Origin of the sequence: Bradyrhizobium sp. SZCCHNR1093 (genome assembly GCF_032381175.1) — a bacterium.
Taxonomy (GTDB): Bacteria; Pseudomonadota; Alphaproteobacteria; order Rhizobiales; family Xanthobacteraceae; genus Bradyrhizobium.
The window spans coordinates 776,109-1,005,145 of record NZ_JAUHJJ010000002.1; the positions used below are offsets into that span (position 1 = coordinate 776,109).

Annotated in this window: 206 protein-coding genes and 1 other RNA gene (2 of these 207 cut by a window edge); 113 read left to right on the forward strand and 94 right to left on the reverse strand. The window is 66.2% G+C overall.

Features of this window, described 5'->3' with window-relative positions; all coding sequences use genetic code 11:
- The 8 genes from QX070_RS09240 to QX070_RS09275 all read left to right on the forward strand — a co-directional run.
- A protein-coding gene (locus QX070_RS09240; protein WP_315736573.1) for an alpha/beta hydrolase crosses the window boundary here: on the forward strand, positions 1 to 885 show its 3' portion. Its footprint begins 102 nt before the window's first position; 885 of the gene's 987 nt are visible here — the last part of the coding sequence; its start codon lies off the left edge, out of view; its stop codon occupies positions 883 to 885.
- 13 nt (positions 886 to 898) lie between these two features.
- Entirely contained in the window at positions 899 to 1,447 is a 549-nt protein-coding gene (locus QX070_RS09245) for a hypothetical protein (protein WP_315736574.1), read from the forward strand.
- Positions 1,448 to 1,451: 4 nt separating this feature from the next.
- Entirely contained in the window at positions 1,452 to 1,766 is a 315-nt protein-coding gene (locus tag QX070_RS09250; protein ID WP_315736575.1) for a transcriptional regulator, read from the forward strand.
- A 69-nt stretch (positions 1,767 to 1,835) separates the two neighbouring features.
- Positions 1,836 to 3,119: a phosphoribosylamine--glycine ligase gene (gene purD / locus QX070_RS09255; protein ID WP_315736576.1), complete on the forward strand. Its 1,284-nt coding sequence runs from the start codon at positions 1,836 to 1,838 to the stop codon at positions 3,117 to 3,119.
- A 116-nt stretch (positions 3,120 to 3,235) separates the two neighbouring features.
- Positions 3,236 to 6,457 (forward strand): AAA family ATPase, encoded by a 3,222-nt coding sequence (locus QX070_RS09260; RefSeq protein WP_315736577.1) that lies wholly within the window; start codon positions 3,236 to 3,238, stop codon positions 6,455 to 6,457.
- 95 nt (positions 6,458 to 6,552) lie between these two features.
- Complete coding sequence (locus QX070_RS09265; protein ID WP_315736578.1) at positions 6,553 to 7,002, forward strand: hypothetical protein; 450 nt, start codon at positions 6,553 to 6,555, stop codon at positions 7,000 to 7,002.
- Entirely contained in the window at positions 6,999 to 7,715 is a 717-nt protein-coding gene (locus QX070_RS09270; protein ID WP_315736579.1) for a class I SAM-dependent methyltransferase, read from the forward strand. Before QX070_RS09265 ends, QX070_RS09270 begins: the two co-directional genes overlap by 4 nt.
- Positions 7,715 to 9,028, forward strand: a complete 1,314-nt coding sequence (locus tag QX070_RS09275) for a cytochrome P450 (RefSeq protein ID WP_315736580.1) — start codon at positions 7,715 to 7,717, stop codon at positions 9,026 to 9,028. The genes QX070_RS09270 and QX070_RS09275 overlap by 1 nt, the downstream gene beginning before the upstream one ends.
- Positions 9,029 to 9,040: 12 nt before the next feature.
- Here the strand turns inward: QX070_RS09275 and QX070_RS09280 are convergent, their stop codons facing one another.
- On the reverse strand, positions 9,041 to 9,487 hold the full coding sequence (locus tag QX070_RS09280) for a nucleoside deaminase (protein WP_315736581.1): 447 nt from the start codon (positions 9,485 to 9,487) through the stop codon (positions 9,041 to 9,043).
- A 131-nt stretch (positions 9,488 to 9,618) separates the two neighbouring features.
- Here QX070_RS09280 and QX070_RS09285 point away from each other — a divergent pair, with 131 nt between their 5' ends.
- Entirely contained in the window at positions 9,619 to 11,730 is a 2,112-nt protein-coding gene (locus QX070_RS09285; RefSeq protein WP_315736582.1) for a pseudouridine synthase, read from the forward strand.
- 9 nt (positions 11,731 to 11,739) lie between these two features.
- Positions 11,740 to 12,294, forward strand: a complete 555-nt coding sequence (gene rsmD, locus QX070_RS09290) for a 16S rRNA (guanine(966)-N(2))-methyltransferase RsmD (protein ID WP_315736583.1) — start codon at positions 11,740 to 11,742, stop codon at positions 12,292 to 12,294.
- 212 nt (positions 12,295 to 12,506) lie between these two features.
- On the opposite strand, the gene mutL is transcribed toward rsmD, so the two are convergent.
- Entirely contained in the window at positions 12,507 to 14,351 is a 1,845-nt protein-coding gene (gene mutL, locus QX070_RS09295) for a DNA mismatch repair endonuclease MutL (protein ID WP_315736584.1), read from the reverse strand.
- A 174-nt stretch (positions 14,352 to 14,525) separates the two neighbouring features.
- On the opposite strand from mutL, the gene QX070_RS09300 reads away from it, so the two are divergent.
- Positions 14,526 to 14,837, forward strand: a complete 312-nt coding sequence (locus QX070_RS09300) for a ribbon-helix-helix domain-containing protein (RefSeq protein WP_315736585.1) — start codon at positions 14,526 to 14,528, stop codon at positions 14,835 to 14,837.
- Between the two features lie 193 nt (positions 14,838 to 15,030).
- On the opposite strand, the gene QX070_RS09305 is transcribed toward QX070_RS09300, so the two are convergent.
- From QX070_RS09305 to QX070_RS09355, 11 genes are all read right to left on the reverse strand, one after another.
- The gene (locus QX070_RS09305; RefSeq protein ID WP_315736586.1) at positions 15,031 to 16,599 is read right to left on the reverse strand and encodes a GMC family oxidoreductase; all 1,569 of its coding nucleotides are present in this window, start codon (positions 16,597 to 16,599) and stop codon (positions 15,031 to 15,033) included.
- 36 nt (positions 16,600 to 16,635) lie between these two features.
- Positions 16,636 to 17,184 (reverse strand): gluconate 2-dehydrogenase subunit 3 family protein, encoded by a 549-nt coding sequence (locus tag QX070_RS09310; RefSeq protein WP_315736587.1) that lies wholly within the window; start codon positions 17,182 to 17,184, stop codon positions 16,636 to 16,638.
- A gap of 50 nt (positions 17,185 to 17,234) precedes the next feature.
- Complete coding sequence (locus QX070_RS09315; protein ID WP_315736588.1) at positions 17,235 to 17,630, reverse strand: VOC family protein; 396 nt, start codon at positions 17,628 to 17,630, stop codon at positions 17,235 to 17,237.
- A 1-nt stretch (position 17,631) separates the two neighbouring features.
- Positions 17,632 to 17,949: a c-type cytochrome gene (locus QX070_RS09320; protein ID WP_315737060.1), complete on the reverse strand. Its 318-nt coding sequence runs from the start codon at positions 17,947 to 17,949 to the stop codon at positions 17,632 to 17,634.
- Between the two features lie 447 nt (positions 17,950 to 18,396).
- Positions 18,397 to 18,816, reverse strand: a complete 420-nt coding sequence (gene arfB, locus QX070_RS09325) for an alternative ribosome rescue aminoacyl-tRNA hydrolase ArfB (RefSeq protein ID WP_315736589.1) — start codon at positions 18,814 to 18,816, stop codon at positions 18,397 to 18,399.
- 1,048 nt (positions 18,817 to 19,864) lie between these two features.
- A complete protein-coding gene (locus QX070_RS09330) occupies positions 19,865 to 21,244 on the reverse strand; it encodes a pitrilysin family protein (protein ID WP_315736590.1) in 1,380 nt (459 codons plus the stop codon).
- On the reverse strand, positions 21,244 to 22,629 hold the full coding sequence (locus tag QX070_RS09335; RefSeq protein WP_315736591.1) for a pitrilysin family protein: 1,386 nt from the start codon (positions 22,627 to 22,629) through the stop codon (positions 21,244 to 21,246). Before QX070_RS09335 ends, QX070_RS09330 begins: the two co-directional genes overlap by 1 nt.
- A gap of 176 nt (positions 22,630 to 22,805) precedes the next feature.
- Positions 22,806 to 23,471, reverse strand: coding sequence for a hypothetical protein (locus tag QX070_RS09340; protein ID WP_315737061.1), 666 nt, complete (start codon positions 23,469 to 23,471; stop codon positions 22,806 to 22,808).
- 202 nt (positions 23,472 to 23,673) lie between these two features.
- Entirely contained in the window at positions 23,674 to 24,171 is a 498-nt protein-coding gene (lspA, locus tag QX070_RS09345; RefSeq protein ID WP_315736592.1) for a signal peptidase II, read from the reverse strand.
- A 194-nt stretch (positions 24,172 to 24,365) separates the two neighbouring features.
- Complete coding sequence (gene ileS / locus QX070_RS09350) at positions 24,366 to 27,380, reverse strand: isoleucine--tRNA ligase (protein WP_315736593.1); 3,015 nt, start codon at positions 27,378 to 27,380, stop codon at positions 24,366 to 24,368.
- Positions 27,381 to 27,708: 328 nt separating this feature from the next.
- Positions 27,709 to 28,689 (reverse strand): bifunctional riboflavin kinase/FAD synthetase, encoded by a 981-nt coding sequence (locus tag QX070_RS09355; RefSeq protein ID WP_315736594.1) that lies wholly within the window; start codon positions 28,687 to 28,689, stop codon positions 27,709 to 27,711.
- A 267-nt stretch (positions 28,690 to 28,956) separates the two neighbouring features.
- On the opposite strand from QX070_RS09355, the gene QX070_RS09360 reads away from it, so the two are divergent.
- Positions 28,957 to 29,352: a response regulator gene (locus QX070_RS09360; protein ID WP_315736595.1), complete on the forward strand. Its 396-nt coding sequence runs from the start codon at positions 28,957 to 28,959 to the stop codon at positions 29,350 to 29,352.
- A 71-nt stretch (positions 29,353 to 29,423) separates the two neighbouring features.
- Here the strand turns inward: QX070_RS09360 and QX070_RS09365 are convergent, their stop codons facing one another.
- The 10 genes from QX070_RS09365 to uvrC all read right to left on the reverse strand — a co-directional run bounded on the left by QX070_RS09365 (position 29,424) and on the right by uvrC (position 40,149).
- A complete protein-coding gene (locus tag QX070_RS09365) occupies positions 29,424 to 30,278 on the reverse strand; it encodes a TIGR01459 family HAD-type hydrolase (protein ID WP_315736596.1) in 855 nt (284 codons plus the stop codon).
- A 15-nt stretch (positions 30,279 to 30,293) separates the two neighbouring features.
- Entirely contained in the window at positions 30,294 to 31,832 is a 1,539-nt protein-coding gene (locus tag QX070_RS09370; protein WP_315736597.1) for an EAL domain-containing protein, read from the reverse strand.
- Between the two features lie 346 nt (positions 31,833 to 32,178).
- Positions 32,179 to 32,739, reverse strand: a complete 561-nt coding sequence (locus QX070_RS09375) for a phage holin family protein (protein WP_315736598.1) — start codon at positions 32,737 to 32,739, stop codon at positions 32,179 to 32,181.
- 453 nt (positions 32,740 to 33,192) lie between these two features.
- Entirely contained in the window at positions 33,193 to 34,536 is a 1,344-nt protein-coding gene (locus QX070_RS09380) for an aspartate aminotransferase family protein (RefSeq protein ID WP_315736599.1), read from the reverse strand.
- A gap of 306 nt (positions 34,537 to 34,842) precedes the next feature.
- Complete coding sequence (gene prmB / locus QX070_RS09385; RefSeq protein WP_315736600.1) at positions 34,843 to 35,808, reverse strand: 50S ribosomal protein L3 N(5)-glutamine methyltransferase; 966 nt, start codon at positions 35,806 to 35,808, stop codon at positions 34,843 to 34,845.
- Entirely contained in the window at positions 35,808 to 36,272 is a 465-nt protein-coding gene (locus QX070_RS09390) for a molybdenum cofactor biosynthesis protein MoaE (protein WP_315736601.1), read from the reverse strand. The genes prmB and QX070_RS09390 overlap by 1 nt, the downstream gene beginning before the upstream one ends.
- A gap of 37 nt (positions 36,273 to 36,309) precedes the next feature.
- Complete coding sequence (gene moaD / locus QX070_RS09395) at positions 36,310 to 36,561, reverse strand: molybdopterin converting factor subunit 1 (protein WP_315736602.1); 252 nt, start codon at positions 36,559 to 36,561, stop codon at positions 36,310 to 36,312.
- A 2-nt stretch (positions 36,562 to 36,563) separates the two neighbouring features.
- Positions 36,564 to 37,199 (reverse strand): CDP-diacylglycerol--glycerol-3-phosphate 3-phosphatidyltransferase, encoded by a 636-nt coding sequence (gene pgsA / locus QX070_RS09400; RefSeq protein WP_315736603.1) that lies wholly within the window; start codon positions 37,197 to 37,199, stop codon positions 36,564 to 36,566.
- Positions 37,200 to 37,454: 255 nt separating this feature from the next.
- Positions 37,455 to 37,790: a GIY-YIG nuclease family protein gene (locus QX070_RS09405; RefSeq protein WP_315736604.1), complete on the reverse strand. Its 336-nt coding sequence runs from the start codon at positions 37,788 to 37,790 to the stop codon at positions 37,455 to 37,457.
- Between the two features lie 295 nt (positions 37,791 to 38,085).
- Positions 38,086 to 40,149 carry an excinuclease ABC subunit UvrC gene (gene uvrC, locus QX070_RS09410; protein ID WP_315736605.1) on the reverse strand — a complete coding sequence of 688 codons (2,064 nt, stop codon included), beginning with the start codon at positions 40,147 to 40,149 and terminating at the stop codon, positions 38,086 to 38,088.
- Positions 40,150 to 40,393: 244 nt separating this feature from the next.
- On the opposite strand from uvrC, the gene QX070_RS09415 reads away from it, so the two are divergent.
- Positions 40,394 to 41,029 (forward strand): porin family protein, encoded by a 636-nt coding sequence (locus tag QX070_RS09415; protein WP_315736606.1) that lies wholly within the window; start codon positions 40,394 to 40,396, stop codon positions 41,027 to 41,029.
- 276 nt (positions 41,030 to 41,305) lie between these two features.
- Here QX070_RS09415 and QX070_RS09420 read toward each other — a convergent pair whose 3' ends face one another.
- From QX070_RS09420 to QX070_RS09435, 4 genes are all read right to left on the reverse strand, one after another.
- Entirely contained in the window at positions 41,306 to 41,521 is a 216-nt protein-coding gene (locus QX070_RS09420) for a cold-shock protein (protein ID WP_006612991.1), read from the reverse strand.
- A 253-nt stretch (positions 41,522 to 41,774) separates the two neighbouring features.
- Positions 41,775 to 42,635 carry a 23S rRNA (adenine(2030)-N(6))-methyltransferase RlmJ gene (locus tag QX070_RS09425; protein WP_315736607.1) on the reverse strand — a complete coding sequence of 287 codons (861 nt, stop codon included), beginning with the start codon at positions 42,633 to 42,635 and terminating at the stop codon, positions 41,775 to 41,777.
- Positions 42,636 to 42,759: 124 nt separating this feature from the next.
- Positions 42,760 to 43,464: a ribonuclease T2 gene (locus tag QX070_RS09430; RefSeq protein WP_315736608.1), complete on the reverse strand. Its 705-nt coding sequence runs from the start codon at positions 43,462 to 43,464 to the stop codon at positions 42,760 to 42,762.
- A 131-nt stretch (positions 43,465 to 43,595) separates the two neighbouring features.
- Complete coding sequence (locus QX070_RS09435) at positions 43,596 to 44,060, reverse strand: hypothetical protein (protein ID WP_315736609.1); 465 nt, start codon at positions 44,058 to 44,060, stop codon at positions 43,596 to 43,598.
- Between the two features lie 168 nt (positions 44,061 to 44,228).
- Here QX070_RS09435 and QX070_RS09440 point away from each other — a divergent pair, with 168 nt between their 5' ends.
- Together QX070_RS09440 and QX070_RS09445 are read left to right on the forward strand one after the other, a co-directional pair.
- A complete protein-coding gene (locus QX070_RS09440) occupies positions 44,229 to 44,534 on the forward strand; it encodes a hypothetical protein (protein WP_315737063.1) in 306 nt (101 codons plus the stop codon).
- Between the two features lie 68 nt (positions 44,535 to 44,602).
- Positions 44,603 to 45,148 (forward strand): DUF3617 domain-containing protein, encoded by a 546-nt coding sequence (locus QX070_RS09445; RefSeq protein ID WP_315736610.1) that lies wholly within the window; start codon positions 44,603 to 44,605, stop codon positions 45,146 to 45,148.
- Positions 45,149 to 45,199: 51 nt separating this feature from the next.
- Here QX070_RS09445 and QX070_RS09450 read toward each other — a convergent pair whose 3' ends face one another.
- The 5 genes from QX070_RS09450 to QX070_RS09470 all read right to left on the reverse strand — a co-directional run bounded on the left by QX070_RS09450 (position 45,200) and on the right by QX070_RS09470 (position 50,766).
- Positions 45,200 to 46,192, reverse strand: a complete 993-nt coding sequence (locus QX070_RS09450; RefSeq protein WP_315736611.1) for an NAD(P)H-quinone oxidoreductase — start codon at positions 46,190 to 46,192, stop codon at positions 45,200 to 45,202.
- A gap of 18 nt (positions 46,193 to 46,210) precedes the next feature.
- Positions 46,211 to 47,416, reverse strand: a complete 1,206-nt coding sequence (locus QX070_RS09455; protein ID WP_315736612.1) for an ABC transporter substrate-binding protein — start codon at positions 47,414 to 47,416, stop codon at positions 46,211 to 46,213.
- Positions 47,417 to 47,498: 82 nt separating this feature from the next.
- Entirely contained in the window at positions 47,499 to 48,350 is an 852-nt protein-coding gene (locus QX070_RS09460) for a fumarylacetoacetate hydrolase family protein (protein WP_315736613.1), read from the reverse strand.
- A gap of 31 nt (positions 48,351 to 48,381) precedes the next feature.
- On the reverse strand, positions 48,382 to 49,905 hold the full coding sequence (locus QX070_RS09465) for a bifunctional 3-(3-hydroxy-phenyl)propionate/3-hydroxycinnamic acid hydroxylase (RefSeq protein ID WP_315736614.1): 1,524 nt from the start codon (positions 49,903 to 49,905) through the stop codon (positions 48,382 to 48,384).
- A gap of 69 nt (positions 49,906 to 49,974) precedes the next feature.
- On the reverse strand, positions 49,975 to 50,766 hold the full coding sequence (locus tag QX070_RS09470; protein ID WP_315736615.1) for a DNA-binding transcriptional regulator: 792 nt from the start codon (positions 50,764 to 50,766) through the stop codon (positions 49,975 to 49,977).
- Between the two features lie 140 nt (positions 50,767 to 50,906).
- On the opposite strand from QX070_RS09470, the gene QX070_RS09475 reads away from it, so the two are divergent.
- The gene (locus QX070_RS09475) at positions 50,907 to 51,890 is read left to right on the forward strand and encodes a VOC family protein (protein ID WP_315736616.1); all 984 of its coding nucleotides are present in this window, start codon (positions 50,907 to 50,909) and stop codon (positions 51,888 to 51,890) included.
- Positions 51,891 to 51,903: 13 nt separating this feature from the next.
- Here QX070_RS09475 and QX070_RS09480 read toward each other — a convergent pair whose 3' ends face one another.
- The 3 genes from QX070_RS09480 to QX070_RS09490 form a co-directional block, all read right to left on the reverse strand.
- Positions 51,904 to 53,292 (reverse strand): ATP-binding protein, encoded by a 1,389-nt coding sequence (locus tag QX070_RS09480; RefSeq protein ID WP_315736617.1) that lies wholly within the window; start codon positions 53,290 to 53,292, stop codon positions 51,904 to 51,906.
- A 240-nt stretch (positions 53,293 to 53,532) separates the two neighbouring features.
- Positions 53,533 to 54,264, reverse strand: a complete 732-nt coding sequence (locus tag QX070_RS09485; RefSeq protein WP_315736618.1) for a response regulator transcription factor — start codon at positions 54,262 to 54,264, stop codon at positions 53,533 to 53,535.
- Complete coding sequence (locus QX070_RS09490) at positions 54,261 to 54,812, reverse strand: MarR family winged helix-turn-helix transcriptional regulator (protein ID WP_315736619.1); 552 nt, start codon at positions 54,810 to 54,812, stop codon at positions 54,261 to 54,263. Before QX070_RS09490 ends, QX070_RS09485 begins: the two co-directional genes overlap by 4 nt.
- Positions 54,813 to 55,159: 347 nt before the next feature.
- On the opposite strand from QX070_RS09490, the gene QX070_RS09495 reads away from it, so the two are divergent.
- From QX070_RS09495 to QX070_RS09510, 4 genes are all read left to right on the forward strand, one after another.
- Positions 55,160 to 56,239, forward strand: a complete 1,080-nt coding sequence (locus QX070_RS09495) for a branched-chain amino acid aminotransferase (RefSeq protein ID WP_315736620.1) — start codon at positions 55,160 to 55,162, stop codon at positions 56,237 to 56,239.
- Positions 56,240 to 56,733: 494 nt separating this feature from the next.
- Complete coding sequence (gene hisS, locus QX070_RS09500) at positions 56,734 to 58,197, forward strand: histidine--tRNA ligase (RefSeq protein WP_409998848.1); 1,464 nt, start codon at positions 56,734 to 56,736, stop codon at positions 58,195 to 58,197.
- A 67-nt stretch (positions 58,198 to 58,264) separates the two neighbouring features.
- Positions 58,265 to 58,528 (forward strand): tautomerase family protein, encoded by a 264-nt coding sequence (locus tag QX070_RS09505; protein ID WP_315736622.1) that lies wholly within the window; start codon positions 58,265 to 58,267, stop codon positions 58,526 to 58,528.
- Positions 58,529 to 58,764: 236 nt separating this feature from the next.
- The gene (locus QX070_RS09510; RefSeq protein ID WP_315736623.1) at positions 58,765 to 59,160 is read left to right on the forward strand and encodes a thioesterase family protein; all 396 of its coding nucleotides are present in this window, start codon (positions 58,765 to 58,767) and stop codon (positions 59,158 to 59,160) included.
- 10 nt (positions 59,161 to 59,170) lie between these two features.
- Here QX070_RS09510 and QX070_RS09515 read toward each other — a convergent pair whose 3' ends face one another.
- Positions 59,171 to 59,575 (reverse strand): DUF4864 domain-containing protein, encoded by a 405-nt coding sequence (locus QX070_RS09515; RefSeq protein WP_315736624.1) that lies wholly within the window; start codon positions 59,573 to 59,575, stop codon positions 59,171 to 59,173.
- Positions 59,576 to 59,816: 241 nt separating this feature from the next.
- Between QX070_RS09515 and kynU the strand changes: the two genes are divergently transcribed.
- Genes kynU through QX070_RS09530 form a run of 3 tightly spaced genes read left to right on the forward strand, consistent with a single transcriptional unit; the run spans position 59,817 to position 62,704 of the window.
- The gene (gene kynU, locus QX070_RS09520; protein WP_315736625.1) at positions 59,817 to 61,010 is read left to right on the forward strand and encodes a kynureninase; all 1,194 of its coding nucleotides are present in this window, start codon (positions 59,817 to 59,819) and stop codon (positions 61,008 to 61,010) included.
- Positions 61,007 to 61,846 carry a tryptophan 2,3-dioxygenase gene (kynA, locus tag QX070_RS09525; RefSeq protein ID WP_315736626.1) on the forward strand — a complete coding sequence of 280 codons (840 nt, stop codon included), beginning with the start codon at positions 61,007 to 61,009 and terminating at the stop codon, positions 61,844 to 61,846. The genes kynU and kynA overlap by 4 nt, the downstream gene beginning before the upstream one ends.
- Positions 61,847 to 61,879: 33 nt before the next feature.
- Complete coding sequence (locus tag QX070_RS09530; protein WP_315736627.1) at positions 61,880 to 62,704, forward strand: alpha/beta hydrolase; 825 nt, start codon at positions 61,880 to 61,882, stop codon at positions 62,702 to 62,704.
- A 147-nt stretch (positions 62,705 to 62,851) separates the two neighbouring features.
- Here the strand turns inward: QX070_RS09530 and QX070_RS09535 are convergent, their stop codons facing one another.
- The 6 genes from QX070_RS09535 to QX070_RS09560 form a co-directional block, all read right to left on the reverse strand.
- Complete coding sequence (locus tag QX070_RS09535) at positions 62,852 to 64,447, reverse strand: gamma-glutamyltransferase (protein ID WP_315736628.1); 1,596 nt, start codon at positions 64,445 to 64,447, stop codon at positions 62,852 to 62,854.
- A 138-nt stretch (positions 64,448 to 64,585) separates the two neighbouring features.
- The gene (locus tag QX070_RS09540; protein ID WP_315736629.1) at positions 64,586 to 64,969 is read right to left on the reverse strand and encodes a RidA family protein; all 384 of its coding nucleotides are present in this window, start codon (positions 64,967 to 64,969) and stop codon (positions 64,586 to 64,588) included.
- 171 nt (positions 64,970 to 65,140) lie between these two features.
- On the reverse strand, positions 65,141 to 67,474 hold the full coding sequence (locus tag QX070_RS09545; protein ID WP_315736630.1) for an acetamidase/formamidase family protein: 2,334 nt from the start codon (positions 67,472 to 67,474) through the stop codon (positions 65,141 to 65,143).
- Between the two features lie 292 nt (positions 67,475 to 67,766).
- On the reverse strand, positions 67,767 to 69,008 hold the full coding sequence (locus QX070_RS09550) for an acetamidase/formamidase family protein (RefSeq protein WP_315736631.1): 1,242 nt from the start codon (positions 69,006 to 69,008) through the stop codon (positions 67,767 to 67,769).
- 58 nt (positions 69,009 to 69,066) lie between these two features.
- The gene (locus tag QX070_RS09555; RefSeq protein WP_315736632.1) at positions 69,067 to 70,692 is read right to left on the reverse strand and encodes an amino acid ABC transporter permease/ATP-binding protein; all 1,626 of its coding nucleotides are present in this window, start codon (positions 70,690 to 70,692) and stop codon (positions 69,067 to 69,069) included.
- A gap of 329 nt (positions 70,693 to 71,021) precedes the next feature.
- Positions 71,022 to 71,912 carry an ABC transporter substrate-binding protein gene (locus QX070_RS09560; protein ID WP_315736633.1) on the reverse strand — a complete coding sequence of 297 codons (891 nt, stop codon included), beginning with the start codon at positions 71,910 to 71,912 and terminating at the stop codon, positions 71,022 to 71,024.
- A 460-nt stretch (positions 71,913 to 72,372) separates the two neighbouring features.
- Between QX070_RS09560 and QX070_RS09565 the strand changes: the two genes are divergently transcribed.
- The 6 genes from QX070_RS09565 to QX070_RS09590 all read left to right on the forward strand — a co-directional run bounded on the left by QX070_RS09565 (position 72,373) and on the right by QX070_RS09590 (position 79,086).
- Positions 72,373 to 73,197 (forward strand): ABC transporter permease, encoded by an 825-nt coding sequence (locus QX070_RS09565; protein WP_315736634.1) that lies wholly within the window; start codon positions 72,373 to 72,375, stop codon positions 73,195 to 73,197.
- Positions 73,197 to 74,261, forward strand: a complete 1,065-nt coding sequence (locus QX070_RS09570; RefSeq protein ID WP_315736635.1) for an ABC transporter ATP-binding protein — start codon at positions 73,197 to 73,199, stop codon at positions 74,259 to 74,261. Before QX070_RS09565 ends, QX070_RS09570 begins: the two co-directional genes overlap by 1 nt.
- Positions 74,262 to 74,292: 31 nt before the next feature.
- Positions 74,293 to 75,324 carry a PotD/PotF family extracellular solute-binding protein gene (locus QX070_RS09575; protein ID WP_315736636.1) on the forward strand — a complete coding sequence of 344 codons (1,032 nt, stop codon included), beginning with the start codon at positions 74,293 to 74,295 and terminating at the stop codon, positions 75,322 to 75,324.
- An 81-nt stretch (positions 75,325 to 75,405) separates the two neighbouring features.
- On the forward strand, positions 75,406 to 76,236 hold the full coding sequence (locus QX070_RS09580; RefSeq protein ID WP_315736637.1) for an ABC transporter permease: 831 nt from the start codon (positions 75,406 to 75,408) through the stop codon (positions 76,234 to 76,236).
- A 217-nt stretch (positions 76,237 to 76,453) separates the two neighbouring features.
- On the forward strand, positions 76,454 to 78,076 hold the full coding sequence (locus QX070_RS09585; protein WP_315736638.1) for an amidohydrolase family protein: 1,623 nt from the start codon (positions 76,454 to 76,456) through the stop codon (positions 78,074 to 78,076).
- Complete coding sequence (locus QX070_RS09590; protein WP_315736639.1) at positions 78,073 to 79,086, forward strand: CobW family GTP-binding protein; 1,014 nt, start codon at positions 78,073 to 78,075, stop codon at positions 79,084 to 79,086. The genes QX070_RS09585 and QX070_RS09590 overlap by 4 nt, the downstream gene beginning before the upstream one ends.
- Here the strand turns inward: QX070_RS09590 and QX070_RS09595 are convergent.
- Positions 79,079 to 79,909 (reverse strand): IclR family transcriptional regulator, encoded by an 831-nt coding sequence (locus QX070_RS09595; RefSeq protein ID WP_315736640.1) that lies wholly within the window; start codon positions 79,907 to 79,909, stop codon positions 79,079 to 79,081. The genes QX070_RS09590 and QX070_RS09595 overlap by 8 nt on opposite strands.
- A 179-nt stretch (positions 79,910 to 80,088) precedes the next feature.
- Between QX070_RS09595 and QX070_RS09600 the strand changes: the two genes are divergently transcribed.
- The 7 genes from QX070_RS09600 to QX070_RS09630 are packed head-to-tail and all read left to right on the forward strand — an operon-like array spanning position 80,089 to position 86,685.
- A complete protein-coding gene (locus QX070_RS09600) occupies positions 80,089 to 81,147 on the forward strand; it encodes an ABC transporter ATP-binding protein (protein WP_315736641.1) in 1,059 nt (352 codons plus the stop codon).
- A complete protein-coding gene (locus tag QX070_RS09605) occupies positions 81,144 to 82,001 on the forward strand; it encodes an ABC transporter permease (protein ID WP_315736642.1) in 858 nt (285 codons plus the stop codon). Before QX070_RS09600 ends, QX070_RS09605 begins: the two co-directional genes overlap by 4 nt.
- Before the next feature lie 5 nt (positions 82,002 to 82,006).
- Positions 82,007 to 82,801, forward strand: a complete 795-nt coding sequence (locus tag QX070_RS09610; protein ID WP_315736643.1) for an ABC transporter permease — start codon at positions 82,007 to 82,009, stop codon at positions 82,799 to 82,801.
- A gap of 4 nt (positions 82,802 to 82,805) precedes the next feature.
- A complete protein-coding gene (locus QX070_RS09615; RefSeq protein WP_315736644.1) occupies positions 82,806 to 83,099 on the forward strand; it encodes a (2Fe-2S)-binding protein in 294 nt (97 codons plus the stop codon).
- A complete protein-coding gene (locus QX070_RS09620; RefSeq protein ID WP_315736645.1) occupies positions 83,092 to 84,486 on the forward strand; it encodes an FAD/NAD(P)-binding oxidoreductase in 1,395 nt (464 codons plus the stop codon). The genes QX070_RS09615 and QX070_RS09620 overlap by 8 nt, the downstream gene beginning before the upstream one ends.
- The gene (locus QX070_RS09625; protein WP_315736646.1) at positions 84,470 to 85,642 is read left to right on the forward strand and encodes an FAD-dependent oxidoreductase; all 1,173 of its coding nucleotides are present in this window, start codon (positions 84,470 to 84,472) and stop codon (positions 85,640 to 85,642) included. Before QX070_RS09620 ends, QX070_RS09625 begins: the two co-directional genes overlap by 17 nt.
- Positions 85,639 to 86,685, forward strand: coding sequence for an ABC transporter substrate-binding protein (locus QX070_RS09630; protein WP_315736647.1), 1,047 nt, complete (start codon positions 85,639 to 85,641; stop codon positions 86,683 to 86,685). Before QX070_RS09625 ends, QX070_RS09630 begins: the two co-directional genes overlap by 4 nt.
- A 348-nt stretch (positions 86,686 to 87,033) precedes the next feature.
- On the opposite strand, the gene QX070_RS09635 is transcribed toward QX070_RS09630, so the two are convergent.
- Complete coding sequence (locus tag QX070_RS09635; protein ID WP_315736648.1) at positions 87,034 to 87,756, reverse strand: pyridoxamine 5'-phosphate oxidase family protein; 723 nt, start codon at positions 87,754 to 87,756, stop codon at positions 87,034 to 87,036.
- Between the two features lie 64 nt (positions 87,757 to 87,820).
- Between QX070_RS09635 and QX070_RS09640 the strand changes: the two genes are divergently transcribed.
- Complete coding sequence (locus tag QX070_RS09640; protein WP_315736649.1) at positions 87,821 to 89,269, forward strand: PLP-dependent aminotransferase family protein; 1,449 nt, start codon at positions 87,821 to 87,823, stop codon at positions 89,267 to 89,269.
- 166 nt (positions 89,270 to 89,435) lie between these two features.
- Here the strand turns inward: QX070_RS09640 and QX070_RS09645 are convergent, their stop codons facing one another.
- From QX070_RS09645 to dinB, 19 genes are all read right to left on the reverse strand, one after another.
- On the reverse strand, positions 89,436 to 90,014 hold the full coding sequence (locus QX070_RS09645; RefSeq protein ID WP_315736650.1) for a hypothetical protein: 579 nt from the start codon (positions 90,012 to 90,014) through the stop codon (positions 89,436 to 89,438).
- Positions 90,015 to 90,109: 95 nt separating this feature from the next.
- On the reverse strand, positions 90,110 to 90,904 hold the full coding sequence (locus QX070_RS09650) for a class II aldolase/adducin family protein (RefSeq protein WP_315736651.1): 795 nt from the start codon (positions 90,902 to 90,904) through the stop codon (positions 90,110 to 90,112).
- A gap of 174 nt (positions 90,905 to 91,078) precedes the next feature.
- Positions 91,079 to 92,620 carry a galactarate dehydratase gene (gene garD, locus QX070_RS09655; RefSeq protein WP_315736652.1) on the reverse strand — a complete coding sequence of 514 codons (1,542 nt, stop codon included), beginning with the start codon at positions 92,618 to 92,620 and terminating at the stop codon, positions 91,079 to 91,081.
- Positions 92,621 to 92,833: 213 nt separating this feature from the next.
- Entirely contained in the window at positions 92,834 to 94,282 is a 1,449-nt protein-coding gene (locus tag QX070_RS09660; protein WP_315736653.1) for an aldehyde dehydrogenase family protein, read from the reverse strand.
- Between the two features lie 53 nt (positions 94,283 to 94,335).
- Positions 94,336 to 95,691, reverse strand: a complete 1,356-nt coding sequence (gene gudD / locus QX070_RS09665; RefSeq protein ID WP_315736654.1) for a glucarate dehydratase — start codon at positions 95,689 to 95,691, stop codon at positions 94,336 to 94,338.
- 69 nt (positions 95,692 to 95,760) lie between these two features.
- Positions 95,761 to 96,705 (reverse strand): 5-dehydro-4-deoxyglucarate dehydratase, encoded by a 945-nt coding sequence (gene kdgD / locus QX070_RS09670; RefSeq protein ID WP_315736655.1) that lies wholly within the window; start codon positions 96,703 to 96,705, stop codon positions 95,761 to 95,763.
- A 131-nt stretch (positions 96,706 to 96,836) separates the two neighbouring features.
- Positions 96,837 to 97,739, reverse strand: a complete 903-nt coding sequence (locus tag QX070_RS09675) for a LysR substrate-binding domain-containing protein (RefSeq protein WP_315736656.1) — start codon at positions 97,737 to 97,739, stop codon at positions 96,837 to 96,839.
- Positions 97,740 to 98,015: 276 nt separating this feature from the next.
- Entirely contained in the window at positions 98,016 to 98,654 is a 639-nt protein-coding gene (locus QX070_RS09680) for a DsbA family protein (protein WP_315736657.1), read from the reverse strand.
- Complete coding sequence (locus QX070_RS09685) at positions 98,651 to 100,765, reverse strand: protein-disulfide reductase DsbD family protein (RefSeq protein WP_315736658.1); 2,115 nt, start codon at positions 100,763 to 100,765, stop codon at positions 98,651 to 98,653. The genes QX070_RS09680 and QX070_RS09685 overlap by 4 nt, the downstream gene beginning before the upstream one ends.
- A gap of 178 nt (positions 100,766 to 100,943) precedes the next feature.
- Positions 100,944 to 101,285 (reverse strand): hypothetical protein, encoded by a 342-nt coding sequence (locus QX070_RS09690; protein WP_315736659.1) that lies wholly within the window; start codon positions 101,283 to 101,285, stop codon positions 100,944 to 100,946.
- 152 nt (positions 101,286 to 101,437) lie between these two features.
- On the reverse strand, positions 101,438 to 102,325 hold the full coding sequence (locus QX070_RS09695) for an MBL fold metallo-hydrolase (RefSeq protein WP_315736660.1): 888 nt from the start codon (positions 102,323 to 102,325) through the stop codon (positions 101,438 to 101,440).
- Positions 102,326 to 102,394: 69 nt separating this feature from the next.
- A complete protein-coding gene (locus tag QX070_RS09700) occupies positions 102,395 to 102,598 on the reverse strand; it encodes a DUF2892 domain-containing protein (protein ID WP_315736661.1) in 204 nt (67 codons plus the stop codon).
- Between the two features lie 89 nt (positions 102,599 to 102,687).
- Positions 102,688 to 103,356: a Crp/Fnr family transcriptional regulator gene (locus QX070_RS09705; protein WP_315737065.1), complete on the reverse strand. Its 669-nt coding sequence runs from the start codon at positions 103,354 to 103,356 to the stop codon at positions 102,688 to 102,690.
- Positions 103,357 to 103,621: 265 nt separating this feature from the next.
- Entirely contained in the window at positions 103,622 to 104,536 is a 915-nt protein-coding gene (locus QX070_RS09710; RefSeq protein WP_315736662.1) for a DUF1259 domain-containing protein, read from the reverse strand.
- A gap of 51 nt (positions 104,537 to 104,587) precedes the next feature.
- Positions 104,588 to 105,979 (reverse strand): chromate efflux transporter, encoded by a 1,392-nt coding sequence (chrA, locus tag QX070_RS09715; protein ID WP_315736663.1) that lies wholly within the window; start codon positions 105,977 to 105,979, stop codon positions 104,588 to 104,590.
- A complete protein-coding gene (locus QX070_RS09720; protein WP_315736664.1) occupies positions 105,976 to 106,797 on the reverse strand; it encodes a sulfurtransferase/chromate resistance protein in 822 nt (273 codons plus the stop codon). Before QX070_RS09720 ends, chrA begins: the two co-directional genes overlap by 4 nt.
- A gap of 181 nt (positions 106,798 to 106,978) precedes the next feature.
- A complete protein-coding gene (locus QX070_RS09725) occupies positions 106,979 to 108,040 on the reverse strand; it encodes a sulfite exporter TauE/SafE family protein (RefSeq protein WP_315736665.1) in 1,062 nt (353 codons plus the stop codon).
- A gap of 7 nt (positions 108,041 to 108,047) precedes the next feature.
- Positions 108,048 to 108,326, reverse strand: a complete 279-nt coding sequence (locus tag QX070_RS09730) for a metal/formaldehyde-sensitive transcriptional repressor (protein ID WP_315736666.1) — start codon at positions 108,324 to 108,326, stop codon at positions 108,048 to 108,050.
- Positions 108,327 to 108,496: 170 nt separating this feature from the next.
- Positions 108,497 to 109,606: a DNA polymerase IV gene (gene dinB, locus QX070_RS09735; RefSeq protein ID WP_315736667.1), complete on the reverse strand. Its 1,110-nt coding sequence runs from the start codon at positions 109,604 to 109,606 to the stop codon at positions 108,497 to 108,499.
- Positions 109,607 to 109,842: 236 nt separating this feature from the next.
- Between dinB and QX070_RS09740 the strand changes: the two genes are divergently transcribed.
- Positions 109,843 to 110,748, forward strand: coding sequence for an MBL fold metallo-hydrolase (locus QX070_RS09740; protein ID WP_315736668.1), 906 nt, complete (start codon positions 109,843 to 109,845; stop codon positions 110,746 to 110,748).
- A gap of 21 nt (positions 110,749 to 110,769) precedes the next feature.
- On the opposite strand, the gene QX070_RS09745 is transcribed toward QX070_RS09740, so the two are convergent.
- Positions 110,770 to 112,815 (reverse strand): acetoacetate--CoA ligase, encoded by a 2,046-nt coding sequence (locus QX070_RS09745; RefSeq protein WP_315736669.1) that lies wholly within the window; start codon positions 112,813 to 112,815, stop codon positions 110,770 to 110,772.
- Positions 112,816 to 112,866: 51 nt separating this feature from the next.
- On the reverse strand, positions 112,867 to 113,559 hold the full coding sequence (locus QX070_RS09750; RefSeq protein WP_315736670.1) for a TetR/AcrR family transcriptional regulator: 693 nt from the start codon (positions 113,557 to 113,559) through the stop codon (positions 112,867 to 112,869).
- A 283-nt stretch (positions 113,560 to 113,842) separates the two neighbouring features.
- On the opposite strand from QX070_RS09750, the gene QX070_RS09755 reads away from it, so the two are divergent.
- From QX070_RS09755 to QX070_RS09785, 7 genes are all read left to right on the forward strand, one after another.
- Positions 113,843 to 115,063: an ABC transporter substrate-binding protein gene (locus QX070_RS09755; RefSeq protein ID WP_315736671.1), complete on the forward strand. Its 1,221-nt coding sequence runs from the start codon at positions 113,843 to 113,845 to the stop codon at positions 115,061 to 115,063.
- Between the two features lie 135 nt (positions 115,064 to 115,198).
- Positions 115,199 to 116,470 carry a serine hydrolase domain-containing protein gene (locus QX070_RS09760; protein WP_315736672.1) on the forward strand — a complete coding sequence of 424 codons (1,272 nt, stop codon included), beginning with the start codon at positions 115,199 to 115,201 and terminating at the stop codon, positions 116,468 to 116,470.
- Positions 116,471 to 116,714: 244 nt separating this feature from the next.
- Positions 116,715 to 117,947, forward strand: a complete 1,233-nt coding sequence (locus tag QX070_RS09765) for a branched-chain amino acid ABC transporter substrate-binding protein (RefSeq protein ID WP_315736673.1) — start codon at positions 116,715 to 116,717, stop codon at positions 117,945 to 117,947.
- A gap of 117 nt (positions 117,948 to 118,064) precedes the next feature.
- Positions 118,065 to 119,012, forward strand: a complete 948-nt coding sequence (locus QX070_RS09770; protein WP_315736674.1) for a branched-chain amino acid ABC transporter permease — start codon at positions 118,065 to 118,067, stop codon at positions 119,010 to 119,012.
- The gene (locus QX070_RS09775) at positions 119,009 to 120,301 is read left to right on the forward strand and encodes a branched-chain amino acid ABC transporter permease (RefSeq protein WP_315736675.1); all 1,293 of its coding nucleotides are present in this window, start codon (positions 119,009 to 119,011) and stop codon (positions 120,299 to 120,301) included. The genes QX070_RS09770 and QX070_RS09775 overlap by 4 nt, the downstream gene beginning before the upstream one ends.
- The gene (locus QX070_RS09780) at positions 120,298 to 121,047 is read left to right on the forward strand and encodes an ABC transporter ATP-binding protein (RefSeq protein WP_315736676.1); all 750 of its coding nucleotides are present in this window, start codon (positions 120,298 to 120,300) and stop codon (positions 121,045 to 121,047) included. The genes QX070_RS09775 and QX070_RS09780 overlap by 4 nt, the downstream gene beginning before the upstream one ends.
- Entirely contained in the window at positions 121,047 to 121,742 is a 696-nt protein-coding gene (locus tag QX070_RS09785; RefSeq protein WP_315736677.1) for an ABC transporter ATP-binding protein, read from the forward strand. Before QX070_RS09780 ends, QX070_RS09785 begins: the two co-directional genes overlap by 1 nt.
- Before the next feature lie 84 nt (positions 121,743 to 121,826).
- Here the strand turns inward: QX070_RS09785 and QX070_RS09790 are convergent, their stop codons facing one another.
- The 5 genes from QX070_RS09790 to QX070_RS09810 form a co-directional block, all read right to left on the reverse strand.
- Positions 121,827 to 122,882 carry a phosphatase PAP2 family protein gene (locus QX070_RS09790; protein ID WP_315736678.1) on the reverse strand — a complete coding sequence of 352 codons (1,056 nt, stop codon included), beginning with the start codon at positions 122,880 to 122,882 and terminating at the stop codon, positions 121,827 to 121,829.
- 373 nt (positions 122,883 to 123,255) lie between these two features.
- The gene (locus QX070_RS09795) at positions 123,256 to 124,236 is read right to left on the reverse strand and encodes an ABC transporter permease (protein WP_315736679.1); all 981 of its coding nucleotides are present in this window, start codon (positions 124,234 to 124,236) and stop codon (positions 123,256 to 123,258) included.
- Positions 124,233 to 125,213 carry an ABC transporter permease gene (locus QX070_RS09800; protein WP_315736680.1) on the reverse strand — a complete coding sequence of 327 codons (981 nt, stop codon included), beginning with the start codon at positions 125,211 to 125,213 and terminating at the stop codon, positions 124,233 to 124,235. The genes QX070_RS09795 and QX070_RS09800 overlap by 4 nt, the downstream gene beginning before the upstream one ends.
- Positions 125,210 to 126,751, reverse strand: coding sequence for a sugar ABC transporter ATP-binding protein (locus QX070_RS09805; RefSeq protein WP_315736681.1), 1,542 nt, complete (start codon positions 126,749 to 126,751; stop codon positions 125,210 to 125,212). The genes QX070_RS09800 and QX070_RS09805 overlap by 4 nt, the downstream gene beginning before the upstream one ends.
- A gap of 76 nt (positions 126,752 to 126,827) precedes the next feature.
- Positions 126,828 to 127,967, reverse strand: coding sequence for a sugar ABC transporter substrate-binding protein (locus QX070_RS09810; RefSeq protein WP_315736682.1), 1,140 nt, complete (start codon positions 127,965 to 127,967; stop codon positions 126,828 to 126,830).
- 224 nt (positions 127,968 to 128,191) lie between these two features.
- Between QX070_RS09810 and QX070_RS09815 the strand changes: the two genes are divergently transcribed.
- The 4 genes from QX070_RS09815 to QX070_RS09830 all read left to right on the forward strand — a co-directional run bounded on the left by QX070_RS09815 (position 128,192) and on the right by QX070_RS09830 (position 132,639).
- A complete protein-coding gene (locus QX070_RS09815) occupies positions 128,192 to 129,217 on the forward strand; it encodes a LacI family DNA-binding transcriptional regulator (RefSeq protein WP_315736683.1) in 1,026 nt (341 codons plus the stop codon).
- A gap of 474 nt (positions 129,218 to 129,691) precedes the next feature.
- A complete protein-coding gene (locus tag QX070_RS09820; RefSeq protein WP_315736684.1) occupies positions 129,692 to 131,152 on the forward strand; it encodes an aldehyde dehydrogenase family protein in 1,461 nt (486 codons plus the stop codon).
- Between the two features lie 180 nt (positions 131,153 to 131,332).
- The gene (locus QX070_RS09825) at positions 131,333 to 131,749 is read left to right on the forward strand and encodes a carboxymuconolactone decarboxylase family protein (protein WP_315736685.1); all 417 of its coding nucleotides are present in this window, start codon (positions 131,333 to 131,335) and stop codon (positions 131,747 to 131,749) included.
- Complete coding sequence (locus tag QX070_RS09830; RefSeq protein ID WP_315736686.1) at positions 131,746 to 132,639, forward strand: NAD(P)-dependent oxidoreductase; 894 nt, start codon at positions 131,746 to 131,748, stop codon at positions 132,637 to 132,639. The genes QX070_RS09825 and QX070_RS09830 overlap by 4 nt, the downstream gene beginning before the upstream one ends.
- A 210-nt stretch (positions 132,640 to 132,849) precedes the next feature.
- On the opposite strand, the gene QX070_RS09835 is transcribed toward QX070_RS09830, so the two are convergent.
- From QX070_RS09835 to QX070_RS09875, 9 genes are all read right to left on the reverse strand, one after another.
- Positions 132,850 to 133,137 carry a YciI family protein gene (locus QX070_RS09835; RefSeq protein ID WP_315736687.1) on the reverse strand — a complete coding sequence of 96 codons (288 nt, stop codon included), beginning with the start codon at positions 133,135 to 133,137 and terminating at the stop codon, positions 132,850 to 132,852.
- Between the two features lie 66 nt (positions 133,138 to 133,203).
- Positions 133,204 to 134,178, reverse strand: coding sequence for a sugar ABC transporter substrate-binding protein (locus QX070_RS09840; protein ID WP_315736688.1), 975 nt, complete (start codon positions 134,176 to 134,178; stop codon positions 133,204 to 133,206).
- A gap of 39 nt (positions 134,179 to 134,217) precedes the next feature.
- Positions 134,218 to 135,195, reverse strand: coding sequence for an ABC transporter permease (locus QX070_RS09845; RefSeq protein WP_315736690.1), 978 nt, complete (start codon positions 135,193 to 135,195; stop codon positions 134,218 to 134,220).
- A complete protein-coding gene (locus QX070_RS09850; protein ID WP_315736692.1) occupies positions 135,192 to 136,142 on the reverse strand; it encodes an ABC transporter permease in 951 nt (316 codons plus the stop codon). Before QX070_RS09850 ends, QX070_RS09845 begins: the two co-directional genes overlap by 4 nt.
- The gene (locus QX070_RS09855; RefSeq protein ID WP_315736693.1) at positions 136,135 to 137,652 is read right to left on the reverse strand and encodes a sugar ABC transporter ATP-binding protein; all 1,518 of its coding nucleotides are present in this window, start codon (positions 137,650 to 137,652) and stop codon (positions 136,135 to 136,137) included. The genes QX070_RS09850 and QX070_RS09855 overlap by 8 nt, the downstream gene beginning before the upstream one ends.
- Positions 137,649 to 139,043: an FAD-linked oxidase C-terminal domain-containing protein gene (locus tag QX070_RS09860; protein WP_315737067.1), complete on the reverse strand. Its 1,395-nt coding sequence runs from the start codon at positions 139,041 to 139,043 to the stop codon at positions 137,649 to 137,651. Before QX070_RS09860 ends, QX070_RS09855 begins: the two co-directional genes overlap by 4 nt.
- Positions 139,044 to 139,107: 64 nt before the next feature.
- Complete coding sequence (locus QX070_RS09865) at positions 139,108 to 139,992, reverse strand: intradiol ring-cleavage dioxygenase (RefSeq protein WP_315736694.1); 885 nt, start codon at positions 139,990 to 139,992, stop codon at positions 139,108 to 139,110.
- Positions 139,993 to 140,005: 13 nt separating this feature from the next.
- Positions 140,006 to 140,905 (reverse strand): NAD(P)-dependent oxidoreductase, encoded by a 900-nt coding sequence (locus QX070_RS09870; protein ID WP_315736695.1) that lies wholly within the window; start codon positions 140,903 to 140,905, stop codon positions 140,006 to 140,008.
- A gap of 84 nt (positions 140,906 to 140,989) precedes the next feature.
- On the reverse strand, positions 140,990 to 141,310 hold the full coding sequence (locus QX070_RS09875; protein ID WP_315736696.1) for a Dabb family protein: 321 nt from the start codon (positions 141,308 to 141,310) through the stop codon (positions 140,990 to 140,992).
- 104 nt (positions 141,311 to 141,414) lie between these two features.
- On the opposite strand from QX070_RS09875, the gene QX070_RS09880 reads away from it, so the two are divergent.
- The 29 genes from QX070_RS09880 to QX070_RS10020 all read left to right on the forward strand — a co-directional run bounded on the left by QX070_RS09880 (position 141,415) and on the right by QX070_RS10020 (position 170,719).
- Positions 141,415 to 142,344 (forward strand): LysR family transcriptional regulator, encoded by a 930-nt coding sequence (locus QX070_RS09880; RefSeq protein ID WP_315736697.1) that lies wholly within the window; start codon positions 141,415 to 141,417, stop codon positions 142,342 to 142,344.
- 932 nt (positions 142,345 to 143,276) lie between these two features.
- Positions 143,277 to 144,287: a phosphate ABC transporter substrate-binding protein PstS gene (pstS, locus tag QX070_RS09885; protein WP_315736698.1), complete on the forward strand. Its 1,011-nt coding sequence runs from the start codon at positions 143,277 to 143,279 to the stop codon at positions 144,285 to 144,287.
- A 96-nt stretch (positions 144,288 to 144,383) separates the two neighbouring features.
- Positions 144,384 to 145,382: a phosphate ABC transporter permease subunit PstC gene (gene pstC, locus QX070_RS09890; protein ID WP_315736700.1), complete on the forward strand. Its 999-nt coding sequence runs from the start codon at positions 144,384 to 144,386 to the stop codon at positions 145,380 to 145,382.
- A gap of 3 nt (positions 145,383 to 145,385) precedes the next feature.
- Positions 145,386 to 146,267: a phosphate ABC transporter permease PstA gene (gene pstA / locus QX070_RS09895; protein WP_315736701.1), complete on the forward strand. Its 882-nt coding sequence runs from the start codon at positions 145,386 to 145,388 to the stop codon at positions 146,265 to 146,267.
- Positions 146,264 to 147,085: a phosphate ABC transporter ATP-binding protein PstB gene (pstB, locus tag QX070_RS09900; protein ID WP_315713505.1), complete on the forward strand. Its 822-nt coding sequence runs from the start codon at positions 146,264 to 146,266 to the stop codon at positions 147,083 to 147,085. The genes pstA and pstB overlap by 4 nt, the downstream gene beginning before the upstream one ends.
- A gap of 30 nt (positions 147,086 to 147,115) precedes the next feature.
- Positions 147,116 to 147,832: a phosphate signaling complex protein PhoU gene (gene phoU, locus QX070_RS09905; protein ID WP_315736702.1), complete on the forward strand. Its 717-nt coding sequence runs from the start codon at positions 147,116 to 147,118 to the stop codon at positions 147,830 to 147,832.
- Between the two features lie 16 nt (positions 147,833 to 147,848).
- A complete protein-coding gene (gene phoB / locus QX070_RS09910) occupies positions 147,849 to 148,556 on the forward strand; it encodes a phosphate regulon transcriptional regulator PhoB (RefSeq protein WP_315713503.1) in 708 nt (235 codons plus the stop codon).
- A gap of 145 nt (positions 148,557 to 148,701) precedes the next feature.
- Positions 148,702 to 150,018 carry a trypsin-like serine protease gene (locus QX070_RS09915; protein WP_315736704.1) on the forward strand — a complete coding sequence of 439 codons (1,317 nt, stop codon included), beginning with the start codon at positions 148,702 to 148,704 and terminating at the stop codon, positions 150,016 to 150,018.
- Between the two features lie 171 nt (positions 150,019 to 150,189).
- Positions 150,190 to 151,311, forward strand: coding sequence for a HoxN/HupN/NixA family nickel/cobalt transporter (locus QX070_RS09920; RefSeq protein ID WP_315736705.1), 1,122 nt, complete (start codon positions 150,190 to 150,192; stop codon positions 151,309 to 151,311).
- A gap of 15 nt (positions 151,312 to 151,326) precedes the next feature.
- Positions 151,327 to 152,343, forward strand: coding sequence for a HupU protein (locus QX070_RS09925; protein ID WP_315737070.1), 1,017 nt, complete (start codon positions 151,327 to 151,329; stop codon positions 152,341 to 152,343).
- Entirely contained in the window at positions 152,340 to 153,779 is a 1,440-nt protein-coding gene (locus QX070_RS09930; RefSeq protein WP_315736706.1) for a nickel-dependent hydrogenase large subunit, read from the forward strand. Before QX070_RS09925 ends, QX070_RS09930 begins: the two co-directional genes overlap by 4 nt.
- Positions 153,780 to 154,012: 233 nt before the next feature.
- On the forward strand, positions 154,013 to 155,104 hold the full coding sequence (locus QX070_RS09935; protein ID WP_315736707.1) for a hydrogenase small subunit: 1,092 nt from the start codon (positions 154,013 to 154,015) through the stop codon (positions 155,102 to 155,104).
- Positions 155,105 to 155,125: 21 nt separating this feature from the next.
- Positions 155,126 to 156,916 (forward strand): nickel-dependent hydrogenase large subunit, encoded by a 1,791-nt coding sequence (locus QX070_RS09940; protein ID WP_315736708.1) that lies wholly within the window; start codon positions 155,126 to 155,128, stop codon positions 156,914 to 156,916.
- Positions 156,917 to 156,931: 15 nt separating this feature from the next.
- The gene (gene cybH, locus QX070_RS09945; protein ID WP_315736709.1) at positions 156,932 to 157,675 is read left to right on the forward strand and encodes a Ni/Fe-hydrogenase, b-type cytochrome subunit; all 744 of its coding nucleotides are present in this window, start codon (positions 156,932 to 156,934) and stop codon (positions 157,673 to 157,675) included.
- A 12-nt stretch (positions 157,676 to 157,687) separates the two neighbouring features.
- A complete protein-coding gene (locus QX070_RS09950) occupies positions 157,688 to 158,275 on the forward strand; it encodes a HyaD/HybD family hydrogenase maturation endopeptidase (RefSeq protein WP_315736710.1) in 588 nt (195 codons plus the stop codon).
- A gap of 22 nt (positions 158,276 to 158,297) precedes the next feature.
- On the forward strand, positions 158,298 to 158,588 hold the full coding sequence (locus QX070_RS09955; protein ID WP_315736711.1) for a HypC/HybG/HupF family hydrogenase formation chaperone: 291 nt from the start codon (positions 158,298 to 158,300) through the stop codon (positions 158,586 to 158,588).
- A 235-nt stretch (positions 158,589 to 158,823) separates the two neighbouring features.
- Positions 158,824 to 159,270: a hydrogenase accessory protein gene (locus QX070_RS09960; protein WP_315736712.1), complete on the forward strand. Its 447-nt coding sequence runs from the start codon at positions 158,824 to 158,826 to the stop codon at positions 159,268 to 159,270.
- On the forward strand, positions 159,267 to 160,130 hold the full coding sequence (locus tag QX070_RS09965) for a hydrogenase expression/formation protein (RefSeq protein WP_315736714.1): 864 nt from the start codon (positions 159,267 to 159,269) through the stop codon (positions 160,128 to 160,130). The genes QX070_RS09960 and QX070_RS09965 overlap by 4 nt, the downstream gene beginning before the upstream one ends.
- The gene (locus QX070_RS09970) at positions 160,127 to 160,339 is read left to right on the forward strand and encodes a rubredoxin (protein ID WP_315736715.1); all 213 of its coding nucleotides are present in this window, start codon (positions 160,127 to 160,129) and stop codon (positions 160,337 to 160,339) included. Before QX070_RS09965 ends, QX070_RS09970 begins: the two co-directional genes overlap by 4 nt.
- Positions 160,336 to 160,845: a [NiFe]-hydrogenase assembly chaperone HybE gene (hybE, locus tag QX070_RS09975; protein WP_315736716.1), complete on the forward strand. Its 510-nt coding sequence runs from the start codon at positions 160,336 to 160,338 to the stop codon at positions 160,843 to 160,845. Before QX070_RS09970 ends, hybE begins: the two co-directional genes overlap by 4 nt.
- Positions 160,842 to 161,948 (forward strand): nickel-dependent hydrogenase large subunit, encoded by a 1,107-nt coding sequence (locus QX070_RS09980; RefSeq protein WP_315736718.1) that lies wholly within the window; start codon positions 160,842 to 160,844, stop codon positions 161,946 to 161,948. The genes hybE and QX070_RS09980 overlap by 4 nt, the downstream gene beginning before the upstream one ends.
- Positions 161,941 to 162,282, forward strand: a complete 342-nt coding sequence (hypA, locus tag QX070_RS09985) for a hydrogenase maturation nickel metallochaperone HypA (protein ID WP_315736719.1) — start codon at positions 161,941 to 161,943, stop codon at positions 162,280 to 162,282. The genes QX070_RS09980 and hypA overlap by 8 nt, the downstream gene beginning before the upstream one ends.
- Positions 162,282 to 163,250: a hydrogenase nickel incorporation protein HypB gene (hypB, locus tag QX070_RS09990; RefSeq protein ID WP_315736721.1), complete on the forward strand. Its 969-nt coding sequence runs from the start codon at positions 162,282 to 162,284 to the stop codon at positions 163,248 to 163,250. The genes hypA and hypB overlap by 1 nt, the downstream gene beginning before the upstream one ends.
- Complete coding sequence (gene hypF / locus QX070_RS09995) at positions 163,247 to 165,514, forward strand: carbamoyltransferase HypF (RefSeq protein WP_315736722.1); 2,268 nt, start codon at positions 163,247 to 163,249, stop codon at positions 165,512 to 165,514. Before hypB ends, hypF begins: the two co-directional genes overlap by 4 nt.
- A complete protein-coding gene (locus QX070_RS10000; RefSeq protein WP_315736723.1) occupies positions 165,514 to 165,750 on the forward strand; it encodes a HypC/HybG/HupF family hydrogenase formation chaperone in 237 nt (78 codons plus the stop codon). Before hypF ends, QX070_RS10000 begins: the two co-directional genes overlap by 1 nt.
- Complete coding sequence (hypD, locus tag QX070_RS10005; protein WP_315736725.1) at positions 165,747 to 166,874, forward strand: hydrogenase formation protein HypD; 1,128 nt, start codon at positions 165,747 to 165,749, stop codon at positions 166,872 to 166,874. Before QX070_RS10000 ends, hypD begins: the two co-directional genes overlap by 4 nt.
- A complete protein-coding gene (gene hypE / locus QX070_RS10010) occupies positions 166,871 to 167,911 on the forward strand; it encodes a hydrogenase expression/formation protein HypE (RefSeq protein WP_315736726.1) in 1,041 nt (346 codons plus the stop codon). Before hypD ends, hypE begins: the two co-directional genes overlap by 4 nt.
- Positions 167,912 to 167,919: 8 nt before the next feature.
- Positions 167,920 to 169,377, forward strand: a complete 1,458-nt coding sequence (locus tag QX070_RS10015; protein ID WP_315736727.1) for a sigma-54 dependent transcriptional regulator — start codon at positions 167,920 to 167,922, stop codon at positions 169,375 to 169,377.
- Positions 169,352 to 170,719: a sensor histidine kinase gene (locus tag QX070_RS10020; RefSeq protein WP_315736728.1), complete on the forward strand. Its 1,368-nt coding sequence runs from the start codon at positions 169,352 to 169,354 to the stop codon at positions 170,717 to 170,719. The genes QX070_RS10015 and QX070_RS10020 overlap by 26 nt, the downstream gene beginning before the upstream one ends.
- A 121-nt stretch (positions 170,720 to 170,840) precedes the next feature.
- Here the strand turns inward: QX070_RS10020 and QX070_RS10025 are convergent, their stop codons facing one another.
- Together QX070_RS10025 and QX070_RS10030 are read right to left on the reverse strand one after the other, a co-directional pair.
- Positions 170,841 to 171,527 carry a GntR family transcriptional regulator gene (locus tag QX070_RS10025; RefSeq protein ID WP_315736729.1) on the reverse strand — a complete coding sequence of 229 codons (687 nt, stop codon included), beginning with the start codon at positions 171,525 to 171,527 and terminating at the stop codon, positions 170,841 to 170,843.
- A gap of 100 nt (positions 171,528 to 171,627) precedes the next feature.
- Positions 171,628 to 172,341, reverse strand: a complete 714-nt coding sequence (locus QX070_RS10030; protein WP_315736731.1) for a GntR family transcriptional regulator — start codon at positions 172,339 to 172,341, stop codon at positions 171,628 to 171,630.
- Between the two features lie 272 nt (positions 172,342 to 172,613).
- Here QX070_RS10030 and QX070_RS10035 point away from each other — a divergent pair, with 272 nt between their 5' ends.
- From QX070_RS10035 to QX070_RS10065, 7 genes are all read left to right on the forward strand, one after another.
- Complete coding sequence (locus QX070_RS10035; RefSeq protein WP_409998849.1) at positions 172,614 to 173,006, forward strand: copper chaperone PCu(A)C; 393 nt, start codon at positions 172,614 to 172,616, stop codon at positions 173,004 to 173,006.
- A 91-nt stretch (positions 173,007 to 173,097) separates the two neighbouring features.
- Positions 173,098 to 174,876 carry a PQQ-dependent dehydrogenase, methanol/ethanol family gene (locus QX070_RS10040; RefSeq protein ID WP_315736733.1) on the forward strand — a complete coding sequence of 593 codons (1,779 nt, stop codon included), beginning with the start codon at positions 173,098 to 173,100 and terminating at the stop codon, positions 174,874 to 174,876.
- Between the two features lie 66 nt (positions 174,877 to 174,942).
- Positions 174,943 to 175,473 carry a c-type cytochrome gene (locus tag QX070_RS10045; protein ID WP_315736734.1) on the forward strand — a complete coding sequence of 177 codons (531 nt, stop codon included), beginning with the start codon at positions 174,943 to 174,945 and terminating at the stop codon, positions 175,471 to 175,473.
- Positions 175,470 to 176,102, forward strand: coding sequence for a hypothetical protein (locus QX070_RS10050; protein WP_315736735.1), 633 nt, complete (start codon positions 175,470 to 175,472; stop codon positions 176,100 to 176,102). Before QX070_RS10045 ends, QX070_RS10050 begins: the two co-directional genes overlap by 4 nt.
- Before the next feature lie 79 nt (positions 176,103 to 176,181).
- Positions 176,182 to 177,735 carry an AMP-binding protein gene (locus QX070_RS10055; protein WP_315736736.1) on the forward strand — a complete coding sequence of 518 codons (1,554 nt, stop codon included), beginning with the start codon at positions 176,182 to 176,184 and terminating at the stop codon, positions 177,733 to 177,735.
- 37 nt (positions 177,736 to 177,772) lie between these two features.
- Positions 177,773 to 178,711: an AEC family transporter gene (locus QX070_RS10060; RefSeq protein ID WP_315736737.1), complete on the forward strand. Its 939-nt coding sequence runs from the start codon at positions 177,773 to 177,775 to the stop codon at positions 178,709 to 178,711.
- Positions 178,712 to 178,739: 28 nt separating this feature from the next.
- Entirely contained in the window at positions 178,740 to 180,452 is a 1,713-nt protein-coding gene (locus tag QX070_RS10065) for a thiamine pyrophosphate-binding protein (protein WP_315736738.1), read from the forward strand.
- Positions 180,453 to 180,456: 4 nt separating this feature from the next.
- On the opposite strand, the gene QX070_RS10070 is transcribed toward QX070_RS10065, so the two are convergent.
- Positions 180,457 to 181,767, reverse strand: coding sequence for an MFS transporter (locus QX070_RS10070; RefSeq protein ID WP_315736739.1), 1,311 nt, complete (start codon positions 181,765 to 181,767; stop codon positions 180,457 to 180,459).
- A gap of 154 nt (positions 181,768 to 181,921) precedes the next feature.
- Here QX070_RS10070 and cyoA point away from each other — a divergent pair, with 154 nt between their 5' ends.
- Genes cyoA through QX070_RS10105 form a run of 7 tightly spaced genes read left to right on the forward strand, consistent with a single transcriptional unit; the run spans position 181,922 to position 188,854 of the window.
- The gene (gene cyoA / locus QX070_RS10075; protein ID WP_315736740.1) at positions 181,922 to 183,097 is read left to right on the forward strand and encodes a ubiquinol oxidase subunit II; all 1,176 of its coding nucleotides are present in this window, start codon (positions 181,922 to 181,924) and stop codon (positions 183,095 to 183,097) included.
- A 10-nt stretch (positions 183,098 to 183,107) separates the two neighbouring features.
- Entirely contained in the window at positions 183,108 to 185,117 is a 2,010-nt protein-coding gene (gene cyoB, locus QX070_RS10080) for a cytochrome o ubiquinol oxidase subunit I (RefSeq protein ID WP_315736741.1), read from the forward strand.
- A complete protein-coding gene (gene cyoC, locus QX070_RS10085; RefSeq protein ID WP_315736742.1) occupies positions 185,114 to 185,743 on the forward strand; it encodes a cytochrome o ubiquinol oxidase subunit III in 630 nt (209 codons plus the stop codon). The genes cyoB and cyoC overlap by 4 nt, the downstream gene beginning before the upstream one ends.
- Positions 185,740 to 186,099 carry a cytochrome o ubiquinol oxidase subunit IV gene (gene cyoD, locus QX070_RS10090; RefSeq protein WP_315736743.1) on the forward strand — a complete coding sequence of 120 codons (360 nt, stop codon included), beginning with the start codon at positions 185,740 to 185,742 and terminating at the stop codon, positions 186,097 to 186,099. The genes cyoC and cyoD overlap by 4 nt, the downstream gene beginning before the upstream one ends.
- Positions 186,099 to 186,932: an SURF1 family protein gene (locus tag QX070_RS10095; RefSeq protein WP_315736744.1), complete on the forward strand. Its 834-nt coding sequence runs from the start codon at positions 186,099 to 186,101 to the stop codon at positions 186,930 to 186,932. Before cyoD ends, QX070_RS10095 begins: the two co-directional genes overlap by 1 nt.
- A 46-nt stretch (positions 186,933 to 186,978) precedes the next feature.
- Positions 186,979 to 188,331, forward strand: coding sequence for an ATP-binding protein (locus tag QX070_RS10100; RefSeq protein WP_315736745.1), 1,353 nt, complete (start codon positions 186,979 to 186,981; stop codon positions 188,329 to 188,331).
- On the forward strand, positions 188,321 to 188,854 hold the full coding sequence (locus QX070_RS10105) for a response regulator transcription factor (RefSeq protein ID WP_315713466.1): 534 nt from the start codon (positions 188,321 to 188,323) through the stop codon (positions 188,852 to 188,854). Before QX070_RS10100 ends, QX070_RS10105 begins: the two co-directional genes overlap by 11 nt.
- A 46-nt stretch (positions 188,855 to 188,900) precedes the next feature.
- Here the strand turns inward: QX070_RS10105 and QX070_RS10110 are convergent, their stop codons facing one another.
- The 3 genes from QX070_RS10110 to QX070_RS10120 are packed head-to-tail and all read right to left on the reverse strand — an operon-like array spanning position 188,901 to position 193,671.
- Positions 188,901 to 190,862: a MacB family efflux pump subunit gene (locus QX070_RS10110; protein WP_315736747.1), complete on the reverse strand. Its 1,962-nt coding sequence runs from the start codon at positions 190,860 to 190,862 to the stop codon at positions 188,901 to 188,903.
- The gene (locus QX070_RS10115) at positions 190,862 to 192,154 is read right to left on the reverse strand and encodes an efflux RND transporter periplasmic adaptor subunit (protein WP_315736748.1); all 1,293 of its coding nucleotides are present in this window, start codon (positions 192,152 to 192,154) and stop codon (positions 190,862 to 190,864) included. Before QX070_RS10115 ends, QX070_RS10110 begins: the two co-directional genes overlap by 1 nt.
- A gap of 41 nt (positions 192,155 to 192,195) precedes the next feature.
- Entirely contained in the window at positions 192,196 to 193,671 is a 1,476-nt protein-coding gene (locus QX070_RS10120) for an efflux transporter outer membrane subunit (RefSeq protein ID WP_315736749.1), read from the reverse strand.
- 230 nt (positions 193,672 to 193,901) lie between these two features.
- Between QX070_RS10120 and QX070_RS10125 the strand changes: the two genes are divergently transcribed.
- Together QX070_RS10125 and QX070_RS10130 are read left to right on the forward strand one after the other, a co-directional pair.
- Positions 193,902 to 194,669 (forward strand): response regulator, encoded by a 768-nt coding sequence (locus QX070_RS10125; RefSeq protein WP_315736751.1) that lies wholly within the window; start codon positions 193,902 to 193,904, stop codon positions 194,667 to 194,669.
- Positions 194,659 to 196,026 (forward strand): ATP-binding protein, encoded by a 1,368-nt coding sequence (locus QX070_RS10130; protein WP_315736752.1) that lies wholly within the window; start codon positions 194,659 to 194,661, stop codon positions 196,024 to 196,026. Before QX070_RS10125 ends, QX070_RS10130 begins: the two co-directional genes overlap by 11 nt.
- A 78-nt stretch (positions 196,027 to 196,104) precedes the next feature.
- Here QX070_RS10130 and QX070_RS10135 read toward each other — a convergent pair whose 3' ends face one another.
- Positions 196,105 to 196,869 (reverse strand): DUF2147 domain-containing protein, encoded by a 765-nt coding sequence (locus QX070_RS10135; protein ID WP_315736753.1) that lies wholly within the window; start codon positions 196,867 to 196,869, stop codon positions 196,105 to 196,107.
- A 500-nt stretch (positions 196,870 to 197,369) separates the two neighbouring features.
- Here QX070_RS10135 and QX070_RS10140 point away from each other — a divergent pair, with 500 nt between their 5' ends.
- On the forward strand, positions 197,370 to 198,554 hold the full coding sequence (locus QX070_RS10140; protein ID WP_315736754.1) for an extensin family protein: 1,185 nt from the start codon (positions 197,370 to 197,372) through the stop codon (positions 198,552 to 198,554).
- Between the two features lie 287 nt (positions 198,555 to 198,841).
- Positions 198,842 to 199,108, forward strand: coding sequence for a hypothetical protein (locus QX070_RS10145; protein WP_315736755.1), 267 nt, complete (start codon positions 198,842 to 198,844; stop codon positions 199,106 to 199,108).
- Here QX070_RS10145 and QX070_RS10150 read toward each other — a convergent pair whose 3' ends face one another.
- A complete protein-coding gene (locus QX070_RS10150; protein WP_315736756.1) occupies positions 199,109 to 199,723 on the reverse strand; it encodes a class I SAM-dependent methyltransferase in 615 nt (204 codons plus the stop codon).
- Positions 199,724 to 200,070: 347 nt separating this feature from the next.
- Positions 200,071 to 202,413: a TonB-dependent receptor gene (locus QX070_RS10155; protein WP_315736757.1), complete on the reverse strand. Its 2,343-nt coding sequence runs from the start codon at positions 202,411 to 202,413 to the stop codon at positions 200,071 to 200,073.
- A gap of 197 nt (positions 202,414 to 202,610) precedes the next feature.
- Here QX070_RS10155 and nikR point away from each other — a divergent pair, with 197 nt between their 5' ends.
- Entirely contained in the window at positions 202,611 to 203,102 is a 492-nt protein-coding gene (gene nikR, locus QX070_RS10160; protein ID WP_315736758.1) for a nickel-responsive transcriptional regulator NikR, read from the forward strand.
- Positions 203,103 to 203,548: 446 nt separating this feature from the next.
- On the opposite strand, the gene QX070_RS10165 is transcribed toward nikR, so the two are convergent.
- Both QX070_RS10165 and QX070_RS10170 read right to left on the reverse strand, forming a co-directional pair.
- A complete protein-coding gene (locus tag QX070_RS10165) occupies positions 203,549 to 204,124 on the reverse strand; it encodes a hypothetical protein (RefSeq protein ID WP_315736760.1) in 576 nt (191 codons plus the stop codon).
- Positions 204,125 to 204,914: 790 nt separating this feature from the next.
- A complete protein-coding gene (locus QX070_RS10170; RefSeq protein WP_315736761.1) occupies positions 204,915 to 205,553 on the reverse strand; it encodes a TetR/AcrR family transcriptional regulator in 639 nt (212 codons plus the stop codon).
- Positions 205,554 to 205,740: 187 nt separating this feature from the next.
- Between QX070_RS10170 and QX070_RS10175 the strand changes: the two genes are divergently transcribed.
- The 3 genes from QX070_RS10175 to QX070_RS10185 all read left to right on the forward strand — a co-directional run bounded on the left by QX070_RS10175 (position 205,741) and on the right by QX070_RS10185 (position 210,958).
- Complete coding sequence (locus QX070_RS10175; RefSeq protein WP_315736762.1) at positions 205,741 to 207,072, forward strand: HlyD family secretion protein; 1,332 nt, start codon at positions 205,741 to 205,743, stop codon at positions 207,070 to 207,072.
- A gap of 203 nt (positions 207,073 to 207,275) precedes the next feature.
- Positions 207,276 to 208,865, forward strand: a complete 1,590-nt coding sequence (locus QX070_RS10180) for a DHA2 family efflux MFS transporter permease subunit (protein WP_315736763.1) — start codon at positions 207,276 to 207,278, stop codon at positions 208,863 to 208,865.
- A 275-nt stretch (positions 208,866 to 209,140) separates the two neighbouring features.
- Positions 209,141 to 210,958, forward strand: a complete 1,818-nt coding sequence (locus QX070_RS10185; RefSeq protein ID WP_315736764.1) for an ABC transporter ATP-binding protein — start codon at positions 209,141 to 209,143, stop codon at positions 210,956 to 210,958.
- A 48-nt stretch (positions 210,959 to 211,006) separates the two neighbouring features.
- Here QX070_RS10185 and rnpB read toward each other — a convergent pair.
- An RNA gene (gene rnpB, locus QX070_RS10190) (RNase P RNA component class A) lies at positions 211,007 to 211,447 on the reverse strand.
- 139 nt (positions 211,448 to 211,586) lie between these two features.
- Between rnpB and QX070_RS10195 the strand changes: the two genes are divergently transcribed.
- Entirely contained in the window at positions 211,587 to 211,940 is a 354-nt protein-coding gene (locus QX070_RS10195; protein ID WP_315736765.1) for a YciI family protein, read from the forward strand.
- A gap of 33 nt (positions 211,941 to 211,973) precedes the next feature.
- The gene (locus QX070_RS10200) at positions 211,974 to 213,212 is read left to right on the forward strand and encodes an RNA polymerase sigma factor (protein WP_315736766.1); all 1,239 of its coding nucleotides are present in this window, start codon (positions 211,974 to 211,976) and stop codon (positions 213,210 to 213,212) included.
- 4 nt (positions 213,213 to 213,216) lie between these two features.
- Here QX070_RS10200 and QX070_RS10205 read toward each other — a convergent pair whose 3' ends face one another.
- Positions 213,217 to 214,068 carry an N-acetylmuramoyl-L-alanine amidase gene (locus QX070_RS10205; protein WP_315736768.1) on the reverse strand — a complete coding sequence of 284 codons (852 nt, stop codon included), beginning with the start codon at positions 214,066 to 214,068 and terminating at the stop codon, positions 213,217 to 213,219.
- Between the two features lie 554 nt (positions 214,069 to 214,622).
- On the opposite strand from QX070_RS10205, the gene rsmH reads away from it, so the two are divergent.
- The 10 genes from rsmH (at position 214,623) to QX070_RS10255 (ending at position 227,001) form a co-directional block, all read left to right on the forward strand.
- Positions 214,623 to 215,618 carry a 16S rRNA (cytosine(1402)-N(4))-methyltransferase RsmH gene (gene rsmH, locus QX070_RS10210; RefSeq protein WP_315736770.1) on the forward strand — a complete coding sequence of 332 codons (996 nt, stop codon included), beginning with the start codon at positions 214,623 to 214,625 and terminating at the stop codon, positions 215,616 to 215,618.
- A 3-nt stretch (positions 215,619 to 215,621) separates the two neighbouring features.
- On the forward strand, positions 215,622 to 216,014 hold the full coding sequence (locus QX070_RS10215) for a hypothetical protein (RefSeq protein ID WP_315713444.1): 393 nt from the start codon (positions 215,622 to 215,624) through the stop codon (positions 216,012 to 216,014).
- Entirely contained in the window at positions 216,011 to 217,759 is a 1,749-nt protein-coding gene (locus QX070_RS10220; protein WP_315736771.1) for a penicillin-binding protein 2, read from the forward strand. Before QX070_RS10215 ends, QX070_RS10220 begins: the two co-directional genes overlap by 4 nt.
- 70 nt (positions 217,760 to 217,829) lie before the next feature.
- Positions 217,830 to 219,290, forward strand: a complete 1,461-nt coding sequence (locus QX070_RS10225) for a UDP-N-acetylmuramoyl-L-alanyl-D-glutamate--2,6-diaminopimelate ligase (RefSeq protein WP_315736772.1) — start codon at positions 217,830 to 217,832, stop codon at positions 219,288 to 219,290.
- Entirely contained in the window at positions 219,287 to 220,663 is a 1,377-nt protein-coding gene (gene murF, locus QX070_RS10230; protein ID WP_315736773.1) for a UDP-N-acetylmuramoyl-tripeptide--D-alanyl-D-alanine ligase, read from the forward strand. Before QX070_RS10225 ends, murF begins: the two co-directional genes overlap by 4 nt.
- 196 nt (positions 220,664 to 220,859) lie before the next feature.
- Positions 220,860 to 221,966 (forward strand): phospho-N-acetylmuramoyl-pentapeptide-transferase, encoded by a 1,107-nt coding sequence (mraY, locus tag QX070_RS10235; protein WP_315736774.1) that lies wholly within the window; start codon positions 220,860 to 220,862, stop codon positions 221,964 to 221,966.
- 109 nt (positions 221,967 to 222,075) lie between these two features.
- Positions 222,076 to 223,476: a UDP-N-acetylmuramoyl-L-alanine--D-glutamate ligase gene (gene murD, locus QX070_RS10240; protein ID WP_315736775.1), complete on the forward strand. Its 1,401-nt coding sequence runs from the start codon at positions 222,076 to 222,078 to the stop codon at positions 223,474 to 223,476.
- 346 nt (positions 223,477 to 223,822) lie between these two features.
- The gene (gene ftsW, locus QX070_RS10245) at positions 223,823 to 224,974 is read left to right on the forward strand and encodes a putative lipid II flippase FtsW (protein ID WP_315736776.1); all 1,152 of its coding nucleotides are present in this window, start codon (positions 223,823 to 223,825) and stop codon (positions 224,972 to 224,974) included.
- A 44-nt stretch (positions 224,975 to 225,018) separates the two neighbouring features.
- Positions 225,019 to 226,122 (forward strand): undecaprenyldiphospho-muramoylpentapeptide beta-N-acetylglucosaminyltransferase, encoded by a 1,104-nt coding sequence (murG, locus tag QX070_RS10250; protein ID WP_315736777.1) that lies wholly within the window; start codon positions 225,019 to 225,021, stop codon positions 226,120 to 226,122.
- A gap of 69 nt (positions 226,123 to 226,191) precedes the next feature.
- Positions 226,192 to 227,001: a helix-turn-helix domain-containing protein gene (locus QX070_RS10255; protein WP_315736778.1), complete on the forward strand. Its 810-nt coding sequence runs from the start codon at positions 226,192 to 226,194 to the stop codon at positions 226,999 to 227,001.
- A gap of 4 nt (positions 227,002 to 227,005) precedes the next feature.
- On the opposite strand, the gene QX070_RS10260 is transcribed toward QX070_RS10255, so the two are convergent.
- Both QX070_RS10260 and QX070_RS10265 read right to left on the reverse strand, forming a co-directional pair.
- The gene (locus QX070_RS10260) at positions 227,006 to 227,743 is read right to left on the reverse strand and encodes a carbonic anhydrase (RefSeq protein ID WP_315736779.1); all 738 of its coding nucleotides are present in this window, start codon (positions 227,741 to 227,743) and stop codon (positions 227,006 to 227,008) included.
- A gap of 58 nt (positions 227,744 to 227,801) precedes the next feature.
- Positions 227,802 to 228,035: a hypothetical protein gene (locus QX070_RS10265; RefSeq protein ID WP_315736781.1), complete on the reverse strand. Its 234-nt coding sequence runs from the start codon at positions 228,033 to 228,035 to the stop codon at positions 227,802 to 227,804.
- A 67-nt stretch (positions 228,036 to 228,102) separates the two neighbouring features.
- Between QX070_RS10265 and murC the strand changes: the two genes are divergently transcribed.
- Positions 228,103 to 229,037, forward strand: the 5' portion of a protein-coding gene (gene murC, locus QX070_RS10270) for a UDP-N-acetylmuramate--L-alanine ligase (protein ID WP_315736782.1). It continues 472 nt past the right edge of the window; 935 of the gene's 1,407 nt are visible here — the first part of the coding sequence; the start codon lies at positions 228,103 to 228,105; its stop codon lies beyond the right edge, outside the window.

Sequence of the window (229,037 nt, forward strand, 5' to 3'; positions counted from 1 at the left end):
GTGCGCCCGCCCGAGCTGAAATCGATCTCGGAGACCGTCGGGCGTGTCGATCGGAGCACCATGCCGGCCCTACAGCGCTTCAGCGCCCGGGACGGCACGGAGCTCGCCTACCGCCACTATCCGGCGCGGGCGACGCCGATCGGCAAGGTTGCCATCCTCGTGCACGGCTCCTCCGGCTCGAGCGTCGCCGTCCATGCGCTGGCGGATGGGCTCGCCGCCCGGGGCATCGACACGTTCGCGCCCGACATTCGCGGCCATGGCGGCTCAGGCACCCGCGGCGACATCGGCTATCTCGGCCAGCTCGAGGACGATTTGGCCGATCTCGTCGCAGAGGTCAGGAGGACCGCGCCGTCCCAGCCGATCGTGCTGCTCGGCCATTCGGCCGGCGGCGGCTTCGCGCTGCGCGCGGCCAGCGCGCCGACCCAGGACCTGTTCGCGCGCACCGTGCTGCTGTCGCCCTATCTCGGCTATGACGCGCCCACCAACCGGGAGAACTCGGGCGGTTGGGCCAGTCCCGACATTCCGCGCATCCTCGCGCTCGGCGTGCTCGATCGCGTCGGCCTGAGATGCTGCGAGGCGCTGCCCACGCTGGCCTTTGCTGTCAGGCCGAACTCGGAGAAATTCGTGGCCTCGACCTACAGCTACCGGCTGTTCCGCAATTTCGCGACCCGTGACTACAAGGCCGATCTCGCTGCGGCGAAGCATCCGGTGACCGTCATCGCCGGCGCCGATGACGAGCTGATGCTCGCCGACAAATATGCCGGCGCGGTGCAGGCCGTCGCGCCCGGTGTTGACGTGAAGCTGATCGCGGGCGTCAATCACATGGAGATCGTGTCGGCGCCGCAGGCGGTGAGCGCGATCGCCGAGGACATGGCGACGCGCTAGGGGTTCAAGCCGCATGATCGACAGCCTGGAAGCCGCGCGGGCGCTCAGCGACATCGAGGATGTCACGAAGCGCGTGCGGCAGTCGCAGATCTATCGGCTGTCGAGCCTGATGATGATCCTCTGGGGCGTCCTCGTCTTTGCCGGCAATCTCGTGACCTATCTGGCGCCTTACTACGCCGACAAGGCCTGGCTGTCGGTCTATGTCCTCGGTCTGGCCGGCTCGGTGGTGTTGGGCGCGACGGAGAAGGCGCGTTCCGGCGTCCGCAGCTTCGATCTCCGGGCGCTGCTCGCCTTCGTCATGTTCTTTGCGTTCGGCTTCTTCGTCGAAGCGATCGGCCATTTCGGACCGCGCGAGATGGGCGCATTCTGGCCGGTCTATTTCATGCTGTTCTACGGCCTCGCCGGATTGTGGTTCGGCGCGGCCTTCACGGTGTTCGGCCTGTGCGTCACCGCGTTGACCCTGGTGGGCTACCTCTTCATTGGCGCGGCTTTCCCGTTGTGGATGGCGTTCGTCAATGGCGGCGGCCTGGTTCTCGGCGGCTTGTGGATGCGGCGGAGCTGACGGTTTGGCGGAGCTCGACGAGATCATCCACCAGCCGCTGCGGCTGAAGATCATGGCGGCGCTGAATGCCCTGCCTGCCGGGGCCGGGCTGGAATTCGTCCGGCTGAAGAAGCTGACCGGCGCCACCGACGGTAATCTCGGCGCCCATATCGACACGCTGGCGCGCGCGGGCTACGTCGCCGTGGACAAGGCCTTCGTCGGCAAGAAGCCGCAGACCACGGTGACGGCGACCGCGGCCGGCCGGGCGGCGTTCGCCCGCCATGTCGCCAGCCTGCAGGAGATCATCGCCGGCGCCGCCGTCAAGCCGTCCGAGCCATGATTTGACTCTGTAGCGACGGCCGGGCAATTGGGGCGTCCAAATTGGCTCACCCCTGCGACGGCATCGACGATGAACATTCTGCTCCTTGGTTCCGGCGGCCGCGAGCACGCGCTCGCCTGGAAGATTGCCGGCTCGCCGCTGCTCACCAAGCTGTGGTGCGCGCCCGGCAATGCCGGGATCGCCAAGGAGGCGGAATGTGTCGCGCTCGACGTCGCCGATCATGCGGCGGTGATCGCCTTCTGCCGGGCGAACAAGGTGGATCTGGTGGTGGTCGGCCCCGAGACGCCGCTCGCTGCCGGCATCGTCGATGATCTCGAGACCGCCGGCATCAAGGCGTTCGGCCCATCCAGGCTTGCCGCCAAGCTCGAGGGCTCCAAGGGCTACACCAAGGATCTCTGCGCCGAATACGACATCCCGACCGGCGCCTACTGCCGCTTCGACAATGCCCCCGAGGCGCTCGCTTATGTCCGCGAGCACGGCGCTCCGATCGTCGTCAAGGCAGACGGGCTCGCGGCCGGCAAGGGTGTCGTCGTGGCCAAGACGGTTGCCGAGGCCGAGGACGCCATCAAGATGATGTTCGAGGGCGGCTTTGGCGTCGCGGGCGCCGAGGTCGTCATCGAGGAGTTTCTCGAAGGTCGGGAGGTGTCGTTCTTCGCGCTGTGCGACGGTGAGACCGCGATTCCGCTGGCCTCCGCCCAGGATCACAAGCGGGTGTTCGATCACGACCAGGGACCGAACACCGGCGGCATGGGGGCGTATTCGCCGACGCCGTTCGTCACGCAGGAGATTCATGACAGGATCATGAATCAGATCATTCAGCCGACCATCGCCGGAATGAATGCGCGTGGCACTCCGTTCAAGGGCATTCTCTATGCCGGCCTGATGCTGACCGCCCAGGGGCCGAAGCTGTTCGAATACAACGTGCGCTTCGGCGATCCGGAATGTCAGGTGCTGATGCTGCGGATGATGTCGGATCTCGTGCCCGCCATGCTGGCCGCCTGCGACGGACAGTTGAAGAATTTCGACCTGCGCTGGTTTCCCGACGCCGCCGTCACCGTGGTCATGGCCGCGAGTGGCTATCCCGGCGACTACGCCAAAGGCGGTGTCATCGAGGGGCTCGACGACGCCGCGCGGATCGAGGGCGTGGAGATCTTCCACGCCGGCACGGTGGCGAAGGACGGCGCCATTCTCGCCAATGGCGGACGCGTCCTCAACGTCTGCGCGTCGGGAAAGAGCGTCACCGAGGCTCAGGCGCGGGCCTATCAGGCCGTCGACCGCATCAAATGGACCGACGGCTTCTGCCGGCGCGACATTGCCTGGCAGGCGGTGGCGCAGGAAAGCGCTCAGGGCTGAGCATCGTGATCGCCGCCTTCGGCCCCACAAGGCTATTTTTCCCGCGAGAATTGTGGCAGTTCCATAGACTCATGCCGTGATGGGATGAATCAGTTCCGCCGTGGAACGGAGGGGCCATGGAATGCGCGCGGTGCGGCAGGCAGAATCAGCCAGGGAGAGCCTCGTGCGACCGGTGCGGCGAGCCGCTCGGCCTCAGATGCGAGGCTTGCAACCAGACCAACAGCCCGTCGAATCGCTTCTGCGGCCAATGCGGTGCGCCGTTGCCCGGCCGGCCGGCTCCGCCCGACCAGGCGGCGCAGCGCGTCCTGAGGACGCTGAGCAGCAAGGGCGGAGAACGCAAGCGTCTCACCATCCTGTTCGCCGACATCCGCGATTCCACTCAGCTGATCGATAGCCTCGGCGATCCCGAGCTCGCGATGCAGCGGCTCGACCCGGTGCTCAACCTCATGAAGGAGGCGGTTCACCGCTATGACGGCGTCGTCAACAAGACGCAGGGCGACGGCGTAATGGCCCTGTTCGGAGCGCCGGTGCCGCATGAGGATCATGCGGTTCGCGGCTGCCTCGGCGCGCTGGCGATGCAGGACTCCATCGCGCGCCTCGCCGACCCGCATTTGCAGGTCCGGGTCGGACTGCACACCGGCGAGGTGATCGTCCAGGTCGTCGAGAACAGCATGTACCAGACCTACGACGCGGCCGGCGCCAACGTCCATCTGGCCAATCGTCTGGAGCACATGGCCGAGCCCGGGACCATCCTGATCAGCAAGGAGACCTACACCGGCGCCAGGCAGTTCGTCGAAGCCGAGCCGCTCGGCACCCACGCGCTGCGCGGCATTGCCTCGCCGGTGTCGATCTACAAGCTGATCGGCCGCCTCAGTGCGCCGGCGAGCGACGTCTTCCGTAGCGGCCAGCGCCTGTTGCCGCTGATCGGGCGCAACGCTCAGCTCGCCGTGCTCGAACGCGAACTCGACGACGTCCTGGCGGCGCGCGGCGCTGTCGTCGGCATTGTGGGTGAGGCCGGCATCGGCAAGAGCCGGCTGTGCTTCGAGTTCGCCGAGCACTGTCGCCGCCAGGGCATTCGCGTCTACGAGGCGCGCGTGCTGGCACATGGCCGCGCCACCCCGTTCCAGCCGGTGCTCGAATTGCTGCGCGACTTCTTCGGCATCCGGCCGAAGGAGCCGGTGGAGGTGTCGCGCCAGCGCGTGGTCGACCGGCTCGAAGCCATTGCCATGCCCGACACGGCGCTGGTCCTGCTCTTGGACTTCATGAACCTCGCCGATCCGTCACGTCCGGCGCTCCGGCTCGATCCCGGCGTGTTCAAGACCCGTCTCCTGAACGTGTTCAAGACGCTGTTCCGCGCCGCGCCGGCTGATGGCGCCATGGTGATCATGATCGAGGATCTGCATTGGATCGACGAGGCCAGCGAGGAGTTCGTCGAGGCGCTCGCGGAGGCCACGATCGGCACCAAGACGCTGCTGGTCGTGAACTACAGGCCGGGTTTCGCCGCCTCCTTCATGCAGCAGGTCCCATTTCACGAACTGCACATCGTCCCGCTGGCCTCCGAGGAGGCAAGCGAGCTGCTGCGCGGGGTGTTCGGTGACGATCCTTCGCTGGAGGTGCTGGCGCGCGACATCGTCGAGCGCGCTCAGGGCAATCCGTTCTTCCTCGAGGAATTGGCGAGCGCGGTCTCCGAGAGCGGCGGGTTCGAGGGTGAGCGCGGCGCCTATCGGCTGAAGGGCGGGATCGGCCCGATTCCGCTGCCGCCGACGGTGCATGCCGTGGTAGCGGCCCGCATCGACCGTCTGAGCGAGACCGCCAAGAGCGTCCTGGAAACAGCGGCTGTGATCGGCCGCTCGGTCGCGCTCGCCGTGCTCAAGCCGGTCGTCGGGCTCAGCGAGGCGGATCTGTTCGACGCGCTCGCACAACTGAGACATGCCGATCTTCTCTATGATCTGCCGCCGTTCGACATGGGCGTGCTCGCCTTCCGCCATCCGCTGATCCAGGAGGTGGCCTATGCCATGCAGCTGCGCTCGCGCCTGAGCGGCGTGCACGTGGCCGTGGCCAAGGCGATCGAGGCGCTGGATTGGGGCACGCAGGACGAGTTCGCCGCCCTGATCGCCTCGCACTATGAGTTCGCCGGCCAGACCATGCAGGCCGTCGAGCATCTGCAGCGCGCGGCGCGCTGGATCGGCCGCACCAACACGGCGGAGGCGCTGCGGCTGTGGAAGAAGATCCGCTCCCTGCTGCAGGCGCTGCCGCAATCGGAGCGCGTCGACCGCCTGCGAGCGCTGGCCAGCGGCCAGATCCTGAACTTCGGCTGGCGCGAAGGCATCTCGGCCGAAGAAGTCAAGCCGTTTGCTGAGGAAGCGTTGAGATTTGCACGCTCCTCCGACAAGGCGCATGAGCCGTTGTTGATCGGCGCTTATGGACGCGTGCTCGCTTCGACGGGAGCGGCCGATGACTACGTCGACCTGGCGCAGAACGCCATCAAGCTGACCTCGGGCGAGGGGGATGTCGGCCGCTACGCGACCGTCAACGCCATGCTGGCGCAGGCATACACACATTCGGGACGGATGAACGAGGCGCTCTCGGCGGCCAATACGGCTATCGCTGCGATGGCAAGCCAAGCCGGCTTCGACAGTCACGTCACGCTTGGTTTGAACCCGAACCAGATTCTCGGCTTCGACGTCAGCTATTGGGTGAGATGCATCAGGGCGCGCGCAATGGCTCATCTCGGCCAAATCGAGGATGCTCGCAGCGAGCTTCTCGAACTGGTGCAGCAGCCTTCATCCGAGGTCGCACCGGTGCTTCAGTTCGTTCCGCACTTCAACCTGGTGGAGCTAGCATGGATCGTCGGAGACCAGGGTCTTGCGCGCGAGCACGCAAGGCGAGTTTCCGATCTCGCTGAAACATCCGGCATTCCCTACATCCGCGTGCTCACCTTGCTCTGTGCAAGCCTCGAACAGGCTTTGACTGGTCGATTCGCCGATGCGACGAATGAGATGGTTGGCGCGATCGAAGCCGCACGGGCCGCAAGAACCGGGCTCGAGCTTGAGGCGCGCATGGCTGCCATAAATGCCGATCTGCTTTACCGGAGTGAGGACTTCGATGCCGCTATCGAGGCCAGCAAACAGGCGATCCTTGTAGCCAAACGAAAGACGGATCGAGTCGCGGAGTGTTACGCGACGATCATCCTGGGCCTTGCTCTTGCCGGAGCCGGCAGGAACGAGCAGGCTGCGGGACTTCTCGAGCAGATACGACATTTGATGAATGTCTCCGGTGCGTTCTGTCTGCGTTCATTAGTTCAGAAACTGCAATTGCATCTTGAAGCAATGCAATGATGCATGCATTGTCGATTCGTTGAATTCCAGCTTTTTCAGATTTGGGGGTTACAATGGGGGTAATGATTAAAGACAGTACTACCCTTGATATTATCGTGCAGCTCAACAAACGGTTCGATGCTGATGCTTTGCCCGAAATGGTTGAGCTACAACGGGAGTTCGGGGTCTTCTCGCTGAAGCATGGTCTACAGCAGTCCTTTGCTTTGCTCGGAATCGTGCCTGCCGATTGGTCCGAGCGGCGGCGCTGGTACAAGTTTCTCGAGTTTCTCAAGACTTATCCGTCGGACCTCGCCAATGTTAACGGGCATGATCGAGTGATCCAGGCGTTCAAGGATGACCTCGAATCCGAAAAGCCGCTCCCCGTCTCGATCGTCTGTCATTCCGCGGCTGACGATCCGCGGGTGACCGTGTCCGAAGGTCGTCCGATCGTTTTTTCTCTCGACACGCACGTCATCATCTCGATTCCGACGACGCCCGGTCGTGAAGCACGCAAGCAGGCGGCTGAGACCGCCCGCACAAGGCGGGTCGAGAAACGCAAGAAATGACCGTGAGGGCGGGCAGCGTCGTCGGGGCCGATCATCTGTCGCTCGATGACATCTCCTCCGACGTCGACGCCTACTACACCGCATGCGTCGCGCGTCATGGCGCGACGCCGCGGGGCGTCGACTGGTCATGCGAGGCGACGCAGGGCTTGCGCTTCGTGCAGCTGATGAAGCTGTGCGATGCGTCGGCGCCGTTCAGCCTCAACGACATCGGCTGCGGCTATGGCGCGCTGGTGCCGTTTTTGGCCGCGCGCTATCCGACCTGCGAGATCGACTATCTCGGCATCGATCTGTCGCGCGCCATGATCAGCCGCGCCCGTCGGCGCTTTGCCGGCCCGCAGCGGCTTTTCGTCGTTGCCGCGGAGAGCCCGCGCATCGCCGACTACTCGGTCGCGTCCGGCATCATGAACGTCAATGTCGGCTATCCGCGCGAAGCCTGGGAGAGTTACATCAAGGGCCTGTTGCGGCAGATGTTCGCCACCAGCCGCCGCGGCTTTGCCGTCAATTTCATGCGAGCTGCCGCGGACGAGGAGCAGGAAGGCGATCCTGCCAAGGCGCGCCTGTACCGCACGACGCCGGACGTTTGGGCCACCCACTGCGAGCAGGAGTTTGCGGCGGCCGTCGAGGTCATCGGCAACTACGGCATGAAGGAGTTCACGCTCCTGGTGCGCCGCTTGCCTCATGCCGCGCCGTCGCAAGCGGGGCCCTCGCACTGATGTCGGCTGTTCCGTCGCTATCCTCGCAGACAGATCGCCGCAGCGCCGCCATCGAGCGCGCTGTGGACGTGCTGATCTCCTCGCGAGGTCACGCCGATCCAACGCGGCTGGAACGCGCCTGCGCACTGCTGCGCCAGCGCGCACCGCTGCATTGGGTCGAACGCCCCGGCGTGCGTCCGTTCTGGGCTGTCACGCGCTACGCCGACATCGTTTCGATCGAGACACGGGGCAATGAGTTTGCCGCGGGCCCGCGCACTTATCTTGCCAGCGAGACCGCCGAGGCCGTGCTGCAGCGTGTCACCGGCAAGCCGCAACTCGTGCGCGGCCTGACCGAGATGGATCCGCCGGATCATGGCGTTTATCGCGGCATCATCCAGGGCGCCTTTGCGCCGTCGGCCTTGCGCGAGATGGAGACATGGCTGTCGCAATGGGCTGCCGAGATCATCGACCGGGTTGCGGCGCGCGCGGCCAGTTGCGACTTCGCAGGCGACGTGGCGCTGCCCTTCACCTTCCGGGTGATCGGCCGCATGCTGGGCACGCCGGAGGCCGACGATGCCCGGCTTGCGCGGCTGGCCCAGGCCTTCGTGGGCGCCGAGGATCCGAAGCGCCGTCTGGCCGAGTCGCCGGGCGATACGATGCGGACGGCCATGCTGGCGCTGCGCGATTATTTCGAAGCCGTCGTGGCCGATCGGCGCGCCCAGCCGCGCGACGATCTCGCCAGCCTGATTGCGCATGCCGCGCCGCATGGCGCAGCGATGCCGCATTACGAGCTGATCTCCTACTTCATCCTGCTGGTCACGGCGGGCCACGATACGACGGCGCTCGCATTGGCCGGCGGCCTGGCGGCACTGCTTGCAGCGCCCGAGCAGATGGCGCGGCTGCGGGCCGAGCCCGAGCTGCTCGATCCGGCGATCGAGGAAATGCTGCGCTGGACCTCGCCGGTGCGGCACTTCATGCGCACCGCGGTCCGCGACACCGAGGTCGCGGGGCAACGCATTCGCGAAGGCGATGCGCTGGCCTTGTTCTTCCATTCCGCCAATCGCGACGAGGCCGTGTTCGAGGATGCCGGAGCGTTCCGGATCGATCGCAGTCCGAACCCGCACATCGCCTTCGGCCGTGGCCCGCACATCTGTATGGGACTGCAACTGGCGCGGATGCAGATGCGGGTGCTATTTGCGGAGCTGCTGCGCCGGACCGAGCGGATCGAACTGGCCGGGCGGGTGCGCCGGGTGCGGTCGCCCTTCATGAGCGGCGTCTCCAGCCTCCCTGTTCGCATGAGCTTTCGCGCGCTGCGCAAGGAGGCGGCTGCATAGGCTGACCGAGCCTCATCGCCGCGCCTTGAAGAATTCCTTGAGCATCTGCGCCGCCTGTTGCTCGCCCACGGCCGAATAGACCTCCGGCGCGTGATGGCAGGTCGGCGCAGTGAAGAAGCGCACACCCGACTCGACCGCGCCGCCCTTCGGATCGGCCGCCCCGTAATACAGCCGTCGGATGCGCGCGAAGGAGATCGCGCCAGCGCACATCGTGCACGGCTCGAGCGTGACATAGAGGTCGCACTCGACCAGCCGCTCGCTGCCGACGACCTGGGCCGCCTGCCGCAGCGCCAGGATCTCGGCATGCGCGGTCGGGTCGCGGTCGGTCAAAGTGCGGTTGGCGGCGGCGGCGATCACCGCGTTGTTCCGCACCACGACGCAGCCGATCGGCACCTCGCCGGAAAATGCGGCCGATTCGGCCGCTTTCAGCGCCAAATCCATGAAAGAAGGAGCGTTCATGGCTCGTAATGCCCGGATAAGTCTGGTACTGCATCGCCCTTCAGCAAAACCGGACCTCGATTTCCCGCGTGACAGGCGCTGCTCAGAGCGCGCGTACCACGCGACGTCCTGCACCTCGAAGTGAGACCTTCATGCCCCGCACCACCGACAAAGACAACGATTCCCGCGGCCGCCGCGGCGGCGCCCCGCGGGGGCGGTCCGAGGGCGGCAAGGGACGCTCGGGCGCCGCACGCGGGCCGGAGAAGAAGTTCGCCAAGCGCGGCTTCGGCGACAAGGAAGCGGGGGGCCGGGGCAAGCGCTCCTTCGACGAGGGTCGTGCGCCGCGCCGCCGCGACGAGGGCGATGCGCCGCGCAAATCCTTTGGCGACAAGCCACGGTTCAACCGCGATGAGCGGCCGCGTGGCGATCGGCCCTATGCCGCTCGCCCGGCGCGGGACGGCGATGGCGAGAAGCGCGCCTTCAAGCCGCGGGGTGACCGGCCCAAATTCGATCGGGACGAGCGGGGCGGCGAGAAGCGTCCCTATACGCCGCGCACTGGTCGCGACGAGGCTCGTCCTGCCGGGCGATCGTCCGAGCGCAAGTTCGGCGAGCGCAAGCCCTACGCCGCGCGCGAGCGTGACGGTGACAAGCGGCCCTATACGCCGCGCGGCGAAGGCGCCCGCGATCGCAGCGACCGGCCGCGGGCGGAGCGCAGCTTTGGCGACCGTCCGTCGCGCAGCGGCGATCGGCCGGAGCGCAAGTTCGGCGGCGAAAGGAAGTTTTCCCGCGGTGCTGATGGCGATCGTGGCGAACGCAAGTTCGGGGCCGGACCGCGTGGTCCGCGCAAGGAATTTGGCGATCGTCCGGCCCGTGGCGAGAGCAAGCCGTGGCAGAGGCGCGGCGCGGAGGGAGATCGTCCGGAGCGCAGTGCGCGTCCGTCGCGAGAAGGCGGGCGCAGCTTTGACCGGCCGCGCACCGAGCGCAGCCGTGAGGATCGTCCCAAGTTCGACAAGCCGAAGTTCGACAGGCCGAAATTCGATCGTCCGCGTGATCGCGGCGACGACCGCGGCTTCGACAAGCCGCGTCGCCGTCCTGAGGGCCGCACCGATTGGCAGGAGCATCCGCGCAGCGAAAGCCGCGGCGGCGAAGGCTTCTCCGAGCGGCCGCGCCGCGACAACGAGGACGACAGCAAGGTCTTCGCCAAGCGCCCGGCGTTTGGCGGCCGCGGCGCCTATCGCGAGCGCAAGCCGGAGACGGACAAGCGCATCCCCCGCGTCGCGGCCGAGCCGGCCGCGCCGAAGAAGGCGGGCGAGCGCATCGCCAAGGTGCTGGCGCGCGCAGGGCTGGCCTCGCGGCGCGACGCCGAGGAGATGGTCACGCAGGGCCGCGTGACGGTGAATGGCCGCATCATCAACTCGCCGGCGCTCGACGTCACCGAGAATGACGTCATCCAGGTCGACGGCGCGCCGCTGCCGGAGCGCGAGCGCACGCGGCTGTTTCTGTATCACAAGCCGCGCGGGCTGATGACGACGCACAGCGACCCGGAGGGACGACCGACGGTATTCGACAATCTGCCCGAGGGCCTGCCGCGGCTGATCTCGATCGGCCGGCTCGACTTCAACACCGAGGGCCTGCTGCTGCTCACGAATGACGGCGGGCTGGCGCGCGTGCTCGAATTGCCGGACACAGGCTGGACGCGGCGTTATCGCGTTCGCGCCCATGGCGAGATCACGCAGGCGCAGCTCGATCAGCTCGCCGCAGGCGTCGAGGTCGACGGCGTCAAATACGGACCGATCGAAGCCACGCTCGAACGCGACCAGGGTGCGAACGTCTGGCTCGTGGTTGCGATCCGCGAGGGCAAGAACCGCGAGGTGCGCAACGTGCTCGCTCATCTCGGCCTCGAGGTGAACCGCCTGATCCGCGTCTCCTACGGCCCATTCCAGCTTTTGGAGCTGCCCGAGGGCGAGGTGCAGGAGGTCAAGACGCGAGTTCTGCGCGAGCAGCTCGGCGAGAAGGTCATCGCGCAATCGGGCGCCGATCTCGGTCCGGCCGGCAAGGGCAATCGCGAACCGTTGCCGGATCCGAAGCCCAAGCCGAAGCGCGAGGTGGTCGCCGATCGCAAGGGCCGCCGCGTGCTGGTCCAGCGTACCGGCAGCGACGAGGCGCGCGAGCGCCACGAGGCCGAGGCGCGCTTTCCCGGCCCGCCACGGCGGCCGAAGCGCGGCTATCACGGCAAGCGCGATATCACGCCGCAGGACGAGTAGGGCGTTGCGATGCGTGTCGTCGGTGGACGGCTGAGAGGCCGCAACATCGCTTCGCCTACGTCGCGCGAGATTCGGCCGACGCAGGATCGGCTGCGCGAGGCGCTGTTCAACATCCTCGTCCACGCCTACGACGATCCGATCGATGGCGCGCGCGTGCTCGACCTGTTTGCCGGCACCGGCGCGCTCGGCATCGAGGCTGTCTCGCGCGGTGCGGCGTTCACGCTGTTCGTCGACAACGGCGCCGAGGCAAGGGCGCTGCTGCGCAACAATGTCGAGGCGCTCGGCCTCGGCGGTGTCACCAAGGTCTACCGCCGCGATGCCACCGATCTCGGTCCTGCGCATCCGGTCGAGCCGTTCTCGCTGGTGTTCCTCGACCCGCCCTATGGCAAGGGCCTGGCGGAGAAGGCGCTGGCCGCGTTGCGCGACGGCGGCTGGCTGGTGCCATCGGCGCTTCTGGTCGTCGAGGAGTCCAAGGCCGCCGCGTTCAAGGTGCCTGAAGGCTTCACCGAACTCGAACGCCGCGCCTATGACGACACCGAGTTCGTATTTTTGCGCAGCGCCTGATCCTTGCTCACTGTCGCCCGTACGAACGCAGGGGCCCATAACCACAGGATCGGGTTGGGACGCGCGACGCTCGCGACGGCGTACTCGCACGCCACTTCTGCTGCGGCGTATGGGTCCCGGGTCTGCGCCGCCGGACAACGCTGCGCGTTGCCGGTGGCTTGCCCGGGACGACAGCCAGTTTGTCGCTCTCGTCGTGCTCCAATTCGTGGCCGCTATCTCCTCCCGAACAGCTTCTCGACGTCGGCGAGCTTGAGCTCGACGTAGGTCGGGCGGCCGTGGTTGCATTGGCCGGAGTTGGGCGTGTCCTCCATCTCGCGGAGCAGCGCGTTCATTTCCTCCGGCTTGAGGCGACGGCCGGCGCGGACGGAGCCGTGGCAGGCCATGGTGGCGGCGACGTGCATCAGGCGGCGCTCGAGCGGCAGCGCCTCGCCCCATTCCTCCATATGCTCGGCGAGATCGCGCAGCAGCGCGGATGCATTGATCTTGCCGAGCAGCGACGGGGTCTCGCGCACGGCAACGGCGCCGGGGCCGAAGGATTCAATCGCGAGCCCGAATGAGGCGAGCTCATCGGAGCGCGCGAGCAGCGCCTCGACGGTCGCCTCATCCAGCTCGACGATGTCGGGGATCAGCAGGATCTGCCGCTGCACGCCATGCGCGGCGAGCGAGGCCTTCAATCGCTCATAGACGATGCGCTCATGCGCGGCGTGCTGGTCGACGATGACGAGGCCGTCGCGGGTCTGCGCCACGATGTAGGTGTCGTGGATCTGCGTACGCGCGGCGCCGAGCGGGCGGTCGAGCAGGTCGGGCGCGGCCGGCTGCTCGTGCAGCCGCAGATCGGCGCGCGGCGTGCCGACGTCGAATGCGGACTGCGTCGACTCGGCGAGACCAAATGATGTGGCAGCGGGCGAAGGCGCGGCCGATGGGAACGAGCCGCCGAAGTGCGGCATCACGGGCGCCGACGGCGAGCGTTGCCAATCCCAATTGGCAGGCCGCGGCTGCGGCGTGAACGCCGGGCGGAACGCGGCGATGGTCGCGCCACCGTCATTGGCTGCGGTGCGGCGGCCCTCGCGGGCGAGGCCTTCCTTCAGCGCGTGAATGATCAGCGCGCGCACGAGGCCGGCATTGCGGAAGCGCACCTCGGTCTTGGCCGGATGGACGTTGGCGTCGACCTCGCGCGGGTCGAGCGTCACGAACAGCGCCACCACGGGATGGCGGTCGCGCGGCAGATAGTCGGCATAGGCAGCACGCACCGCGCCGAGAATCAGCTTGTCGCGTACCGGGCGGCCGTTGACGAACAGATACTGCCCGAGCGCATTGGCCCGCGTCAGCGCCGGCGCCGCGGCGAAGCCTTCGATCATCACATGATCGCGCTCACTGCGCACGGCGATCGCATGGCTACGGAAGTCGGCGCCGAGAATGTCGCCAAGCCGCGTCAGCTGGCCCGGCGCGCCGGGCAGCGCGGCCGCCCAGGTCACCGGCGCGCGCTCCTCGCCGGCCAGCGTAAACGCAATATCGGGCCGCGCCATCGCCAGCCGCCGCACCACCTCGCGGATCGCCTCGGCCTCGGTGCGGTCGGTCTTGAGGAACTTCAGCCGGGCCGGCGTGGCGTGGAACAGATCGGCGACCTCGACGCGGGTGCCCTGGTTGAGCGCGGCCGGCACGATCGGAGACTTGTCGCCGCAGTCGACCGCGAGCGCCCAGGCATGCGGCTCGCTCTTGTGCCGCGTCGTGATCGACAGCCGCGCCACCGAGCCGATCGAGGGCAGCGCCTCGCCGCGGAACCCGAGCGTGCGGATCTGCAGCAGGTCCTCGTCGTCGAGCTTCGAGGTCGCATGGCGCTCGACCGCGAGCGCAAGATCGGCCGCCGTCATGCCGCCACCGTCGTCGGTGATCGCGATCTTTCGCCGGCCGCCGCCATCGGTGAAGATGTCGATGCGGCTCGCGCCGGCATCGATCGCATTCTCGACCAGCTCCTTGACCACGCTCGCCGGCCGCTCGACCACCTCGCCGGCGGCGATGCGGTTGACGATCTGTTCGGGAAGCTGGCGGACGGGCATGGTGCGGCTCGGAACGTTGATGCGACGCCGCTGTCGCGGCGCCACTCGTGTTGCCGGGAGAATAGCGTTTTTCACGCAGTGCGGCAGACGAATGCGGCGTTCTCCAACGGGATTGTGAGGCGGGCGGGGCCAGTATATCGTTTCGCAAAAATAACGATCAGCCGGAGGAAGCCCATGTGCCATCTGTTCGCACACCAGCCTCAGCGCGACTATGCATCGCAGACCCGCTCGTTGCGGATCGGCGGCCATAGCACCTCGATCCGGCTCGAAATGGCGTTCTGGGACACGCTCGAGGAGATCGCCGCCAAGGAGGGCATGAGCCTCGCCAAGTTCGTGACCACGCTCTACGCCGAGGTGCTCGATCATCACGGCGAGGTGAAGAATTTTGCGTCGCTGTTGAGGTGCTCCTGTCTGATCTACCGGGCGAAGGCGACCGCCGCGATGCCGGATTTTCCCGCGGCCGCGATCATGGACGCGGCGGAGTAGCCGCACGCCGGCTCTCTCGTCTCCCTCCCCCGCCTGCGGGGGAGGGCGGGGTGGGGGCGCCACATCAGTAGTCCCGCCGGAGCGTTCCCCCACCCGCATCGCATCTTCGATGCGATGCGACCTCCCCCGCAAGCGGGGGAGGCGCTGACCGAGTGTGGAGCGCCAAGTGTGCCCCATCGCACGACCTTGTCCCTCAGATCTCCTTCTTCTGCATCGCTCCCGCAATGTAGTCGGCCTGGCGGATCGCCAGCGCGACGATCGTCAGCGTGGGATTGCACGCCGCGCCCGTGGTGAACTGGCTGCCGTCGGAGACGAACAGGTTCTTGATGTCGTGCGTCTGGCCGAACTTGTTGACGACGCCGTCCTTGGCCTTCTCGCTCATCCGGTTGGTGCCGAGATTGTGGGTCGAGGGGTAGGGCGTAGTCGGATAGGTCACGGTGGCGCCGACCGCCTCGTAGATCGCCGAGCCCTGCCTGTAGGCGTGGGCGCGCATCGCGACGTCGTTGGGATGATCGTCGAAATGCACCGACGCCACCGGCATGCCGAACTTGTCCTTGGCGGCCGGGTCGAGCGTGATGCGGTTGGTCTCCTGCGGCATGTCCTCGCCGACCAGCCACATGCCGGCCATGCGCGGATAGGTCTCCATCGCCGCCGTGAAGCTGCGGCCCCAGGCGCCGGGATTGAGGAACGCCGCCATGAACGGCAGGCCGAGCGACAAGGTCTCCATCTCGTAGCCGCCGACGAAGCCACGCTTCGGATTGAATGCCGCCTCGTCGCGGACGATGCCGGCCATCGTCGTGCCGCGATACATGTGCACCGGGTTCTCGAACGTCGCATAGACGCTGCCGGTCATGTGCCGCATGTAGTTGCGCCCGACCTGGCCGGAGGAGTTGGCTAGGCCGTCCGGGAACATGTTCGAGGCGCTGTTGAGCAGCAGCCGCGGGCTCTCGATCGAATTGCCGGCGACGGCGACGATACGGGCCTTCTGCAACTGCATCTTGCCCTGGCTGTCGGCATAGACCACGCCGGTCACCTTGCCGGAGGCGTCATGCTCGATCTTGATCGCCATGCTGCCCGGCCGCACCTCGAGATTGCCGGTGGCCTCGCCCTTCGGGATCTCGGTGTACAAGGTCGACCATTTCGCACCGGACTTGCAGCCCTGGAAGCAGAAGCCGATCTGCTGGCAGGCGCCGCGGCCGTCGCGCGGCTGCGAGTTGATCGCCATGTTGCCGGTGTGCACGGTCTTGTAGCCGATCTTCCGGGCACCGGCCTCGAGCACCTTGAAATTGTTGTTGCCGGGCAGGCCGGGAATGTCGTTGGTGCGGGTGACGCCCATCTTGAACTCGGCCTTGGCGTACCACGGCTCCATCTCGGCCAAGGTCACCGGCCAGTCCAAGAGGCTCGTGCCGGGCACTCCGCCATAGGTGGTGCGCGCCTTGAACTCGTGCTCGTCGAAGCGCAGCGAGGCGCCGGCCCAGTGCACGGTCGAGCCGCCGACCGCCTTGACGATCCAGGCCGGCAAATTGGCAAAGTCCTTTGCCACCCGCCAGGTGCCGGACGTGGTGCGCATGTCGGTCCAGGCGAGCTGGGTGAAGCTTTCCCATTCGTCGTTGATGAAGTCGGGAATCTCGTAGCGATTGCCGGCTTCGAGAATGACGACCTTGATGCCCTTCTGCGCGAGCTCGTTGCCGAGCGTGCCGCCGCCGGCGCCCGAGCCGATGATGACGACGACGCTCGAATCGTTCTGATCGAATTTTGCCATGGTGGTTTCCTCCGTGTTCTCTGTTGTTCGCCGGCGTCAGGCTTTCGGCAGCCAGTCGATGTCGGAGAAGCCACGGTTGATGTAGCCGCCATGCTCGGCGGAGGAGCCCTCGTAGCCGAATTTCGGCCAGAGCTCCTTCTGATTGTAGAGCGAAACGACGAGGTCGCCGCGGATGGTCTTGAAGAAGGTCGTCTGCTCGATCCCTTGCAGCAGCGCGACGCGATCGACCTCCCACGGCACCTGCGCATACGGCACCTTGTGGCGGTCGCGCGCATCCTGGTCGAGCCGGGCGATGCCGTCATTGATCATCGCCTTCACGGCGGCATCCTCGGCGGCCTTGCCGTCCCACGGCTTGACCGCTGTGATGTAGTAGCGGTCGGCGAGGAAGTCGTGCGGGTAGATGTCGCGCGCGACCTTCACCAGCGTCTTCAGGGTCGCCGGCGTCAGCGCCTTGGCGTCCTCCGCCCAGGCATCGGCAATGCCAAGGCCGGTCGCGGAAGCCACGGCTGCGGCCGGCACGGTCGAGGCCGCGCCCTTGAGAAAGACGCGGCGGTCGTATTTGTTGCGGCGATCGACTTCTCTCATGGGTATTTCCTCCGTGTGTTTTTGTTGATGTATGGTCGTAGTTCAGCGGCTCAGCCGAAGCGGCCGCCGCGCTGGATCACCTCGATCTTGTAGCCGTCGGGATCGGTGACGAAGAAGAAGCGCGCGAGCGTCGCACCATTGTGCTTGAAATCGCGCAAGGGGCCTGGCGCCAGGTTCTCGCGCTCGAAGCGGGCATGCTCGGCATCGAGATTGTCGACCACGACAGCGAGATGGCCGTAGCCGTCGCCGAGCGTATAAGGCTCCTTGCGGTCGAAGTTGACGGTCAGCTCGACCTCGAACGGCGATGACGGATGGCGCAGATAGATCAGCGCGAAGCCGTCGAAGCGCAGATTATCGGCGATCTCCAAGCCAAAGGCGCGCGTGTAGAAGTCGAGCGCCTTGGCCTCGTCGAGCACGCGGATCATGGAATGAACGGGTTTTGCCATCTCAATTGTCCTTCAAATAGGTGATGATCGCGGCGCGCAATTCGGGCTTGGCCTGGCGATAGGCCATCACGGCGCCGGGGATCAGCTCTTGCGGATTGGTCAGCCATGCGTCGAGCTTGGCTTCGTCCCAACTGAAGTCGGCCTTGGCGAAGCCGGCCGAGTAGCGGAAGCCGTCGATCGATCCGGCGCGGCGGCCGACGATCTTCGACAGCGGCGGTCCCTGTCGCATCGGTTCGCCGCTGCTCAGCGTGTGGCAGACGCCGCATTGCTGCTTGAACAGGGTGGCGCCGTCGGCCGGCTTGGGTGCGGGCAGCGCCATCTGCGCCGAGGCGATCGTGGTGCTCAGCACCGCGCCAACGAATGACCCGCACAGAAGAGGCGCATATCGCGCCGCACGCCGTCCCGACATTGGTCCTAGCTCTCAATTTTTTCTGAGCGTAGGTCGCGGTCGGAGCGTCGTGGTAGTAGCCGGCTGTTTCAGTGAGAACAAAGCATGCGCAGGTGTTTGCGGTGCGCAAGGTGCGTCAGCAATGCAGACTCATCGTCATGGGGCGTCGTGCGGTGTGGTGGGGACGGGCGTGGTGCGATCTTATCTTCTGCCTCAGCACCAGCGTCATTCCGGGGCAAGGCCGCAGGCCTTGAACCCGGAATCGCGCGTTTGGCTGGCGCTCATTCCCACCCATCTCGGGATTCCGGGCTCAATCGTCGATGCGCGGCGGCGCATCGACGATTGCCCCGGAATGACGGTGGGTGTGATGCAGCCCAACTAATCGTCGAAGCGACGCCCGCCGCGTCCCGCCTTGACGTCGCTGCGGATCTTCTTGCCTTCGAGCCGGCGCTGCTTGGAGCCGAAGGTCGGCTTGGTCGGGCGCCGCACCTTCGGCCTGATCATCGCCTCCTTCAACAGCGCCACCAGGCGGTCGATCGCATCGGCCTTGTTGCGCTCCTGAGTCCGAAAGCGCTCGGCCTGGATCACGATGACGCCGTTCTTGGTCATGCGCTGGCCGGCCAGCCGCGCCAGCCGTGCCGCGGCATCCTCGGGCAGCGTGATCCGGGTCGTGTCGAAGCGCAGCTGCGCCGAGGTCGACAGCTTGTTGACGTTCTGGCCGCCGGGCCCGGAGGCGCGGACGAACGAGATCTCGATGTCGTTCTCGTCGATGGCAAGGTCGCGGGAGATCCGCAGCATGGGGCACCAGGTGGAATCGAGGCTTTCGCGCACCATAGCGGGTTTAGGGCCGGTGTGCGCGGGTTCGCACCATTGCGTCGCGGGTTGGCCAGGGGCCGGTGCGAAACCCTCCACTGTCATCCCGGCGAACGCCGGGATCCATAACCCCAGGGAGAAGTTTGAGGCAGGCTGGTCGTTGACACCTCCCGCATCACGTCGGCCGCGGAGTGTGGGTCCCGGATCGGCGCAGCGCCGCGCTGGCGCGCGTCGCCGCTTGTCCGGGACGACAGCGGTGGGGGTGGCGGATTCACGGCTCAAACAGCAGGTGTCGATCAGCTCAGCCATGACGCTGCGTTCTCGCGGCATCTCATGCCCGAGGTCTGCGATCAGTTCGTCCCTCTTGAAAGTGCAGAGGGCGCGGGGAATGCCGGGCGCTGGCCGCACCCATGGCCCGCCTGCGAAAAAAATGCAGGCGGCAGGTACCACAGGTTCAGCCGAGACATCCCGGCATTCCCCGCGCGGTGGTCTTCACGCCTATACGCAGTCTCCCTGGTGCGCCGGGCTTGTTGGCCACCATGATCCACGCGGCGCGTTAGCGCCGTCGCGAACGTGACACCAGCGTCGGGGTGTCAGGACCCTGCGACTTCACGTCCGCAAGCGATCGTTCGTCCGCGTCCTCGCAAGAAGACGCTGCGATCTTTCGCGGCCACCGCTCCCCGCCTCGCGTGTCGTGACGATCGCGCGCAACGCCCCTCCGCAGTGAGGCGGGATGGCGGAGAAGAACATGATTTCCGAAAAATAGCAAGATAATTATTATTATCTGAAGTCGACGCGCGGTCCTCCGCTGTCGTCCCGGGCAAGCCGTCAGCGACGCGAAGCGTGGCTGACGGCGCCGACCCGGGACCCATACGCCGCAGCCGACGTGAGGCGGCAGGTGTCAATGACCTGCCTGCCTCAAACATCTCCCTGGAGTATGGGTCCTGGCTCAAGGCCGGGACGACACCATTTTTGTGGAGGCAGCGATGGTCAGCGACATCGAAGCGTCGCGCGACGAGAGCGCCCCGCCCGCTCAGTTCGTCTTGGTCATCGGCGCCGTGGCCGGTGCTTGCACCGGCTCGGCGGCGGCCTGCGGCGTGCGGCCGACGACCGCCGTCAGCAGGCCCTGGCTCCAGAGCTGCTTCGCCGCCTTCTTGGCGTCGTCCAGGGTCACGGCCTTGACGATCTCGCTGCGCTTCTCGATGTAGTCGATCGGCATCTTGTCGAGCTGATATTGCAGCATCGCCTGGGCGAGCTTGGAGGAGGTGTCGAGCGCCAGCATCTGCGAGCCGTTGATGTAGGACTTGGCCTCGTCGAGCTCCTGCTGGGTCGGGCCTTCCTCGGCCATGCGGCGGATCTCGCCCTCGACCGCGGCGATGGTCTCGCCGGCGCGGTCGAAGCGGGTGGCGGTGTTGCCGATGAACAGCGCGGAATGATCCATCCACAGCAGCGCGTCATAGACCGAGTAGGCGAGGCCGCGCTTCTCGCGCACCTCCTTGTACAGCCGCGAGGAAAGACCGCCGCCGCCGAGGATGTGGTTGACGACATAGGCCGCCATGAAGTTCGGGTCGTGGCGGCGGATGCCGGGTCCGCCGAAGGTGATGACGGTCTGCGGCACGTCGAGCGAGACGAGGACGCGCTGCGGCGGCTTGGTGGCGATGACGTCGGGCACCGGCGTCAGGGTCGCTTTCGCCGGCAGCGCGCCGAAGGTCTGGTCCAGCAGCTTGCCGAGCGTCGCCGGATCGACGTCGCCGACGACGGCGACCTTCAGCGTGTCCTTGGCGAGAACGCGGCCGGTGTAGTCCTTGAGATCGTCGACGGTGATCGTCGGCACGCTGTCCAACGTGCCGTTGGACGGACGGCCGTAGGGGTGGTTGGGGAAGGCGAGCTCGAGGAACTTGCGGCCTGCCAGCGAGCTCGGGTTGGTGGTCTCGCGGCGCAGGCCGGAGATCACCTGCGAGCGGATGCGCTCGACATCGGCGCTGTCGAAATGCGGCGAGGTCAGCGCGGTGCGCAGCAGCTCGAACGCCTCGTCCTTGTTGTCGCGGAGCATGCGCAGCGAGCCGCGGAATTGATCGCGCGATACCTGGAAGCTGAGCTCGATGGCGCGGCGGTCGAGCCGCTCGTGGAAGGTCTTGGAGTCGAGATCGCCGGAGCCTTCGTCGAGCAGGTCGGCGACGAGATTGCCGACGCCGGGCTTGCCAATCGGATCCTGTGAGGCGCCGCCCTGGAAGGCGTATTCCATCGCGATCAGTGGCACGGTCGCGTCCTGCACGAACCAGGCCTCGATGCCGCCGGGCGAGACCAGGCGCTGGATCTTGGTTGCGGCCTGTGCAGCCGACGTGACGGCGAGCGCTGCGGCAGCGACGGCGAGCGTGCAGGCGAAGCGGCGCGCGAAGGTCATTGTGTTCATCACGACCGCTTCTCCTCGCGCTTGGCCGCATTGTCCTTGATCAGATAGCCGGTCACGGAGCGCTTCTTGTCGAGCCACTTCTGCGCCGCTGTGCGCACCTGCTCGGCGGTCACGGCGCGAATGCGATCGGGCCAGCTCCGGATGTCCTCGATGCTCAGTCCCGTGGTGAGGCCGCCGCCATACCAGCGTGCCATCGTGGCCTGGTTGTCCTGGGCGTAGATCGCCTCCGCGATCAGCTGCGTCTTGACCCGTTCGAGATCCTCGGCGCGAACCGGGTTCTGCGCCAGCTCGGCGATCACGCTGTCGACCACCGCCTCGACCTGGGCGAACTCCACGCCGGGTCTCGGCGCGGCCGCGACCGAGAACTGGCTCGGATCCAGCGAGGTGCCCTGATAGGACGCGCTGGCGCTGATCGCGAGCGGCTTGTCGATGACGAGCGCGCGGTAGAGATAGGAGTTGCTGCCGTTGCCCATCAGCTGGGCCAGCACGTCGAGCGCAGCGGATTCACCGGGCGCGGCCGTCGTCGCCGACGGCACCAGGTAGAAGCGGCGCATCGAGGGCTGCTCGACATGCGGGTCGGCCAGCGTGACCGTGCGCGGCGCCACCGGCTGCGGCTCCTGCGGCCGGAGCCGGCGCGCGGGAATGTCGCCCTGCGCGGGGATCTTGGCGAAGGTCTGCTCGACCAGCGGACGCACTTCCTTGGCGTCGGTGTCGCCGGCGATGATGAGGATCGCATTGTTGGGCGCGTAGAAGCGGCGATAGAACGCCAGCGCATCCTCGCGGCTGAGCTTTTCGATCTCCGGCTTCCAGCCGATCACCGGGCGGCCATAGGGATGATTGACGTAGAGCGCCGCCATGACCTGCTCGTTGAGCCGGGCTTCCGGAGAGTTGGCGACGCGCATGTTGTATTCTTCGAGCACGACGTCGCGCTCGGGCAGCACGTTCTCGTCCTTCAGCACCAGGCCGGTCATGCGGTCGGCCTCGAACTCCATCATCTTGGGCAGTTGGTCGCGCGGCACGCGCTGGAAGTAGCCGGTGTAGTCGACCGAGGTGAAGGCGTTCTCGTTGCCGCCGATCTTGAGCACCGTCTTGGAGAACTCGCCGGCCGGATGCTTCTCGGTGCCCTTGAACATCAGATGCTCGAGGAAATGGGCGAGGCCCGATTTGCCGGGCGTCTCGTCGGCGGAGCCGACCTTGTACCAGATCATCTGCGTCACCACGGGGGTGCGGTGATCCTGGATCACGACGACCTGCAGGCCGTTGGGGAGGGTGAAGCTGGCAGGGGGCTCGGAGGCGAACGTCGTTTGCGCCGAAGCGCCGGCCGTGAACGCAATGATGGAGAGGAGCGCGGCGGCGACGGGAATGAACCGGTGCGAGGACATCATGATCCTTCTGAAGGCCCGCGGGGAGGGGCGATCGGGTTTGAGCGCAGCATGCTACATCGCGCCGGACGGAGCCCGACGTCACAAAGCGGCGATGGCATGGTGCCGCCGCGAGACGTTAAATTTCACTAATGCCGGCAAACGCGGCAAGTCCGGGGGGCTCCGGCGAGCAGCCGCCCTCACCGTTCCTTGCCGGTCATGATGTCCATCTGCTTGCCGGCGATCGGCTCCTGCTTGCCGGTGCCATAGGCATAGCTCGACGACGGCGTCTGATAGCCGGGCGGCGGCTGGGTCAGGCTCTCGCGCTGCGGCTCGCTGGTGAACGGCTTGGTTTCGCTGTCGCTGCCCTTGAACATGCCGAACAGGCCGCCTTTGAAGCCGAGCTGAGACGGGCTCATCATCGGGTTGTTGCTGACGCCGGGCTGGATCGGCTCGGTCGGCTTGGCGGCGGCCGTCCGCCCCATCTTCATCTCGGCCGGGGTCAGCGGACGGGCCGAATTGACCGGATCCTTGTTTTCCTTCTTGCGCGCGGCGGCCGCGGCACGGCGCTGCTGCTCGTCGGGGTCCTTCGGCCAGTTCGGGGCATTGGCCTGGGTCGCGGCAGCCGGCGGCGGCAGATCGAGCTTGGGCGGCACGACGAGCGGCGAGCGCTCGCGATAATTGATGGTCGGCGTCTCCATGTTGGTGCCGCCGAGGCCGCGCATCAGGTTGTCGACGATCTTCTCTTCGAAGGTCTTGTCGTCTTCCTCGTCCTCCTGGGCACGGGCGACGCCCGCGGCCATGATGACGCCGATGCAAAGCGCAGCCGCCGACAGGCGCAGAGCGCGAAAGGCCGCGTGGGTCATGATCCGGCCGCTGACTTCGGTCTTGCGCATGGCTTTCCCTGTCCTCGCTTGTCCAGTGCTCGTGCTCCGACGAACCGGCCGCGAACCCACCGATTGCGATCCTCGATTCGACGGGGGCCGTCCAGGCATCGCGCCGATCTCGAAAACGTGAAGATCATCAGGCTCTTGACCCTGGATCGGCACCGGCCGGTATCGACCCGGATCAGGGCGCTTTTGCGGCGGGAGCCCCGAAGAAGGAGTCATACAGCAGGCCCGCCACCCCGGCAACGATGGCCACGTCGGCCATGTTGAAGATGTACCAGTTGTAAACCGTGCCGCCGATCTGGACGTGGAACAACGCGAAATCGACCACCGCGCCATAGGCCAGCCGGTCGATGCCGTTGCCGATGGCGCCGCCGATGATCAGGCCGAGCGCCGCCGTCGCCAGCTTGCTTTCCGCGCGCGCCATCCAGATGGCGAGGGCGACCACCGCGACGGCCTTCACCGCCATCAGTCCATATTGCGCCAGCGCGCTCTCGCTCTGCAGCCAGCCGAAGCTGATGCCGATGTTCCAGGCGAGGTAGAGGTCGAAGAACGGGGTGATCCTGACCGTGCCGCGGTTGGGCAGGTCGAACACGTACAGCAGCCACAGCTTGGAGGCCTGGTCGATGACCAGGGTGGCGAAACCGGCGATGAGGCCGAGGCGGAGGCGGGAGGTCATTGCGTGATGGCGATCATGCCGGGCCACTCGCGGCAAACACCGCTGTCGTCCCGGCGAACGCCGAGACCCATACCGCGGACGGCCGATTGTTGAAAAAGGCTCTGGGTCATCTGTCTTTGTCTACAAAGGGCGCCGGTGGTTACGGGTCCCGGCGTTCGCGGGGACGACAGTTGTGGGTGTTGTACCAGCGAGCCTCACACGCTGACCCCGCGCGCCTTCCACTCGCGCAGCGCCTGCGCGTCGCGCGGGGAGACGTCGGGGTACTCCTTGTCGTCGCCGACGCTCTCCAGGATCTTCCAGGAGCGGGCGCACTTCTTGCCCACGGCCTTCTCGACGACGACCGCTACCCCTGGCACGGCATCGAGCCGGAACGCATCGGCCGGCGCGTCGCCCTCGCGGACCTCGTAGTTCGAGGTGATGCAGACCTCGGCGAGGTCGGTATCGAACAAGGTGCCGAGCAGCGCGCGATCGGCCACATAGATGATCGGCGACGCTTCGAGCGAGGAGCCGATGGTCTTGGCGGCACGCGCGAGCTCCAGCGCCCCGGTGACGACGCGGCGGATGTTGCGGATGGTCTCCCACTTCGCCGGCAGATGATCGTCGCGGTACTGGTCCATCGCATCCGGGAACAGCGTCAGATGCACCGACGGCTCGGCGTCGGGGCGGTACATCCGCCACGCCTCGTCTGTGGTGAAGGACAGCACCGGCGCCAGCCATTTCAGGACGGCGTCGCAGATCAGGTCGATCGCGGTGAGCGCCGCCTTGCGCGCCACCGACGACGGCGGATCGCAATACAGCGTGTCCTTGCGGATGTCGAAATAGAACGCCGACAGCTCGGTGTTCATGAACGCCGCAAGCGACGCGATCACGGTCTTGTAGTCGAACGCGGCATAGGCGCGGCTGATGACCTCCGCCTGCTGCGACAGCTGATGCAGCATCAGCCGCTCCAGCTCCGGCATGTCGGCGAAGGCGACGGCATCGCTGCGCTTGTAATGATGCAGCGTGCCGAGCATCCAGCGGATGCTGTTGCGCAGCTTGCGGTAGGTCTCGATGGTGTTCTTCAGAATCTCCGGGCCGATGCGCTGGTCGTCGGCGTAGTCGGTGGCGCAGACCCACAGGCGCAGGATGTCGGCGCCGGAATCCTTGATCACCTTCTGCGGCTCGACGGTGTTGCCGAGCGACTTCGACATCTTGCGGCCGTTCTCGTCGAGCGTGAAGCCGTGCGTCAGCACCACGTCGTAAGGCGCGCGGCCGCGGGTGCCGCAGCTCTCCAGCAGCGACGAGTGGAACCAGCCGCGGTGCTGGTCACTGCCTTCGAGATACATCACGGTGTCACGGCCGCCATCGACCTTGCGCCTGATGCCGGCGAGGCCGGGGAAGTGCACGGGGTCTTCGAGCACGAAGGCGTGGGTCGAGCCGGAGTCGAACCAGACGTCGCAGATGTCGTCGACCTTCTTCCAGTCCTCATTGGCGCGCGAGCCCAGGAAGCGCTCGCGCGCGCCGTCGGCGTACCAGGCGTCGGCACCTTCTTTCTCAAAGGCGTCCGCGATGCGGGTGTTGACTGTCTCGTCCTGCAGGATCTCGGCCGAGCCGTCGCCTTTCTCGCGCACGAACACCGCGATCGGCACGCCCCAGGCGCGCTGGCGCGAGATCACCCAGTCCGGACGGTTGGCGATCATGCCGTTGATGCGGTTCTGGCCGGCGGCCGGCACCCATTGCGTGACGCTGATCGCGCGCAGGGCTCGGGCGCGCAACGTGTCGCCGGACTTGGCCTTGCCGTCATCGGCAATGTCCTTGTCCATCGCGATGAACCATTGCGGCGTGTTGCGGAAGATCACCGGCTTCTTGGAGCGCCAGGAATGCGGATACTGATGCTTGAGCCGGCCGCGCGCGAGCAGCATGCCCGCGTCCGTCAGCGCCTTGATGACCGCCTCGTTGGCGTCGCCCTTCTCGCCCTTGTCGTTGATGACGCGCTTGCCGGTGAAGCCCGGCGCGTGGTCGGTCAGCGCGCCGTTCTCGTCGACGGTGTAGGGGATGGTGGTGGCGATGCCGCGGCCGTCGAGCTCGCGCGCATTGGCCATCCAGACGTCGAAGTCCTCGCGACCGTGGCCGGGCGCGGTGTGCACGAAGCCGGTGCCGGTGTCGTCGGTGACGTGGTCGCCGGGCAGCAGCGGCACGGTGAAGCCGTAGCCGCCGGCGAGACCTTTCAGTGGATGGGCGCATTCGACGGCATCGAGCGTATCGCCGGGGATGTCGCGCACCTTCTCATAGGCCGTGACGCGCGCCTGCTTGAACACGCCCTCGGCTAGCGCATCGGCGAGGATCAGCATGTCGCCGGTCTTGGCCCAATTGTCGGCGGGTGCATCCGTGACCTTGTAGAGGCCGTAGGCGATCTTCGGCGAGAACGAGATGGCGCGGTTGCCGGGCAGGGTCCAGGGCGTGGTGGTCCAGATCACCACCGAGGCGCTGGCGAGCGCGCCATGCGCCGGCGAGGTCACCGGAAACTTCACCCACACCGTGTCGGACTGATAGTCCTCATACTCCACCTCGGCCTCGGCGAGCGCAGTCTTCTCGACCACGCTCCACATCACCGGCTTGGAGCCGCGATACAGCGTGCCGTTGGCGGCGAACTTCATCAGCTCGCGGGCGATCTGGGCCTCGGCCGGATAGGTCATGGTGGCGTAGGGATGGTCCCAGTCGCCGATGACGCCGAGACGCTTGAACTCCTCGCGCTGCACGTTGAGCCAATGATCGGCATAGGCGCGGCACTCGCGGCGGAAGGCGACCATGGCGGCGGAGTCGCGGAAGTCGGGCTTGGTCTTGCCCTTCTTGCGGTAGTTCTCCTCCTCGATCTTCCACTCGATCGGCAGGCCGTGGCAGTCCCAGCCCGGCACGTAGTTGGAATCGTGGCCGAGCATCTGCTGGCTCTTGGTCACGACGTCCTTGAGGATCTTGTTGAGCGAATGCCCGATATGGATGTTGCCGTTGGCGTAGGGCGGGCCGTCATGCAGGACGAATTTCGGCCTGTTCTTGGCGGTCTCGCGCAGCTTGCCGTAGAGGTCGATCTCGTTCCAGTATTTCAGGATCTCCGGCTCGCGCTGCGGCAGGCCGGCGCGCATCGGGAAGTCCGTCTGCGGCAGATACAGGGTCTTGGAATAGTCCTTGGCGTCGGATTTTTGGGCGTCGGGCTTTTGCGGCTTTTCGGACATCGTGATCTGGCTGGCTGAGAGATGAGGCGCTGAGACGCGATTTCGATCGCGGGCGGTGGAACGAGCAGAGACATCCCGGTCTTGCGCCGAGCTCAAAGCTCAGGCGGAAGCCGGGCCGCTAATGCCGATGATGCGCCGTATCAACATGGGGCTCCCTCATAGCAGGGGGCCTGCGAAATCGCAAAGCGATCCTGCGGCAGCAACGCTGCGGGATCGTTGTTCAGCGTCATTCCGGGGCGATACGCCAGCATCGAACCCGGAATCTCGAGATTCCTGGTTCAGCCCTGGCGGGCTGCCCCGGAATGACGTCACCGATGGAGCAGGAGGATCAGCCGATCTCGCCAAGCCGCGGGAAGAGGCCAGGATGGGCCGCCAGCAGGGCGCGGGCCTTGGCGCTGTCGTCGTCCATCTGCCGGATCAGGGCCTCGATGGAGCCGAATTTGGCCTCCTCGCGGATGAAGCCGATGAAGGCGACATCCAGGACCTCGCCATAGAGGCTGCTATGGAAGTCGAACAGGAAGGTCTCGAGCAGCGGTGCGCCATTGTCGAAGGTCGGCCGGCGGCCGAAATTGGCGACGCCGTCGATCAGCACCCGGCTCGCGCCGCGGCCGCGGCCGACCCGGACGGCATAGATGCCGTGGCGAAGCCCGCAATCACGGTCGAGCCGCATGTTGGCGGTGGGGTAGCCGAGGTCGCGGCCGCGCTTCTCGCCGTGGATCACCTCGGAGCTCACGAACCAGGGGCCGCCGAGCATCGCGGTCGCCTCGCTGACCTGGCCCTCCGCCAGCGCCTCGCGGATCGCGGTCGAGGACACCGGCCGCTCGTCGATGTCGACATGGGCCTGGATGTCGACCTCGATGCCGAGCTTGGGGGCCTCGTTGGCGAGCAGGCTGGGCGAGCCGACGCGGCCCTTGCCGAAATGAAAGTCGTAGCCGACCGCGATTCCGGCGATCCCGAGCCGCCCGATCAGGTCATGGTGAATGAAATCCTGCGCCGAGGTCTGGGCGCGGCCCTTGTCGAAGGCCATCACCACGGCGCCGGCAAGGCCGGTTCCGGCCAGGAGCCGCAGCTTGGCGGTCTCGTCGGTCAGGCGGAACTGCGGGGTATTGGGGCTGAAGAAGCGCCGCGGATGCGGCTCGAAGGTCAGCGCCAGCGCCGGCCGCCCCTTGGCCTTGCCCATGTCGATCGCCGCCTCGATCACGGCCCGGTGACCGAGATGGACGCCGTCGAAATTGCCCATCGCCACCACCGCGCCCCTGAGGATGTCCGACGGCGGGGTGGAATCGCGGATGATCTTGAAATCGGGCATGTGACGGAAATATCTCGCGGATTTCGGTGGGCCGCCGTCTGGCGGCGTTGCCCTCGACCGTGGGCGGCCGGCCCCGCGAAGTCAAGCCGAAGGGGTTCCTCCGCTCATGCAGCGCAGCAATAGCGACATGCAGACGCAGCGCAGTTAACGCGCTGTTTAACGGCTGATGCTACTGCTCGGAGCGGATGGCGGGGTCGGTTACGACCCGTGCCGCAACAGCGTTTTTATAACAGTCTGCGCGTTGTGTTCGCGTCTGGGGGAGTCAAGATGGCGGTTGATTTGACGATGCCGGTGCTCGTCGTCGACGATTACAGCACCATGATCCGTATCATCAGGAATCTTCTCAAGCAGATCGGGTTCGAGGACATCGACGATGCCAGCGACGGCTCGATGGCGCTGAACAAGATGCGCGCCAAGAAATACGGACTCGTGATCTCCGACTGGAACATGGAGCCGATGACCGGCTACGACCTGCTCCGCGAGGTCCGTGCCGATCCGAACCTGGCGACCACGCCGTTCATCATGATCACGGCGGAATCCAAGACCGAGAACGTGATCGCGGCCAAGAAGGCCGGCGTGAACAACTATATCGTCAAGCCGTTCAATGCCGCGACGCTGAAGACCAAGATCGAGGCGGTGTTCCCGGACATGGCGACGGCCTGAAGCCCGCCTGATCCACTCCCACAGGACAGACGCCCGGCACTCGGCCGGGCGTTTTTCGTTTCAGGATCCGTTCACCACTTCAATTCGCGCATCAGCGCGCGGGGCGGGTGGCCGAACAGCTCCTTGACCGAGGCCGGGTCGAGCTGCTCGACGCCGGCGAACTCCTCGGAATGGATGCCGCGGGTCACGAATAGGCAGTCGATGCCGAAGCCGTGCGCGCCGGCGAGATCGGTGCGCACGGAATCGCCGATCGCGAGCACCTCCTCGCGCGCCACCGGCCGGCCGGCGTGCTGCTCGGCCAGCATCATGGCGCGCTCGTAGATCGGCCGGTGCGGCTTGCCGTAGAAGATCACCTCGCCGCCGAGCTCGCGGTAGAGCTCGGCGATGGCGCCGGCGCAATAGATCAGCCGGTCGCCGCGCTCGACCACGATGTCCGGATTGGCGCAGATCAGCGGCAGCCTGCGCTCGCGGGCGCGCAGCAGCATCGGCCGGTAGTCCTCGGCGGTCTCGGTCTCGTCGTCGTAGAGGCCGGTGCAGATGATGTAGGAGGCTTCCTCGAGAGGCGACAGCGCCAGGTCGAGACCGCGATGGATGGAATTGTCGCGCTCGGGGCCGAGCCAGAACACCTTGCCGCCGGGATGATCGGCCACGTAGTGGCGGGTCAAATCGCCGGAGGAGACGATGGCGCTGTAGACCTCGTCGGCGACGCCGAGCTTGCGCAACTGGCGCTGGACCGAATCGGCCGGCCGCGGTGCGTTGGTGATCAGGATCACCGTACCGCCCTGGCGGCGAAAGTGGTGCAGCGCGTCGCAGGCGTCGGGGAAGGACTCCAGCCCGTTATGGACCACGCCCCAGATGTCGCTCAGCAAAACCTGCTTGCGGCCGACAAGATCGCGCAGCCGCTCTTCGAAGCGGAGAACGGTCATGGCAGGCGGCTGATCTCAGATGGTGCCGGCGACACGGCGGGCGAGGGCGGCATTGCCGCTGCGCGTCGGAGCGTTGGTGTGTGACACGTCGAGAGAGGTGGTGCCGGCGGCATTGGGGTCCTGAATCTTGATGTCCTGCCCGCCCGATGGGCCGGCGGCGGCATCGCCGGTAGCAGATGCGCCCTCCGGTCGCAATGGGCGGGGCGGCGCGAACAGGAAGCCCTGGCCGAAGCGGACGTCGTAGTCGAGCAGGTCGACGACGCTGTTCTCGCCTTCGATCCGCTCGGCGATCAGGTCGATGCCGAAGCGGCCCAGCAGATCGGAGAGATCGGTTGGATGAATGTCCGAGGCCGAGCTCTGCTTGGGGTCGAGCAGCAGCACGGCCGGAACCTTGATGAAGCGGACACCGCGATCAGCGAGCTCGCGCGGCTCGAACCGGAGGTCGGTGACGTGGTCGATCGAGAAGCGGTAGCCGCGCTGCGCCAGGGCCGCGAGGTGCTCGGTCTCGGTCGGGCCCAGGCTGCGAAAGGTCGACTGCTTGAATTCGAGCACGAAGGACGGCGCCAGAGCGCGATTGGCTTCGAGGAAATCGAGGCATTGTGAAAAGTTTGCAGGGCTGCTCAGGGTGGCCGAGGAGATGTTGCAGAAGATGCCGACGTCCTTGTTGCGAACCATCAGGCGGCGAAGCACCTGGACGCAGCGAAGCAGGACCATGTGGTCGATGCGCCCGACCAGGCCGGCGGCTTCCGCGATGCTGATGAAGTCCTCGGCCGCGACCACCTGATCGCGCTCGTCGCGTAGCCTGGTTACGGCCTCGTAGAAGCGCACCTTGCGCTGCGGCAGCGTTACCAGCGGCTGCAGATAGATGTCGAGGCGGTTGTCCTCGATCGCGCCTTTGACGGCGGCGAGGATCTGCGGCTGGCTGCGCGGCACGGCCGTGACCGCCGGGGCCTGCGGTTTGGGCGGCAGGGGGGCGGCAGCCGGTGCTGCGCTGAACGTGCCGGAGGTCTCGGCCACCTTCTGCTCGACGCCGCTCGACGGCAGCGCGTTCATCTCGAGCGCGCCGCTGGAGGAAGCGGTCGCCGGGAGCGGGCGATCGGCGTCGCGAACCGCGCTGGCCCCAGCTCCCGGTGGTGTTGCCGGCGGGATGGCCGCGATCAGGTCCTCGTGCTGGGCCACGGTGACGGCGAGCTGCTTCATCAGTCCGCCGAGCTCATTGATCTCGCCGATCACACCCTGGAGGCGATCGGCGCTGACCGAGTTCGACGACACGATGCGTCCCTCGACCGCCGACAGCCGCCGGCCGAACTCGGCGACCTGGCGCGCGAGGTCGGCGGTGCCGCGTGACAGATCGGCGATCTGGCTGCCGACATCGGTGCGGTCGCGCAGTCGCATCGACACGGCGTTGTAGAGAATCAGGAAGGTCAGTGCGGTGAGCGCGACGATCGCCGATTCCGAGCCACTGATACCGGCCACCGAATACAGGATCAGGCCGAGCGAGGCCGCGACCAGAACCATACAAACGGCAATGAAAATCGTGGAGATACGGATCATGCTGCGCGGCGCTCCCAACCGAACGCAACCTTAGCACTTCTGTTGATTCGCGAGGATAGTGGGCGGGATTCAAATACCGGGAGACGCCGATGATTTCTCGTCTGCGTGTCATTTACGCAAGTTCAGCTCGGCAAGCGGAGTGTCATCGTAGTGTCGCGGGTCCGTAGAACGCCGGAGTACGCGCCGTGCGGATTCCAGACATCTTTAGACATGCTCGCGACGCCCTTCGCCTGATCGGCGCATGTAGGCGCTCCAGGAGCGGCAGCGATCCCGACGCGGATCAGCTCAACTGAGCCCGTTATGCTTCGATGTCCGTCGAACCGCGCCTGTCGCTGTCCGGGCAGGCTCACTTGCTGCGGTGACGCCTGCGCAGGGCGGCCACGCCGAGCAGCAGTGCCGCAACGGCGACACCGACGGGCACGTTGACCCGTCCGAGTGCGCCCGCAACTCCGCTCGCGTGATTCGGCGACGTCGATGACGGAGCCAAGGGGATGGTGTCGGGATCGATCTCGTCCGCATCGGGTTCCTGGGCCACCGGCGCGGCGATCGCCACGCGCAGCCGGCTGGAGAGTGAAGGATAATGCGGCGACGGGCTGCGGAGCTTCACCGCGGCGATGATCGCGCAGATCACCGCCAGCGCGACCAGGATGCCGCCGACCACCGCGAACGCGGTGAACAGGCCGTAGGTCATTTCCACCCAGCGGAACAGCGCCGTCAGCCCGACAATGCAGGCGGCGATCAGGAAGACGCCCGCAGTGGCGAACATCCCGGCCGCGACGGCGTAGGACGTCACGGTGCCGGTGGCCTGTCGCGCGCGATCACGTATGTAAGACTGGGTCGCGCGCTTCACGCGGTTGAGCCTCTGCTCGAGTCCCAAGCGCAACAGCTCTCCTGGCGGTGCAAGCATGCGCGTCCTCCGACAATCCGTTCGCCGCGCAAACCGCCGGCTCGCGACATGAACGTGGAGGATTTGCGAAGGTTCCCGGCAATCAGGCGTGCCGTTCTGCGGCAATCCTTGCAGGGCAAGCTACTTGCGATCGGGGATGCTCTCCCACACGCCGGGTAGGAGCGGACTTCATAAGGTGATGGCGGCGCACGACCGATGCGGAGCCAGAGCGAGACCGTATGAATAGCTATGCCAACCAACGTCATTCCGGGGCAAGGCCGCAGGCCTTGAACCAGGAATCCCGATATTGCCTTGCGTCCCTTCCCAACAAGCGCGAGATTCCGGGTTCAATCGCCAACGCGCGGCCGCGTTGACGATTGCCCTGGAATGACCGCTGCTGGGAAGCAGTCCAGATAAGGAAATGGCGGCCACCGGGGCCGCCATTCTTGTTGGCTGACGATGTCCGCGCGCGGCTTATGCGACGGCCTTGATGACCTTGCCGACCTTCTCGATGATCTCGCCGACCTGATCCTCGCTGACGATCAGCGGCGGGGTCAGCGCCAGCGTGTCGCCGGCGATGCGCAGCATCAGGTCGTTGTCGTGGAAAGCGGTCTCCATCGCCGAGTAGCCGCGCTTGCCGGCCGCGTCCGGCAGCGAGGCGAGATCGATGCCCGCAGTGAGACCGACGGTGCGGATGTCGAGCACGTTGGGCAGGCCCTTCAGCGACATCACCGCATCGGCGAATTTCGGCTCGATCACGCGGGCGTGCTCGAACAGCTTGTCGTCGCGATAGATGTCGAGCGTGGCGAGGCCGGCCGCGCAGGCGATCGGATGCGCCGAGTAGGTGTAGCCGTGGGTGAACTCCACCATGTGCTCGGGGCCGCTCATGAAGGCGTCATGGATGGTGTCACGCACCAGCACGCCGCCCATCGGAGCCGCACCATTGGTGACGCCCTTGGCGAAGGTGAGAAGGTCAGGCGTCACGCCATAGCGCTCGGCGGCGAAGGCGTAGCCGAGGCGGCCGAAGCCGGTGATGACCTCGTCGAAGATCAGCAGGATGCCGTGCTTCTGGGTGATCTCGCGCAGCCGCTTGAGATAGCCCTTCGGCGCCGGGATCACGCCGGTCGAGCCGGCCATCGGCTCGACGATCACGGCGGCGATGGTGTTGGCGCCGTGCAGGTTGACGAGGTTCTCGAGCTCATCGGCGAAGTGCGCGCCGTATTCCGGCTCGCCCTTGGTGAAGGCCTGCTTCTCGCGGTCATAGGTGGCCGGGATGTGGTCGACGCCGGTCAGCAAGGTGCCGAACAGCTTGCGGTTGTTGACGATGCCGCCGACCGAGGTGCCGCCGAACCCGACGCCGTGATAGCCGCGGACGCGGCCGATCAGGCGGGTGCGGCTGCCCTGGCCGTTGATCTGGTGGTAGGCCAGCGCCATCTTCAGCGCGGTGTCGGCCGCCTCCGAGCCGGAGTTGCAGAAGAACACGTGATCGAGGCCGGCGGGCGCGAGGTCGGCGATGCGGTTCGCCAGCTCGAAGGCCTGGGGAATGCCGAACTGGAACGGCGGCGCATAGTCGAGCGCCGCGGCCTGCTTGCCGATCGCCTCGGCGATCTGGCTGCGGCCATGGCCGGCATTGCAGCACCACATGCCGGCGGCGGCATCGATGATCTTGCGGCCGTCGACGGTGATGTAGTGCATGTCCTTGGCACCGGCGAGCAGGCGCGGGTTCTTCTTGAACGCGCGGTTCGCGGTGAACGGCATCCAATGCGCGGCAAGATCATTCGGAACGGTGACGGCGGGGCGGGGGCTCTTGTCCAGCATGGGGACCTCTCGGACGGTTGTGCGACGGCGGCAGCATGATCCGGAAAGGTGGCGAACCGGTGCCAGAAAAGCTTGCCGAAACGGATCGTGCTTGATGGGCCTGAATGGGTGCGCCGACGTTGTCAGCCGCTGATCCGGGCCGGCTGCAAGTTATCAGCTTCGCGCGCAGACGGAAATGTCAAAGGTCCGGCGTTCCTGCTGCCCTGGTGAGCGGATTCTGCACAGCAGCAGCAGATTGTGCCGCATATTGGAAGTCGCCGCGTCATTTCGCGCCAACCGCGCGGGTGTGCCTCAGGCAGCCGCGTCTCAGACGAGATCGCGCGCGGTGATCCAGAACACCTCGCCCTCGGAGTCCTCAGTGTCGAGCCAGAGCAGCGGCAGGTCGGGATACGCCGCCTCGATCTGCGGACGGTCGCGGCCGACCTCGCACAACAGCCCGCCTTCGGCGGTCAGGTGGTCGCGCGCCTGGCCGAGGATGCGATGGATGATGTCGAGGCCATCAGCGCCGCCATCGAAGGCCAGCGCCGGCTCGGCGCGGCATTCCCGCGGCAAGCCGGCCATGCCCTCGGCATCAACATAGGGCGGGTTGGTGATGATCAGATCGTAGCGGCGCTGGCTGAGGGGGGCGAACAGGTCGCCGCGGTGCAGCGAGACGCGCCCGGAGAGATCGTAGGCGGCGACGTTCTTCGCCGCGACGGCGAGCGCATCCTTGGAGATGTCGACCGCGTCGATGACTGCATTCGGGAAGTGGCGGCTCGCGAGGATGGCGAGGCAGCCGGAGCCGGTGCAGAGGTCGAGCACGCTGTCGACCGCCAGGGGATCGTCGATCAGCGAGGTGCCGTCGCCCTCGGCGCCACCGAAATGCGTCTCCAGCAGCTCGCCGATGAACGAGCGCGGCACGATGACGCGCTCGTCGACATAGAACGGCAGGCCGCGCATATAGACCTTGTTGACCAGATACGCCGCCGGCTTGCGCGTGGTGATTCGGGCCGAGATCAGGTCGAGGATCGTCTTGCCTTCGGCGGCGGTGACCCGGGCCGTGACGAAGGTCTCGAACTGATCGGGGCGCAGATGCAGCGCCTCGCCGATCAGGAAGGCGGCCTCGGACACCGGATCGGTGGTGCCGTGCGCGAACACCAGATCGGCGTTCTGGAAGCAGCTCACGGCGTAGCGCAGGTAGTCGAGCAGGCTCACCAGCTCGCCCGCATTGACCTTCGGCAGCCTCAGTGCCGCCGCCTTGCGCGGCGCTGCCGTCTTGACCGTCTTCGCCATCACCTTGTCCAGCGCGCTGCGGCGGCGTCATCGTGGCTCCTGGCCTCGACCCAGCTGCCGCCGTCCTCGGTTTCCTCGCGTTTCCAGAATGGCGCGTTGGTCTTGAGATAATCCATCAGGAACTCCGCGGCCTCGAACGCCGCCTGGCGGTGGCTCGACGCGGTCACCACCAGCACGATGTTCTCGCCCGGCCGGATCCGGCCGAAGCGGTGAATCACGGTCAGCCCCTGCAGCGGCCAGCGCGTCATCGCCTGTTCGGCATGGCGCATGATCTCCGCTTCCGCCATCCCGGGATAGTGCTCGAGCGTGAGCGCGCTGATCGGCGTGTCATGGTCGTTGCCGCGGCACAGGCCGGAGAAGGTGACGACGGCGCCGATGTCGGTGCGGCCATGGCTGAGCGCCGCGATCTCGGCGGCGGTGTCGAAATCCTCGTGCTGCACGCGGACGGTGACGATCGCGGTCATGATGCCGTGTCCTGGTCTGCCGGTCCGGCGCTCGGCCTCAGCCGCCGGTCATCGGCGGGAAGAACGCGATCTCGCGGGCGCCGGCGATGGCCGCATCCGGCTGCACATGGGTCTGGTCGATGGCGGTGCGGATCACCTTGGGCTTTTCGAACGCATAGGCGTAGTCCTCGCCCTGCGCGCTGAGCCAGGCGATCAGCTCGCTGACCGTGCGGACATCCGCCGGCGGCTCGATGGTCTCCTCGGCCTTGCCGATGCGCTCGCGCACCCAGGCGAAATACTTCACCTTCATCGCTAGTCTGCCTCGATGAGGTGGTGGATGCCGGCGCGGAAATAGTCGTAGCCGGTGTAGATGGTGAAGACCGCCGACAAGCCGAGCAGCCAAATTCCGATCCCGCTCACGATCGGGCCAACGGCCGTCGAGACCTGGGCGACCGCGGCATCGCCCGCCTCGCCCGCGAGCAGGAAGCCGATTGCCACCAATTGCATCGTGGTCTTCCATTTGGCGACCTTGGTCACCGGCACCGAGACGCGCAGCGCGGCGAGATATTCGCGCAGGCCCGACACCAGGATCTCGCGGCACAGGATCACAATGGCCGCCCACAGCGACCAGTTCTGGATGGTGCTGTCGGCGGCCAGCATCAGCAGGCAGGAGGCAACCAGAAGCTTGTCGGCGATCGGGTCGAGCATACGGCCGAATGCCGATTGCTGGTTCCAGATCCGCGCGAAATGACCGTCGAGGTAGTCGGTGATCCCAGCCGCAATAAACACCGCAACGGCGACCCAGCGGAGCCACAAAGGATACATCCAGACCGACTGCGCGTAGATGCAGCCGACCACGACCGGTATCGCGGCGATGCGCGTATAGGTCAGGATGTTCGGCAGGGACGTCGACGTCTTGCTGGGCACGCGTGTGGTCGCAATATTCATCCCGTGTACCAATACTGATGCCGTGCGAACGTCAACCTTCGAGCCGAGCCGCCCGGACAGGATGACGCAGATATGACGCAAATCGCAACAAAGCCTTGCGGAGATAGGAACTCTCGCGCGCGAGGCAACGCGAGCCGCAACGCTTCATTAAGCAACCGGACGCGGTCGCGCCAGTGCCCAGATCGGCGGCCGCGACGCGTGGCCGCGACCTTATTGCAGTGCGGTGACAGCCGGGCGAATGTTTGAGAGGAAGCCTCAGATGGCCTCCGCGCCATGCACCGCGCACCAATGCGCCTGGCGTTCCGCGAACACTCGGTCGCGGACATAGGCCAGCGTCTCCTCATCGAACGTCTCGATCACCTCAAGACTGAACGCGTCAGGGCCGTGGGCGGTCCACGCCGCCTGCAGCCCGCCGCGGCGGTGGCCGCCCTGGCGCAGGGTGAACCACAGCCGGTTCTGGATCTTGTCGAGATCCGGCGCGCAGCCGATCCAGCGCTCGCCGGTGGCGGCGCAGGTGACGGCAAAGATGCCGGCAGGGCTCTTGCGCTCCTTGTAGGCGGCGACGGCCACCTTGCGCTGGTCGGGGGTCATGACGGGCTCCTGATTATCACCCGGGCGTATATCGGATATTTATATCCGGGTAAAATACTTTCTGCGTGCTGGCAGCGCCGTCGGGAGGCGGCGGGCCCGGCCGCTCCGTCATTCCGGGGCGCGCGTAGCGCGAGCCCGGAATCCATAACCACGATTGTCTGGATGATGCGGGGATGAGCGCCACAACGGGTCCCGTCCCCATGTGAGTATGGATTCCGGGCTCGCGGGGGGGGGGGCTCCCCGAAATGAACGGGCGGAGAGAGCCGGGCTTGCGCCGGATCGGGAGGCCGCAGCCTCAACCCGCGTTGCTGTGGAAGTATTCAAAAATCTTGCGCGCGCTCTCGGCGCTCACGCCGGGCACCTTGCCGAGGTCGGCGATCGAGGCGCGCTCGATCTCCTTCAGCGTGCCGAAATGGTGCAGCAGCGCGCGCTTGCGCGACGGACCGATGCCGGGGATCTCCTGCAGGCCGGCCTCGCGGATGTCCTTCTTGCGCAGCTTGCGATGTGAGCCGATGACGAAGCGATGTGCCTCGTCGCGCAGCCGCTGGATGAAATACAGCACGGGGTCGCGCGGCTCGAGCTTGATCGCCTCCCGCTCCGGGATGAACAGCGTCTCGCGGCCGGCGTCGCGATCGGGGCCCTTGGCGACCGACATCAGCGCGACGTTGGTGACGCCAAGCTCGGTGAAGATCTCGCGGACGGCATTGAGCTGGCCGCGGCCGCCGTCGATGATGACGAGGTCGGGCCATTGCGGCACGTCGTCCTCCTTGGCCGCGCGTGCGACATCCTTCTCCGACGGTGACACCAGCCGCTTGAAGCGGCGCTGCAGCACCTCCTTCATCATGGCGTAGTCGTCGCCGGGCGTGAGACCTTCCGACTTGATGTTGAACTTGCGGTACTGGTTCTTCATGAAGCCGTCGGGGCCGGCGACGACCATCGCGCCGACCGCGTTGGTGCCCTGGATGTGGCTGTTGTCGTAGACCTCGATGCGCTTCGGGACCTGCGGCAGGCCGAGCGTTGTGGTCATCGCCTCCAGCAGCCGGCTTTGCGTTGCGGTGTCGGCGAGCTTGCGGCCCAGCGCCTCGCGCGCATTGGTCAGCGCATGGGTGACCAGGTCCTTCTTCTCGCCGCGCTTCGGGCAGGACACCTCGACCTTGTGGCCGGCCTTGACGCACAGCGCCTCGGCGAGCAACTCGGCTTCCTCGATCTCATGCGACAGCAGGATCAGCTTCGGCGGCGGCTTGTCGTCGTAGAACTGCGTGATGAACGCCGACAGCACCTCCTCCGGCAGATAGCTCTTCTCCGCGCGCGGGAAGTAGGCGCGGTTGCCCCAGTTCTGGCCGGTGCGGAAGAAGAACACCTCGACGCAGGAATAGCCGCCCTCCTGGTGGATGGCGAACACGTCGGCTTCCTCGACGGTGCGCGGGTTGATGCCCTGCTGCGAGGAGATCGCCGACAGCGCCGCGAGACGGTCGCGATAGACAGCGGCAGTCTCGAATTCGAGCTCGCCAGACGCCTTCTCCATTTCGGTCGCCAGGAGCGCCTTCACGGCCTGACTGCGTCCGGACAGGAAGTCGGTCGCCTCGCGCACGAGCTCGGTGTAGCCGGGGAAGTCGATCTCCTGGGTGCAGGGCCCGGCGCAGCGGCGGATCTGGTGCAACAGGCAGGGGCGGGTGCGGCTCTCGAAAAACGAATCGGTGCAGGAGCGGATCAGGAAGGCGCGCTGCAGCGCTGTGATGGTGCGGTTGACGGCGCCGGCCGAGGCGAACGGACCGAAATAGCGCCCCGGCCTGGACTGCGCGCCGCGGTGCTTGAGGATCTGCGGCGCCCAATGGTCGCCGGTGATCAGGATGTAGGGGAACGACTTGTCGTCGCGCAGTTGCACGTTGAAGCGCGGCTTGAGCTGCTTGATCAGGTTAGCTTCGAGCAGCAGCGCCTCGGTCTCGGTCGTGGTCGAGATGATCTCGACGGTCACGGTGGCCGCGATCATGCGCAGGATGCGCGCCGGCAGCGGCGCGTTGGCCCGCGCATAGGATGACAGGCGCTTTTTGACGTTCTTGGCCTTGCCGACATAGAGCACGTCATGGGCCGTATTGAGCATGCGGTAGACGCCGGGCGAGGTCGGCGCGAGCCGCACGGCATTCTCGATCGCCGCGTGGCCGATCGCGAGCGGGCCTTCGCCGACCGCCTCCAGGCTCTCCTCGGCCAGCTCCGGCAGCCGGCCGTCATCGTCCTCGTCCGCAGCCGAGGCGGCGGGATCGAGATCGGGCGTGTCGATGGTCTCGGGCGGCAGGTCGGCCGCGCCACGCCGGCTCGGGGGCGTCGGCGCCTTGGATGGGTCGGAGCTGTGGGTGGTCATGTCCAACAAATTAAGCGCTGCCGCGCCGCCTCGCCAGCTTGCGATGGCGCCATGCACAGGGCAGGGCGGTAACGCTTCGTTAAGCACGTTAATGGCCGGGTAACCCGGCTTAACAACGGCTTAACCTAAAACTCTCGATAAAAGCTCACGAAAGAAGCGAGAGTTCCGTAACCACGTCGGCCCGCGCGGCACAGTCGCGCGGCGCATGCTCCGGGTGGTGACGGCGAGTTGCGTGGAGTGAGCGATGAACAGGTTCTTGGTCGGTGCTGCCGCCGCGGCGGGCTTGGGCGCGGCGGCTCTCGGATCGGTCTCGGCGCAGGCGGCCGATCTCGGCTATGGGCGCGGCGCGCCCTATACCGTGAGCCAGCCCCTCAACGCCTATAGCTGGGCCGGCCCCTATCTCGGCGGCACGCTGGGCTACGAATGGGGCACCGTCGGCAACAACCCGACCAAGCCGTCCGGCCTCACCGGCGGCCTGACCGCGGGGTACAATTGGCAGAACGGCCCATGGGTGTTCGGCGCCGAGGGCGATATCAACCTGACCGGCGCCAACGACACCTTTGCGCCGTGGAAGTTCTCGAACCCATGGTTCGGCACATTGCGCGGCCGCGCCGGCTACGCCTTCAACAACATCCTGTTCTACGGCACCGGCGGCCTCGCCTTTGGCGGCCTGCGCGCCGAGACCTTCGGTCTTTCGGAATCGCACACCACGGTGGGCTGGACGCTCGGTGCCGGCACCGAGTTCGGCCTGGCGCAGAACTGGACCGCCAAGATCGAGTATCTCTACGTCGATCTCGACAGCAGCAATTTCGTGATCACGGGGGCGAAGAACGACTATCGGTTTGGAATTGTGCGCGCAGGCATCAACTTCCACTTCTGATGGCAACGAGGGAATAGGAAGAAGAAACGTCCAACGACAACCTCCCGGCCGCTCGCGCGGCCGGGATTTTTTTGTCGGAGTCCCTTTTGTCGTAGTGCTCCGTGCAATCTGGAGGTATGCAGCATCGCGCGCGGCCTGCACGTACGAGCCGGCAATGCTGTGCACGCGAGCCGGCGGCGCTGCCGGCAGCTTCCAAACGAACGAATGAGGTGCCGTCGAGGCGCCCGCGGCTGCAGTCTCACGCTGGTGCGTGAACCGTCGCCTGGTGGGCTCGCCCTAAGACGACAGGACCAGGTTCACCGCCTTCGGGCCCTTGCCCTTCTTGTCCGGCTCGACCTCGAAGCTGATCCGTTGTCCCTCGGTCAGATCCTTCAGGCCCGCGCGCTCCACCGCCGTGATGTGCACGAACACGTCGCGTCCACCGTCGTCCGGCTTGATGAAGCCGTAGCCGCGCTCACCATTGAAGAACTTGACCGTCCCAGTCATGGCCATCGGGAAACTCCTCCCCCGCAATGCTTCCTCCACTGCGCGCTCTGCGCAGCGTCCGACCGGACATCACTTTGATCGGAAAGCGTTGGCCACCTTAACGCCCAGCGCTCGCCACGCCGGATCGTCTGGATCTTGTTAGGCCTTGATCACCCCGCCGCAACCATTCGCGGAAGCGGAACGTAAAGCCAGTCTTACAATCAGACACAATAATACGGTTCCGCGCCGATTGACTACGGCTTTTCGACCAGTCGCCGTTTCAAGCTTTGGGGAATTCGATCCGGAAGCGCGCCGCGCCGCCCTGGCCGAGCGGCTTCTGCAGTTCCTGCAGGATGAGCTTCAACTCGTCATGCAATGTCCAGGGCGGGTTGACGATCAGCAGCCCGGTCGAGGTCAGCGCCTCGCCTTCGATCTGCGGCGCAACACTGAACTCGATCCGCAGCACCTTGCCCGGCGGCTTGGCCGCGGCCGCGAGCGCCGCGACGCGATCGGTCAGCTCTTCCGTCGCACGCCGGTTCTTGGCGGGATACCAGAGCACGTAGATACCGGTGGTCCACTTTGCGAAGGCCGCAGCAAAGCGGTCCGCGAGCCGCTCGAACTCATCCTTCGCCTCGAACGCCGGATCAATCAGCACCACGCCCCGGCGCTCGTTCGGCGGCACGAAGGCGGGCAGGGCGACCCAGCCGTCGAGATCGACGACGCGGGCCTGGGTGTCGCGGCGCAACTGATCGATCAGCTGCTTGCGGGGGATCGGCGCGAGCTCGCACAGGGTCATGCGGTCCTGCGGCCGCAGCAGCGCGCGCGCGATCAGCGGCGAGCCGGGATAGGCGACGAGCTCGGCCTTCGGATTGAACGATCTGATGATGTCGAGATAGGGCGACAAGAGTGCATAGGCCTGCTCGGAGAAGCGCGCCTGCAGCACGCGAGCGATGCCGGTGAGGAACTCGCCACTGCGGATGGCCTCGTCGCCGGTGAGATCGTACAGGCCTGCGCCGGCATGGGTGTCGATCACCCGGAACGCAGCGGGCTTCTCCTGGAGGTAGACCAGGATGCGCGTCAGCACGATGTGCTTGATGACGTCGGCAAAGCCGCCGGCGTGAAAGGCGTGTCGGTAGTTCATGCGGTACGAGTTACGCCGTTCCGCGTCAAAAGGGTACCCCGTCGATGCGCCGGATGGATCCAGAGAGCATCGGATCAGCGCCGCGGCGAGAGGCGCCGCAGGCCGACCCACTGCGGTCGCCCCGCTAGCCGCCGCGCACCGGCGGCATGTTGACCTCGTCGCGCCGGCAGGCCTGGCGGTCGATCTCGTCGCAGTTGCGAAACTCCAGATCCTTCGACAGACAGATCCGGACCTCGCTCAGCCTGGTGCGATTGCAGGTGACGGCAATGCCCGATGTCGTGAGCTTGGGGTTGGCCTTGATGAAGGCCTCCTCGACCGCCCCCGGCGCCACCGTCTTGGCCTCCGTAAGATCGAGGAATTCCGGCGGGATCTTGATGGCGGCGCGGGCCTTGCGGATGATTTCGAAGTAGGCCTTCGCGGACAGGCCGGCGCAGGTGCCGTGCTTGTCCCACTCGTTGTAGATCAGGCCCGGCGCCGGCATCAGGTCGAGCATCGAGGTCATGATGTTGCGCGGCAGGCGCGGCGCCGGCTGCTCGCAATATTCGGGGTAGCCGTTCTCGTATTGCGGCCACAGCCCGTGCACGACGAACGAGTAGGGCCGGCCGCCGCACTGCTGGGACCGGCTGCCGCGGCCGCCTCGCTCGTCGGCTTCGGCACAGTACGAGGGCGACCAGGATAGCGAGAGAACGTAGAAGTCGAACGCGCCCGGCGCGTTCTGGCGACGGTCCTGCGCCTCGGCGGAGCCAGCCGCGAGCACACCCACCAAGAGGGCAAAGCAGGCGATCGTTATGGACAACAGGACCGCAGGTCGGCGCAGGCAATCGAACATGGCGAACTCCCCGGACAATGCCAGGAGCCTAGCAGCGCGTTGGAACATTTCAAGAACAAAATGGCTGCCCCGAGGCAGCCATTCGTCAGCCGGCCGCCCGCGCGAGCGGCCGATGGTCCGACAAAGTCGAATCAGGGCTTGGCGGCGCGGCAGGCCGGATTGAAGGCCCAGTTGCGATCGAGGCCGACGACGCAGAACTCGACGCCCTGGTCATAGCCGGCGAAGCCGCCATCCTCGATGATCGAGAAGTTGACGGTGCGCGCCTTGCCGTCGCTGATCATCACGCTGCCGGTGCAGAAGCGGCGCGGAATATTGTCGGACTGCCAGGGGCGGAAGGCGATCTCATGGACGTTGGCGACGCCGGTGATCGTCAGCGAGGAATTCCAGAAGGTGCTCTCCTTGTCCTGGAATCGCGACACGATGGTCGGAATGGCCGCCTCGCAGGGGGCAACCCGGCCTTCGTACTTCGGGCCGGACAGCCAGAAGTTCATCTCGAGCGGATTGGCGGCCTGAGCCGGGGCGGTGGCGACGATGGCGGCAAGCAGCGCGCCACAGGGAGCGCCGAACATCTTGAAAGGTGAGCTGAAGTCGCGCATGGGCCGTCCGCAAGGCTGATCCGGGAGCGTGGACCGTGCCGCGGCGGCCACAGGAGGTCAAGTGCAACGCGGCAACACTCCACGATTAGTCCTGTTAACGCGAGGCTGGTGTTCTTTTCTTGACCGCACAGGACCTTTAGGATGGCACGCCAGCTCAAGGAGAATGCAATGCGGACGCTGAAGGCCGGACTCGTGAAGACTGCAGGCCTCGCGGCCGTCGGGATGCTGCTGGCCGCCGCGCCGGCTCTGGCCGACGTGGTGCCGCCCTTCAAGGGCAACGACACCGGCGGCATCATCGCCTATCAGCTGGCCCAGCGCACGGATGCGCGCCAGCTCGCGGTCGATCATTGCGCCTCCTACGGCAAGGTCGCGAAGTTCCGCGCCGTCGATGCGCGCTATGGCGGCTACGTCTCGTTCGCCTGCCGCTGGGTGCCCTATGGCTCGGCGCAACGGCCGCTGCGGACGCTGTACTAACGTTCTCCTAATTGCCATCTTTGGGCGGCATTCGCTCCGACATCGCGCAACGAGCCGGAACGGAACACATGACCTGCACACGCACTGCCATCGGCCTTCTGGCCTGCTGTCTCCTCAGCGTGACCGCGAGCCACGAGGCCCGTGCCGTGGACCTGCCGGTGCGCAAGGCGGGCCTGTGGGAATTGAAGATGGTCAGGTCCGGCGGCCAGCTGCCGGAAATGACCATGCAGCACTGCACCGACGAGACCACCGACAGGGACATGAACAACATGGCCTCGCCGATGGCGCAGCAGGTCTGCTCCAAGCAGGACATCCAGAAGACCGCAACCGGCTATGTCAGTGATGCCGTCTGCAGCTTCGGCGGCATGAACACGACCTCGCATGCCGACATCACCGGTGACTTCAACTCGGCCTACACGGTGAAGACCACCTCGCGCATCCAGGGCGGTGCCGCCGGCGCCGCCAAGGAGACCGCGATGACCATCGAGGCGAAGTGGCTCGGCGCCTGCAAGCCCGACCAGAAGCCCGGCGACATCGTCATGCCCGGTGGCATGAAGATGAACATCAAGGACATGAACAAGCTGAAGAACCTCATTCCGGGTGCCAAGCAGTAGGCGGGCGGCCGTTGCGTTTGGCGGCACGAGCGCAGAGACATGGATCGTCGCTCATTCGCGGACGCAAAGCACGATCTTCCCGATATGTCGGCTCGTCTCCATGCGGGTGTGCGCATCGGCCGCCTCGGACAAGCGATAGGTGCTGTCGATGCGCGGCCGAATGGCCGTCCCGAGAAGGGGCCCGACGCGTTGCCGCAGGTCGGCCGCGATGCGTCGTTTGAGGTCCAGTGCCGTCGAACGCAGGAACGTGCCGGTGATGCTGGCCCGGCGCGCCATCAGGCCGCGCAGCGGCACCGCCAACTCGTTCCCATGTCCGGCTGAGAGCAGGGCGATCCGTCCGCCCATTGCGAGCGCCGCAAGGTCCTGCGCGATGTGAGCGCCTGCGGAGGTGTCGAGGATGCAGTCGACACCGCGCATCCCCGTCGCCGCGCGGATCTGCTCGGCGAGATCGGGATCGGCATAGTCGAACACGGCGCTGCAGCCGAGCCTGAGCGCCGCGGCGCGCTTCTCTGCGGTGCCGGCGGTGGCAATGACGGGATGACCCAGCGCGCGCAGGAGCTGGATCGCGATCGTGCCGACGCCGCTGCTTCCGCCATGAATCAAGGCGGTCTCGCCGGGTGCCATGCGCATCAGCTCGAAGAAATTGAACCAGGTCGTGAACAGCGCCTCGGGCAGGGCGGCGCCTTGGATCCAGTCGAGGCCGCTCGGCAAGTCCAGGGCAAGATGCTGATCGGTGGCGACGTATTGCGCGTATGAGCCGCCGTCGGTCAGTGCGATCACCGCTTTACCCAGCCGTTCCCGGGGAACGTTGGTGCCGCAGGCCACGATGCGCCCCGAGGCTTCCAACCCCGGCACGGGATTGGGCTCCCGCGACGGCCCGGCAGCGCGCTGGTTGCAGTCATGACGGTTGATGCCGGCGGCTGCGACCTCGATCAGCACATCGTCTGGTCCGAGGCGCGGGACCGGCCAGTCCTGTCGCTCCGACAGGACCTCCGGGCCGCCCGCGGCGGTGATGATGACGGCGCGCTGATCGTCCGGAATCATGCTTGGTCGCTCATGTGCTCACTTACCGACCAGGCTGCACTTGCTGCGGTCGAGCGGGCGAAATGCCTGATCGGGGGCGATCTTCGTCACCAGCTTGACGAAGTCCCAGGGGCCCTTCGATTCGGCGGGGGTCTTGACCTGGACCAGATACAGGTCGTGCACCATGCGCTGGTCGTCGCGGATCTGGCCGTGGTCCGCATAGGCGTCCGAGACCGGCGTCGCCTTCATCCTCGCCATCACGCTTGCGCCGTCGTCGCTGTCGGCATCCTTCACCGCCTGCAGATAGTGCCGCACGGCCGAATAGACCCCGGCCTGTATCTGTGACGGCATCGCCCTCCGGCGCGCGTAGAACGCGTCGGAGAAGCGGCGCGCGGCGGGGGAGGCATCCTCGAAGAAGCTGGTGACGATGAGATCGCCCTGCGTCGCCTTGAGGCCGATGGCTTCAATGTCCACGTTCTGGAACGACATCGGCACGATCTTCATGCCCTGGGCCGCAAGCCCGAACTCCTCGGCCTGCTTGATGGCTGTGGCATTGTCGCCGGCGACGTTGAGCGCCAGGATCTTGGCGCCGGAGGCCTGGGCCTGCAGCAGGAAGGATCCGTAGTCCGGCGTGCCGAGCTGCGCCTTGACGCTGCCGGCGACCTTGCCGCCGAGCTCGGCGATGCGGGCGCGCGCGGTCGCTTCCACTGAATGACCGAACGCGTAGTCACCGGTGATGAAGAACCATGGCTCCTTGCTGGTCTGCATGATGCCCGAGACGACTGCGGTCGCGGTCGAATAGGCGTCGTGCGTCCATTGCACCGAGGTCGGGGCGCAAGCTTCGTCGGTCAGCTGGTTGGCGCCGGCCCCCGAGATGAGGAAGATCTTGCCGTTGCTACGCACCAGCTCCTGGACGCCAAGGGCCGCGCCGGAGCTGCCGCCGTCGGCGATCGCCTGCACACCGTCCTGCTCGAACCAGCGCCGGGCGATCGCGACCGCGATATCCGGCTTGTTCTGATGGTCGGCCTGAATGATTTCGATCGGCCTGCCGTTGATCTTGCCGCCAAATTCCTCAGCGGCCATCCGGGCCGCTTCCACGGAGCCGGGCCCCATCGCGGTCGCGAAGATGCCGGTCATGTCGGTGAGCACACCGATACGGATGGCGCTCCCCTTGATTTCGGCCTGCGCGGATGAGCCTGCAAGCAGCAGCAGGCCAGCGATGCTGGATCTGAGACAGCGCGACATGATGATCCTCCCCGGACTTGAAGATTTGGTTTTTTGTCGTGTTTGATTGGTGCGCCTCGCGGTTCTCCGCGAGGCGGAGACGTCAGGCTGCCGGTTCGGCAGCCACGGGATTGCGCAGCACGCCGATGCCCGAAATGTCGACCTCGACCGTATCGCCGGGCTTCATGAACAGAGGCGGGGTGCGCTTGAAGCCGACGCCTCCCGGCGTGCCGGTGACGATCACGTCCCCCGGCAGCAAGGTCATGATCGTCGAGCAATAGACGATCAGATCGGGGACATCGGTGATGAGGAGATCCGTGGTGGTCCGCTGCACGGTCTCGCCATTGAGGCGGGTCTGCAGCGTCAGTTTCGACGGGTCGGGAATTTCATCAGCCGTGACCAGCCAGGGGCCGAATGCGCCAGACCGGTCGAAGGTCTTGCCCGACAGGAATTGCGATGTATGGCGCTGCCAGTCGCGGATGCTGCCTTCATTGTAGCAGGAATAGCCGGCGATGTGCGCGAGCGCGTCCTGGCGCCGGATGTGCCGGCCGGCTTTCCCGATCACGAGCGCAAGCTCGCCCTCGTAGTCGAAATGATCGGAGACACCAGGGCGAATGACCGGCTGCAGATGGCCGACTTGGCTGGTGGGAAAGCGCGCAAACAGCGCAGGTTTCGCGGTGACGGTCCGCCCGGTCTCGGCGACGTGGTCGCGATAGTTCAGGCCAACGCAGATGATCTTGCCGGGATCAGGGATGACGGGCGCGAAGGCGATCGCACTGAGGGGATAGTCGGTCTGTTCGCGGGCGAGCAGTTCGGCGGCGTGACCGAGCGCATCCGCCTCGAGCAGCGCGCGCAGGCTCTTCGCCGGCAGCCGTCGGCCGAGGTCGACGACACCGTCTCCCTTCAACGCGCCGTATCCGGGACGCCCGTCGATCACAAAGGAAACCAGCTTCATACGTGAACCCTCTCAAAAAGAACGGAAACGCTCAGGCCGCGCTCGGCAGCGGTGCGAGGAAGGCGAGGCCTGACAACAGCGCCGCGGGATCTTCGCCCGTGCGGACTGCACCCAGGATGTAGCGGTCGGGGCGCATCAGCACGGCGTCGAAGCCGTGCTGATCGAGCCAGCCGTCGAGGCCGCCAGCTTCCTCGCCGCAAATGACGGCGACGTCAGCGGCCGTCAGGCGGGCGTGATGCTGCTCGATCATTGCGGTCCCGAGACCCGACCGGCATAGCAGCGCGAAGCGATAGCCGACGCGGTCGTCGCTGCGGCCGAGATCGCGGGTGCGGAATTGCGGCGCCAGCTTTCCCGTCATGCTTCGATCGCCGCCGGCAAGGCCCGGGCCGAGCAGTGGCTTCTGCACGTCGAGCTTGAGCTGGCCGTCGCCCTGTGCCGTGCCGGTCGCAAGCGCCGCCTCGACCGCCCTGGTGTTGATGAGTCCGCCCAGCCGGATCGCGAGCTCGATGAATTCGCGCACGTGGGGCGCGCGCTCGCTCTGATAGGTGTCGAGGAGATCAGGAGTTGCCTTGCCGGCAATCACACGAGCCAGCTTCCATGCGAGGTTGGCCGCGTCGCGAATGCCGGCACACATGCCCTGACCGAGAAAAGGCGGGGTCTGATGCGCGGAATCACCTGCGAGCAAGAGCCGTCCGGCACGCCATTGCTGGGCGACCGCGGAGTGGAATGTGTAGACGGCGGCGCGTTCGATCTCGGCCTCTGCGGGCCGGAGCCAGGGCGAGAGCAGCTCCCACACGCGAGCCGGTTGGGTGATCTCGACCGCGTCCTCGTCAGGACGTACCGTGATCTCCCACCGGCGCCGGTTGCCGGTGCCGCGAATATAGGTTGCGGGACGCTGCGGGTTGCAGTGCTGGACGCTGAAATCGCCGAGATCGGGCCGCGCCTCGCTCAGCAGCACGTCGCAGACGAGCCAGCGCTCGTGAAAGCCGAGATCGTCCAGCGCCGAGCCGATGAAGCGGCGCACCAGCGAACGTGCACCGTCGCAGCCGATGACATAGGCGCAGGAGATGTCGACGAGCCGGCCGGTACCGAGGTCTTCATAGCGAACGCGCGCACCGTTGTGGTCCTGCTCGAGCGCGAAGACGTCACAGCGCGTGCGCAGCTCGACATGAGGCCAGCGCGCGAGTCCCTTGTTGAGCACGTTTTCGAGATCGGGCTGGTGGAATCGGTAGCTCAGATTCCAGCCCATCGAGGTCGGCTCGCGGGTGCGCGGCCAGTCGAGCAGCAGCCGTCCCTCGGCATCGACGAAGCGCATGCCGGGACTCAATGTAAGGTGGGGCAGGATGGCGTCGGCAAGGCCGATGGTCTGGAACACGCGCATGCATTCGTCGTCGAAATGCACCGCGCGCGGCAAATGATAGGCCTTGGCTTCGCGCTCCAGGATCAGGGTGCGGATGCCGCACAGGCCGAGCAGATTGGCGAGCGTCGAGCCCACGGGCCCGCGACCGACGATGACGACGTCGAAGCTTCCGGAATGTGCAGCCATGTTGCTCATGGCCGCATCTGTTCCGCAACCGCCTCGCACCTTCAAGGCGCGGTCGCAAACTGTCCACGCAGCGGACGCTCAGGCCTGGACGGGAATCGCGGCCGCGGCGTCGCGCAATGGGGCCGCGTATTGAGCGACAGCCTCCTCGAGGGTCATGGCGGAGCGGATCCAGATGATCGAAATGCAGCCGAAGACGACGTCGCCACGAACGATCGGCACTGCGATCGACGACGTCTTCGGATTGAATTCGCCCTCGTTGCGGATTGCATAGCCGCGCTGAGCCGTTTCCGTCACCATGCGCTGCAGCCGCTCGGGCGCCAGGAAGGAAACGTCCTCCGCATTCTCGATGCGTCGCAGGTGGTTGATGATGATGTCCCGCTCTGCGGGCGGGCAAGCGGCCAGATAGGCCCGGCCGGCCGAGGTCTGCAGCATCGGCAGGCGCTTGCCGATCATGCTGCGATCGATCGAGAGCGGGCTGCGCGCATGCGTGGTCTCCTGGATGACCATCGCGCCGTTTTCATAAGTCGACAGATCGACCGGCCAGATCAGGCTGCGGCTGAGCTCGGCGAGATAGGGCGCGGCGACCTGGCAGATGAAGATGCCGGGATCATAGCCGTCGCCGAGGCTCAACGCGTGGCGCGTCACCCGGAAGCGGTCGTCGCTGGCGCTGCGCGCGACATAGCCGAGTTCCTCGAGTGTCTCGAGCAACCGATAGACCGTAGGCCGCGGCAGATCGAGCTGGCGCGCCACGTCGCCGGCGCGAATGCCCCCGGACCGATTGACCGCGCGCAGCACGTCGAGCCCCCGCTTGAAGGCGCGGACACCCTCCGCAGGACGGGCTTGCGGAGATCGCGTCCGTTGCTTGGACACTTGGAAAATCCTCCCTGTTCTTCGTTTCCGTCCGCCGATACCGTCTTGAGAACGCGAGCCGGATGCAGGGGCGGCAGTCTACTGCAGGACCGCGCGGAGCTGATACGAAATTCCGCCCGCACCTTTCGGGAGAAAACAAGATGGAAATAACGGCGCTCGGTTACATCGGCATCAAGTCGTCCCAAGCGGAGCAGTGGGGACGCATGGCGACCGAGCTCCTCGGGATGCAGCGCGTGGATCGCGCGGCCAGCGTGCAGGCCTATCGGATGGATGATCGCAAGCAGCGGCTGATCGTCGATGGCAGCGGCGATGGCGGGCTCGCCGTCATGGGCTGGGAGGTCGGCGACGCTGCGGCGCTCGCGCGCCTCGCCAGCCGTCTCGACGACAACGGCGTGAAGGTGGCCCGCGGTTCGCAGGCACTGGCCGACGAGCGTCATGTCACCGAGCTGATCTGCTTTCAGGATCCCGCCGGCAACACGATCGAGGTGTTCTGGGGTGCAGCCGTCGCCTCGGATCCCTTCAGGCCGGGACGTCCGATCTCCGGCTTTCGCACCGGGCCGCTCGGCATGGGGCACGTCGTGCTCAACGTCGAGGACGTCGAGCCGCTGCTGCGGTTCTATCGCGACCTGCTCGGCTTCAAGGTGTCCGACTTCGGCCTGACGCCGTACAAGCTCTATTTCTTCCACGTCAACGGCCGTCACCACAGCTTCGCGATGGTCGGCTCCGGTCGCCGCACACTGCATCACTTCATGGTGGAACTCGGCAGTCTCGACGACGTCGGCCAGGGCTACGACCTGGCACAGCTCGACGACGGGCGCGTGGCCTACACGCTGGGCCGTCACACCAACGACCACATGACCTCGTTCTACGTCAACACGCCCTCCGGCTTCTTCATCGAATATGGCTGGGGCGGCCGGGTGATCGATCCCGCGACCTGGCAGCCGCATGAGACCTTTGACGGCCCGTCGCTGTGGGGGCACGAGCGATTGTACCTGCCGGATGAGCAACGCAAGCGCCTGCGCGATATGCGGCTGTCCGCGGCTGCACGCGGCGTTCGCGTGCCGGATCCTCGCGTTCCGGCACTGAACTGCGCGTGGCTCGACGCCGTGGTCGCGCAGGAGTGAGCTAAGCAGCGCGCTACACCGGAATCCGCACGCTCGCCCGCAACCCGCCCATCGGGCTGTCGCCGAGGGTGATGTCGCCGCCATGGGATCGCGCGATGTCGCGGGCGATGGCGAGGCCCAGGCCCGTGCCGCCCTCGTCCTGGTTGCGCGCGTCGTCGAGGCGCAGGAAGGGCTTGAACACCTCCTCGCGCATGTCGGCCGGGATGCCCGGGCCGTCATCGTCGACGGTGATGGTGAGGTAGCGGTGGTCGCGATGGCCGGTGATGGCGATCGCATCGGCATGGCGGGCGGCGTTGGAGACGAGATTGCCGAGGCAGCGCTTCAGCGCCTGCGGCTTCACGGTGACCACCGGCAGGCCGTGGAACGAGACCGTGGCGGAATGGCCGTTGCGCTCGGCGTCGCTGCGCAGCTCCTCGAGCGCGTTGGAGATGTCGGTCGGCTGCGCGATCTCGCCATTGTCGCCGCGTGCGAACGCCAGATAATCCTCCAGCATGTGCGACATCTCGTCGACGTCCTTGCGCATGGCGTCGATCTCGGGACTGTCGCCGAGCAGCGCCAGCTCCAGCTTGAAGCGCGTCAGGATGGTGCGCAGATCGTGGCTGACACCGGCCAGCATCGCCGTGCGCTGCTCCAGGGTGCGCTCGATGCGCGCCTTCATCTCCAGGAAGGCGTGCGCCGCGCGTCGCACCTCGCGCGCGCCGCGCGGCCGGAAGTTCGGCACCTCGCGGCCCTTGCCGAAACTCTCGGCGGCATCTGCGAGGCGCAGGATCGGCTTGATCTGGTTGCGCAGGAACAGCACCGAGACGATCAGCAGAATCGAGGAGGTGCCGACCATCCAGAACAGGAAGATATCGGTGTTCGACGCGTAGGCCGCGCCACGCTGCGCGAACACGCGCATCACGGCGTCATCGAGCGCGATGCGGATCTCGACCAGATTGGAGCGGCCGACGGTGTCGATCCAGAACGGACGGCTGATCTGGCGGCCGATCTGGCTCGACAGCGACTGGTCGAGCAGGTTGAAGAACGGTTTTGGCCCCGGCGGCGGCATGTCGCCGGCGGGCAGGAAGTCGACCACCAGGTTGAGCCGCTGTTGCGCGATCCGGCGCAGCATGGTGCGGTCCTTGTCCTGCGGATAGCCCTTGTAGATGTCGATCAGCGCGGCGACGTCCTGCACAACTGCGGCGGAGAGGCGTCGCGTCACCGTGTTCCAGTGCCGCTCCATGAACACGCCCGCGACCACCGTCTGCAGGATCACCATCGGCACGATCATGATCAGCAGCGCGCGCGCATAGAGGCCGGTCGGCATCCAGCCCTTGAACGCGTTGCCCACCACGCTGTTGGCGCGCGACACCCGCCGCGACGCGGTGCGGATCAGGGTGAGGCCGGTGTCGAGCGTGCTCATGATAATCCTAACGCGCGCCGTTTCCGTCATTGCGAGGAGCCCCCGGGTCTCGCCCGCGGCGAGCCCGAGGGCAGGCTCCGCGACGAAGCAATCCAGAATCTTCGCGGGACTCTGGATTGCTTCGCTTCGCTCGCAATGACGCGGAGATGCCAGGTCGTTTCAGGTCTTGCGGTGAGGAAGCTAGCTCAGATGCTTTCAAGGCAACGTGATCGGAATGGCCCGGCATATCAACCGCTCATCTCAACCCGACGTCATCAGCCGGTAGCCGATGCCGCGCACGGCCTGCAGGAACAGCGGGTTGGCCGGATCGCTCTCGAGCTTGCGGCGCAGGCGGTTGATCTGGACGTCGACGGCGCGCTCGTTGACGGTGCCGTTGCCGGTCAGCGCGCCGCGCGGCACGGTCTCGCCGCGGGCATTGGCGAGGATGCGCAGCATCTCGCGCTCGCGGTCGGTGAGGTGGACGATCTCCTCGCCCTGCTTCAGCTCGCCGCGCGCCAGATGATAGACGAACGGCCCGAACGCGATCTGCTCGACGACCTCCTCGGCCGGCGGCGGCGCGGCGCGCTTGAGGATGTTGCCGATGCGCAGCGCGAGCTCTCGCGGTTCAAAAGGTTTTGCGACGTAGTCGTCGGCGCCGAGCTGCAGGCCCTCGATGCGGCTCTCCGGCTCGGCCCGTGCGGTCAGCATCACGATCGGCACCGAGGATTGCGTGCGGATGAAGCGGGCGAGGTCGAAGCCGCTTTCGCCGGGCATCATCACGTCGAGGATCAGGAGATCGAAATGCAGTCCCGTCAGCTTGGCGCGGGCATCGCTCGCGCTCGCCGCGGTGGTGACGCGATAACCTTCGCCGCGCAGGAAGCGCGACAGCAAGTCGCGGATACGGCGGTCGTCGTCGACGAGCAGGAGATGCGGCGCGTCGTCGGCCGGCGTCTGCTGATGATGCGGGGCGATGGCGGCGATCGTCACGGTCACTCCTTGGCAGCGGCGACAGGCGTCTTGAAGATGGCTTCCAGCACCTTGTCCGGATCGTCGCGATCGATCATCGCGCGCAGGAACTGCCGGACCTTCTCGGCGCCGGCCGGTCCGATCTGCTCCAGCGCTCGATCGATGCGCCGCGTCTGCAGCCCGGCCAGCTTGGCGACCAGCGCCTCGCCCTTCGGCGTGGCGAAAAGAAGGCGCTGGCGGCGATCGTTGTTGCCGGTCTTCTGCACGATGTAGCCTTCGTCGAGCAGCTGCTTGAGCACGCGTCCGAGCGACTGCTTGGTGATGCGGAGAACGTCGAGCAGATCGGCGACCTTCAGGCCGGGATAGCGTGTGACGAAATGCATCACGCGGTGATGCGCCCGGCCGAAGCCGAACGCCTCCAGCTCATGGTCGGCATCGCCGACGAAGTCGCGGTAGGCGAAGAACAAGAGCTCGATGATGTCCCAGCGCAGCGGCTCGCCGCCGGCGGCCGCGGAGGGCTCAGCCGCGCGCAGCTCGGGGTTCAACGTCGGAGACGAGAAATTTATGTCAGCCATATTGACGTTTCTGCGGTTCAATGTTACAAAACAATCGTCCGCTACGAAATTTTAGATCGTTTCATCGGCGGGCGATGGGTCTCCAGGCGTGTCTGAACGGGCCGTAGGCAACCCCGACGGGCATCCCTGGGCGACGTATCGAACAACCGTGTGATGTCGAGCGGCATTTCGGCAAACCATACTGGACTTCCGCCGAGCGCAAAAGCATGTCCTGTGGTGGCATGCTTGCCCGGTGACCGGCTCAAAAGCCGGTCGCGGCAGGTCCGAAATTCAAGAAGCCGACTGGCCCGATCGGACGGGTCGGCGCCAGAACTCGCGAATGGCGATCAAGCGGGGGAAGCAAGGACATGACTTTGACATTCGACATCAAGCCGACGACGAACCCGACCTCCGACCAGGAGCGCGCTGCCAAGCTCGCCAACCCGGGCTTCGGCCGGGTGTTCACCGATCACATGGCCGTGGTCCAGTACAGCCAGGACAAGGGCTGGCACAGCGCGCGGGTCGAATCCCGCGCCAACTTCCCGCTCGATCCGGCCGCGGCCGTCCTGCATTACGCGCAGGAGATCTTCGAGGGCCTGAAGGCCTACAAGCGCGACGATGGCGGCGTGAACCTGTTCCGCCCCGACGCCAATGCCAAGCGCTTCGGGAATTCGGCCGAGCGCATGGCGATGGCGCAACTGCCGCCGGAGGTCTTCATCGAGGCGGTCGAGCAGCTCGTCCGCATCGATCGCGCCTGGATCCCGGGCGGCGAGGGCAGCCTGTATCTGCGCCCGTTCATGATCGCCAACGAGGTGTTCCTCGGGGTGAAGCCTTCGGCGGAATACATCTTCGCGGTCATCGCCTCGCCGGTCGGCTCCTATTTCAAGGGCGGGCCGGCGCCGGTCTCGATCTGGGTCTCGGAGAACTACACGCGGGCTGCGGTCGGCGGCACCGGCGGCGTCAAATGCGGCGGCAATTATGCCGCGAGCCTCAAGGCGCAGGCCGAGGCGATCCAGCATGGCTGCGACCAGGTCGTGTTCCTCGATGCGATCGAGCGCCGCTATGTCGAGGAGCTCGGCGGCATGAACGTGTTCTTCGTGTTCGACGATGGCTCGTTGTCGACGCCGCCGCTCGGCACCATCCTGCCCGGCATCACCCGCGATTCCATCATCAAGCTGGCGCGTGATGCCGGCCGCGAGGTGCGCGAGGAGGCGTATTCGATCGACCAGTGGCGGACGGATGCCAAGAGCGGCAAGCTGAAGGAAGCGTTCGCCTGCGGCACGGCCGCGGTGATCTCGCCGATCGGCAAGGTGTGCTCGGCGAGCGGCGACGTCCTGATCAACGGCGGCGAGGCCGGCCCGGTCGCCATGGGCCTGCGCAAGCAGCTGGTCGACATCCAGTACGGCCGCAGCCCCGATCCGCATCAGTGGATTCGGGACGTGAAGTAGGGGCATGCCTCCCTAGCGCTTGCAGGTTCTGGGCACAGTCTAGCCGCGATAACGGTTTGCTCCCTCCCCCGCTTGCGGGGGAGGGCTGGGGAGGGGGAAGCCCCGTAAAGACTGCCGCTGGGGCGCCCCCACCCCAACCCTCCCCCGCAAGCGGGGGAGGGGCGCACTGAATGCGCGGCGCAAGCTTGGCTCTTACTGAAATGCTGGAAACGGTGCCACGCGCCAGCACCTGACCGGCCCGCGGGTTGCCGCACCGCGCCCCGGCTGCTACCAACCAAGCAACGCATTCCATCCCGTAGGGTGGGCAAAGGGCCGCGTAGCGGACCGTGCCCACCACTTCGGCGTTTATCAGCCATGGTGGGCCCGCTGCGCTTGGCCCACCCTACGTTCCGGTCCCCATGTCCGACAAACCGAAGAAACCCCAGAAGCTGAAGGCGCGGCTGCCGCGCGGGCTCGAGGATCGCGGCCCCGCGGCGATAGCCGCCACGCGCGAGATGGTCGAGAAGATCCGCGCCGTCTATGAGCGCTACGGCTTCGAGCCGGTGGAGACGCCGGCATTCGAATACACCGATGCGCTCGGCAAATTCCTGCCCGACCAGGACCGTCCGAACGAGGGCGTGTTCTCGTTCCAGGACGATGACGAGCAGTGGATCTCGCTGCGATACGACCTGACCGCGCCGCTCGCACGCTACGTCGCCGAGAATTTCGACGCGCTGCCGAAGCCATATCGCAGCTATCGCGCCGGCTACGTTTTCCGCAACGAGAAGCCCGGCCCTGGCCGCTTCCGCCAGTTCATGCAGTTCGACGCCGACACCGTCGGCTCCGGCTCGCCGGCAGCGGACGCCGAGATGTGCATGATGGCGGCGGATGCGATGGAGGCGCTGGGGATTCCGCGCGGCTCGTATGTCGTGAAGGTGAACAACCGCAAGGTGCTCGATGGCGTGATGGAGGCGATCGGCATCGGCGGTGATGAGCACGCGGGCCGTCGGCTGACGGTGCTTAGGGCAATCGACAAGGCCGACAAGTTTCCGATTTCAGAGATCAAGAAGCTGCTCGGCGAGGGCCGCTGGGACGGCGGCGAGGTCGGCAAGGGTGATTTCACCAAGGGCGCGGGCCTGACTGAAAGTCAGATCGACTCCCTGCTGGCCTTCTTCGAGATGAAGGTCGCGGAGCCGCAAATCCAAGGTGAGGAGCAGGATCTGCAGTTCAACGCCCAGGTCTTGGCGAGCGTTGCTCAGCGGAAATTGTTCATGTCCTCGCCGGCCTATGTGGAAGGCGTCAACGAGCTGACCGAGATCGCCAGACTGTGCAGCGCGGCCGGTTACGGTTACAGCCGCGTCCGCGTCGAACCCTCCGTCGTCCGTGGGCTCGAATACTACACTGGCCCCGTTTACGAAGTTGAGCTCCTGCTCGAGACCAAGGACGAGAAGGGCCGTCCCGTGCGCTTCGGCTCGGTCGGCGGCGGTGGCCGTTATGACGGTCTCGTCTCGCGCTTCCGTGGCGAGCCGGTGCCGGCGACCGGATTTTCGATCGGCGTCTCGCGTCTGCAGGCGGCGCTGACCTTGCTCGGCAAGCTCGATACGCGGCCGGCGTTCGGGCCGGTGGTCGTCACCGTGTTCGATCGCGAGCGCGTCGCGGACTATCAGAAGATGGTGTCGACCCTGCGCAATCACGGCATCCGCGCCGAGCTCTATCTTGGCAACCCGAAGAACATGGGCAACCAGCTCAAATATGCCGATCGCCGCAACGCGCCCTGCGTCATCATCCAGGGCAGTGACGAGAAGGCCCGCGGCGAGGTGCAGATCAAGGACCTGATCGAGGGCGCCAAGGCGGCGGCCGCGATCGCCTCCAACCAGGAATGGCGCGAAAGCCGCCCGGCGCAGTTCTCAGCCAAGGAGGACGAACTGGTCGCCGGCGTCCGCGAGGTGCTCGCGCGCCATGACGTGAGCTGGGGGTAGGGGATTCGTCATACGCGGGCTTGACCCGCGTATTCATCCTTCAAACGATGGCCGCAGATTTCAAGAGATGGATTGCCGGGGCAAGCCCGGCAATGACGCGGCTGAGATAACTAACAGGGAGCAACGAATGCCCGAGATCACCGTGAGCATGGCCGCCGGCCGCACCGACGAGCAGAAGGCCAACATGATGCGCGACATCACCAAGGCCCTGGTGACGCATCTTGGCGTCGATCCGGAAGCGGTGGTGATCCAGATCAACGAGGCGCCGCTGACGCACAAGATGAAGGGCGGCAAGACCTTCGTCGAACGCCTGGCCGAGCAGAAGAAGTAGTTGGCCATCGTCCTGGCGAAAGCGAGGCTATGACATCTGTCTCGACGATCACCGCCGTCGTCCCGGCCTAGCGCGCAATTGCGCGCAAGGCGCCGGGACCCATACCCCCAGGGAGCGGTTCGAGGCACGCTGGTCATTGGCCCTTTGCCCATCACGACCGCCACGGCGTATGGATCCCGGATCGGCGCGCGCGTGCCGCGCGCTTGTCCGGGACGACAGCACAGTTCGGAGCAGCCATGGACGCACGTGAGTTCATCAAGCCGGGCATGCGCGCCGAGCGTTTGCTCGTCGTGCCGCCGGAGCGCACCGTCGGGCATTTCGTGCCGCACATGCCCATGGTCTATGCGACGCCGATGATGATCCTGGAGATGGAGATGACGTCGGGCGATGCCATCAACCCGGTGCTGCCGCCGGGCTGGGTCACGGTCGGCACCGAGGTCAATGTCCGGCATCTCGCGGCGTCGCCGGTCGGCGCCACCATCCGCACCGTCGCCGAGGTGATCGAGGTCGAGCGCCGCGTCATCCGCTTCTCGGTCGAGGCCTATCATGGCGAGGTGAAGATCGGCGACGGCCGTCACGGCCGCGGCCTCATCAATGTCGAGCAGTTCAAGAAGCGGTTCGGCGTGACGTAGCCGCGCCGCGCTAGACCGACTGGCCCGTCTTCAACAGCGAGCAGCCGGTGATCTTGAGGCTGCCGTCGGGCTGGGTCTGCAGCGTGTAGAGCGCCTCCCACGCCTCGCCTTCGGCATCGACGATGTGGACGCGCTGTGCGATGCTGCCGTCCTCGACCTGCGCGGCGCCGAACTCGAAGCTGCGATGACGGTAGACCGGCGGATAGCCGCTCTTGACCATGCTCATGAAGATCTCGACGCTCGGAAACAGCGCCTGGATCTCCGGCGCGGCCTGGGCATAGGCGGTCGCGCCGTCGTCGCGCGCCAGGGCCTGCTCTTGGGCGCGAATCACGCTCTGCGCCGCGCTGGCGTCGGCCGCGGCGGCGGGGCGGGCCAGCAGCGCCAGCAGCAGGACGAGCGGCACCAGAATGCGCATGTCGTGTCCTCCATCGGCGGTTCGGATCGATCTATCATGCGCCACGCGCCGCCCGTGACAAGCCTGCCCTGGCGCGTCAATGTCGCGGACCGGCGGCGATCGACCGGCTGGATTGTGTCGACATCCTCACGTCTTCGCGAGCCATGCGACCGACGCGGTGCCGGTCGCGATGGGACCGGCTTGATCTGGTCCGCCCCGGCGCGAATCATGCATGCAGGGCGGCGAACCACACAGGGGCAGCATGACCGATTTTTCCAGGACTCGATCGCTCTTCACGATCCCTGAAGGGGTCATCTATCTCGATGGCAATTCGCTCGGCGCGCTGCCGTCGGCCGTGCCCGCCCGCGTTGGCCGCATGATCGAAGCGGAGTGGGGGCAGGAGCTGATCCGCGGCTGGAACACCGCCGGATGGATGGTGCAGCCGCGCCGGGTCGGCGATCGCATCGCGCGGCTGATCGGGGCCGCGCCCGGCACGGTCGTGATGGGCGATACGCTCTCGATCAAGGTGTATCAGGCGCTCGCCGCGGCGCTGTCGCTCAATCCGGGCCGCCGCGTGATCCTGTCCGACAGCGGCAACTTCCCGTCCGATCTCTACATGGCGCAGGGCCTGGTCCGCATGCTCGGCGACCGCGCGACGCTCAAGGTGGTCGCGCCCGAGCAGGTCGAGGACGCGATCGACGACAGCGTCGCCGTGCTGATGCTGACCGAGGTGGATTACCGCACCGGCCGCATGCACGACATGGCCGCGCTGACGAAGAAGGCGCACGCGGCTGGCGCGCTCACGGTGTGGGACCTCGCGCATTCCGCCGGCGCCGTGCCGGTCGACCTCGCCGGCGCCGAGGCCGACTTCGCGGTCGGCTGCACCTACAAATATCTCAATGGCGGGCCCGGTGCGCCGGCCTTCATCTATGTCGCGCCGCGTTACGCAGACATCGCGCCGCCGGCGTTGTCCGGCTGGATGGGGCACGAGGCGCCGTTCGCCTTCGATCTCGACTACCGCCCCGGCGGCGGCATCGAGCGCATGCGCATCGGCACGCCGCCGATCATCGCGCTGGCCGCGCTCGATGCCGCGCTCGACGCCTGGGACGGCGTGTCGATGCAGGACGTGCGCGCGGCCTCGATCGCGCTGTCGGAATTGTTCATCGCCGAGGTCGAGAAACGCTGTCCGTCGCTGACCTTGGCGTCGCCGCGTGATGCGACGCAGCGCGGCAGCCAGGTGTCGTTCCGCCATCCCGACGGCTATGCGATCATGCGGGCGCTGATCGCGCTTGGCGTGATCGGCGACTTCCGCGCCCCGGATGCGCTGCGCTTCGGCTTCACGCCGCTCTATCTCGGCGAGGCCGAGGTGCGCGGCGCCGTCGACATCCTCGCGGAGGTCCTCGACAACAAGCTGTGGGACAGACCCGAATATCGCCAGAAGGAGCTCGTGACGTGAGCAACGGTCCCTACGATCCCGCCACCGAAGGTGCGCGGATGAACTTCAAGGGACGGATGTCCTATGGCGACTATCTGATGCTGGATCGCCTGCTCGATGCCCAGGCGCCGCTGTCCTCGGCCCATGACGAGCTGCTGTTCATCATTCAGCACCAGACCTCCGAGCTGTGGATGAAGCTCGCCATCCACGAGATCAAGGCGGCGATGGCGGCGATCGCCAGGGATGACGTGCAGCCGGCATTCAAGATGCTGACGCGGGTGTCGCGCATCTTCGAGCAGCTCAACGGTGCGTGGGACGTGCTGCGCACGATGACTCCGAGCGAATACACGCTGTTCCGCGACAAGCTCGGCGAGTCCTCGGGCTTCCAGTCGTTCCAGTATCGCTCGATCGAATTCCTGCTCGGCAACCGCAATCTCGCGATGCTGCGTCCGCATGCGCATCACCCGGAGCTGACCGCCGAGCTGGAAGCGATCCTGGCGAAGCCCAGCTTGTACGACGAAGCGCTGCGCCTGCTGGCGCGGCGCGGCTTCTTCATCGGCGCCGACGGGCAGCGCACCGACTGGCGCGGCACGCGCAGCGAGAGCGCGGAGGTGACGGCGGCCTGGACCGGCGTCTATCGCGATCCGCAGCGGCATTGGGAATTGTATGAGCTCGCCGAGAAGCTGGTCGATTTCGAGGACTATTTCCGCCGCTGGCGCTTCAACCACGTCACCACGGTGGAGCGCATCATCGGCTTCAAGACCGGCACCGGTGGCACCAGCGGCGTCAATTACTTGCGCAAGATGCTGGAGATCGTGCTGTTCCCCGAGCTCTGGAAGCTGCGCACCGGGCTGTGAGGCCGCGCACTGATCATTCGACAGGAGATTTTCATGCTCTATGCCGTCAAGGACTGGGACAATGCCTACGCCAACGGCCCTAACATCGCCGGTGGCGAGCGCTGGCCCGGCCTGTGGGTCGCGCCGGCGGAAGCCTATCGCACGACATTGGCGGGGCAGGGCCGGGCGAAGCTCGACATCGCCTATGGCGCGCACGACCGTCAGCGCCTCGACCTGTTTCTTCCCGAGGGGACGCCGAAGGGCCTCGTCGTGTTCGTGCATGGCGGCTATTGGATGCGGCTCGACAAGAGCTTCTGGTCGCATCTCGCGCAAGGCTCCATCGCGCGCGGCCATGCCGTGGCGATGCCGTCCTACCGGCTCTGTCCCGAGGTCGGCATCGCCGATATTTCGGCCGACGTGGCGCAGGCGATCGCGCGGGCGATGGACGAGGTCGCGGGGCCGGTGGCGCTGACCGGGCATTCCGCCGGCGGCCATCTCGTCAGCCGCATGATCTGCCGCGGCGCGCCGCTGCCGCCGGAGCGGCAGGCGCGGATCAGCAACGTTGTTTCGCTCTCCGGCCTGCACGATCTGCGCCCGCTGCAGCGGACCGCGATGAACGAGACCTTGCACATCGACGATGCCGTGGCTGCCAAGGAAAGCCCGGCACTGCTGGTGCCGGTCCTTGGCGCCCGTGTCACCGCCTGGGTCGGCGGCGCGGAGCGCAACGAATTCCGCCGCCAGGCCCAGCTGCTCGCCAACATCTGGACCGGGCTCGGGGCCTCCACTGCCTATGTCGAGGCGCCGGACCGGCACCATTTCGACGTGATCGACGAGCTGGCGGATCCGGAGAGTGGGTTGGTGCAGGCGCTGGTGGGGTAGTCTCAAGTAGCGTCGATTGCAGCGCTCGCCCCGTGCTCCGTGCATGCGTTCTGCGGTGACGGCGCAGCGACCTCATCTCCCCTCCCCGCAAGGGGGAGGGGAGCTCATCGTCATCGTGGCGATATCTCGAATCCGACGATGATCGCGTCAGCTCTCCGCCACCGCATCTCCCCACGCATGGAAGATCTCCGTTGCGCCGCTGTTCAAATCGCCCTCGCGCATCACGACGCTGGGGCAGGCGAATTTCATCGGCATGGTCTGCACCGGTGCCGGCACGGTCTCGAACTTCGCTGTCAGCGCGTCCGTCACCTCTTCCGGCAGGCGCGTATCCGCCCCGACCACGTCACCCTCGCTGGCGTCGATGCGAGGCTGGTGGATCGCCGTGTCGAGATCCATGCCGAAGTCCATTACGAAGGAGAGCATCTGCGCCACGGCGGGCAGGATGCGCCGGCCGCCGGAGGCGCCCAGCGCGAGGCGGCGGCCGTCGGCGGCCTGCGCCACCACGGGCGTGTAGTTGGTGAGGCAGCGCTTGCCCGGCGCCAGCGAGTTCGTCGTGCCGGGCGTCGGGTCGAACCACATGATGCCGTTGTTCATCATGATGCCGCTCTGCGGCGCCTGGAATTTCGAGCCGAAGCCGGACAGCAGGGTCTGCGTCACCGCGGCCATGTTGCCGTCGTGGTCCACCACCGAATAGTGCGTGGTGCAGGCCGGTGCCAGATATTCGGCGCCGAGCGCGCGCTTGCCGGGCGCATCGCCCATGTCGTTGAGCCGTTCGCGATAGGCCGACTGCATCGCTTCGGCATAGGCGATGAAGGCGCTTGCATCAGGCGTCTTGCCCGAGGCCGTCACGCGCGCCTGCATCAGCCGCAAGGCGTGTGCGAGCGTCGGGCCGGCCGTCAGCTCCGGTGTCGCGAACACCGTGCCGCCGCGATAGGGAATGCGCAGCGGCTCGCGGTGATGTGCCTCGAACGCGGCGAGGTCATCCACTGAAAGCGCGCCACCGGCGGCCTGGATGTCGCGGCTGAGCGAGCGCGCAATGTCGCCCCGGTAGAAGTCGCGCGCGCCGGCGCTGGCAAGATGTGCCAGCGTCGCCTTCAACTGCTCCTGCGGCAGCCGCGTCACCGCCTTCGCGCCCCATTGCGGGTTCGGCGGCAAACCATCCTTCAGATAGGCCGCGGCGCTGCCGGGATAGCGGCGCAGGTCGGCGGCGCAGCTCGAGATCATCACGGTGGTCCACCAGTCCACCAGCAGGCCCTCGGCGGCGAGCTTCACGCTCGGCGTGACGAGATCCTGCCACGGCAGCCGCGCGTAGCGGCGATGCGCCGCCTCCATGCCCGCGACGACGCCGGGCACTGCGATCGCGCCGGGGCCGTGCAGATTGCGGTCGTCCTTGACGCGGGGCCAGGGGAAGATGTCGGCTGCGACGCTGCCGTCGTTGGCCAGCGGATAGTCCGCGACGTCAAGGCTGTCAGGGGCGCGCATGCCGTAGTCGATCACCTCGACGTGGTTGTCCCTGGCGCGGTACAGCAGCATGGCGCCGCCGCCGCCGAGGCCGCTCATCCACGGCTCGAGCACGCCGAGCGCAAAGCCGGTCGCCACCACGGCATCGACGCAGTCGCCGCCCGCGGCCAGCACCTCGGCACCGACCTCGGCGGCGCGCCGTGACTGTGCCGCGACGATGCCGCCCTTGCTGGTCACCGCCGGCTTGCGGATCTGCTGACGATTGGAAAACTGGTACGGCATGGCACTCCCCCGATCCCGCCTGATTGTCCGGCGAATTGACACCGCCAAGCCTCGGCACACAATCGGCAACAGCGGGACGCTCCCCAGCCCGGATCGAATGACGGTTGCCTGCGTTGAGGAGATGTTTACCAATGGGTATTATGGTCTTCGGCAGACCAGATCGATCTCGATCAGCGCGTCATAGGCGAGACCGGTGACGCCGACGCAGGTGCGGGCCGGCAGCCGGTCCGGCGGGAAGAATGAACGGTAAGTTTCATTCATTGCCGCGTAATCGCGCTTGAACTCGGTCAGGTAAATCCGAGACATCACAATATGTTCGAGACCAAGGTTGAGACCTTGGAGGATGTACTTCAAGTTCTGCATCACCGCCTTCGTCTGATCCACGATGCCGTCGGGCAGCACGCCCGGTGCCTCCGGTGAATCCGGCATCTGACCGGTGACGAACACGAAGCCGTCGGTCTCGACCGCGTGACTGAACGGCGCCACGGGTTTCGTCGCGCCGGAGATCATGTGGAACTGCATGGTCGGATTCCTCTGCGAGTGAATGTGTAGGGTGGGCAAAGCGGCGCCGCAGGCGACGCGTGCCCACCATCCTCAGCGGATGCGCCGCGGTGGGCACGGCGCGACGTACATCATGATCGATGTCGCAGGTTCGCGGGCGCGCCTTTGCCCACCCTACGATTTAGCGTGAACTCAGCCCGCATCCTCGAACAGCCGCTTGCTGAGGATCGCGTGCACGCCCCAATTGCCGTCGACGACCTGGGTGACGCCGAAATCCACCGCGGCCGACATCAGCGCGACCGCCTCGTCCTCGCTCAGGCCTTTGATGTGCATCAGGAAGCGGCGCATCTTGCGGAACGCGTCCTTCATCGCGAGGTCGAGCGAGGAGGTCGCGTAGACCTCGCTCTGGCCCTGCGCGCCGAACTCGGCGAGATAGTTCGGGTGGCTGAAGCCGGTCAGCACCCAGTCGGTCTCGGTTTCGATCAGGGGATAGGTGAGATCGGCGAAAGGCTGTCCGGCGAGCTGCGACTTCTTGTGGAGGATGACCTGGAAGGTGCCGGTCATCGAGCATTCGATCGCGGTGCCGCCGAGCTCGCCGTCGCCTTGCGTCGCGTGGGGATCGCCGACCGACAGCAGCGCGCCGGGAACGGCGACGGGGAGATACACGGTCGCGCCCTTGCCGAGCCGCCAATTGTCGAGATTGCCGCCGAAATAGGACGGCGGAATCGAATCGACGAAGTCGGCCTCGCGTGGCGCCACGGCGATCACGCCGAAATGCGGCCGCAGCGGAATGCGGATGTTGTCGAGCACGCCGTGGCGGCGCTTGATGCTGCCGGGCGCCACCGGCACGCCGGGATAGTCGTAGGTCGCATGCACCACGCCGGCCGGATCGGTCTGCGGCTCCCAGCGATAGGAATAGAGCGCGCGCGCATGCGGCTCGGAATCGTCGGCGAAGATCTCGTAGATCGTGACGGCCTCGCGCGGCGCGGGCGGAGCGATCAGCTCATTGTAGTGATAGCCCCACCATGCCGCCACGCTGGAGCCGAACACGCGGCCTTCATATCCGCGGCTGCGGCTTCGCCGCGGCACGATGTCGAGGATCCGTACTTCGAGCACGTCGCCCGGCTGCGCGTCCTTGATCGCGACCGGGCCGGTGCAGATGTGGACGCCAAAGCCTTCGCCGGCGCCGCGGCCGAACACGCTGGCGTCCATCGGGCCGGCGCCACGGCGGTCGACGTTCTTCTTCGCCTTGGTCCAGCCGAACACGCTGAGCGCAGCGGCATCGCCTGAGATCATCAGCTCCGGATCATCGGAGGCATGCTGGGTCAGCGTCTCCACCGTGATCGTGTCGCCGGATGCGATTTCGATCTGCGGCGGCAGCGAGCGGCTGAAATAGCCCCAATGCACGCGTTCGGCCGACACCGCGAGATGATGGTGATGCCGCCGCGCATCCTGGTCGTTGGCCGGCGCGGGTAGGGCGATGTCGCTCCTGGTTGACGCCGGCCTCTCGCAGACGCGCTGCTGGGCCAGCGCATCCTGCGGCCAGCCGCGCTGACCGCGCGGGGCCGCCGACGTCATCGCCTGCTCCGCCTTCTGCTGCCGGAACTCGCGCGGCGACAGGCCGAAGCGGGCGCGGAAGCTGCGGCTGAAATGCGCTGAATCGGCGAAGCCGTAGCGATAGGCGATCTCGGAGATCGAATGGTTGGCTTCGGCTGGATTGGACAGGTCGGTCCAGGCCCTCTGCAGCCGCCGTTCCCTCACGTAGTGACTGAAATTATCGCCGGCACCTTCGAACAGTTTTTGCAGATAGCGCTCTGAGATGCCTTCGGCCTGGGCCACCCGCGCCGGCGTCAGCTCGGCATCGTCGAGCCGCCGCTCGATGGTCTGGCAGATCCGGTGCAGGATCGCAGCCTGCGTCGCGCTGCTGCCGGCCTCCGTTGTCGGCACTGCTTGTTGATGGGCAAGCGTCAGCAGCAGATCGACCAGGCTCTGCGCGACCATGCTCCATTCGGCGTCGCTGAGCGTTTCGAGCGCCCGCGCGGTGGCCTCGATGGTGCGGCAGATTACGTCGGCAAGGCCGCTTGGCGCGATCACCTGTGGGGCGGCCAATTTCAGCTTGCCGCTGATGCGGCCATGCAGGGCGTCTGATGTCACCGATAGCCCGATGGCGCGCAGATCGCGCTGGAACGCGATGTTCCAGTCGCCGACGCGCGGCAATAGCATCAGATGTCCCGCGGGGACGATGCGATGGCTGTCGCCGCTGCGGAGCACGGCGCCGTCGTCGATCGCGAGCAACGCAATCGGCAGGTCCTCATGGGCTTGCGGAACCGCGGTGATGACCTGCGAGCCCGCCGCCAGCCGCGATAGCGCGATACCCGGCGCGCCGCGATGCGAGGCGGTCGCATGGCCGTCATAGAACGGCGCCTTGGCAGCCGGCTGCAACCCGACCGCGTTCAGGACATCACGCCACGCCTCAGGACGCTCGTCCCGCGCGTAGGATTCACTGGTGAACGGACGAAAACTCATGGCACGACCCGGGTCCGGGAATTCGAAGCAACCCCCGTGCCAGATGAGTTTCATGGTCTGTCGTCTCTGTAGCGGCATGTCGGCGCTGGCCAGTGCTTTCGTCCCGGTTTCATTGAAGCCAACGCTGTCGCCGCGCGCTGAGTGCGCTCCCCTCCCCCTTGCGGGGAGGGGTTGGGGGTGGGGGTCCACATCGGCAGTGTCGCCCGGGGCACCCCCCACCCCAACCCTCCCCCGCAAGGGGGGAGGGAGCGCACTGCCCTCTGCGCGACGGCTTTTATGACCAACGTCGACATCACTCACACCGGAACACGTTCTTCCGGATCGTGCCGTGGACGCCCCAATTGGCATCCACCACCTGGGTGACGCCAAAGTCGGCGCCGACCGACAACAGCGAGATCGCCTCGTCCTCGCTGAGATGATGCACGGTCATCAGGAATCGCCGCAGCTTGCGGAAGGCGTCGCGCATCGCGCGGTCGAGGCTGGAGTGGCTGGCGATCTCGGTCTGCGCGTTGGCGCCGAGCTCGGCGAGATAGTTCGGATAGGTGAAGCCGTACACCGACCACGCCTGGTCGGTCTCCAGCAGCGGATGGGTCAGTCCTTCGAGCTGGGTGCCGCCAAGGTCGCTCTTCTTGTGGAGGATGAACTCGAAGTCGCCGGTCAGCGAGGTCTCGATTGCGGTGCCGCCGAGCTCGCTATCGCCTTGCGCGGCATGGGGATCGCCGACCGAGAAATACGCGCCGGGCACGGCGACCGGATAGTACATCCGCGCGCCCTTGCCGATGCGCCAGTCGTCGATGTTGCCGCCGGTGTAGCTCGGCGGGATCGAGGAGACATAGTCGGCTTCCGATGGCGCGAGCCCCATGGTGCCGAAATGCAGGCGCGCCGGTACCTTGATATTCGGCAAAATGTTCTCGCGCTTCCTGATCGTGCTGTGGTCGACCGGCACGCCGGGATAGTCGATGGTCGGATGCACGATGCCGTCGGGATCGGTCTGCGGCGTCCAGACATAGTTGTAGACCGCCTTGGCGAACGGCTCGCCCGATGTGTCGATCTCGAAGATGGTGATGACCTCGCGCGGCTTCGGTTCCTCGATCAGGTCGTGATAGTGGAAGCCCCAATTGGCGGCGGCGTTGGAGCCGAAGCACTTGCCGACATGGCAGCCGCACCGGCTCGGCCGCGGCTTGATGTCGAGGATGCGCACCTCCAGCACGTCGCCGGGCTCGGCGCCTTCGATGGCGACCGGGCCGGTCAGCAGATGCACGCCGACGCCCTCGCCGGAGCCGCGGATGAACGGCCCTTCGGTCGGCCCCGAGCCGCGCCGCGCCACCGCCTTGTGCTCTCTGGTCCACTTGAACACGCTCTCGGCGCCGGGATCGTCCTTGATCATGCGCTCATAGTCGTCATTGGCGTGATGGGTCAGCGTCTCGATCGTGGCGCGATCGCCGGAGCGCAAGGTGAGAGCCGGTGTCACCACCTTGGAAAAATACCCCCAATGGATGGTCTTCGGGGACACCGGCAGCAGATGGTGCTTCATGCAAGGGCCTCATGAAAGATCGGACGCGAGATCGTTGATGTTGACGTGAAGGATGAACTCATGCGACCGCATCCTTCGGCCGCTCTGCCTCCATCACCGAGAGGAAGCGCGCGGTCAGCGGGTGGCGCGGGTTGGTCAGCACCTCATGGGCCGGTCCGTCTTCGAGGATGACGCCGCCATTGAGGAAGGCGACGCGGTCGGCGACCTCGTCGGCGAAGCGGACCTGATGCGTCGAGATGATCATGGTCAGACCGTCGTCGACGGCGAGGCGGCGGATCACCTCCAGCACCTCGTTGACCAACTCGGGATCGAGCGCGGAGGTCGGCTCGTCCAGCAGCAGCACGCTCGGGTTCGGCGCCAGCGCGCGGGCAATCGCCACGCGCTGCTGCTGGCCGCCGGAGAGATGCCGCGGCAGCGCATCGGCGCGATGCGACAGGCCGACGCGGTCGAGCAACTCGGCCGCGCGGCGGTCGGCCTCGAACCGGCCGAGGCCGTGCACCCAGCGCAGGGGACCTGCGACGTTCTCCTTCGCCGTGAGATGCCCAAACAGGTTGAACTGCTGGAACACCATGCCGACGCCGACATTGGCGCGCTCGTTGGCGACCGCGCGCGGCGTCAGCCTGCGCCCCTGCTCGTCGAAGCCAAGCTTGCGGCCGCCGACGCGAATCTCGCCTGCATCCCAGTTCTCCAGATGATTGATGCAGCGGAGCAAGGTGCTCTTGCCGGAGCCGGAGGGGCCGAGCAGCGCGATCACCTCGCCGATGCGCACCGTGAGATCGAGCCCGTCCAGCACTCTGTTGCCGTCATAGGCCTTGCGCAGCTCCTTGACCTCGACCGCGACGTTGTTGCGGGCGATGGTCGCGGCGCGCCTGGCGCGATCCTCGATCGACAGGGCGAGGGGCGGCGTTTCTTTCAGTTCGGCGGGCTCCGGCGGAGCGGCCTCGACGGTAGGTGCGGTCTTCGCAAGGTCCAGCTTTGCCGCCGGATCGACGCGGCGCCATGGCAGGTAGTCCGCCAGCTTGCGTTGTTTGGCCGTGCGGTCGAGATCGAGCAGCCATTCCAGCGCGAGCTGGATGACGCTGATCGCGCCGGTCAGCAGGAGATAGATGAGACCCGAGGCGAAGAAGATCGAGAAGAAGTCGAAGGTGGAGGAGGCGAGCTGCGTCGAGCGCAAGGTCAATTCCTGCACGGCGATGACGGAGGCGAGCGAGGAGTTCTTCAGTGCGCTCACCGCCTCGTTGCCGAAGGCGGGGATCATGGTGCGGATCGCCTGCGGCGCGATGATCCGGCGCATCAGCACTGATGGCGTCATGCCGAGCGCCTGGCCGGCCAGGAGCTGGCCGCGATCGACGCCGAGCACGCCGGAGCGCAGCATCTCGGCGATGAACGGCGCCTCGTTGCAGGCGAGCGCGAGGCCCGCCGCCAGCACCGCCGGCAGCTTGATGCCGATATGCGGCAGCGCGTCGTAGGCGAACACCATCTGCAGGATCAGCGGCGTGCCGCGGAAGATCACGGTATAGCCGCGCGCAATCGCGGCCAGCAGCCAGAACCGGCTGAGCTGCATGCCGGCGAGGATGAGGCCGAGGACCAGTCCGCCGATCAGGCCGAGCGCGGTGACCTGCAGCGTGAGCTCGATGCCCATGAGCAGATACGGCATGCTGAGATAGTGCAGGAAGAGGGACATCGGTGATTGCAGCCTGATGAGTGCCGTAGGGTGGGCAAAGGCGCGAAGCGCCGTGCCCACCGTGGTGTTTCGGAACAGCGTTGGTGGGCACGCTGCGCTTTGCCCACCCTACGAAGTTGGCTCACATGCACACGTCAGCCGCTGAACTTGGAGTGTCGCCGAGGAGCCGGTGCGCTCCCTCCCCCCTTGTGGGGGAGGGGTGGGGAGGGGGGTGCCCAGCAAAGACCGTCATCTGTGGACCCCCACCCCCACCCCCACCCCCTCCCCGCAAGGGGGAGGGGAGCGCGCCGTCTTCGCCGCTATCTCTCGCGTCAAACGGAGCGGTGCTCTTAGTCCGCCGTCAAAATATCCGGCTCCTTGAAGTTCGCGGGATCGAGCTGCCACTTCTTCAGCAGCTCCTGATGGATGCCTTCCTTCTGCACCTCGATCAGGGCGGCGAGCACGGCGTCGCGGAATTTCGGCTTGTCCTTCGGCACGGCGATGCCGACCGAATAGGGGATGGTCACGGCGATCGCCTTCTCCAGCTTGTCCGGATAAGCCTTCACCGCCTGATCGACCGTGTTGACGTCGTTGACATAGGTGTCGGCGCGACCGGCGAGGATGGCCTGGATGCAATTGGCGTTGTTGTCGTAGAGCTGCAGCGTCGGCTCCGGCTTGCCTTCGGCCTTGCACTTCGGCGCGAGGTCCTGGATCAGCGGCACCTCGACATAGCCGGTGTTCTCAGCAGCCGCCGCGCCGCACATCGTCATGTTGATCCCGTTGATGCCCTTCGGATTGCCCTTCGCGACCAGCACGCCGTCGAACACCTTGGAGTAGGTGATGAAGTCGGCGGCCTTGGCGCGCTCCTTGGTGGCATAGATGTCGGAGATGACGATGTCGGCCTGGCCGCTCGCCAGCGTCGTCAGCAGCGCGGCGAACGTCACCGGCTTGTAGGTCAGCTTGAAGCCGAGGCAGTCGCCGATGGCTTCGCCGAGGTCGATGTCGAAGCCGACATATTTGCTCGGATCCTTCGGGTCGATCGATTCGTAGCCCGGTGTGTGCGGATTGATGGCGTTGACGAGCGTCTTGCCCTTCCAGTCCGGATATTTCTCCTTGAGCGCCGTGCACCCTGCGGGCGTCGCCGCCTGTGCGTCGATCGGCGCGAGAAGTCCCGTCGCAATGATGGCGCAGAGCGCGGCAAGCCACGCGCGCCGCGCTCCAGTGAATAGCCTCGTCTGCATGTTGCCAGCTCCTTCGAACGATGTGTCGCGCTGGTCCGGCGGTGCATTGGTGCCGTCGCCCCGGTCCAAGCTCGACGGCAAGCTTAGGTGCGAGCCTGCGCGGATGACTTGTCCGTAGGCGCACAAAATATTGGATCGTGCCGGTGCAAGAATTGAGCACGCATTGCTCAAATCCGCGCCGCCGCGACGGACTGGCGCGCACGCGTCAAGTCCGCCTGTGCGGTCCTCGAAGATTCCGAAAGTCGAAAATCGGTCACGCCGGCGACGGGGCAGGTGCGCACGGCGCTAGCGCCAAGATGGAGGTGGCGCCACGTCACGCGTCAGGATCGTGGCGTCGCTGCGTCGCTCCGCCCATGCGTATGTGCATTGCGATAACTCGTGTCGCAGGCTTGGCGGCAGCGGAGCTGCCGACTACGATGCCGCCGCACAAGTTGCTGATCTGTTTGTTGAGGTGTCTGCAATGCTGTTCCGTTTTACGGGACAACCATCACTCGGCCAATTCGCAGTGCGGACACTGATCGTCGTCGCCTACGCAATCATCTTCGCGCCCGTGATCATGATCGTGGTGACCAGCTTCTTCGCGCAGGAGATCGTGAGCTTCCCGCCGCCTGGCCTGTCGCTGAAGTGGTACGCCAACGCGCTGAGCAAGCCCGAATTCCTGCGCGGCCTCGTGACGAGCTTCCAGGTCGCGCTGCTCGCGACGGCGATCGGCGTGCCGCTCGGCACCGCCGCGGCGCTGGCCATCGTGCGCGGCGAGTTCCGCGGCCGGCAGGCGCTGAGCTCGTTCCTGCTGGCGCCGCTGGCGGTGCCCGGCGTGGTCGCCGGCTCCGGCCTCTACATGTTCTACGTGCTCGCCGAGGATCTGCTCGACCGCGACATCAAGGCGACGACGGAAGGGCTCGTGGCCGCGCATACGCTGCTCGCGATTCCCTGGACGGTGCGGCTCGTCGTCGCCAGCCTGCAGGGGCTCGACCGTGCCGCCGAGGAGGCCGCCGCCAATCTTGGTGCGAGCCCGTTCACGGTGTTCCGCCGCATCACCCTGCCGATGATGCGCTCAGGGATCGTTGCGGCCGCGATGTTCTCCTTCATCCAGAGTTTTGAAAATCTCGATCTGTCGATGCTGCTGGTCGGTCCCGGCCGCATTACGCTGCCTGTTGCCATGCTGAACTATCTCGAATTCCGCATCGATCCGACGCTCGCCGCCGTCGCCACCGTGCAGATCGCGCTGGTCGGACTGCTGATGGTGGTGACCGATCGCTTCGTCAAATTGTCGCGGGTGGTGTGATGGCGCAGCTCACGCTCGAGAAGCTGACCAAGCGCTTCGGCACCTCCATCGGAGTGGAAGGATTGGATCTCTCGGTCAACGAGGGCGAGCTGGTCGCGCTGCTCGGGCCCTCCGGTTGCGGCAAGACGACGACCTTGCGCATGGTCGCGGGCTTCCTGCCGCCCACGAGCGGCCGCGTGCTGTTCGACCGCGAGGACGTCACGCATCTGCCGGCCTACAAGCGTGCCACCGGCATGGTGTTCCAGTCCTATGCGCTGTTTCCGCACATGAGCGCGGCCGACAATGTCGGCTTCGGCCTGGAGATGCGCGGCCTCAACGCGGTCGAGCGAAAGATCAAGGTCGCCGACGCGCTCAAGCTGGTACGGCTGTCGCATCTCGCCGACCGGCTGCCGCGGCAATTGTCCGGCGGCCAGCAGCAGCGCGTGGCGCTGGCGCGTGCGCTGGTGATCAATCCGCGCATCTTCCTGCTCGACGAGCCCTTGTCGAATCTCGACGCCAAGCTGCGCGCCGAGGTGCGGCTCGAGATCCGCGCGCTGCAGCAGCGGCTCGGCCTGACCACTCTGATGGTGACGCATGACCGCGAGGAGGCGCTGACCATGGCCGACCGCCTCGTGGTGATGGAGGGCGGCCGCGTCCGCCAGATCGGCACGCCGCAGGAGCTGTACGACTCGCCGAAGGATGCGTTCGTCGCCGACTTCGTCGGCCGTTGCAACATCGTGGCGGGCCGGCGGGCGAACGAGAGCCAGTTCCGCACCAACGGCGGCCTGCTGCTACCGGTCGATGTCGCCAGCGGCGAGCGCGACGATGCCGATGCTTTCGCGCTGCGGCCTGAACGCATTGCAGTGGTGGCCGGTGAGTCCGGCGAGGTGCGCGGCCGCGTGCTGGCGATCACCTATATGGGCGCGCAGAGCGAATATGTGGTGGCGATCGGCGACGAGACGCTGGTGGCCGTCAGGCCAACGCCCGACGCGAGCGAGCCGCTGGCAACACTCAAACCGAACGATCCCGTGTCCCTGGAATGGGACCGCAAGGTCCCGCGTCTCGTGCCGCAGACAGCTTCGTAAACACCATCCATTCACAGCAAGAGGTTCTCCCATGATTTCGCGACGTCACTTTCTCTCTGCCAGCGCCGGCGTCGCCGCGCTGGCGTCCGGCATGCCCTCTGCGCGCGCCGAGGGCGGACAGGTCGTGGTCGGCACCTGGGGCGGCGACTACGGCCAGTTGCTCTCCGATATCATCGACAAGCCGATCATGACGCCCAGGGGTTTTGAGATCGTGCAGGACGTCGCCAATGCCGATCCGCGCAAGACCAAGCTGCTGGCCGAGCGGCAGAGCCGGCGCGGCTCGATGGACGTCGCCTGCCTGTCCGACAACGACGCCTACATCGTGTCGCAATCGGATGTGTTCGAGAAGGTCGATGCGGCGCAGGTGAAGCGGCTGGACAAGGTGTTCCCGGAGCTCCGGAGCGAGATCGCGATCCCGCACATCTATTCGGCGCAGGTGATCCTCTACAACACCAACCAGGTGAAGACGCCGCCGCAATCCTTCGCGGATCTGTGGGATCCGAAATGGCGCGGCCGCATCGGTCTCGCCGACATCCTCTATCCCAACAACACGCTGGCGGCGGCGCTCGCCGGCGGTGGCGGCGTCAGCAATCTCGATCCGGCCGAGAAGAAGCTGATGGAATGGCGCTCGCTCGACGTGAAGATCTATCCGTCCAACGAGGCGCTGGCGGCGGCGCTGAAGTCGGAGGAGGTGTGGCTGACCACGATGTGGCTCGCCCGCGGCTTCATGTGGAAGAAGTCCGGCATCCCGCTCGCCCACGTCGTGCCGAAGGAGGGCACGCCGGCGATCGTGTTCCAGGCCTCGGTGCCGAAGAACGCCAAGAACAAGGCCGGCGGCTTCGCCTATCTCGACGCGATGCTGGACGCCAAGGCGCAAGGCGGCTTCGCCGACAAGATGGGCTACGTCCCGACCGTCACCGACGCCGTGCTGCCGGAGGACCTCGCCAAGCAGGTCAGCCTGACCGAGGCTGAGCGCGCCCGCCTGCTGAAGCCGGACTATGCCTATGCCGCAGGGCGCTCGCAGCGCACGCTCGACTTCTGGAACAAGGAGTTCAAGGCGTAAGTCTTGAACTCCCGCTCCTGCGGCGCAGGCCGCAGGAGCATGCGGCTGATGCGCCGCTCATCTGCAATCGGAGCTCGCGCGATGGCGCTGCTGGTCGTTCCTGCCTGTCTGCTGGTCCTGGCGCTGCTGGTCGGGCCGATGATCCTGATGTTCCGGATCTCGCTCAACCAGTTCAGCCCGACCCAATTGATGGTGCAGGCGCTGTCGCCGGACAACTACATTAAGGCCGCGACCGATCCGTACTACCAGCAGATCATCCTGGCCACGCTGGGCATCGCGCTGCTGTGCACCTTGCTCACGCTGATCCTGGCGTTTCCGGCGGCGTATTGGCTCGGCCGCATGGAGAGTCGCTGGAAGAGCCTGGTCGTGATCGCGACCCTGTTTCCGCTGCTGGTCGGCAACGTGGTGCGCTCGGCCGGCTGGATGGCGCTGTTCGCCCGCGACGGGCTCGTGAATACGAGCCTGATGAAGCTTGGCCTGATCTCCGCGCCGCTCGAGATCATGTACACGACCAAGGCCGTGATCATCGGTATCATCGCCGTGGTGCTGCCCTACATGATCCTGACGCTCTTGGCGGTCATCGAAAGCATTCCCCGCGACCTGGAATATGCCGCCGCCAATCTCGGCGCCTCGGGCGCGCGGGTGTTCTGGCGGGTGATCCTGCCGCTGTCCGGCCCCGGCGTGGCCGCCGGCTCGATCCTGGTGTTCGTTCTGTGCATGAACACCTATGCAACGGCGGTGCTTCTCGGCGGCCCCCGATTCAAGATGATGGCGCCAGCGGTGTACGACCAGTTCGTGCGCGGCAACAACTGGCCGATGGGCGCCGCGCTCGCCTTCATGCTGCTCGCTGTGACCATGGCCTTCACTGTGTTTGGCAGCGTGGCGTTCGCGCGGCGGTACAGGACGGGATAAGGGCGTTGGGCGTCATTGCGAGGAGCGCAGCGACGAAGCAATCCAGACTTCCTTCGTCGTCCCTGGATTGCTTCGCTGCGCTCGCAATGACGGAAAAACCATTCGTAGGGTGGGCAAAGGCGCGGAGCGCCGTGCCCACCATCTTGCAAGAGAAGGACGGACGGTGGGCACGCTACGCTTTGCCCACCCTATGCTTCGAAAATGAGGAAACGCCTTCATGACCGACCAAGCCACGATGCTGCCGGGCGATGAGCTCGCCTTCATCCGGAACAAGGGCGCGGCGCCGATCGTGCCGAAGGCCACGTCGCGCGATCGCGGCATCGGGCCGTTCAAGCGGCTGGCGCTGCGCAGCGCCATTGTGATCGACGGCACCGGCGCGCCGCCGATCGGGCCGGTCGACATCATCGTCGAGGATGGCCGCATCGTCAGCATCAAGAAGGTCGTCGGCTACGGTTATGCCGGCAACGCCGGCGAGCCCGCCGATCACGAGATCGACTGCCGCGGCAAATGGGTGACGCCGGGCTTCGTCGACTGCCACGCCCATGCCGGCGTCGCCTATCACTCCGCCAATGGCTGGGTGCCACCGGTCGACTATGTCTACAAGCTCTGGCTTGCGCACGGCGTCACCACGGTGCGCGAGATGGGCTCGATGAACGGCCTGTCGTGGATGCTCGACCAGAAGCAGCGTGCGGCTGACAACACCATCGCCTCGCCGCAGCTGCTGGCTTACGCCTATTTCCCGGCCGTCAACGACATGGTCAAGACCATCTACACGCCGGAGCAGGGCCGCACTTGGCTGCGTGCGGTGAAGGAGCGCGGCGCCGACGGCATCAAGTTCTTCGGCGCGCCGCCGGCGATCATGGAGGCCGCGCTCGACGAGTGCAAGACGCTCGGCTTGCGCACCGGCTGCCATCACGCCCAGATGGCGGTGTCGCGCATGAACGCCCTGACCACGGCGAAATGGGGCCTGACCAGCGCCGAGCATTATTACGGCCTGCCGGAGGCGCTGTTCGAGGATCGCGTGATCCAGAACTTCCCGCTCGACTACAACTACACCGACGAATATTTCCGCTTCTCGGTGTCGGGCCAGATGTTCAGGCAGGGCGCCGAGCCCGGCTCGGCCAAGTGGAACGAGGTGCTGGAGCAGTTCCTGGAGATCGGCTTCACCTTCGTGCCGACGTTTACGATCTACGACGCCAACCGCGACCTGATGCGGGCGCGCCAAGCCTATTGGCACAAGGAGTACACCTGGAAGTCGATGTGGGACTACTTCACGCCGCAGCGCGGCGGCCACGGCTCGTACTGGTATCGCTGGTCGACCCAGAACGAGATCGAGTGGAAGGAGAACTACCGGCTCTGGATGGCGTTCATCAACGAATACAAGAACCGCGGCGGCCGGGTCTGCACCGGCTCGGATTCCGGCTTCATCTACCAGATCTTCGGCTTCGGCTATGTCCGCGAGCTCGAGCTGTTGCAGGAGGCCGGCTTCCATCCGCTCGAGGTGATCCGCTCGGCGACCTCGCAGGGCGCGGCGCTGTGCGGCCTCGAGAACGAGATCGGTACGATCGACATCGGCATGCGCGCCGACATCCTTGTGCACGACCACAATCCGCTGACCGATTTCAAGCTGCTCTACGGCACCGGCGCGATGCGCTTCAACGACGCCACCAACGCGGTTGAGTGGCATCGCGGCCTGAAATACACGATCAAGGACGGCATCATCTACGATACCGAGGAATTGCTGGCCGACGTCCGCGAGTTGGTGAAGGCGAGCTGGGAGAGCGACGTGCCGGAGAAATACGCCGCCAAGGATAAAGACAAGGACGCCGCGGCGCCATGAGCGCCGGTGCAATCGACTTCTTCGTCCTGACCGGCTTCCTCGGCTCGGGGAAGACGTCGCTGCTGCGCGACGTGCTGAGCGTGGAGACCGGCTCGGACACCGCCGTGATCGTCAACGAGGCCGGCGAAATCGGGCTCGACGGCGTGCTGCTGCGCGAGAGCGGCGACGACGTCCCGATGGCGATGCTGTCGAATGGCTGCGTGTGCTGCCAGGTCGGCAGCGATCTCGCCTTCACCATCGACCGCCTGATCATGGCGCCCCGCCCCGCCGGCCTGCCGCCCCTGTGCCGGATCATCCTGGAGACGTCGGGCCTGGCGATGCCCGGCCCGGTGCTGCGCCAGCTCGCGACGCTGGCCGAGCACCGGATGCGCGTCGCGGTCGTCGCAACCTATGACCTGACGCGAGGGCTCGCCGTCGCGACATTCGAGGAAGCTGCGGCGCAATGGGCGGCGGCGCATCGCATCGTCGCGACCAAGGCTGATCTTGCGCCGCAGGCGCTGACTGAGGCGCCGGTTGCGATCGCGCAGCTGAACCCGGTGGCGGAAGTCGTTGCCGGCGCTGATCGCGCAGCCATCGTCTCGGCCGCCTTCGCACCCCTCGTAGCCGCGTTGCCCCTACGCGAGGTCGCGCCCGATCTGGCAACCGCGCATCCGCGCCTCGCGCTCTGCCTCGTCCGCCCGCGGGCTGAGATCGCCTATGCCGATCTCTCCGGTTGGCTCGACAATGTCGCCGGCGCGCTCGGCGAGCGGCTGCTGCGCGTCAAGGGCCTCGTGAAGGTGCACGAGGCGCCGCGGCCGCTGCTGGTCGAAAGCGTCGGCACGATATTCGCGCCGCCGCGGCAACTGACGGCCGAAAAACTGCCGGCGCCCTTCATCGTCGTGATCGCGCGCGACATTGTCCGCAATGAGCTCGAACAGGTCGAGCCGTCGGGCCTGTTCGCATTCTCCTGGCGCGAGCCGGACAGCGCGGCAGCCCGGCCGCGCGGCATCCGCGCCGAGTGGGTCACGTAGATTGCGCGCCGCCGATCGTGCTCAGACTGCGTGACGGATAGCGCAGAGCCACGTCGAACGGGTTGAGCTTGCCGGCCAGCGCCTGCGCCTCGCCCTGCAGGATCTTGACCACATGCGGCAGGCGATCGGCGTTCAGCCGTTCGGCCAGCGTGCCGACACTGAGCGCCGCGACGGCGCGGCCCTGCGCGTCCAGCACAGGCACGCCGACGCCGGCCATGCCGGGAATGAGCCCGGTGCTGGTGTTGACCCAGCCCTGCGCGCGCGCCTGCGCCAGCGCACTGCGCAGCGAGGCTTCGTCGAGGAAGCCGCGATCGAGCAGGCGCGGGATGTTGAAGCGGATCACCGCCTCCTGCTCGTCCTCGGGCAGGTTGGCGAGAATGGCGAGGCTGCCCTGGCCGAGTCCGAGCGGCACCTTGCCGCCGATGTCGCCGGTGAAGGAGCGGATCGGAAACGGACCCTCGACGCGGTCGAGGCAGACCGCATCGAAGCCGTTGCGCACCAGCAGGAAGATCGTGTCGCTCAGGGTCGCCGACAGCCGCAGCAAAGCCGGCCGCGCGGCCTCGCGCAGGCCGCTGGCCTGGCCGGCGCGCGCGGCAAGCACGTAGAAATCCAGCGCGAGGCGATAGCGCTTTCCGGCCACCTGCTCGGCGAAACCCTCCGCGGCGAGGTCCTGCAGCATGCGGTGCGCGGTCGGCTGGCTGCAGCCCGCGACCTCGGCGATGTCCTTCAGCCGCAGCCCGTCGGGGTCGCCCTCGGCGAGAATGCGCAGCAGCTTCAGGGCCCGGCGAAGGCTGGAGGCAGAGTCGGTGTCGGATGGAGTCATCTGTTTGATTGAATGAGAGCGCGCAGTTTGAAGATAAGATTTCATATATCAAAATTCGAAAGAGATAAATTCAGGATATCGGAATTCACGATTGACCATCTGGTTCGCTCCCCGGCATGAAAGAACCCCAGGGCGGCAATCCCTGCCGATGGCGAAGGGAGCCTCCCGCGCGAGGACGCATGGGTTTCCTGACGCTGGACGGTCTGACGAGGCTCTACGGCGATGTCGCTGCGGTCAGCGATGTCAGTCTCAGCGTCGCCAAGGGCGAGTTCATCTCGCTGCTCGGTCCGTCCGGCTGCGGCAAGACCACGACGCTTCAGATGATCGCCGGCTTGGTCGAGCCGACGTCCGGGCGCATCACGCTCGATGGCCGCGACATCACCCATGAGAAGCCTGATCGCCGCGGGCTCGGCATCGTGTTCCAGAGCTACGCGCTGTTTCCGCACATGACCGTGGCGCAGAACATCGCCTTCGGACTCGAAATGCGCAAGGTGATCAGGGCCGAGCGCAAGGCGCGCGTCAAACAGGCGCTCGCGCTGGTGCAGCTCGCATCGCTCGCCGACCGCTATCCGCGCCAGCTCTCCGGCGGCCAGCGCCAGCGCGTGGCGGTGGCGCGGGCGCTCGTGATCGATCCGCCGGTGCTGCTGCTCGATGAGCCCTTGTCCAATCTCGACGCCAAGCTGCGCGAGGAGATGCAGTTCGAGCTGCGCGGCATCCAGCAGCGCATCGGCACCACCACGATCATGGTGACCCACGACCAGAGCGAGGCACTGTCGATGAGCGACCGCGTCGTGGTGATGGAGCACGGGCGCATCATGCAGGTCGATGCGCCCTATCGTCTCTATGAGAGCCCCGCGACGCCCTTCATCTCCTCCTTCGTCGGCAAGATGAACCGACTGTCCGGCATCTGGCGCAACAATGGCGTCGAGATCGGCGGCCATGCGCTGCTTCCTTGCGAGGGCGCTGGTCTCGCCGAGGGCGCGGCTGCCGTGCTGGCGATCCGGCCGGAGAAGATCGGTCTGGCCGCTCCCGGCGCCGGCGTGCTCGACGGCCGCATCAAGGCGCGTTTCTTCCTCGGCAGCGCCTGGTTCTTCACCGTGGAGACCCCGGCCGGGGTGATCGGCGTCTCCCTGCCCAATGCAGGCGGGGAGCCGGCGCGCGAGGGCGATCAGGTCGGGCTCGCCTGGAGCAGCGCCAGCGCGCACGCGTCCAAGCCGGACGGAGCGTCACCGGCATGAGCAGCGGGCGCGCCAGTGCGACACCATGGTTGTTGGCGGCGCCGGGCGCGCTGCTGTTCGCCGCATTGGTCGTCGTGCCTCTGGCGCTCACGCTGATCCTGTCGTTCCACGTCTATGACGCCGCGACCGGCGTCAAGGACGAGACCACGCTGACGCACTACATCGCCATCCTCTCCGACAGCTACTTCCTCAATATCTTCTGGCGCACCCTGCGGCTTGCGGCGCTGACGACCTTGGTCTGCGCAGCGATCGGTGCGCCCGAGGCCTACATCCTGGCGCGCATGCGCGAGCCCTGGCGCTCGGCGTTCCTGCTCGCGATCATCGGCCCGCTGCTGGTCTCGGTCGTGGTGCGTGCCTTCGGCTGGAGCATGCTGCTCGGCCCCACCGGCCTCGTGAACGAGGCTTTCCGCGCGGTTGGCCTCGGCACCGTCAGGATCCTCTACACCGAGACGGCCATCGTCATCGCGCTCGTGCATGTGATGCTGCCCTTCATGGTGATTCCGGTCTGGACCTCGCTGCAGAAGCTCGATCCGATGGTCGAGGCCGCCGCCTGGACGCTCGGCGCCTCGCGCTTCACCGCGCTGCGCCGGGTGGTGTTGCCACAGGTGACGATGGGCCTGCTGTCGGGGTGCCTCGTCGTGTTCGGACTATCAGCGTCCGCGTTCGCAATCCCCGCGCTGCTCGGCGGCCGTCGGCTGAAGATGGCGGCGACGCTGGTCTATGACGAATACATGCACGAGCTGAACTGGCCGCTCGGCGCGGCCATCGCGATCCTGGTGCTCGTCATCAATCTCGTCATCATGCTTGTCTACCAGCGCTTGGTCGAGGCGCGCGCCAGGCGGACGCTGGGGTGAGCGGCATGCGCCACAATGGTCCCATAGCGCTTGTCTTTCACGCGCTCGTCGTCGGCTTCGTTCTGGCGCCGCTCATCGTGATCTGCCTCGTCGCCTTCACGCCGGCGAACACACTCACCCTGCCGACCACGCAATTTTCACTGCGCTGGTTCGCGGCCGTGTTCGCGCATCCGGATTTCGTCGCCTCCTTTCTCAACAGCCTGTGGGTCGCAGCGACAGCCGCGACGATCGCGGTCGTGCTCGCGGTCGCCGCCGGCCTCGCGCTCGATCGTTACGAGTTCCGCGGCCGCGCGGCGCTGAACGCGCTGTTCCTGTCGCCCTTGATGATCCCGCATCTCGTGCTCGGCGTCGCGCTGCTCAGATTGTTCGCGCTCGTCGGTGCCACCGGCAGCCTGCTCTGGCTCACCGCAGGCCACATCGTCGTGGTCACGCCGTATGTGCTCCGGCTGGTGCTGGCGGCACTGTCCGGCCTCGACCGCAGCGCCGAGCAGGCGGCCGTGACCTTGGGCGCCTCGCGCTGGATCGTATTTCGCCGCATCACCGTGCCGATGATCCTGCCCGGCATCACCGGCGGCTGGCTGCTCGCCTTCATCAACTCCTTCGATGAGCTCACGATGTCGATCTTCATCACCTCGCCCGCCACCGTCACCCTGCCGGTGCGCATGTACATGTACGCGACCGAGTCCATCGATCCGATGATGGCGGCGGTATCGGCACTGATGATCGCGGTGACGGCGGCGGCGATGCTGCTGCTCGACCGCATCTTCGGTCTCGACAAGATCCTCGTCGGGCAGGGCTGACACCATGCCGCTGCTGCATCGCCTGGTCCGCACCGACAGCGCCGTCATCTCCTTCACGATCGATGGCGCGCCCTGCGACGGCCGCGCCGGCGACACCGTTCTGACGGCGGTGCTCTGTCACGTCGAATGGCTGCGCCACAGCGAGTTCTCCGCCGCGCCGCGCGCCGGCTTCTGCCAGATGGGCGCCTGCCAGGACTGCTGGGTGCAGCTCGCAAGCGGCGAGCGGCTGCGCGCCTGCACGACTCCGCTCACCGAGGGCATGCACATCGTCACGCAGCGGGGACGCAGCCATGGCTGAGCGCGCGCCGCCCCTGATCGTCGGCGCCGGTCCGGCCGGCATCCGCGCCGCGATGACATTGGTCGCCGCCGGCCTGCGGCCGGTCGTGATCGACGAGGGCCACGCCTGTGGCGGCCAGATCTATCGCCAGCCGCTGAGCCCCGACGGCCGCGATGACCGCGCGCGCTACGGCTCGGAGGCTCCGAAGGCCGCGCGGCTGCATCACGACTTTGCGGCGCTCGGCGCCGGCATCGACTATCGACCGGATCAGCTGCTGTGGAATCTGCGCGACGGCGCGGCCGACATCTTGCGTGGGGGTATCAGCCAGCGGGTCAGCTATGACGGGCTCATCCTCGCGACCGGCGCGACCGATCGCGTACTGCCGATCCCCGGCTGGACCCTGTCGGGCGTGTTCACGCTCGGCGGCGCGCAGATCGCGCTCAAGGCGCAGGGCTGCGCGATCGGCCGGCGTGTGGTGTTCGCCGGCTCCGGCCCGCTGCTATATCTGGTTGCCTGGCAATACATGAAGGCCGGCGTCGACGTCGCTGCCGTGCTCGACGCGGCGCCCTTGTCTGCAAAGCTCAATCTGCTGCGCGCGCTGCCGCTCGCGCCGGGCATCGTGCTGCGTGGGTTGCGCATGGCGGTGGAGTTGACGCTGCGCGGCACTTGCGTGCAGTTCGGCGTCTCCCGGCTCCGGATCGAGGGCAAGGGCAGGGTGGCGCGCATCGTCTATCGGGCCGGTGGGCGCGAACACGCGATCACCTGCGACGGCGTCGGCTACGGACTCGGTCTGCGCTCGGAGACTCAGGCTGCTGATCTCGCCGGCTGCGCCTTTCGCTTCGATGCGCGCGACCGCGCGCATCGTCCGGTTCGCGACGTCAGTGGCCGCAGCAGCATCGCGGGCGTGTACCTCGCCGGCGACGGCGCCGGCATTGCCGGCGCCGATGCCGCTGAAGCCGCCGGCGAGCGGGCCGCGCTGGCATTGTTGGAGGATCGCGGCCAGCCGCATGATTCCACGCGCGCCGCCCCCCTCGAATATGCGCTTGCGAGGATCGACCGGCTGCGCGACGGGCTCGAAGCCGCCTTTCCCTATCCATCGCATTGGGCGGGCGACATCGCCGATGACACGCTGCTGTGCCGCTGCGAGGAGATCGATGCCGGCGCGGCGCGGCGCGCGATCAGGGATTTCTCGCTCACCGAGATCAATCGTCTGAAGGCGGTGACGCGCATCGGCATGGGCCGCTGCCAGGGCCGCATGTGCGGCGCGGTCGCCGCGGAGCTCTTGGCTGCGCAGACGCGCCGCGACATCGGCGCTGTCGGCCGGCTGCGCGCGCAGGCGCCGATCAAGCCGATCCCGCTGGCCGTGAGCCTATCCCTCGACGAGAGGCGGCATGACCCGGCGCATTGACTGCGATGTCGCGATCGTCGGCGGCGGGCTGGTCGGCAGTTCCGCCGCGCTGGCGCTGCGCGCCATGGGTTTCTCCGTCACGCTGCTCGACAAGGGCTTCTGTGGCGCGCAGGCGAGCGGCGTGAACTATGGCGGCGTGCGCCGCCAGGGCCGCCCGCCCGAGCAACTGCCGCTGTCGCAGCGCGCGCATGCGATCTGGCCGCAGCTGAAGGCGCTGATCGGCATCGACGGCGAGTTCCTGCGCTCGGGCCATCTCAAGCTCGCGCGCAATGCCGAGGACATGGCGAGCCTGGAGCGCTACGCCGCCGAGGTCGCGCCGTTCGGGCTCGCTCTCGAGCTGATCGGCCACAATCGACTGCGCGAGCGCTTCGGCATCGCGGGCGGCGTCGTCGGCGGCTCGTTCTGCCCCGGCGACGGCCACGCCAATCCCCGGCTGGTCGCCACCGCCTTCGCCGCAGCGGCGCGTCGCGCTGGCGCCGAGGTGCTGGAGAACACGGAGGTCACGGGCGCCACCAGGACGTTCGAGGGCTTCGTGGTCGAGGCCGGCGACGTTACCATCAAGACACGTACGGTCATCAACAGCGCCGGCGCCTGGGCCGACGGCTTGGCGCGCGCGTTCGACGAGCCGGTGCCGCTGGAGCGCACCTATCCATCGATGATCGTGACCGAGCCGCTTGATCCATTTCTCGGCGTCAATATCGGCATCGAGGGCGGCGGCATCTATGCGCGGCAGGTGGCGCGCGGCAATGTCGTGGTCGGCGGCGAGCGCGCTGCGCCGCTGTCCGATCCAGACTATTCGCGCCCGCGCAGCGACGGCGTGCTTGCCATCATGCAGCGCGCCAGCGAGCTGTTCGGCCCGCTGCGCCATGCCCAGGCGATCCGGTTCTGGAGCGGCACCGAGGCGACGATGCCCGACCGCAACCCGGTGATCGGCCCGAGCGCGACGACGCCGGGCCTGATTCACGCCTTCGGCTTCTCCGGCGCCGGCTTCCAGATTGCGCCCGGTGTCGGCGAGGTGCTGGCCGAGCTGGTGCGCGACGGCGAGACCTCGACGCCGATCGCGGCCTTCGCCATCAGCCGTTTCTCACCCGCATCGCAGCCGGGCGATGCCTCTCAAGCAGCAATGACGACAGGATCGAAGGAGACCTCGCCATGATCGATGCTCGCGCCGCGCTCGGCTCAGCCCTCGCACTCGTGCTTGCAACCGCCTCCGCGCACGCCGAAACCAAGACGCTCTATGTCGGCATGAACGGCGGCAATTTCGAGCGCACCTACACGCAGGCGGTGTTCCCGGAGTTCGAGAAGGCCAACGACGTCAAGATCGTCGTCGTGCCCGGCACCTCCTCGGAGATCCTCGCCAAGGCGATCGCGGCCAAGGACAGGCCGCAGATGCATGTGATGTTTCTCGACGACGGCGTGATGATCCGCGCCGCCGGCCTCGGGCTGTGCGAGAAGCTGAAGCCGAGCGATGGCTTGGCGCAGCTCGAGCCGTTCGCGCGTCTCAAGGACGACATCGCCGCCGGCATCGACATCGGCATGACTGGCCTTGCCTACAACAAGAAGCTGTTCGACGAGAAGGGCTGGGCGGTGCCGACCTCCTGGCTCGATCTCGCCGATCCCAAATTCAAGGACAAGGTCGTGTTCCAGTCGGCCTCGGTGTCGACCTTCGGCCTGCACGCCTTCCTGATGTTCAACCGCATCAAGGGTGGCAACGAGGCCAATGTCGAGCCTGGCTTCAAGGCGTTTCCCGACACGATCGGCAAGAACGTGCTCGAATACATCCCGAACTCGGCCAAGATCTCCGAGATGGTGCAGACCGGCGAGGCCGCGATCTTCCCGCTGACGCCGACCGCGGTGTCGACATTGAAGGAGAAGGGCATTCCGGTGGAGTATGCCCAGCCGAAGGAAGGCTCGGTCGTGCTGATGGTCGCCGAATGCGTCATCGCCAACAACTCCGAAGCCGAGCTGGCGCAGAAGCTCGCCGCCTATCTGCTGTCGCCGGAAGCGCAGGCAAAGGCGCTGGCGGCCGGCAACATCGTGCCGTCCAACACCACCGCGAAAGCCACGACTCCGGTAGCCGAGCAGAAGCTCGCGACCTTCCACGGCTACATGAAGAGCGCGATCACGCTCGACTGGGACGTCATCAACGCCAGGCGCCCGGAGTGGAATACGCGCTGGAACAGGATGATCGAGCGCTAAGCCGTCATACGGGCGCGCAACTAACAGTCTGTCGGAACCGTCTCCTCTAGTTATGGATCTCGGCGTTTCGCCGGGACGAAATCGGTGAGTGTCGAGGCAGATGCGCGTCATTCTCCCGCTGTCGTCCCGGACAAGCCGCGGCGCGCGAGAGCGCGTCGGGGCGCCGATCCGGGACCCATACTCCGCGGCGGATGTGATGTGCGTGAGCTGCTAACGACGATGCTGCCTCAAACCGCTCCCTGCGGTTATGGGTCCCGGCGTTCGCCGGGACGACAGTGGTAGTTGTCGAGGGAGATGCGTGTCATCCTCGACGGTCGCTTTTCTCCAGCTTACATCCTGGCGCGTGGACTAATCCGCCGGATAGCTCGTCGCATACGCCTCCGTCAGCGTCTCATCGAGCCGCCGTCCAGCGCTGAAACCTGCCAGCGTCGCGGGACGGGTGACGCCCCGCAGCAAGCGGCCATCGGGCTCCGGCGGCCCGATCAGGGTGTGCACCGGAATGCGCTCGGCGTAGATCGGCAGCGCATAATCCTCGTCATCATCGATCACGCCGGCCGCTCGGATCTTCGCCGATGCCTTTTCGATCTCCATGGTCACAACTGACGTAGCCTTGAGCTCCTGCTCCGTGGTCGGGCGGAGGCTTGCAGTGCGGCCGGGAAACAGGCGATCGACCATCATCACCAGCGCGCGCGCCTTCTCGGCCTGATCCTCGATCAGCTTGGCATGACCGAACGCCATCACCGAGCGATAGTCGGCGGAGTGGTGGAAGGCGCTGCGTGCCAGCACCAGGCCGTCGAGATGGGTGACGGTGAGACAGGCCGGCTGTCCCTCGGACAGGCTGCGCAGCATGCGGCTGGCGCTCGATCCATGCCAATACAGCGTCGTTCCCTCGCGCCAATACAGCGTCGGCGTGCAATAGGGCTGGCCGTCGATGACATAGGAGACGTGGCACAGCGTTGCGGAGTCGAGCAGGGCATGGACGGTCGCATGATCGTAGTGGGCGCGCTGATGCCGCCGCTTGACCCGGTTGGTGTCGTCGACGGGATAGCTCGGCATCTGTTGCTCGGACATCGTCAGTCTCCTGTTTCCGCCGACGTCATGCCATGGCAAAGTGGTTGCCGGGAGTTCCACTTCGATGCGAAAGCAAGCAACCACTTCGCGGCGCCGCGACGACGTGCTGGCGCTGCCGATCCACCTCGACCGCACCATCCGCAGCCAGTCGCAGCAGGTGCACGGTGCGCTGCGAACCGGCATCGTCGATGGCCTGCTCGTGCCCGGCCTTCGTCTGCCTTCGACGCGAGGGCTTGCCGAGCAGCTCGGCGTCCGCCGCAACGCGATCGTCACAGCCTATGAGGCGCTGCTGTCGGATGGCCTGGTCGAGGCGCGCCACGGCGCCGGCACCTATGTCGCCGCCCGGCTGCCCGCACCGCAGGTCGCCGCGCCGGTCGCCGAGCTGGATGTTCGCATTCCGCCGCGCCGGCCGTTCGCGCTCGGCTACACGCTGGTCGATCCCGCGCTCTTGAGGCGGCTCGCCGCAGCCAGCCGGCGCCGCATCGCCCACGCCGCGCCCGATGAACTCGGCTATGGCGATCCGCGCGGCAGCCTGCATCTGCGCACCCAGGTCGCGCACTACCTTGTCGCCAATCGCGGCGTACGCTGCGACCCAAGCTGCATTCTCATCGTGAGCGGCACCCAGCATGGCCTGCGGCTGTGCATCGACGCGTTGCTTGCGCCGGGCGATCCCGTCTGGTTCGAGGATCCCGGCTATGTCGCCTCGCGCCATACGTTGAGCACGACCGGCGCGAAGCTGGTCCCGGTGCCCGTCGATGATGAAGGCGTCATGGTGAGCTCGGGCGAGGCGGCGTACACAGCGGCCAAGGCCGCCTACGTGACGCCATCGCATCAGTTTCCGACCGGCGTTGCGATGAGCATGGCGCGGCGCATCGCGCTGCTCGACTGGGCGCGCAGGGCGGGCGCCTACATCTTCGAGGACGACTACGACAGCGAATACCGCTTTGCTGGCCCGCCGCTGACGGCGCTGGCCGGAATCGGCGGTGAGCGCGTGATCTATCTCGGCACCTTCGGCAAGACGCTGTTCGCGGGACTGCGGCTCGGCTACCTCGTGGTGCCGCCGGCGCTGGTCGCGCGGGTCGTCGCAGCGCGCGCGGCGCAGGACCGGTTTCCGCCGGCCTTCATGCAGGACGCTCTGGCCGACCTGATGGCCGACGGCGTTCTCGCGGCCCACATGCGGCGGCTGCGCCCGCGCTACCGCCAGGCGCGCGATGTCGTCGCCGAAGCGCTCGCCAGGCATGGCAAGGGCAGCCTGCAACTGGCCGCGCCGTCGCAAGGGTTGCATCTGCTGGCGACCTTGCCGCCCGCAGCGCCGAAGGGCGCAGCGAAACTGATCCGCGACCGGGCCGGCATCGAATGCCGGCTGTTGTCGGATGCGCGGATCGTGCAGCGCGCGCCCGACGGATTCATCCTGGGCTATTCGGGCTTTGCGGCGAAGGATCTCGCCGATGCCGCCAGGCGGCTCGGTCGCGCCACGCTGGACATCCTGGGCACGGCCGGGCGCCCGCGTTGAGCGTCATCAATGCTGCAGGTGTGGCCGAGCCGGGCGAGACGGATCGCAAGCCTCGGGCATCATCTGCCGCGAGAATGCGCCCTCATGTTCATGGCTGTGCGAGATGTGGTTTGGAACAGATGCGTGTCAGGCAGCCCGGATGGGCATTGTCGCACCCGCGGCGCGTTCATTCATAGGGATTGTGCTCGGCGTTCGTCATCGTCTGGCGCACCCGGCGCAAGGTGATGGGTGTGCCGTCGGAGACGAACTGCAGCTCATAGGCGCGGCCGCCGTCGTCCTTGGCGGAGCAGGTCACGCTCGTGACCTTGAGCATCGCGAAATTGCCGACCTGACGGCACACGCCGGCCGAGCTCTTCGTCGCCGGCACCGGAATGCCATCGACCTTCGGACGATGCTTGGAATTCAGCAGCATGCGGTCGATCGGCAGTTCGTAGACGTTCTGAATCGACCTGCGGCCATTGACGCCGGAGAATGCGATGATGTGGCTCTCGTCGGCCGGATCGTCGAGCGCGACGGTGAAATGAGCCCGCCCCTTCTCGCTGTGAAAGAACGCCACCGTCTTGCACGAAAATTCGTGGCCATCGACCTTCGCGGTGCGGCAGGAGCCGGACATCAGCGCATAGAGGTCGATGTCGGGCTTGTTCTCAGACGTGCTGGCAGCCGTCATCGGCGCCTGGGCCAGACAGGACGAGCCGAGGCAGAGGCCGAGCGCGACGGCGACAATGCGAGGAAAATGCAGGGACATCCGCGGCGTCAGGCCCGATGGGAGAATCAGGAATTAAGGTTCGATCAACGGATGTGTCAACTTTGCGGCAAAATAAGGTCGGTAATCGCCGGACGCTATTTGCCAATCTGCACCTTCTGCTTCCACAACACCCAGGCACGATCCATGATCACCATGTTGACGCCATCGGCCTTGGCGGCCTCCTCGGCGCTGAGATACGTCACCTCGGAGCCGAGCCCGAGTGCCTGGGCCTGAAGCTTCGCATTCACGTCGGTGTAGTAGGCGCGGAACACGGCGGCCTGGACCGCCGGACCGACGGTGACGTCACCATGGCCGCGCATCAGCACCACGGACTTGTCGCCGAGCGCGGATGCGAGCGACCTGCCGATGGCGTTGTTGCGCACCAGCATGTCGGTCGCGCCGAACTCCTTGCCGATGTCCCACACCGGGGCGCCGTCGCCGAGAAAGGCCGCATTGTGATAGAGCGGCTTCAAGGGTGTACGGCTGACGCTGAAGGGGACGACGCCGGGCGAATGCGTGTGTACCACCGCGTTGACGTCCGGGCGGGCCTTGTAGATCTCGGCATGGATGAAGCGTTCGAGGAAGACGGCGCGGTTCTTCGCATCGACCGGCTCGCCGTTCTCGTCGAATTCCATGATGTCATTGGCCGTGACCTGCGCCGGCGCGATCGAGCGCGCCATCAGGAAGTGGCGCGGATTGGTGGGATGCCGCGCACTGACATGGCCGAAGGCATCGACGACGCCGAGATCGGCGAGCACGCGGCTGCCGGTCGCGATGTCCTCCAGCAGTTCGCGCGGCACGCCGGGGATGGAGTCTTCGGCGCGAGAGGGGGCGGCGGAGAGGAGGAGGGCGGTGACGGCAAGCGCGGCGAAGCGGCTGAAGCTGGACATCTGGCTCTTCCTCCCGGCCTTCGTTGTCTAGGCTCGTTGCTTCAATATACGCGTCATTGCGAGCGAAGCGAAGCAATCCAGGATGGTGGTCGGGACCCTGGATTGCTTCGCTTCGCTCGCAATGACGGGGAGAGGTTTGAGCGAGGCAACTGGCATGGCAGGGTGAGCGCTCCCTCAGGTCACCGGCGCCGGATTGAACAGCGTCAGATCGTTGTGGATGCCCCAGCGGTCCGACCACGGCTTGGTGCGGCCGCTCGCAACCTCGAGGATCAGCTTGAACAGCTCCCAGCCGGTCTCCTCGATCGTCATCTCGCCGGTGGCGATGCGGCCGGCGTCGAAGTCGATCAGATCCTTCCAGCGCCGCGCCAGCTCGCTGCGGGTCGCGACCTTGATCACGGGCGCGGCGGCGAGGCCGTAGGGCGTGCCGCGGCCGGTGGTGAACACCTGGAGCGTCATGCCGGAGGCGAGCTGCAGGGTGCCGCAGATGAAGTCGGAGGCGGGCGTGGCTGCGAACAGCATGCCCTTCTGCTTGGCCTTCTCGCCCGGCGCCAGCACGCCATGGATCGGACCGGAGCCGGACTTGACGATCGAGCCCAGGGATTTCTCGACGATATTGGCGAGCCCGCCCTTCTTGTTGCCCGGCGTCGTGTTGGCGCTGCGATCGGCGCCGCCGCGGGCCAGATAAGAGTCGTACCAGTCCATCTCGCGGATGAGCGCGCGGCCGACGTCCTCGTTGATCGCGCGCCGGGTCAAGAGCTGGATGGCGTCGCGAACCTCCGTCACCTCGGAGAACATCACGGTCGCGCCGGCGCGCACCAGCAGGTCGGCGGCGAAGCCGACCGCAGGGTTGGCGGTGACGCCGGAGAACGCGTCGCTGCCGCCGCATTGCAGGCCGATCACGAGATCGGCTGCCGGGCAGGTCTCGCGCGTGCGCTTGTTGAGCTGCGCGAGGCGACGGTCTGCCTGGGTCATGATCGCCTCGACGATCGCGCCGAAGCCATCGAAGGCCTCGTCCTGCATGCGCACGATCGAGTCCTCGGTGTCCTCCGGCAGCAGCCGTTCCGGCGCGAGCTTCTCGCAGCCGAGGCCGACGACCAGGATCTCGCCGCCGAAGTTGGGGTTCAGCGCCAGGTTCTGCAGGGTGCGGATCGGCACCACGGCATCGGGCGCCGTGATCGCGACACCGCAGCCATAGGCGTGGGTCAGCGCGACGACGTCATCGACATTGGGGTACTTCGGCAGCAGCTCGCTCTTGATGCGCTTGATCGCGAATTCCAGCGTGCCCTTGACGCATTGCACCGAGGTCGAGATGCCCAGCACGTTGCGGGTGCCGACCGAGCCGTCGCGATTGCGATAGCCTTCGAAGGTGTAGCCTTCGAGCGGCGGCAGCGGCGCCGGCACCGCGGTGGAGATTTCGAGCTGATCGAGGGCAGGGGCCTCGGGCATGTCGATGCGAGCCTCGTCCACCCATTCGCCGGATGCGATCGGCGACTTCGCATAGCCGATGATCTCGCCGTAGCGGACGATCGGCGCGCCCTCGGCGATGTCGACCAGTGCGGTCTTGTGGCCCTGCGGGACGAAGCTCCTCAGCGTCAGGCCATCGGGAAATTTGGTGCCGGCAGGCAGGCCGAAATCGTTCACCACGATAGCGACGTTGTCGCGCGCGTTGAGCTTGATGATGCGGGGCTCCTGGTTGGCGACGACCTGCTGGTTCATGCTCGCTCCGTGCTGCTCCGTAGGGTGGGCAAAGCGAAGCGTGCCCACCGTCTTTCGTTCGTCTTCGAACTGTCGGTGGGCACGGCGCTTCGCGCCTTTGCCCACCCTACAGGTCTTGGTTTCCGTCATTGCGAGCGAAGCGAAGCAATCCAGGGTCGAGAAGGAAGTCTGGATTGCTTCGTCGCAATGACGGCGCTCACGACGGGCGAGGTCTCACACCGGATAGGTGTAGGCCGTCTTGACCGTCGTGTAGAATTCGCGCGCGTAGGAGCCCTGCTCGCGGGCGCCGTAGCTCGAGCCCTTCCGACCGCCGAACGGCACGTGATAGTCGACGCCGGCGGTCGGCAGGTTGACCATCACCATGCCGGCCTCGCTGTTGCGCTTGAAGTGCGAGGCGTATTTGAGGCTGGTGGTGCAGACGCCAGCCGCGAGACCGAACTCGGTGTCATTGGCGATTGCCAGCGCCTCGTCGTAGTTCTTCGCACGGATCACGCAGGCAACCGGCCCGAAGATCTCCTCGCGGGCGATGCGCATGGTGTTGGTGGCCTCGGTGAACAGCGCCGGCTGCATGTAGAAGCCGGGCGTCTCCCGGTTCAGGAGCTCGCCGCCCCAGGTCAGCTTGGCACCTTCGTCCTGGCCGATCTTGAGATAGCGCTGGTCCTGCTCGAGCTGATTGCCGTCGACCACCGGGCCGATATGGGTGCCCTGCTTGACGGCGTCATCCACGACCAGGCCCTTCAGCCGCTCGGTCAGCGCGGCAACGAATTTGTCGTGGATGCCCTCGGTGACGATCAGGCGCGAAGACGCGGTGCAGCGCTGGCCGGTCGAGAAGTAGGAGCCGTTGGCGGCGGCCTCGACCGCGACCTTGACGTCGGCGTCGTCGAGCACGACGAGCGGATTCTTGCCGCCCATCTCAAGCTGGAACTTCTTCATCGGGTTCGACAGCACGCAGGTCTGCGCGATCTTGCGCCCCGTGCCGACCGAGCCGGTGAAGGAGATCGCGGCGACGTCCGGATGCTCGAGCAGGGTCTGGCCGACCACCGAGCCGGAGCCGACGACGAGGTTGAACACGCCGGCCGGAAGGCCGGAGCGCGCGATGATCTCGGACAGCGCATGCGCCGAGCCCGGCACCAGCTCGGCCGGCTTGAACACCACCGTGTTGCCGTAGCAGAGCGCGGGCGCGATCTTCCAGGCGGGGATCGCGATCGGGAAATTCCAGGGCGTGATCATGCCGACGACGCCGACCGCCTCGCGGGTGATCTCGACGTCGAGGCCCGGACGGACCGAGGCGCCCTTCTCGCCGGTCAGGCGCAGCGCCTCGCCGGCAAAGAACGCAAAGATCTGCCCCGCACGCGCCACCTCGCCGATGCCCTCCGGCAGCGTCTTGCCTTCCTCGCGCGCCAAGAGGCGGCCGAGCTCTTCCTTGCGCGACAGGATCTCCGCCGAGATCTTGTTGAGCGCGTCATAGCGCTCCTGCGGGGTCGAGCGCGACCACGCCGGAAAAGCGGCCTTGGCGGCGGCGATCGCCGTCTCGGTCTGCGCGCGGTCGGCCTTGGCATACTCGCCGACGACGTCGTTGGTGTTGGACGGGTTGATGTTGCGGGTCACCCCGCTGCCGTCGACCCATTCGCCGGCGATGAAATTCTTGAGGATCGCGTTCATGTTGTTCTCCAGACTTTGCGCGATTGCTCGGACAATCTAACCGATCGCCCCTGTCATCGCACGAGACAGGGGCGCTTGTCGTCGAAGGTCCAGCCGGGGATTAGATACTGCATTGCGACGGCGTCGTCGCGTGCGCCGAGCCCGTGGCTCTTGTACAGCGCATTGGCCTTTTCGATGGCGCCGCGGTCGATCTCGATGCCGAGCCCGGCCCGCTCGGGCACGGCGATCCTGCCGCCCTCGATCTGCAGCGGCTCCTTGGTGAGCGCCTGGCCGTCCTGCCAGATCCAGTGGGTGTCGATCGCGGTGACCTTGCCCGGGGCGGCCGCGGCGACATGGGTGAACATCGCCAGCGAAATGTCGAAATGGTTGTTGGAGTGCGAACCCCAGGTCAGGCCATTGTCCTTGCAGGTCTGGGCGACGCGGACCGAGCCCTGCATGGTCCAGAAATGGGGATCGGCCAGGGGGATGTCGACCGCGCCGAGCCGCAGCGCATGGCTGAGCTGCCGCCAATCGGTGGCGATCATGTTGGTCGCGGTCGGCAAGCCCGTCGCGCGGCGGAACTCGGCCATGATCTCGCGGCCGGAGAAGCCGGCCTCGGCGCCGCAGGGGTCCTCGGCATAAGCGAGGATGCCGTGCATGTCCTTGCACAGCCGGATCGCCTCATCGAGCGACCAGGCGCCGTTGGGATCGAGCGTGACCCGCGCCTGCGGAAAGCGCTTGGCGATCGCGGTCACCGCCTCGATCTCGGCCTCGCCTTGGAGCACGCCGCCCTTGAGCTTGAAATCGGCGAAGCCATAGGCGTCGTGCGTCGCCTCGGCCAGCCGCACGACGGCTTCAGGCGTCATCGCCTCCTGATGACGCAGGGCGAACCAGCCGTCCTTTTCGCCCTCGCCGGTCGCGTAGGGCAGGTCCGTCTTCTTGCGGTCGCCCACGAAGAACAGATAGCCAAGCGCCTCGACCGATGTGCGCTGCTGGCCTTCGCCGAGCAGCGCCGCCACGGGCAGGCTGAGATGCTGGCCGAGCAGGTCGAGCAGCGCCGACTCCACCGCAGTCACGGCGTGGATCATCACCCGCAGGTCGAACGTCTGCTTGCCACGGCCGCCGGCGTCGCGATCGGCGAAAGCGGTGCGCATCGCGGCCAGGATGGTGTTGCAGGCGCCGATGCTTTTGCCCACGATCAGGCTCTTCGCGTCCTCCAGCGTCTGCCGGATCTTCTCGCCGCCCGGCACCTCGCCGACGCCGGTGTGGCCGGAATTGTCGGTGAGGATGACGAGGTTGCGGGTGAAGAACGGCCCATGCGCGCCGCTGAGATTGAGGAGCATGCTGTCACGGCCGGCGACCGGAATGACCTCCATGCCGGTGACGACCGGCGCGCCGGAGATCCCGGTCTTGGTGGCTGCGTGACTCATCATGCTCCTCCCTCGTCGTCTCTTCTTGCTGCTTCGCTTCCCCTCATGGAGAGGCGGCGCGTAGCAGTCTTACTCCGCGGCCTGTCGCGACGGCATCGCTGCTGGCAGCGCCTTCACCAGCGCCGTCAGCTCCGCCATCTCCTCCGCAGTCAGATCGGTCAGCGGCAGGCGGACAGGGCCGGAATCGCGGCCGATCACCTTCATGCCCGCCTTGATGATCGAGATCGCGTAGCCCTTCTTGCGGTTGCGTATCGCGATCAGCGGCAAAATGAAATCCTTCAATCCGGCCTGGATGGTGGCGTGGTCGCGCTTGCGCACTGCGGCATAGAAGTTCGTCGCGAACTCCGGCACGAAGTTGAACACCGCCGAGGAGTAGGTCGTCACGCCCATGTCGAGATAGGGCAGCGCGAAGGTCTCCGCGGTCGGCAGGCCACCGATATAGGTCAGGCGGTCGCCCATCCTGGTGTAGACCCGGGTCATCAGCTCGATGTCGCCGATGCCGTCCTTGTAGCCGACCAGGTTCGGGCAGCGCTCGCACAGCCGCGCCAAAGTGTCCGGCTGCAGGATGGCGTTGTCGCGGTTGTAGACGATGACGCCGATCTTCACCGACTTGCAGACCGCCTCGACATGGGCGGCGAGGCCGTCCTGCTCGGCATGGGTCAGATAGGGCGGCAGCAGCAACAGGCCGTCCGCGCCGGCCTTCTCGGCGCCAATGGCGATCTCGTGCGCGATCGCGGTGCCGTAGCCGGTACCCGCCAGCACGGGCACCCGGCCGCGGGTCTCGTGCACCGCGACCTCGACGACCTCAGGCACCTCCGCAGGGGTGAGCGAGAAGAACTCGCCGGTGCCGCCGGCGGCGAACAGGCCTGCGACCTCATAGCCGCAAAGCCAGTCCATGTTGGCGCGATAGGTGGCCTCGTCGAACGAATAGTCGGCCTTGAACGGCGTCACGGGGAAGGAGAGCAGGCCGCTGCCGATCTTCGCAGCCATTTCCGTCGGGGTCATCTTGCTCATCGTGCGGGTCCTTCACGAATGTCCTGGGGAACGGGCGCGGCAGGCGCCGGCGCATTCCCCGGGCGATGTCGTAGGACCAAGTTCGATGCCGGTCCAAGCCAATGACGGTATCGATTGATGCAGATCAGATATCAATCTTCCGCTTGCTGCACGGCGAGATTGCCGGCCAGCTCGACCAGTGCCGGCAGCAGCGGATTGTCGTGATCGCGCCGCCAGACCAGGAACAGCTCGGCCGGCGTCGGGTTGCGCAGCTTCAGCGGCCGCAGCCGGACATCGGCGATCTTCAGGCTGGAAGCAGCTTCGGGCACGATCGCAAGCCCGAGGCCGGCGCGCACCATCGCCAGGATCGAGTGGATCTGGCTCAGGTGCTGCACGTAGCGCGGCAGCACCTCTGCGCGCATGAACTGCGACACCAGGAGATCGTGGAAATAGCGCGCCTCGGTCTGCGAATACATGATGAAGTTCTGGCCGTCGAAATCACGGATCGACACGGTCTCGGCCGAGGCCAGCCGATGCCGGCGCGGCAGCGCGGCGCAGAGCGGCTCGGCGACGACGCGGCGGGTGGCGAATTCGGGCCGCGCGATCGGCGGCCGCAGCAGGCCGGCATCGATCTGGCCGGAGGCGAGCGCCTCGATCTGGTCGCCCGAGACCATCTCCTTCAGCGACAGATCAGCTTCGGGCAGCTCTGTTCGGCAGGCGGCGACGAGGTCGGGCAGGAAGCCGTAGGCGGCGGCCGCGGTGAAGCCGATCTTCAGCGACCCGCTCTTGCCGCTGGCGATGCGCTGCGCCACCTGGGCGGCGCTCTCCGCCATCTTCAGGATGCGCCGCGCCTCCGGCAGGAAGCTGCGCCCGGCCGGCGTGAGCTTCACCGAGCGGCTGGTGCGCTCGAGCAGGACCGCATCGATAATGTGCTCCAGCACCTGGATCTGCCTGGAGAGCGGCGGCTGCGTCATGTTGAGCCTCACGGCGGCGCGGCCGAAATGCAGCTCCTCGGCCACGGTGACGAAGCAGCGCAGCTGGTTGAGGTCGAACATCGATGCTTCCTCGGCATGGATAGGGCCGGTGGTGCGAGTTTGGTAGCATCGATTGGGGGCAGTGGGAATATTGGCGGGATCTCCGGCCGCGGCTTTGGCAGACGCGCCAAACTCGGCGGTTGGCGTCAGGCAGGGCCACTGCTTGACGCCCCCGTCATGCGCGGAGCGAAGCGATGACGGAATCCAGAGTCGCCGGCCGTCGGAGCCAGCCACTGAGCCGCACCTTGCAGGCACGGCGTTGCTGCTGGCTGTCCATGGTGAGCGTCAGGCGCCGGCTCACTTGCCGGACGCAGCGGCGCGGGCATCCGCAATGGCCTGCTTGAAAGCCTGTGCATTGGGGACGCCGGGGATGCGGAAATGGCCGATGATGAAGGCCGGCGTGCCGCGGAAGCCGAGGCCCGTGGCCTGCTCGTGATTGCGCGCAAGCACGGCGTCGATGTCGGCGCGCTTGGCCGCGAGGTCGGCCTTGGCGCGGGCGAGGTCGATTCCGGCGCCGCTGAGCGCCGCATCGACCTTGGCCTCCGACAGCTTCTCATTGAGCGAGATCAGCGCCTCATGGGCCTCGGCGAACTTGTCCTGATATCTCGCCGCCAGGGTGAGACGCGCCGCGTAGATCGAGGCGCCGCCGAAGATCGGCCAATCCTTGAAGACGAGACGGACGTGACCGTCGTCGCGAACCACCTTGGCGAGCTCCGGGCTGATCTTGCGGCAATACGGACACTGATAGTCGAAATACTCGACGATCGTGATGTCGCCATCGGCGTTTCCGACAGCGGGGATGGCGGGATCGTGCAGGATGCGCGCTTCGCTCAGAATGTCGGTGTCGTCGTCCTCGGCGCGGGCCTGGAGCGGCAGGATGGCCGCAGTCAACAGCAGCAGCATGGCGATCGATGCGGTAAAGGCCTTCATGTTCATGACTTGTCGTTCTCCTGATGAGGGATGGTCGATGCGGTGTCGATGGCATCCAGCACGGTCTGCGGCGTCAGCAGTTCGGGGAGCAGGATGCCGTTGGGAGCTCCGGGGCCGTACACGATGTTGAACGGCAGGCCGTAGCGGCCGAAGGATCGGAGGTAGGTCGCGATCGCGTCGCTGGGCGAGGTCCAGTCCGCCTTGACGGCAACGACACCCGACGCGAGTCGGCTGCGCACGGCCGTGCTGTCGAGCACGAGCTTTTCGTTGACCTTGCAGGTGACGCACCAGCTGGCGCCGATGTCGACGAAGACCGTATGGCCGGCACGCACCTGTGCCGCGATCTCGGCCGGAGCCAGCGGCTGCCAGGCGATCTCGGCCACCCGGTCCCTGCCGTCCGGCGCCTTGATGTAGGTTGCTGCCGTCAGCGCCAGACCTGTCGCGATGGCGAGGCTGGCTCCAGCGATCGTTCGCCGCAACGGGAAACGGAGCGCCGCCGTGATCAGCGCAGGGACGAGCAGCGCAGCGGCGAGGATGACCGCAGTCGGGGGGCCACTGATGTCGGCGAGCACGATCAGCAACCAGAGCGCGGTCGCCGCCATCGCGGCCGCTGCGACGGCGCGCAGCTTCAGCATCCAGCGGCCGGGCCGCGGGAAGAGTGCGGCAAGGCCCGGCGCCGCGGCGAGAGACAGATACGGCGCAGCCATGCCGAGCCCAAGCGTGGTGAACACCAGCAGGATCTGCGGCGCGGCCTGCGACAGCGCAAAAGCGACGGCGGTGCCGACGAATGGCGCCGAGCACGGCGTGGCCAGCAGCGTCATGACGAAGCCGTTGATGGCATGACCTGCCATCGTCCTGCGGCTCGCAGCGTTGCCGAGGCGGCCGGCGATCCACCACGGCAGGCTGATCTCGAACAGGCCGAGCAGGTTGGCGCCGAATGCTGCGAGCACGATGATCATCGCGATGAGGAAAGCGGGCTGCTGAAACTGCAGGCCCCAGCCGACTTCGGCGCCCGCGGCCTTGAGCGCGGACAGGATGATGGCAAGGGTCACGAACGAGGCGACGATGCCGGCCGCCGTCGCCAGGAATGCCCGACGCGGCGAGGGCGCGTGTGCGGGATCGTGATCGACCAGCGAAACGAGCTTCAGCGACAGCACCGGAAACACGCAGGGCATGAAGTTGAGGATGAAGCCGCCGAGCAGGGCCACGCCGAGAATGGCCCAGATCGATGCCGCCGAAGGACGCGGTGCCGGTGTGGCTGCTTTGGCCGCAGAAGCGTGAGCAGCTTGATCGACATCCACCGGAAGCATGGCTTCTATCGATCGGTCGCCATCGACCAGGGTGACCCGCAGGCGTTGCACCGGACCGGCCCGATCGAGGCCTTGCACCGGCACGGCGATCCGTACGCCGCCGTCCGATATCGTGCTCACCTGGGGACGGCCGCCGGACACGGCGTCGTCCCCATCAAGGAAGACGTCGGGCGCGTGCAGTGGCGGCGTAGCATGCGCTTCGAGCAGCAGTTGCGGCTTTGGTTGCCGATCGATGCGCAACGCCGTGATGGAAAGTCCGGGCGAACTCGCCCGCGGGACGCTCTGCCGCCATTCGTCGATCAGCGCCTGATCGTTCGGCCGACGCGAAACGGCGGGGATGTCGGCCTCGAGATCGGCCTCCTGCTGGGTGCAGATGACCGAGCAGACGAACAGCACGGTTTTCAGCGTGAGATGTGCGGGCGCCGCTCCATCCTCGAGCCGCACGCGCAACGGAAACAGCACGTGCTCGGCATAGCCGAACGTGTCGATATCCTGCTCGCTGAAGCGGCTCGGCGCCGGCCATTCGACGGTGACATCGGCGACGTTGCGCGAGCCGCTCCAGTCGAATTCGGGTGGCGCGCCGGCGTCGCCGGGCGAGCGCCAATAGGTGTGCCAGCCTGCATCCAGCCTGACATCCAGTCCCGCCCACGCCGTGGCCGGGCCGTCGTCTGCTCGCGTGATGTCGCCGACCAGCAGGCGCGTGTCGACGTTCGCCTGCGGCCGAAACTGACCCGCGGCGGCGGTCGTCGCCGCAAGATGGAGCAGGCCGAGCAGCAATACGAGCCGGCCAAGATGACGGATGGACATGATGATCTCCCGCGCGCTGATCGCACATTGCGGTGGCCGTTGCGCCGCGCGATCCGGCGCAAGGCACGCCTAGAGACGGGCACCACGAGCCGATCCGCGTGACCCGCGATCGATGTTGGATATTCGTTCGCTCAAGTCACGGCGTTACGCTGCCCGTGAGCCGATGAGCACGGAACGGTCAGGCGTGGCGACAGGGAGGACGGTAGGGCGAGGACCCGTGGCATTGCGTCGTCAGCGCCTCGTCATAGGGGCGCCAGGACAGCGTCCGGGAGGCGGCAACCGGCTGTGCCGCAGGATTGTCGTTCGCCGGGACGGCGGTCAGACCAGCCGCGGCAAACGGACAGGTGTTGATCATGCCCGGAAGGACGGCCTTCCTGCACGGCTTGGGCGCGCTCGTGGTCGTTCGGGACCATTGAGGGGCACCGGCACCGGTGTCTGCCGTGGCAACCTCGAACGTTCCGAGCAGAGGCGCCAGACTCAAGACGAGCGCGATCAGCGCCGCCATCAGGCGGCGTGTCATCGCGGGCATCTCGAAATCAGCATGCCTCATCTTGGATCATCTGCTCCAGCTTGGACTGGTCGCGCAGACCGGCCGCTCTTGGCAACTGACATCTTCGTGACGCCGCGAACTTGCGGCCCAGGCCGGTATCGCGTGAGCAAAGCGAGTGGTTCTCAAAGTACGTTGATCGGTACCTTCAGGAATGTCTTTCCCGTCGCATCCGCGGGAGGCAGATGTCCGGCGCGGATATTGACCTGAAGCGATGGAATGATCAGGCGCGGCATGCCGAGCGTCTTGTCGCGGGCCTCGCGAAGCGCAACGAACTCGTCCTCGGTCATCCCGTCTCGCGCGTGGATGTTGTGGAGCCGCTCCTCGCCGACGGTCGTTTCCCAGCGCACCGCGCGGCCGTTGGGGGCATAGTCGTGACACATGAACAGCCGGGTCTCGCGCGGCAGCGTTTCAAGGATCTTCCGGATCGAGCGAAACAGCGTGCGCGCATTGCCGCCTGGAAAGTCGGCCCGCGCCGTTCCCCCGTCCGGCATGAACAGGGTGTCGCCGACGAAAGCTGCATCGCCCATCACGTGCGTGGCACAGGCGGGCGTGTGACCCGGCGTGTGCATCACGAGGGCCGCCATCTGTCCCACCTGATAGGTGTCGCCATCCTTGAACAGCCGGTCGAATTGGCTGCCGTCGCGGCGAAACTCCGTGCCCTCGTTGAAAACCTTGCCGAAGGTCTCCTGCACGGTCAGGATATGCTCGCCGATGCCGATCTTGCCGCCGAGCTTGTCCTGGATGTAGGGCGCGGCGGAGAGATGATCGGCATGCGCATGCGTTTCGATCAGCCACTCTGGCCGGAGGCCGTTGATCTTCACGTAGTCGATCAGCATGTCGGCGGAGCGGGTGCTGATGCGGCCGGCCGCGTAGTCGATGTCGAGGACGGGATCGACGATCGCGCAGGATGGCGATGACGGGTCCTTCACCACATAGCTGATCGTGCTGGTGTCAGGATCGAAAAATCCGGCCACCTTCGGCTGCACGCGGAGATCGATTGGATAGGACATGGCTGCTGCTCCACGATTTGGCTCCGGGGCGGCATCGCCGCCCACGCCGCGTTTGTCGTCCTGCGCGGTCTAAGACATCGGACTGGATTTCGTTCCGCAGGTATTGATGCCGAGCATCGCGTAGGGCGGGCACCAGCCGATCAGTGCGGTGCCGAGCGGGATCAGGCCCAGAAGGCCCCACAAGGTCTGCGGCCCTACGACCGTGAGACTGAGGATCGCCAGTCCGACGATGATCCTGAGCAGCCGGTCGATCTTGCCAATGTTCTGTGTCATGTCGCGCTCCCCTTTGGCTTGCGATGATGCCAACGATAGAGCGGGACACGGCGCGCGTATGTAACTAAGTCACCAAGAGACGCCGGTTCCTAGCCATGCTGGGCCAGCTGGACAAGCGCCGGTCTGTCGGTGATCTCGACGATTCCGCGAGCCATTCGCAACCAGCCGCGCCTCGCGAATTCATTGAGCTGGCGGCTGATGACCTCGCGTGCGCTGCCGAGCTCGTTGGCGAGATCCTGATGCGTTGCAACGATCTGCTGCTTTGCCCCGGCAAGCTCGAGAAGCTTCTGGGCGAGCCGCACATCGATCCGCTCGAACGCAACCTCCTCGATGATGCGGAAGAGATTGGTGACGCGGCGGCTGAACGCGGTGAAGACAAACTGACGGAATTCGCGCGAGCTGGCGATCAGCCGGTCGAACAGCGCGCGCGGGATCGCCACGGCGCGGATCCGGGTCTCCGCGATGCCCTCGGCCTGGTATTCCTCGTAACCCATCAGGCAGGCCGTGGTCAGCGCGCAGCTTTCGCCCGCCTGGACGCGGTAGAGCACGATCTCGCGGCCGGACTCGGACGTCTGCTGCACCCGGATGGTCCCGTCCAGCAGCAGCAGGAAGGAGTCCGGCGCCTGGCCGGGGCCGAAAATCCGGCTGCCTTCCGGAAGCTCGACGATGAGGCTGGCCTCGCGCAACTGCGCGAAGATCTCCTCCGGCAGTTGTCGCAACGGCGGGAAAGCGCTCGTCCAGTCCTGCTCCGACGACATCACGACATCCGGCTGCGCCACATCGGCGTCGTCCAGACTTGCCATAGGATCGCGCGTGGGTCGAGGGACGGGATCTGCCCCCCGACCCTAATCTTCGGCACCACGAGGGAGCGCGCATGGACTCCGGCAGCGCGTTGCCTTGCAACCGATCGGCGTCTCACGCATGCGCGGCCGTTGCAGGCGGGCCAGACCAACAGGTTGCCGCACCTGCCGGCAGAGCAAGGCCTGCGCACTCTCGGACCGCGCCTTTCCTCGCTCTTTGCTCTTAGCTCTTGGTGCTTGCCGTCTTGTCGAGCGCCGCCCGCAAACCCTTGGCGAGCTTGATCGCATCATCGTTCGCCCAGAAGTGCATGAAGAAGAGGCGGGGGTGTTCGTCCAGCATGTGGCTATGCAGCGCCGTGACCTCGATGCCGTGGGCACGGAGCGTCCGGATCACGGGGTTTACCTCCTCCCCGCTCAGCACGAAGTCACCGGTGACGGCGGCCTTGCCTGCGCCGGTCGGCTGGAAGTTGATGCCCGTCGCGACGCCCATCGCCGCGACGGGAGACAAGGATAGTCCGCCCTCGACAATTGGATCGCGTCGCGGCACGTTGAACTGATAGACCTCGCCATTGGCCTGTCCCTTGATCGCCAGGATCTGATCGAGCTGCGCCGTATCGAGATCGATGGCCGGCGGCGGCGTAGTCGGCGACGCCGCAACCGTCAACGGTGTCTTGCTGTCGGCGAGGGCGTCGCGGATGGCGGACGCGAGTTTGACGGGATCGCCGTGACCGGCGACATGCATGTAGAACGTTGCTGGGCTCGCGCGGAGCAGATGGTTGTGCACGGCGCTGATTTCGAGCCCGCCGGCGATCATCTTCGCCATCACCGGATTGACCTCTGATTCCAGCAGGACGAGATCGCCCATGATCATGGTGCCGCCATGCGCCGGCTTGAACGCGACCCAGCCGCCGAGCGCGAGCGCCGGCCTGATGGTTACGCCGTCCAGGGTCACCGCGAGATCGGTGCGCGGGAAGCCGTACCGGCGGACGTCTCCCGCCACGGATGGTTTCCGGCCCAATGTCTCGTCGACCTTCTGCCAATCGGTGTCCTGTGCGCGCGCCGTCGAGACGATCGGTCCGGCGCCGTGTGCGAGGAGGCAGGCGCCGAGGCCCAACAGACTCCAGATCGTGCTTCTCATCGTTCGCTCCTTTTGGTCTGTCACTGCCCCATGTTCCGTCGCAGCGTGCTCTCAGATGGCGCCCGCAAAGCGCATCAGGATGCCCGCGATGCACGAGGCGGCGAGCACGACGAGCATTCCCACGTTGAAGCGGAAAATGGCCGTAGCGGCCGCAACCGACAGGACAACGGCCGGCAGGTCGATGCTCATCGGCCGGGGCGCGTCGAATGACAGTCCAAATCCCTGGATCGGAAAGGTCTCGCGGAAGAGGGTGTGTAGCGCGAACCAGATCGACAGATTGAGAATCACGCCCACGACGGCGGCGGTGATGGCCGAGAGCGCGCCGCCGAGCGCCTTGTTTCCCCGCAACGCCTCGATGTAGGGCGCGCCGACGAAGATCCAGAGAAAGCAGGGCGCGAACGTCACCCACGTCGCCAGCAGTCCGCCCAGCGTGCCGGCGAGCATGGGAGACAGTCCGCTGGCCCCGCGGAACGCGGCCATGAAGCCCACGAACTGGACGACCATGATCAGGGGACCGGGAGTCGTCTCCGCCATGCCGAGGCCGTCGAGCATCTCGCGCGGAGCAACCCAGTGATAGTACTCCGCGGCCTGTTGCGCGACGTAGGCGAGCACGGCGTAGGCGCCGCCGAACGTCACCATCGCCATCTTGCTGAAGAAGATCGCGATCTGGCCGAAGACGTCGTTCGGCCCGAGCAGGATCAGCAGTGCGAAGACGGGGACGAGCCAGATCGCGAGCCAGACGGCCGCCACGCGCAGCGTGCGCGCAGCGTTCGGACGGACGTGATCCGGCACGGCCTCGCCGAGCATGCTGTCGATCGCGCCGGCGCTCTTGCCGCCGTGCTCGAGGGGTGCGAACTCCGGCCGGCCGAGGCGGGCACCGACGAAGCCGATGACTCCGGCGGCAATGACGATGATCGGAAACGGCGCCCCGAAGAAGAAGATCGCGACGAAGGCTGCGGCTGCCAGTCCGATCATGATCCGATTGCGCAGCGCACGCTTGCCGACGCGGACGACGGCCTGGATCACGATCGCCAGCACGGCCGCCTTGAGGCCGAAGAACAAGGCTTCGACGACGCCGACATTGCCATAGGCTGCATAGATGTAGCTGAGGCCCATGATGGCGAAGATGCCGGGCAGAACGAAAAGCGTTCCTGCGACGATGCCGCCCGTGGTCCGGTGCAGCAGCCAGCCGATATAGGTCGCAAGCTGTTGCGCCTCCGGGCCGGGCAACAGCATGCAGTAGTTCAGGGCGTGCAGGAAGCGGCTCTCCGAGATCCAGTTCTTCTCCTCGACGAGGATGCGATGCATGACCGCGATCTGGCCGGCGGGGCCGCCGAAGCTCAGCACGGCCACCCGGATCCAGACGAGAAGCGCCTCATTGAAGGAGATGCCGTGGGCGAGCTCGTCCGCGATCGGCTTCCGGGATGCTGCGACGTCCGTCATGACTTCACCTTGCTGGTCGGCCAGTTGTGCGCCTCCTTCGTGGCGTCGCGGCACCAGCGGTAGAAGGCATCATAGAGCAGCAGGCCGGCGCTCAGCTGCTCCAGATCGTCGTCATACATTCGCGATAGGCCGAGTGAAGCGGCAAGGAGGCCAGGAGCCTCGGGCGAGAGATCAAGTCGCGCCGTATCCGCGGCACGCACCAGCGTGGCGAGTCGTTCCAAGGGTGGTGTCCGCAGACCGAGCTCCTCGACCATGACGTCGAAGGTGCAAAGCTCGCCGCGGTGGCTCCAGAAGACATTCTCGATGTCGAAGGGAGTGGCTTGGAAACGCTCGGCGACGGCTTCGACTTCGGCCGGCGTCACGAACAGGAAGACCGCGGCGGGGTCGACGAAGCGACGGATCAGCCATGGACAGGCGATGCGGTCGATCTTGGGGCGTGATCGCGTGACCCAGACGGTGCGGCCGCGGTCGTCCCTGCTCGGAATTCTGTCGGCTGGCACGGTCGGGAGTTGTGCCTCTGTCCAGCCGACGTGCCCGCCCTCGAGGACCTCGGCTGCGACGTTGCTGCACCGGAGCCAGGCCGCGGTGCCTTCGCTCAGCTTCTTGCCTTTCTGGCAGATCACGACAACCGATTGGCCGGTGAAGCTCGGTGCCCATTGCTGGACGTCGAGATGGGAGCGCCTGACGGCGCCGGGGATGAGGCGTGGGTCGGCGGCGAAATCCTCGTCGACACGCACGTCGACGAGCCGTGGCGAGGTCGCCGTGCCGATCAGTCGAGACAATTTTTCGGATGATATCGAGGTGTATGATGATGACATGTTGCGCCCTTGGTGACCAGGACGCGATTCTTGGGCATGTCGCCTCGCGGGGAGATCGCACATCCCCGTAAGCGAAATAAAGCGCTCGATGGCTCGGCTGTCAACTGCCGGATGGGCCGGGAACGCCGCGGAGGTAACGCGCTGATCTCTCCCTGTCCGGCTGGATCCCGGATCGCGGGCCTCACGTGATGAATTCGTGCAGACCCAGCCACCCCGTATAGACCCCGACGAGCACGATCAGAGCCGCCGAGACGTAGGGCGCACGGTGGGCGAAGCGACTGAGCCCGCTCCAGTGCCGCTCGACGTGCCGCAGGCTAAGGGCCGCCGCGACGCCAACCGAGACCATCGTGATCGCCAGACCGATGCCGAAGCACAGCACCAGAATGAAGCCGAGGGCGAACTGCTTCAATTGGATGCAGAGCAGCAAGACGGTGATGGCGGCGGGGCAGGGGATCAACCCGCCTGTGAGACCGAAGGCGACGATCTGCGCGGTCGTGACCGTGCGTCCCGCAAAGCGCTTTCGAATGTCGTCCGCATGGGCGCGTGCGTGGGCATCGTCCTCATCGCCGAGGTCCATGTGATCGTGCCCGTGTTCCTCGAACAGGATCTCGGCAGTGTCACCCGCAAGCGCAAGCCGTGCCTTGAACGCGTGCGGCTCGGGAATCTCCTCGATGCTCTCCAGGTATTCGCTTGCGGCGCGGAAGCTGAAGCTCTGCGCGTCGCCATCTCCGCGAATGGTCGTAAGCTGGAGTTCGCCGGCCGGAGGGAGCGCGCCGGACTCGGTCCGGACTCGCCAGCGTGGCGGCACGCCGTCTTCGAAGATGTCGAGCAACAACGTACGTCCGGTCAGCACGACGGATGTCGGCGCGTCGTGATGATGATGACCGTGATGTTCATTCTTATCCAGCCACGTGCGCCAGACCATCCACACGGCGATGCCGATGATGACGACGGCCGAGATCAGTTGCAGATAGGCTTCGCTCCGCGCCCCGGAGAGTTCCTGGCCAAAGTGAAGCCCGGCCAGCGCGATCACCCACACGATCGCGGTGTGGGAGAGGGTTGCCGACAGGCCGAGCAGCACGGCCTGAAAAACGGTTCCTCGAATCGCGACGATGAACGCAGCCATCATGGTCTTGGAGTGACCCGGCTCGAGCCCGTGCAGCGCACCCAGAACGATGGCGCTGGGGACGAACAGCCAGGCGTTCGCGCTGCCTTGTTGCAGAAGGTGAGACAGGTCGGTCATGCGAGGGTCATTTCAGATAGGTTCGAACCACTTCGATGAGGTCCGCGGCGCCCTTGGCCTTTTCAGGATCCTTTTCGTGCGCCGGATCGACGACATGGTGGCGGATGTGATCCTCCAGCAGCTCGGTGGTCAGGCCTCCGATGGCGCCCCTGACCGACGCCACCAGCATGAGGACGTCGGCGCAGCCCAGCTCCGCGTCCAGCGCCCGTTCCACGGCATCGATCTGTCCTTTGATGCGCCGGACGCGCGCAAGCAGCTTCGACTTGTGTTTGATCGTGTGCGACATCTCCATAAGATAGGGGGGTACCCTACAGAGGTCAACAGGACTCCGGGACCCCGACCGGTCTTTCGCCCGTGGCAGGAGCGCTTCTCGAGCCAGCCCGGCTCGACATGGACGACGTTGCGCGCGACGTGCGTCCGCCGTCCTCGACGCATGATCGGACCGTCCAGCCCGCCTCAGATCAGCAAGGGCAGCTGCGCGTCCGCCCCGGCGTCATTCTGCTGCTGCAAGGATGACAGCGAAACGCCGAGGAGCCGCACCGGCTTCGGCAACGGCATCTCGCTCTGGAGGAGTGCAACGGACAACCGCGCCAGATCCTCGCGACTTCCGACCGCGTGGGCGACGGACCTGCTGCGCGTCATGATGTCGAAGTCGGCGAACTTGACCTTCAGCGTGACCGTCCGGCCTCGGTTGCCGCTGGCTTCACAATGCTGCCAGACCTTGTCGATCAGGGGCTGCAGCTCCGCCAGCATCGGCTCGAATTCCGTCAGGTCCGTCGAGAAGGTGTTTTCGGCGCCGACGGATTTTCGGATGCGATTGGCTCGGACCGGGCGATTGTCGATTCCGCGCGAGATCCAATAGTAGTGGTTGCCCGCTTTGCCGAAGTGCTGCTGGAGGAAGGGCAGGGTCTGATTGCGGATGTCGAGGCCGGTATGAATTCCGAGCGCGTTGAATTTCGCAGCGGTCGCCGGGCCGATGCCGTGAAACCTGCCGACCGGCAGCCCCTCCACGAAGACCGGACCCATCTCCGGCGAAATGACGTATTGCCCATTGGGCTTGCGATGGTCCGAGGCCAGCTTGGCGAGGAACTTGTTGTAGGAGATTCCCGCGGAGGCATTGAGTCCGGTTTCGGCCTTGATCCTGGCCCGGATCTGCAACGCGATGTCGCGCGCCAGCGGAATGCCTCGCAGGTTTTCGGTGACGTCCAGATAGGCCTCGTCCAGCGACAGAGGTTCGATGATCGGCGTGTGCTCGGCGAAGATGGCGCGGATCTGCTGGCTGATGGCCTTGTAGACCTCGAAGCGCGGCTTGACGAAGATCAGGTCCGGGCACTGGCGCTTTGCCGTCACCGACGGCATGGCCGAGCGCACGCCGAACGCCCGAGCCTCGTAGCTCGCGGCTGCCACGACGCCGCGCTCGCGCGATCCGCCGACGGCCACGGGTTTGCCGCGCAGCTCGGGATTGTCCCGCTGCTCGACCGACGCATAGAATGCATCCATGTCGATGTGGATGATCTTGCGAATGGCCGGCGGCGCGGCATCCTGTTCCGGACCGGAGCTTGGCATCGCCAAGCTCTATCAGAGCGTGGCGATGAAGTCTGCCCGGCCCGAGCGCTGCCTGCGACGTCCCTTTGACGGCGGCGTTGCGATGAGATCTGCCCGTCAGGCCATCAAACGGCGGCTGGGGAAAAGCGCTCAGAAAAAAGGATGGCCTACGGTGATTGAAACGAAGCAGCGCAGCCGGGACCCGTTGTCAAAACGGGTCACGCCGCCGCGACCGAAATTCGCCTGGCCCGGCTGTGATGTTCGAGCTCACGTTCCTGGGGACCTCGGCGAGCGTTCCGTCCGCGGACCGCAATCATCCCGGCCTTCTCGTTCGAGCAGGCCGGGATCGCATTCTCGTCGATTGCGGCGAGGGGATCCAGCGTCAGCTGCTCCGCGGTGGGGCAGGCTTTCGGCGGCTCGATCGGATCCTGCTCACCCACGGCCATTTCGACCATGTCCTCGGCATTCCCGGACTGTTTTCCACCCTGCGGCTGCGCAGGAGCGCTGACATCATGCGCGTCCACGGCAGCCCCGGCACGCTCGATGTGGTGGTCCGAATGCTCGCGGGGCTGTGGGGCGAGGGCCGCGCGCCGATCCCGCTTGAGTTCGTACCGCTCAGGCGCGGGGAGGTTCTCGACGCCGGTGAGTTTACGATCAACTGCTTTCCCGTCCGGCACCGCGACACCGACAGCTTCGGCTTCGAATTTGTGAGTCGAGCGCGCCGCCATCTGCTGCCAGAGCGTCTGGCAGCGCTCGCCGTGTCCGATGGGCCCGTGCGGAAGGCCTTGGCGGAGGGCCGGCCGGTCACGCTGGAGGATGGCCGAACCATCGATCCCGAGGATGTTCTGGGGCCTCCGCAGGGACCAAAGAAGCTCGTCATCGTCGGCGATGCGGAAACGACCGAGGGTCTGCACGAGCACGTCCGCGACGCGGACATGCTCGTGATCGAGGCGACCTTCCTCCGGCGCGATTCTGCCATGGCTCGCGACTACGGCCACCTGACGGCCGCGGAGGCCGCCGGCCTCGCGGCGTCCAGCAACATCAGGCAGCTCGTCCTGAACCACATCTCCGGCCGCTATCCCGACGAGGAGATCCTCGCCGAGTCGCGGGAGATCTTTCCTGACAGCCGAGTCGCGATCGATTTCGACCGGATGGTGGTCTAGCGGCTCGTTCGGGCACGTCTGCTACGTCGCACCCGAGCCGCTCTGCAAACGGCTCTGGACGAACGCGATGTACCAGTCGAGGCAACCGGGATTGGCCATCGCATCGCGGTTGATGACCTTGTCGAGGGGCTGCCCGAGCAGGAGCTTCTTGATCGGGAGCTCCTGCTTCTTGCCGGACAGCGTGCGCGGGATCTCGGCAACCGCGAAGATGTCGTCAGGCACGAAGCGTCGCGACAGGCTGCTTTCCACCGCCATGTTGATCTTCCGCTTCATCGCTGCATCGAGCGCGACGCCGTCGCGCAGGACCACGAACAGCGGCATGTAGCTGTCTCGGCCGAGATATTCGAGATCGACGACCAGCGAATCGAGGATCTCCGGCAGCGCTTCGATGGCCGAGTACAATTCGCTCGTCCCCATGCGCAGCCCGTGGCGATTGATGGTCGCGTCGCTACGGCCATAGATCACACAGGAGCCGTCCGGATCGACCTTGAGCCAATCGCCGTGCCGCCAGACCGGCCCGCCCTCGCGCGTCCCGAAGGCGTCGAAATAGCTTGCGAGATAGCGCGCATCGCCGTCGTCGTTCCAGAACCGCAGCGGCATCGACGGCATCGGCGCGGTGCAGACGAGCTCTCCGACCTCGCCGATGACAGGCTTGCCCTGGTCGTTGAAGGCCTCGACCGCTGCGCCGAGCACGCGGCACTGCATCGTTCCGGGCACCTGCGGCAATTCGCGATTGCCGCCGATGAAGGCGCCGGCGAAGTCGGTGCCGCCCGAGATGTTGGCCCACCACATTTGCGCCTGCGCCCGGCTGCCATTGACCTGCGACAGCGCCGCGAACCGCTGATCGAACCAGGCCTGCGTGTCGGCGCTGAGCGGCGAGCCGGTGGACCCGAGGCAACGCAGATGGGACAGATCGCCTGCGTCGGCCAGGTTGATGTCCGCCTTGACGCAGCTCGCGAAGAACGCCGCGCCCGCGCCGAAGAAGGTGGATTTCGAATTCGCCACGAATCGCCACAGCGTGGTCCAGTCCGGACGATCCTTCGGTCCCGCGGGGCTGCCGTCGAAGATGCAGCACGTGGTCCCGTTCAGAAGCGCGCCGACCTGGTTGTTCCACATGATCCAGCCGGTCGAGCTGTACCAGTGATAGCGCTCGCCGAACGAATTTGGCTGATAGGAGCAGCCGATGTCGTTGTGCAGCCCGAGCAGGGCGAGTGTGACGACGATGATGCCGCCGTGACCATGCACGATCGGTTTCGGCAGCCCGGTGGTGCCGCTCGAATAGACGATCCAGAGCGGATGATCGAACGGAAGCCGCTCCGGCTCGAAGGCATCGACGCCAGGGCTTGTTCTTGCCAGAACGTCCGAGAGACGAACCCCGTCGCTCACCTGCGCGCCGGCATCGTCACTGTGCAGGATGACGTGACCGAGTGTCGGCAACGACCGGCGCAGCTCCTCGACGACACCGCGACGATCGTGCCCGCGGCCGGCATAGGTGACCGCATCGCAGGCGATCAGCACCTTGGGTTCGATCTGCTTGAACCGGTCGATCACGGCGGGCGCGGCCATGTCGGGCGCGCAAACGCTCCAGATCGCGCCAATGCTCGCCGAAGCGAGAAACGCGATGATGGCTTCGGGTATATTGGGCAGATAGGCGGCGACCCTGTCGCCGGGCGCCACGCCTTGCTCGCGCAGATGCAGCGCCAGGGCGGCTGCCTTTCGCCGAAGCTCGGGCCAGGTCGTCTCCGTGAGCCTGCCGTCCTCGTGACTGCTGATGATCGCAGGCAGGCCCGCCGCATCGGCGGCGTCGACGTGACGAAAGACCTGCTGGGCGTAGTTGACCGAAGCGCCCGGAAACCAGACCGCTCCCGGCATCGTGCGCTTGCCGAGGACGGTCGAAAACGCGGTCGGCGACTGCAGGTCATAATAGTCCCAGATGCTGCGCCAGAATCCGTCGAGGTCGCGGATGGACCATTGCCGCATCTCCTCGAAGCTTTCGAAGTGGAGGCCGCGATTGTCCCTCAGCCATTGCCGGTAGAGAGCCATTTGCGGGACGTAGGGAGCTGTCATCATTCGTTCCGGCTTGTTTGCATGGTACGGCCAGGAGACGCCAAGAGGCGCTCATTTCGACTTCTGCTTCCGCCGCTTGTAGAGCGCGTTGAAGCCCCCGGCCATGAAGGTCACGAACCGCTCGCGGACCGCGGCGAAATCGTCGGACTTGCACAGGCCGCCGGACAGGCGGTCGATCCGGCCGGTCCGTGACAGGATCAGCGAGTAGGCGCCGGAGGTGAACTGGAAGCTCCAGAACAGGTCCTCAGGCCTGGCGTCGGGCAACGCCTTCTGCAGCAGCCCGATGAGACGCAGCACCAGCGGATCGAGATAGGTGTCCATCATCTCCACGCCATAGCCCGGCGCGTTGGCGACCTGCGCGAAGATGCGGCCGAAGTGTCGCCAGTTGTCCTCTTCGTTGACGTAGACGTCGAACGCGCCGTCATAATAGGCACGCAGCGCGCCTTCAACGGTCGGACGATCTCCGACCTTGGCCTCGTAGGCATCCAGCCCGGCCGTGCGCACCGTGACCGCGTATTCCATGCGGCGTTCGAACACGGCATCGAACAACGCCCTCTTGCCCTCGAAGTAGTAATGGATCAGCGCAGGATGGATGCCCATCTTGTCGGCCACATCCTTGATCGTCACGCCGAAATAGCCGAGCTGCGCGAACAGCTCCTCGCTGGTGTCGAGGATCAGCTTCACCGTCGTCGCGCGCTGTTCCGCGCGCGTGCGGCGCCCCTCGGGTTTCGGCTCTGCTGGCATGCTCTCCGTGGTCCCTGATCGGCGCACACAGGAACGGCACCGTTGGTGTTTTGACGATGAGGGGGTGGGCGCGCCCGGTCAAGCAGGACTTCGGGCTTCCAACATTTTCATTTAGTGCTAAATGAATGAACTTGACCGGCGGCCGGCCGGACGGTAGGTCTCGGAGACCTGATGGAAGGCGGTCGACGATCGGGCGGCGGGCAGCGCGTCGCCAGTCTCGTCGTGCGCGGACATCATCAAAAACAATCGGCTGGCCATGGATCAGCCGCTCACGGGAGGACACATGACACGGATCAAGTCGACGGCGGCTGCCCTGCTGATGTTCGGCGTGGGCCTTTCAGCCCCGGCATCCGCTGAAAAGAAATACGACGTCGGCGCGACCGACACCGAGATCAAGATCGGCCAGACCAACCCGCTCAGCGGGCCGGCTTCCGCTTTCGGTGCCATCGGCAAGGCGGAGGCGGCCTATATCCGCATGATCAACGAGCAGGGCGGCGTCAATGGTCGCAAGATCAACCTCATTCAATACGATGACGCCTATAGCCCGCCGAAGACGGTCGAGCAGGTGCGCAAGCTGGTCGAAAGCGAAGAGGTGCTGACCACGTTCCAGATCATCGGCACGCCGCCGAATGCCGCGGTCCAGAAATATCTGAACAGCAAGGGCGTTCCGCAGCTTCTGGCGGGAAGCGGAGCGTCCCGCTTCACCGATCCCAAGAACTTTCCGTGGACGATCTCCGCCAACCCGAACTACCGGTCGGAAGCGCACATCTACGCAAGATACATCCTGGAGAACTATCCGAACGCGAAGATCGGCATCCTCTATCAGAACGACGACCTCGGCAAAGACTACGTCAAGGGCCTGAAGGACGGGCTCGGCGCCAAGGCCGGCATGATCGTGAAGGAGCTGTCCTACGAGCTGTCCGACCCGACGGTCGATTCCCAGTTGGTGACGCTGAAGGCATCGGGCGCCGACCTCTTCTACAACATGTCGACGCCGAAATTCGCGGCGCAATCGATCAGGAAGGCCGCCGAGCTCGGCTGGAAGCCCGTCCACATCCTGGAGGTCAACGCGACGGCGGTCGGTCAGGTGCTCGTGCCCGCGGGGCTCGAGAATGCCAGGGACATCATCTCGGTCGCCTACGGCAAGGATCCGCTCGATCCGCAATGGGCCGATGACGAGGGCATGAAACGCTACAAGGCGTTCATGGCGAAATACGCGCCCGGCGAGGACGCCAACAGCGGCTTTGCGACCTATGGCTACTCGACGGCCGCTCTGCTCGTCCACATTCTCAGGCAATGCGGCGACGAGCTGACGCGCGCCAACATCATGAAGCAGGCGACCAACATCAAGGGCTTCGTTCCCGATCTCGGGCTGCCGGGAATGTCGGTGACGACGACCCCCGATGACTACCGCATCAGCAAGCAATTCCAGATGATGAAATTCGATGGTCAGCGATGGATCATATCGGGGCCGATCCTGACCGACGACTTCAAGGCGGACTGAAGCTTCTCACCGGGCCACGGCCTGATCGGGCGCTGCTTGTGCGCCCGGTCATCCCGCTGCCTCTGCTTTGCCGTCACGGTGCCGCGGCGAAGGCCGGTGGCCGAAAGCTGACCCCTGTCCATCGGAGCGCCGCTCATGACCAGTGAAGCCGTCTGCCGCCGTCGGGGCTTCGATCCTGCGGCGCTTGCAGCGATCGGCCCGGAACTCGCCGCATTCGTCGATCGCGGGGAGCTCGCCGGCATCGTGTCTCTCACCTCGCGCGGCGGCGAGATCGTTCATGCCGAGACGATCGGCTGGCGCGATGTCGAAACCAAGAGCCCGATGCGCCCGGATACGTTGTTCCGAATCGCGTCGATGACCAAGCCGATCACCTCGGTGGCGGCGATGATGCTGGTCGAGGAAGGCAGGATCGCCTTGGCGGACCCGATCTCCCGGTGGATTCCAGAGCTGGCCGATCTGCGGGTCCTGCGTGACGCCGCCGGCCCGCTCGACGATACCGTGCCCGCCCGGCGCGCGATCACCGTCGAGGATCTGCTCACGCACCGTTCGGGCATCGCCTATGCGTTCTTCTCGGAAGGCCCGCTCAAGCTCGCCTATGAGCGCGCGCTCGGTGATCCCGCGATGAACCGGTCCACGCCCGACGAATGGCTCGCTGCGCTTGGCACGCTGCCGCTGGCGTATCAGCCCGGCGACCGCTTCCACTACGGTCATTCGACCGACGTGCTCGGCTTCCTGATCGGCCGGGTCGCAGGCAAGCCGCTTCGGCAGGTGCTACAGGAGCGCATCTTCGCGCCGCTCGGCATGGCCGACAGCGATTTCTGGTTGCCGCACGCCAAGCGAGATCGTCTGGCGAGCCTGTATGGATATGACGACACGGCGGGGCGGCTCGCGAAGGTCGAGCCGGTCATGTATGACGAGCCGCCGGCCTATACGCCGGGCGGCGGCGGGTTGATCTCGTCCGCGCCCGACTATCATCGGTTCGCGCGCATGCTGCTGAGAGGAGGCGAGCTGGACGGCGTCAGGCTGTTGCGACCCGAAACCGTCAACCTGATGCGCACCAACCGGCTGATTGACGCGCAGCGCCAGATTCCCTTCGCCGGCATGCCGCTGTGGCAGACCTGCGGATTTGGGCTCGGACTTGCGATCGCCGAGGATTCCGTCGGCAATCCCTATGCCTGTGGCGCACCGGGCTCGATGACCTGGCCGGGCATCTTCGGCACCTGGTGGCAGGCCGATCCCGTCAATGACCTGATCATGATCTATCTGATCCAGCATCAAGTGCCGGTCTCGGCGGGGACAGGGGCCACGATTGCCACCGGGCGCGGCGCTGCCGGCCGCCGTGCTCTTCCCGTCTATCAGCGTGGAACCTACGCCGCGTTGTCCCACATTGTGGAACAAGCGACATGACCGGGGCAGCGCTTGTCACCCCCGCGTGTCGGGCGGATTCGTCCAGGATGTGGACGCCAACATTCCGCCGAATGAAACGTCCGATCAGCGGCGAGCCGCCTGTCCTCACATTGCCGGAGCGGCAACATGCGTTCATGTCATGCCGAGCTTGTCATCCGGCCGTTATTCTGCTCAGTGCTTCTTCAAATTGCGCGATCATGCGCATCGATCGACTGAAGTCGACAGCCCGCGAGGAAACAAGACTATGCGCAAGTTAACTTTGGCCATTGCCCTGATCGTCCCGATGCTAGGTCACGCCGCGCAAGCCGAGGACACCGTCAAGATCGGCTATATCGATCCGCTGTCCGGCGGCGGCGCCAGTATCGGCGAGGGGGGCCTGAAGACGTTCCAGTATCTGGCCGACGAGCTCAACGCCAAGGGCGGCATTCTTGGCCATAAGGTCGAGATCGTGCCGTTCGACAATAAGACCAATCCGCAAGAGAGCCTGGTCCAGGCCCAGAAGGCGATCGACGCCGGCGTCCGCTATATCACGCAAGGCAACGGATCGTCCGTCGGGCTCGCGCTGGAGGATTTCGTCAACAAGCACAACACGCGCAACCCCGGCAAGGAAGTGCTGTACTTCAACTATGCCGCCGTCGATCCGAGCATGACCAACGAGAAATGCAGCTACTGGCATTTCCGCTGGGACGCCAGCTCGGACATCAAGATGGAGGCGCTCACCAACTACATGAAGGACATCCCGTCCATCAAGAAGGTGTATCTGATCAATCAGGACTATTCTTTCGGCCAGTCGGTCCGCAGCGACGCGCGCAAGATGCTCGCGGCGAAGCGGCCCGATATCCAGATCGTCGGCGACGAGCTGCATCCGCTGCTGAAGATCACGGACTTCTCGCCCTACATTGCCAAGATCAAGGCGTCCGGCGCCGACAGCGTCATCACCGGCAATTGGGGCCAGGACATCGCGCTGCTGCTCAAGGCCGCCGCCGATGCCGGCCTGAAGGTCAACTGGTACACCTATTATGCGGGCGGCGCCGGCGGCCCGACCGCCATCAAGCAGACGGGCCTGGATCATCAGGTCTTCCAACTGACCGAAGGCTTCGCCAATTCGGGCCATCAGGCCGCGATGGACTACGAGAAGGCGTTCCGCGCCAAGGTCAACATGTCGCTGTGGTACCCGCGCGCGGTCAACGAGATGCGCATGTTCAAGGCGGCGGCCGAGAAGGCCAACTCCATCGACCCGGTGAAGGTCGCGGCCGCGCTCGAGGACCTCAAGCTCGAGGTGCTGGATGGCGGCACCGGCTTCATGCGCAAGGATGATCACCAGTTCTTGCAGCCGATCTACGTCTCGTCCTTCGGCAAGCTCGCGGCGAACGAGACGTTCGACGAGGAGAACACCGGCTGGGGATGGCACCTGGTCTCCAGGGTCGATACGCCCCAGGCCATGGTGTCGACGACGTGCAAGATGGCGCGTCCGTAACGATCCGCGCCGGCTTCCCGCACGAGGTCAGCGTGCGGGAAGTGGCGCCGGCCGTGCGTCGGTCCGTCAGAGAATGAGCGGCAGGGCATTGAAGCCCGGGACATTCGCGAGTGCGCCGTGCTTGAACTCATCGTCATTTCGACCCTCAACGGCGTGCTGTTCGGCATGCTGCTGTTCCTGCTGTCGAGCGGGCTGACCGTCATCTTCAGCATGATGGGGGTGCTCAATTTTGCTCACGCCAGCTTCTACATGCTCGGCGCCTTCTTCGGCTTCCAGCTCACGAAGTGGGTCGGCTTCTGGCCGGCCCTGCTGCTCGCGCCGCTGCTGGTCGGGGCCATCGGCATGGCGGTCGAGCGCTATGGTCTGCGCAACACGCACAAGCATGGCCACGTCGCCGAGCTGCTGCTGACCTTCGGCCTCGCATTCGCTATCGAGGAGATCGTCTCGATGATCTGGGGCAGGACCCCGCTCGACTATCGCGTGCCGGCGCTGCTGGACTTTCCCGCGTTCACGATCTTCTCGACCAACTATCCGGCGTACAAGCTTTTCATGCTGGCGGTATCGGTGACGATCTTCGTGGTGCTCCTGATCGTGCTCAAGCGCACCCGGGTCGGCCTGATCGTGCAGGCGGCGTTGACCCATCCCCATATGGTGGGCCATCTCGGCCACAATGTCGGACGCGTATTCATGGTGGTGTTCGGGGTCGGCAGCGCGCTGGCCGGCCTCGCCGGCGTCATCGCCGGCCCCGCCTTGGTCACGCAATCCGACATGGCCGCCGCACTCGGGCCGATCCTGTTCGTGGTGATCGTGTTCGGCGGCCTCGGCTCGCTGCCGGGCGCCTTCATCGCCTCGCTCGTGATCGGCCTGGTGCAGACCTTCGCCGTCGCGTTGAACGGCTCGCTGGCGAGTGCCTTCGGACCGCTCGATCCCTCCGCAGGGCCATCGGTGCTCACCGACATCTGGAACGTGACCATAGCGCAGGTCGCGCCGATCGTTCCCTACCTGCTGCTGGTGCTCGTCCTGATCGTGCGCCCCGTGGGCCTGATGGGGACTCGCGAATCATGACCGCAGCAGTCACCTCCGCGTCTCATCTCGCGGCAAAGCCCGCCGGCTCCCGTCTCCGCTTCTACGCCGTCTGGCTGATCGGCGTGGCCGTGCTGATCGTGCTGCCGCTGCTCTTCAATTCGGGCGGATCGCTGACCTCGTTCAACCTGATCGGGATCGCGATCGTGTTCGCGCTGTCCTACAACGTCCTTCTCGGTCAGACCGGATTGCTGTCGTTCGGCCACGCGGTTCATTACGGCCTCGGCGGCTTCGCGGCTTGTCACATGATGAACGCGGTGGTGGCGCATGGCTGGCCGATTCCGCTGCCCTTCATTCCGCTGTTCGGCGGGCTGGGCGGCCTCGCCTTCGCGATCATCCTCGGCTGGGTCATGACCAAGCGCGCCGGCACGGTGTTTGCGATGATCTCGCTCGGCATCGGCGAGCTCGTGGCGTCGTCGTCGCTGATCCTGCGCTCGGTGTTCGGCGGCGAAGCCGGCATCACCACCGACCGCACCGCTCTGCCACGCATGTTCGGCTGGACCTTCGGCCCGCAGCTGCAGGTCTATTACCTGATCGCGTTCTGGCTGGTGCTGTCGGCAATCGCGATGTATGCGCTGACCCGGACGCCCCTGGGACGGATCAGCAATGCGGTGCGCGACAATCCCGAACGGGTCCAGTTCATCGGCTATGATCCGCACGTCGTCCGCTATCTCGCTTATTGTTTTGCCGGGTTCTTCGCTGGCATCGCGGGCGGACTCGCGGCGATCAGCTTCGAGATCGCGAATTCCGCCTATCTCGGTGCAATCCAGTCGGGCCTCGTGCTGTTCGCGACCTTCATCGGCGGGACGGCCTATTTCTTCGGCCCGATCCTCGGCGCGATCCTGGTGACCTATCTCCAGCTCGGGCTGACGAGCCTCACCAGCGTATGGCAGCTCTATTTCGGCATCATCTTCATCGGCATCGTCATGTTCTCGCCCGGGGGCATTGCCGGTCTGCTGATGATGCACCGGCCGCTGGTCCGTGCCGGAACGCTCGGAATGGTGATCCCGTCCTATCTCGTGGCCATCGTGCCGACCGCGGCGCTCGCCTACGGCGTCATCCTGACCATCGAGACGGTCGCGCGCTATTCGGGTGGTGACGCCATCAACCTGTTCGGCATGGCGTTGAATCCGCAGTCGCCGGCGACATGGAGCGCCGCCGCGATTCTGGTGGTCGCCGGCTTCGTCGTCGGGCGGTGGACGTGGCAGCGGATCGCCGAAGCCTGGGACAGGGCCGCCACCGTGGCGCGTGACCGGGGGTATCTGGCATGACCGCAGCGATCGAAGTTCGTGCCGTCGAAAAGCGCTTCGGCAATGTCGGCGTGATCCGCGACCTCAATCTCAGCGTCACCAAGGGCGAGCGCCACGCCATCATCGGCCCGAACGGGGCCGGCAAGTCCACGACGTTCAACCTGATCAGCGGACACATCAAGCCGACCTCCGGCGAGGTGAGGCTGAACGGCGAGGTCATCTCGGGCCTGCGGCCGTTCGAGATCAATCGGCGCGGCCTGTCGCGCTCGTTCCAGGTCACCAACGTGTTCGCCCGCATGACCGTGTGGGAGAACGTCCGATGCGCCGTGCTGTGGGCGACCGGACATCGTTACGCGTTCTGGAAGAACGTCGACAGTCTCCCGGAGGTGCGGGAGCGGACCGCCCAGATTCTCGACGACATCCATCTCACGCATCGGCGTGACATTCCCGCGGGATTGTTGACCTATGCCGAGCAGCGCGAGCTGGAGATCGGGGTCACCATTGCGAGCGGTGCGACGGTCGTCATGCTCGACGAGCCGACGGCCGGAATGAGCCACGCGGAAACCGAGCGCGCCGTGTCGTTGATCCGGCGGCTCACCGAGGGGCGGACGCTGGTGATCGTCGAGCACGACATGAGCGTGGTATTCGGTCTCGCCGATCGCATCTCGGTGCTGGTCTACGGCCACATCATCGCGTCGGGCACGCCGGAGGAGATCCGTCGCGACCCGAAGGTGAAGGAAGCCTATCTCGGCGAGGAGGCCCACTGATGCTCGAAGTCAGGAACCTCCACGCTTACTACGGCAAGAGCCATATTCTGCAGGGCGTCGACCTCGACGTCGCCGCCGGCGAAGTCGTGAGCCTGCTCGGCCGCAACGGCGTCGGCCGCTCGACCACCGTGAAGGCGATCATGGGCGAGGTCAGCCCGCAGGGGACGATCCGCTTCAAGGACCGGGACATTGCAGGTCTGCCGAGCTACAAGATCGCGCGCCTTGGGCTCGGTTATGTGCCCGAACATCGCGATATCTTCCCGAGCCTCACCGTCCGGCAAAACCTCGTGCTCGGCATCAAGGACACGCGGCGGCCGGGGAAGTGGCGCCTTCAGGACATGCTCGACATGTTTCCCAATCTCGCGGCGCGCGCCGATACGCCGGCCGGCGTCTTGTCGGGCGGCGAGAAGCAGATGCTGACCACCTGCCGGACGCTGATGGGCGACCCCGACCTCATCATGATCGACGAGCCGACCGAAGGTCTGGCGCCGCTGATCGTGCAGCAGGTCGGCGATCTGATCGCCCGGATCGCAGCGGCGGGCGTCGCGATCCTGCTGGTCGAGCAGAAGCTCTCGATCGCCATGCGGATCTCGAAGCGCGTCTACGTCATGGGCCATGGCCGTGTCGTGTTCGAAGGAACGCCGGATCAGCTCAAGGCCAACACCGCGGTCCGGCAGGAGTGGCTCGAAGTGTGAGGTGCGCGGACTGCGGGCACGCGTTCGCCGATGCAGCTCGGGCAGAAGTGCAACAGACATCCTGCCGTGCCCGAATCCATCAGTTCAGGTCTGAGGCAATGGATGTCGCAGCATGCGGTGCGGAAACGCGGCGTGGCGCTCGCGCAGCCTCAGGGCAACGAGGCGCGCGATGCAGATCGACGCCGTCGCGATCGCGATGCCGGCGATCATGTCGACGAGGAAATGTCCGCCGCCGATCGGGGTCGAGAGCAGCATCGCGCCGTGGATCAGGACATTGAACGGTCGCAACCAGCGCAATGACCACAATGCCCAGCCGTCGAGGACCGCGGCCGCCGCGTGAAAGCTCGGAAAGGTCACGATCCCCGCGAGATGGCTGGTGTCCAATAGGCGCAGCGTCCCGTCGCGAACCAAGGGCACCTCGCGCGCCGTGTCGAAATAGGCTTGGGGAATGAGGTTTGCGTAGGCCGACGGTGGTAGCTCCAGAGCGTGGTACACGCCGAGTGCAGGAACAAACAAGGTGATGATGCATGTCAGCGCCAGCGTCAGGCTGATCGCGAGGTTGAACTCTGCAAACCGGCGATAGTGGCCCAACAAGGGAAGGGCCACGACGATGATGCAGATCGTCCAGGAAATGGATCGATAGCCGAACGCGAGGGTCAAGACGGCCCACGGACGGTCATTGACGAACGACAAGTACTCGCGAAAGTCGAAGCCGAGGGCGCGATCGAGGGCGAGCAGGTTGGCGTCCTGAAGCGGCAGGTTGGCGGCCGTCGCAATGTAGGACAGTGATGCCAGCACGGTGGATGCCAGTGTGGTCTGGGCCATCCCGGTCAGGAATGAGAACATCCAGGGTTTGGCACGCTGGGCCGACCGTGCATTGGCGTAGCCGATGAGGCCATAGGCGGCCGATGTCGACAGCACGACGACGTAGCCGATTGGTTCGATGCGAAAGTCCGTAAAGATCAGGCACAGTCCGAACAGCACCCAAAGTGCTGTCATGACAGCCCAGTTGAACCGGAACACGGCCCAGGCCGTCGCTGCATCCCCGCTGTCATGCGCCCGTTGCAAGACGCTCTTTGTCCAGGCGAGCCAGCGGCGGCTGAGATCAGGCAATAGACCACCGGCGGCGGTGTCCGACATTGTCGTCCGCTCTCACGTTTCAATGGATTTCGACTTGTTTCCCGTCGGTGTCTTGTTACGGCCAATCAGGCCAACAAATCAACCTTTGCGGGTAAAATACGGAGATACCGTGATGAGATGCTTAACTGAACGTAGCCTGGAATCCTGTATCGGTTGTGTCGAGACCGCATTCATGTCCGGAAAACGAAGCCGCTTTCGTGTCGACACAGCCCTCGTGTAAAGGGTCTTCACCATTCATCATGGGAAGCCACCCGTGGTAGTGCTGTCGTATGCGCCGCAGCTCGCAGGCCGGCTTGCGGGAGGGCCGGTCGCCGCGGTCGCTGTCCGTGCTGCCGTCTTCCGTCCGATCGCCCCGTCGCGATGTCGCGTGCGATCACAGTTTCTGGCGGCCGTAGATCAGGAGCATCAGGATGATCACGGCGCCGTAGATCAGCTGGCGGCCGGCCTCGCTGATCTGCATCACCGACAGGATCGATTGTAGCAGGGTGATCAGCACGACGCCGGCGACGGTGCCGAGATAGCTGCCGCGGCCGCCGAGAATGTGCGTGCCGCCGAGCACGACGGCGGCGATCGAGGGCAGCAAATAGGCGTCGCCCATCGACTGCGCTGCCTTCGAGGCATAGCCCGCGAGCAGCACGCCGCCGAAGGCGGAGAGGGCGCCCGACAGCGCGAACGCCAGCATGGTGATGCGGCGTGTATCGATCCCTGAGAGATAGGCGGCGCGCTCGCGGTTGCCGATGGCGTAGATGGCGCGGCCGAACGTGGTCCGCGACAGCAGCCAGATTGCTGCGCCGCCGATGATCGCCCAGACCAGCACCGCGTTCGGAACGCCGGGAACAATGGTGCCGGTGGCGAGATAGCGCATCGCCTTGGAGGCGGAATCCTGCGGCGCGAAGCCGCCGGTGTAGGCGACCATCAGCCCTTGCGCGACCGCGTTGGTCGCCAGCGTGATGATCATCGAGGGGATGCGCAGATAGGCGACGCCGATGCCGTTCAACAGACCGATGGCGGCGCCGCAGAGAATGCCGCAGGGAATCGCGATGATGGCGCCGGTCGTGCCATGAGCGGCCGCCGCGCAGGCCATCATCGCACCGGTCGTGACGACCCACGGCACCGACAGATCGATCTGGCCGAGCAGGATCACCAGCATCATCCCGGTGGCGATCACGCCCAGGAAGCTCGCGACCTTCAACTGCTGCAGCAGATAGTCCGGCGACAGGAAGCTGCGCGAATAGAGACTGCCCACGAGCAGCAACAGCAAGATGCAGCCAAAGGAGGCGGCCACCGCCGGATCGATCCGGCGCAGCATGGCGATCCCCCGACGGGCCGGTTGTGATGCCGTTGCGTCGCTCATCCGAACCACTCCAGGCGATTGCGCACCCGCACCAGGCCGAACGCTCCGATCGAGACCGCGAGCATCAGCACGAGGCCCTGGAATAGCGGCTGCCACAGCGGATCGAAATCGAACACGAACAGGAGATCGCCGATGGTGCGGAACGCGAGGGCGCCGAAGATCGCCCCGATCGCGCTGCCGCGCCCGCCCATCAGCGACACGCCGCCGAGCACCACGGCCGCGATCGAGAACAGGGTGTAGGCGTTGCCGCTCGCATAGGCGGCCTCGCCGGTATACGAGAAGAACGTCAGGAACAGGCCGCCGATCGCCGACAATAGGCCGGCCAAGGTGTAGGCGACAAACTTGGCCGCGCGGATCGGCGCGCCGGACATGTAGGCTGCGACCTCGGAGGAGCCGGTCGCGAACGCGGCGCGGCCGACGACCGAGCGGCTATAGGGCACCCAGATCAGCAGCGCCGTCACAGCCAGAACCACGAGACTCGTGGGCAGCACGCCGAACAGCCTGCCGGTCAGGGCATCCGCCAGCGTCTCGTTGACGGACCCGCCGGGATTGGGTCGCAGGAACAGCGCGAGCCCGTAATACATCGCGCCCGTGGCGATCGTGGTCACGATCGGCTGCAGACGCCCGAAGATCACGATCGCGCCGTTGATCATGCCGCAGACGATGCCGGTGCCGAGCACGCCGGCCACGCCGAGCGCCGTCTCGGCGGCGGTTCCGACCACGATCCAGGACGCGAGGCAGTTGGTCAGGGTCAGGATCATGCCGACGGACAGATCGATGCCGGCGGTGATCACCACGATCGCCTGCGCCATGGCGACGAAGGCCAGCAGCGTCGCCTTGTTGGCGGCGGTCTGCACCATGTTGGCGCTGAAGCCGGCCGGATGATTGGTCGCATAGAGCACGAACATCGCGACGAAGATCCCGATCGCGAGCAGGGTGCCGCGCTGTTCGGAGAGCCAGTACCGCCACTCGGTCATGCCGGACTCGCTTCCGCTCGCTCGCCCTCGTCGACGTTGAGCGCGCTGCTGACCAGCGCGCGCTCGGTGATCTCGGCCCCCGCGAGCTCGCGCCTGATCGCGCCATCATACATCACCAGCACGCGGTCGCAGCAGCCGATCAGCTCGTCATAGTCGGTCGAATAGAGCAGGATCGCGGCGCCCTCGTCGGCAAGCCGGCGCAGCAGCCGGTAGATCTCCTGCTTGGTGCCGACATCGATGCCGCGCGTCGGATCGTTGAGCAGGATGATGCGCGGCTTGTTCATCAGCCATTTCGCGATCACGACCTTCTGCTGGTTGCCGCCGGAGAGCGCGCTGACGGCGAGATCGGGGGAGGCGGTCTTGATCTCGATCAGGCGGATCATCTCGTCGATCAGCGTCGATTGCCGCTGCCGGTCGATGATGCCGAATGTCGCGAACCGGTCGAAGGCGGCAGCCGAGAGATTGTCGCGCACCGACATCGGCAGCATCAGTCCTTCGGTCTTGCGGTCCTCCGGAATGAGCGCGAGACCAATGCGCTCCGACTTGGCGGTGACGGGGCTGTCGATCGTCACCTTGTTGCCGTCGATCAGAATGTCGCCGCGACAGTCTCGCAGCACGCCGAACAGCGCCAGCAGCAGCTCGCGCTGGCCCTGGCCGTCGAGCCCGCCGAGACCGATGATCTCGCCGGCCTGCAGCGAGAACGAGATGTCCTTCAGCCGGTCGCCCCAACTGACGCTCCTGCATTGCAGCGCGGGCGGCCGGCCATCGATTTTCCGCGGCGGCTTTTCCGGGAAGGCATGCTTGTACTCACGGCCGATCATGAGCTCGATCACTTCGGCATCCGTTTTGGTACCGGCCGGGAAAGTCGCGATGCGGCGGCCGTTGCGGAACACGCTGCAGTCGTCGGCGAGCTCCGCGATCTCGTGCATGCGATGGGAGATGTAGAGCAGCGCCAGCCCCTCGCTGCGCAGGCGCTTCAGCACCTTGAACACCTTGGTCACGTCGGAAGCGGTCAGCGCCGAGGTTGCCTCGTCGAGGATCAGGATCTTGGGCTGCCGCGACAGCGCTTTCGCGATCTCGACCATCTGCCGGCGCGACAGCGGCAGGTCCTTCACCAGCGCACGCGGATGAATATCGCCGGCGCCGGCGCGGTGCAGCGCCTCCTCTGCAAGTCGACGCTGGGCTCGCCGATCGATCATGCCGAACCGCGTCGGCGGATGAGAGATCATGATGTTGTCCGCGACCGACAGGTCGGGAATCAGCGACAGCTCCTGGAAGATGCAGACGACGCCGGCATCGTTTGCCGCGGAAGGACCGGTGAAGGCAACCTCGCGTCCCGCAAGCGTCATGCGGCCTTCGTCCGGCGTGACCACGCCGACCATGAGCTTGATCAGCGTCGACTTGCCGGCGCCGTTCTCGCCGAGAATCGCGTGGATGCGGCCGGGATGGACCTCCAGGTCCGCACCGTCGAGAGCGATCACGCCGCCGTAGCGCTTGGACAGTCCTTCGGCGCGAAACAGCGGCTCGGCCGCGATCATGCTTGCTCCCTCAGTCGTTTGGGCAATAGGGACGGGCTGGCCGCGAGAGAACTCGCGGACCAGCGATCGCACCGGCCTATTGGTTCTCTTTCGACTGGCCCATGATCTCCTGCGCCGTGAAGTTGATGCCGCAGGTCGGGAAGGAGTTGCCGACGAAGAAGTTGTCGGACTGTGCCGGGAAGTAGTCCTGATCCTTCTTGAAGCTCGGATCTTCCACGACGGCGAGCGGCAGCTTGACCGATTGCGGCACCACCTTGCCTTCGAGGGCGGCGAGCGCGACCTTGATCGCGACCGCGACCTGCGCAGGGCCGGTACCGGCGGAAGAGCATTTCAGGCCTTCGGACGCCTTGGCGGCGCAGAACTTGCGGAAGCCGTTTTCGGTCTCGCCACCGAACGGCACCATCTTGTGCTTGGCGTCGAGCATGGCCTGCACGATGCCGGTGTCGCCGCCCTGGCCGGAGATCGCATCGAACGGACCATTGGTCGCGATCGCATCCGCCGTGGCCTTCTGGGCGACGCCGTCGTCCCATTTGCCGACGACCTCGGTGACCTGCCACTTCTTGCCGGAGCCGTCGAGAACGGAGTGGAAGCCGTTGTGACGATCGGTGTCGACCGAGGTGCCGGCGACGCCGCGCACCTCGAGCACCTTGCCGCCGCCCGGCACGTTCTTGACCAGCCACTTCGCCCAGAGTTCGCCGAGACCCTTCTGGTCGACGTTGACGTTGATCGCATCTTCCGTCGCAAGGATGTTGTCGAAGGCGACGAGGATCACGCCGGCCTGCTTGGCACGCTTGATCACCGGCCCGAACGCGGTCGGGTTCTGCGCGTTGACGACAATCGCGTCATAGCCGGAGTCGATGAAGTTGTTGATTGCCGAGATCTGGGCCGGGACGTCCTCGCCGGTCGAGACGACCTTGAACTCCTTCAGCTTGGCCTTGACCTCCGGCTGCGCCGCATAGGCCTTCGCGGTCTGGATCATCTGGATGCGCCAGGTATTGGCGATGTAGCCGTTCGCCAGTGCGATGCGGTACGGGCCCTTCTTGGCCGGAAACTTGAAGAACTTGGTGTCCGCGGTCCACGGCACCATGCATTCAGGCTCGGTCGCCGGTCCCTTGACCATCTCCGGCTCCGCCAGCGCCTTGCCGGCAAACGCCGTGACCAACACCAGCGATGCACAAGTGGCAAGGCATCGCGCCCTCATCGACTTGGACGACATTCGTGACCTCCCCTGTTGTTGTGGCGCCAAATCAATGACGCATGTGCGAGACGCCTCTTTGTTTCCGGAGGTTTGTGCGAGCATTGCTCGTCGTCTCGACCCGCCAAGCGTTACTGATCAATGACAGCGCTGTCAATTACCGTCGCGCGGCTTTTGCCAAGCGGCCGGTCGCATGTCATGAATATGGTTCGGACAAATCCGCGTGAATCAATGTTGCAAGGATCATGTCTCAGAAGCGTCGCACCACGCTGGAGGACGTCGCCCGCATCGCCCATGTCAGCGCTGTCACCGTGTCGCGGGCGCTGCGGCGGCCCGATATGGTGTCGCCGGAGTTGCGCAAGCGGATCGATGCCGCGGTCGACAGGCTGGCCTATGTGCCGAACTTCGCGGCGAGCCGGCTCGCCTCGACCCGCACGCATTCGATCGGCATCGTCGTGTCGTCGCTCTCCAACGGCATCTTCGCGGACTACCTGCAGGCGATCTACGACACCCTGCTGCCGCTCGGCTTTCGCCCCGTCGTCGTCAGCAGCCGCTATTCGGCGGAGGAGGAAGAGGGCGCCATCAGGACGCTGCTGGGCCAGAACATCGAGGCGCTGATCCTGGTCGGGGTGAATCAGACGCGGGCCGCGCGGCGCGTTCTCGAACGTTCGCGGATTCCGGTGGTGCAGACGTTCGAGCTGACCGACGATCCGATCGATCTGAATGTCGGACTTTCGCAGCGCCAGGGCGGCTACGCCGCGACCCGCTTCCTGATCGAGCTGGGACATCGGCGGATCGCCTACCTCTCCGGACAGCGCGACGACCGGGCACGAGCCCGGCTGGAGGGTTATCGCGCGGCGCTGACGGAAGCTGGTTTGGACGGCGAGTCGCTGGTTGCCTGGCTCCCGGCACAGACGACGATCTCGCTGGGGCGGAAGCTGACCGAGGAGATGCTCGCGAGCGGAGCTCCCGGTGCGATCTTCTGCTGCGATGACAACATCGCGCTGGGTGCGTTGTTCGCCTGCCAGCAGGCGGGGCTGGAGGTCCCGCGCCGGATCTCGCTGATCGGCTTCAACGACCTGGAATTCGCGGCGGCCTCCAATCCGCCGCTGTCGACCGTGCTGACGCCGCGCGCCGACATGGGGCGCGTGGCGTCCGAACTGGTGCTTCAGGTGATCGCCACCGGCAAGCGGCCGAGAACGCGTCGGATCGACCTCGGCTTCGAGATCGTCGCACGCGGCAGCACCGGACCGCATCTCGTGGCTTCGTGATGATGGTCGCGCCCTTTCGGGCGCAGTGCTGCACGTGGTGCGGCCGAGCACCCATTGCATCACCCACGAGCAGGCCAATCTCTCGCAAGGAGGCAGCGGCCCCCGCTGGGCGAGATCGCCGCGCCGGCCACGAGCGTTCCCGACCGCCTGGCGGACCAGGCGGTAAGCCAGATGACGAGCCTTGCGACGACCATGTCGCGGCCGATTGCGCGCGAGCCCCGCAGGGTCGCGCGCCGCACGTTCTCGTGCGCCCCGCGTCCCGTTCTGGACGGCTCCGATATTGTCTGACAGAAACGTCGGACGCATCCATCGGGCATCATGACCGCTGCAGCGCAAACGGGGGAGAGCGGCCGGCCAATCCGGCCATGGTGACACGCCTCCGTTGCCTCGGCCGTCGCGCGGCCGCGTGGTGATGCACCGTGCCGAGGTCTGATCTGACCGAGGACGAGCTGCAAGAGAAGCCGGAGAGCTGCCATGAACGCCAATGTCAAACTGCCTGCCGCAAAGGGCGTCTTCATCGACAACACGTGGCAGCCCGCGCAGTCGGGCCGCACCATTGCGATGCTTGCTCCGGCGACCGGCCAGGTGATCGCTTCGATCGCGGCAGGGGATGCGGCCGACATCGATCTTGCCGTGGCGGCGGCGCGCCGCGCGCTCGAAGGCCCGTGGGGCCGGCTCGCCGCGGTGGACCGCGGGCGCCTGCTGTCGAAGCTCGGCCGCCTCGTCGAGGACAATGCCGAGGAGCTCGCGAAGCTCGAAGCGGCGGATACCGGCAAGCCGATGAAGCAGGCCAAGGCGGACGTCGTCGCGGTCGCGCGCTATTTCGAATATTACGGCGGCGCCGCGGACAAGGTGCATGGCGACACCATTCCCTTCCTCGACGGCTTCTTCGTCACCACGGTGTACGAACCGCTCGGCGTCACCGGCCATATCATTCCGTGGAACTATCCGGGCCAGATGTTCGGCCGCACCGTCGCGCCGGCGCTGGCGATGGGCAACGCGACCGTGATCAAGCCGGCCGAGGAGGCCTGCCTTGTGCCGCTGCGTCTTGCCGAGCTCGCGGCGGAAGCCGGCTTCCCGGCCGGTGCGATCAATGTCGTGCCGGGCCTTGGCGAGGAGGCGGGTGCGGCGCTGTCGGCGCATGACGGTATCGATTTCATCTCCTTCACCGGCAGCCCCGAGGTCGGCACGCTCGTGCAGACGGCGGCCGCGAGGAACCACATCGGCTGCACGCTCGAGCTCGGCGGCAAGTCGCCGCAGATCGTGTTCGCCGACGCCGATCTCGATGCGGCGCTGACCTCGGTGGCCGCGGCGATCGTACAGAACGCCGGCCAGACCTGCTCGGCCGGCTCGCGCGTGCTGGTGGAGCGTTCGATCTGGGACCGTTTCCTGGCCGACCTCACGCTCCGCTTCGAGAAGATCACCGCCGGCACCCCGGAGATGGATCTCGATCTCGGCCCCGTCATCAGCGCGGTGCAGAAGAAGCGCATCGAGAGCATGCTGGCGCGTGCCGAGTCCGGCGGCGCCAAGCGCGTGGCGCAGGGCAAGATCGCCGACGGCGTGCCGAGCGAAGGCTTCTACGTCGCGCCTGCGCTCTACCAGCAGGTCGCCCGCGACTCCGAGCTGGCGCGCGACGAGGTGTTCGGCCCGGTGCTGGCGGCGATGCCGTTCGACGACGAGGCCGATGCGATCAAGCTTGCCAACGGCACCGATTTCGGCCTGGTCGCGGGCGTATGGTCGGGCGACGGCTCGCGGGCGATGCGCGTCGCGCGCAAGGTCCGGGTCGGCCAGATGTTCGTCAACGGCTACGGCGCCGGCGGCGGCATCGAGTTGCCGTTCGGCGGCATGAAGAAATCGGGACACGGCCGCGAGAAGGGTTTCGAGGCGCTGTACGAGCTTGCGGCGATGAAGACCCTGATCGTCAAGCACGGCTAGCGGATTCGCATCTCCGATCAATTCCGCCGTGCGGACGTCACTGACAACGCCGCCCGGCGTTGTTGTCAGTCCGCGCGGCGAGGCGCTAGAGCACGATCCGGAAAAGTGGAAGCCGGTTTTCCGAAAAGATCATGCTCAGACAAAGAGCTGACATCAGGGTTTGCAGAAGGAGACGAGCGGATGAGCGACGAAAAAGAATTGTTCGAGAAGGGCCTGAAGGTGCGCCGCGAGGTGCTCGGCGCGGCCTACGTCGATGGCAGCCTCGCCAAGGCCGACGACTTCATGATGGCCTTCCAGCACATCACCACCGAGATGTGCTGGGGCTATGCCTGGACCCGGCCAGGACTGGATCGCCGCACCCGCAGCATCATCAATCTCGCGATGCTGACCGCGCTCAGCAAGCCGAGCGAGCTGAAGCTGCACGTCAAGGGCGCGCTCACCAACGGCGTCACGGTCGACGAGATCAAGGAGATCCTGCTGCACGCCACTGTCTATTGCGGCATTCCCGCAGGGCTCGAAGCCTTCAAGGCTGCGCATGAGGTGCTGGTCGCGGAAGGCGCGATCGCCAAGAAGGACGGCGCAAAGGACGGCACATGAGCGCGCCGGGAAAGATCCTGTTCGTCGGCATCGGCAACATGGGCTGGCCGATGGCCGCGCGCCTGCTCGGCGCCGGCTTTGCGGTTGCGGTCAATGATGCCGTTCCAGAACGGGCTGCGGATTTCGTGCACCAGGTCGGCGGCATCGAGGCGGGGGATCTCGCGGCGGCAGCGGCAGATGCCGACGTCATCGTCACGATGCTGCCGACCAGCAAGCATGTCGCGGACGCGGTCGGGACCCTGCGCGCCGGTCTGAGGCAGGGTCACATCGTGATCGACATGAGCTCCGGCGCGCCGGCCGCGACGCAGGCGATCGCGGCCGATCTCGCGCCGCTCGGCGTGATCATGCTCGATGCGCCGGTCAGCGGCGGCGTGCCGCGCGCGGTGACCGGCGAGCTCGCGATCATGGCCGGCGGCGAGCCGGCTGCGCTCGATCGCGTCGAGCCGCTGTTACGCGCGATGGGCACGACGATCCACCGCATCGGCGGCCTCGGCTCGGGCCAGGCGATGAAGGCGCTCAACAACCTCGTCTCGGCCGGCGGCTTCCTGATCGGCATCGAGGCGCTGCTGATCGGCCAGCAGTTCGGCATCGATCCCGGCCTGATGACCGACGTGCTCAACGCCTCGACCGGCATGAACAACTCGACGCAGAAGAAGTTCAAGCAGTTCGTGCTGTCGCGCCAGTTCAACAGCGGCTTCGGCCTCGACCTGATGGTGAAGGACCTGTCGATCGCGCTCGAGGTTGCGCGTGCAGCCGGCGTCGCCGCGCCGTTCTCCAACCTCTGCCGCGAGCTCAGCGCCAGCGCGCAGGGGATGCTCGGACCCGGGCAGGATCACACCGCGCTGGCGAAGCTGAGCGAGGCGCTGGCCGGCGTCGCGCTGAAGGGGTGACTGGTACTTCTGCGTCACAACCACCGTCATTCCGGGGCAAGGCCGTGGGCCTTGAACCCGGAATCTCGCGATTGTTTTGCGTCCACACCCGACAATTTCGAGATTCCGGGGCAATCGTCAACGCGTAGCCGCTTCGCGCCTTCGCATTGCCGATTGCCCCGGAATGACAGCGGAAACTGCAACTGCTGAGATCCGCGTGACGCAGTCGGACTAACCCTGGCGCCGCAAGAAGCCGGTGATCGTCACCTTGTCCCAGATGCCGGCCGCGGCGAACGGGTCGGCGCGGTTGAAGGCTTCGACCTCGGCGCGGCCGGGAGCCTCGACCAGGAACAGGCTTCCGATCATCGTCGACCCATCGTCGGAGACGAGCGGGCCGGACATCACGATGGTGACGGGCAGGCGCGCGGTGTCGCCGAGATAGGCCTTGTGCGCATCGTAATTGGCAAGCCGGACCGGCAGCGCGTCCGGCTTGTCGACCGCGTGAATCGCAAACAGCATGAATTCTCTCCGCAAGTTGAAGCAGGACGGCTGCATGCCGTCCTGCTTCCGGACTGATGGCTGACCCTATTTCGCGCTGAGCTTGCTCGCCTCCTCGAAGGTCGGGCAGGTCCGCTGCTCGAGCGGAACGTCGAACGGCTGGTAGTTGTCCTTGGTGATGACGGTCGGCTTCAGCACGATCTCGCCGATGACCGGCTGGCCGCGCAGCGAGCGGACGACCATCATGGTGCCGAGGCAGCCCTGGGCGAAGCCGTTGTAGTCGCCGCTGGCGAGCAGCTTGCCGGACTTGATCGCGTCGATCGCCTCCTTGGTGCCGTTGATGCCGATCACCTGGGCCTTGCGGTTGGCGCCGTCCAGCGCCTCGATGGCGCCGACGGCCATGGCATCGTTGGCGGCGAGCACGCCGTCGATCTGCGCATTGGACTGCATCAGGTTCTCCATCACCTGCAGGGCCTGCAGGCGCTGGTAGTTGCCGGGCTGCGACGCCAGCAGCTTGGCGCCGGGGTTCTCCTTCAGCGCGTCGTTGAAGCCGCGGACGCGGTCGACATTGGTCAGCGAGCCCTTGACCCCTTCGATGATGACGATGTTGCCCTTGCCGCCGAGCGTCTTGAGCAGGAACCGGCCGGTCTCGAGGCCCAGGCTGTAGTCGTCGGCGCCGACGAAGGAGACGAACTTGCCGCCCGCCGAGCGGTCGGTGATGTTGACGACGGGGATCTTGGCGTCGTTGACCTTCTCGACGCCGGGCACCATCGCCTTGTAGTCGACCGGCGTGAAGACGATGGCGCTCGGCTTCTTGACCACGACGTCCTCGATCTGGCTGAGCTGCTCGGGGATCGAGTCCGGCTTGGTCGGGATGTAGTGCAGGATCTTGGCGTTGAGCACCTTCGCCATGTTGTCGGCGCCGACCCGCACCGTCTGGAAGAACGGATTGGTCTGGTTCTTGGTGAACACGGCGATGGTCTCTCCATCGGCGCGGGCCTGCGTCGTGACAGCCGTGATCAGGAGTGCGAGCGCGAGGCTGTGCGGTATCCGGTGTTGCATGGTGTTTCCATCCCTCGTTTTCTGAGTTTGCTTATGAGCTCATTGCGTCGGGCGCCGCGTCTTCATGTCGAGCCAGACTGCGATGATGACGATGATGCCGGTGACGAGCGGCTGCCAGTTGGCGCTGATCGCGAGCAGGTTCATGCCATTCAGCACCAGCGTCAGGATCAAGGCGCCGATGAAGGTGCCGAACACGGTGCCGACGCCACCGAACAGCGAGGTGCCGCCGATCAGCACCGCGGCAATGGCCGGCAGTGTCAGGCTCTCGCCGATGTCGGCTTCGGCGGAGTTGAGCCGCGACAGGAAGATGATGGAGGCGAGCCCGGCCATGGTGCCGGAGACGGTGTAGACCAGCAGCAGCCGGCGCGCGACCGGAATGCCGGAGAGGCGCGCCGCAACCGGATTGGCGCCGATGGCGTAGATCTCCTGGCCCCACGTGGTGCGTTGCGCGAAGAATGATCCGATCGCGAGGAACACCAGCAGCAGATAGACCGGGATCGGCAGCCCGAGGAAATAGCCGCTGCCGATCTGGCGGAAGCCGGCCGGGAAGCCATGGATGGTCTCGCCGGCCATGTACCAGTAGGTGACGCCGTTCAGTACCCACAGCATGCCGTAGGTCGCGATGAAGGAGGGGATGCGGAGCGCCGTGACCATGAAGCCGTTGAGGAAGCCGACGCTGCCGCCCGCAAGCAGCCCCGTGGCGATCCCGAGCACCGGCGAGCCGGTCTGATGGATCACGGTGCCGGCCAGACAGGCCGACAGCGCGACGTTGGCGCCGACCGACAGGTCGAGGCCGGCGGTCAGCACCACCAGGGTCAGGCCGGAGGCGATGAAGAAGGTCAGGCTCGCCTGCCTGAGCACGTTGAGGATGTTGCCGAGGCTGAGGAAGGAGTCGCTCAGCACGGTCAGCGCGGCGCAGATCAAGAGCGCGGCGAGCAGCCGGTAGAACACCTGTGCCGCGTTCTGCGACAGGAACGACCGCGGCGGCAAGACGCTCTCTTTGGCGATGTCGGTCATGACCGGCTCCGCAGGCCGTCGAGGAACATCGCGACGATGACCAGCGCGCCGACGCTCGCGACCTGCACCGAGGACGGCAGCGACACCAGGTTGAGGCCGTTGCGCAGCACGCCGACGGCGACGACGCCTAGCACGGTGCCGAGCAGCCAGCCATTGCCGCGCTCGAACGAGGTGCCGCCGACCGCGACCGCCGCGATGGCGTCGAACTCCATTCCGAGCCCTGCGGTCGGATGTCCCGAATTCATCCGCGCGGTCATCAGCAGGCCGGCGATGCCCGCCATCGTGCCGCCGATCGCATAGACCGCGATCAGGAGCCTTGTCGGCGACAGGCCGGCATAGCGGAGCGCCTCACGGTTGCCGCCGAGCGCGAAGACGTAGGTGCCGAACCTGGTGTGATACAGCAGGCCGTGAAACACCGCGTAGGTCGCGAGCCCCATGAGGATCGGCACGGGGATGCCGAGCACGGAGGCCGAGTAGATGTCGCGCACGCCGTGGGGAATGCCGACCACGCTCTGGCCGTCGCTCACGATCAGCGACAGGCCCTGCGCCATGCCGAGCGTGGCGAGCGTCGCCACGAACGGCGGAATCCCGACGATCGCGACCAGCCAGCCATTGACGGTGCCGAACGCCGCGCCGACCAGCACCGCGGCGCCGAGGCCCAGCAGCACGGACTTGGTCGCGAGCGAGACGATGGCGACGCAGAGCGAGGTCAGCGTCAGCACCGCGCCCATCGAGAGGTCGAGCCCTTCGGTCATGATGATCAGGGTCATCGGCAGCGCGAGCATGGTCAGGATCGTCGACTGCACCAGCACGTTGGAGAGGTTCGCGGCCGACGGGAAGCCTGGCGCGATCGCGCCGAACAGCGCGATCAGCAGCACCAGGACGATCGCCACGCCCGGGATGCGCTGCAGCGAGCGGATCGGCGAAACGACGGCGGCGTCACTCATCATGCATCCCCAGTCGCACGATATTCTCCTCGGTCAGCTCGCCGCGCGCCAGGTGTCCGGCGATGCGGCCCTCGCGCATGACATAGGCGCGGTCGCAGACGTGGCAGATCTCGATCTGCTCGGACGAGATCATCAGCGCGGCGGCGCCCTCGGCGACCAGCCGGTCGATCAGCGCGAAGATCTCGGATTTGGCGCCGACGTCGATGCCGCGCGTCGGCTCGTCGAAGATGAACAGCTTGGCGCCGGCCGCCAGCCATTTGCCGATCACGACCTTCTGCTGGTTGCCGCCGGAGAGCAGGCCGACCGTCTGCCGCGCATTCGGCGTCGCGATCCGCAATTGCCGGATCAGCCCGTCCGCGGTGCGCTGCGCGCCGCGCGGATCGTAGAGGCCACTGGGAAACAGCTTCTTCAGCGCCGACACGACGAGGTTGTCGCCGACCGAGCGCAGCAGCGCCAGGCCCTCGCTCTTGCGGCTCTCGGGGATCAGCGCGATGCCGCGGCGGGCCGCGATGTCGGGCTCGCCCGAGATCGGCTCGCCGTCGAAGATGATCTCGCCGGCGCTGACCGGATCGGCGCCGAAGATCGCGCGCGCCACCTCGGTGCGTCCGGAGCCGACGAGGCCGCACAGGCCGACGATCTCGCCGCGCCGCACCTCGATGTTGATGTCGGCGATCCCGGTCGGCGCGCTCAGTCCCTTGACCTCGAGCACGAGCTCGCCCGGCGTTTCCGCGAAATGGCGCGGATAGCTCGTGTCGATATTGCGCCCGACCATCATGCGCACGAGTTGGTCGGGCGTGACGTCGGCGGGGCTGACATCGCCGATGCGGCGGCCGTCGCGCAGCACGGTGATGCGGTCGCCGAGCGCGAACACCTCGGCCATGCGGTGCGAGATGTAGATGATCGCCACGCCGTCCGCCTTGAGCCGCCTGATCAGCGCGAACAGCAGCTCCGCCTCGCGGTCGGACAGCGCCGCCGTCGGCTCGTCCATCACCAGGATACGCGCATTCTGGCTGATCGCTTTCGCAATCTCGACCATCTGCTGCTGTGCGACGCCGAGCGTGTCGACGATGACAGAAGGATCGATGTCGAAGCCGATGCTGTCGAGCACGCGCTTGGCGTCGGCCAGGATCCTGCGGCGGTCGATGGTGCCGGGCAGGCGGCCTTTCGGCTCGCGGCCGAGATAGATGTTCTGCGCGATGTCGAGGAACGGCACCAGCGAGAATTCCTGGAAGATCACGGCGATGCCGAGGTCTTGCGCATCGGCCGTCGAGGTGATCGCAACCTTCTTACCCTTGTAATAGACCTCACCCGCATCGGCGCTATAGGCGCCGCACAGGATCTTCATCAGGCTGGATTTGCCGGCGCCGTTCTCGCCGAGCAGCATGTGGACTTCGCCCGGGTGGATCGTGAACGACACATCATCCAGCGCCTTGACGCCCGGAAACTCCTTGCTGATGCCGCGCAGCTCCAGCAGCGGCGATGGAGATGCGATGGCGGCTGCGGCGCTCATGCCTGCGCTCCGGCGGCGAAGATCTTGCCCGGATTCATCAGGCCATCCGGATCGAGCGCGGCCTTGATGGCGCGCATCACCGCGACGGCTTCGCCGAGCTCGTCCCGGAGATAGTCGACCTTGCCGAGGCCGATGCCGTGCTCGCCGGTGCAGGTGCCGTCCATCGCGATCGCGCGCGCCACCATGCGCGACTGCAGCGCCTTGGCGCCGGCCAGCTCGTGCTCATCAGTTGGATCGATCAGGATCAGCATGTGGAAATTGCCGTCGCCGACATGGCCGACGATCGGTGCGAGGAAGCCGTTGGCGTCGGCGTCCCGGCGCGTTTCGGTCAGGCATTCGGCCAGCCGGGAGATCGGCACGCAGACATCGGTGATGACGGCGCGGGCGCCGGGGCGCAGGCCGAGGCCGGCGTAGAGCGTATTGTCGCGGGCGTGCCAGAGCCGGCTGCGATCCTCGGCGGCCTTGGCCGAGGCGAAGCCTCGGCCGCCATGCTCGATCGCGATCGCCTCCGCCGTCTGCGCCTGCTCGGCGACGGCGGCATCAGAGCCGTGAAATTCCAGGAACAGCGTCGGGGCTTCCCGATAGCCGAGCTTCGCATAGGCATTGATGCCGCGCATCATGACGTCATCGACGAGCTCGATGCGGGCGGCGGGGACGGCCGACTGGATCAGCGCGATCGCTGTGTCGACCGCGTCGTGCAAAGTCGGGAAGCTGCAGGTTGCGGCCGAGATCGCCTGGGGCAGGGGATGCAGCTTCAGCGTGATCTCGGTGATCACGCCGAGCGTCCCCTCCGATCCGACGAACAGCCGTGTCAGGTCGTAGCCGGCGGCGGATTTGCGCGCACGCTTCGCGGTGCGGATCACCCGGCCGTCGGCCAGAACCACCTCCAATGCGAGGACGTTGTCCTTCATGGTGCCGTAGCGCACGGCCATGGTCCCGGAGGCGCGGGTCGAACTCATGCCGCCGATCGAGGCATCGGCCCCGGGATCGATCGGAAAGAACAGGCCGCTGCCGCGCAGCTCGGCATTGAGCTGCTTGCGGGTGATGCCGGGCTGCACCACGACGTCCATGTCGGCGTCATGCACGGCCAGCACCTTGTTCATGCGGGCGAAGTCGAAACAGACCCCACCCGCGACAGCCGCAGCGTTGCCTTCGAGCGACGTGCCGGCGCCGAACGGCACGATCGGCGTGGCAGCCTTGGCGCACAGCCTGACGATGGCGGCGACCTCCTGCGTCGTCTCCGGAAACACGACGATGTCGGGCGGCATCGCCGGATAGTACGACTCGCTCCGGCCGTGTTGATCCCGCACGCCCCGCGCGAGACTCGCGCGCGGCCCGATCAGGTTCGAAAGCCGCTCGGCCAATGCACCGGTGCCGACCCGCAACTCCATCATTCCTCCCGTCCGCATTCTCGTCGATGACAGGACTCTTGACGGTCCTTGTCGCCCGCTCAGCTCAAACCTGATTGGCGCGCTCCGCAAGCCGTTTCAGGCCGAAATCATAATTGAGATGAAAATATCCGTCCGTCACCATGCGGCCATCTGGCGCACGGCCCGGCGGGCAGCGCGTGAAGTCGCGGATCAGGCTGTCCTTGACGCCGAACACGACGTCGGAATCGAGATACTGGTCGCCGGCGACGAACACATGCGTCACCAGCCGCTCGAAGCCCGGCGCCGAGATCATGAAATGCACATGCGCCGGCCGCCACGGATGCCGGCCCTGCGCTGCCAGCATGTCGCCGACCGGCCCGTCGTTGGGGATCGGATAGGCCGCGGGCTTGATCGACCAGAAATGGAAGCGGCCGTCGGCGTCGGTGTGGAAGCGCGCGCGCATGGCGAGATCGCCGATCTGCTCGAGCCGCTGCACGTCATAGTAGCCATCGTCGTCGGAGTGCCAGACGTCGACCACGGCGCCTGCCAGCGGCGCGCCGTCCGCGCTCGACACCGAGCCGGTCACCAGCAGCGGATCGCCTTTCATCGGTCCCGCGATATCGTCGCCGTTGGCGCGTTCCGGCGCCGCCTGGACGAAGAAGGGGCCGAGCACCGTGGTCTCGGTGGCGCCTTCCGGCACCGGATGATTGATGGCGTCGACCAGCATCGAAACGCCGAGCGTATCCGACAGCAGGATGAACTCCTGGCGCTTGTCGTCGCACATCTGGCCGGTGCGGGTCAGGAAGTCGATGCCGTATTCCCATTCCTGCTGGGTCGGACGGACCTCGCGCACGAAGGCATGGAGATGCCGCACCAGCGCCTCGCTGACCTGTTTGATCCGCGCATCACGCGCGCCCGCCAGGCGTTCGAGCACGGCATCTGTGATCGTGGTCTCGTTGAAGTTGCGCAAGACGCGGCTCCTTTCAGAGAGGCTCGCCGAGCCCGGACAGCCGCTCGACATGCCGGACGGTGGCGAGGAAGTCGGTGTCGGCATCGCCTGACGCGATCAGCGCGCCATAGGTCTCACGGACCTGCGCCGCGAGCTGCAGCGGCACGCCGACGGCATGGCCGGCGCCGAGAATCAGATCGAGATCCTTGGCCATCTGCGCGCAGGAGAACGTCGCGGCAAAGTCGCGCGCCAGCAGCGGCGCGGTCTTGTACTTCACCATCGGCGAGGCGACTGCGCTGTCATGCAGCACCTTCAGAATGTCGGGCCAGGCGATGCCGCCCTTGCGTGCGAGGGCGAGGCTTTCGGCCATCATCGCCGCCGTCGTCGCGATCATCAGGTTGACGGCGAGCTTGGCGTAGCGCGCCTCTTCCGCCGCGCCCAGATAGGTCTGCGCGCGCGTGAAGCCGGCCAGCACCGGCGTGATCAGGGTGAACGCCTCTCTTGGACCGGACACGAAGCACGTCAGCTCGCCGGTGTGGGCGATGCTGGCATTGCCGGAGATCGGCGTGCGCAGATAGGCGACGTCGCGAGCGCTCGCGGCGGCCGCGACCGCGCTCGACGCGTCGACACCCACGGTGCTGGTCTCGATCAGGATCGCGCCCGGCGCCATGGCCGCGATCAGTCCGCCGCTGTCCAGCATCGCCGCGCGCAGTGCGGTATCGTCGGGCAGTGACGAGATGACGACGGCATGGTCGCGCACCGCCTCGGCAGCGGACGACGCGGCGGCCATGCCGAGCGCACGTGCCTCGTCGAGCCGGGCGGCGTTGGGATCGAACGCCGTGACGTCATGGCCGGCCTTGGCGAGCCGCGCCGCGATCGGCAGGCCGATCTTGCCGATGCCGATGAAGGCGAGGCGCTTGTCAGGAAGTGACATGGGTGAGGTCCGCCGATTGCTTCATTTGCTGCGCCTGTGGCGACGCGATACTGCCTCGCAGGTTCGTCGACGTGAGGGGGCCGGTCACGTGCCGGTCGCCACGGGATAGTCGACCTGGAAGCGGCCGATCCTGAGGTCGCCGAGCTCGTCGCGGACGCGCAGGTGCTCCGGATGCGACGCATAGGCCTTCAATGCGGCGCTGCTGGCGAATTCGGAGAACAGGACGACGTCGCAGGCATAGTCGACGTCGCTGACATCGAGACCGACCTCGATGTGGGTCAGGCCGTCGATCCGGCCTTTCAAACTCTCGAACAGGGTCTTGACCTTGAGCCGGGCCGCGGCGCGCTCGGCAGCCGTCTCGGCGCGCAGCCGCCACATCACGATGTGCCTGATCGGCCCCGTCATTCGTGCGTCCCTCACCTGTGCTTGTTCTTGTCTGACGATTTTGCCTTGCAGGAAATGGAAATAAAGGACAAAAATTGTAACTCTGTTTTCCGCTCAGCGTAACAATGGACCGTCTGCTCCAACTCGAGGTGTTTTCCAAGACGGCCGAGCTGGGCAGCCTGTCCAAGGCCGCCGAGTCCTTGCGGATGTCCAACGCCGCGGCGAGCCGGCATCTCAGCGCGCTGGAGGAACGGCTCGCGGTGCGCCTGATCGAGCGCAACACGCGCCGGCTCTGGCTGACCGAAGCCGGGCAGGAGCTGCTGCAGCGCTGCGGCCCGCTGCTCAACGAGCTGGCCGAGGCCGAGGACGCCGTCAGCGACCGCGCGCTGTCGCCGCAGGGCATGCTGCGCGTCACCAGCTCGCTGTCGTTCGCGACGATCTATCTCGCGCCGATGCTGCCGGCGTTTCGCGCGATGTATCCAAAGCTGAGCCTGCAGATCATCGCCGCCAACCGCTACCCGGATTTCATCGAGGCGGGCATCGACGTGGCGATCCGCACCCGCGAGCATGAGCCGGACTCGGGCATCGTCGTTCGCCGCATCGGGCAGATGCGGCGCGTGCTGGCGGCCGCGCCGTCCTATCTCGCGAGCCGTGGCTGTCCCGTCGTTCCCGGCGATCTGGTGCGCCACGACATGCTGATCTACAATCTTGCCAATGATCCGTATTCCCTGTCCCTGCGCAACGGCACGACAGCCCAGAGCATTCGGATCGCGCCGACGCTCGACAGCAATGACGGCCAGGTGATCAAGGGCGCCGCGCTTGCCGGGCTCGGCATCCTGATCCAGCCGCTCTACATCGTGCAGAGCGACATTCTGGCCGGCCGGCTGGTGCCGGTCCTGCTCGACTGGGAGCTGCCGCTCTTGACGATGAACATCGCCTACCAGAACCGCGTCAGGCTGCCGGCCAAGATCAGGGTGTTCGCCGATTTCCTCGTCGATCACATCCGGACCCATTCCGACCCGGGGATCTGGATCGAGCCGCCCAAGCCGGATTGAGCCGATGCCCGCGTGCGGGGGAGGGCGGATCATGTTCTGAGAAAAATAATTACCTTGCTATTTTTCGGAAATCATGGTCTCCTGCGTGCATCCCGCCTCGAGCAGAGGGACGTACGCGTCGTCACGAACGTGGAGGTGGGCTGCGATGGACGTGACGGCTGTGCCAGACGAGCGCAGGCGGCGCGGACGGCGAAGTCGTGTGGTCCTGGCCTCTCGACGCTGAGGTCAAGTCCGTGGTCGTTGCTTGACGGCACGCGCGGGCGATGGGGGCAAGAACGCCGATCCCCAGGGAGAGCACGAAGGACACCGTTAACACCGTCGCGCGGGGAAGGCCGGGTCTGTCCGGCTGTACCTGTGGTACCTGCCGCCTGCATTCTTTTGAGCAGGCGGGCCACGGGCCTCAGCCGAGGTCCGGCCTTCCTCGCGCCCTCTCATGATCAGGAGGGACACGACGAACCCACACCTCGGGCCTCGTAGGCCGCGGGAACGCACGCGCTCATCTCCATGGCTGCTCATGTCGCCAACCCAATCCCCGGTGTCGTCCCGGACAAGCGCGCACAGCGCGCCGATCCGGGACCCATAACCCCAGGGCGCAGACGGGCATCCAGTACGCCGCGGCGTCTCGGCGGATCATGGCCGCCGGTGGTATGCTGGTTCGCCCGCCCGCGCGGGCGATGACGGCGGTGATGGTCTGTCCCCGGGGGGGGGAGCGACGCTCGCACGGACGCGAGGTGCCGCAGCCCGCCGCAATATGTCGGTTGGCCCGTAGAAATTCGGATTTGGATCGAAAGATCAATACTTATCAACGGCTTGTGACTGTCATCCGACTGTCATCGAACCTTTATAAAAGCCACACTGAGGCCCCGTAAAGCGGCCGGGGAAGCGCAATCGGGCGCAGATGGCGCTTCGCTTCCCAAGCATGGAGACCAGCTATGAATTTCGTCAAAGCTATCGTCGCTGCCGGCTTGGTCGCCGCATCGACGTCGGCCTTCGCTGCCGACATTACCGGTGCGGGCGCGACGTTCCCGTTCCCGATCTATTCCAAGTGGGCGGACGCCTACAAGAAGGAGACCGGCAACGGTCTGAACTACCAGTCGATCGGTTCTGGCGGCGGCATCAAGCAGATCCAGGCCAAGACCGTGACCTTCGGCGCCACCGACGCGCCGCTCAAGGCCGAGCAGCTCGAGAAGGACGGCCTGGTGCAGTGGCCGATGGTGATGGGCGGCATCGTGCCGGTCGTCAACCTCGAGGGCGTGAAGCCGGGCGAGATGGTGCTGGACGGCGAGACGCTCGCCAACATCTATCTCGGCAAGATCACCAAGTGGGATGACGCCGCGATCAAGAAGCTCAACCCCAGCGTCAAGCTGCCGTCCGATGCGATCGCCGTGGTCCGCCGCTCCGACGGCTCGGGCACGACCTTCAACTTCACCTACTACCTCTCCGAGGTGAGCGCCGACTGGAAGAGCAAGATCGGCTTCAACACCGCCGTCGAGTGGCCGGTCGGTGTCGGCGCCAAGGGCAACGAGGGTGTGTCCGGCAACATCGGCCAGACCAAGAACTCGATCGGCTATGTCGAGTACGCCTATGCCAAGCAGAACAAGCTCACCTACACCGGCATGATGAACAAGGCCGGCAAGACCGTGCAGCCGACCGTCGAGGCCTTCCAGGCCGCGGCCGCGAATGCCGACTGGGCCAAGGCTCCCGGCTACTACGTGATCCTCGCCAACCAGCCCGGCGACAAGTCCTGGCCGATGACGGCGGCGACCTTTATCCTGATGCACAAGGAGCCGGCCGACAAGGCGGCGTCCGGCGAAGCCATCAAGTTCTTCAAGTGGTCGTTCGAGAAGGGCGGCAAGATGGCTGAGGAGCTCGACTACATCCCGATGCCCGACAGCGTCGTGAAGCTGATCGAGAAGACCTGGTCGGCCGACATCAAGAGCTGAGCTGGACGTATCGAAAATCCCCTCTCCCGGCCTCCGGGGGAGGGACGCTACCGGGGTTGCGGCGTGTCCAAGGAACAGGGGGCAGAATTGGCAGAGATGGCGGTTCAGACCGAAGTCAGCGATATCGCGGCCGCTGCCGGACCCTATGACCGGGCACGCGCGCTCAACGCCTTCAAGCTCGGCGACGTGACCTTCTATTGGATCACGCGGCTGTCCGCGATCTCCGTCCTGTTGATCCTGGGCGGCATCATCCTGTCGCTCATCGTCGGCGCATGGCCGGCCATGAGAGAATATGGCTTCGAATTCCTGTGGACGCGGCGCTGGGCGCCGTCGGCCGATCCGCCGGTGCTCGGTGCGCTCGGCCCTATCTACGGCACCTTGGTCACGTCCTTCATTGCGATGCTGATCGCCATTCCGGTCGGTCTGGGCATTGCGATCTTCCTCACCGAGCTGTGCCCGCAATGGCTGCGCCGTCCGATCGGACTTGCCATCGAGCTGCTCGCCGGCATTCCGTCGATCATCTACGGCATGTGGGGCTTCTTCGTGCTGGGGCCGTTCCTGGCCTATACGTTCCAGCCGTTCATGATCAATCTCTGCGCCGGCATCCCCGTGCTGCAGGACATCTTCGCCGGTCCGCCGTCCTATCTCAGCCTGTTCAACGCCTCGCTGATCCTGGCGATCATGGTGTTGCCGTTCATCACCTCGATCTCGGTCGACGTGTTCAAGACCGTCCCGCCGGTGCTGAAGGAAGCCGCTTACGGGGTCGGCTGCACCACCTGGGAGGTCGTGCGCAGCGTCGTCATTCCCTACACCCGCGTCGGCGTCATCGGCGGCGTCATGCTGGCGCTGGGCCGTGCGCTCGGCGAAACGATGGCGGTGACCTTCATCATCGGCAACTCGTTCCGGATCTCATCCTCGATCTTCGCGCCGGGCACCACGATCTCGGCCGCCATCGCCTCCGAATTCCAGGAGAGCGACGGGCTGCACCAGTCGAGCCTGATCCTGCTCGGCCTGCTGCTGTTCGTGCTCACCTTCTTCGTGCTGGCGAGCGCGCGGCTGATGCTCATGCGGCTCGAAGCCAAGGCGGGAAAATAAGCCATGTCCAGCGCTGATACGCTTACACTCGATGCGCCGGTCAATCCGATCTATGCGCGCCGGCGCCGCAGGGACATCGTGATCCGCGGCCTCTGCGTCGCCGCCGCGATGTTCGGCGTCACCTGGCTGGCGCTGATCCTGTTCACGCTGTTCTATAACGGACTCGCCGGCCTCAGCCTGCAGGTTTTTGCCGCCGACACGCCGCCACCCGGCTCCAGCGAAGGCGGCCTGCGCAACGCCATCGTCGGCTCCTTGATCATGACGATCATCGGCGTCGGCATCGGCGCGCCGCTCGGCCTGTTCGCCGGCACCTATCTCGCCGAATACGGCCGCAACGACCGCCTGACCTCGGTGATCCGCTTCATCAACGACATCCTGCTGTCGGCGCCCTCGATCATCATCGGCCTGTTCATCTATGGTGCGGTCGTGGTGCCGATGGGCGGCTTCTCGGCACTCGCGGGTTCCCTTGCATTGGCGGTCATCGTGATCCCGGTGGTGCTGCGCACCACCGAGGACATGCTGCTGCTCGTGCCCAACCCGCTGCGCGAGGCGGCGTCTGCGCTCGGCCTGCCGCGCTCGCTGGTGATCCGCCGCATCGCCTATCGGGCGGCGCGCTCGGGCCTCATCACCGGCGTGCTGCTTGCCACCGCCCGCGTCGCCGGCGAGACCGCGCCTCTGCTGTTCACCGCGCTGTCGAACCAGTTCTGGAGCCTCAACCTTTCCAGGACGATGGCGAACCTGCCCGTCACCATCAACAATTTCGTCCAGAGCCCTTATGCCTACTGGAAGCAACTGGCCTGGAGCGGAGCCCTTCTCATCACTCTGGCCGTGCTCGCCCTGAACATCGGTGCACGCATTCTTGGCGCCGAGAGGAACACCAAATGACCGAACTGTCCGTCTCCGTCAGTCAGCCCAATCACGCTCTTCACGGCAAGGCGCTTCCGGATGCGCCGGCCAAGGTGACCGCGCGCAACCTCAACTTCTACTACGGCGACCATCACGCGCTGAAGAACATCAACCTGTCGCTGGGCACCAACCGCGTCACCGCGTTCATCGGCCCGTCCGGCTGCGGCAAGTCCACGCTGCTGCGCATCTTCAACCGGATGTACGATCTCTATCCGGGCCAGCGGGCGACCGGGCAGCTGATGCTCGACAACACCAACATCCTCGATCCCAAGCTCGATCTGAATCTGCTGCGCGCCCGGGTCGGCATGGTGTTCCAGAAGCCGACGCCGTTCCCGATGACGATCTACGAAAACATCGCCTTCGGCATCCGCCTCTATGAGAAGATCTCGAAGTCGGAGATGGACGACCGGGTCGAGAAGGCGCTGCGCGGCGGCGCGTTGTGGAACGAGGTCAAGGACAAGCTCAACGCCTCGGGCCTGTCGCTGTCCGGCGGCCAGCAGCAGCGGCTGTGCATCGCGCGCACCGTGGCGGTCCGGCCGGAGGTGATCTTGTTCGACGAGCCGTGCTCGGCGCTCGATCCGATCTCGACCGCCAAGGTCGAGGAGCTGATCCAGGAGCTGGCCGAAAACTATACGATCGCCATCGTGACGCATAACATGCAGCAGGCGGCGCGCGTCTCCGACAAGACCGCCTTCATGTATCTCGGCGAGCTGATCGAGTTCGACGACACCAGCAAGATCTTCACTTCGCCGAGTGATCGGCGGACCCAGGATTACATCACCGGCCGGTTCGGCTGACGCCGACGACATTGCCTTCAGGAGATCATCATGGCCAGTGAACATACCGCCAAGGCGTTCGACAGCGATCTGCAGGACCTGACCCGTCTGGTATCGGAGATGGGCGGCCTCGCGGAGCGGCTGATCGTCGATTCCGTCGATGCGCTGGTGCGGCGCGACATCGCGCTCGGCCAGAAGGTGGTCGCCACCGACGCCGAGGTCGACAAGCTGCAGCGCATCATCGAGGAGCGCGCCGTGCTCACGATCGCCCGTCGCCAGCCGATGGCGGTCGACCTGCGCGAGATCGTCGGCGCGATGCGCGTGGCGACCGATCTGGAGCGCATCGGCGACCTCGCCAAGAACATCGGCAAGCGCGTCGCGGCGCTGGAGAGCGACTTCCATCCGCTGAAGCTGATCCGCGGCCTCGAGCACATGACCGATCTGGTGCAGTCGCAGGTCAAGACGGTGCTGGACGCCTATGCCGCGCATGACCTGCCGGCGGCGATGACGGTGTGGAAGGGCGACGAGGAAGTCGACGCCATCTGCACCTCGCTGTTCCGCGAGCTCCTGACCTACATGATGGAGGATCCGCGCAACATCTCGTTCTGCATCCACCTGATGTTCTGCGCCAAGAACATCGAGCGCATCGGCGATCACGCGACCAACATCGCCGAGACTGTATTCTATATGATCGAAGGCCAGCAGATCATGGACAAGCGCCCGAAGGGCGACATGACGAGCTTCGCGACGACGATTCCCGGTAACTAAGAGAGACGGTTCAGACATGGGCGCCCGAATTCTGGTGGTGGAGGACGAGGAGGCGCTGACGACGCTGCTGCGCTACAACCTCGAGGCCGAAGGCTACGAGGTCGAGACCGTGGCGCGCGGCGACGAGGCCGACACGCGGCTGAAGGAGCGCGTTCCGGATCTCGTCGTGCTCGACTGGATGCTGCCGGGCCTCTCCGGCATCGAGCTGTGCCGCCGCCTGCGCGCGCGGACCGAGACCCGGCAATTGCCGATCATCATGCTGACGGCGCGCGGCGAGGAGAGCGAGCGCGTGCGCGGACTCGCCACCGGCGCCGACGACTACATCGTCAAGCCGTTCTCGGTGCCGGAGCTCCTGGCGCGCGTGAAAGGCCTGCTGCGGCGGGCGAGCCCGGAGCGGCTGGCGACCGTGCTGTCCTATGGCGACATCGAGCTCGACCGCGAGAAACGCCGCGTGGCGCGCTCGGGGCGGCCGATCGATCTCGGCCCGACCGAATACCGCCTGCTCGAATTCTTCCTCGAGCACCCCGGCCGCGTGTTCAGCCGCGAACAGCTGCTCGACAGCGTTTGGGGCCGCGACATCTACATCGACGAGCGCACCGTCGACGTCCATATCGGCCGCCTGCGCAAGCTGCTCAATCCCGGCCGCGAGCAGGACCCGATCCGCACCGTGCGCGGCGCCGGTTATGCGCTCGATGATCGCTTCGCCAAGAGCGAGCAGGTGTAAGGGCGATGGGCGTGAGGATGAAGAAGGTGTGAGGCGCGAGCGGGCCCGATTGAGGAGATCGCGGTCCGCTTTCCGCCACGCCGCCGCCGTCTTGATCGTGTCTGCTTCGTGGCCCGTCACGATGTTTCGGTCCCAGCGGACGCCCTTGATCAAGACCATCATCATATCTCTTGTCATGCTGCTCGGCAGCTTGGCGGGCGCCCCGGCCGCCGAGCTCGAGGACGCGGTCGCGGCGGCAGGCAACGGGCAGCATGCGGCGGCGATGCGACGGCTGCTGCCGCTGGCCGCCAAGGGCGATGCGCGGGCGCAGTTCGACGTCGGCTTCATGCAGGCGTTCGGCTGGGGCGTGCCGCGTAATCCGAGCGAGGCGCTGGCCTGGTACCGCAAGGCCGCCGATCAGGGGCTCGCCGTCGCGCAACATTATCTCGGCATCGCCTACGTCAATGGCGAGGGTGTTGCCTCCAACTACGGCGAAGCCAGTCGCTGGTTCAGCCGCGCCGCGGCGCAGGGCTTCGCCCAGTCGCAATACATGCTCGGCCTGATGCTGCTCGACGGCCGCGGTGTGAAACAGGACGTCGTGCAGGGCTATGCCTGGCTGGTGATGGCGGGCCGTAGTGGCGTGCGATCGGCCGGCCGCGACGTGCAGCGGGTCAGGTTGACCGAGCCGCAGCGCGTCCAGGCCCAGAGCGCCATTGCGTCCTGGCAGCCGAAACCGGAATCGGCGGATGCGGGCATTGCCACTCCGCGTCCGGAGCAATTGCTCGGGCTCGATCGCCACATCGGCGAGGTCGTCGATCCCACCTCCTGGCCGGCGTCGTCGATCGGCGTCGTCACCGTCGCGCAATACTCGAGCGGCGGCTGGTGCACCGGCACCCTGGTGGCGCCGCGCGTCGTGCTCACCGCCGCGCATTGCGTCTTCAACGGCGTGGCGCAGGTCAGCCCCGGCAATGTCCGCTTCCTGGCCGGCATGAACCGTGGCACGCCGGCGGCATCGTCGGTCGCCGACAAGCTGATCGTGGCGCCCGATTTCGTCCCGACCCGGCACGACAGATGGTCGCTCGACCGCTCGCCCGCCGATTGGGCGCTGATCGTGCTGAAGGATGCGCTGCCGTCGAAGCCGGTGGCGGTCAAGGCGCTGACCCGCGAGGAGCTCGCGGCTGCGACCACGGCCGGAACCATCTCCGAGATCGGCTATGGCCAGGAGCGGCGCTATTCGCCGACCGGCCAGCGCAATTGCAGCGCCGGCATGACCGGGGATGCCCGGCTGTTGACAGTGCATTGCCTGGCCAATTTCGGCTATTCGGGCTCGCCGATCCTGGCCGAGGTCGGCGGGGAGCCGGCCGTGGTCGGCATCTTCTCGGCGTTCCACGAGGAGACCCGGCTGATGTTCGCCGCCCCCGCGAGCCAGTTCGAGGCGGTCGTGCGCCGCGAGATCGCGGCGCAGAGTGCCTCGGCGCGGTGAGGGAAGGAGCGAGAGAGACGAGGTCCCGCCGCTGGTCATGATCTGTGCGTGACTGGATAGCGGGTTGCCAAGCGAGAGGGCGGTCCGGGAAGCGCCACCCAGGTTTTCCTGCAGCTTTCGCCTGCAGCGGGGCCTTTACCGAACTGGCCTAGCTCTTGCTATAGTCCGAGTATGACGATTGTTCCAATTGATCATCCTCGGGCCGCGCGGCTGCTGTGGTGGCGGTCGCAGCCCGGCCGCAACGTTGCGCTCGTCGGCGGGCTGGTCGCGGCCAACGCGCTCGCCTGGGCCTGGGCATTCGCGCTCTACGCCGACCGGCCCGCCATCGTCGGCACCGCGATGCTGGCCTGGCTGCTCGGGCTGCGCCATGCGGTCGATGCGGATCACATCGCGGCCATCGACAACGTCGTGCGGAAGCTGGTGCAGGACGGTAACCCTCCGCGCGCCGCCGGCCTCTATTTTGCGCTCGGCCATTCCAGCGTCGTCGTCATCGCCACCATCGTCGTGAGCCTCATCGCCGGCGCCGACCTCCTGGATGAAGAGAGTGCGATCAGGGCGATCGGCGGCGTCATCGGCACGTCGGTATCGGCCGGCTTCCTGCTGCTTATCGCGTTGGCGAACCTCATTCTGTTCGTGAACCTCTGGCGCCGCGCCGCACAGCCGCAGTCCGAGATGGAAACAGCCGGAAACAGCGGACGGGGCATCCTCATCCGCCTGCTGCGCCCCGTGCTCCGCCTGGTGGGACGCGCCTGGCACATGTATCCGCTCGGCTTCCTGTTCGGTCTCGGCTTCGACACCGCGAGCGAGATCGGGCTTCTCAGCCTGTCGGCGACCGAGGCTGCGCGCGGCGCGAGCCTCGCCCATGTGCTGGTATTCCCGGCGCTGTTCGCGGCTGCGATGGCCACCGTCGACACCGCCGACAGCATGCTGATGGTCGGCGCCTATCGCTGGGCGCTGACCGATCCCGCACGCAAGCTGCGCTATAACCTCGTGATCACCGGCGCATCCGTTGCCATCGCGCTGGTGATCGGCAGCTTCGAGGCGTTCACGCTGTTGGCGCCGCGGCTTGGCCTGACGGGGGGATGGGCTGACGTCGCCACCGCGCTGGGCGGCGACGTCGCCAATCTCGGGCTCGTCGCGATCGGCGTGTTCGGACTGATCTGGGCGGTCGCCATGCTGCTCGGTCGCAGTCAGCGCGGTTCCGAGGCGACGCCCGGCGAAGCGCTTGCCAGCGTTCGTGCGGGGGCGCTAAACCCGCCGGCGATACGAAGCGGAACGCATAAGACGGGCTAGGAGCGGGGCCTCATGATGGTCGGCTCGGAGGGAACGATCAGGATGCTGTGGCTGCAGGGCGCGAGCTGCGGCGGCTGCACGATGTCGATCCTGGAAAGCGGCGCGTCCGGCTGGTTCGACGAATTGCGCCAATCCGGCATCGATCTGGTATGGCATCCCTCCGTCAGCGAGCAGACCGGGGACGAGGTGGTGGAGCTGTTGGAGGCGATCCGCGACGGTCGCGAGCGGCTCGATCTGCTGGTGCTCGAAGGCTCGGTGGCGCGCGGACCTGGTCTGACCGGCCGCTTCAACATGCTCGCCGGCACCAACCGCTCGATCTATCACTGGCTGCTCGATCTGGCGCCGCTGGCCGACTACGTCGTTGCCGTCGGCAGCTGCGCCGCCTATGGCGGCATTCCCGCGGCTGGCATCAATCCGACCGATGCGGTCGGACTGCAGTTCGAGGGCAGCGATATCGGCGGCGCGCTTGGCGCGGCCTTCCGCTCGAAACGCGGGCTGCCGGTGATCAACGTCGCAGGCTGTGCGCCGCATCCGGGCTGGATGATGGAGAGCCTGCTGGCGCTTACCTCGGGCGATCTGACGGCAGACGGCCTCGACACAGTCGGCCGTCCGACCTTCATCGCCAACCACCTCGCTCATCACGGCTGCTCACGCAACGAGTTCTACGAGTTCAAGGCGAGTGCGGAAGCGATGTCAGAGCGCGGTTGCCTGATGGAGCATCTCGGCTGCCGCGCAACGCAGGCGGTCGGCGACTGCAATCAGCGCTCGTGGAACGGCGGCGGCTCCTGCACCAAGGGCGGTTATGCCTGCATCGCCTGCACCTCGCCGGGCTTCGAGAGCGCGCAGAACTATCTGGAGACGGCGAAGCTCGCCGGCATCCCCGTCGGCCTTCCCACCGACATGCCGAAAGCCTGGTTCGTCGCGCTCGCAGCGCTGTCGAAATCGGCCACGCCGCGCCGCGTCCGACTCAATGCGACGGCCGATCATGTCGTGGTGCCGCCGGGCCGTTCCGGCGACAAGCGCCGTCCATGACGCGGATCACGGTCGGACCGTTCAATCGTGTCGAAGGCGATCTCGAGGTCAGGCTCGATATCGAGAGCGGCCGCGTCGCGCGGGCGGAGGTGACGGCGCCGCTCTATCGGGGTTTCGAGCAGATCCTTGAGGGCCGGCCGCCGCTCGACGCCCTGGTGATCGCGCCGCGCATCTGCGGCATCTGCTCCGTGTCGCAATCGATCGCGGCCGCCGCGGCGTTGCGCCAGGCCATGGGCATTGCGGCAGCACCAAACGGCATCCTCGCGAGCAACATCGCGCACGCGGCCGAGAACGCGGCGGATCATCTGACGCATTTCTACATCTTCTTCATGCCGGACTTCGCCCGCGATGCTTATGCCTCGCACGCTTGGCATTCGGCCGCGGCCGAACGTTTCGCGGCGACGAAGGGCAGCGCTGCCCGCGATGCGCTGCCGGCGCGCGCGCGACTGCTGGAGATCATGGGCCTGATCGCCGGCAAATGGCCGCACAGTCTCGCCTTCCAGCCAGGCGGGACGACCCGCGCGATCGAGCTCGGCGAGCGCGTGCGGCTCAGCGCGATCGCGGCGTCGTTTCGCGGTTTCCTTGAGCGCGTCCTGTTCGCCGACAAGTTGGAGAACGTGCTCGCCTTGTCGACGCCGGACGAACTCGACCGTTGGCGCGAGGGCCGAGCCGGCGACTTCGCGCATTTCCTTCGGCTGGCCGATGCGCTCGCGCTGGCCGACCTCGGCAGCGGACCAGGTCTCTTGATGAGCTTCGGCGCGTATCACGACTTCAATGGAGCTCGTTTTCGCGCTGGCGTCCGCACGAGCAGTGGCGAGGTCCAGGCTTTGCCGTCGGACGGCATCACCGAGGACGTCTCGCACGCCTGGATGCACGATACGTCGCTCGATCCGTCCGAGAGCCGCACCGTGCCCGATGCCGACAAAGCCGACGCCTATAGCTGGTGCAAGGCGCCGCGTCTCGCGGGAGAACCGGTCGAGGTCGGCGCTCTCGCAAGGCAGGCCATCGACGGTCAGCCGTTGGTCACCGCGCTGCTCGCGAGCGGTCGCAGCAATGTCCGCAATCGTGTCATCGCCCGGCTGATCGAAACCGCGCAGCTCGCGCTGTCGATCGAGCACTGGATCAAGGCATTGCGTCTCAACGAGCCGTTTTGCGAAAACAGCGCCAGCGCGGTCGACGGCAATTTCGTCGGGCTCGTGGAAGCTGCGCGCGGCAGCCTCGGCCACTGGCTCGCAGTGCGCTCCGGCCGGATCGAGCGTTATCAGATCATCGCGCCGACGAGCTGGAATTTTTCGCCGCGCGACGCCAACGGCGTTGCGGGCCCGCTCGAGCAGGCGCTCGTCGGCACCGAGGTCGGCGATGCCGGCGCGCGTGCGGTCGGCATCCAGCACGTGGTGCGGTCGTTCGATCCCTGCATGGTCTGCACGGCGCATTGAGCGCGCTGCACACAGGCAGGCGGCAAGCGGAAACAAGATTGTCGGTGCAAAGCGCGTGATTTCCGATTGTCGCGCGCGATCCACCACCGAAGGCTCCGTCGCTGCGATCGCACCGCCTCAAGCATCTGAAATCATTATGATTCAAATCCAGCAATGATGCTGGCCCGCATCTTGCTGTCCTTCTCGCCAGAACGCGATCAGATGATCGCCAACGCGATGTCAGGGGAGGACTCATGGGCGCGGCAACGGAAACCTTTTACAGCGTCATCAGGCGTCAGGGCATCACGCGGCGCAGCTTTCACAAATTCTGCAGCCTGACCGCGACGAGCCTCGGCCTCGGCCCGGTCGCGGCGAGCCGCATCGCCAATGCGCTCGAAACCAAGCCGCGCACGCCGGTCATCTGGATGCACGGGCTGGAGTGCACGTGCTGCTCGGAGAGCTTCATCCGCTCGGCGCATCCGCTGGTGAAGGATGCCGTGCTGTCGATGATCTCGCTCGACTATGACGACACCATCATGGCGGCGGCCGGCCACCAGGCGGAGGCCATCCTCGACGAGACGCGTGCGAAGTACAAGGGACAGTACATTCTTGCGGTCGAAGGCAATCCGCCGCTGAACGAAGGTGGCATGTTCTGCATCGACGGCGGCAAGCCGTTCGTCGAGAAGCTGAAGATGATGGCCGAGGACGCCATGGCGATCATCGCCTGGGGCGCCTGTGCCTCCTGGGGCTGTGTGCAGGCGGCAAAGCCCAATCCGACGCAGGCGACCCCGATCGACAAGGTCATCACCAACAAGCCGATCATCAAGGTGCCGGGCTGCCCGCCGATCGCGGAAGTCATGACCGGCGTCGTCACCTTCATCACCACCTTCGGCAAGCTGCCGGAGCTCGACCGCCAGGGCCGGCCGAAGATGTTCTACTCACAGCGTATCCACGACAAGTGCTATCGCCGACCGCATTTCGACGCTGGCCAGTTCGTCGAGGAGTGGGACGACGAGGCCGCGCGCAAGGGCTACTGCCTCTACAAGATGGGCTGCAAGGGCCCGACCACCTACAATGCCTGCTCGACGGTGCGCTGGAACGGCGGCGTGTCGTTCCCGATCCAGTCCGGTCACGGCTGCATCGGCTGCTCCGAGGACGGCTTCTGGGACAAGGGCTCGTTCTACGACCGCCTCACCAACATCAAGCAGTTCGGCATCGAGCACAACGCCGACCAGGTCGGCATGGTGGCCGCGGGCACGGTGGGCGCAGCGGTCGCGGCGCATGCGGCGGTGACGGCCGTGAAACGGCTCGCCACCAAGCGCGACGACGCCAAACAAGATCATTGATCGCATTCAGGGCAGGCAACGATGGGCATCCAGACTCCCAACGGCTTCAATCTCGACAATTCCGGCAAGCGCATTGTCGTCGATCCGGTCACTCGCATCGAGGGACACATGCGGGTCGAGGTCAACGTCGACTCCGACAATGTCATCCGCAATGCGGTTTCCACCGGCACGATGTGGCGCGGCATCGAGGTGATCCTCAGGAATCGCGACCCGCGCGACGCCTGGGCCTTCACCGAGCGGATCTGCGGCGTCTGCACCGGAACGCATGCGCTCACATCGGTGCGCGCGGTCGAGAACGCGCTCGGCATCACCATTCCGGAGAATGCCAACTCCATCCGCAACCTCATGCAGCTTGCGCTGCAAGTGCACGACCACGTCGTGCACTTCTATCATCTGCACGCGCTGGACTGGGTCGACGTGGTCTCGGCGCTCTCGGCCGATCCGAAGGCGACGTCGACACTGGCGCAGTCGATCTCGAGCTGGCCGCTGTCGTCGCCCGGCTATTTCAGGGACCTCCAGACCCGCCTCAAGAAGTTCGTCGAGTCGGGGCAGCTCGGCCCGTTCAAGAATGGATATTGGGGCAGCAAGGCCTACAAGCTGCCGCCCGAAGCCAACCTGATGGCGGTGGCGCACTATCTGGAGGCGCTCGATTTCCAGAAGGAGATCGTCAAGATCCACACCATCTTCGGCGGCAAGAACCCGCATCCGAACTGGCTCGTGGGTGGCGTGCCGTGTCCGATCAACATCGACGGCACCGGTGCGGTCGGCGCCATCAATATCGAGCGGCTGAATCTCGTCTCCTCGATCATCGATCGCCTGATCGAGTTCAATGAGATGGTCTATCTGCCCGACGTCGCCGCGATCGGCTCCTTCTACAAGGACTGGCTCTATGGCGGCGGCCTGTCCGGCAAGAGCGTGCTCGCCTATGGCGACGTGCCCGAGCATGCCAATGACTACTCCGCCAAGAGCCTGAAGCTGCCGCGTGGCGCGATCATCAACGGCAACCTGTCCGAGGTGTTTCCGGTCGATCACGCCAATCCGGACGAGATCCAGGAGTTCGTGGTTCACTCCTGGTACAAATACCCCGACGAGACCAAGGGACTGCATCCCTGGGATGGCATCACCGAGCCGAACTACGTGCTCGGCCCCAACGCGAAGGGGACCAAGACGGACATCAAGGAGCTCGACGAGGGCGGCAAATATTCCTGGATCAAGGCGCCGCGCTGGCGCGGACACGCGATGGAGGTCGGACCGCTCGCGCGCTGGGTGGTCGGCTATGCGCAGAACAAGGCGGAGTTCAAGGACCCCGTCGACAAGTTTCTCAAGGATCTCGACCTGCCTCTGACGGCGCTGTTCTCCACGCTCGGCCGCACCGCGGCGCGTGCGCTGGAATCGGTGTGGGCCGGACGGCAGATGCGCTACTTCCAGGACAAGCTGATCGCCAACATCAAGGCGGGCGACAGCTCGACGGCGAATGTCGACAAATGGAAGCCCGAGAGCTGGCCGAAAGAGGCCAAGGGCGTCGGCTTCACCGAGGCGCCGCGCGGCGCGCTCGCGCATTGGATCAAGATCAAGGACACCAAGATCGACAACTATCAGTGCGTCGTGCCGACGACCTGGAATGGCTCGCCCCGCGATCCCAAGGGCAACATCGGCGCATTCGAGGCGTCGCTGATGAACACCCCGATGGCCAATCCCGAGCAGCCGCTGGAGATCCTGCGCACGATCCATTCGTTCGATCCGTGCCTGGCCTGCTCGACGCACGTCATGAGTCCGGATGGCCAGGAGCTGGCCAAGGTCAAGGTCAGGTAGCACGGGAGCAGGGTCATGATGGATGCAGTTGCACGCCCGCCCGAGTCGGGGACGGACATCGCCGCGATCGCAGCCGACGCCGCCGGCGAGCATGCGGTTGGCCGGCCCACGGTCTATGTCTACGAAGCGCCGGTGCGCATCTGCCACTGGGTCAACGCGTTCGCGATCATCGTTCTGATGATCACCGGTTATCTGATCGGATCACCTCTCCCGACGGTGTCGGGAGAGGCGTCGGCAAACTTCGTGATGGGCTATATCCGCTTTGCCCATTTCGCTGCCGGACAGGTGCTGGCGGTGTTCTTCCTCGCCCGCATCTTCTGGGCCTTCGTCGGCAACCACCATTCCCGGCAGATCTTCTACATTCCGGTGCATCGCAAGCAGTTCTGGAAAGAGGTGCTGCACGAGATCCGCTGGTACGCCTTCCTGGAACGTGAGCCGAAGATGTATGTCGGCCATAATCCCCTGGCGCAGACGGCGATGTTCATCGGCTTCACGCTGTTCGTGACCTTCATGATCGTCACCGGCTTTGCGCTCTATTCGGAAGGCACCGGGATCGACAGCTGGCAGCACAAATTGTTTGGCTGGGTGTTTGCGATCTGGCCGAACAGCCAGGATGTGCATACCTGGCATCACCTCGGGATGTGGGCGCTGGTCACGTTTGTGATGGTGCATGTCTATGCCGCCATTCGCGAAGACATCATGTCACGCCAGAGCATCATCTCCTCGATGATCTCAGGCGAACGGCAGTTCCGCGACTAGCAGGGGGCCGGCATGGTCGATGAGCGCGGGCGCGATCGCATTTTGGTGCTCGGGATCGGCAACATTCTCTGGGCTGACGAAGGCTTCGGCGTGCGGGTGGTGGAGGAATTCCACCGCCGCTTCACCGTGCCCGACAACGTCACGATCCTGGATGGCGGCACGCAGGGACTTTACCTCGTCAACTATGTCGAGGAAGCCGACGGCCTGATCGTGTTCGACGCCATCGACTATGGCCTTGTGCCGGGCGAGATCAAGCTCGTCCGCGATGACGAGGTGCCGCGCTTCACCGGCGCCAAGAAGATGAGCCTGCACCAGACGGGCTTCCAGGAAGTACTGAGCGCGGCCGACCTGCTCGGCCGCTATCCGCAGCGGCTTGCGCTGATCGGCTGCCAGCCGCTCGACCTCGAGGATTGGGGCGGTCCGCTGACTGCGCCGGTTCGTGCGCAGATCGCGCCGGCGATCGAGCTGGCCTGCGCCCTGCTGGCGGAATGGGGCGCGCCCGCCGTGTCGCGGCGTGAACCGCTCGCCGGCGACGAACGCCTGCTCGCGAACGACATCGACCATCACAGCTACGAGCTGCGGGCGCGCACGGCCGAGTAACCGCGCCGCGAGGGAATCCGACATGTGTCTTGGCCTGCCGATGACAATCCTCGAGACCGATGGCGTCTCGGCGCTGTGCAGCTTCGACGGCGAGGAGCGCCGCGTCTCGGTGCTGTTGCTGTCGAACCCGCCGGTCGGAGCCAAGGTGCTCGTCTATATCGACAACGCCGTTCGCCTGCTCGATGACGAAGAAGCGCGGCTGATCGGCGAGGCGCTGCGCGGCCTGCAGGCGGCCGTGAACGGCGAGAATTGCGACGACTTCTTCGCCGATCTGATCGGGCGCGAGCCGGAGCTTCCGGAGCATCTGCGGTAGCGGTGTGATGCCCTTGGGCGGGCGTCAGATTCCTGGCAACAAGATATCCATAAGTAAAGTAAGTTGCCGGACATTGTCTGGAAAGCGGCTTTCCGATTGATTGCGGAGCTCTTAATTTCAATAAAAATATGAGATATTTCAACGTATTGAGCGTTCCGCTGTCGCGCGGGCGTCTGGCACGTTGATTGCTAACATGGAGAGCACGGCAACGATAACTGGTCAGGGAGAAACGTCGATGGAAATGCAGCAGCGTGACCCCGCGCGCATGCGAGGCGGGTTGCCGGAGGTCGATGCCGGCACCGTCGACGCCTTTCTCGCCGAGGCCGATCGCGCCGGGCTGGTCGCCGTGCTGCTGTCGGCCGGTGATCCCGCGCGGTTTCCGGAGGCGCTCGATGTGGCCATCGTGCTGCCGGAGCTGATCACCGCGTTTCACGGCCGGCTGCGTGGCGCGGTCATCGCGCGCGACGCGGAGGCGGAGCTCGGGACGCGCTTCGGCGTGCGCGTGCAGCCGAGCCTGATCCTGTGCCGCGGGGCGGAGACGCTCGGCCTGATCGCCAAGATCCAGGACTGGTCTGTCTATGTCGATCGCATCTCGCGGCTGATCGACCGGCCGCAGGGCGCGACTGCAACGGTCGTTGCCAGCATCGTCCCAGTCCATCAGCCTGCGGGAGCCGAGCGATGAAGCCGGGATTCTGGATCGCGCCTGAAGGAGCCGAGGAGCCGGTCAACATCTTTCCGATCGGCGAAGAGGCGCTCGATACCTCGCACAAGGGGCTGACCGCGTCCGGGGCCCTGGCCAAGCTGGCCTCGCTCGACTCGGAGGCGTTGGCGCGGAGCTGCCCGCGGGCGGTCGAGCTGTTGTCGACGATTGCAGCGGCCATCGCGGCGCAGACCGCCGGCGCGCCGACGCAATTATTCCGGCTCGAGGGCCTCAACGATCTCGAGCGCCGGCTGATCGACGACGTGCTGGGCGAGGGCGAGGTCGCCGGCGTCGTGGCTCTTCCCGACGGCACGCTGGCTCAGATCCAGGAATCGGTGCTCGCCGGAATATGGCGGGTGCGGCTGGAGGCGGACGAGCGACACGACTACGTCGAAATCGGCGCCGTCCCGGAGATCGTATCGCGCGCCGCCGCCGATCTGACTGCAGGTGACATCGTGATCGGCCCTGTGCCCGAGGGCACCATGAACGCGCTGCCGGTGCTCGCCGAGATCCGCGAGCGCGCGCTGTCCTGGCGACCAGGTCAGCGCTCGCAGACCATCAACTTCACGCTGCTGCCGATGAGCCCAACCGACATGAGCTTCCTGCAGCAGACGCTCGGCAACGGTCCGATCCAGCTGATGTCGCGTGGCTACGGCACCTGCCGCGTGCTCGCGACCGGCATCCGTCATGTCTGGTCGGTGCAGTTCTTCAACGCCATGGACACGATCATTCTCGACACCCTCGAGGTCGGCGGTGTGCCGGTGGTCGCGCTCGCCGCGGCTGAGGATTTCGAGGATTCGGCCGAGCGTCTGACCCAGATCATCGAGGCCTATTTCACATGAGCGGCGGCTTCGAGAATTTCGGTGTCCGCAGCGATCTCGCTGATGACGTGCTGCTGGAGTGCGGCATCTGCTGGACGCGCTACGACCCGGCCGAGGGGGATGGCGTGGCGCAGATTCCGCCGGGCACGCCGTTCGCGGCCTTGCCGGATGACTGGCATTGCCCGAACTGCGATGCGCCGAAAGCCAAGTTCATGGTGGTCGAGCCATGAGCCCTGAGGCGGTCGGGCAGGGGACGTCGGACGTCACGCCGGCCGCGTGGGGCGCGCGTCTTGCCGGCGTCTATCGTGAGATCGGCGCTCGTGCGATGCGCGAGCTGCCGATCTATCACGACGCGCTCGACGTCGAGGCGATCGGATTTTCAGTGGTCGACGGCCGCATCCTCGGCATCGTCGTCACGCCCTGGTTCATGAACGTGGTCACTCCGGCCGCACAAGGCGCCGCGGGATCCGTCGTCAAGATCGTGCTTCCGGCCGGCTCGTTCGAATTCACGATCGGCGATGTTGCCGAGGTCGGTCGGATCGCGAGTTGCTCGCTGTTCTCGCCGATGTTCCAGTTCGAGGACATGGCCGCGGCGCGTGCGGCGGCGGAGGCTGCGCTCGCCGCGCTGATGACGGCGCCCGATGATGAGCCGTCGTCTGAACGCGCTGCGAAGGCATCGGGCGCGATCGATCGCCGTGCGTTCCTGCGCGGCACCCTCTCCGAGGGCCGCGCATGACCCTCACCTTTCGCAACCGCATCGACGTGACGCTGTCGGTCGCCGATCGGCTGATCACAGGCGTCGACATTCAGCCGCGCACGAGGCCGCCGCTGGGACGGCTGTTCGCTGGCAAGCCGGCCGAGATGCTGCTCGCGGCCCTGCCGCGGTTGTTCTCGCTGTGCGCCAGTGCGCACCGGGTCGCGCTGCTCTCGGCGATGGAAGCGGCGCGCGGCGAGCAGGCGCCGCCGTTGACCCGTCACCGTCGGATCAAGGCCGTGGTGGTGGAGCGCTTCGCCGAGCTTATGCGCGGTCTGCTGATCGCGCCATTTGCGCAAAATCGCAGTGACGCGCAGCTGGCGCAACGGCTCTTGCAGGCGGTCGCGTCGCTGCAGATGCATTCCGGCGCTGACACCCAGCAGCAATCTCGCGCTGCAACCTTGTCTCAAATCAAGACGGACATGGTGGTCCTGGGCATAGGCTTGCCAGCGGAGCCGGTTCTACCGGAAACTCCGCTTGCATCTCTGATGGACTCGGCCCGGAAAGCCGTCGACGATGGAGGATGGAGGCACATGCCGGCCGCGCACGACATCCTGTCGGCCGCCGACGATGACGTCATCGTCGCGCAATTGATGGACGTGGGATCTGCCTTTGCTGAGGCTCCGGAACTCGACGGCCGGGCTCCGGAGACCGGGGTCTGGGCCCGGTATGCGGAGCGCCATCAGTTGGCATCAGCCGGTCCCGTCGAACGCCTCTCAGCCAAGATCACCGAGGTTGCCGAGCTGTTCCGCTGGATCGAGGCCGGCGAGGCTGAGGACGAAGCGGCCGACCAGCATGCCATCGCGAGCTACGCGCTCGGGTCGCGGCGCGGCGGCGCCGCGGTTGAATGCGCCCGCGGCCGGCTGCATCACGCAATCGAGCTGGATGCGCACGGCGCGGTCTCGCGTTTCGAGTATCTGGCGCCGACGGAATGGAATTTTCACCCGCGCGGCCCTGTCGTGAGGAGCCTCACCGGGGCTGCGCTGCGCGGAACGGGCGATCGCGAGGCCATCAATACGATGGTCGGATCGTTCGATCCCTGCGTCGGCTATCACCTGGCATTCCGGGAGATGGCCGATGCATGAGATGGCGCTGTGCGAAGGCATCGTCGAGATCGTCGAGCAGGAGGCGCGCAAGGGCGCCTTCTCCACGGTGAAGACGGTGTGGCTGGAGATCGGTGCGCTCAGCCATGTCGCGCCGGAGGCGCTGCGATTCTGTTTCGAGGCGGTGACCGCGAAGACCCTGTTGCAGGGGGCGGCGCTCGAGATCATCGAACAGCCGGGCACGGCGTGGTGCCTGGGCTGTTCGCGCAGCGTCGAGATCAGCCAACGCTACGCGCCTTGTCCGGCCTGCGGCAGTCATCAGCTGCAGGTCACGGGCGGTGAGGACATGCGGGTCAAGGAGCTGGAGGTCGAGTAATGTGCACGGTGTGCGGCTGCAGTGACGGCAAGTCCTCCGTCGAATCCGGTGATCATCATCACGATCACGGTGAGCACCAACATGCTCATGGACATGATCAGTCCGGACATCATCATCATCACGGCCATCACTGCCATGATCATGATCACGAGCATGGTCACCATCACCATGATCATGACCATGATGATCACGGTCACGCGCATGACCACCATCATGATCACGCCGCCGACCGCATCGACTGCTCGGCCAACCCTGCGGGGCAGGAGGTTGCCGGTCTCTCCAGCGGACGCATCATCCAGATCGAACGCGACATTCTCGGCAAGAACAACCGGCTCGCGGCCGAGAACCGCGCACGCTTCGCCGCGCATGACGTGCTGGCATTCAACTTCGTCTCCAGCCCGGGCGCCGGGAAGACCTCGCTGCTGGTCCGCGCCGTCTCCGATCTCAAGCAGAGCCGGCCTGTCGCGGTGATCGAGGGCGACCAGCAGACCTCCAACGATGCCGAGCGCATCCGCGCCACCGGCGTTCCGGCGATCCAGATCAATACCGGCAAGGGCTGCCATCTCGATGCGGCCATGATCGGCGAAGCCTATGGCCGGCTGCCGGCACTGCGCGGCGGGCTGCTGTTCATCGAGAATGTCGGCAACCTCGTGTGTCCGGCCGCCTTCGATCTCGGCGAGGCCTGCAAGATCGTCGTGTTCTCGACCACCGAGGGCGAGGACAAGCCGCTCAAATATCCCGACATGTTTGCAGCGTCATCGCTGATGCTGATCAACAAGATCGACCTGGCGCCGGTGCTCGATTTCGACCTTGCGCAGACGATCGAATATGCCCGCCGCGTCAATCCGAAGATCGAGGTCCTGACGATCTCGGCCAAGACCGGCGAGGGCCTCTCGGCGTTCTACGCCTGGATCAGGAAGCAGTCGGACCGGATGCGGGCGAGCGCGATGAACGCGGTGCAGGGATGAGCACGCCCGGCCGGACATCGGCGGCGAACCATACGCGCCTCCGGCTCCGCGTCCGCGGTGCCGTGCAGGGCGTCGGCTTTCGTCCCTATGTCCATGGCTTGGCGATCCGCCATCGGCTCGGCGGCTTCGTCGCCAACGATGCTGATGGCGTGCTGATCGAGGTCGAGGGCGACGAGGTCGCCGAATTCGTCGAGGCTCTGCCGCGGCAGACGCCGCCACTGGCGCGCATCGACGACATCGCCGTCGAGCCGATCGTGGCCGACGCCGGCACGGGCTTCCGGATTGCCGAGAGCGTGAGTGGGCGCGTCACGACGCGGATCGTGCCGGACGCCGCCACCTGTGCCGCGTGCCTGGCCGAGTTGTTCGATCCCGGCAGCCGCTTCCATCTCTACCCCTTCGTCAACTGCACCCATTGCGGCCCGCGCTTCACCATCGCCGAACGCCTGCCTTACGATCGCCCGTCCACGGCGATGAAGCGCTTTCCGATGTGCGAGGCGTGCCGGTCCGACTACGAAGATCGCGCAGGGCGCCGCTTTCATGCCGAGGCGATCTCGTGTCCAAGCTGCGGGCCGCGGCTCAGCCATGGCATCGATGAGATCGCGGCCGCGCTCGCGAATGGCAGGATCGTCGCCGTCAAGGGGCTCGGCGGCTATCAGTTGCTCTGTGATGCGCGAGATGAGCAGGCCGTCCAGCGGCTGCGCGCCCGTAAGCAGCGCGACGGCAAGCCGTTCGCCGTGATGTTGGCCACGGCCGACGCTGCAACTGAGATTGCCGAGATCGACGCGCCTGAGCGCGCGCTGCTGGAGCAGGTGGCGCGGCCGATCGTGCTGTTGCGCTCACGCCAGCGTGTTGCGTCCTCGGTCGCACCAGGCCTCGCAAAGATCGGCGTGATGCTGCCGGTCGCTCCGCTGCATCATCTGATCTTCCATGTGCTGGAGGCGGGCCGCCGCGCGGCTGCCGACGGACCATGGGCGCTGGTCTGCACCAGCGCCAATCCGAGCGGGGAGCCGCTGCTGACCGACAATGATGAAGCGAGGAGCGGTCTGGCTGATATCGCGGATCTGATCGTTACCCATGACCGAGACATCGTCATCCGCGCCGACGATTCCGTGCTTGCTGTCGTGGCCGGCGTTCCCCGCTTCGTCAGGCGTGCGCGCGGCTATGTACCGGAGCCGATCCGGCTCGCACGTGCCGGGCCGCCGGTGCTCGCGGTCGGCGCTCATCTGAAGGCGACGGTGACGGTAACGCGCGGCGACGAGGCGTTCGTGTCGCAGCATCTCGGTGATCTCGACACGGCAGCCGCGATCCGCTTCTTCGAGGAGACGATCGCGCATCTCACCTCCATCCTCGACGTCGAGCCGGTCGCGATCGCGCATGACCTGCATCCGGACATGGCGTCGACCCGGTTCGCGCAGGCACGAGGTCTGCCGACGTTGCCCGTGCAGCATCACCATGCGCATGCGGCTTCCGTCATGGCCGAACAGGGCGTGACCGGCCCCGCCCTCGCGCTGGTGCTGGATGGCTACGGCTATGGCAGCGATGGCGGCGCCTGGGGCGGTGAATTGCTGTCGTGCGACGGCGCTGGCTTCCAGCGCCTCGGCCATCTCGCCCCATTGAAGATGCCGGGCGGCGACCGGGCCGCACGGGAGCCGTGGCGGATGGCGGCGTCAGTGCTGCACGATTTCGGTCGCGGTGACGAGATCGAGCGGCGTTTCGTAGCGCAGCCCCAGTCGCGCAACATAGTCACGCTGCTAGACCTTGCCGATACCGCGGTCACCACCAGCGCCGGCCGGCTGTTCGATGCCGTAGCTGGTTTGCTCGGTGTCAGCACGGTGCAGAGCTATGAAGGCGAGGCGGCCATGAAGCTGGAGGCGCTGGTGCGTGAACCGGCGACGCTTGAGCGCGGCTGGACCATTGCCGATGGCGTGCTGTCGCTGCGGCCGCTGCTCGCGCATCTGATCGCGCGTGATCTCGACACTGTCGAAGCGGCGGGGCTGTTTCACGGCACGTTGGCCGCGGCCTGCGTCGACTGGATCGCGAGAGCTTCGCGCGCGACTGGCATCGGCACGATCGTGCTGAGCGGCGGCTGCTTCCTCAATGCGCATCTGGCCGAGCAGGTCGTGCGCGGCTGCCGTTCCGCAGGCCTCGATCCGCTGCTGCCGCGCCGGCTGCCGCCCAATGACGGCGGCCTCAGCCTCGGGCAGGCCTGGGTGGCTGGTCTGCATCTCACACAAAGCAATGTGCTGTCTGGAGGGACCGTCTGATGTGTCTGGCCATTCCCGCCGAGGTGATCAAGCTCTTGCCTGACGACATGGCGATCGTCTCGATTGACGGCGTCAGCAAGGAGGTCTCGATCGCGCTGATCGAGGAGATCGCCGTCGGCGACTACGTCATTCTTCATGTCGGCCATGCGCTGGCCAAGATCGATCCGGAGGAGGCGCGCGAGACGCTCGACCTGCTCCGGCAGATGGGCGAGGCTGTGGCGGAGGTCAGGCCATGAAATATGCCGACGAATTTCGCGACAAGGAGCTGGCGACAGGTCTTGCGCGCGCCATCCGCGCCAAGGCCGATCCGGCGCGCGCCTATCGCTTCATGGAGTTCTGCGGCGGCCATACCCATGCGATCGCGCGCTATGGCCTCGAGGACATGCTGCCGGACAATGTGCGCATGATCCACGGCCCCGGCTGCCCGGTCTGCGTGCTGCCGGCCGGGCGCATCGACATGGCGATCGCGCTGGCCGAACGCCCCGAGGTCATCCTCTGCGTCTATGGCGACCTGATGCGCGTGCCGGGCTCGCGCGGGTCCTCGCTGCTCAAGGCGAAGGCGCGCGGCGCCGACATCCGCATGGTGTATTCGACGCTGGATGCGATCGCGCTGGCCGAGCAGAATCCCGGTCGCGAGGTGGTGTTCTTCGCCATCGGCTTCGAGACCACGACGCCGCCGACCGCCGTGATGATCCGGGCCGCCGAGAAGAAGCAATTGTCGAACTTCACCGTGTTCTGCAACCACGTGCTGACGCCGCCGGCGATGCGCGCGATCCTCGACAGCGACGACACGGTCGAGATCGACGGCTTCGTCGGACCGGCGCATGTCTCGACCGTGATCGGCACCGAGCCCTACGCGCCGTTCGCGCGCGATGACGGCAAGCCCGTCGTGATCGCGGGCTTCGAGCCGCTCGACATGATGCAGGCGATCCTGATGCTGATCGAGCAGGTCAATGACGGCCGCCACGAGGTGGAGAACCAGTATCGTCGCGCCGTCACCGGCAGCGGCAACCAGCGCGCCATCCGCGAGGTCGCCGAGATCTTCGAACTGCGCGACCAGTTCGAATGGCGCGGCCTCGGCAGCATTCCGGCGAGCGCATTGAAATTGCGGCCCGGCTTTGCGCATCTCGATGCCGAGCTGCGCTTTGCCATGTCCGAGCTGGTGGTGGCCGACAATCCGGCCTGCGAATGTCCGGCCATTCTGCGCGGCCTGAAGAAGCCGGTGGACTGCCGGCTGTTCGGCACCGCCTGCACGCCGGAGACGCCGATCGGCTCCTGCATGGTGTCGTCGGAAGGCGCCTGCGCGGCGCATTGGACCTATGGCCGCTTCCGCGACCATCAGCGGAGGCTTGCATCATGAGCATGCATCAGCGCCGGCTCGACCTGAAGAATGGCTGCGTCGATCTCTCGCACGGCGCCGGCGGCCGCGCGATGGCGCAACTGATTGCCGGCCTGTTCCACGAGGCGTTCGGCAACGAATGGCTGACGCGAGGCAACGATCAGTCGGCGTTCGACGTTGCGGCCGGCCGCATGGTGATGACGACCGATGGCTATGTGGTGTCGCCGCTGTTTTTCCCCGGCGGCAATATCGGCTCGCTGGCGGTGCACGGCACGGTCAACGACATTGCCATGGCCGGCGCCAGGCCGCTGTATCTGTCGGCGAGCTTCATCATCGAGGAGGGGGTTCCGTTTTCCGATCTGAAGCGGATCGCCGATGCGATGGGAGTGGCGGCGCGCGAGGCCGGCATCGCGATCATCACCGGCGATACCAAGGTGGTCGAGCGCGGCAAGGCGGATGGCGTGTTTATTTCGACGGCCGGCGTCGGCGTGCTGCCGGAAGGCCTCGATCTCTCAGCCGACAAGGCCAGGCCCGGCGACCGCGTGCTGCTGTCCGGCAGCCTCGGCGACCACGGCGTCGCCATCATGTCGAGGCGGCAGAATCTCACCTTCGACACCGAGATCATCTCGGACTCGGCCTCGCTGCACGGTCTCGTCGCCGACATGGTTGCGGCCGGCGGCGCCGGCATCCGGCTGATGCGCGATCCCACGCGCGGCGGGGTTGCGGCCACGATGAACGAGATCGCCCAGCAGTCCAATCTCGGCTTCCGCCTGCAGGAGGAATCGATTCCGGTGAAGCCTGCGGTCGCAGCCGCCTGCGAGCTGCTGGGGCTCGATCCGCTGCATGTCGCCAACGAAGGCAAGCTCGTCGCGGTGGTCGCGCCCGAGGTGGCCGGCGCAGTGCTCGCCGCCATGCGGGCGCATCCGCTCGGCCGCGATGCCGCCGAGATCGGCGAAGCGGTGGCCGATGATCACCGCTTCGTCCAGATGGCGACGGGCTTCGGCGGCGGCCGCATCGTCGACTGGCTGTCCGGCGAGCAGCTGCCGCGGATCTGCTGAGACGCGCGATGGGCATCCAGGGAACGATACTGGTCGTGGATGACGAGGTCCGGTCGCAGGAGGCGCTGCGCCGCGTCCTCAACCAGGATTTCGAGGTCTTGTGCGCGGGCAACACGAACGATGCCGAGAAACTGCTCGAAGGCGAGATCGTGCATGCCGTGATCTGCGACCAGCGCATGCCGCAGGAGTCCGGCGTCAGCTTCCTGAAGCGCGTACGCGAGATGTGGCCCGACCCTGTACGGATGATCATCTCCGGCTATTCGGACTCCGAGGACATCATCGCCGGCCTCAACGAGGCCGGCATCTATCAGTACATCACAAAGCCCTGGCAGCCGGATCGCCTGATCGAGATCGTCCGCGAGGCCGTGCAGCTGTACCGGCTGCAGAAGGAGACGGAGACCGCCGGCGTTGACGTGAAGGCCACGCCGGCCCATATCAAGAAGGTGGTGTCGGTCAAGCGCGGCGCCGCCAAGCAGCTCTACGATTTCGACCGCATCGTGCATTCGGCCGCGAGCCCGATGCGCAACGTGATCGAGCTCGGCCGGCGCGCCGCCGACTACGACATCTCGGTCTTGATCACCGGCGAATCCGGCACCGGCAAGGAGCTCTTGGCGCGCGCGATTCACTACGGCTCCGCGCGGGCCACCAAGGCGTTCGTCGTCGAGAATTGCGGCGCGCTGCCGGATGAGCTGCTGGAAAGCGAGCTGTTCGGCTGCAAGAAGGGCGCCTTCACCGGCGCCTATCAGGACCGCATCGGCCTGTTCGAGGTTGCCGATGGCGGCACCATCTTTCTCGACGAGATCGGCGAGACCTCGCCGGCATTTCAGGTCAAGCTCCTGCGCGTTCTGCAGGAGAGCGAGATCCGGCCGCTCGGCGCGCAGCGCGTGCGCCAGGTCGACGTGCGCGTGGTCGCCGCCACCAACCGGGATCTCGAGGCCGAGGTCGAGGCCGGCCGCTTCCGCCGCGATCTCTACTACCGACTGGCCGCGTTTCCGGTGCACATGCCGTCCTTGCGCGAACGGCCGATGGACATTCCGCTGATCGCCGAGGGTGTGCTGTCGGCGGTGAAGACCTCGTTCAACCGGCCGGATCTGCGTTTCGCACCGGCGGCGCTGGAGGAATTCTCCCGCTATCACTGGCCCGGCAATGTCCGCGAGCTGCAGAACGAGATCCAGCGCATGGCCGTGCTGGCCGATGCCGACGAGCTGCGCTGTCCGCCGTTCGCAGCCCGGCGCAGCGCACGCCGCGCCGCGCCCGCGATACCCAATGGCAAGCTCAATGGTTCCGGGAGCCTGAAGGACAGGGTCGAGGATCTCGAAAAGACCATCATCGTTCACTGTCTGGAGAAATATGATGGTAACATCAGTCGCGTCGCCAGCGAGCTCGGCCTGTCGCGGGTGGGGCTCCGGAACAAATTGTCGAGATACGATCTGAAGAAACATGGCAAAGGCCACTCACTCTCCTGAGTCCGGGGCTGACACGCTGCTCAAGCTGATCGCGAGCAGCAGCACGCTCGAACTCGACAGCGAGCGCGAAGGCGTGTGGATCGAAGTGATCCGCAAGATGGACGAGGTCTATTCCGACCTGCTGCGCTACGAGGTCGATCTCGAGCACAAGAACGCCGAGCTCGAGGAAGCCCAGGCGTTCGTCACCAATGTCATCGAGTCCGTCTCCGACATCCTGGTCGTCTGTGACGCCAGGGGCACGGTGCAGCAGGCCAACTCCGCCTTTCTGCAGACATCGGGACGGGCCTTGGCTGACATCGCCGGTCGCGATATCGCCGAGATGATTGATCCCGATCATCGGCCCAAACTTGTCTCGCTGCTGAAGCCGCGCAGCAGCGCCGAAGTGGTCGACGGTGAATTGCGCTTTGCCGCGGCGGCCGGCGTCAGCTCCGACCTGTTCGCGATCAACAGCTCGCCGCGGCATGACCATCGCGGCCGCTTCATCGGCGTCGTGCTGACGGGCCGTCCGATCGGCGAGCTGCGCCGCGCCTATGAGGCCCTGCACAAGGCGCATCAGGAGCTGCAGCGGGCGCAGCGGCAATTGGTCGAGCAGGAGAAGATGGCAAGCCTCGGCCGGCTCGTCGCGGGCGTGGCCCACGAGCTGAACAATCCGATCAGCTTCGTCTATGGCAACATCCACACCCTGATGCGCTACCGCACCTCGCTGGTCGGCTATCTCGATGCCATCCATGAGCAGCCGGTCAGCGAGGACATCGCCGCGCTTCGCTCGGATCTGAGGATCGACGCCATCCTGGAGGATTTCGGGCCGCTGATCGACGGCACGCTGGAAGGTGCGGTGCGCATCAGCGAGATCGTCAAGAACCTGCGCCGCCTGTCGTTCTCGAAGCTCGGCGAGGTCGAGCGCGTCAACATCGAACGGCTGATCAATACCGCCGTGCTGTGGGCAGGGCGCACCAAGCAGCATCGTGTCGACATCCAGATCGAGGTCGAGCCGGATCTGTGGATCTCCGGCAACGAAGGCCAGCTGCATCAGGTGATCGTCAACCTCGTGGAGAACGCGATCGACGCGATGCGATCGACCGACCTGCCGCGTCTTCTGGTCGCGGTGGCGCGCCAGGGCAACGAGATCGCCTTTCGCATCACCGATAACGGCCCCGGCATCGACAAGGATCACCTGACCCGCATCTTCGAGCCGTTCTTCACGACCAAGCGCGTCGGGGAGGGGACGGGGCTCGGGCTGTGGATCAGCTACGGCATCGTCCGCGAGCACGGCGGCGAGCTGTCCGCGACCAACGAGCCGCAGGGCGGCGCCACGTTCTCTTTCAGCTTGCCGGCGGCTTGACCATAGCGGCGGGGCTGCTGCCGACGCTGAAGTGGGATGCTGGGTATCCCTTCGAAACGATGCTGGGGTTCCTGACGGCGGTGCCGTCGGATGTTGCGGGCCGAAGCCAAGCCCGAGGTGATCAGGACGCCGTCGCGACCGGCACGCGCTCGCGCTGATTGGTCAACCGCGCCAGCAGCACGGTTGCGGTTCGCGTGATGTGTTGCCGTGCGAGATCCTCGGCCTTCTGCGCATCGCCGGCGATCACCGCCCGCAGGATGTCCTCATGCTGATCCCAGATTCGCCGCGGCGTCTCGTCGCGCATCAGCACCTCGCCCATCAGCCGGCGCAGATGCAGCCAATGCGGCAGCGTGGTGTCCTGGATGACGGAGTTGCCGGAGATCTCGTAGAGGAATTCATGAAACTTGACGTCGGCCTCGATCAGCTTCTCGACCGAATGCTCGCGCTCGGCGCTCCGGCCCTGCTCGATCAAATTCGGGCCTTCCTCGGCCGCTCGCTTGGCGCCGCGGGTCGCCGCGAGCCGGCAGGCGAGGCCCTCGGCGACGGCGCGTATTTCATAGAGGTTGCGGATGAAGTCGGTGTCGATCGGTGCGACTTCCAGGCCGCGGCCCGGCGCCTCGCGCACAAAGCCGTGATTGCGCAGCAGCAGCAGCGCCTGCTGCACCGGCTGGCGCGATACGCCGAGGTCGCGGGCCAGATCGTCCTGAATGAGGCGGGCCGATTCCGGCAGTTCGCCGCCGACGATGTCGGAGAGAATGCGCTCGTAGACGCGTTCGGTCAGGCTCGGCTGTGTCTTCAGCGGCGGCACACGGCCTCCACGGGATCAGGTGTGATGTCCGGTCGCGAATGTGGAGCTGCCGTGCCGGAGCCCGGCGCTCGCATTGCGGCCGATGTCGGTCTGAACGGGGTCATAGCGAGAATTTCCGCGCAGTGAGCGTTCGCCGCTGCTTGGGCTTGCTGTCCTGCTGGATTTCGAGGTGATGGATGAACACACTGGCCGCGCGTGAAATGTGCTCGCGGCTCAGCCGTTCGGCCTCGTCGCTGCGGCCCTCGATCACGGCTGCAAGAATGTCCTCATGCTCGTCCCAGACCATCCGGGACATGCTCTGCTCCTTTTGCAGCACGTCGGACATCACGCGCTTCAGGCAGGGCCAATGCGGCGCCATCGTCTCGCCGATCAGCGCGTTGCCGGAGAGGTCGCCGAGGAAGCAATGGAAGGCGATGTCGGTCTCGATCTTGCGGTTGACGAGCCCGCTCTTCACCGCCTCGTGGCCGGCCGCGATGTACGCCGGACCTTCGCGCGCGGCGCGATCGCTCGCGCGCTCGGCGGCCAGCCGCGCCGCGAGGCCTTCGAGCACCGCGCGCATCTCATAGAGGTCCCGAACGAAGCCGGGGTCGAGCGGCGCCACGATCAGGCCGCGGCCGGGCGCGCTCTGCACCAGCCCGCAGCCGCGGAGCAGGATCAGCGCCTGCTGAACTGGCTGGCGCGATACCCCATAAGCCTGGGCCAGATCGTCCTGGATCAGCCGCGAGCCCGGCGTGAGAACGCCGCTGACGATCTCGTCAGTGATCGCTTCGACGACCTGGTCGACCAGAGAGGGAGCGGCGGGCACGATTCGCATGGGTCACCACATTTTGCCGCACATTAGCATGTCAAGTCCGAAAATCCATTTGCGAAGGTATTCGAATTCAGAGTACGAATTCAAAAAAAGGACGCTGCGTTAAGGCAAGTTAAAAAGCGGCCAAATAGGGAGGGACTCCGTTGTCGGAAGATCCGACCAGTCTGGAGCGCGAGCAGGTTTGGTCTGCGCGCTCGGAGGGCCGCGTGCGCGCCGGCGTTATGCTGGCGGTGTCGCGGGCATTGCTGGTGGCCTCGGTCGCGTCGTTCGCCGCGATGGCGCCTGCGCTCGGGGCGGCCGGAGAAGGCCTGACCTTGTCCGATGCGTGGGTGCCGGCGGCGCCCGAGGTGGGACGCGACATCCCGTTGCTGATCACGATCAAGAATGACACGACCGCGCCGGAAGCCTTGATGCGCGTGCGTTGTCCGATCGCCAATTTCTCGGAGCGGCACACCGTCGACCGCGGCGAAGGCGCGCCGGCGATGCGCTCCATTCCCAACATTCCAATTGCCGCGGGCAGCACGCTGGTGCTGCTGCCGACCGCCTATCACGTGATGCTGCTGCAGACGCGGGAGCCGCTCGAGCCAGGCAAGCGCTTCACCTGCACGATCGTATTCCAGAAAGCAGGATCCATCGAAACGGAGGTCGAGGTTCGCAAGTCGCCTTGAAGCGTGTTTGTCGCCTGCTGCCCTCCGCCTTCGGGCTTGGCGGAGTGGTATTCGCTCCAACTCATAATCAATATAATGGGAGAAGGAAACGATGAGGACTAACGTCAGGTCGACCCTGCGGGCGGTGCTGCTGGCCAGCGCAGCCTTCGCCTGTTTCCAGCTTGCATCGCCGGCGCAGGCCGCCGACGAGATGACCCCCGAGCGGCTGCTTAACGCCGACAAGGAAGCCGGCAACTGGCTCCACCATCACAAGAACTATTCGGGCACACGGTTCTCGGCACTGAAGGAGATCAACAAGGATAACGTCAAGAACCTGAAGGTCGCCTGGACGATGCATCTCGGCGGCGTCGAGGGCGGCGGCATCTGGAGCCACGGCGGTCTCGAAGGCACGCCGATCGTCGAGAACGGCATGATCTACGTCACCGACGGCTGGGGCTCGGTCTACAAGATCGACGCGCGCGGTGGCAAGGGCCAACTGGTCTGGAAGATGGATCCGAAGACGGATCACGACTGGGCCGGCGCCATCGCCTGCTGCGGCGTCGACAATCGCGGCGTCGCGCTGTGGGGCGATCTGGTCGTCTCGCACACGCTCGACGGCCGCCTGATTGCGACCAACAAGGAGACCGGCCAGGTTGCCTGGCAGCGCCAGGTTGCCGATCCCGACAAGGGCGAGGTCATCACCGGTGCGCCGCTGATCGTGAAGAACATGGCGATCTCGGGCGTGGCCGGCGCCGAATACGGCATCCGCGGTTGGATCGCGGCGACCGATCTCGGCACGCAGAAGGAGGTCTGGCGCACCCACACCATTCCGGGGAAGGGCGAGCCGGGCAGCGAGACCTGGAAGGACAGCAACGACGCGGCTGCGGCCGGCGGCGGCTCGACCTGGGTCACGGGCACCTATGATCCGGCGACCGACACCATCATCTGGGGCGTCGGCAATCCCGGTCCGGACTGGGACAACGCCTATCGTCCGGGCGACAACCTCTACACCGACAGCTCGCTGGCGCTCGATGCCAACACCGGCAAGATCAAGTGGCACTATCAGCACACGCCGAACGATCCCTACGACTACGATAGCGTCGCCGAGAACGTCCTGGTCGATGTGCCCGCGCCGAACGGCTCGACCCTGAAGCTCGCGCTCGAAGCCGACCGCAATGGCTTCGCCTATGCGATCGACCGCACCAGCGGCAAGTTCGTCTGGGGTCTGCCCTTCGTCAAGAAGGTCACCTGGACCAAGGGGCTCGATGCCGAGACCGGCAAGCCGATCGAGTATGATCCGAAGAACCCGGTGCAGCGCTACAATGCGTCGGTGACGCCGCATCGCGAGAACAAGGTCGCGGACATCTGCCCGGGCAACATGGGCGGCAAGAACTGGCCGCCGACCTCCTACAATCCGGACCTGAAGCTCTGGTACATCCCTGTCATCGAGAGCTGCAACCGGATCACCGTCGAGGAGGCGACCAAGGACAAGCTCAAGCCGCGCGAATTCTGGACCGGTGGCGGACCGAGCCAGCCGTTCAAGATCACGGGCAGCGTGACCGCGATCGACGTCACCACCGGCAAGATCGCCGGCAAGTTGGAGACGCCGTTCCCGAACCTCGGGGGCATGCTTTCGACGCCTGATCTCGTCTTCACCGGCCAGCCCTCGGGCGAGGTGATGGCGCTCGATGCCAAGACGCTGCAGAAGCTGTGGGAGTTCAACACCGGCGGCGGCGTCAATGCGCCTCCCGTGACGTTCTCGGTCGACGGCAAGCAGTATGTCGCGATCCTGGTCGGTCTCGGCGGCGCCTGGGACAAGTGGTTCATCGAATCCACGCCCGAGCTGAAGAAGATCCAGCCCGGCTCGATGCTCTACGTCTTCTCGCTGTGAAGTCGATTGCGGAGCGGAGGCATAGCCTCCGCTCCGTCCTCACCCCCTGTTCGACAAGAAAAACAGATGAAACTCAGTGCGATCACACTCGCTGTGGCGTCGGCTCTCGTCCTCGGCTCCGCTTCGCTCGCATTGGCGCAGTCTGCGGCGCCGGCAGATCCGACCGATGCCGGCAAAGCCGTGTTCAAGCGTGCGAACTGTGTCGGCTGCCACAAATGGCACGGCAATGGCGGCGGCGGCTACGGCGGCGACGCGCTGTCGCTGCGCAAGACCGAGCTCGACCGCCAGCACATCGTCGAGACCGTCACCTGCGGCCGTCCCGGCACGGGCATGCCGTACTTTGCGCGAGGCTCCTATGACACGGCGAAGTGCTACGACCTGAGCCGCCAGGATGTCGGCGAGCGCATGCCGCCCGAAGGCGGCGTGTTCCTGCGGCCCAACGATATCGAGGCGGTCGCGGACTACGTGCTCGCGCACATCAAGGGACGCGGCGAGCCGAGCTACGACGAGTGTACCGCCTTCTTCGGCAACACGTCCCGGGTCTGCGATATCTACAAGGCGAATGCCAGCAAGCCTGCAAGCGAGCCATCGAAATGAAACGGCCAACCTGCGCTGCGATCTTCGCCACGTTCGTGCTGTCCTTCTTGACGTATGCGGCCTCCGCGCAGGCCGTGCCGAACTACGATCTGCGTGACATCACCGTCGGCATGCCGGTCGGCGACCTGCCTAGTGAGGGCTATGTCAATCTGACCTGCGCCAAGGATCCGAATCGCAAGCTCAATGCGTGGTCGGCGTGGCGCGATTGTCCCGCGGACGAGCAGGCGCGGCATGCGGTGCGTTTCGATTTCGATCCGGAGACCAGCCAGGACGGCACCAAGGTGGCCGGTCATCCCGTGCTGCTGACGGTCCTGGTCGACGACAAGGGCACCGTCACCGGCCTGACGATCGAGACCGATCCGAAGGCGCGGCTCTATATTCGCAAGAAGGCGTTCCTGCTCGGCAACCAGGTGAAGTCGCGCTATGGCGCCGAGGGCTGGGACTGCAAGGAGCAGCAGCCGACCGCAGGCGAGCAGCCCGTCGGCGGCGTGTTCCTGCGCGAGGTCTGCAAGAAGACGGTGCCCGGCCGAACGCTGACGGTCGAGCGCGAGCTGTTCCGCAAGCCGGATCAGGACGCCAAGAGCTTCGTCGATCAGACGCTGGTGCGGATCACCAAGGATATCAACTAGCCCGCCGCCGACCTTCATCGCGCTCCGCTGGAGGCGCGCCAGTCGGCGTCGTGAACCCGGTTGGCGGGAGGAAACGACGATGAGGGATCTCTTGAATTTCGGGCAGATGCTGTCGGCCCATGCGCGCATGTCGCCGGAGCGCACCGGTGCCCGCGATCTCGAACGTGCGATGAGCTTTGCGCTGTGGAATGAGCGCACGTGCCGGCTCGCCAACGCGCTGCTCGGGCTCGGCCTTGCCAAGGGCGATCGCGTTGCGATTCTTGCCTACAATTGCGTCGAATGGTGCGAGATCTATGCGGCCACAGCCAAAGCCGGGTTGGTGGCGCTGCCGATCAATTTCCGCCTCACCGCGTCCGAGGTGCAGTTCATCGTCCAGAACGCCGAAGCGGCGGCGATGATCCTGCAGGACGAACTCGTCGGCCTGGTCGAGGAGGCGCGCACGGATCTCGGCATCGCCGATGACCGCTTCATCCATTTCGGCGCGAAGCCGCGTCCGGCAGGCTATCGCGGCTATGAGGACATCATTGCGATGGCCGCGGATCGGGAGCCCGACCAGCAGGTCGCGCTGTCCGATCCCTGGACCTTGATGTACACCTCCGGCACCACCGGCAAGCCGAAGGGCGTGCTGCGCAGCCATCGCAGCGCCGTCCTCCTGTCGATGGTCACCGAGATCGAGCTGAAGCTGAGCCGCAATGACGGCGCGCTGCTGGTGATGCCGATGTGCCACGCCAACTCGCTGAACTTCTTCGGCGCGTTCGGTTATATCGGTGGCGTCAACTCGATCTACTCGCGCAAGAGTTTCGATCCCGAGCACGCCGTGACGACGCTTGCGGACGGCGGCTCCACGTTCACCTCGCTGGTCCCGACGCACTACATCATGATGCTGGATCTGCCGCGCGCGGTGCGCGCGCAGCATGATTTCAGCGCGGTCACCAAGCTGATGATCTCCTCGGCGCCGGCCCGCCCGGAGACCAAGCGCGAGGTGATGGAGATGTTCCCGAAGTCCGGGCTCTACGAGCTTTATGGCGCGACCGAGACCGGCTGGGTCACTATGCTGCATCCGCATGAGCAGTTCACCAAGCTCGGCTCGGTCGGGCGCGAATGCGTCGGCGCCGCGCCCATCCGCATCTTGGATGACGCGGGACATGAGGTGCCAGACGGCGAGGCAGGCGAGCTCTATTCCTCGAACGCTCACACCTTCGACTGCTATTGGCGTCTGCCGGAGAAGACCAAGGAGGCGTTCCGCGGCGACTACTGCTCGGTCGGCGACATGGCCCGTCGCGATGCCGACGGCTACATCCATCTCGCCGACCGCAAGAGCAACATGATCATCTCGGGCGGCGAGAACATCTATCCCTCCGAGGTCGAAGCGCAGGTCGGCGCGCATCCTGGTGTCAAGGACATCGCGGTGGTCGGCCTGCCCGACGACAAATGGGGCGAGCGCGTCCATGCCGTGATCGTGCCCCGCGACGGCATGGCGGTGAAGGAGGGCGATCTGGCCGAATGGGCGAAAGAACGGCTCGCCGGCTTCAAGCGGCCGCGCTCTTACGCCTTCATCACCGATAGCGAGATGCCGCGCAACGCGACAGGCAAGATCCTGCATCGCGAATTGAAGAAGAGATTTACGCAGTGAGTCGCTGCAATGCCGTACGGTCTGATATGTAGCTGCGATGCAGGCCGTCCTCAATTCCGCTCTTCCGATCTTCGCGCTGATCCTGACCGGATTCCTGTGCGGCTGGTTCGGTGTGTTCGACCGCACCGCGACCGACAATCTCAACCGCTTCGCGGTCTATCTGGCGCTGCCGGCGCTGATCTTCACGGCGATGTCCAGGATCGGCGTCGAGCAGGTCAGCCAGTTCGGCTTCATCGGCGCCTTCTGCGGAGGCATTGCCGCGACGTTCGCGACCGGTTTCGTGATCAGCCGTCTGCGCGGCCGTCGCGTTGCCAACGCCAGCATCGAGGGACTGGACGCCGGCTACAGCAATGTCGGCTTCATGGGCATTCCGATGTGCCTCCTGGTGTTCGGTCCGGACAGCGCGCCGGCCTCGATCATCGCCACCTTGTTCACGGCCTGCGTGCTGTTCCTGTTCGCGATCGTGGTCGTCGAGATGGATCTTCAGAAGGGCGCCACGCTCGGGGCGACGGTCGCCAAGGTCGCGCGTTCGCTGCTGACGAGCCCGTTGTTCATCGCGCCCGTGGCCGGGCTCGCGGTGGGCCTCAGCGGCTTTGCATTGCCGGCGCCGTTCCTGAGCTTCACGACGTTGCTTGGTGGAGCAGCATCGCCGGCGGCGCTCGTGTGCATCGGCCTGTTCCTGGCGCAGGAACGGGTGGTGACGCACGATGCGGCTTCGATCGGCATTCTCGTATCGCTGAAGCTCGTGATGCAGCCGGCGGTCACCGCGCTGCTTGCCTTCCACGTGTTCTCGATGCCGCCGCTGTGGTCGCATTCCGCCGTGATCCTGAGCGCGCTGCCGATCGGCTCCGGGCCGTTCACGATCGCCAAGCTCTATGGTCTGGAGGCCGGCGTCACCTCGGGCTCGATTCTCGTCTCGCACATGTCAGCCGTTTTCACCGTCTCGCTGCTCGTGGCCTGGCTCGCGCCGGGCTGATCACGTCACCATCCGCAGGAGTCGTCAGATGAAGATCTCTCCCGACAGTGCCGCCGATCTGATCGCCCGCCTGCTCAAGCGCCGCGGCGTCAGCCGCGTGTTCGCGCTGTGCGGCGGCCACATCATGCCGATCTGGATGCGGCTCGATGCGGAAGGCATCCGCATCATCGACGTGCGCGACGAGCGCGCCGCCGTGCACATGGCGCAGGCGCATGCCGAGCTCACCGGCGAGCTCGGCGTCGCGCTGGTCACCGCGGGGCCGGGCGTGACCAACGCGATCACCGGCATCGCCAATGCCCACGTCTCGCGCGCGCCCGTGCTGGTGATGTCGGGCGGCAATCCGCGGCCGCAGGAGAACCGCGGTGGCCTGCAGGACATGGATCACACCCAGCTCGTGCGCTCGATCACGCGCTATGCGCGCACCGTGCGCGAGCCGTCGCTGGTGCTGCAGGAGCTCGACGAGGCGATCTCCCGCGCCGTCGGCGACGGCGGCGAGCCGGGGCCTGTGTTCATCGATTTTCCCGTCGATACGCTGCGCGGCGTCGTGCCGAAGGCACTGCAGCTCGAGGAGCATCTCGCGCCGAAGCCGCGCGCGGCGACACGGCCTGATCCGGCCGAGGTCGAGAAGGCGGTCGAGCTGTTGTGGTCGGCGCGCCGTGTGCTCGTCATCTCCGGCCGCGGCGCGCGCGGCGCCGGGCCCGAGCTGATCGCGCTGCTCGACCGGCTCGGCGCCGTTTATCTCGACACCGGCGAGAGCAGGGGGCTCGTGCCCGACGATCATCCCTCGGTCGTCGGTGCGATGCGCGGCGCCGTGATGGGCGATGCCGACGTGGTGCTGACGGTCGGCCGCCGGCTCGACTTCCAGCTCGCCTACGGCTCGCCTGCCGTGTTCAAGGACGCCAAGTTCGTCCGCATCAGCGACTCCGCTACGGAGCTGCGCGACAATCGACGTGGTGCGGCCGAGATCCTGGCGACACCAGCGGAGACCTTGCGCGCGATGGTGGCGCTGGCGGGCAACCGCGAATCGGCCGTCGATCGGCAATGGGCCGCAAAACTGCGGGCCGCGCATCAGGAGCGCGCGGCCAAGCTGAAGCAGAGCATGGCGACGGCGCCGGCCGGCTCGGACGGGCGGCTGCATCCGAATCGCGTGCTGTCGGCGCTGCAGGAGGCGATCGGCAATGACGCCGTGGTCATCGCTGACGGCGGCGATTTCCTGTCCTTTGCCCGCGTTGGCCTCAGCGCGCCCTTGATGCTCGATCCCGGCCCGTTCGGCTGCATCGGCATCGGCGTGCCCTATGGCATCGCTGCGAGCCTCGCCTTTCCCGACAAGCCGGTGGTGGTCGCGACCGGCGACGGTGCGTTCGGCTTCAATGCGATCGAGGTCGACACCGCGGTGCGCCACAAGGCGCCGGTGCTGATCGTCGTCGCCAACAACGGCGCCTGGCAGATCGAGGTGCACGACCAGGCCGTGACACATGGCAAGGTCGTCGGCACGAAGCTGCAATTCGCCGATCACGCCGCCATGGCGCGCGCCTTCGGCATGCATGCCGAGCGCGTCGAGACCGAGGAGCAGCTCGGCCCCGCGATCCAACGCGCGCTGGCCAACCGACCGGCGCTGCTCGACATGGTGGTGACGCCGGAGGCGGTCTCGTCCGACGCCAAGACCGGACTCGCCTGGGTCCCGGACCTGCAGCCGCTCGCGGCGTGGGACGAGGCCGAACGCAAGTGGCGGGGCTCGTAGCGCCCTACACCTGCTGCAGCTGCCGCGGCGCGCTGAGCCACAGCGCGAGTAGGGTGCAGACGGCGCCGGACAAGAGATAACCGCCGGCCGAAATCAGGCCGAGATAGGCGGCCAGCAGCAGGGCGGCGAGCGGCGCGAAGCCGGCGCCGAACAGCCAAGCGAGGTCGGCGGTCAGGGCCGAGGCCGTGTAGCGATAGGTGCGCGCGAAGTTGGCGGCGATCGCGCCCGAGGACTGGCCGAACGACAGGCCGAGCAGGATGAAGCCGAGCACCATGTAGATGGTCTCGCCGACCGGGCCGGCGTCGAGCAGTTGCGGCGCGAAGCCCGAGAACACCGCGATTGCGATCGCCGAGCCGATCAAGAGCGATTTGCGTCCGATACGGTCGGCCAGCATGCCAGACGCGACAATGGCGACGACGCCGAACACCGCACCGACGGCCTCGATTAGCAGGAAGCGCGCCGGCGTCTCCTTGGTGAACAGGAACACCCAGGACAGCGGAAACACCGTCACCATGTGGAACAGCGCGAAGCTCGCCAGCGGCGCGAAGGCGCCGATCACGATGTTGCGGCCCTCGTGCCGAATCGTGGTGATGACGCGTGCCGGCTGCAATTCGCGCGACTGGAACAGCTCATCATACTCCGGCGTCACGACCATGCGCAGCCGCGCGAACAGCGCCACGACGTTGATGGCAAACGCCACGAAGAACGGGTACCGCCAGCCCCAGTCGAAGAAGTCGGCCGCGGAGAGATAACCGACGAAGAACGCGAACAGCACGCTGGCGACGATCAGCCCGAGCGGCGCGCCGAGCTGCGGAATCATCGCGTACCAGCCGCGCTGGTGCTCCGGCGCATTCATCGCGAGCAGCGACGCCAGCCCGTCCCAGGCGCCGCCCCAGGCGAGACCCTGGCCGATCCGCGCCAGCGCCAGCAGCCAGATCGCCGCCGCACCGACGGTGTGGTAGCTCGGCAGGAACGCGATCGCGGCGGTCGAGGTGCCCAGCAGGAACAATGCGGTGATCAGCTTGGCGCTCTTGCCGTAGCGGCGGTCGATCGCCATGAAGATCACGCTGCCGAACGGACGCGCGAGGAAGGCGAGCGCGAACAGCGCGAACGAATACAGGGTCTGCGTCAGCTCGTCCGCAAACGGAAACACCAAGCGCGGAAACACGATCACCGAGGCGATGGCATAGACGAAGAAGTCGAAGAACTCCGACGTCCGCCCGATGATCACGCCGATCGCGATCTCGCCCGGATGCGCCTCATGCGTGCGGGAGAGATGGGTTTCGCCGTCGGCGGTCGCCGCTGCCTGTGTCATCGCGCTGCCTGCAGTCCTCTCGTACTCTATTCGCGCTCCGTAATTGTCGTCCTCGGCGCCGCTCCGGTATTGGACAAATTGTCCAATGTCGGCCGTGTCGTCCGGTCGCTAGGTGAGGCCTCGTTCAGAGATCCGCCGTGCGACGAGGTTAAGCGTGCGTTACTGGAAATCCTTGGCTCTGCTGCCGCTGGGGCTCGCGCTCGGCGGCTGCAATCTGGTCGTGCTCGCCCCCTCCGGTGATGTCGCCGCCCAACAGCGCGATCTCGTGATCATCGCGACCGTGCTGATGCTCCTGATCGTGGTGCCCGTCATGGCGGCGACGGCGATCGTGGCCTGGCGCTACCGCCAGTCGAACCAGGCGGCGACCTACACGCCGGATTGGGATCACTCCACCCAGCTCGAGCTTCTGATCTGGGCGGCGCCGCTGCTCATCATCATCTGCCTGGGCGCGGTCACATGGATGGGCACGCATCTGCTCGATCCCTACCGCACGCTCGGGCGCATCGCGGTCGATCGTCCGGTGACGCCGCTGGACAAGCCGCTCGAGGTCAACGTTGTCGCGCTCGATTGGAAGTGGCTGTTCATCTATCCCGAATACGGCATCGCCACCGTCAACGAGCTCGCCGCACCGGTGAACCGGCCGCTGGATTTCAAGATCACCTCGTCCTCGGTGATGAACTCGTTCTACATCCCCGCTCTGGCCGGCCAGATCTATGCGATGCCGGGCATGCAGAGCCGGCTGCACGCCGTCATCAACAAGCCCGGCGTCTATCGCGGCTTCTCAGCCAACTATAGTGGTGCCGGCTTTTCCAGCATGCGCTTTGCCTTTCATGGCCTGTCGGATGTGGAGTTTTCCGGCTGGATCGAGAAGGCGAAGGCCAGTGGCAATCACCTCGGCAAGCCGGATTATCTCGTGCTTGAGCGTCCCAGCACCGACGAGCCGGTCCGCCATTTCGCCTCGGTCGATGCTGACCTGTTCCGCGCCATCCTCAACATGTGCGTCGAACCGGGCAAGATGTGCATGAGCGAGATGATGGCGATCGACGCGAGAGGCGGCATGGGCCTGGCCGGCGTCCGCAACACGCTGCCGCTCGCCTACGACAAGTTCGCCGGCCGCGGCACGGTGTTCGGTGGCGAGCCGAGCTACGTCGCCGGCGGCGTCTGCCTGCCGGGCGACCAGGTCACGCGCATGGCTGCGGAATCGTCGCCCACCGTTCTCGCGCCGCTCGATTGGACGCCGCTGCAGGGCCGCGGCCTTGAACGGCCCAGCCTGCTGCGGCCGTCGAAGGCGTCTTTCATCACGGGGCCAGCCTCCAAGTCGGATTCGTGAGGGTCACATCATGTTCGACACGTCAGATCTCACCCGATTGATCTTCGGCCGGCTCACGCTGGAGTCGCTGCCGCTGCACGAGCCGATCATCATCGGCACCTTCGCGATGGTCGCGCTCGGCGGCATCGCGCTTTTCGGCGCCATCACCTATTTCCGGCTGTGGGGCTATCTCTGGAAGGAGTGGTTCACCACGGTCGACCACAAGCGCATCGGCATCATGTACATGGTCCTCGGCATCGTCATGCTGCTGCGCGGCTTCGCCGACGCGCTGATGATGCGCCTGCAGCAGGCGATCGCGTTCAACGGCTCCGAGGGCTACCTGAACTCGCACCATTATGATCAGGTGTTCACGGCGCACGGCGTGATCATGATCTTCTTCGTGGCGATGCCGCTGGTTACCGGTCTGATGAACTACGTCGTGCCGCTGCAGATCGGCGCCCGCGACGTGTCGTTCCCGTTCCTCAACAATTTCAGCTTCTGGATGACCACGTCGGGCGCCGTGCTGGTGATGTGCTCGCTGTTCGTGGGCGAGTTCGCGCGCACCGGCTGGCTGGCCTATCCGCCGCTGTCGAACCTCTCCTACAGTCCGGATGTCGGCGTCGACTATTACATCTGGGCCCTGCAGGTCGCCGGCGTCGGCACGCTGCTGTCCGGCGTCAACCTGATCTGCACCATCGTCAAGATGCGTGCGCCCGGCATGACCATGATGAAGATGCCAGTCTTCACCTGGACCTCGCTGTGCACCAACGTGCTGATTGTCGCCTCCTTCCCGGTGCTGACGGCGGTGCTAGCGCTGCTGTCGCTCGACCGCTACGTCGGCACCAACTTCTTCACCAATGATTTCGGCGGCGACCCAATGATGTACGTCAACCTCATCTGGATCTGGGGCCATCCGGAGGTCTACATCCTCATCCTGCCGGCTTTCGGCATCTTCTCCGAGGTGACCTCGACCTTCTCGGGCAAGCGCCTGTTCGGCTACACCTCGATGGTCTACGCCACGGTCGTGATCACGATCCTGTCGTACCTCGTCTGGCTGCACCATTTCTTCACGATGGGCTCCGGCGCCAGCGTGAACTCCTTCTTCGGCATCACCACGATGATCATCTCGATCCCGACGGGCGCGAAGATGTTCAACTGGCTGTTCACGATGTATCGCGGCCGCATCCGCTTCGAGCTGCCGATGATGTGGACGGTCGCCTTCATGCTGACCTTCGTGATCGGCGGCATGACCGGCGTGCTGCTCGCGGTGCCGCCGGCCGACTTCGTGCTCCACAACAGCCTGTTCCTGGTCGCGCATTTCCACAACGTGATCATCGGCGGCGTGCTGTTCGGCCTGTTCGCCGGCATCGCCTACTGGTTCCCGAAGGCGTTCGGCTTCAGGCTCGATCCATTCTGGGGCAAGCTGTCGTTCTGGTTCTGGACGGTGGGCTTCTACTTCGCCTTCATGCCGCTCTACGTGCTCGGCCTGATGGGCGTGACCCGTCGGCTGCGCACCTTCGACGATCCGAGCCTGCAGATCTGGTTCGTCGTCGCCGGCATCGGTGCATTCCTGATCCTGCTGGGCATCGCGAGCTTCCTGATCCAGATTGCGGTCAGCATCCTCCGCCGCGAGCAGCTCGCCGACGTCTCCGGCGATCCCTGGAATGCGCGCACCCTGGAGTGGGCGACGTCGTCGCCGCCGCCGGCCTACAACTTCGCCTTCACGCCTGTGGTCCACGACAATGACGCCTGGTGGGACATGAAGCGCCGCGGCTACACGCGTCCGCTCGCCGGCTTCAAGGCGATCCACATGCCGAGCAACACCGGCACCGGCGTGATTCTGGCGGGGTTGAGCACCACCATGGCGTTCGGCCTGATCTGGTACATGTGGTGGATGGCGGCCGGAAGTTTCCTGGCGCTGCTCGCGGTCGCGATCGGCCACACCTTCAACTATCACCGCAGCTTCCACATCGCGGCCGATGAGGTCATAAGCGTCGAGCGCGCGCGCACCGAGCTGCTCGTGGCAGGAGCCAAGTCATGACCGTTGCGATGGGCACCCTGAAGGCCGGGGAACCGGTCTTCTATGTCGTCGACGAGCACGAGCATCCCGAAGGCAGCAGCACGATGCTCGGCTTCTGGATCTATCTGATGAGCGACTGTCTCATCTTTGCGATCCTGTTTGCCGTCTATGGCGTGCTCGGCGCCAAGTACGCCGCCGGGCCGGCGCCGAAGGATCTGTTCGACTTGTCGCTGGTCGCGGTCAACACCTCGTTCCTGCTGCTGTCGTCGCTCACCTATGGCTTCGCGATGCTGTCGATGCAGCGGAACCGCGTTGGCGCGATGCAGGCCTGGCTCGTGGTGACCGGGCTGTTCGGCCTCGCCTTCCTCGGCATCGAGCTGACCGAGTTCGCGCACATGATCCACGAGGGCGCGACGCCGCAGCGCAGCGCCTTCCTGTCTTCGTTCTTCACGCTGGTAGGAACTCACGGCCTGCATGTAACGTTCGGTCTGGTCTGGCTGGTCACCCTGATGGTGCAGGTCAGGACCCACGGCCTGATCGAGGCCAACCGCCGTCGGCTGGTCTGCCTCAGCATGTTCTGGCACTTCCTCGACGTGATCTGGATTGGTGTCTTCACCTTCGTCTATCTGATGGGGATGCTTCGATGAGCTCTGATGCACATGCGCACGGTTCGGCGGACGACCATGCCGGCACGCGCTCGGGCCAACTGATCGGCTTCGGCGCCTCCGTCGTCCTGACGGCGATTCCGTTTCTGCTGGTCATGAACGGTTCGCTCGACAAGCAGGCCACGGCGCTGATCATCATGGCGTTCGCGGCCGTGCAGGTCGTCGTCCACATGGTCTTCTTCCTGCACATGAACACCAAGGCCGAGGGTGGCTGGACCATGATGGCGCTGATCTTCACGATCATCATGGTGGTGATTGCGCTCAGCGGCTCGCTCTGGGTCATGCATCACCTGACCGCGAACATGATGCCGGTGCACGAGATGGGCCAGACGCCGTGATGTCAGCTCCTGCCAACGGGGCAGGGGAACGCGACGAGGCCGGCCGCCGGCGATCCGGCGCGCTGCGGCTCGCGATCGGTGCGGCGTGGCTTGCCTGCGTCGCGATGCTGCTGGCGCTGGGCGTCTGGCAGATCGAGCGGCGGGCCTGGAAGCTCGACCTGATCGATCGCGTCGAGCGCCGCGTTCATGCCGCGCCCGTGCCGGCGCCGAGCCCGGCGGATTGGCCGGCCATCGATCGCAGCGACGACGAGTACAAGCTGATAACGTTGAGCGGCCGCTTCCTCAACGACCGCGAGACGCTGGTCCAGGCGCTGACGGTCGAGGGCTCCGGCTATTGGGTGGTGACGCCGCTGCAGACCGCCGGCGGCACCGTGCTCGTCAATCGTGGCTTCGTGCCCGCGGATCGCCGTGCGCCGGCGAGCCGCAGCGCCGGGAACCCCGATGGCACGGTCGACGTGACCGGATTGCTGCGGATCTCCGAGCCGGGCGGCGGCTTCCTGCGCCACAACGATCCCGCGGGCAATCGCTGGTATTCACGTGACGTCGTGGCGATCGCGGCGGCGCGCGGTCTGTCCGACGTCGCACCGTTCTTCGTCGATGCCGATGCGACCCCGAATCCCGGCGGGCTTCCGATCGGGGGACTCACGGTGATCTCGTTTCCGAACAACCATCTGGTTTACGCGCTGACCTGGTTTACATTGGCCCTCATGCTGGCCGGCGCCGGGCTGCAGCGGCTCCGCCGCGGGCAGAGTGAGCGCGAGGCGCCGGCGGCGCAGGATGTGGAATGGGATCAGCGGCGGCAGGACATGGGTGGATGCGGGGCGGCGTCTTGAGGGATCGAAGCTCGCCGTTCTGTCGGCGGAGATCGGACGTGGCCTCATGAGAAGCGAGGCCCCTAATCTGCCGTTCGGAGCCGTGGCCGCGATCGCCACACCCGAGATCAACGCGCCGCTGCCGACGAAGGACGCGACCAACCGCAAGAACATGGTGCTGCTGATCCAGCTGCGCTGGATCGCCGTGGTCGGTCAGATCGTCACCATCGGCTTCGTGACCACCTGGTTCGGCATTGCGCTGCCGCTGCTGCCGATGGCGGCGATCATCTGCGCGCTGGTGGCGCTCAATATCGCAAGCCATATCTGGCTGCGCACGCATGACGACGTCGGCAATCGTCACCTGCTGATCGCCCTGATGCTCGACGTCGTGGCGTTGACATCGGAGCTCTATCTCACCGGCGGCGCGTCGAATCCGTTCACGTGCCTCTATCTGCTGCAGGTCACGCTGGGGGCCGTGCTGCTCGATGCGCGCTCGTCCTGGTCGCTGGTCGCGCTGACGGTGCTCAGCTTCATCTGGCTCACCATCGAGTACCGTCCCCTGCAACTGCCGCAGCATCACGTCAGCGATGCATTCACCCTGCACATCACCGGCATGTTCGTCGGCTTCGTGCTCGACGCCGTGCTGCTCGTCGTCTTCGTCACCCGCATCAACCGGAACCTGCGCGAGCGCGACGCCAAGCTTGCCGATCTGCGCCAGCACGCTGTCGAGCAGGATCACATCATCCGCATGGGCCTGCTCGCCTCAGGCGCCGCGCATGAGCTCGGCACGCCGCTGGCGTCGATCTCGGTGATCCTGAACGATTGGCACCGCATGACCGCGATCTCTGCCGATCCGGCGCTCGCGGAGGATTTCACGGAAATGGAAGCGGCGGTGCAGCGCTGCAAGTCGATCGTCACCGACATCCTGGTCTCGGCCGGTCAGGCGCGCGGCGAAGGCTCGGCGCCGACAACGTTGAAGGCGTTCCTGACGACGCTGGTCGCCGAATGGAGCGCGGTGCGCTCGGCGCGCAATCTGATGTTCCGCAACGAGTTCGGCTCGGACCCGGCGATCGTCTCCGACGTCGCGCTAAAGCAGGCGATCGTCAACGTGCTCGACAACGCGTTCGAAGTCTCGCGCGAGTGGGTGGAGTTCGTGGCCGAACGAAATGGTGATCAGCTGCTGCTCAGCGTCAGCGATCGCGGGCCGGGCTTTGATCCGGCGATGCTAGGTCAACTCGGACGTCCCTATCAGTCGAGCAAGGGCCGCCCGGGCCGCGGCCTCGGCCTTTTCCTGGTGGTCAACGTGATCCGCAAGCTGGGCGGCAGCGTTTCGGCCTGGAACCACCGGGGACGTGGGGCGACCGTGCGGCTGTCACTGCCGTTGTCGACGCTTGTCATTGGAGAGCGCGATGGCGAATGACCTGTCCCTCTTGATCGTCGAGGACGATGACGGTTTTGCGCGCACCCTGAAGCGCTCGTTCGAACGGCGCGGCTACGAGGCCGTCGTCGCCGGCTCGCTCGAGGACGTCGACGAGATCCTCAAAGAAAAGACGTTCGGCTATGCCGTCGTCGATCTCAAGCTCGGCGGCGCCTCAGGTCTCGTCTGCGTCGAGAAGCTGCATGCGCATGATCCGGAGATGCTGATCGTGGTGCTCACCGGCTTCGCGAGCATCGCGACGGCGGTGGAGGCGATCAAGCTCGGCGCCTGCCACTATCTGGCCAAGCCGTCCAACACCGACGACATCGAGGAGGCGTTCCGCAAGGCGCAGGGCAATGCGCAAGTGGCGCTGGCCGAGCGCTCCACCTCGATCAAGACGCTGGAATGGGAGCGCATCCACCAGACCCTGATCGAGACCGACTTCAACATCTCCGAAGCTGCAAGACGGCTCGGCATGCATCGCCGGACGCTCGCGCGCAAGCTGGAGAAACGCCCGGTGAAGTAGATCGATCCGGTTGTTGTCCGGAGGAGTAGAGCTCATTCTTTCCGACCTACTCCCTTGCCAGCGCCGTTGCCGGATCGAGCCGCGAGGCGCTGCGGGCGGGCATGTAGCCGAAGCCGATGCCGATCGCCATCGACGTGACGGCGGCGCCGACCATTGCAAGCGGCGAATAGATCAGCTGGAAGCCGACGTCGAGCGCGTTGAAGACCGTGCCGAAGCCGACCGCGAGCGCAAGGCCCAGCGCGCCGCCGAGCAGGCAGACCAGCACGGCCTCGATCAGGAACTGCATCAGGATGTCGCTGCGCCGCGCGCCGACCGCCATGCGCACGCCGATCTCGCCGACGCGCTCGGACACCGACACAAGCATGATGTTCATGACGCCGATGCCGCCGACCAGCAACGAGATCACGGCGATGGCTGCCACCAGCAGAGTCAGCACCTGCGTCGTGCTCTCGACGGTCTTGCGGATGTCGTCGGTGTTGAGCACGAAGAAGTCCTTGGCGTTGTGCCGCGCCGTCAGCAGCGCCGTCGCGGCGCGCTCGGCCGCGGCCATCGGCGTCGCCTCGTCGACGCGGACGCTGATGCTGCGCAGCACCTGGTTGCCGAGGAAGCGCGCCTGCACGGTGGTGTAGGGCAGGTAGACGATCGGCGTGGAGCTGGAGCCGAAGCCGGCCTGCTGCTGCTTGGTGATGCCGACGACGCGGCAGGGCACCTTGCCGATCAGGACCACGCTGCCCAGCGGACTGACGTCGGGATCGGGAAACAACGCCTTGCGCGCATTGTCGTCGATCACGGCATCCTGGGCGTAGGAGCGCACGGTATCGGCATCGAGATAGCTGCCTTCGGCGAGCTCGGTGTTCTTGACCCGGAAATACTGCTCGCCGACGCCGGAGATCTGGGCGCTGACCTCGATCGCGCCGAACCGCAACGTGCTGGTGGTCGAGACCGTCGGCGAGATGGCGTCGACATAGGGCTGTTGCGCCATGACCTTGGCATCGGCGAGCACCAGCGTCCTGATCTTGCTGGAGCGCGTATCGCCGAAATCCTTGCCGGGAAAGAATTCCAGCGTGTTGGTGCCGAGCCGGTTGATGTCCTTCAGCACCTTGGCCTGCGAGCCTTTGCCGAGCGCCAGCACCAGGACGACCGAGGCAACGCCGATGATGATGCCGAGCATGGTGAGGAACGCGCGCATCCGGTGCGCATTCATGGCGAGCAGCGCCATCCGCGCGGCCTCGCGGAAACGGTCGAGCTGGCTGCGCCACCACGACGCCGCCGCGGCGGTATGGTCTTCGGTCGCTGCGGCTGGCGCGGGTTCCGAAGTCCGCGGATTGAGCCGGTCGGAAATGACGCGGCCGTCCTCGATCTCGATGATGCGCCGGGCGCGCTGCGCGACGCTCGGATCGTGGGTGACGATGATGACGGTGCGCCCGGAGGCGCTGATCTCGTCGAGGATGCGCAGCACCTCCTCGCCGCTGGCGCGGTCGAGGGCGCCGGTCGGCTCGTCGGCCAGGATCACGTCGGGATCGTTGACCAGCGCGCGGGCGATCGAGACCCGCTGCTGCTGGCCGCCCGAGAGCTGACCCGGCTTGTGGTCGGTGCGGCTGCCCATGCCGAGCCGCTGCAGCAGCGCCGCCGCCTTCCGGCGCCGCGCATTGGGGCCGAGCCCGGAATAGACGGCCGGGACCTCGGCATTCTCAGCGGCCGTGAGTTCGCCCAGCAGATGGTAGCGCTGGAAGATGAAGCCGAAATGCTCGCGCCGCAACGCCGCCAGCTCGTCCGGATCGAGCGAGCCCATCTCGCGGCCGGCGATCCGGTAGCTGCCGGATGTCGGGCGGTCGAGGCAACCCAGAATGTTCATCAGCGTCGACTTGCCGGAGCCCGACTGGCCGATGATGGCGACCATCTCGCCGCGCGCGATCTGGATGTCGACACCGCGCAAGGCATGGACGGTACTCTCGCCGGAGGCGTAGCACCGCCCGACGTTCTGCAGATCGATCAGCACCTCCGCCATCACGGACCTCCGGAGGAGGCCGGCGGCGGCATCACGGTTCGCTTCGGCCCCTCGTCGGGCGTCGAGATGACGACCCGCTCGCCCTCGCGCAGGCCGGACTGCACCTCGGCCCGGATCTTGTTGTTGAGGCCGATGTGAGTGGTGCGCTTCTCCAGTGTTCCTGCGCCGGTCAGCACGCGCACCGTGTAGCTGCCGTCGGGATTGGCGTTGCCAAGCGCGGACGACGGAATGGTCGGGACCTTGCGGGCCTCGCCGAGAAGGATGTGGACCTCGGCCGTCATGTAGGTCATCAGCCGCCCGTCCGGATTGGCGATGTCGAACACGCCGTTGTAGTAGATCGCCGACGACGTGGTGGACGAGGACGAGCTGCTGCTCGACGTGGTCGTCGTGCTCGACGAGAAGCTCGAATCGCTCTTGATCGATTCGGGCGCCGGCTCGATCGATCCGAGCGTGCCCTCGTAGCGATGATCGGGCTCGCCCAGCACGGTGAAATAGACGTTCTGTCCGGGCCGGACCTTGACCACGTCGGCCTCGGAGATCTCCACCCGCACGGTCATCGTCTCGACCTGGCCGAGCACGACGATGGTCGGTGCCGACTGCACCGCATTCACGGTCTGGCCCTGCTGGGTGACGATCGACAGCACGGTGCCGTCGATCGGAGCCGTGATCTTCGTGTAGCCGAGATTGACGCGCGCGGTCTCGATCGCCACCTCGGCCTCGACGATCTGCGCGTCGAGCTGCGCGATCTGGGCCTGGGTCTGCTTCGCGGTCGCCTCGGCGCTGTCGTAGTCGGCGCGCGACGACGCCTTCTGCGCCAGCGTAACCTGCTGCCGCGCCAGGTTCGCCTCGGCCAGCGCCAGGGTGGCGACCTTCTCGTCACGCTGCGCCCGCACGCTCCGCAGGCTCGCCTCGTTGGTGCGCAGCGTGTTCTGTTGCGTCAGCGAGTCGATCTCGGCGATGAGGTCGCCGGCCTTCACTTTCTGGCCGAGCTTGACGTTGAGCGCGACGAGGCGCCCCGAGGCCTGGGCACCGACCGCAACGAGCTTGACCGGCTTCAGCGTGCCGGTGGCGAGCACGGTCTGCTCGATGTCGCCGGTCGTGACGGGTGCGGTGACGAGATTGGCGTTGGGATTGCTGGTCAGCCTCATGACCAGCACGATCGCGGCGGCCAGAACGACGAGCGCTCCCACGATCAGCAGCGGCCAGCGGCGCGGCCGCTTGGGCTTCGGTCCCGGCGCGTGGCCGTCATCGACCGCGACCGCTCGGGGCATCTGGGATAGGGGTGCGTTCATCGGATCATTTCGGAAATACGTTTTGGAATTCAGGACGTGGGCTATTTGGGGTCGACGGACTGCGCGAGATGCGGCCCGGTGCCGCTGTCGACGACCTCGGGCCGCGAGCTGTCGATCGCGCCGGTCCAACCGCCGCCCAAAGCCTTGGCCAGTGCGACGTAGTTTTTCGCCAAGGTCGCGCGGCTGGCGAGCAAATTGTCCTCGGCCGTGAATTGCGAGCGCTCGGCGTCGAGCACGTCGAGGAAAGTGCTGGACCCCGTCTGATAGAGCGAGCGCGACAGCCGTGCAGCCTCGCCATAGCGTCGCGCCGACTCCGTCAGGCTGCGGATGCGGATGCGTTCCTGGGCGAGATTGACGATGGCGTTCTCGACGTCCTCGAGCGCGCTCAACACGGCGCTCTGCCAGGCGACGTGGTACTCGTCGCGCTGCGCCTCGGCGATCTCCACCGCCGCCTGCAGCTTGCCGCCGTTGAAGATCGGCACCGACACGCTGGGGCCGATCGACCAGCCGATGGTCGAGCTCCTGCCGAGATCGCCGAGCTTCAGCGCGCTGGTCGAGACCGAGCCGCTGAGGCTGACATCCGGATACAGCGCAGCCGTCGCTTGTCCGATCTTCGCGGTGAACTGTGCGAGCTGCCGCTCGGCCTTGCGGACGTCCGGCCGCATCACCAGCACGTCGGCCGGGATGCCCTTCGGCAACGGCAGGCGTGGCGCCGGGATCGCCGCAGTGCGCGACAGGCGCAGGCTCAGTGCGGCCGGGTCGCGGCCGAGCAGCACGCCGAGCCGGTGCACGGCCTGCTGATAGCTGCTCTCATAGGTCGGGATGGTGGCTTCGGTGCTGGCGGCGAGCGCGGAGGCCTTGGCGGTGTCGACGGCCGACGCCGAGCCGGCATTCTGCTTGCGCTCGGTCAGCGCCGCGGTCTCGCGCTGCGAGGCAGCCGTGCGCCGCGCCAGCGCCGCCCGCGCCTGGTAGGCGCGCGCATCGATGTAGTTGGAGGCGACGTCGCCGACCAGCGTCAGCAATGTCGCGCGGAGATCGTCCTCCGCGGCGTCGACGCCGTAGGTCGCCGCCTCGACCGCGCGGCGGTTGGCGCCGAACAGATCGAGCTCCCAGCTCGAATCGAAGCCAGCCTGGTACTGGCTGTAGGTGGTAGGAGCGATCGCGATGCCGCTCGTCGAGCTGCCGGCGCTGCGGGTCTCCGTCGCCATGCCGGTGGCGCTCACTGTGGGAAACAGTGCGCCGATGGCCTGGCGCTGCGTCGCCCGCGCCTCGCGGATGCGCGCCTTGGCGGCGGCGACGTCGAGATTGCCGCTGACGGCGTCTGCGATCAGCTGATCGAGCATCATATCACCGAGGCTGCGCCACCAATGTGCGAGCTTCAGCGCTTGCGTGGGCTTGTTACGGTCGCTGCTCCAGCTCTGGGGCATGCCGAAATCCGGCTTTACGTAGTCGGGCCCGACGGCGCAGCCGGCGAGCAGCGGTGTGGCCAGGCAGAGTGCGAGCAGGAGAGGCTTCACGGTGGCTGAGACGATCGCGGTTCGGAAGAGGGCCGCGCCGGCTGAAGAGCCATGCCGCAGGACTTCCCTGTTGATGCTTGTCTGATGCGTAAAGCCTAGGCGTGATACCAATTTCGCAGGATTAAGTCGCGTGAAGAAATGTTTCCGCCTTAACAATACAGCTTACTTTTGCCACGATCGGAGCTCGCTTCGGGCTGTTCTTTTGGACTCAAATCGACCATGTTCCGCGCATGATGTCGTCACACAATACCGCCGTGGCCGCAGACGCAAACATACCGGCAGCTGCGCGCATTCTCTGCGTCGAAGATGACCGGGAGATTGCGGCGCTGCTCACCGAGCTGTTGCAGGAGCACGGCTTCGCGCCGCGCTTCGTGTCCTCCGCGGCCGCGATGAACGACCTCCTGCAGCGCGAGCAGGTCGACCTCATCATGCTCGACGTGATGCTGCCGGACGATGACGGCATGAGCATCTGTCGCCGCCTTCGCCAGATCTCGACCGTGCCGATCATCATGGTGACGGCGAAGGGCGAGGACATCGATCGCATCCTCGGTCTCGAGCTCGGCGCCGACGACTACGTCGTCAAGCCGTTCAATCCGCGCGAGCTGGTGGCGCGGATCCGCGCGCTGCTGCGCCGCTCGCAATTGCATCCCGCCGTGATCGCGGCGCGGCAGGCACCGATGACTTTCGACGGCTGGCGCATCGAGCCGGCGACGCGCACGCTGTTCGATCCCGACCGAGTCAAGATCACGCTGACGAGCGCCGAGTTCGACATTCTCCTGGCGTTCTGCCGCAACGCCGGCCGGGTGCTGTCGCGCGAGCAACTGATCGAGCTGGCGCATGGCGGGCAGGCCGGGCCGGTCGAGCGCAGCATCGACGTTCACATCAGCCGCATCCGCCAGAAGATCGAGCCCGGCGCCAGGAGCTGGACCCTGATCAAGACGGTGCGCCTCGGCGGCTACGTCTTCACGCCAAGAGTCGAGACCATCGATGACGCCTGATAGCAAGCCGTGCCCGCGCCTCGGCCTCACCACGCAGATCGTGACGCTGGCGTCGCTGTCGGTGCTGTTCGGCATGGTCGTGATGATCGCGGCGGCGCTGCTGTTCCTCGATCCGCCCGACGAGCAGGAATCGCCGGCCTACGGCATCGCGCGCGTGGCCGAGGCGGTGCACTTCGTCCGCGCCGCGAACGACCCCGTGGCCGTCGACAGCAGCCTGTCGAGCCTGCGCAGCTCCGGCATCCAGGTCGAGCTCGTGCCGCTGACCTCGCTCACGCTGCTCGCCAAGCCGGTCAGCGACGTGCCATGGACCTCGCGGCTGGCCCGCCGTCAGCTCAGCGTGCTGCGTGACGTCACCTTGCTCCACGGCGTCGGCTATGGCGCGTCGCCGCCGACCCAGATCATCGTCCAGGTCGACGGCGAGCGTGCGCTGGTGTTCGACGACGTGCCGCGCCTCGAATTCTGGTCGATGGTGCTGAAGCCGACGGCGGTGTTCCTGTTCCTCATCCTGATCCTGGGCGTGCTGCTGTCGATCTACGCGGCGCGGGCGATCATCCGGCCGCTGTCGGAGATGGCGCGCGCGGCGGCGGCGTTCGGCCGCTCGCCGGGAGCGCAGGAGCCGCTGAGCCGGCGCGGGCCCCGGGAGATCGCCCAGGTCGCCGAGGCGTTGAATGAGATGCAGGCGCGCATCCGCGCGCTGCTCGACGACCGCACGCGCATGCTGGCCGCGATCAGCCACGATCTGCGCACGCCGCTGACGCGGCTGCGGCTGCGCTCGGAGCGCATCGCTCAGGTCGAGATTTGCAGCGCGATGCTGCGCGACATCGACCAGGTCAGCCGCATGCTCGACGAGACGCTGGACTATCTGCGCGACGACACCAAGGCCGAGCAGCCGGCGCGGATCGAGCTGTCGAGCCTCTTGGAGACGATCTGCTGCGACTTCGCCGATGTCGGCCACGCCGTCACCTTCGATGGACCGTCGCGGCTGGTCTGCGAGGGCCGGGCGCGGGCGCTGTCGCGCGCCGTCACCAACGTGGTCGAGAACGCGGTCAAGCATGGCAGCGAGGTCGTGGTCAGCCTGTCGACCCTGGCCGACGGCATGATCGCGATCGAGGTCGCCGACGACGGTCCGGGCATTCCGCAGGCGCTGCAGGCGCGCGCGCTGGAGCCGTTCGTCAAGCTCGACCAGGCCCGCTCCGCCGGCGGTTTCGGCCTCGGGCTGTCGATCGCGCAGGAGATCATGAAGAAGCATGACGGCGGCATCGCGCTGATGCCCAACGCCCCGCGCGGTCTGCGGGTGCGGCTGTCGCTGCCGCTGCGCATCGCGATGCCCTCGGCGATCCCCGCCAAGGTGGCGTAGCAGACGCCACGAGAAGGAAACCCCGCCGGTGCTGATCCCGGCGGGGCCCTTGCGTTTGCCGATGTCGAGGGACGGCGATCAGCTCACGCGCTTCCAGGTCTGGCCGCCGCAGAACAGGCCGCCGAACGCGCAGCCCTGGACCCGCAAGGTGTTCGGGTTCTTGAGCACGACGGTGGAGTCGTAATTGCCGCCGCCGTCCGGATCGTGGATGCGGCCGATCCATTTGCTGTCCTTCGGCTTCATGTTGATCAGGATCTTCTCCCGCGTCTTCTCGGCAAAGCCGCAGATGTTGGCGCCGCACGGCTCGATCACGACGTTGCCCTTGCCGCCCTCGGTGGCCCACAGGCCGAGCGGCGAGTTCGGATCGGCTGCAGCCGGAGCGGGCTGAACTGCGGCTGGCGCCGCGGCGACGGTGACCGACGCGGGTGCCGGAGCAGGTTGGGGAGCAGGCGCGGTCGCAGCGACCGGTGCCGGCGGCACCGGCATCTGCCCCGTCGTGGATGGCGCGACGGAAGCGGGCGCTGCGGGGGCTGGCGCGGCCACGGCTGGCGCGGCGGCGACGGGCGCGGGCGCATTCACGACCGGCGCAGCGGGCGCCGCGGCGGCGGGGGCCGGAGCGCTGGCCGCAGGCGCGCTGCTCGCCGGCGCATCATCGCCGAGCTTGGACGATGTCAGCCCGCTGAGGTCGATGCCGGACACCTGCAGGCAGGACAGCGACTGGCAGTTGCGCGGCACGGTGACGCGGATCTTGTGTCCGTCGAAATTGAACGCGATCGAGCTGCCGGCCTGCGCGGCGCTGCTCGCGATCAGAACGGCCGCTGCGGCCAGAAAGACGGTCTTCATGGATGAGCTCCCTCGGGACGGCGTCGTGAACCTGAGGGACCTGTTAAACGCGGGCGCCGGCGCGATCTGTGACAGAGATCACAGCCGACGGATGCGTGTCTGAAAACGACAACTCCGCGCGGGAAGGTGGGCGATGGCACGCCGCCGGCCGACAGCCGCCCGTCGATTGATCGAGATCGGATCTCAGCGATCAGATCATCCCGACGACGATGGCGCCGACGAATGCAAACACGATACACGTGACCACCATGCTCAGCCGATCGGCAGGGCTCATGGGACGGCTCCCGTTTTCGTATCTCTCGCGCACCTGACGTGCGCGTCGCTCCTGACGCAGGCGTTCCGCGGAGCGCGCGCCACACATATCCGATCGGCATCGGCAAAAAAGACAGCGCGGTTGTCGCTTCCCCGCAAATGGACTGCCTTTCACGTCACGATGGTTTGCGCGCCGTAAATGGACGGCATTGACAGGTCCTTAAGCAAATTGCCGCAAACCTCTGCATATGACGCGCGGAGTTCGTTTGTATCTCGTCGGCTCCATCGTCCTTGTCTCGCTTGCGGGTTGCGGCCGTGGATTCTTCCAGGAGCGCGAGCCGTGGCGGGCCGAGGCCGAGATCGCCTGCCTGAAATCGGGCGCGGTGAAGGAGAGTGCGGATATCGTCCGCATCAATCCGATCTCCGGCCCCGGCATGTGCGGCGCCGACTATCCGCTGAAGGTGGCAGCGCTCGGCGAAGCGACCACGAGCTATGGCTTCGCCGATGAAAGCCTGCGTCCACCGGCCGCGATCGGCGGCCAGCCGCGCTGGCCGATCAACCCGCCGCCGCAACGCTACGCCCCGCCCGCGACCTATCAGCCGCAGGCCGCGCCGCAGCCGGCCTATCCCGCGTCGAGCGCGGCCTATCCGAATTCGGCATCGCCGTCCTATGGCGCTCCTCCCGGCGCGCCACTACAGCTCGAGCCGCCGGTCGGCGAGGACGACGTCGATCAGCCGGCCGACGCGGCCTATTCGCCCAATCGCGGTCAGCCGGCCGCTCGCACCGCCTATCCGCCGCAGGAACCGCTGCCGCGGCTCGGACCGTCGCGCGATCCGGTCGGCACCGTCGGCCCGGTCGCGGTGAAGCCGACCGCGACGCTCGCCTGTCCGATCGTCTCGGCGCTTGACCGCTGGCTTGCGGAATCGGTGCAGCCGGCGGCCCAGCGCTGGTTCGGCACCAAGGTCGTCGAGATCAAGCAGATCTCGGCCTATTCCTGCCGCGGCATGAACGGCAATCCGAGCGCGCATATTTCCGAGCATGCCTTCGGCAACGCGCTCGACATCGCCGCCTTCACGCTCGCCGACGGCCGTCGGATCAGCGTCAAGGATGGCTGGATCGGCCTGCCGGAGGAGCAGGGCTTTCTGCGCGACATCCAGGGGGGCGCCTGCCAGCAGTTCACCACCGTGCTGGCGCCGGGCTCCAACGTCTATCACTACGACCACATCCATGTGGACCTGATGCGCCGTGCCAGCCGCCGCCTGATCTGCCAGCCGGCCGCGCAGTCCGGCGAGGCGGTGGCGGCGCGCGCGCAGCAGCGGCGCTATGGCTACGGCCAGCGCGAGCCCGACGTGACCAGCTCGATCCCGTCGCGCAAGCAGCCGCGCAGCATCGGCCAGCTGATCAACGAGGAAGACGAATTCCGGGACTATTGAGAGGGGCGAATAGGGAATAGCGAGCAGCGAATCGGGATCGGGACGATCACCTGCTCGCCATTCGCCATTCGCTAGCGCCTGTGCGCGGCTGTGGATTTCTCCCGCCGTCGGCCGCGCGTGAAGGCACTCTGTCCCGCCGCGAAACGCAAACGCCGATGTCACGCGCTGCGCATTAGGAGTCCGTTGACCAGTTTTGCCGTCCGCCATTGGCCGACACTAGACCTGCCACAGTCGCCAGGAACAAGGCGCGCGGGGTTCTGGTTGCTGCCGGATTGGGAGAGGCGGAGATGGTATCGTATCGCATCAAGGCGATTGGGGCGGGCTTCGAGGTCGGCACCGCCGAGCAGGCCGTGCTGGTCTGCCGTTCGCTGAAGATCGCCCGCCGCGCCGTCGCCGACGCGCAGCGCCTGGAGCGGATGCCGCCGAAGCCGATTCCCTGGCGCACGCCGCCGCAGAGTGAGACCTCCGCTGGCGGAGCGGACGATGCCGCGCGCAGCGAGGATACCGACATCGAGGTTCTCGTCGTGTCGGATGGCCCGCCTCTGTGCTGCTGACTAACCGGCGCGGAAGCGGCAGAACTGGAACTGCTGCGTCGAGTCCCATGGCGTGCGATGCGCCTCGGTGCAACTGTCCTCCAGCGTGAAAGCAGGACCCAGCGCTGCGGCCAGGCTGTGGGCGTCGTAGCGGACGACCGGCAGTCCGCTGCACCTCTCCGGACCATCGGGCGCGAACGTGCCGATGATGACGGCCCCACCGGGCACCACCGCCGCGCGCAGGCGGTCGACGTAGGCGGCCCGGTCCTCAGGCGCGGTGAGGAAATGGAAGGCGGCCCGGTCGTGCCAGACGTCGTAGCGCGCGTCCGGCGTCCAGGTGGTGACGTCGGAGGCGATCCACGTGACCCCGGCTGCCGCCGCGCCGAGCCTGCGGCGCGCCGTCGCCAGTGCCGCATCGGAGATGTCGAGCACGGCGAGCGCGCTGTAGCCGGCCGCGAGCAGCGCATCGACCAGCCGCGAGGCGCCGCCGCCGATATCGATGATCCGCGATGTCGGCGTCGCGCCGGCCTCGCGGATCAGCCGCAGCGAGGTCGCCGGATCGTCCTGGTACCAGCTGACCTCGGTCTCGGCCTTGGTGGTGTAGACGTTCTGCCAATGGGTGGTGCGGTCGGACATGGTTTCGGTCCCGAGGAGAGGCACACATTATAGCACGCGACGGCTCGAACTCTTGCCCAGGCGGTGGTGGGCTCCCCTCCCCCTTGCGGGGAGGGGTCGGGGGTGGGGTTCCCCACGCGCTGAACGTGGTGAGATCCCCATCATCTGTCGAGAACTCATGGGGTGCGTAACGCGACACGCAACGAAGCGTCGTGCCTGTCGGCGCGCTGGCTCTCATCAACGGCGGGACCCGTGAATACCAACCTCCAACCCCTCCCCGCAAGGGGAGGGGAGCGCACCGCCTGCGCGGCGATAGCGTGCCTTGAACGCGCTGCCCGAACGGTCATGCCGCTACGACGATCAAGTCCTCAAAACGTCCCCGCCACCGTCACCCGGAACGTCAGCGGCTCGATCGGGTGCAGCACGCGGTCCATCACGCCAGTCTGGCAGACCTGCGCCGGAACCGGCGTCGCGGGCGGCGACACATAGCAGTCCTTGTAGAGCTGGTCGGTCGGCAGCAGCGAGCCGTAACCGTAGGAGATCTGGCTGGCCTTGGTGTTGAGCAGGTTCAGCACGTCGAGCTGGATGCGCCAGCCATTGGCGTCGCGGAAGCCGATGCGGCCGTTGAACACGCTGGTCGCGGTCGAGCGGAAGTAGTTGTCCTCCGTCAGCGGCGTCGCGCCGAGATAGCGCCAGCGCAGGCCGCCGAACCAGCCGGTCTTCTCGCCCAGCGTGATGCCGGCCGAGGCGATCATCGACGGCGCGTTGGGGATGTAGTTGCCGGGCGCATTGCCGCGCAACACCTCGGCGGGCGCCCCGGCCGCGACGAGCTGATTATAGGCATCGGCCTGGTCGGTGTTGTCGCCGACGAAGCGGGCATGCGTCATCGCCAGATCGGCATCGATGTCGATCCACGACGCCGGCCGATAATGGTTGGTCAGCTCGAAGCCGTAGCGCCGGCTCGGCCGGCTCGCCTCGGTGTCGCCGGCATCGCCGGAGAACAGGATCTCCGAATCCTGGTTGAGCATGAAAAGGCTGAGCGACGAGTCGAGTCCCGGAATGATGCGCGTGCGTACGCCGACCTCGGCGCCCTTGGTGCGGACGAGAAGCGGCGAGGAGGCGAGCTTGTTGGTCGGATCGGCCGGATCCTCGGTGGTGGTCGCGCCGCGGGCATCGTTGCTGTGCATGCCATAGCCCGCGCCAAGGAAGAATTCGGTCTTGTCGAACGGCCCGATCACCATGCGGAATTTCGGGCTGCCGAGGCTGGCTGCGGCATCGCCGGTGTTGTTGCCGTTGGTCAGCGAATACACGTGGGTCTGATAATAGTCGCCGCGATAGCCGACCGTGGTGCGCAGCCAGTCGGTCCAGCGCACCGTGTTTTCGACATAGAGCCCGACGCTGCCTTCGCCGACCTTGTCGGCGCGAACGACGCCGGTGTTGTTGGCATCGATGTCGGAGAGCAGCACCCGCTGACGGGTGTTGGTCAAGGCGAGCGCGATGTCGTCGTAGCGCGTCTGGATGCCGACGGTCGTCTCCATCGGGCGCCCGGCAAGGCTGCCGTCGAAGGTGCGCGACGCATTGGCCCCGAGCATCAGCCGGTCGTCATGCTGGTGGAACTGGTCGCCATAGGTGGGGTTGCTGAGTGCGTAGGTGAAATTGTTGTAGAGATCGAGCTGGCTCTTCACCACATAGGCGTTGGCCTTCCAGGAGCCGGCGTCGTCGGTGCCGGCGATGCGGCCGGACAGCGCGAAGCGGTTGGTCTTGCCGCCGTCGGTCGGATCGACCGCATCGTAGCGGCCGAGCAGGCCGGAGGTGATGGCGCGCTCCGGCACTTGGTCGGTCGAGGTCCAGCGGTTCGCATAGGCCATGCCGGTGATCGAGAAGCCGTCGGTCGCGGTGCCCTGCGAATACCGGATCAGGCCGTTCAGCTTCTTCGCATCATCGGGCGTGGTCCACGGTCCGTCGTAGCGGCCGGCCTCGCCGGCGACCAGCAGATGGCCATCGCCGACATGCACCGAGTCCATGCCGAAGAAGCGGCGATAGCCGAAGCTGCCCGCCGTCATCTGCGCGATCGCCTTCGGCACGCTGTCGACCAGCCCGATATGCACGCTGCCGACCGAGGCGAAGTCGCCCTCGTCGGCGAAGTAAGGCCCCTTGCGCACGTCGACCCGGCCGATCGTCTCCGGCATCAGCCAGTTGAGATCGGCATAGCCCTGGCCATGGGCATGGGTGCGCATGTTGACCGGCACATCGTCGACGAAGAGCGCGAGATCGGTGCCGTGGTCGAGATTGTAGCCGCGCAGGAAATACTGGTTGGCTTTGCCCTCGCCCGAGTGCTGCGTGACGATCAGGCCGGGCACCGCTTCGAGCACCTCGCCGGGCCGCGTGGCCGGGCGGGCGTTGATCTCCTCGCCGGAGATCACGACCTCGCTCGCCATGCCCTGCGGCTGCGCCGGGCCGGAGCCGACATTGGGCGCGCCGGACGGTGCAGCCGCGGCCGTGGCGGCCGAGATCACATTCGCAGCCGCACCGGCCGCGCCCGGCTTCGGCCGCTGCGCCGCGCGCCGGACCTGCGGCTTCGGCTTGGCCGTGCGTCGGGGGGCATCCACGTCGACCGTCGGCAACTCGGCAGGGGCCCGTTCCGGATGGGCGTTTGCCTGCTGCGCCAATGCCGCCATCAGCACGCCAACACTCGCCCCACGCCACCGCATCGTCACGCCCCTAGAGCTCGCCACAGGGCATGCATCTTCAACTGCCGCGCGCCTTCGTTGGCCCGCGACATGCTCGCTTGGATCGCCCTACTGTCGAATGTTAAAGAACGCTAAGGTGACACCGGTATGATGTCAACGTGAATACATCATACTCATGCGGTGGATAGGCGCTTGCCGCGCAGCTCGAGGAGACGGACATGCAGCGCCTGACGATCACGATCGACGACGATCTGCTGGCCGAGGTCGACGCCTTCATGGCCCGGCGCGGCTACGACAATCGTTCGGAGGCGTTTCGCGATCTGCTGCGCAGCGGCTTAGAGACGGCTGACGCCGGCGCCAGCGACAGCCGCCACTGCATCGCGACGCTCAGCTACGTCTACGACCATGCCGCGCGCGAACTGCCGAAGCGACTCACCCAGGAGGCGCACGATCATTCCGGCCTCGCCCAGGCGACCCTGCACGTGCACATCGACCAGGAGAGCTGCCTCGAGGTCACCGTGCTCAAGGGCGAGCGCCGCGAGGTCAAGGCCTTCGCCGACCACGTCATCGCCGAACGCGGCGTCCGCCACGGCCACGTCGCGATGATGCCGGTCGAGGCGGCGCAGGATCATGAGCACGCGCACAGCCATTCGCATTCTCACAGCCACAGCCATTCGCATTCCCACACCACGAAGAGCGGGAAGAAGTAGAAGCGGCTCGGCAAGGACAGTAGGGTGGGCAAAGGCGCGCCCCCAATCCTGCTGATCACACTCGATGCATCACGCGCCGTGCCCACCGCGGCGCATCGGCTGAGAATGGTGGGCACGGCGCCGTTGCATCGTCACCCGTGGCTGCGGCGGAGCAAGGCGTCCTTGCGCCGACGTGTCCCCAAGCCGATCAGGCGGAGGCAATCGAGAGTCTTGGCGCGGCCCCTGGATCGCGTCGCTTCGCTCGCGATGACGCCGTGCTACTGCGGTCGCGCGCCCTAGAATGCCGTCGCTCGTGCCGGTGATGACAATGGTACGAGATGCCGCAGGTACTTTGGCAGCGGCGGGGAAGGTTTAATCCTGAAACGCGTCAACTGGTGCATTCACGACAGCAGATATTCCGTCGCTGTTGCGCCCAGAATCCCATTTTGTCCCGAAGCGGACATTGTTCATCGTGGGCTTATCGAACGAAACGCAATCCATCTAGCCGCCGACGATCGTTCGAGCCAAACCTTCATACGCTCGCTTACCCAATGGAGCGTATGCTCACGAGCGATGTCCGTGCCCGGATGTCGATCTGCGCGGAAGGAATGTGTGCCCTGGACCTGCAATTCGGGCGTAGGCCGGACGGCGAGAGCCCACAACCGAGGCATCTGCGCCAGAAGAGTGGGTTCGTGGGAGCATCCCAAAATGTAGTCCTCTGGTTCGCCTGTCTCGGGATACGACATCGGCTCATTGGTATCCGTGCTCCAAGTCTGCCAATCGAGGCGGACGACTTTCCCATACTGAGTCTGCTCGAAGTCAAAGCCAGTCAACTGGCTGCGTTCAAGGTCACGTCGAAATTCGTCGGTGACGATGATGAAGCCGAATGGCTGGGTCATCGGCGGCACATATGGGCCAGTGCGCAAGATGCGGATGATCGGCGGTCCGACGCACTCGGTCGCTTCAACGAGGCCGTTCAAAAGAATATCGCCGTAGTCACCCCAGGGAGATCTGACGGATTCCATAGCGAAGAACTTTGACATGGTAGGCCCAGGATGCGCGGCTGCCGAGCTTCGATTGCCCCAATCCGCAACCGCTTGCAAGGTCGGCTCGCGCCCCTTCTCGGACGCTAGGCTTCTTCCGCGGATACGGCGCCGTGGTATCGTCGCCCGCTGCTGCAGCGGTCGCGCGCGGTTAAAGCCGGCTGCGCGCAGAATCCGATTTCGTTTGCCCGATCAAGCTGATTTGCCCTGTCCAGTCCCTCGCGCAAAAATTTTCATCTTCCATTTTTCCGAATTTCATGGTTGTCTACCGCCATCCCGGCTCGATCGAAGAGGGACGTTTCGCGGTCGTCACGAGCGTTGGAGGCGGGGAGTGGTGGCCTGTCGGCGCGCAGCGCGCTGGAATCGCGAGCGGACGAACGCGACCGGCAGGACGATGAAGTCGTATGGTCCTGGCGCCCCGATGCTGGCGTCAAGTTCGCAGCAGATGCTCGCGCATCTGCGCGGGCGACGGTGGCTACAAGCCCGGACACCGGGGAGATTACGTATAAATCGTAAGCCCATCGCGCGGGGAGGGCCGGGTGTGTTCGGCCAGACCTGTGGTACCTGCCGCCTGCATTTTTTTGAGCAGGCGGGCCACGGGCGCGGCCAGCGCCCGGCCTTCCCTGCACCCTCCGATCGATCCGAGGGTGATCCGAACGCAAAGCTCGGGCGTCACCAGCCGCGAGAAGGAGAGCGCATGTCTTATGCTGGCATATCTCGGGCTGACATGTCTTGCGCCGATATCTGTTGTGCCGACATCGGCGCGCGCATCGCTGCGGTCAGCGGCGTCTCAACTCTTGATGCTGTAGGTCGCGAGGAACATGCGGACGGCGCTCGCCACCACCTTGTGCGTCTCGTCGGGCGAGGGGGCGGGGGCTCCCTGAAAGATGAAGGGCAGGAACAGCGTGGCCTGGCACATCAGCTGGAATTGCGATGCGGCGAGGTGACAATCGTCAATGGCGAGCTCCTTGGCATCGACACGGGCCTGCAGATAGGCCGCAAGCCGGCCGATCGTGCCCTCGATGACGCAATCATAGTAGCGCCGCCCCACCTCCGGCATGCGTTCGGCAATCGCCATCACGGTGCGGATCGCCGATCCGCCGCCGGGGCGGCAGACGACCGCGATCCAGGCGGTGCCGAATTCGTACAGCACGGTCGCGGCGTCGCGGGCGGGATCGAAGCTGAAGTTCGAGGCGCCCCGATGCACGGTCTCCTCCGCGACGATCGCCTCGAACAGGCGGAATTTGTCGGCGAAGTAGACGTAGAGCGTGCCCTTGGAGACGCCGGCCGCGCGTGCGATCTCGCCCATGCTGGCGCCGTCGAAGCCCATGTCCATGAACACCTTGCGGGCGCCTTCGAGGATCTGGCGCCGTTTCGAGGAGTCCTCATCCGGCATCACCTGGGTGGTGTTATGGTCCGCCTCAATCATTGGTTTAGGCTGTTCCCGAAGATTTGGCCGGCGCCAACGTCACCAAGGCATCCGCGCGGATATGTTGCGATAGCGAAGATGTATATTGACCGAACGGTTCGGTCAATGGTAGATGTGGATTGACCGAACGGTTCGGTCGGGATTTTCGGGGCCTGAGCGGCCCCGCTGTCATGGGTGGGAGTCTCTGATGGCCGCTGCAAGAGATCAGGCTGTACGGGCGCGCCGTCCGGACGCCGAGGAAACGCCGAAACAGCCGAGCGCTGAGTCGGCCCGCCCGCAGCCCAGCGACACGGCGCAGCGCAAGCCGGCTGATGCCAAGCCGGCTGAGCTGAAGGCAGACGTCAGCACCGAGGCGCCATCCGAACGGCCCGCGCCGGCCGGCGCTCCTGCCGCAGCGAAGCCGCAAGCCGAGCCCGCCGCCGCGCCGAAATCCGGCAAGCGCAAGCGCGTGCTCGCCAGCATCGGCGTGCTGCTCGCGCTCGCCGCCGCCGGCTATGCCACGCACTATTATCTGGTCGGCCGCTTCATGGTTTCGACCGACGATTCCTATGTCCGCGCCAACAACACCATGCTGGGCGCGCGCGTCTCCGGGCACATCCAGGAGATCGTGCCGCGGGACAATTCGGTGGTCCGCAAGGGCGACGTGATCTTCCGCATCGATGACGGCGACTACAAGATCGCAGTCGACGCCGCGCGCAGCAAGATCGCCACCCAGGAGGCGACCATCGCGCGCATCGGCCGCCAGGTCGCCGCGCAGCAGAGCGCCGTCGAGCAGGCGCAGGCCAATCTCACCTCATCCGAAGCCGCGATGAAGCGCGCCGGGCTCGACTATGAGCGCCAGCAGGCGCTGAGCAGCAAGGGTTTTGCCTCGCATGCGACCTTCGAGCAGTCGGAAGCCACGCGCGATCAGGGCATGGCCGGGGTGCGCGCCGCGCGCGCCGCGTTCGACGCCGCCCGCGACAATGTCGAGGTGACGAAGGCGCAGCAGGTCGAGGCCCAGGCGCAGCTCGCCGAGCTCAAGACCTCGCTCGCCAAGGCCGAGCGCGATCTCGAATTCGCCACCGTGCGCGCGCCGGTCGACGGCACCTTCTCCAACCGCCTCGTCAACACCGGCGATTTCGTCGCGGTCGGCCAGCGGCTCGGCAACGTCGTGCCGCTCGATGACGTGTTCATCGACGCCAACTTCAAGGAAACCCAGCTCAGGCGTATCCGTCCGGGCCAGCCGGTGACCATCAAGGTTGATGCTTACGGCGCGCGCGGCTTCAAGGGCGTGGTCGACAGCATCTCGCCGGCCGCGGGTTCGGTGTTCACCCTGCTGCCACCGGACAACGCGACCGGCAACTTCACCAAGATCGTGCAGCGCCTGCCGGTGCGCATCCGCGTGCCGAAGGACGTGGCGCGGCAGAACCTCTTGCGCGCCGGCATGTCGGTCTACGTCACGGTGGACACCACCGACGGCGCCAAGGATGCCGACAGTGACGGAGATCTCGACGCGCCGGCGACGGTGCAGGGGAAGTAGCAAGTTGATCTAACCGGCGCGCTTGCATTCGCTGTCGCGTCATCGGAAGTCAGCTCCCTCCCCCTTGCGGGCGAGGGTTGGGGTGGGGGGCTCCGGGCGAGACCGCCGTTGGGGACCCCCACCCCCGACCCCTCCCCGCAAGGGGGAGGGGGAGCGCACCTGTGACGCGGCGCGGTCATCGACTCCAGCGGACTCATTAGACCATGGCCACCGCCACCACAGCCAATCCCACCATGAGCGCACCGGCGGCGCCGTCGGACCGCATCGCGCCGCGGCGGCTGATCGCGTTCCTGATCATGGTGTTTGGCATGTTCATGTCGATCCTGGACATCCAGATCGTGTCGGCGTCGCTCAGCGAGATCCAGGCCGGACTGTCGGCGAGCTCCAGCGAAGTGTCCTGGGTGCAGACCGCCTATCTGATTGCCGAGGTGATCGCGATTCCCTTGTCCGGCTTTCTGTCGCGCGCGCTCGGCACGCGGCTGTTGTTCGCGATCTCGGCCGCGGGATTCACCATCTCCAGCTTCCTGTGCGGCTTCGCGTCCTCGATCGAGCAGATGATCGTATGGCGCGCGCTCCAGGGCTTTCTCGGCGCCGGCATGATCCCGACCGTGTTCGCCTCGGCCTACACGGTGTTTCCGCGCTCCAAGTTCAACGTCGTCGGCCCGATCATCGGGCTCGTCGCCACCCTTGCGCCGACGGTCGGCCCGACGGTCGGCGGCTACATCACCGACGCGATGTCCTGGCATTGGCTGTTCTTCGTCAACATCCCGCCGGGCATCCTCATCACGGTCGGCGTGCTCGCCTTGGTCGATTTCGACGAGCCGCATTTCGAGCTGCTCGACCGCTTCGACTGGTGGGGCCTGCTGTTCATGGCCGGATTCCTCGGCTCACTCGAATACGTGCTGGAGGAGGGGCCGCAATATGAGTGGCTGCAGGACACGTCGGTGGCGATCTTCGCCGCGGTCTGCGCCGTCTCGGCGGTGTGCTTCTTCTGGCGCGTGCTGACGGTCGACGAGCCGATTGTCGACCTCTATGCGTTCGGCGACCGCAACTTCACGGTCGGCTGCCTGCTGCAGTTCTGCATCGGCATCGGCCTCTACGGCCTGACCTACATCTATCCGCGCTATCTCGCCGAGGTGCGCGGCTACAGCGCGCTGATGATCGGCGAGACGATGTTCGTGTCGGGCGTGACCATGTTCCTGATGGCGCCCGTGGTCGGCCGGCTGATGGTGAAGATCGACATGCGCCTGATCATCGCCTTCGGCCTCGTCATCTTCGCCATCGGCTCCTACCAGATGACCGGGATCACCCGCGACTACGATTTCTGGGAGCTGTTCGTGCCGCAGGTGCTGCGTGGCGTCGGCATGATGTGCGCGATGGTGCCGACCAACAACATCGCGCTCGGCACTCTGGCGCCGGACCGCGTCAAGAACGCTTCGGGCCTGTTCAACCTGATGCGCAATCTCGGTGGCGCGGTCGGACTCGCCGTGATCAACCAGGTGCTGAACGACCGCACCGACCTGCACATCTCGCGCCTGCACGAGCGCGTGACCTGGGGCAATGCGACCGCGGTCGAGACCCTCAACATGCTGCAGCAGAAGCTGCAGGGCATGGGCGACTCGGCGCTGATGGCGATGAAGCAGCTCTCGCAGATCGTGCACCGACAGGCCGTGGTGATGGGCTATGGCGATGCCTTCTTCATGCTGACCTGCTTCTACATCGCGCTCAGCTTCATGGTGATGCTGCTCAAGAAGCCGAGCTCGCCGATGGCGGGCGGCGGCGACGCACATTGACGTGAGCGGCTCCTGCGCGTGCCGCGGGTTGCCAAATCATACCGTCGATGGTATGGAGCAGGAATTGTCGCTCGAACCGGGGAGATTTGCATGACCACATCGCATCTGCAGATCGCATGCACCCGCTCGATGCCTGTCTTGGTGTTCGGCCGCTCGCTTTGAGCACCATCGCTTAACTTCCCAACGCCTGATTACTTATCCGCAGACCGCGCCTGCCGCGTCCGTCTGCCTCATTTGGAGCCGGCCTGGCGCGACGAGCGCGGCCGGATGATGCCATGACCGTCGACGTCTCCGGCCTGAAGGCCGACAAGCGTCCCGCCGCGATCCGCGTCGTGATCCCGTTCGTGACCCGCCACTGGCTGAAGCAGCCGCGTATGACCCTCGGCATTGCGTGCGCGCTGTTGGGCGCCACCGCTGCCGATCTGTTCATGCCGCTGTTCTCCGGCCGGCTGGTCGATGCGCTCACTCTGGGCCCAGGCAATGCCGATGCACGGCACAGCGCGCTGGTGGCGTTCGCCGCCATCGTAGGCCTCGGCTTCGCCTCGATCGTGCTGCGATTGTCGGGCCTGCAACTGATCGTGCCGTTCACGCTCCGCATCATGTCCGATGTCGCGCGCGACGCGTTCGTGCGCGTGCAGCGGTTCTCGACCGACTGGCACGCCAACAGCTTCGCCGGCTCGACCGTGCGCAAGATCACCCGGGGCATGTGGGCGCTCGACCTCTACAACGACACCATCCTGCTGGCGCTGCTGCCGTCGCTCTCGGTGCTGCTGGGCTCGATGGTGCTGCTCGGGCTGCACTGGGGCGCTCTGGGCGGAGTGATCGCGATCGGCGCAGTGCTCTATGTCGCGATGACCGTCGTGTTCTCGACCCGCTACATCGCCCCGGCCGCGCGCATCTCCAATGCCTGGGACACCAAGGTCGGCGGCACGCTGGCCGACGCGTTGAGCTGCAACGCGGTGGTGAAGTCGTTCGGCGCCGAGGCGCGTGAGGACGGTCGGCTGATGCGCGTCGTCAGCCGCTGGTCCCGGCGGGTCAATCGCACGTGGCTGCGCTACAACACCACGGCTGCGGTGCAGCTCGGCGTGCTCTTGTGCCTGCGCTCCTCGGTGATCGGCGGCGCCGTGCTGCTGTGGATGGCAGGCAAGGCCTCGCCGGGCGACGTCACTTATGTGCTGACCAGCTATTACGTGATCCATGCCTATCTGCGCGACGTCGGCATGCACATCAACAACCTGCAGCGCGCGGTCAACGACATGGACGAGCTGGTGGCGATCCATGGCGAGCCGATCGGCATCGTCGATGCGGCGGACGCGAAGCCGATCGCGGTGACCGGCGGGCACATCGTATTCGATGCGGTGACGTTCCACTATGGCGGCCATCGCAGCTCCCTCTACGACAGGCTGTCGGTGGACATCCGGCCGGGCGAGCGGATCGGGCTGGTCGGGCGCTCGGGCTCCGGCAAGACGACCTTCGTCAAGCTGGTGCAGCGGCTCTACGACGTCAGCGGCGGCCGCATCATGATCGACGGCCAGGACATCGCGCACGCCAAGCAGGACTCGCTGCGCAGCCAGATCGCGATCGTGCAGCAGGAGCCGATCCTGTTCCACCGCTCGCTGGCCGAGAACATCGCCTATGGCCGGCCCGGCGCCAGCCAGGCCGAGATCGAGCAGGCGGCGCGGCTCGCCAACGCGCATGAGTTCATCGCGCGCCTGCCCAAGGGCTACGGCACGCTGGTCGGCGAGCGCGGCGTCAAGCTGTCGGGCGGCGAGCGGCAGCGAGTGGCGCTGGCGCGGGCGTTCCTGGCGGACGCGCGCGTGCTGATCCTGGACGAGGCGACGTCGAGCCTCGATTCGGAATCGGAGGCGCTGATCCAGGAGGCGATGGAGCGGCTGATGAAGGGCAGGACGGCGATCGTGATCGCGCATCGTCTGGCGACCGTGCGCAGTCTCGACCGCATCCTGGTGTTCGATCGCGGCCGCATCGTCGAGCAGGGCAGCCACGCCGCGCTGGTCGGCAGACCCGGCGGGCTCTATCGCAGCCTGTTCGAGCGCCAGGCCACCGAGTTCGGCCAGCTCTCGGCGGCCGGATGATCAAAATGGTGAGGGGCCCGGCGCTGTCGGCGCCGAGCCCCTCATGAACATATCAGCCGGCCTGTAAGCCGGGTTCTGTAGGGCACCGTCAAGCTTGCGCATGACGATACGTGACGGCCATTCCTCTGGGATCGCGCTTGCGCGCGACCTCGGGCAACCTACCCGGACGGCGAGCCTGACATCGCTCCGGCGGACGTCATCGCCTTGGCATCATCTGCCTTGGCGATTGTCTCCGCGTGGCCATCCCTATTCGGTTTTGCTCCCGGTGGGGTTTACCATGCCGGTTCCGTTGCCGGCCCCGCGGTGCGCTCTTACCGCACCTTTTCACCCTTACTGCCTCCCTCGCGGGAGGAAGCGGTTCGTTCTCTGTGGCACTATCCCTGGGGTCGCCCCCGCCGGACGTTATCCGGCACCGCATGTCGATGGAGCCCGGACTTTCCTCCCCGGCGGCCTTTCGGCACCTGCCGGAGCGGCCGTCCGGCCGACTGATGCAGCTTGAATGGGGCTTCTCGACCAGCACGTCAAGCCATCGCCATGCCGGCGGAAAATATTATCCTTCGCGTGTCGTTCCGTGTCGACGCCGTTCGACTGGATGTCGGCGATCCAGCCGAAGAGAGGAGCAAGTCCGATGCAGTATCTGTTGATGATCTACCTGAATGAGGCCGAATACGCGAAGATCGAGAAGGAGGCTGAAGGCAAGATGCTGGCGGAGTACCAGACGTTCACCCAATCGATCATCTCGAGCGGCAATTACAAGGGCGGTGACCGGCTGCAGCCGACCTCGACGTCGACGACCGTGCGGGTGCGCGACGGCAAGATCCTCACCACGGACGGTCCGTTCGCCGAGACCCGAGAGCAGCTAGGCGGCTACTACATGATCGAGGCCAAGAATCTCGACGAGGCGATCGGGATTGCCGCACGTATTCCCGGCGCCCGTTTCGGCTCGATCGAGGTGCGGCCGGTCTGGCAATACAATCATTGAGACCGGTGCGGCTCGCTGCCGAGAAGGTCACCGATGACGCCTGATGCGATCGACAGGGTGTTCCGTGATGAGGCCGGCCGCGCACTCGCGACCTTGATCCGGCTCGTCGGTGACTTCGATCTGGCTGAGGACGTGCTGCAGGATGCGTTCGCTGCGGCGCTGCTCAAATGGCGGGGGTCCGACGCCCCCGCCAATCCGCGGGCGTGGCTGGTCAACGTCGCCCGCAACAAGGCGATCGACCGGATCCGGCGGCGGAGCAATTTTCGCGACAAGGAGGCGGAGATCGTTCATGCGATCGAGCGTGACGCCGCCAACGACGACGCGCCGTCCGATCTCGACGATGACATGCTGCGGCTGATCTTCACCTGCTGCCATCCGTCGTTCGCGCCGGAGGTTCAGGTGGCGCTGACGCTGCGCACGGTCTGCGGCCTCACCACCGCCGAGGTCGCCCGCGCCTTTGTCGCCGGTGAGGAGGCGATGGCGCAGCGCCTCGTGCGCGCCAAGCAGAAGATCCGCCTCGCCGGCATTCCCTATGAGGTGCCGGGACGCGACGCGCTCGAGGAGCGACTGCGCGGCGTCCTGACCGTGATCTATCTGGTGTTCACGGAGGGCTATCTCGCGACCTCAGGTACCGAGCTGATTCGCGAGGATCTCGCGCGTGAGGCGATCCGGCTGGGTCGCCTGCTGCTTGGCTTGATGCCGGAGGCGCGCGACATCAAGGGCCTGCTCGCGTTGATGCTGCTGCACGATGCGCGGCGCGCCGGCCGTACCAATGCGGCGGGCGACATCGTCCTGCTGGAGGAGCAGGACCGCGCGCTGTGGAATCGCGAGCAGATCGCTGAAGGGCTGGGGCTGGTCGAACAGGCCCTGGGCATGAAGGGGCTCCCGCAGCCCTATACGGTCCAGGCGGCGATTGCCGCGCTTCATGCTCAGGCCTCCAGCTACGCTGAAACGGATTGGCGGCAGATCGTGGGGCTCTACGAGGTTCTGCTGCGGATCGCGCCATCGCCCGTGATCGAGCTCAATCATGCAGCCGCCGTGTCGATGGTCGATGGCCCGGCGCGGGCGCTGGCGCTGGTCGATGCGCTGGCCGCGCGCGGCGGATTGAAGCAGTACGATCTTCTACCGGCGGTGCGGGCGGACCTCCTGCGGCGGCTCGGTCGGCGCGACGAGGCGCGCGCCGGCTACCGCGAGGCGAGCGCAGCCACGCAGCTCGCGCCGCTCAGGCGTCTGTATGCACGGCGGCTCGGTGAGCTCGACGCTGAGGCCTGACGTGTCAGACGCGCGGCGCCTGATCCTCGGCCGGCAGGCTCGTCAGCAGCGCATGCAACGTCCACAAGGTCGAGCGGTCGGCGATGCCGTCGATCTTTTCGGGGCGGAAGTGCCGTTGGAACGCGGTGACGACATCCATGGTGATGCCGTCGAATTTGCCCGTGATCGGCACGCCATAGCCGTATTTGGCGAGCGCCTTCTGCAAGCCCTTGACGTCATCGCCGATGCTGCCGAGCTTCAACGTCTCGCCCTTGGTGATCGCCGCCGGCTGCACCCAGTGGCCCACGCCCGAATTCGCCAGCGAATGCCACGGGAATTTCTCGCCGGGATCCTTCTTGCGCGCGGGCGCCACGTCGGAATGCCCGAGCACGCGATGCGCCGGCACATTGCGGCGAAGCATGATGCCTCGGCACAGCGCGATGACCGCCGCGATTTGCCGCGGTGGGAAATCCGGATAGCCCCAATCGTGGCCGCGATTGACGATCTCGACACCAATCGAGCAGGAATTGATGTCCTCGTCGCCGCCCCAGGACGAGAGACCCGCGTGCCAAGCGCGGAAGGCCTCCGGTACGCACTGGACGATGCGTCCGTCCTCAAGCACGACGTAATGGGCGGACACCTCGCTGCCGGCGGTGCAAAGCTTGGTGATCGCCCCTTCGACATCCGGCATTCCGGTGTAATGAAGAATGATCATGTCCGGCTGGCGCCCACCCTTGCGCTCGCCGAAATTGGCCGACGGGATCACGTCGGAGGCGATCGACGAGTCCGGCGTGAAGACCGGCAGGTCGGAAACGCCCTTGGGGATCGGCAGCGCACGGGGACGCTTCGATTCCGGCTTGTCGGATGGATTTGGCATGAACGACTCGAAGCGGACGGCGGCGGCGATGGCTCAAACCGAATATGGGCAGGCACTACTCTTTTACATGTCCCAGCCGCAATCGAAATCGCATGCGAGCCCTCGCTATTGAGCGGACCGTTGTATGGCGATTGCCAGTCCGCCGAACGGCGCGACGGCGTGCAGGACGAACGGTCTACCGGGCAGCTCCGCCTCGCGGTCCAAGTGCCCAACATCCGCCACAGACCGTCAACTGTTTGTTAACGCTAAACGCCGTTACTGAGTGGTGAAGAGCCAAGCCGGCTTTCGGGACGGCAAGCCGCCACGATGCAAGGTCCTGCACGGCAGATCACGATCGAAAGCGGTTCCGGGGCGCTCCGGCGCCGCGCGATCGCTGTCGGATCGAGGGTCTCGACAAGGCCGGATCGTGCCGCTGATGTGGGGACGGCTCGACGGATGACCGACCGTCCCGGGAGATGGCTTGGCGAATTGACGGGCGCGAGGATCGAAGGCGCGATGGGCTCGCTGCCGAACAAAGTCAGTCTGAAGCAACGGCGCGCTTGCGGAGCGGCCGCGTGAGCACGGCTGACCAGCGACACGTCCCGGTGCTCGGCCCCGAAGCGGTCGAGATGCTGGCGCCGCGCGCCGGCGGAACCTATGTCGATGCGACCTTTGGCGCGGGTGGCTATACGCGCCTGATCCTGGCGACGGCGGGAACACGGGTGATCGGGATCGATCGCGACAGCACCGCAATCGCCGGCGGCGCGAGTCTCCTCGCCGAAGCGGGCGGTCGCCTGACACTGGTCGAGAACCGCTTCTCGGCATTGGCCGACATCTGTGCATCGCAAGGCCTCACACATGTCGACGGCGTCGTGATGGATGTCGGCGTATCCTCGATGCAGCTCGACTCCGCCGCGCGAGGCTTCTCGTTCAGGTTCGACGGCCCGCTCGACATGCGGATGGGCGGCACGGGGCCGACGGCTGCCGATGTCGTTGCGCACGCTGCCGAGCGCGATCTGGCCGACGTCATCTACATCTTTGGCGAGGAGCGGCACTCCCGCGCCGTGGCGCGGGCCATCGTCGCCGCGCGCAAGGAGCAGCCGATCACGACGACGCGGCAGCTCGCCGACATCGTCGCGCGCGTGGTGAGATCGAAGCCTGGCGACATCCATCCGGCGACGCGCACGTTCCAGGCGTTGCGCATTCTCGTCAACGAGGAGCTGGACGAGCTCGAACAGGCGCTGGCGGCAGCGGAGCGCGTGCTGGCGCCGGGCGGCCGCCTCGCGATCGTCTCGTTCCATTCGCTCGAGGACCGCATCGTCAAGACGTTCCTGGCCGAGCGCAGCAGGACTGGCGGCGGCTCCCGCCATCGGCCCGAGGTGGCCCAGGAGGCACCCAGCTTCCAGCTGCTCAACCGCAAGCCGGTGGTGGCCGCGGAGACCGAGACCGAAGCCAATCCCCGGGCACGCTCCGCCAAGCTGCGCGGCGCCGAACGCACGGCCGCGCCGGCGCACGCCTCGGCATCATCATCCCCCTGGCCGCGCCTGGCCGACGTCCTGCGAGGAGGGTGACCGATGCGCCTCCTGCACCTCGTCGTGATCTGCTCGCTGATCTTCGCGGCGGCCTATGTCTATCGCATCAAGATGGACTCGACGGCACGGGTCGAGCGCGTGCTGCAATTGCGCGCTGAGATCCGCGAGCAGCGCGAGGCCATCGCAGTGTTGCGCGCGGAATGGGCCAAGCTCGACGCGCCGCTGCGGCTGCAAGGGCTGGTCGAACGGCATCTGCCGCTGAAGCCGCTCAACGCCACACAATACGACAGCCTGAAGAATCTGCCGGAGCGGCCGCCGCGATTTGCGCGACCGGACAATCCGGATCCGATCGGATCGATGATCGATGCGATCGACGCGATCAACGAAGAGCCCCCCGTGACCGGATCGGTGCGTCGCCCGGAGGATCAGCAATGAGCGATCAGCGTCGGCCTCACGTCAAGCCGCAGGAGCCCTGGCGGCAGCGACTGGTGCGCACGCTGCTGTATGGGCGCGATGTCGATCGCACTGCGAAGGCGCGCGTGCGCGTCGGCCTCGCGATCGTCGCCTTTGCCGCGGTCTACGCGATCATCGGCGGCCGCCTCGTGATGTTCGCGATCGGCTCGGATGGTCCGAGCGCGCGGCGTGCCGCGCAGCAGGACGCCATCGCCACCGCGCGGCCCGACATCGTCGACCGCAACGGTGCCGTTCTCGCCACCGACGTCAAGACGCCGAGCCTGTTCGCCGAGCCGCGCCGTCTCATCGACAAGGACGAGGCGATCGAGCTTCTGACGGCGACCTTGCCGGATCTCGATACGGGCGAGGTCCGCGACCGACTGCTGTCGCGCAAGGGTTTCGTCTGGTTGAAGCGCGAGATGACACCGAAGCAGCAGCAGGACATTCATCGCCTCGGCCTGCCGGGCATCGGCTTCCTGCGCGAGAACAAGCGCGTCTATCCGACCGGCAACGAGGTGGCCCATCTGATCGGCCTGGTGAACATCGACAACCAGGGCATCGCCGGTATGGAGAAGTGGCTCGACAATCAGGGCCTCGCCGACCTCCATCGCGCCGGCTTCGCCACCGATCGCCTGCAGCGCCCGATCGAGCTCTCGGTCGATCTGCGCGTCGAGCACGCGCTGCGCGATGAGCTGCTCAAGTCCAAGGACAAGTTCAAGGCCAAGGCGGCTTCCGGTCTCGTCGTCAATGTCAGGACCGGCGAGATCATCGCCATGGTCTCGCTGCCGGATTTTGATCCGAACAACCCGAAGGAAGCGCACGATCCCGATCGGATCAACCGCCTGACCACGGGCGTGTACGAAATGGGTTCGACCTTCAAGGCCTTCACCCTGGCGATGGCGCTCGACAGCGGCAAGTATGATCTCAACTCGCTGTGGGATGCGCGCGGACCGCTGCACTACGGCAAGTTTACGATTCACGACGACGAACCAAAGGGCCGCTTCCTCAACATGCGGGAAGTGTTCTACTTCTCGTCCAACGTCGGTGCTGCCAGGATCGCGTTGGCGCAGGGCGTGGACGCGCACAAGGCGTTCCTGCGCAAGATGGGCCAGTTCGACCGGTTGCGCACCGAGCTGCCGGAGAGCGCCTCGCCGATCCTGCCCAAGCGCTGGGCCGAGTTGAACACGGTCACGATCGCGTTCGGTCACGGCATGGCGGTGGCGCCGCTGCAGGGCGTGATGGGTGTCAGCGCGCTGGTCAATGGTGGCTATCTGATCCCGCCGACTTTCATGAAGCGCACCGAGGCAGAGGCGATGCAGGTCGCCAAGCGCGTGATCAAGCCGGAGACCTCGGAGAAGATGCGCTACCTGATGCGTCTGAACGCCGAGGTCGGCACCGCGCGCAAGGCCGACGTGAAGGGCTATTACATCGGCGGCAAGACCGGCACCGCCGAGAAGGTCATCAACGGCCGCTATGCCAAGAAGAAGGTGCTGACCCTCTTCACCGCCGTGATCCCGGCAGACAAGCCAAAATACCAGCTCCTGATCATGCTGGACGAGCCGCAGTCATTGAAGGAAACCTATGGCTTCATCACCTCCGGCTGGAATGCCGCGCCGACGGCTGGTGCCGTGATCTCCCGGATCGGGCCGCTGCTGGGAATCGAGCCCCGCTTCGACCTGCCGCCGTCCGACCGCCAAATTCTTGCAGCATCGCGGCTGACACAGTAAGCCGTCGTCGAATCGCGAGCTTTGGAGCTGCCGCCGCCCGGGGCGGGGCCAGGACTGGCACGGAACCAGGATGAAACTTCAGGACCTCCTGGGCGATCAGGCGACGCTCGACGCCCGCATCGCCGCTGTCGAGATCTCCGGCCTCGCGGTGGACAGCCGCGCCGTGCGGCCCGGCGACCTGTTTTTTGCTCTGTCCGGCACCAAGACCGATGGCACCCGCTTCATCGCGGCGGCGATCTCGGCCGGCGCGGTCGCCGTGGCCGGCGCGGCGGGCCCTGGAACGGAGCTGGCCGTGCCATTCATCGCGCTGCCAAACCCTCGGCGGGCGCTCGCGCTCGCTTCATCTCGGTTCTATCCGCGCCAGCCGGCGACCATTGCCGCCGTCACCGGCACCAGCGGCAAGACGTCGGTCGCCGCCTTCACGCGCCAGATATGGCAGCGCCTCGGCCACAGTTCGGCCAGCATCGGCACCGTCGGGCTGGTGTCGGACAAACGCACCGTCTACGGCTCGCTGACGACGCCGGATCCGATCGCACTGCATCGGCAGATCGACGAGATCACGCAGGATGGCGTCACCCATCTGGCGTTCGAGGCCTCGTCGCATGGGCTCGATCAATTCAGGCTCGATGGTGTCAGGGTCTCGGCCGGCGGGTTCACGAACCTGTCGCGCGACCACATGGACTATCATCCTGATATCACGCACTACCTCAACGCCAAGCTGAGGCTGTTCCGCGATCTCGTGCCGCCGGGCGGCCCTGCCGTGATCTCGGCTGATCATGAGTGCTCGCCGGAGGTCATCGCCGCGGCGCAGACACGCGGTCTTCGCCTGATGACGGTGGGAACGCATGGGGACGGCGCTGGAGAGGGCATCCGGCTGGTGGCCACTGCAATCGACGGCTTTGCTCAGCAGCTCCAGATCCAGCATTGCGGCCGCATGCATGCGGTCCGCCTGCCGCTGGTCGGCGCGTTTCAGATCGAGAATGCGCTGGTCGCGGCGGGCCTTGCGATCGGCACCGGCAGCGATCCGCAAGCCGTGTTCGAATCTCTCGAGCAGCTCGAGGGCGCCAGGGGCCGGCTCGAGCTGGTCGGCGAGCACAATGGTGCACCCATCTTCATCGACTACGCGCACAAGCCGGACGCGCTTGCCAAGGCGCTGCACGCGCTGCGGCCCTATGCTGCGCGAAAACTCGTCGTCGTGTTCGGCGCCGGCGGCGACCGTGACACCGGCAAGCGCCCTTTGATGGGCGCGATCGCCGCTGAAGGGGCCGACAGCGTCATCGTCACCGACGACAATCCGCGCAGCGAGGATCCGGCTGCGATCCGCGCCGCGATCCTGGCCGCCGCACCCGGTGCGCGCGAGATCGGCGATCGGGCGGAGGCGATCCAGGTCGCGATTGGCGAGCTGCAGCCCGGCGATGCGCTCGTGATCGCCGGCAAGGGCCACGAGACCGGACAGATCATCGGCAGCAATGTTCTGCATTTCAGCGATCACGAAGCGGTCGCGGACGCGTTGGCATCGAGGACACCATGACGAAGGCGCTGTGGACCGTGGCGGAGGCGGCGCGCGCGCTCGGCCTCGCCGGTGACTATCCGGAGAGCCCGATCGATTTCGTGACGCAGGACAGCCGTGCCGTGAAGCCCGGCAGCCTGTTCGTTGCGCTGAGCGGCACGCCGAGCGGTGGCTTCGTGTCGAGCTTCGCCTCCAGCCGCGACGGCTGGGAGTTTGCGGCCAACGCCGAAGCGGCCGGCGCCGTCGCGATGATCGTGCCGCACAGGATCGACGGCATCACCGTGCCGCAGCTCGTGGTGCACGACACGCTGATCGATGGATTGTGGACGCTCGCGCGCGCTGCAAGGGCGCGCTTTCATGGCCCGGTGATCGGGCTCACCGGCAGCGCCGGCAAGAGCTCGACCAAGGAGTTCATCGCCGCCTATCCCGGAGCGTCAGCCAGCCCGTCGAGCTTCAACAATTTCTGGGGCGTGCCGCTGACGCTGTGCAATGCCGATCCGGGCGCTTCGGTCTGGGTCGTCGAGATGGGCATGAATCAAAAAGGCGAGATCGCGCGGCTGACGGAGCTGTCGCAGCCGACGGTGGCTCTCGTCGTCAACGTGCAGCCGGTGCACCTGGAGAAGCTCGGCAGCCTGGAAGCGATCAGGAAAGAGAAAGTCTCGATCGCGTGCGGGCTGCCGGCTGACGGCGTTCTCGTGCTGCCGGCCGATCTCGCTGCGCCGGAATGGACGGGCAAAGTGATCCGCTTCGGTGGCGGCACTGACGTGCGCGAGCTCTCGCACACCTCGCGCGGCGACAGCTGGGATGTGTCGGCAGACATCGCCGGTCGCCGCGTCGCCTTCACGGTGACGCCGGGGGCGCCGCATCGCCTGCACAATGCGCTGGCGGCGCTCGCCTCCATCGCGGCGGCCGGGCTCGATCCGGCGCTGCTCGCGCCGACGCTCGGCCAGGTCGGCATCATGACGGGCCGCGGCGTCGAGCAGACCATCGGCGACATCGTTCTGATCGACGACAGCTTCAACGGCAATCCGGCCAGCATGGCGGCGGCGCTCGACAGCCTGCAGGCGCGGCCGGTGCGGGGGCGGCGCATTGCCATCATCGGCGACATGCTTGAACTCGGCGACGAGGCGCAGGCCTATCATCAGGGGATGGTCGCTCATCTCGCCGGGGTCGACGGCGTCTATTGCGTCGGTCCGCTGATGCGTCACCTGTTCGACAGCCTGCCGCAAGCGAAGCGGCTCGGCTGGCACGAGGATCCGGTGACGCTGGATCCCGGCCGGGTCGCGGCGCTGCTCGCGCCGGGCGACGTCGTCGTCATCAAGGGCAGCAAGAAGATCTTCTGGGTCAACAAGTTCGTGTCGAAGCTCGCCGCGGCGTTGCAGGGCGTCGGTTGAAATCGGGCGATATCGCGGCGCGGCAGAAGGATAGTTTTCCACTGGTGGCCGAAGCGGTCATGCCGGACGGATCGTTCCCGTCGGGCTACGATTCGCACCCGGCCCCGATCATGGTTAAAAGAGACTGGACCGGATTCGCGCACGAGCAACCGTGTTGGCGTGGCTTAGTCTCGGTGAGGCGGCATAGGCGGGTTGGATGTTCTACTGGTTGATCGAGCTGACGAATACGTTTCCGAGCCTTTCGGTGTTTCGCGGGCTCTTGAACGTGTTCCGTTACATCACCTTCCGGACCGGCGGCGCCGTCGTCACCGGCGCGCTGTTCGTGTTCCTGTTCGGCCCCTGGATCATTGATCATCTCAGGCTGCGTCAAGGCAAAGGCCAGCCGATCCGCACCGACGGCCCGCAATCGCATATCATCAGCAAGAAGGGTACGCCCACGATGGGCGGGCTGATGATCCTCTCGGGGCTCGTCGTCTCCACTGTGCTGTGGGCCAATCCGCTCAATCCCTATGTCTGGATCGTGCTCGCGGTCACGCTCGGCTTTGGCTTCGTCGGCTTCTATGACGACTATCTGAAGGTCACCAAGCAGTCGCATTCGGGCTTCGCTGGCCGCCTCAGGTTGCTGATCGAGGCTGCAATCGCGCTGGTCGCCTGTTATGCGCTGGTTCGCCTCGGCCGCGATCCATCCTCGACAGGGCTGGCGATTCCCTTCTTCAAGGACCTCGTCTTCAAGTTCGGCTGGCTCTATGTCATCTTTGGCGCCTTCGTCATCGTCGGCGCAGGCAATGCCGTCAACCTGACCGATGGCCTCGACGGCCTTGCGATCGTGCCGGTGATGATTGCCTCGGCGAGCTTCGGTCTGATCGCCTACCTCGTCGGCAATGCCGTGTTCTCCGACTATCTGCAGATCCATTACGTCGCGGGCACCGGCGAGCTCGCCGTGCTCTGCGGCGCGGTGTTGGGCGCGGGCTTAGGCTTCCTCTGGTTCAACGCGCCGCCCGCCTCGATCTTCATGGGCGACACCGGCTCGCTCGCGCTCGGCGGGATGCTCGGCTCGATCGCGGTCGCCGTGAAGCACGAGATCGTGCTGGCGGTGATCGGCGGCCTGTTCGTGCTGGAAGCAGTGTCGGTGATCGTGCAGGTCGCGTCGTTCAAGCTGACCGGCAAGCGCATCTTCAGGATGGCGCCGATCCACCATCATTTCGAGCAGCTCGGCTGGACCGAGCCGCAGATCGTGATCCGGTTCTGGATCATCTCGGTGATGCTGGCGCTCGTCGGTCTCTCCACCCTGAAGCTGCGCTGATGGGTCCGTATGCCATGGATTGTCATTCCGGGGCGCGCGCAGCGCGAACCCGGAATCCCGAGATTGCGGATCAGCGCTGCGCGGTGTCCGGAACGACGGAGTTCTTCCCATGATCCCCGTCACCTCATTCGCCGGCAAGACCGTCGCTGTGTTCGGACTCGGCGGCTCGGGGCTGGCTTCGTGTCATGCCCTGCGGGCCGGCGGCGCCGAAGTGATCGCGGCCGACGACGGCGCCGATCGGATGACGGAAGCGGCGAAGGCGGGTTTCATCACCGCCGATCTGCGCACCGTCTCCTGGGCGAACTTCGCCGCGCTGGTGCTGGCGCCGGGCGTGCCGCTGACCCATCCCGTGCCGCATTGGAGCGTGCTCAGGGCACGCGAGGCCGGCGTCGAGGTGATCGGCGACATCGAGCTGTTCTGTCGCGAGCGCAGGCGGCACGCGCCGGATGCGCCGTTCGTCGCGATCACCGGCACCAACGGCAAGTCGACCACGACCGCGCTGATCGCGCATCTGATGCGGGTCGCCGGCTACGACACCCAGATGGGCGGCAATATCGGCACCGCGATCCTGTCGCTCGAGCCGCCGCGCATGGGCCGCGTCCACGTCATCGAGATGTCCTCCTACCAGATCGACCTGACGCCCTCGCTCGATCCGAGCGTCGGCATCCTGATCAACGTCAGCGAGGACCATCTCGACCGTCACGGCACGATCGAGAACTACGCGGCCGTGAAGGAGCGCCTCGTCGCCGGCGTGAAGCCGCAAGGCACCGCGATCGTCGGCGTCGACGACGGTTTTTCGCGCGCGATCGCCGACCGGCTCGACCAGGCCGGCAAGCGCGTCGTGCGCATCTCGGTCAAAAATCCGCTGGCTGACGGGCTGTATGTCGAGCACGAGACCATCCTGCGCAGCTCAGGCGGGGCGCGCAGCGAGGTTGTGCGGCTCGGTGGCATCGGCTCGCTGCGCGGCCAGCACAATGCGCAGAATGCGGCCTGCGCGGCGGCGACTGCGCTCGCGCTCGGTGTCAAGGAGGACGTCCTGCAGCAGGGGCTGCGCAGCTTTCCCGGCCTGGCGCATCGCATGGAGCAGGTCGGCCGCCGCGCCGACGTGCTGTTCGTCAATGACTCCAAGGGCACCAACGCGGATGCGACCGCGCATGCGCTGTCGTCCTTCGCCGACATCTTCTGGATCGCCGGCGGCAAGCCCAAGGCCGGCGGCATCACCAGCCTCGCGGGCTTCTTCCCGCGCATCCGCAAGGCCTATCTGATCGGCGAGGCGGCCGCGGAGTTTGCCGGCACGCTCGGTGACAAGGTGGCGCACGAGATGTCCGGCACGCTGGAGATCGCGGTGGCGCAGGCGGCTGCAGACGCTGAAGCCTCCGGCCTGAAGGAGGCCGTGGTCCTGCTGTCGCCGGCCTGCGCTTCGTTCGACCAATTCCGCAACTTCGAGATCCGCGGCACGCGCTTCCGCGAGCTGGTGCAGGCGCTGCCGGGCGTGAAGCCGGTGGCGTAGCTTCATCGCGACGGTACGGTGTGTTGGATTCTCCTCTGCGCGGAGGATGACGGTGTTTGCTCAGCAGGCCGGACGCTTGAACGATACGACGCGCATCTGCTGCAGCACACACCGGTGTCGTCCCGGCGAACGCCGGGACCCATACCCCCATGAAGCGGTTTGAGGCACGCGGGTCGTTGGCATTTTGTCCGTTCACGATGGCCGCGGCGTATGGGTCCCGGATCGGCGCCGCGACGCGCTGGCGCGTCACGGCTTGTCCGGGACGACAGCGGAGGAATCCTTAACCCTTCAATAACCATCCTGGGTGCCAATGGGCTGATTTCATAAGGCCTCAGGTGGACGCCCGATGCTCTCCCGTGAAGAACGCAATCCGCTGTCCGACTGGTGGTGGACGGTGGACCGCCCGCTGCTCGGCGCCATCCTCGCCTTGATGCTGTGCGGGGTGATCCTGTCGCTGGCGGCCAGCCCTCCGGTCGCGACCCGGATCGGGCTCGATCCGTTCCACTTCTTCAACCGCCACGTCCTGTTCCTGCTGCCGTCCTTCATCGTGCTGATCGGCGTGTCGTTCCTGTCGCCGCGCCAGATCCGGCGCAGCGCGCTGGTGGTGTTCGCGGTCGCCATCGTGCTGATCGTGCTGACGCTCGCGATCGGGCCGGAGGTGAAGGGCTCGCGGCGCTGGATCACGCTGATCGGCGTCAACATCCAGGCGTCCGAGGCCGCGAAGCCAGCCTTCGTCGTGGTTTCCGCCTGGCTGTTCTCGGAATCGGCGCGGCGGCCCGACATGCCGGCGACCACGATGGCGTTGGTGCTGCTGATGATGCTCGTGTCGCTCTTGGTGATGGAGCCGGATTTCGGCCAGACCATGCTGGTCCTGATGGTCTGGGGCTCGCTGTTCTTCATCGCCGGCATGCGCATGATCTGGGTCGCAGGCCTCGCCGGCGCCGCGGCCGCCGGCCTGTTCGGCGCCTATCTCTTGGTCCCGCACGTCGCCGGTCGCATCAAGCGCTTCATGAACCCGGCCTCCGGCGACACCTTCCAGGTCGACACCGCGATGGAGGCGTTCTCCAACGGCGGCTGGTTCGGGCTGGGGCCGGGCGAGGGCATCGCCAAGCGCAGCCTGCCGGACAGCCACACCGATTTCGTGTTCGCGGTCGCCGCCGAGGAGTTCGGCATCATCCTCTGTCTGGCGCTGGTCGCGCTGTTCGCCTTCATCGTGATCCGCACGCTGTCGCGCGCCTATGCGACCGAGGACGGCTTTGCGCGCTTCGCGGCCTCGGGTCTGGCGATCCTGTTCGGCATCCAGGCGGCCATCAACATCTCGGTCAACCTGCAGCTGATCCCGGCCAAGGGCATGACCTTGCCCTTCATCTCCTACGGTGGCTCCTCGATCGTGTCGCTGGCCTATGGCGTCGGCATGATGCTGGCGCTGACCCGACAGCGGCCGCGGATGGAGGTCGAGGCCGGCGACGCAGCCGGCGCGCTGCGCAATTACGCCTAGGCCGCCTGGCTCGCAATGACCGCACATTGCCTGTACACAAGCGCATGACCTCAACCGCGCCTCTCATTCTGCTCGCGGCCGGCGGCACCGGCGGCCATCTGTTTCCTGCTGAAGCGCTCGGCGTCGAGCTGATCAGGCGCGGCTATCGCGTCCGTCTCGTCACCGATGAGCGCGCGCTGCGATACAGCGGCCTGTTCACCCCGGACATGATCGACGTGGTGCCGAGCGAGACCGTGCGCAGCCGTTCGCCGTTGGCGCTGGCCCGCACCGCGCTGCTGCTCGGCAGCGGCACCATCGCGGCCTTCAACCTGATGCGGCGGCTCAAGCCCGCGGCCGTGATCGGCTTCGGCGGCTATCCGACCGTGCCGCCGCTGCTGGCGGCGCGGCTCGCCGGCGTGCCGAGCCTGATCCACGACGCCAACGCCGTGCTCGGCCGCGCCAACCGTTTCCTGTCCGCGCATGTGAAGGCGATCGCGACGTCGCTGCCTGGCGTGCTCGACCGCGATCCGGCGCTTTCGGCGAAGACCACCACGGTCGGCACGCCGATGCGTCCCGCCATCCTCGAAGCGGCGGCCATGCCCTATGTGGCGCCGGAGACTTCGGGCCCGTTGCGGCTGCTCGTCGTCGGCGGCAGCCAGGGCGCGCGCATCATGAGCGACATCGTGCCCGGCGCGATCGAGCGGCTGGAGCCGGCCCTCTGGGACCGACTGGTGCTGACCCAGCAGGTGCGGCAGGAGGACATGGCGCGGGTGCGCGCGGTCTATGACCGGCTCAAGATCAATGCCGACCTGCAACCCTTCTTCACCGACCTGCCGGCGCGGCTTGCTGCCAATCACCTCGTGATCTCGCGTTCCGGCGCCGGTACCGTCGCCGAGCTCGCCGCGATCGGCCGTCCTTCGATCCTGGTGCCGCTGCCGGGCGCCATCGACCAGGACCAGTTTGCCAATGCCGGCGTGCTCTCGGACGCGAACGCCGCGATCCGGATCGTGCAGAGCGAATTCACCTCCGACAGGCTGGCCTCCGAGATCTCGGCGCTCGCCGCCGAGCCCACGCGTCTCGCAGCGATGGCCCAGGCTGCGCGCGCGGCCGGGCGGCTCGATGCCGCCGAGCGGCTGGCCGACCTCGTGATCAGGACGGCGGCGCTCTAGTTGATCGAGTGTGATGCGATGACGAACCGGAGCGCTGACCAGGGCGCCATCGCGGCGGATGATCATCCGATGCGTTTGCGACGCCATCCGTCCTTCGTGCCCGTGTTCGTCGGATTTTGCGATCAGCTGATTGCGCCCCTGCGTGGCCAGCGCCTGATGATCAAACTGTTCGGTCAGCGCGCCCCGACGGAGATCGTCGCACATATCGTGATGATGCATATGTCGGCGCGCGAGCCGGTCGAGCGCCCGACCCTGACGCGACTGCAGATGCGGCTGCCGGGTCCGCGGCAGACGGCGGCGTTCGTCGCGCTGTTGCGCGGTCTGTCGCTGGTGACCGTCGAGCGCGATCCCGGGGACGCCCGCATCCGCTATCTGGTGCCAGGCGCCGTCATCCTCGAGGGTCTGCGAGGCTGGCTTGCCATGCATCTGGATTGCCACGCGCGGTTGACGCATGCCGACGGACTGAGCCTTCGTCTGCAGGACGACGCCGCGTTCTACGCGGAGACGATCCGGCAATGTGCGAGCTGGCTCTGCCGCGACAACCGGCCCCTGACGGGATTTCCCGATCTCGCCTGGACCGACGAGCACGACAGCGGCATCCATCTGGCGCTGACGCTCGTCGCCCGTTCCGCCGCCGGGCGCGTGGCCGTCGACATCTCGACGGCGGAGCTTGCGGCGATGCTCGGCGTCTCGCGCTCCCATATTCGCAATCTGCTCGCGGCCATGGAGGGGCGTGAGCTGCTGCGCTTCGGCGACGGACGCCGGCACCTGACGCTGACGCCTGCTTTCATCGCCTCCGTGGAGGCCTGGTTCTGCCACCAGGTGTGCTGGCTCGCGGCCGCAGCCGCGCGTGCAGATCGCGCGCTGCGGCCGGCTTGACGCGTCAGATCATCGTGACCCGGCCGGAGCCGATGTCATAGATGCCGCCGACGATCTTCACCTTGCCCTCGGCGACCATGCGGCCGACGATCGGCTTGGCGGTCGACAGGCGCCGGACGTTGTTGCGCACGTTCTCCGCGGTGGCTTCGGCCAGCAGATCCTGCGGCTTCTTCGCGATCGCAGCCTCGACGCCGGGTTTGAGCGCATTGATCAGAGCGGGCAGGTGGCCTGGCAGCTTGGTGCCGTCCTTGAGCACCTTGATCGTGGCATCGATGGCGCCGCAGCCGCTGTGACCAAGCACCAGCACGAGAGGCGTGCCGAGGAACTTGACGCCATATTCGAGGCTGGCGAGACCGTCGTCGTTGACGAAATTGCCGGCAACCCGGACCACGAACAGCTCACCGGGCCCCTGATCGAACACCAGCTCCGGCGCGACCCGTGCATCGGCGCAGCTCACGATCGCGGCGATCGGGTATTGGGCCGCGGCGCGCGCCGCCCGGCCGGCCGAGAAATCCTTGTTGTCGAGATTGCCGGCGACGTAGCGCGCGTTGCCATCGACGATGCGCTTCATCGCGTCGTCCGGCGAGATCGCGTTGGGGGGTGTTGCGATGTCGCTCGTCTGCTTGGCTTCCTTCGCAAACGCCGGAAGCGCGCCGAGCGCCGCGGCAGCCAGCACTGCGCCGCCGCCGAGCAGCCGACGGCGGGACAACACGGGGGATTGCGGTTCACACAGCGAGCACATCGGCGGGGATTCTCCATCAAGAGTTGAAAGATGCGCGACCGGCATGCCGGCCGCGGCACTACCCATGCCACGCGAACTGACGCGGTGAACGCGCAAAAATTGCAGGTATCCCGTTGGGACGGGTTTGCGTGGGATCGCGCTTAACAATTTGTGAAGCGGGCATCCCCGGCGGGAACTGCTCGCCCATCGCGGCCGCGAAGCTGCCAAAATCGGCCAAAATCGGGCGGGCGCCTGCGAATTTGGCGATGTTTACGGCCGGGGCGGACTTGTCCAGGCCGGTCATGTCTTGCAAGAAGGGCTGATGATTCGCGGTCGCGCCCCTCCGCCGGGCGCCCGGAACCCTTGAGACGAGACGCCCCATGAGACTGCCGCGCGAGATCGGACCCATCCACTTCGTCGGGATCGGCGGCATCGGCATGAGCGGCATCGCCGAGGTGCTGTGCAATCTCGGCTACACGGTGCAGGGTTCGGACGCCTCGGACAATGCGAACGTCGCACGCCTGCGCGAGAAGGGCATCACCGTCAGCGTCGGGCACAAGGCCGAGAACGTCGCCGGCGCGGATGTGGTCGTCGTCTCCACTGCGATCAAGCGCGACAATCCCGAGCTGATGGCCGCGCGCGCCCAGCGCATCCCCGTCGTCCGCCGCGCCGAGATGCTGGCCGAGTTGATGCGGCTGAAGAGCTGCGTCGCCATCGCCGGCACCCATGGCAAGACCACGACGACATCGATGGTCGCGGCGCTGCTCGATGCCGGCGGGCTCGATCCCACCGTCATCAATGGCGGCATCATCAATGCCTACGGCACCAATGCGCGGCTCGGCGGCGGCGAGTGGATGGTGGTCGAGGCGGACGAGAGCGACGGCACCTTCCTGAAGCTGCCGGCGGATGTCGCCATCGTCACCAATGTCGATCCCGAGCATCTCGATCACTTCAAGACCTTCGACGCCGTGCAGGAGGCGTTCCGCACCTTCGTCGAGAACGTGCCGTTCTACGGCTTTGCCGTGATGTGCATCGATCACCCGGTGGTGCAAACGCTGGTTGGCAAGATCGAGGACCGCCGCATCATCACCTACGGCGTCAACCCGCAGGCCGATGTGCGCCTCGTCGATCTGACGCCGATGGGCGGCGGCTCTCGCTTCAAGGTGGTGTTCCGCGATCGCAAGAGCGGCGCGACGCACGAGATTGCCGACATCGCGCTGCCGATGCCCGGCCGGCACAACGCCTCGAACGCAACGGCGGCCATCGCGGTCGCGCGCGAGCTCGGCCTGTCCGACGAGGCCATCCGCAAGGCGAT

Coding starts and splice junctions, on each gene's coding strand:
- QX070_RS09245 (WP_315736574.1), top strand. CDS start 899: ATGATCGACAGCCTGGAAGCCGCGCGGGCGCTCAGCGACATCGAGGAT.
- purD (WP_315736576.1), top strand. CDS start 1,836: ATGAACATTCTGCTCCTTGGTTCCGGCGGCCGCGAGCACGCGCTCGCC.
- QX070_RS09260 (WP_315736577.1), top strand. CDS start 3,236: ATGGAATGCGCGCGGTGCGGCAGGCAGAATCAGCCAGGGAGAGCCTCG.
- QX070_RS09270 (WP_315736579.1), top strand. CDS start 6,999: ATGACCGTGAGGGCGGGCAGCGTCGTCGGGGCCGATCATCTGTCGCTC.
- QX070_RS09275 (WP_315736580.1), top strand. CDS start 7,715: ATGTCGGCTGTTCCGTCGCTATCCTCGCAGACAGATCGCCGCAGCGCC.
- QX070_RS09280 (WP_315736581.1), bottom strand. CDS start 9,487: ATGAACGCTCCTTCTTTCATGGATTTGGCGCTGAAAGCGGCCGAATCG.
- QX070_RS09285 (WP_315736582.1), top strand. CDS start 9,619: ATGCCCCGCACCACCGACAAAGACAACGATTCCCGCGGCCGCCGCGGC.
- rsmD (WP_315736583.1), top strand. CDS start 11,740: ATGCGTGTCGTCGGTGGACGGCTGAGAGGCCGCAACATCGCTTCGCCT.
- mutL (WP_315736584.1), bottom strand. CDS start 14,351: ATGCCCGTCCGCCAGCTTCCCGAACAGATCGTCAACCGCATCGCCGCC.
- QX070_RS09300 (WP_315736585.1), top strand. CDS start 14,526: ATGTGCCATCTGTTCGCACACCAGCCTCAGCGCGACTATGCATCGCAG.
- QX070_RS09305 (WP_315736586.1), bottom strand. CDS start 16,599: ATGGCAAAATTCGATCAGAACGATTCGAGCGTCGTCGTCATCATCGGC.
- QX070_RS09310 (WP_315736587.1), bottom strand. CDS start 17,184: ATGAGAGAAGTCGATCGCCGCAACAAATACGACCGCCGCGTCTTTCTC.
- QX070_RS09315 (WP_315736588.1), bottom strand. CDS start 17,630: ATGGCAAAACCCGTTCATTCCATGATCCGCGTGCTCGACGAGGCCAAG.
- QX070_RS09320 (WP_315737060.1), bottom strand. CDS start 17,949: ATGGCGCTGCCCGCACCCAAGCCGGCCGACGGCGCCACCCTGTTCAAG.
- arfB (WP_315736589.1), bottom strand. CDS start 18,816: ATGCTGCGGATCTCCCGCGACCTTGCCATCGACGAGAACGACATCGAG.
- QX070_RS09330 (WP_315736590.1), bottom strand. CDS start 21,244: ATGAACACAATGACCTTCGCGCGCCGCTTCGCCTGCACGCTCGCCGTC.
- QX070_RS09335 (WP_315736591.1), bottom strand. CDS start 22,629: ATGATGTCCTCGCACCGGTTCATTCCCGTCGCCGCCGCGCTCCTCTCC.
- QX070_RS09340 (WP_315737061.1), bottom strand. CDS start 23,471: ATGACCCACGCGGCCTTTCGCGCTCTGCGCCTGTCGGCGGCTGCGCTT.
- lspA (WP_315736592.1), bottom strand. CDS start 24,171: ATGACCTCCCGCCTCCGCCTCGGCCTCATCGCCGGTTTCGCCACCCTG.
- ileS (WP_315736593.1), bottom strand. CDS start 27,380: ATGTCCGAAAAGCCGCAAAAGCCCGACGCCCAAAAATCCGACGCCAAG.
- QX070_RS09355 (WP_315736594.1), bottom strand. CDS start 28,689: ATGCCCGATTTCAAGATCATCCGCGATTCCACCCCGCCGTCGGACATC.
- QX070_RS09360 (WP_315736595.1), top strand. CDS start 28,957: ATGGCGGTTGATTTGACGATGCCGGTGCTCGTCGTCGACGATTACAGC.
- QX070_RS09365 (WP_315736596.1), bottom strand. CDS start 30,278: ATGACCGTTCTCCGCTTCGAAGAGCGGCTGCGCGATCTTGTCGGCCGC.
- QX070_RS09370 (WP_315736597.1), bottom strand. CDS start 31,832: ATGATCCGTATCTCCACGATTTTCATTGCCGTTTGTATGGTTCTGGTC.
- QX070_RS09375 (WP_315736598.1), bottom strand. CDS start 32,739: ATGCTTGCACCGCCAGGAGAGCTGTTGCGCTTGGGACTCGAGCAGAGG.
- QX070_RS09380 (WP_315736599.1), bottom strand. CDS start 34,536: ATGCTGGACAAGAGCCCCCGCCCCGCCGTCACCGTTCCGAATGATCTT.
- prmB (WP_315736600.1), bottom strand. CDS start 35,808: ATGGCGAAGACGGTCAAGACGGCAGCGCCGCGCAAGGCGGCGGCACTG.
- QX070_RS09390 (WP_315736601.1), bottom strand. CDS start 36,272: ATGACCGCGATCGTCACCGTCCGCGTGCAGCACGAGGATTTCGACACC.
- moaD (WP_315736602.1), bottom strand. CDS start 36,561: ATGAAGGTGAAGTATTTCGCCTGGGTGCGCGAGCGCATCGGCAAGGCC.
- pgsA (WP_315736603.1), bottom strand. CDS start 37,199: ATGAATATTGCGACCACACGCGTGCCCAGCAAGACGTCGACGTCCCTG.
- QX070_RS09405 (WP_315736604.1), bottom strand. CDS start 37,790: ATGACCCCCGACCAGCGCAAGGTGGCCGTCGCCGCCTACAAGGAGCGC.
- uvrC (WP_315736605.1), bottom strand. CDS start 40,149: ATGACCACCCACAGCTCCGACCCATCCAAGGCGCCGACGCCCCCGAGC.
- QX070_RS09415 (WP_315736606.1), top strand. CDS start 40,394: ATGAACAGGTTCTTGGTCGGTGCTGCCGCCGCGGCGGGCTTGGGCGCG.
- QX070_RS09420 (WP_006612991.1), bottom strand. CDS start 41,521: ATGGCCATGACTGGGACGGTCAAGTTCTTCAATGGTGAGCGCGGCTAC.
- QX070_RS09425 (WP_315736607.1), bottom strand. CDS start 42,635: ATGAACTACCGACACGCCTTTCACGCCGGCGGCTTTGCCGACGTCATC.
- QX070_RS09430 (WP_315736608.1), bottom strand. CDS start 43,464: ATGTTCGATTGCCTGCGCCGACCTGCGGTCCTGTTGTCCATAACGATC.
- QX070_RS09435 (WP_315736609.1), bottom strand. CDS start 44,060: ATGCGCGACTTCAGCTCACCTTTCAAGATGTTCGGCGCTCCCTGTGGC.
- QX070_RS09440 (WP_315737063.1), top strand. CDS start 44,229: ATGCGGACGCTGAAGGCCGGACTCGTGAAGACTGCAGGCCTCGCGGCC.
- QX070_RS09445 (WP_315736610.1), top strand. CDS start 44,603: ATGACCTGCACACGCACTGCCATCGGCCTTCTGGCCTGCTGTCTCCTC.
- QX070_RS09450 (WP_315736611.1), bottom strand. CDS start 46,192: ATGATTCCGGACGATCAGCGCGCCGTCATCATCACCGCCGCGGGCGGC.
- QX070_RS09455 (WP_315736612.1), bottom strand. CDS start 47,416: ATGTCGCGCTGTCTCAGATCCAGCATCGCTGGCCTGCTGCTGCTTGCA.
- QX070_RS09460 (WP_315736613.1), bottom strand. CDS start 48,350: ATGAAGCTGGTTTCCTTTGTGATCGACGGGCGTCCCGGATACGGCGCG.
- QX070_RS09465 (WP_315736614.1), bottom strand. CDS start 49,905: ATGAGCAACATGGCTGCACATTCCGGAAGCTTCGACGTCGTCATCGTC.
- QX070_RS09475 (WP_315736616.1), top strand. CDS start 50,907: ATGGAAATAACGGCGCTCGGTTACATCGGCATCAAGTCGTCCCAAGCG.
- QX070_RS09480 (WP_315736617.1), bottom strand. CDS start 53,292: ATGAGCACGCTCGACACCGGCCTCACCCTGATCCGCACCGCGTCGCGG.
- QX070_RS09490 (WP_315736619.1), bottom strand. CDS start 54,812: ATGGCTGACATAAATTTCTCGTCTCCGACGTTGAACCCCGAGCTGCGC.
- QX070_RS09495 (WP_315736620.1), top strand. CDS start 55,160: ATGACTTTGACATTCGACATCAAGCCGACGACGAACCCGACCTCCGAC.
- hisS (WP_409998848.1), top strand. CDS start 56,734: ATGGTCGAGAAGATCCGCGCCGTCTATGAGCGCTACGGCTTCGAGCCG.
- QX070_RS09505 (WP_315736622.1), top strand. CDS start 58,265: ATGGATTGCCGGGGCAAGCCCGGCAATGACGCGGCTGAGATAACTAAC.
- QX070_RS09510 (WP_315736623.1), top strand. CDS start 58,765: ATGGACGCACGTGAGTTCATCAAGCCGGGCATGCGCGCCGAGCGTTTG.
- QX070_RS09515 (WP_315736624.1), bottom strand. CDS start 59,575: ATGCGCATTCTGGTGCCGCTCGTCCTGCTGCTGGCGCTGCTGGCCCGC.
- kynU (WP_315736625.1), top strand. CDS start 59,817: ATGACCGATTTTTCCAGGACTCGATCGCTCTTCACGATCCCTGAAGGG.
- QX070_RS09530 (WP_315736627.1), top strand. CDS start 61,880: ATGCTCTATGCCGTCAAGGACTGGGACAATGCCTACGCCAACGGCCCT.
- QX070_RS09535 (WP_315736628.1), bottom strand. CDS start 64,447: ATGCCGTACCAGTTTTCCAATCGTCAGCAGATCCGCAAGCCGGCGGTG.
- QX070_RS09540 (WP_315736629.1), bottom strand. CDS start 64,969: ATGCAGTTCCACATGATCTCCGGCGCGACGAAACCCGTGGCGCCGTTC.
- QX070_RS09545 (WP_315736630.1), bottom strand. CDS start 67,474: ATGAGTTTTCGTCCGTTCACCAGTGAATCCTACGCGCGGGACGAGCGT.
- QX070_RS09550 (WP_315736631.1), bottom strand. CDS start 69,008: ATGAAGCACCATCTGCTGCCGGTGTCCCCGAAGACCATCCATTGGGGG.
- QX070_RS09555 (WP_315736632.1), bottom strand. CDS start 70,692: ATGTCCCTCTTCCTGCACTATCTCAGCATGCCGTATCTGCTCATGGGC.
- QX070_RS09560 (WP_315736633.1), bottom strand. CDS start 71,912: ATGCAGACGAGGCTATTCACTGGAGCGCGGCGCGCGTGGCTTGCCGCG.
- QX070_RS09565 (WP_315736634.1), top strand. CDS start 72,373: ATGCTGTTCCGTTTTACGGGACAACCATCACTCGGCCAATTCGCAGTG.
- QX070_RS09570 (WP_315736635.1), top strand. CDS start 73,197: ATGGCGCAGCTCACGCTCGAGAAGCTGACCAAGCGCTTCGGCACCTCC.
- QX070_RS09575 (WP_315736636.1), top strand. CDS start 74,293: ATGATTTCGCGACGTCACTTTCTCTCTGCCAGCGCCGGCGTCGCCGCG.
- QX070_RS09580 (WP_315736637.1), top strand. CDS start 75,406: ATGGCGCTGCTGGTCGTTCCTGCCTGTCTGCTGGTCCTGGCGCTGCTG.
- QX070_RS09585 (WP_315736638.1), top strand. CDS start 76,454: ATGACCGACCAAGCCACGATGCTGCCGGGCGATGAGCTCGCCTTCATC.
- QX070_RS09590 (WP_315736639.1), top strand. CDS start 78,073: ATGAGCGCCGGTGCAATCGACTTCTTCGTCCTGACCGGCTTCCTCGGC.
- QX070_RS09595 (WP_315736640.1), bottom strand. CDS start 79,909: ATGACTCCATCCGACACCGACTCTGCCTCCAGCCTTCGCCGGGCCCTG.
- QX070_RS09600 (WP_315736641.1), top strand. CDS start 80,089: ATGGGTTTCCTGACGCTGGACGGTCTGACGAGGCTCTACGGCGATGTC.
- QX070_RS09605 (WP_315736642.1), top strand. CDS start 81,144: ATGAGCAGCGGGCGCGCCAGTGCGACACCATGGTTGTTGGCGGCGCCG.
- QX070_RS09610 (WP_315736643.1), top strand. CDS start 82,007: ATGCGCCACAATGGTCCCATAGCGCTTGTCTTTCACGCGCTCGTCGTC.
- QX070_RS09615 (WP_315736644.1), top strand. CDS start 82,806: ATGCCGCTGCTGCATCGCCTGGTCCGCACCGACAGCGCCGTCATCTCC.
- QX070_RS09620 (WP_315736645.1), top strand. CDS start 83,092: ATGGCTGAGCGCGCGCCGCCCCTGATCGTCGGCGCCGGTCCGGCCGGC.
- QX070_RS09625 (WP_315736646.1), top strand. CDS start 84,470: ATGACCCGGCGCATTGACTGCGATGTCGCGATCGTCGGCGGCGGGCTG.
- QX070_RS09630 (WP_315736647.1), top strand. CDS start 85,639: ATGATCGATGCTCGCGCCGCGCTCGGCTCAGCCCTCGCACTCGTGCTT.
- QX070_RS09635 (WP_315736648.1), bottom strand. CDS start 87,756: ATGTCCGAGCAACAGATGCCGAGCTATCCCGTCGACGACACCAACCGG.
- QX070_RS09640 (WP_315736649.1), top strand. CDS start 87,821: ATGCGAAAGCAAGCAACCACTTCGCGGCGCCGCGACGACGTGCTGGCG.
- QX070_RS09645 (WP_315736650.1), bottom strand. CDS start 90,014: ATGTCCCTGCATTTTCCTCGCATTGTCGCCGTCGCGCTCGGCCTCTGC.
- QX070_RS09650 (WP_315736651.1), bottom strand. CDS start 90,904: ATGTCCAGCTTCAGCCGCTTCGCCGCGCTTGCCGTCACCGCCCTCCTC.
- garD (WP_315736652.1), bottom strand. CDS start 92,620: ATGAACCAGCAGGTCGTCGCCAACCAGGAGCCCCGCATCATCAAGCTC.
- QX070_RS09660 (WP_315736653.1), bottom strand. CDS start 94,282: ATGAACGCGATCCTCAAGAATTTCATCGCCGGCGAATGGGTCGACGGC.
- gudD (WP_315736654.1), bottom strand. CDS start 95,691: ATGAGTCACGCAGCCACCAAGACCGGGATCTCCGGCGCGCCGGTCGTC.
- kdgD (WP_315736655.1), bottom strand. CDS start 96,705: ATGAGCAAGATGACCCCGACGGAAATGGCTGCGAAGATCGGCAGCGGC.
- QX070_RS09675 (WP_315736656.1), bottom strand. CDS start 97,739: ATGTTCGACCTCAACCAGCTGCGCTGCTTCGTCACCGTGGCCGAGGAG.
- QX070_RS09680 (WP_315736657.1), bottom strand. CDS start 98,654: ATGAACATGAAGGCCTTTACCGCATCGATCGCCATGCTGCTGCTGTTG.
- QX070_RS09685 (WP_315736658.1), bottom strand. CDS start 100,765: ATGTCCATCCGTCATCTTGGCCGGCTCGTATTGCTGCTCGGCCTGCTC.
- QX070_RS09690 (WP_315736659.1), bottom strand. CDS start 101,285: ATGACACGCCGCCTGATGGCGGCGCTGATCGCGCTCGTCTTGAGTCTG.
- QX070_RS09695 (WP_315736660.1), bottom strand. CDS start 102,325: ATGTCCTATCCAATCGATCTCCGCGTGCAGCCGAAGGTGGCCGGATTT.
- QX070_RS09700 (WP_315736661.1), bottom strand. CDS start 102,598: ATGACACAGAACATTGGCAAGATCGACCGGCTGCTCAGGATCATCGTC.
- QX070_RS09705 (WP_315737065.1), bottom strand. CDS start 103,356: ATGTCGTCGGAGCAGGACTGGACGAGCGCTTTCCCGCCGTTGCGACAA.
- QX070_RS09710 (WP_315736662.1), bottom strand. CDS start 104,536: ATGAGAAGCACGATCTGGAGTCTGTTGGGCCTCGGCGCCTGCCTCCTC.
- chrA (WP_315736663.1), bottom strand. CDS start 105,979: ATGACGGACGTCGCAGCATCCCGGAAGCCGATCGCGGACGAGCTCGCC.
- QX070_RS09720 (WP_315736664.1), bottom strand. CDS start 106,797: ATGTCATCATCATACACCTCGATATCATCCGAAAAATTGTCTCGACTG.
- QX070_RS09725 (WP_315736665.1), bottom strand. CDS start 108,040: ATGACCGACCTGTCTCACCTTCTGCAACAAGGCAGCGCGAACGCCTGG.
- QX070_RS09730 (WP_315736666.1), bottom strand. CDS start 108,326: ATGTCGCACACGATCAAACACAAGTCGAAGCTGCTTGCGCGCGTCCGG.
- dinB (WP_315736667.1), bottom strand. CDS start 109,606: ATGCCAAGCTCCGGTCCGGAACAGGATGCCGCGCCGCCGGCCATTCGC.
- QX070_RS09740 (WP_315736668.1), top strand. CDS start 109,843: ATGTTCGAGCTCACGTTCCTGGGGACCTCGGCGAGCGTTCCGTCCGCG.
- QX070_RS09745 (WP_315736669.1), bottom strand. CDS start 112,815: ATGACAGCTCCCTACGTCCCGCAAATGGCTCTCTACCGGCAATGGCTG.
- QX070_RS09750 (WP_315736670.1), bottom strand. CDS start 113,559: ATGCCAGCAGAGCCGAAACCCGAGGGGCGCCGCACGCGCGCGGAACAG.
- QX070_RS09755 (WP_315736671.1), top strand. CDS start 113,843: ATGACACGGATCAAGTCGACGGCGGCTGCCCTGCTGATGTTCGGCGTG.
- QX070_RS09760 (WP_315736672.1), top strand. CDS start 115,199: ATGACCAGTGAAGCCGTCTGCCGCCGTCGGGGCTTCGATCCTGCGGCG.
- QX070_RS09765 (WP_315736673.1), top strand. CDS start 116,715: ATGCGCAAGTTAACTTTGGCCATTGCCCTGATCGTCCCGATGCTAGGT.
- QX070_RS09775 (WP_315736675.1), top strand. CDS start 119,009: ATGACCGCAGCAGTCACCTCCGCGTCTCATCTCGCGGCAAAGCCCGCC.
- QX070_RS09780 (WP_315736676.1), top strand. CDS start 120,298: ATGACCGCAGCGATCGAAGTTCGTGCCGTCGAAAAGCGCTTCGGCAAT.
- QX070_RS09785 (WP_315736677.1), top strand. CDS start 121,047: ATGCTCGAAGTCAGGAACCTCCACGCTTACTACGGCAAGAGCCATATT.
- QX070_RS09790 (WP_315736678.1), bottom strand. CDS start 122,882: ATGTCGGACACCGCCGCCGGTGGTCTATTGCCTGATCTCAGCCGCCGC.
- QX070_RS09795 (WP_315736679.1), bottom strand. CDS start 124,236: ATGAGCGACGCAACGGCATCACAACCGGCCCGTCGGGGGATCGCCATG.
- QX070_RS09800 (WP_315736680.1), bottom strand. CDS start 125,213: ATGACCGAGTGGCGGTACTGGCTCTCCGAACAGCGCGGCACCCTGCTC.
- QX070_RS09805 (WP_315736681.1), bottom strand. CDS start 126,751: ATGATCGCGGCCGAGCCGCTGTTTCGCGCCGAAGGACTGTCCAAGCGC.
- QX070_RS09810 (WP_315736682.1), bottom strand. CDS start 127,967: ATGTCGTCCAAGTCGATGAGGGCGCGATGCCTTGCCACTTGTGCATCG.
- QX070_RS09815 (WP_315736683.1), top strand. CDS start 128,192: ATGTCTCAGAAGCGTCGCACCACGCTGGAGGACGTCGCCCGCATCGCC.
- QX070_RS09820 (WP_315736684.1), top strand. CDS start 129,692: ATGAACGCCAATGTCAAACTGCCTGCCGCAAAGGGCGTCTTCATCGAC.
- QX070_RS09825 (WP_315736685.1), top strand. CDS start 131,333: ATGAGCGACGAAAAAGAATTGTTCGAGAAGGGCCTGAAGGTGCGCCGC.
- QX070_RS09830 (WP_315736686.1), top strand. CDS start 131,746: ATGAGCGCGCCGGGAAAGATCCTGTTCGTCGGCATCGGCAACATGGGC.
- QX070_RS09835 (WP_315736687.1), bottom strand. CDS start 133,137: ATGCTGTTTGCGATTCACGCGGTCGACAAGCCGGACGCGCTGCCGGTC.
- QX070_RS09840 (WP_315736688.1), bottom strand. CDS start 134,178: ATGCAACACCGGATACCGCACAGCCTCGCGCTCGCACTCCTGATCACG.
- QX070_RS09845 (WP_315736690.1), bottom strand. CDS start 135,195: ATGACCGACATCGCCAAAGAGAGCGTCTTGCCGCCGCGGTCGTTCCTG.
- QX070_RS09850 (WP_315736692.1), bottom strand. CDS start 136,142: ATGAGTGACGCCGCCGTCGTTTCGCCGATCCGCTCGCTGCAGCGCATC.
- QX070_RS09855 (WP_315736693.1), bottom strand. CDS start 137,652: ATGAGCGCCGCAGCCGCCATCGCATCTCCATCGCCGCTGCTGGAGCTG.
- QX070_RS09860 (WP_315737067.1), bottom strand. CDS start 139,043: ATGGAGTTGCGGGTCGGCACCGGTGCATTGGCCGAGCGGCTTTCGAAC.
- QX070_RS09870 (WP_315736695.1), bottom strand. CDS start 140,905: ATGTCACTTCCTGACAAGCGCCTCGCCTTCATCGGCATCGGCAAGATC.
- QX070_RS09875 (WP_315736696.1), bottom strand. CDS start 141,310: ATGACGGGGCCGATCAGGCACATCGTGATGTGGCGGCTGCGCGCCGAG.
- QX070_RS09880 (WP_315736697.1), top strand. CDS start 141,415: ATGGACCGTCTGCTCCAACTCGAGGTGTTTTCCAAGACGGCCGAGCTG.
- pstS (WP_315736698.1), top strand. CDS start 143,277: ATGAATTTCGTCAAAGCTATCGTCGCTGCCGGCTTGGTCGCCGCATCG.
- pstC (WP_315736700.1), top strand. CDS start 144,384: ATGGCGGTTCAGACCGAAGTCAGCGATATCGCGGCCGCTGCCGGACCC.
- pstA (WP_315736701.1), top strand. CDS start 145,386: ATGTCCAGCGCTGATACGCTTACACTCGATGCGCCGGTCAATCCGATC.
- pstB (WP_315713505.1), top strand. CDS start 146,264: ATGACCGAACTGTCCGTCTCCGTCAGTCAGCCCAATCACGCTCTTCAC.
- phoU (WP_315736702.1), top strand. CDS start 147,116: ATGGCCAGTGAACATACCGCCAAGGCGTTCGACAGCGATCTGCAGGAC.
- phoB (WP_315713503.1), top strand. CDS start 147,849: ATGGGCGCCCGAATTCTGGTGGTGGAGGACGAGGAGGCGCTGACGACG.
- QX070_RS09920 (WP_315736705.1), top strand. CDS start 150,190: ATGACGATTGTTCCAATTGATCATCCTCGGGCCGCGCGGCTGCTGTGG.
- QX070_RS09925 (WP_315737070.1), top strand. CDS start 151,327: ATGGTCGGCTCGGAGGGAACGATCAGGATGCTGTGGCTGCAGGGCGCG.
- QX070_RS09930 (WP_315736706.1), top strand. CDS start 152,340: ATGACGCGGATCACGGTCGGACCGTTCAATCGTGTCGAAGGCGATCTC.
- QX070_RS09935 (WP_315736707.1), top strand. CDS start 154,013: ATGGGCGCGGCAACGGAAACCTTTTACAGCGTCATCAGGCGTCAGGGC.
- QX070_RS09940 (WP_315736708.1), top strand. CDS start 155,126: ATGGGCATCCAGACTCCCAACGGCTTCAATCTCGACAATTCCGGCAAG.
- cybH (WP_315736709.1), top strand. CDS start 156,932: ATGATGGATGCAGTTGCACGCCCGCCCGAGTCGGGGACGGACATCGCC.
- QX070_RS09950 (WP_315736710.1), top strand. CDS start 157,688: ATGGTCGATGAGCGCGGGCGCGATCGCATTTTGGTGCTCGGGATCGGC.
- QX070_RS09955 (WP_315736711.1), top strand. CDS start 158,298: ATGTGTCTTGGCCTGCCGATGACAATCCTCGAGACCGATGGCGTCTCG.
- QX070_RS09960 (WP_315736712.1), top strand. CDS start 158,824: ATGGAAATGCAGCAGCGTGACCCCGCGCGCATGCGAGGCGGGTTGCCG.
- QX070_RS09965 (WP_315736714.1), top strand. CDS start 159,267: ATGAAGCCGGGATTCTGGATCGCGCCTGAAGGAGCCGAGGAGCCGGTC.
- QX070_RS09970 (WP_315736715.1), top strand. CDS start 160,127: ATGAGCGGCGGCTTCGAGAATTTCGGTGTCCGCAGCGATCTCGCTGAT.
- hybE (WP_315736716.1), top strand. CDS start 160,336: ATGAGCCCTGAGGCGGTCGGGCAGGGGACGTCGGACGTCACGCCGGCC.
- QX070_RS09980 (WP_315736718.1), top strand. CDS start 160,842: ATGACCCTCACCTTTCGCAACCGCATCGACGTGACGCTGTCGGTCGCC.
- hypA (WP_315736719.1), top strand. CDS start 161,941: ATGCATGAGATGGCGCTGTGCGAAGGCATCGTCGAGATCGTCGAGCAG.
- hypB (WP_315736721.1), top strand. CDS start 162,282: ATGTGCACGGTGTGCGGCTGCAGTGACGGCAAGTCCTCCGTCGAATCC.
- hypF (WP_315736722.1), top strand. CDS start 163,247: ATGAGCACGCCCGGCCGGACATCGGCGGCGAACCATACGCGCCTCCGG.
- QX070_RS10000 (WP_315736723.1), top strand. CDS start 165,514: ATGTGTCTGGCCATTCCCGCCGAGGTGATCAAGCTCTTGCCTGACGAC.
- hypD (WP_315736725.1), top strand. CDS start 165,747: ATGAAATATGCCGACGAATTTCGCGACAAGGAGCTGGCGACAGGTCTT.
- hypE (WP_315736726.1), top strand. CDS start 166,871: ATGAGCATGCATCAGCGCCGGCTCGACCTGAAGAATGGCTGCGTCGAT.
- QX070_RS10015 (WP_315736727.1), top strand. CDS start 167,920: ATGGGCATCCAGGGAACGATACTGGTCGTGGATGACGAGGTCCGGTCG.
- QX070_RS10020 (WP_315736728.1), top strand. CDS start 169,352: ATGGCAAAGGCCACTCACTCTCCTGAGTCCGGGGCTGACACGCTGCTC.
- QX070_RS10030 (WP_315736731.1), bottom strand. CDS start 172,341: ATGCGAATCGTGCCCGCCGCTCCCTCTCTGGTCGACCAGGTCGTCGAA.
- QX070_RS10035 (WP_409998849.1), top strand. CDS start 172,614: ATGGCGCCTGCGCTCGGGGCGGCCGGAGAAGGCCTGACCTTGTCCGAT.
- QX070_RS10040 (WP_315736733.1), top strand. CDS start 173,098: ATGAGGACTAACGTCAGGTCGACCCTGCGGGCGGTGCTGCTGGCCAGC.
- QX070_RS10045 (WP_315736734.1), top strand. CDS start 174,943: ATGAAACTCAGTGCGATCACACTCGCTGTGGCGTCGGCTCTCGTCCTC.
- QX070_RS10050 (WP_315736735.1), top strand. CDS start 175,470: ATGAAACGGCCAACCTGCGCTGCGATCTTCGCCACGTTCGTGCTGTCC.
- QX070_RS10055 (WP_315736736.1), top strand. CDS start 176,182: ATGAGGGATCTCTTGAATTTCGGGCAGATGCTGTCGGCCCATGCGCGC.
- QX070_RS10060 (WP_315736737.1), top strand. CDS start 177,773: ATGCAGGCCGTCCTCAATTCCGCTCTTCCGATCTTCGCGCTGATCCTG.
- QX070_RS10065 (WP_315736738.1), top strand. CDS start 178,740: ATGAAGATCTCTCCCGACAGTGCCGCCGATCTGATCGCCCGCCTGCTC.
- QX070_RS10070 (WP_315736739.1), bottom strand. CDS start 181,767: ATGACACAGGCAGCGGCGACCGCCGACGGCGAAACCCATCTCTCCCGC.
- cyoB (WP_315736741.1), top strand. CDS start 183,108: ATGTTCGACACGTCAGATCTCACCCGATTGATCTTCGGCCGGCTCACG.
- cyoC (WP_315736742.1), top strand. CDS start 185,114: ATGACCGTTGCGATGGGCACCCTGAAGGCCGGGGAACCGGTCTTCTAT.
- cyoD (WP_315736743.1), top strand. CDS start 185,740: ATGAGCTCTGATGCACATGCGCACGGTTCGGCGGACGACCATGCCGGC.
- QX070_RS10095 (WP_315736744.1), top strand. CDS start 186,099: ATGTCAGCTCCTGCCAACGGGGCAGGGGAACGCGACGAGGCCGGCCGC.
- QX070_RS10100 (WP_315736745.1), top strand. CDS start 186,979: ATGAGAAGCGAGGCCCCTAATCTGCCGTTCGGAGCCGTGGCCGCGATC.
- QX070_RS10105 (WP_315713466.1), top strand. CDS start 188,321: ATGGCGAATGACCTGTCCCTCTTGATCGTCGAGGACGATGACGGTTTT.
- QX070_RS10110 (WP_315736747.1), bottom strand. CDS start 190,862: ATGGCGGAGGTGCTGATCGATCTGCAGAACGTCGGGCGGTGCTACGCC.
- QX070_RS10115 (WP_315736748.1), bottom strand. CDS start 192,154: ATGAACGCACCCCTATCCCAGATGCCCCGAGCGGTCGCGGTCGATGAC.
- QX070_RS10125 (WP_315736751.1), top strand. CDS start 193,902: ATGATGTCGTCACACAATACCGCCGTGGCCGCAGACGCAAACATACCG.
- QX070_RS10130 (WP_315736752.1), top strand. CDS start 194,659: ATGACGCCTGATAGCAAGCCGTGCCCGCGCCTCGGCCTCACCACGCAG.
- QX070_RS10135 (WP_315736753.1), bottom strand. CDS start 196,869: ATGAAGACCGTCTTTCTGGCCGCAGCGGCCGTTCTGATCGCGAGCAGC.
- QX070_RS10140 (WP_315736754.1), top strand. CDS start 197,370: ATGACGCGCGGAGTTCGTTTGTATCTCGTCGGCTCCATCGTCCTTGTC.
- QX070_RS10145 (WP_315736755.1), top strand. CDS start 198,842: ATGGTATCGTATCGCATCAAGGCGATTGGGGCGGGCTTCGAGGTCGGC.
- QX070_RS10150 (WP_315736756.1), bottom strand. CDS start 199,723: ATGTCCGACCGCACCACCCATTGGCAGAACGTCTACACCACCAAGGCC.
- QX070_RS10155 (WP_315736757.1), bottom strand. CDS start 202,413: ATGCGGTGGCGTGGGGCGAGTGTTGGCGTGCTGATGGCGGCATTGGCG.
- nikR (WP_315736758.1), top strand. CDS start 202,611: ATGCAGCGCCTGACGATCACGATCGACGACGATCTGCTGGCCGAGGTC.
- QX070_RS10165 (WP_315736760.1), bottom strand. CDS start 204,124: ATGTCAAAGTTCTTCGCTATGGAATCCGTCAGATCTCCCTGGGGTGAC.
- QX070_RS10170 (WP_315736761.1), bottom strand. CDS start 205,553: ATGATTGAGGCGGACCATAACACCACCCAGGTGATGCCGGATGAGGAC.
- QX070_RS10175 (WP_315736762.1), top strand. CDS start 205,741: ATGGCCGCTGCAAGAGATCAGGCTGTACGGGCGCGCCGTCCGGACGCC.
- QX070_RS10180 (WP_315736763.1), top strand. CDS start 207,276: ATGGCCACCGCCACCACAGCCAATCCCACCATGAGCGCACCGGCGGCG.
- QX070_RS10185 (WP_315736764.1), top strand. CDS start 209,141: ATGACCGTCGACGTCTCCGGCCTGAAGGCCGACAAGCGTCCCGCCGCG.
- QX070_RS10195 (WP_315736765.1), top strand. CDS start 211,587: ATGCAGTATCTGTTGATGATCTACCTGAATGAGGCCGAATACGCGAAG.
- QX070_RS10200 (WP_315736766.1), top strand. CDS start 211,974: ATGACGCCTGATGCGATCGACAGGGTGTTCCGTGATGAGGCCGGCCGC.
- QX070_RS10205 (WP_315736768.1), bottom strand. CDS start 214,068: ATGCCAAATCCATCCGACAAGCCGGAATCGAAGCGTCCCCGTGCGCTG.
- QX070_RS10215 (WP_315713444.1), top strand. CDS start 215,622: ATGCGCCTCCTGCACCTCGTCGTGATCTGCTCGCTGATCTTCGCGGCG.
- QX070_RS10220 (WP_315736771.1), top strand. CDS start 216,011: ATGAGCGATCAGCGTCGGCCTCACGTCAAGCCGCAGGAGCCCTGGCGG.
- QX070_RS10225 (WP_315736772.1), top strand. CDS start 217,830: ATGAAACTTCAGGACCTCCTGGGCGATCAGGCGACGCTCGACGCCCGC.
- murF (WP_315736773.1), top strand. CDS start 219,287: ATGACGAAGGCGCTGTGGACCGTGGCGGAGGCGGCGCGCGCGCTCGGC.
- mraY (WP_315736774.1), top strand. CDS start 220,860: ATGTTCTACTGGTTGATCGAGCTGACGAATACGTTTCCGAGCCTTTCG.
- murD (WP_315736775.1), top strand. CDS start 222,076: ATGATCCCCGTCACCTCATTCGCCGGCAAGACCGTCGCTGTGTTCGGA.
- ftsW (WP_315736776.1), top strand. CDS start 223,823: ATGCTCTCCCGTGAAGAACGCAATCCGCTGTCCGACTGGTGGTGGACG.
- murG (WP_315736777.1), top strand. CDS start 225,019: ATGACCTCAACCGCGCCTCTCATTCTGCTCGCGGCCGGCGGCACCGGC.
- QX070_RS10255 (WP_315736778.1), top strand. CDS start 226,192: ATGCGTTTGCGACGCCATCCGTCCTTCGTGCCCGTGTTCGTCGGATTT.
- QX070_RS10260 (WP_315736779.1), bottom strand. CDS start 227,743: ATGTGCTCGCTGTGTGAACCGCAATCCCCCGTGTTGTCCCGCCGTCGG.